Here is a 230686-nt window from a genome sequence, read left to right as displayed (position 1 = left end):
CCGTTGATGGCGCCGAAGAACGGCTGCTCCTCGATGCGGTCGATGACGGCGTAGCCATCTTCGCCTGCCATCAAGGTGAAGTAGACGGCGCCGTCGGAAATTCCGGCAGGCGCGTCGAGATCCGGATACTGCAGCATGACGTATTCACCGTAGAACGGATCGAACGGGTCGAATGGTTCGGCACGCAATAAGTATTGATCGCCGAACCAGGAAGTGGCGTAGAAGCTGACGACGAGCAATGCGACGAAAGCGGTCTGCAAGGCAGGCATTAGCCATTTCTTCATGTCACTGCACCTTCTTTCTTGCGGTTAAGCCACCAGGCGATGCCTGATAGCACGAACAACAGGATGGCGCCGATCAGGAAGAACAGCGACATGTCGAGCCGTTCCCACGCATAGATGACATAGATGACGAATTGGACGACGATGAAATAAACGAAGCCCAAAGCGAGCGGCTGATCTTGACGCTGAGCGATGATCAAATAGGCGAGCGCAGTCAATTCCGCAACGATGGCCAAGGCGATGGCCGTTTCATCGAAGAGCATGAAACCGACAAGCCCGAGTACGCCGAGCCACATCAAATGGCGTTCGCGGAAGTAGGCGAGTGCGAGCACTGCAGCCCCCGCTACTGCAAGAGCGATCGATTCAGGCATGGTCAATTCGGCGAAAGTCATATCGCTTTCCCCGCGGATCGCCAGGAAGACGATCAGCTGGATCCCCCCAACGATCAGATAAAGTGGGCTCAATAGTTTCTGCTTGTCTTGCGGGATCAGCAACAAGAGCAAGGTCAGCGCGAACAAGGTCCAGATCGGCACGAGCGGGCTGTCGATGTCCCATATGCTCCAAACGAGAAAACCGGAACCGAACAGCAAGAGCCAGCTGAAGATCATCGTCGGCCCATCTTTGCTCAGGAAGAACCAAGCGAGCGTAACGGCGATGAACAGCAGCCATTCGATCAAGCCGATGCCGGGAGCTGCCGAGGTCAGGATGGTGATTCCGCTAATGAACGCCAATACGGTGAATGCGGCATGGCGCCAGATGAAGAAATGGGCGATGGCGGCAATGAACAACGCCCAAGGCACGATGCTGGAACCGGTTCCGAGATGGAAAGTTTGGCCGGTCACGATTAAACTTGCCCCGAACATCACATAACCGAGTATGCGGAAAATAACGGGATGGCCAAAATGTTTTTTCTCGGCGAAATGGGCGAGCACATAGAAAATCCACATGAGCAATACGACCATGCCGACTTTCGCGATAGCCGGTATGGCTTGCCAGTTAGCGGCGATAAAACTGAAGACGGCGAGCGCGAAAAAGATTAAGCCGATGATGAGCAAAAGAGGCAGTTTGCGTTTTTTCGGCTGACGGGTTTCAAACGCCTGGATGCGTTCGGCCGTCTCTTGGTCGATGAGCCCTTCCGCACGCCATTGGGCGAGCTTGCGTTCCCATTCCATATAGGACACCTCCCTAATTATTAACTGTATTATAAACCTATATTGTCAGAAATGACAGAAAACATACCTATTTTCTTGGCCTATTTTAGTGATTCGGAGCGCGTAATAATTGGGTTCATCGTAAACTATACTTGCATAAAAATTTGTGTTTTTTGCAGGAAAAAACTCACATAAAAAGGGTTAAAGCTGCTTTATGGCGAAAGTTTAAACTTATCTTAAAGAATGAGAAACTGGGTTGGGCGGCACTGGAGATTGGGCTTGATGATTCCATAAGGGCTGGAGCGTGAAAGCGGTGGAGTTTGTATATGAATGGATGGGCCACATCCAATTGGGTGTATTTTTGCTGGCGCCGCTATTATTGCCATGGTGGTTAAAGCGATATATCTGGCTTGGTTTCGTGGCAGTCGGGTATGTACTTTACATAGCATGGGGGCTGTATCTTCAGGCTATGGGAACTATGGAAGAGTTCGGGACCGGTTTCGGCATGATGATCCTGCCGTATTTGGCGGGAATTTCTCTATTCGGCTATTTGCTTCAGAAGTCGATCGATCATGCGAAGCATAACGGTTCGGAGGAATAGAAAAGGGAGTGGACATTCGTGATTATCGATCCTACACAACAAACGAGCAAGGAAAATTATAAACTGCTGATCGGCAGCGTATTGCCGCGGCCGATTGCCTGGGTATCATCCGTATCATCGGGCGGCGAGCTGAATTTGGCGCCTTTCAGTTTTTTTACAGTCGCTTCGCGCAATCCGCCGATGCTGATTTTTTCAATCGGAGAAGGGGTCGAAGCAAGGAAGGGCACAGTGAAAGACACCCTGACGAATATCCGGGAGCGGGGCGAGTTTGTCGTCAACATCGTTTCTGCACCACTCGCGAATGAAATGGCGAAAAGTGGCGAGCATGTCGCGCCGGAGGTCGATGAATTTGAATATGTAGGATTGACACCTATCTCATCTGAAGTGGTTTCAGTACCGCGCGTGAAAGAATCGCCCGTCGGCATGGAATGTGAGCTGGTGCAGGTCATTCCGCTTGGCGACGATCATCTCGTCATCGGCAAAGTGCTGCGCTATCACATCCAGGATGAATTATATGACAAGGGACGGATCGATACGAAAAAGCTCGCGCCGATCGGTCGGCTTGCCGGGAATTATTCGCCTGTAGAATCGATGTTTTCGTTGCCGAATGAGCATTTGGAGGAATATTTGCGGCCGCCGGTAGATAAAGACCGGGAGTAGCCGCGACCACGGGGAGGGATGCTTCATGGCCTTGCAAGTTGAACATGTCAGTTTCGAACGTTTGCGGCGGGAACATTTGCCGCAACTCTACGAATGGATCACGAAAGAACCGCAGATCAACCGTTTTTGGGGGTACAGCTATAATGGTACTTATGGGGAATTCGTGCGTGAATTTGTCGGCAGCATCAAAGGGAAGGATCCCACTGAACCATATCTTATCTATTATCTGGAAGAACCGATCGGCTATATCCAGACATTTCGCTGGAGCGATTATCCGGGCAGTGAACAGTTTCAGGAATTGCAGCGTGCAGCTGGCCTGGATATTCTCATCGGGTCGCCCGCTTACCGCGGCAAAGGCTTCGGCCAAGCGATCATCCGGCGCTTTTTGGAGGACGTGGTGTTTCGCGACGGATCAGTGACTTGCTGCGTCACTGATCCTGATATCCGCAACAAGCCTGCAATCCGTGCCTACGAAAAAGTCGGATTTGAAATCGTCCGGCGCGTGGAGGAAGTTTCGGAAATCACGCGGCCCGTGTGGTTCATGCGGGTCGGTCGCCAGCAGATGGAACGAAAGAAACCCTAGCCGATGAACTGAGCCCCATTTAGTGGACGATTTAATAAAAGCACCCGGCAGCTAGGCTGCGATTAGATGACTTCGGTATTGTGCCGGAGTCATCTTTTTTAGGTTCCATTGTTTGCGCGTTCCGTTGTAATACTCCATGTATTCATCCACCAGCCCCTTTAATTCGGCTAGGCTGGTCGCTTGTTTAAACTCGACTTCATCTTTAAAGTGACCAAAAAACGATTCGATGGGGGCGTTGTCGAGACAGTTGCCCCTGCGGGACATCGATTGGGTCAATTTCATTTTCTTCACGCGTCGTTGGTATTCGGGGTGGGTGTAGTGGAAGCCTTGATCGGAATGGATCATCGCTTCCGGGTGAACATTGTCATCCAATGCTTCCTTCAGTTTTTGTAACGTGCGGTACACAATTTCCATCGTAAGCGTCGTCGTCACTTCGTAGGCGACGATTTCGCGGGTGGCGATATCTTTTACAGCGGACAGATACGCCATTTGTCCCGACCGGTTCGGTAGATACGTGATATCCGTGACGAAGACCTTGCCGGGTTCGTCTAGTTTAAACTTACGGTCTAACAGGTTTGGACAGACGGCGTGTTCCTGTGTGGCTTTGGCGATTTGCTTATAAGGATTCGCTCGCCGGATTTTGGCAAAGAGATTGAATTTGCGCATAAGGCGCAGAATCTTCTTGTGATTCATCGGGGTTTCCAGCAGTTCCGTAAGGATCATGTAAAAGGTGCGATACCCGACTTTCCCACGATGCGCATCGTAGATGCTTTTCAGCAACAGGTAATCTTCATAGTCCTGTTCTTCGCGAATGGCGTGCTGTTCCACTTTCTTCAGCCAAGCATAGTAGCCACTTCGACTGACTTCCGCTGTCTGGCAGAGGGCATCCACCATATTCTTCAGTTGGAATTTCCGGACCACCACATTGATCGCTTCGAATTTTTCCGCTGGGGTCAGCTGCGTTTCTTCGCCTGCCTCTCGAGTTCCTCGAGCTTTTTTAGCAACTCATTTTCGGCTTCCAGGTATTTTATGCGCGCTTCCGCCTTTTCCAACTTTTTCTCGGCAGAGAGCTTTTGGGTAGACGGCCGGCCGGTACTGCCTTTTCCACGGCGCTCTTCCCAAAACCCTTCTTCGCCGTAAAGTCGGAACGTTTTCCGCCAACGTTTTAATGTCTCTTTCGGTTTGTCCGATCCAATTACCGTCAGGTCAAATCCATTTTCGGCAAAAATTTGCGCCGGACCTTTGCCCTGCAAGTTTTCATTGACGGCTTTCACCTTAAATTCAGGTGTGTATTGAATCGTTCGATCCGAGACCGTTTTGACATTCGGATTCGCTTCCAATGTGCGTCGTTGATGTTCGTTAAAGATGATTTTACTCATGACAACCTCTCCCGTTCCAGTAGATATGTTCAGTATACCGGGGTCTGAAAACAGAAAAAACCCCAAATGGGGGGCACTTTTTAAAGTGTCTACCATTTGGGGTTCAGTTCATGGCTAGGGTTTTAATTTTTGCTCGGCATCGCGGATTGCTTGTTCCATGAAGCGCACGGGATGGTCAAGCAGGCGACCGTGCCCGACAGCGAGGAAGCTTGGCTGCAGCAAGGTCAATTTCTTGGCGCTGTCGAGTGCTGTACGCTTGTCCCATGTCGCCATGGCCGGAAATGGGAACAGCGGCTTGAAGGTTCCGGAAACCGCTGTGCCTCCGCGTGTCTGGAAGGCATCTCCTGAGATGAGGACGCCTGAGCGTCTATCGAAAAAGGAAATCGATCCCGGGGAATGCCCAGGGGATAGCACGACTTCGAGTGAGCCGACCCGGTCGCCTTCTTGCAGTAGGCGGTCGGGTGTCGTCTGGATATTTTTCGGGATTCCGCCTTTAACAGGCTTGCCCGCATCTTCAGGCGAAGTGCTTTTATCCCCCGAAAGGATTTTCGCTTCCCTTTCCGAGACAGAGACTTGCGCTGCGGGAAACTGTTTCTTCAAAGCATCAAGTGCGCCAACGTGATCGATATGTGCATGCGTCAGCGCGATTTCTGTAATCGGTTTGCCGATGGTTTTTGCCGCCAAAGCGATGTCCCTAGCCGCGAAACCTAAAGCGCAATCGACGAGCGTCAAGCCTTCCTGTTCTTCGACCAAATAACAATTCACTGGAAACAATGTAGGCATAAAAGCAAGTTGATAAACATTCTGTACTTTCTTGACCCGCATGACCGCCAACTCCTTTTGGATGATTACTGCCATTTTAGCGCAATCGGCCGATGAAATGAAGCCGGGGGCAAATAGTTGTGCAGGAAACAAAGCTGGCGCATAATGTCCGTAGATTGTTTTTAACGGAGGAGGAAAAGCTGTTGGTTAAGTTAAAAGGCGTGGTGCCTGTCATGCGCAACCTGAAGGAATTTGAACGGCTGCTTGCCAGTGACCAGGAGACCATCATTTTCCTGGAAGTCAGGCTCGCCCAGCTCAAGCCGCTTGTCGCGGCTGCCAAGAAAGCAGGCAAGAAAGTCATCTTGCATGCTGATTTGATCCAAGGCCTGAAAACAGACGCTTACGGCATTGAGTATTTGGTCCGTGAAGTGAAACCGGATGGCATCGTCTCGACAAGAAGTAATGTCATCGCTCTTGCGAAAAAAAATAAATTGACGACGATCCAGCGATTGTTCCTGCTAGACAGCCATGCGCTCGAACATAATTTAAGCTTGATCGATCAAGTAAAACCCGATTACATCGAATTATTGCCAGGGCTCATCCCGTCAATCATCAAAGAAGTGCACGAACGGACCGGCATCCCCATCATTGCAGGCGGCTTGATCCGCACAAGGGAAGATATCGAACTTGCATACCAAGGCGGGGCGGAAGCCGTCTCGACCTCCCAGCCAGAACTGTGGGATACCTGATTTTGTAAAGCCCATTCATCGGCCATCGCTCTTCAGAGAGGGTGCGTGCCGATTTTTTTCAATTTCCATCACTCCCAGATAAGCCCCAATTAATTGTTGACAGCGTTTTCAAAAACTGCTAAATTGATTTTACAAGTTAAGGACCGTGCAGGAGAAAAGAGATCCGCATCGGACAAGGCCTAGTTTATTGGGCCTTCGTTCGGTGCGGATTTTTTTGTGGCTAGTCCTTGATTATACATGGAGATTCTGCTGGAAAGCGTACCTTGTCATTCGGCAGGTTTGATAAAAGCGAAAAATCTGAAAAAGGGGTGTAGGGAAAATGACAATGTTTTTAGCGGAATTGATCGGTACAATGATTCTCATCATTTTTGGTGCGGGTGTTGTAGCAGGTGTGGTTTTAAAAGATTCAAAAGCGGAGAACGCAGGATGGATCGTCATCACGATCGCTTGGGGGCTTGCGGTAACAATGGGTGTTTATGCGGTAGGGAATTTTTCCGGGGCGCATTTGAATCCAGCAGTCACATTAGGCTTTGCGTTTGTCGGTGAATTTCCATGGTCGCAGGTGCCGGTTTATATTGCCGCACAAATTCTCGGCGCCATTATCGGTGCTGTCATCGTCTTCTTCAACTACCTTCCGCATTGGGATAGAACAAAGGAAGCTGAATCGAAACTTGCTGTGTTCGCAACGATCCCAGCGATTCGCCGTCCATTTTCCAACTTGATCAGTGAAATCATCGGGACTTTCGTTTTGGTAATGGGCTTGTTGTTCATCGGAGCCAATGATTTCACGGAAGGCTTGAACCCATTGATCGTCGGCGCGCTCATCATCGCGATCGGCATGTCGCTCGGCGGCACGACAGGATACGCAATCAACCCTGCTCGTGATTTGGGGCCGCGTATCGCCCACGCCTTGTTGCCGATTCCAGGAAAAGGCCCATCGGACTGGAGCTATGCTTGGGTGCCGATTGTGGGGCCTGCATTCGGCGGTATTTATGGGGCGGTTTTCTATAAAGCTTTCTTTACAGGGGATTTCGGCTTGCCATTCTTTGCATTGAGTTTAGTGCTCTTCCTGGTATTTATCGGGGCAGCCAGTGTAGAATTGAAAAATGGCCGAGTGAAAGCCAAGCAATTAAGAGAAAAAACCATTTCATAAGTTAGCGGAGGAGATTCCAGTGAGTAAAAAATATATTTTATCGATCGACCAAGGAACAACCAGTTCACGGGCGGTCCTGCTGAACCATGCCGGCGAGATAGTCGGGACAGGCCAACAGGAATTCCAGCAATTTTTCCCGAAACCGGGTTGGGTCGAGCATGACGCCAATGAAATATGGACATCCGTTCTTGCGTGTATCGCAGAAGTATTGCGCAAAACAGACGTTGACCCATCCGAAATTTCAGGCATCGGTATCACCAACCAACGTGAAACAACGGTTGTCTGGGATCGCAATACAGGCAAGCCGATCTACAAAGCGATCGTTTGGCAATCGCGCCAAACGGACGGCATCTGCAATGAGTTGAAAGATCAGGGTTTGAACGATACATTCCGCAAGAAGACCGGCCTTTTGATCGACGCGTACTTCTCAGGCACGAAAGTGAAATGGATTCTCGACAATGTCGAAGGTGCAAGAGAAAAAGCGGATAACGGCGATTTGATGTTCGGGACGATCGATACATGGCTCGTCTACCGATTGTCTGGCGGTTCGACGCATATCACGGATTACAGCAACGCATCCCGTACGCTCATGTACAATATCCATGATCTTGAGTGGGACGATGAACTGCTCGATATCCTGACAGTGCCGAAGAGCATGCTGCCGGAAGTTCGCCAGTCATCTGAAATTTATGCACATACCATCAATTATCATTTCTTTGGCCATGAAGTACCGATCGCAGGGATTGCTGGCGACCAGCAGGCAGCCTTGTTCGGCCAAGCGTGCTTTGAAAAAGGCATGGCGAAAAACACTTACGGAACTGGATGCTTCATGCTGATGAACACCGGTGAGAAAGCAGTCGAATCCGAACATGGCTTATTGACGACACTTGCTTGGGGCGTCGATGGAAAAGTCGAATATGCGCTCGAGGGCAGTATTTTCGTCGCAGGTTCGGCCATCCAATGGCTGCGCGATGGACTGCAAGTCATCGAGACGGCACCGGAGAGCGAACAGTTCGCACAACAAGTAGACTCGACGGACGGTGTCTACATGGTACCGGCATTTGTCGGGCTGGGCACTCCGTACTGGGATACCGATGCGAGAGGCGCTGTATTCGGCTTGACGCGCGGCACGACAAAAGCGCATTTCATTCGTGCGACGCTTGAGGCACTCGCATATCAGACAAAAGACGTTGTAGATGTTATGATAGAAGATGCAGAGATTGAATTGAAGACTTTGCGCGTCGATGGCGGTGCAGTCGGCAACGATATGCTGATGCAATTCCAGTCGGATTTGCTTCACGTACCTGTTGAACGCCCGCGCATCCAAGAAACTACGGCGCTCGGGGCTGCTTACTTGGCAGGCCTGGCAACTGGATTCTGGAAAGACAAAGACGAGATTGCCGCACAATGGCAGCTTGATAAAACTTACGAGCCGGAAATGTCCGACGAAACAAGCGAGCGACTGTATACAGGCTGGCAAAATGCGGTAGCCGCAACTCGTACATTCAAGCCCGTCAACTAAACTTACAAGTTAATCACACGAGAGATAAATGGCCGGAGACGAGGAGAGACCATGCCAGTACAGCAGATGTGAATCTGCGGCTGTGTACAGGTCTCTCTTTTTAATATGGAATATATTGGAAAAGGAGTCGGTTAAGAATGAAATTCTCAAGCTTAAAACGTACAGAAACTTATGGACAAATGAAACAGGAGCCACTTGATGTGTTGATCATCGGTGGAGGCATTACAGGAGCAGGAATCGCGCTCGATGCCGCAGCACGCGGTGTTCGTGCAGGCGTCGTGGAAATGCAGGATTTCGCGGCAGGAACTTCGAGCCGTTCGACGAAACTCGTGCACGGCGGTTTGCGCTACCTCAAGCAATTTGAAGTGAAGATGGTCGCAGAAGTCGGCAAAGAACGCGAAATCGTTTATGAAAACGGGCCGCACGTCACGACACCTGAATGGATGATGCTGCCGTTCCACAAAGGCGGCACATTCGGTCCACTCAGCACAAACGTTGGCCTCCGTGTCTATGATTACCTGGCAGGGGTTAAAAGAAGCGAACGCCGCCAAATGTTCTCACGTGAAGAAGCGCTGCGCCGCGAACCACTCGTAAAACAAGATGGCTTGAAAGGCGCTGGGTATTACGTTGAATACAAAACGGACGATGCGCGTTTGACGATGGAAGTCATGAAAAAAGCTGTTGAAAAGGGCGCACTTGCGATGAACTATGTGAAAGTTAAAGGTTTCCTTTACGACAACGGCAAAGTGGTCGGCGTGGTAGCGGAAGACCAGCTTGACGGCACAATCCACGAAATCTTCGCGAAAAGAATCGTCAATGCAGCTGGCCCGTGGGTCGACACATTGCGCGAAGAAGACAAATCGAAAAAAGGCAAGACCTTGCAGCTGACGAAAGGGATCCATTTGGTATTCGACCAATCGCGCTTCCCGCTCAAGCAAGCGATTTATTTTGACATGCCGGACGGCCGTATGGCATTCGCCATCCCGCGCCAAGGCAAAGTTTATGTCGGTACGACTGATACGGTATACAAACAGGATATCGCGCACCCAACGATGACGACGGAAGACCGTGACTACGTTTTGGAAGCTGTTAACTTCATGTTCCCGGACGTGGCGATTACAGCTGCGGATATCGAATCCAGCTGGGCAGGATTGCGTCCACTGATCCACGAAGAAGGCAAAGACCCATCCGAGATTTCCCGTAAAGACGAAATCTTCGTATCGGATTCCGGATTGATTTCAATTGCAGGAGGCAAGCTCACCGGTTACCGTAAAATGGGCGAAAGCATCATGGACCTAGTCACTAAGCAACTTCAAGAGGAATACGGTACTGCTTTCAAGAAAGTATCCACGAAGAAAATGGAGCTTTCCGGCGGGGAAGTCGGCGGTTCTAAAGGCTTTAAAGCATTCAAAGCAGACCGCTTGAAACGAGCGGCCGAATTCGGTCTCACGGAAGACGCAATGGAATTGCTCGTCAATCGCTACGGCGCGAACGTCGACCATGTGTTGCGCCATTATACAGACGGATTGGCTGAGGCCGCTAAGCATAATCTCGATCCACTCGTCTATGCGATGCTGCAATATGGTATCGAATCGGAAGCTGTCTGCAAGCCGGTCGATTTCTTTATCCGCCGTACAGGCGCATTGTATTTCGATATCCACTGGGTACATGCCCATAAAGAAGCCGCTGCGGATTACATGGCAGGCGTATTCAACTGGACAGCCCAACAGAAAACGCGTTATATGGAAGAGTTGGAGATTCTTCTTCACGAAGCTGTCATTCCAACCCCAGTATCCGAATTAAGTAAATAAGTGCTAATTGCTTTAACAGTTCCTTGTCATCCATTTGACAAAGAACTGTTTTTTTGATTAAAAAAATAAAACTTATGCCATTAGTGCTAAAAGATAGGTTTCGAAGGGTAGAGATTAATATCCATTTTTTATCGAAATTCAAAAGAATTTTTACATTGTCTAGGCATTTGTCAGGAAAGGTCGTATAATTTTTGTAAATAACTATTTGAATTATCAGAAAATATAGGGTGGAAAGACTATGGGAATGTGAGGGGAATGACCATGAAACAGACAACTACAGTATTGGCGGCTATGACATTAGCCCTTTCTCTGATCGGCATTGGCACAACGGCGCAAGCGCAGGGACCGACAGATAAACCGGCAGACCGGGTCATCGTTAAATTGCGGGAACAAGCCGCTATGGAAGGTGCAGCTGCTGCACAGAAAGTCGCAACAGCAAAAACGGGCGACGGGCAAATCGTCACACTCGAAGTGCCGCAAGGGCAGAGCGTGGAATCGTTTATGGCGGAGCTTTCCAAGCAAGGGGATGTTGAATACGTCGAGCCAGACCGGCGAGTGGAATTGGCCGCCATACCGGGCGACCCGTTTTACGCAGGGTATCAATATCACCATCGGCTCATCGGTTCAGAATCCGCCTGGGATAAGACGACCGGGAAAGCCGATGTGCTTGTGGCGATAATCGATGATGGATTTGACTTGCTGCATCCCGATCTGAAAGGGCGCATCGTTTCCCCGTTCAATATCATCACTGGAAAACCTGGAAGCGTCAGTGTAGAGATCCACGGGACACATGTAGCCGGGCTTATCGCCGGCAACATGGACAATGAATTATTCGGTGTTGGCGTGGCACCGTCGACGAGCATCATGCCAATTGATGTATTCGATGGCGAGGATGGCTTTATCTCGGACGTTGCTGCTGGCGTTTATCATGCAGTCGATAACGGGGCTGACATCATCAACATGAGCCTGGTGGCATATTCCGACACGAACGTCCTGAGAGAAGCTGTGCAATATGCGCATTCCAAAAACGTTCTCGTCGTGGCAGCAGCCGGCAACGATGGCATTAGTTCCCCTTACTACCCAGCAGCATATCAAGAAGTACTATCCGTCGCTTCGACCGATGCTGCGGATATGCGCTCCGGTTTTTCGAACTTCGGTAAAACGATCGATATCGCTGCCCCGGGAACAGGCGTTTTTTCCATATTCCCTGATCAATCATTCGGGGGAATGGACGGCACTTCCATGTCCACGCCAATCGTCTCGGGGGCTGCAGCGCTACTGAAGGCGAATGAACCGAAACTCAGCAATACCGATGTCGCAGGGCGTTTGATGCTGACTGCGAAAGATCTTGGGACGGCTGGAAAAGATGTCTATTACGGTTATGGCCGCCTTAATGTAGACCGTGCATTGACTTTGGATGCAAGCCATTGGTCGGACCGATTGGCTGGTTCCAGCCGCTATGACACGGCGGTTGCCATTTCCAAAGCCGGATGGAGCTCGGCTTCGACAGTAATCATTGCGACAGGTACTGACTTTCCTGATGCATTGGCGGGTGGTCCGCTTGCCTACAAAGAAAATGCGCCGATCCTGCTGACAAAAGGGGATGCCCTCCACCCGGCAGCAGCAGCTGAAATCCGTCGTTTGAAGCCTGGCAAAGCCATTCTTCTCGGCAGCAACGGGGCGTTATCGGCAACTGTTGAACAGCAAGTGGGCCAGCTGGTGAATAGCGTAGATCGCATCGGCGGCAAGACGCGCTATGAGACGGCCGCCCTGATCGCTAAAAAAATTACGAGTGACCGGGCAGTCGTCTCCAACGGCCAGAATTTCCCGGATGTCCTTTCCGTTTCCCCTTATGCAGCGAAAAATGGCATCCCGATTTTGCTGACGCGGACGGGCACATTGCCGGCTGAAACGAAAGCTGCCCTAGCCGGTAAAGGTTCGACGATTGTCACCGGAGGCACAAGCGCGGTCAGCAATGCCGTCATGGCCCAATTGCCCGGCGCTAAGCGGTACGGTGGAACCAGTCGCTACGATACCGGCAAGTTGATCAACCAAGGCTTGCCGATGGGGAAACAGAAAGCCTTTATCGCCACCGGCACGAACTTCCCGGACGCTTTAGCGGGATCGGTACTTGCGGCTAAAAAAGACGCGCCGATTTTATTGACCGCAGCGAACTCGATTCCTTCCCCGACGAAAAGTTTGCTTCCTTCGTATCCGGCGTATTCAATCTTCGGCAGCAAAGGCGCTATCACGCCAGATGTGAAGTTTGAAGTTGATTTGCAATTAAAATAAACGGAAAAGCCGCTTTTTGAAGCGGTTCCTCCAAAAATATTCCCTGCCTTTACATATCTTTAGGGATTTCAGGGTAAAGGGAGTTATCAGGCGGCATAAGCCGCAGCAGCTACTGTATTGGAGGATGAAAAGATGAGAAAGATGAACCGCGGAATGATCACGTCACTCGGGGCGATCGGCATCGCACAAGGATTGAAAATCGTCACGCATAAAGTGGTGGCAGGGAAATGGGATTGGCAGCAAGCGTTTACGACTGGCGGAATGCCGAGTTCCCACTCAGCAGGAGTGTCGGCACTCGCCGCATACGTCGCTTCCAATAAAGGTGCACGCCATACGGAAACGGCACTAGCGGTCGTATTCGGCGCCATCGTCATGTACGATGCGCAAGGCATACGCCGCCATACAGGCGAAATTGCACGTCTTGTTAACGACCTCGAGGACAGCTTCACGAAAATTTCCGGGGAGTTTCCGAGCTTTGAATTTGTGGAGCGCGATAAAGAGTTGAAGGAATTACTCGGTCATCAGCCGATCGAAGTAGCCGCAGGAGCTGCATTCGGCACCTTGCTTGGCATCATTGCCGCTAAGATCGAGAACCGTGAACGTGATTTGGAGCAGCAAAAAAGGCTGCCATACAATGGGCGAATGACTCGTGCAGATTACAGATGATAAAAAAGCCGCTGATACAGCGGTTTTTTTCTTTGCGCTGACAACTGAATGTAAAGTTTGTTAAGTGTTGATGAAGACTGGTGCGAAAGGGGTTACGGAAACGGGGAAATCGGTTAGCCTAGAAGTGAAAGCAGACCAATTCGAAGGAGGAAGATCGTTTGAAGATTTCTGCTCTGAACATTTCACTTTCTGCACTTGCTTTTGGCATGGTATTCATGGCGCATTTCGAACCTGTAACATTGGCAAGCGAGAATTTACCGGACGGCAAAAAGTATGAGCCGGGCCGTGAAGTGATCGAACGCCTGGGTCCTCAAGACGATGTGGAAGAAGAATTGGAACAGCTGGAACGTCACGTAGACAGCAAAGGCACGTTGACGATTGAGGAGTATCAAGAGATTCAAGGCCAGTTGGATGAACTGCTGCAGCGTGTAAACGACCAAGCAAAAGCGAGTGGGGAGGCGGATGTACAGTTATTCGGCGAGGTTCTGGAACTACAGGAGACACTTACCGGTATCGACGTTCGCTGAACTTGTCGAGAATTCCCATATAAGCAAGTGCAGAAAGCGGTGCTGAGGCATTGCTTTTTTTGTGGAAATTTTTTTATAGTAAGATGTTGCAGCTGGCAAGTTCTAATCTCCTATGCGATTATCTAAAAAGCATTTCCCAAAAGAACGAGACGGTCAATTTATTCGATTTCTGCTAATGTCAGGAAAAATGGCACTTTAAACAGTTTAGATGAATATAAAGACCTAAAAAACATGTTCTGAATTTTGAAATTTATTACCAAATAAGGACAAAATATTACAAAGGCAACCTAAGGTGGAGGTTTGGCGTTCTAAGGTTTATAATGAAGAAAATTCGGGGATGAATTATGTCCGGCAGGAGGTACAGCTATGAAATGCACAAAGTGTGGCACGATGAATGATGAGTCTGCAAAGTTCTGTGACAATTGCGGAGCGCCGCTTGCCACAAGAAAGCAACGCAAACCGAAGCGCAATAAATTCATGTATGCGCTCGTATTGTTGGCCGTGTTATTGGGTCTTGGATTTGGATTAGGGCAATTGATAGGTGAGGAAGAACCGGAAGTGGCATTGCCTCAGGAAGACACCGAAGCGTCGGAAGAAGTACCGGAAGAAGTACCTGAAGAGCTGCCTGAGGAAGAACCGGTGGAAGAAGAGCCGGTAGAAGAGCCAGCGGAAGAAGAAATGCCGGTGGAAGAGCCGGAAACACAAGTATCTTCTGAAGAACCGGTTGAAGGAACTGTGACGAAAGCAGAAAATATCACGCACCCTTCCGACCAGGAAGAAAAAGTCGAGCCGAAAAAGAAAGATAAGACGGCCGTCATTAAAGGTGCACAATCTCGCGTCTACACCATTTTGACAGAAGGCGGCCAAGGTTCCGGATTCTTGTTCACGGAAACGGGCATGGTCGTAACGAACGCCCACGTTGTGTCAGGGTACACGGATGTGATTGTGCGCAATATCAACGGCCAGGATCATGAAGGAACCGTCGTCGGGATTTCCGCTGAATCCGATATTGCCTTGATCCAAGTGAACGACTTGACGGGAATCGAGCCATTGGAAGTGGAAATGACGGCAACCGATGTCGGAACGGAAGTCATCGCGCTTGGCAGCCCGTCCGGTTTTGAGAATACCGCATCCATGGGTTATTTGACTGGCATCGACCGTGATTTTTACCAAGAATTCACTTACGAAAATATTTACCAAATCGATGCTGCCCTTGCGCCAGGTTCAAGCGGCGGTCCACTGCTTGACGCAGGTACTGGAAAAGTGATCGGCATCAATTCACTGCTGTTCCCTGAAGGGGATTCAATCGGATTCTCCATTCCGCTCTATTCCATGTATGACCAACTAGATGCATGGGCGAAAAACCCGATGAGCCGTGAAGCAGTTGCTGAGATTTTCCCTGTCTACGATGACTTCGACAGCAGCTACGAAGATGAAGATTACGAATTCGACTACAGCACGACGCACGAATTTACAGAAGAATCGTTGACGGAATTTGTCGTGAGCTATCAGGAGTTTTACGAACTGGCATTGCAGGAAGAAGACTTCTACTATGTTCAGAACTTGCTCGTCTATCAAAGCGATATCTACAATAGCATGATTGAATATATCGACCAAATCGCCGGCAAGAACATGGAACATATTTTCAACAAGCTTGATATTACCAATATTGAAATTAAAGAAGACCACGCACTTGTCTATACAGAAGAAGCGTTTGAGTTCAAGGACGCAGAGGGCAATTGGTCGTTGCAAGAACGCACGAAAGTTTACACGATCGTCATGGATGATTACGGATTCTTCTATATTTCCGATATCGTCAATGTAGAATAGTGAAAAGCCCTGAATGAGAATTCAGGGCTTTTTAAATGAATGCAAAAAGACCGTAGCTTCCTTTTGGGAGGCTGCGGTCTTTTGTTTAGCTGCTCGAGACGAGGTCAGCTACAAGAATATAGCGCTCAGGCGCGTAGCCGACGAAATCGAAAGGATAGCACGTGGAGACGGTCAAAGTGGCCCGTGGTTTCGGGACGATGACGGTGCGGTCGTCTTCATCAACGATGCGCACTTGGCGGACGCGGTAAGTGAACGTGCCATCGGCGGTATGGACGATGAACTCATCGCCTTTGCCGACTTTTCCAAGTTCCCGGAATACTGTATCGCGATGCCCAGACAAGACCGAATTATCGGATTGGCCGGGCAATACGCTGCCGGAATAATGGCCGACGCCTTGTTCCAGTTCGTCTTCATCAGTGCCGTGGATAATCGGCAAGCTTGCGCCCAGTTTCGGAATGATCAGTTCGCCCATTAAATCGCCGATTTGTGGATCTGATGGGTAGTCAATGTCTTTCGGGAGTTGGGCTATTTCTTCTGCCGCTTCTTCTCCCTTTTCTTGTTCTTTAACTGGGTCCATGATGGATTCGGCCTCTTCAGCTTCCGGTAAAGAAACCTCGGCGTTAGTCGTTTGCAACTTAGACGCAAAATCCTCTGCAGCAACTGAATCTGCTTTATATAGAAGATAGCCCTTCGCGAAAGTTGCCGCTTGTGTGCCGCTGAACCATAGGCCGAAAGTGATCATGGCAACTGCTGCAATGGTCATCAACCAGGAAATTCTTTTTTGTTCATGATGCAGGTTTCACCCGTGTACGTCTGTACAATAAAGCACCGAATGCGATAAAGCCCAGGCCGATTGCCGTATTTTGTGCGAAATCACTAGCAGTTTTCGGCAGCTTTCCGCCTTTGACGGTTTGGTTCGTGTTATCAGCTGGTTGTTTAGGTGGTGGGATAACCGTTGGCGTGCTGTTTTCCAATTCTTTTCCGGTGTCGACGATGAGGTCTGACCCGAACATATCAGCGGTCAACAGGATATCTGCCAAAAAATCACCTTCTAGATTATAAAGCTCGATCAACAGGTCATAGCCATCTGTCGACTCTAAAGAAATAAGGGATTGAACGCTCATCTCTTTTTTCTCATCGCCTTTGACGAAATAATACTTGGCTTCCATTTCAAAAATTTCCATGAACTCGTCGTAAATCGATAGAAGTTCTGCAATTTGCTCCGCGGATAATTCGGTTACGGTGGAAAATTCCTCGATTGCCATCATGCGCTCGCTGAGTTCCATCAAACGTTCTTCGAATTCCGGATTTGTGTAATCGAGTGTTTCAAAATGTTGGGAGAGGCGCTCAAGTTCTTGTTCGGTCACACCAAATTCAGCGAATACACCCTCCATGTCCAGATCAAAAAGCCACTCTTCCTGATAGAACATAATAGAACTCTCCAAGTCTTCGATAAACTCGTAATCTGCGAGTGAATCATCAAACAAATTGAGGAATTCTTCGAGCTCATCGTTTGAAGTGAATCCAAAATCCTCAAGCAACAAGGCCAAGTTCGCTTCGGTGATCGGTGTTAACTGTTCCTCGAAATCTAAATAGAAGTCGAGTGAATCTTCCAGTTCTTCCATAAAAATAATGAAATCCCCATCCAATACATCTACACCTGCATCCAAATCGCCGAACTCTTCTAACAGGCTGTTCAATTCAGCACGTGTCAATTCGTATGTATTCATAATTTGTGCAATACCGTCTTCTGTTAGCGGTGTGCCGAGATCGGTAGAAGAATAAAAATCATCCAGCGTCCAGCCCTTGCTGTCTAGATAATCGATGTAATCCGCTTTTTCCCAGCCGATTTCAGCCAATAAGCGGTTAAAACCGCGGTCGTCCTCTGAAATGGCGAATGCCGGAACTGTTCCGATCGCAAGAGCCAGCAAGAGGGATGTGATAAGTGTTAACGCAGCTTTCATTTGAATCCTCCTATATGTGAAATAAATGGAATATCTAGAATAGTATAGTCTTGAATTGAGACTTTTAGAATAGGTCTATTTTATTATAAAGAGATTTCTTTACTGAACACACTGACACTTTTAGGCTTGCCAGAAGCGGCACAAGCGGCACCGACTTTACTGGTTGGATTCGCGGATATGTTCCTCCCGGCGGTGCTCGGCAGCAGCATCGAAAGCGATTTGACGAAATTCGTCATCGCTGGCATGTCGCTAACGCAGTTAATCTATATGTCGGAAATCGGCATCCTGATCCTGCGCTCGAATATTCGGGTGAAGTTTTGGGAGCTGTTGGTCATTTTTCTCTTGCGTAAAGCGATCACTTTGCCGATCATCGTCTTGTTCGCACATCTTTTCGTATAAGCAGGAGCCTTCGCCATAGCGGAGGCTTTTTTGCTTTTTGAAAACAATGCTATACTCTCAAGTAAACGACTGCATTAGGAAAGGTGAGAAGGTCCATGAAGATCACAAAAGCAATCATCCCCGCAGCAGGTCTCGGCACCCGTTTTTTGCCGGCGACAAAAGCGATGCCAAAAGAAATGCTGCCAATTGTCGATAAGCCGACAATCCAATATATCGTTGAAGAAGCGATTGCTTCAGGCATCACCAGCATCATCATTGTTACAGGAAAAGGCAAGCGTGCCATTGAAGACCATTTCGACCATGCCTTTGAACTTGAACATCTCCTGAAAGAGCAAGGGAAGCTCGATGTGCTCGACTCGGTACTTGCTACATCAGAAGTGGAAATCCATTACATCCGCCAAAAACAGCCGCTTGGCCTCGGCCATGCCATCTGGTCGGGCAGGCATTTTATTGGAGATGAGCCGTTCGCGGTGCTGCTCGGGGATGATATTGTCCAAAATGATCCACCGGCGCTTCACCAATTAATCGAGCAGTTCGAGAAAACGGAGAGCCCGGTCATCGGAGTGAAGGAAGTAAGCGATAGTGAAACGCACCGTTATGGAATCGTTGCGCCGTCCGAAATTGACGGGGCTCTCATGAAAGTCGACCATTTTGTCGAAAAGCCGGAGCCGGGCCATGCACCTTCAAATTTCGCCATCATGGGCAGGTACGTTCTAACGCCAGAAATCTTCCGCTTATTAGCCGAACAGGAACCTGGAGCAGGTGGGGAAATCCAATTGACCGATGCCATCGAAAAGTTGAATGCGATCCGTCCTGTCCAAGCATTTGCATTCGAAGGAAAACGCTACGATGTAGGCGAAAAATACGGTTTCATCGAAACGACGATTGAATTTGCCTTGCAGCGGCCTGAATTGAAAGCGCAGTTGCTCGACCTGTTCGAAAAGAAATTGGCTGAGGAAAAGGCAGGACAATAGTTTGATGTAGTGATTGAATTTTCTGATAATAAATGACATACTTGATATATCTTTAACCGAATGGACATAGTGAAGGAGGAGATCCGATGATTACAGAAGATGATATCCATGTCGACTACCGGATTGAGATGCGGCCCGGTACAGAAATCTTTGCCTGTAAAGCTGATTGCACGTTGGAGGGCAGGAAGAACAGCCGCAAGTCGGGGATGCGCATTTCTATCTGTTCAATCCCCAGCGCAGTTCGCTTGAGTCGCTGGCCATGTATGCAGAGCATATCTCCGAAGGCTTGGGAGATGTTTATCGGGACTTGAAGCATATTCCGGATATCGATGATGTCTTTGGCTTGGTCGCGGTTTTGACGATTTGCAGGTGACTGAGGAGGAGCGGAACAAAGGCATCGGGGAATCGTTCGGCCAGAAAATGCTAGAGGAGCTTCGGTTCTTGGATGTAGAGTTGCTGGTCGTTATCCCAGGCTATTATACGAATACCTCTAAGCAGGACGAAGCATACAACAAAAATCAGGGCGTATTATAAAAGAATGGATTTAAGCGCTTAAAGAAAACATGGAAAATCCGGTCATGTACACATACTTGTGACAAGGAAGCTGCCGATCCGGCAGTTTTTCTTGCTCATTTTATAGAGGAGGGAAGGAAAACGAAATAAATTTTAAAAGTTGATGGCAATTTTGTATCCGCTTTCAAATGCTTTAGCTTAAGCATAATATGTCTTTCTTCATAACGATAATGATATCTGAAAATTAGAATTATATAGACATTTGTGCCTAATATATTTAAAAATCACAGGATATTATTACTGACAATACTTTTATACTAGTTTAAATTAAACTAATGTAGTAGTATAGGTTTATGATATTTCAATATTTATAATATTGGAATAAATAACAGGTATTTTAACCTATGCGATGGGGTGGGCGGAATGAAAAATAATTTAAAGCTCGGAATTCTGATTTTGATGGTGCTTGGATTCGGTTGGGCGTTATTCTCGCTGGTTCTGCCTTTTTCCACCGAAATGCTGCTGGTGGCGGGGCTATCCATCTTGTTCATGACATTAATTCATGAACGGTATGTATTCCTCTATGGCATAAGCATCATTTTGAGCTATGGGGTTTTCTTGACCGTATTTGCCTTTTTCTTCACACAACGGCCGGATTTGGAAATCATGTATGTCTATAGCCACTTGCTGTTCACCGGCTTCATCTTGTCGTTCTGGTTGCTGCTGAACCAGATCAAGCAGATCGGCTATGAGGCGAGCGAATTGCGGCGCCAAGTGCAGCTTCTTCAGAAATACCACGGGGAAACGGATATCCTGACTGTCAATGAGTTCACTGAACAGGCGCAATGGGTGTTGAAGACGACTGAGCGCCGTCAGGAAGAAGCGTGGTTCGTCGAAATCACAATCAATACGAAAAACAAGCGCACTCAACAGAACATTAAAGAATCATTGGAGCGGGCGACTTTGTCGACCATCCGCCAGAAGTTTGACTTGGCGACTTCGACCGGGCAATCGATTTACTTGCTGCTCAAAGATATTGATGAAGAAGGGGTGCGCCTCATGATGGAGCGCTACCGTGACAAGGTGAAGCAGGAATTGAATTTACTGGATTCGCCGTATGAAGTCAGAAAGGAGCAGGTGTCCAATTTGAATGAATTGTCGCGTGCTTTGGGTAGGGCCATATGAATATACTCATCACTGCCACAGTTGTCCTGTTTTGGATTTTGCTGCTGTTCTATTCCGCGGTGACGATCGGGGGCGTCTGGTACCGGCTGCGGTTCCGCAACCCGCCGAAGATCAAACATTATCCGAGCGTGGCCGTGTTGATCCCTGCACATAACGAGGAAATCGTCATCGAAAATACATTGCGCGCCATGGCTCGGCTGAAATACGAGGGCAAACTCGATATTTATCTATTGGATGATAGTTCCAAGGATGGGACAGCTGCTATCGTTCAAGAATTTGCGGAAGTCTTTTCGCGTATCCATTACATTCCTGTGCCGCCCGGAAATCCGAAGGGTAAATCACGGGTCTTGAACTACGGTTTGAGTGTGACGGATTCGGATTATTTTGTCGTATACGATGCCGACAACGAACCCGAGCCGGATGCGTTGGAGAAATTGGTCCAGGCGGCAGAAACGGTACCGAACGCTGCAGGGGCGGTCGGATATGTCAAAACGAAAAATGTCGATACGAATGTGTTGACCCGTATGATCGCACTCGAATTCCAAGTGTTCCAACTGCTCATGCAATGCGGCCGCTGGGCTCTTTTCAGACTTGGGTCTCTCGCCGGTACAAATATGCTTCTGCGCCGTTCGGTCATCGAGAAACTCGGAGGCTATGATGTGTATGCCTTGGCAGAGGATGCCGAACTGACAGTCCGTCTGACAGCTGCAGGTTATGTTTTGCCCGTCATTCCGACTTCCCGCACTTGGGAACAGGAGCCTGAAACATTGAAAGCGTTCATCAAGCAACGGACGCGCTGGCTGACTGGCAACTTGTATTTGCTGGAAAAATCAATGAAGGATTGGTCGCACTGGAGAGGCAGAACTTTCGTGCTTAGTTTGCAGCATCTCTTCACATACCTGATTTTTGTGTTGATGTTGCTGATTTCGGACATCTTTTTCATCCTAAGCATTTCCGGAGTTGATATCCCGAACATCGGTGCGCCGCTCATGATGCTTTGGTTTATGACCTATATCGTCTATACCGCGCAGCTTTTGAGTGCGCTCGTCGTCGATCGGAATGTTTCATTGACCAATGTGCTGTATGTGCTGGTCATGTACTTCACGTATGCCCAACTGTTCATCTTGCTGCTGATCCGCAGCGTTGCAACATATACATGGAGCAAATTGCGCAAAAAACGATTGCCTGGGACAAAACCCAGCGCTTCAAAGGGAGAGTGGATTCATGAGGAAATGGCTCTTGCCGGTGATGACTGTGGCAATGCTCGCTGCCTGCAGCGAGGAAGCGAACGAACCGTCGCCGCAACCTGATGAACAGCAGACACCAGAAGAACAACCGGTGGAGCAACAAGCAGTGCCGGAGGATTTTGCGGAAGCGTATTTCGACGAAGATAATTTTATCCATGCCTACCCATCAACTCCCGATTCGCAATATTTGTCCGAGAGCATCGGCTTGTATATGGAATACTTGGTCATGATGGAAGATGAAGAAAAGTTCGCAGAGCAATACGAAAACCTCATGGATGAATTTGTGGTGGAAGAGGGAGATGACTTTTTCATTAATTGGCTGATTTTCGAGGATGCTACCGTCAACGCGTTAATTGACGATATCCGTATTGCGGCTGCGCTCAGGCAGGCAGATCAATTATTCGGCCAGCCAGAGTACTCGGAAACTGCAGACCGGATCATCGAAACCATTTCACGAGTCCAGACAAATAATGAATATACCGTTGATTATTACGACTGGGAAGTGAACTACCCTGCGCAGCGCGTGACACTCAGCTATTTGATTGCGGATGTCCCTGAAGACATGAAAGCCGACCAATTACTTGAAGATGTCAATGCAGACGAAGTGTTTTTCCCGGAGTATTTTGATGTGGCGGATGAAAAATATGTTGAAAATGAAATCGTCCATATGATTGACCAATTGCTTATTGCGATCAATCGGGAACGTATCGGTTTGTCTTCTGATGTTTTCGAAGAATGGTTGAAAACTGAATGGGAAGAAGAAGACCGTCTGTATGGCAGATATGATCGAGAGACGCAAGAACCAACAGTCACATATGAATCTCTGGCGATGTATTTCTATATGAATGAGTATTTTATAGCAATCGGTGAACAAGAGCGGGCAGATGAAGTGAAGGCCCGCGCAACGGAAATGATAGAGGGGAATTCCGACGGAGAAACGCATTTCTTTGACTTTATCCATTATCATCTGATGATGGAAGACGAGACGAAGTAGGAAAGGGGGCGCTGTTGATGAAGAAAATAATATCTTTCCTATTGCTGCTCACCTTCCTGGCCGCAAACCCTTGGCTAATCGCTGCAGCTGATGACTCATCCGGCGAAGAACGGAAAGTATTGATCCTGTATCATGCTGAAGAAGACACACAAAAAGAAGAAGTGCCTATTTTGGATATGCTGGTTGGGCATTTTAGTTCGGATATCACCATACAATCCATTGAGGACGCTGCAGCTGAATATGTCAAAGGCGATTATACGCATGTCATTTATTTTGGCCTTGGAAGACGGCAATTGACGGAAGAGGAATTATTCATTGTCGACCAATACGATGACATTAAGAAAATGTTCATCGGAAACTATTTTGAGTATTTCAAGGAAGCGCCGGACCTGCGCATCAATGATTACCGGACGATCGACGCAGTGGCCGGAGATGGTAAACTTTTCGACTTAAAGGAAGAAAAGGATATGATGCTCATCAATGGCATTGAGCAGATGGATGTTCTATACGAAGGGCAGGCATCTGACGGATCGTATCCGCTGATCTTTAAGAACGATAATTTATATTATGTCGCTGCCAACTCAATTACTGGCAAGCTCAGCGATATTGTCGGTGAATCATTCTTCGATTTTTTCGATGAAGAAAAAAACCAGCCAAAAAAATTGATCCGCCTGGAAGACATTCATCCGAGAAGCGACCCGGTTTTGGTCAAGCAAGTTGGCGATTATTTGGCAGAGCGGAATATTCCATATGCGGTGACGGTCGTGCCCGTCTATACGAATCCTGATACTGGCCAACGAATCCATCTATCTCAAGCGATTGAATTGGTGGATGTATTGAAAGAGATGCAGAAAATGGGGCCAGCTTGATTCAACATGGCTATCTCCACCAGTATCGGGAAGATGAAACCGGTGAAGGTTTTGAATATTGGGATGTGGATCACGACCGGCCTATCTATCAGTCGAATACCGCTGAAGTAAAACTGCGTGAAGATTTTGCTTCGGATGAGGAATACCAAGATTTTGTCCAGAATGTCGGCTTGCCTTATGAGGAAACTCATATTTATGATTCTGTCGTCAACGGGGTCTATGAAATGACGGCAGAAGGATTGTATCCAATCGCTTTTGAAGCGCCCCATTACTCCATGTCTCAAACCGGCTATAAAGAGCTATCCAAGTATTTCACGACATATATCGGCCAGATCCAAATTTCCGACCGGACCTATGACGGCACATTCGCGCCATTGTACGAATCTACTCCGGCAGGCCTTCACGGCATGAAAGTCATTCCGGAAACAATGGGCTATATCGATCCAGAGAATAAACAAGCAGTCGATGAAATGATGGGAAATGCCGATTATGCTGCACAATTCAGCGATAGTTACCTGGCGTTCTTCTATCACCCTTACTTAGGGATCGAGAAGTTCGATGAATTGATGACCCAATTGGAGAAATACGATCAATATGAATGGGTAGACTTGAAAGACATGGACCACAAAACGGAAGTGGACGGCATGATAGTCGAGACAGCAGATGGTGATATCGAGGTTTCGCGCCCAATGAGTGTCCTCGTTGCGCAGACGACCAGAGATCTTTGGTGGGTTGCTGTTCCATTAATCATTTTCGTCATCATTGCTGCAGCCGCTCTTGCGCAGAAATTCCGCAGGCGCAAAACGGACAGCGAGTTCTGGGAAAAAGCAATGAACGCAGTCAATTAGACAAAAGTGGGGCAGGGAATTTCTCTGTCCCATAGTTTTTGTGCAAGCTAGTGTAAGATAATTTTGGTAATGGAATTCAATATCTTTTGAGTTTTACCAATTATTTTACGAGGAAGATAATAAAATGAATAAATTGAAATTTTACCTTTTTCATATGCTTAGCATTGCTTTCGGGATTCGCATTGCTTTATTTTCGGTGGCCCTTCTATGAATATGCTGTAGCGACTGCTTTCCTTTCCGTTCCTTTATCTCATTGCTGCCGAGAAACTGGTTGCCGTCCTTTCTGTTTCTCGTCTTGCTTGCGGCGATTGCGACTGCATTTCAACAGCCTGCAGCTTCACTGACATCGATCGGAACTTATTGCCTGTTGTCGGTATTTCAATTTTCGCTTTGGGTTGTTTCTGATCAGGTGAAATTGCTGGGGAAGAAACAAAGCGCCTGAAAGAACAACGGCAAATCTTATTGCGTAAAGAAGGGCAACTTCGTGCGCTGGATTTACAGGAATTTGTCGAACAGGCTTTATGGATGTTGAAAACAAGCAAGCGTGAAGAACGCACTTGGTTGATGGAAGTGACGCCTTTGTCAACTGCCCCGTCCAGACATCGGAATTGGGCGCGCGGCATTGCAGTCGATTGTCCGGGAGCGGGATCTCGTAACAAGCCAAAAGGCGCAGTTTATGTTTTGGTCAAGGAAACAGAAGGGGATTCGATACAGCCTTTATTGAAACGCATCGAGCAAAAAATGAATGCGAAGAGTGAAGCGGCAACATGTGAAGTCAAAAAAACAGCGATTACCACAGTCGGTGAAATGGGGAGTTTACTCAGTTGAAGCGATTAAAGAAAAGTAAATTATTTATGTTGGCGTTTTTAGGGAGTTTGGCGACAGGAGGATGCGGAATGGTCAACGGGCAAGGGACGACCGTTCAGGAAACGGTCGCTTCCCATTATGTGAATGAGGAAGGCGTCATTCACGCCTATCCGGACAATCGAGAGTCTGAATATTTATCGGAAAGCCTCGGCTTGTATTTGGAGTATTTGCTTCAAGTTGAAGATGAAGAAAGTTTTGCTGAGCAAGCGGCGATATTAAAAGGCCGTTTTTTAGTCGAAACAGGCGGGCAGGTATTTATCCCTTGGCGCTTATACGAAGAAGCGAATGTTAATGCATTGATCGATGATGTGCGTATCGCATCGGTTTTGGAAGGTGCGGCGGAACAGTTTGCAGAACCAGCTTATCTGGAACTTTCACAGCAGATTGTTTCTGCAATTGAAGACCGCCAACACCAGCAGGGGACAGCTGTTGATTATTATGACTGGTCCTATCAGATTGCGGGGAACCGGCTTACACTCAGCTACCTCATCGACGAAATGACCGTGCTTCCGGAATCGTTCGCTATGCTGGATACGGGAGAGCGCGAAGTTTTTTTTCCGGAGTACTATGACTTTGATGAAAAAAAATATGTGAAAAGCGGCGAAGTCCATATGATCGACCAATTATTAATTGCGGTCAATCGCTTTGATCAAGGCCTCCAATCCCCTGAATTCGAGAGCTGGTTGATCGAAGAGTGGGTTAATCAAGGCCAATTGGCCGGGAGGTATGATCGGGAAACTGGAAAACCGACTGTCGATTACGAGTCCCTGGCAGTCTATTATTACTTATGGCAGTATTTCGAACGAATCGAGCAAGCGGAATTTGCGAAGCAGGTAGTTGAGCGTGCGGAGTCGCTCGCAGGAGAGGAATTGCCGGGCGACCTGCATTTCTTTGACTTTATCCATTATCAGATGATGATGGACGAACAATAATTGAGCTGTTTCGGCGGAAGGGTGAAAAGGGAAATCCTTTTCATCCTTTTTGAATGGAGAAGATGCGGGTGTTTTCAGCTCATATAGTTAGTTTATTTTCAGAAGGGTATGGAATCGGTAAGGAAAAGTTTGTGGAGGTGGTTGAATGGAGATGGTCATGGCGGTTTTATTGGCCTAGCTGAGCGCGACGGTCGGATTCCGTATTTTCACACCATTATTAATAACAGGGATTTTCGAACGAGTGGATTGGGTCACTTTATCTGAGGGTTTCAGTTGGGTTGGCAGCACGCCAGCGCTTATTACATTCGGTGCAGCCACGATATTCGAAATTCTGGTCAACTATATTCCGGCGGTCGGGTCGTTTATGAAATTGATTTCGACGCCGGTTGCGGCACTTGCGGGAATTTTGCTGACCGCATCGTTTATCGGCGATATGAATCCATTTCTGGAATGGGCAATCGCGATTATCGGTGGAGGCGGCGTAGCTACCGCTTCACATGCAAGCTTGACGGCAGTGAAAGGGGTCAGCGATACAGCATTGATGGGACCGGCTGTCTCAGTTGCAGAGGATGCCACTGCCACGATTGCCCCCATTTTGATTTTCTTTGTGCCAGTGCTGGCGATCGTCTTTTTACTCGGGATGGCGTTTATTATTTTTCGTTTGTATAAACGTTTTTTGTACAGGAAAAGACCGGCTTGATTTGCTGTGGAATCAAAATTTTATCAATCACGAAATATAAAAAAGCCATCCGAGGATGGCTTTTTCTTATGTCTTCAATGTCAGCGGGGGATGATCAGCGCTTGGCCGACGCGAATGGAATTGACATTGGTGATGTTATTCGCTTTGGCAATGGCAGTGACGGTCGTATTATATTTTCTAGCGATGCTGTAAAGTGTATCGCCGGCTTTCACTGTATACTTGACGGTCATCACTGGCGGCGGTGCTTGTTTGACCGGAATGATTAAGACTTGGCCGACACTGATGAGATTCGTGTTGGTGATTTTATTAGCGGATGCAATGGCTGCTACTGTGGTGTTGTATTTGCTGGCGATGCTATAGAGCGTATCCCCGGCTTTTACCGTGTACTTGACGCTAGTTGCTGGCGGCGGTGTTGGAGCAGTTGTGCCTGGTATTACCAAGACTTGGCCGACACGAATTAAATTATAATTGGTAATGTTATTGGCTTTCGCAAGAGCGGCGACAGTGACATTATATTTTCTGGCAATGCTGTAAAGCGTGTCCCCTGCTTTGGCTGTGTAAGTCGCTCCGCCTGTTGGAGGCAATTTCAACAGCTCAGAAACGGTGACGAATTTATAGCCTTTTGCTTTCAGTTTGCTGATCATGCCAGGGAGCGCGCCAGGGGTTCCGGAAGCTCCGGCGCCGGTGTGCATCAAAACGATGGATCCTGGCACGATATTGTTGACGACTTTATTGGTAATTTCAGTGGAAGATAAGCCTCTCCAGTCGATAGTATCAATATTCCATTGGATGGTGTGCGTATAACCGGCATCACCGACCCCTTTCAATACAGTCGCATTGGACGCGCCGAATGGGGCTCGGAAAATAGGTTTCGTCGATTTGCCTGTGACGTTTTTATAAGCGGTTTCCGTTCGGGCGAGTTCACTTTGCATAGCGGCAATGCTGATCTTTGTAAAATCCGGATGCGAATAGGAATGGTTGCCGACCTGATGTCCTGCATTGGCGATGTTGCGGATCCAGCTCGGGTGATGGTTGATGCCGGAACCTGTCAGAAAGAAGGTAGCTTTGACATTATTGGTTTTCAGCGTGCCGAGGATTTTATTGATATTCGTTCCATCGGATCCATCATCAAAAGTTAAGGCGACCACTTTGCTCGTCGTGTTGCCTTTCGTGACATAAGTAGAGGATGCGGCATCGGCCTGGCCTGTGAACGACAGCAGTGAAAAGAGCAATAATCCCGTGATAGCTAGCAACTTGCTCCATCTGGATAACATTCTGCTCACCCCTTATTTGATTTAGCCGACAGACGGCTTATGTAGTTGGGAAAATTTACATGATTAAAGGCTCATTAATTTGTTTGGTTTCTGTTATTGATCGACTTTTTGTAGTCTTATTATATCACGTTCTGCTACAAAAACTATATTTATAATTGAAAATTCAGTAAATAATAAATGCAATATAAGAAATCTTTCCTAGGCAATGGAAGCTTCCCGCTCAATCAATGAGGTGGCGACCAAGCTAGTTTGATAGGGCTAGTGACTGAAAAAGTCTCGAGGCGGGTATGGAAAAGCAAATGATGGAACGGGAGGGGCTTGTGCATGCATTATATGAATGAACCGACCATTGAATCGCGCGGGGAACAGCCATATGTCGGCATTACTGCAAGGATTTCAGGCCATATCGGAGAAGCGCCTGAACTTGCAGCTGAAGTATTGTCATGGTTGAGTGCGCGTAATGAATCGCCTGTTGGGCTGCCGTTTATCCGCTTCTGGTGCTTGGACGACAATGGCCAGCGGCTGATCGAAGTCGGCGTTTCGACAAAAAAGTTGCTGGCTGAAGATCATCGCATCATTTCGGGGTATTTGCCGGGAGGAGATTTTGCCCACGCAATTCACAATGGGCCGCCGGAACAATTTTGGTCATCTGCAGACGCGCTGGTGGGCTGGTTGGAAAGGGATGGGCTTTCGGCAGCGCTTCGTTACGAAGCTGAAACGAAGATATGGGACGGGCATATGGCTTTTTTTGTAACCGATCCACTTGAAAAAAAGACGCAGGATGCCTGGGCGATTGAGTTGTTTATTTTGCTGCTCGCTGATCATGCCGCATAAAAAAGAAGCCACGCCAGTTGCCGGCAAAACCGGCAACTGGCGTGGTTTCTTTATGGGTTCAGCTGATGGGAACGCTACTTGTTTATCATTAAAAAATTATTTCATGCAGCTGTTTCCTTTGTTTGGATAAGTTATGGATAGAGGCCTCAACTTCTTTGGAGATCCCGAAGCGTTCGTAAATGATGCGTGTCCTGATGGAAGAGATGGCCTCCAGTTTGTAGGGGTGATTGAAGATCCATACACATCCCAATTGGCATGGAGAATGAGTTGGGTAGGCGGCAAGCCCGCAAGTTGAGAATAAAATGATGTTCTTTCCGTGTATCTTGAGGTTATGGCGCGTAGCTTTTACATGTCCGTTGTTAGGCAAAGCGAACAACATGGATGCTTTATCGATCAAAGTTAGCGGCGTGTCGGGCGAATAGAAGACGCCGTATGTAGTAGTGATGCGTGAACGCCTTCCTGTCTCGTACCATGATTCGAGAAATAATACGTCCCGATCAACCTGTAAATTGCCGCAATTTTCATTCCGTCTCTCCTTTGGTATTGTATGAAAATCGTATCATTTCCTTTAATGAATCAATAGTAATATACAGATAATTGTAATTATTATGGAATTTATTAAAATCTTAAGTATTATAAAATGGGTTTATTATCCAAGTTAAAAGCATTAATATTCATATTCTAATCTAGACTCAACAGGGAAGCTTTCATAAGCTGTATTCACCCGGGAATAAACAGGACGTCCAGAAGGAAAAGAAAATGGAAGCTTTTACGGAAGTGGCAGACCAGTACGCTCCGATGATCTCATCGATTATCCGCAAATTGAATATTTACACCGATTATGATGCATTCCGTCAACTTGGGTTTATTGCGCTGTGGCAAGCGTGGGAAAAACACGATCCGGCAATCGGCCATTTTGCGCCGTTTGCCTACCGCAGCATCAAAGGCGCCATGAAAGACGAATTGACAAGGCGCCAAAAAGGAGGCAAGAAGGTCAAGAATTCCGATTTATTCCTTGAAGAGGAAGAGGCGGTAGAGTGGGTGGCTGAAAAATTGCCGGACTGGCTGGATGCGGCTTTCTTGAGCCCAAAAGAACGGCGGCTGCTCCAGGAGATGTATATAGACGGCTACAGCCTGACAGAATTGCAGAAACATTACGGCGTCACATTATCCGGCATGAAGAAGCGCAGGGAAAGGACCTTGACGAAGATACGTGCGGCAATCCACCATCCGTATAAAGATCGCTAAAAATAGCTGGAAGGAGAGGGGAAGTTATCGGTATAATAGTAATCTGAAACGGGAAAGGGAGGTGCATCCATGGAAGCGATGATGACCGGCATGATCAATAATATTTTCTTCATCATTTTTCCGATCATCCTCTATCAGATGTTCGCGACAGCTGGACAGCGAAACTTTTTCGTCAGCCACCGGATTACCATGACGATCCTGTTTTCCATTTCCATCATCCTGTGTATGGTGTTTCCGTACCAATTTCTTACGGAAGATTATATATTCGATCTCCGGCAAGTTCCGATGATTGTCGGAGCTTTATACGGCGGGCCCCTGGTCAGTGCGGTGCTGTTTATCGTATCGGCTGTCGGGCGCATAGCCATTGGCGGGGACGGCATGTATATCGCCATCTTGAACCAGCTGTTAGTGGCAGCGGGCGTGCCTTTCCTTGGGCCGCTTTACCGGAAAGTCAATCGCTGGTGGAAAGCCGTGCTCGTCTTCTCTATTTCGATCGTGTCGCTGCTATTCAATATGTTTGCGGGCTATTTCTTCTTCGGGGACCCGATCCACAACTTGATCGGGATCTGGCTTATGCTCATGATCAATCAAGGCGGCATTATCATATTGACCGCTTTGCTCATCGAACATTTGCAAAAACAGGAGTATTTGTATAATTCGCTCATGCGCCATGAAAAGATGGAGACGGTCAGCCATTTCGCGGCGGCTGTATCCCATGAACTGCGCAATCCGCTGCAAAGCGTAAAAGGGTTTGTCCAGCTGCTTCAGGAATATGAATACCCGCGGGCGAAACAGCTGGAGTTCCAGCAAACCATCCTGGAGGAAATCAGAGTAGCCGAAGACTTGATTGGCGATTACTTGATTTATGCAAAGCCGGTTTACGGTGAAATGAAGCGCATCGAAGTGGAACCTGAACTATCGCATGTCATCAAAATCATGACGCCTTATGCCAATGCCAGGAATGTAGAAATTTTTGTGCAGGGCGCTGACGCAGCCAGCCCGATTTTGGGCGATTCACAAAAGCTCCATCAGGCTTTGGTGAATATCATCCGGAACGGCATTGAAGCGATGCCGGATGGAGGAAAACTGCAAGTCGAGCTTGAGGCATCTGCCCATACGGTTTGTGTGCATATCCAAGACGAAGGCGTGGGCATGACGAAAGAACAAGTCAAGCGTCTCGGGGAACCGTATTTCTCCAACAAGTCAAAAGGGACAGGGCTTGGTCTCATGGTCACTTACAGCATACTCAATCAAATGGGCGGAGAAATTACCGTCGAATCGGAAGTCGGCAGAGGCACCAAATTCACCTTGGAATTTCCGAAATTGCCGACTGAATAAAAGAACCGCCTGAATGGCCGATTGATGGCTGTCCAGGCGGTTTTTGCTATTGGTTTTGAAGTTTGTGGAGAAATGGCAAGACCGCTTGTTCCTTCAGCTTCGCCTCGAACATGATGTCGACTTCATAGCCTTCAACGAGCTTCAACAATTCGGCAAAATCTTCTTCCGAAATGAGGTCGTGGTGGCGCAGGTCGGTGAATCCTTCACGTCCAGTACTGATGTGGATTTTCGGGCGCCCGTATCCTTCCCAAGTAGCCAAAATTTCCGAGAAATCAACCGGCTCCCCATCGGTATTGCAATTATGATGGTGTATGTCGAAGCAAATCGGCACTTGGCACATGGCATGAACATCGAGAACGTCGCGCACTGTGAATGTTTTGTCATCGTTTTCTAGCCTCAAACGCTGCCGGATGCTATCAGACAGCATCAAGTAATTTTCAGCGAAACGCCGTTTGGCACTTTCTTTATCGCCATATGCACCACCCGTATGTAGGATGATGTCTGTGCCGCCGAGCAATTGAATCAATTTGTCATGGTATTCAAGGTCTTCGATCGATTTTCGTACTACTTCCGGCTTCGGCGAATTCAAGACCGTATACTGCCCAGGATGCACAGAAACCCGGATGCCGTGCTCGTTTACCAATCGGCGGATCTCGCCAGCTATCGCCAGAAAATCTTCATCTTCCCACCAGCGCCAATCATTGATTGGATGTGTCGATAACGGGACGATGGAACTGGAGGCACGGTAAAAAAGAATGCCTTGCTCCAAATTCCAGCGAATGACTTCTAAAGTGGTTTCCATATTTTGAATTGTTAGTTCTTTAATCTTCTCGACGCCCTCTTTTTCAGCTGTGGCTAGTCGCAATGTGCGAAAAACCGTTTTCAGCTCTGTGTTCATACATGCATATCCTAATCTCATCGTTTTCAGCTCCTCCCGCACAATATACCCGATTTACGTAGAAAACACACGGAACTTGGGTATACTATTAGTAAAGACGAGTGGAGGAGGAATTTCAATGACAGCAGAAATCACTAAAAATCCTACCGGCTACAACGCCACATTCGACAGATACTTTGAGCATTCCCCAGAGCAAGTATGGGCAATGCTGACAGACAACCACAAAATCCATCGCTGGTTTTCAGGGCTTCAAATGGAAGAAGAAGGCGAACCTGGCCATCTGATGCTGGAAATGGGCCATGGGAAAAAGAAGGAATTTCCGATTACAGACTATAAAAAAGGCGAGATCCTTGCATTTGAATGGGGAGACGACCATGTGCATTTTGAACTGGGCCCGGACGGCCAGGGAACGAGAGTGAAAATGGTCGAAACTTTGCCGGATATTACAGATCAAACCCCGAAAGACGTTGCGGGATGGCATGTAGCGCTGGATATTATGGAAGCCATTTTAGATGGCCATGGAATAGAGCGCACTTCTGAATGGGAGCGCTGGTATCCTGAATATAAGCGCTTGTTCGAAAGCATGGGCGTCGATTTTGCATAGGAGTTTGAATTTAATCCCAAGCGGATCGTCCGCTTGGGGTTTCTTATGGGCTTATTTTATTGTAGATCATTTCTATGGAGGAGAGGAAAATGCATAAAGTTGCTTCCCGGAATTCAATGGGATTGCTAGAGACGGGGGGTCCGCCCTGTTGATGGCTGTTTTCAGGGAATCTGGAATTCGTATTTGCGGTCTTCCCGGAACTCGCCATTTTCATAGCTCCGCTCAGCGAAAGTGACCAGCCCATCGTGATCGATGAGCAATACGGTGGCTGAGCGTGTTCCATAATCGGGCATTTTGATGAACATCGGCGACAGCGCACGTTCCAGATCCAGGCCGACGCCGGTTTGCGGTAGCAGGTGGTCGGGCGCTTGTTCGGCATCCGCCAGAATTTCAAACAGGCGGTCGAGTTCCAATTGTTCATTCACCGATACATAGGCCTCAAGCTTTTCTTTTCCGCGCTCGACTTTTGGCCAAGGCGTGTTCAGGAAATGATTGCTTAACCCATGAGTGCCGGGTGGAACTTTTACCGGTTCTCCATGGATATTGTTGTAATAATAAAGCCCTTCGGCATCGCCAGCGATTAAATTGAATCCGGCATAATCCTTGTCATTGATCGCCCGCAGATAATCTTCGGGGGAGATATGGCCATCAAGAAATTGTGTGACCAGTTCGCCGCGTGACTTGGCGCCAGCTGCCATATGTTCAGGGTCCCGGTAATTGGTCAGCGCAGCGAAGCGGCCGGATTTATTCACGCCGAGCCAAGTGCCCATCTGGCTTAAATCGCGGCCGGCGAGAATTCCGGGTGAATCTTCCCAGAAATGGGCAGGCGCAGCGGGACGTCCGTAAAACTCATCGCGGTTTGCGGCGACGATTAATTTATAGCGGGGATGCTGCTGGAATTGCAAATTGATTAAACACATAATAGTCCCTCCTAGTTGCGGTCCGATCAGGAAATGAACGCAAAAAATCAGTTCGGCTGCATGAAGCTGCTTTCATTATAGCGGATACGGATCGCCTTGGCTTATGGAGTGCTTAGCAACTGGGCCTGTGGAACCAATCCGATTGAAGGTGGCGAGCGTATCGATAGGATTTATAGCTAGGCAGAAAGTTCCTGCTGGATTGAAAGTCTGATAAGATGTTAAAGAAGTTAAAACAAGTCAGTGGCATTACGCGGAATTGGGGGATTAGAGATGGGGAGCAAGCCTGAACGATTGGCATTGGAGCGTGTATTGCTTGAAGGAGTAGAGGAAATGATTTTTATTGTCCGTGTTGAGAAGGATGCCTGGGTTTACGAATTTATCAATGAGGCGGTTAAAGCCAATACGCAGATGGATGACTCCGATCTTGGGAAGGCATTCCGGGAAGTGCACGAACCAGAAATTGCACAGCGGCTGATTCATTTTTATGAAAAGGCCTTAACGGTGGGGACGAGCATTTTCTATGAAGATTCCTATTACGCCCCGACCGGCGAACTGCGTTATTCAAAATCTCGTTTAACGCCGATGTTCGATGATTCTGGGCAGTGCAGCCATATTGTCAGTGTGGTCAATGATGTGACGGAGGAAAAGCTGGCGAAGCATTCACGCGAAGAAGCGCTTAGCCGGCTTGAGGAAAGCAATGCCAAATACCGCTCTTTGTTTGAAAGCAACGGCGATGCGGTGTTCACTTTGACCTTGGATGGGCAGATCAATGGCGGGAACCGGATGGCCAGGACGCTCATCCAGCGGCCGATCAGTGAATTGGCTGGAAGGGATTTCTGTGAATTGGTCGAGCCGGCTGAGCGCATGAGGTCGAAAGAAATCTTTGAGGAAGCTTCCACAGGCCTCTACAAAGACCACCGGCTGAGCCTGCAATCGAAGGATGGGAAAGCTATCGGGTGTTTAGTGAAATTCATCCCGATCAGCGTCCAAGGCAAAGTAACGGGCTATTATATGATGGCGAAAAACATGACCGAGTTGGATAGGCTGGTCAGCAAATATTTGGAAAGTGAGAAAAATTTCAGGGTGATCGCCGAAAATGTTTACGATGTAGTGGTCTTGATGAACAAGCAGAAGGAGTATTTATATGTATCCCCATCGAGCCAGGAGATTTTCGGCATTGCATCCGAAGAAACAGTTAAGCAAAAACCGTTCTTTAACGTGCATCCAGACGATTTAGCGCTTGTGGATCAGCAGTTTCAGGAGGCAGTGCAACAGGCGGGCCCGTACTCCTTGCAGCTGCGCTTCGATCATCCGGGGCGTGGCTGGATTTGGGGGGAGATGAATGGGACCCCTGTCTACGATGAGGAAGGCGCATTCTCTCATATGGTCATGATTGTCCGTGATATTTCAGTTCAGAAGAAATACGAAGCCCAATTGGAATATTATGCATTCCATGATTCGTTAACCGGGCTGCCGAATCGCCGCTATTTCCAGGAATATAGCCGCAACAAACTGAAAAATCAGGAGCAAGCAGAAGGGAAAATAGCCTTGGCTGTGTTGGATCTCGATGATTTCAAGCGCATTAATGATGATTATGGACATGATTTCGGGGACATGGTTTTGAGGGAATTTGCAGTTCGCTTAGCTAAGTTGGAGAAGGCAGGTTATGTTGCTGCCAGAATGGGCGGTGATGAATTCGTCGTAATTCTGGAAGGTGTGGCCACTGATTCAGAGGCGCTAGCAGCTGCTGAAAAAATCCGTACTGAGCTTACAGGAGACTGGACCATCCAAGGCAATCCCATCCCGGTCAATTTCAGCTTAGGGGCAGCTGTAGCCTTATCCGCAGAGGAAAGCATTTCCTCTATTTTAAGGCGGGCGGATAAGGCGATGTACCAAGCAAAAGGAAACGAAATCGATACAATTAAAATATTGCAGCCGTAAGCAGAAGCTTACGGCTTTTTTTAATGCTTTCGGACTAAGGGGGATAAAATGATGTAAAAACCATAGTTCTAAATATATATTTGAATATTCGGAAATAAAAATGGTTTTCTTTTCCTGTGAGAAATGATATGATTTCGTTAAATCAATAAACCTAGTTAATATACATAATATGGATTAAAAAAATAAAAAATAAATCTTTTGCCTTAGGTCAAATGATTATTTTCTGCGTTTCATTGTCGTATTCAACACAAGTGCTGCTAAAAACTGCGGATATCTGATAATTCGGATAAAAGAGGTGCTGTTCCATGGGTTATTCCAAGAGAAAGATAAACTCAGCTCTATTCTTTTTTCTCGTATGCTGCATGGCGCTTTCGGGTGCCGGCATGAATACTTCGGCCGATTCCGGCAATCTGCTCGTGCTGGATGATTCCCAGCAAGAAGTTGCTGCGGGCAGCCGGCTTTCTGTTCTGGAAGATGAATCAGGAAATCTGCAAATTGAAGATATCCAACAGCCGCCTCATGCTTGGAATTTTATGCCTGCTAGCAATAACTCGATGAATATCGGTTTTAGCTCATCAGTGTATTGGCTAATGCTGGAAGTTGAAAACATGGCTCATGCCGAGAAGGAATGGCTTCTCGAACTGGGATCTTCGGGCGTCGATCAAGTGAGCCTTTATACGGATGATGGCGAAGGAGGATTTACGGTCGAGCAGGCAGGCCAGGAAATCGGCTCGGAAATCATCCACAGGACGGCAGTTTTCCCGATAGCGCCGCCCGCAGGCGAATCGGCCGTTTACTGGATGCGCGTCGAATCTTCTGCGCCGATTCAATTGCCGGTGACCGTTTGGGATCGAGAGGCATTTGAGAGCCAGACCAGGCAGCAGGTCGCGTTTGTCGGTGTGCTTGGCGGGCTTGGGTTAATGTTCTTGTTCTATTATATTCACCGTTTCACCGTAATTCGGCAGCGCGCCTACTTGTATTTCGTTATTTATGCCATTACGGCGTTTTTCCTCTTTTCTTCCGCAGCCGGCTTGAGTTTGGATGTGATCTGGCCAGAGCTGGATTTATGGAATGGGCACAGCGTGTTCTTCATGGTCGGGCTGGCAGCGCTTTCGGTAACGCTGCTGACGGAAGGTTTATTGAATACGAAACGCCATTTGCCTGAAACGGACCGCATGATCAAGTCGCTGCTCATATTCAATGCAGTGGTGTTGACTACTTTATTCATTTCGCTCGAATGGGCGAGGCTCTTGGTCGTGCTGGCACTCAGCTCTACACTGGCTGTTAGCTTGTTATTGGCGGCTTATGGCATGAAAAGGGGATTGGTGCATGCCCGTTATTATGCGGTATCCTTAATTTTCTTTTCAGTTGCAGCCGCTTTAAACGCCTTTTATGTTTCGGGAATTTTGCCGATCACGATGGCAGCACAAGGTTTGATTTTCTTCTTGGGAATCTTTGCAGTCCTGTTCGCTGCATTAGCGCTCCGGGATAAAGAGAAAATCAGGGAACAGGAAAGGCTCCAGCGTGAGCGCAATTCTACTGAACGGCAGCGCATTGAAATCGAACGGCTCCGGCAAGTCAATGAACGCAAAGATGAATTGCTGGCCATTACTTCCCATAGCTTGCGGACGCCGCTGTATGGAATGGTCGGAATTGCGGAATCTCTTCAGGAATCCTCCTATAGCAAAATGCCTCATTCCGTTATCCAGCAATTGGAGACGATTTCTGAAAGCGGCAAAAAGCTGGCACGGATGATCAATGAAACATTGGATTTTTCCGGGCCGAAACATCATATGCTGTCGTTGCATCTGGAAAAAGTGAAACTTCCGGCCATCGCGGATTCAGTCATCCGCTTATGCACCCCTTTGCTAAAGTCGAGTGAAGTCAACTTGAAGCATACAATCCCCGCTGATTTCCCGGAAGTAATCGCCGATCCGGAACGGGTGCGCCAAGTACTTTATAATCTTGTCGGCAATGCGGTGGAGCATACAGATAGTGGAGAAATCATCATTACTGCAAAAATCATCAAAAAACAAGTCGCCATCACGGTCAAAGATACGGGAAGCGGAATGGAAGAACAGCAGCTGGATAGCTTGTTTGACCCGATCGGTACTTCGACGACCCCTCATCTGGGCATCGGGATGGGCCTGAAAATTACCAAAAGGCTGGTGGAAATGCAGGGTGGCTGGCTGAAGGCAGAATCGGCCATTGGCAAAGGCTCTTCTTTTACCTTCACACTGCCGCTTACAGAAGAACAGGAACTGGAAACTGTGTCGCCGACAGAAATCAGGGAACTGACAGCTTCGCAGCTGGCAGACTCATTGATCAAAGAAAAGAACGTCAAAAAAGGATTGCGCATTCTCGTCGTGGAGGCGGAAGAAGTCAACCGCTTGATGCTGGTCCATCAGCTCAAAGGAGAAGGCTATAAAGCGGAAGGCGTTAGTTGCGGCGAAGAAGCGCTTGTGCATTTAGAGAACCGGCCGGCGGATTTGGTCATTCTCGATGACGAGCTTCCGGATATGGCAGGGGATGAATTATGCCGCCGCATCCGGGTCAATGCGACTTTGACGGAATTACCCATTTTGATGCTGTCCGATAAAGAAGGGGTCAGGGAAAAGACCAACGCGTTCAGCGCAGGGGCCAACGATTATTTGGTGAAACCATGCGATGTCGAAGAGTTTCTCATGAGGGTGGAAACGCTTGCCACGCTTCGCAGCATGACACAGGAAATCACCAATTTGAATTTCTTCCTTGAACGCAATGTCAAAGAGCGGACGATGGCTTTGGAGATCACCAACATGAACTTGTTGACGGTGAACGACGAAATCCAGGAAGTCGAAAAATCGCGCAATGAGATGCTATCAGCGATTTCACATGAACTGGGTACGCCAATTACCTTGATCCATAGCTATATACAAGCCGTGAAGGAAAGCTTGATTGAAGAGAACAATCCCCGTTATTTGGATATGATCCATAAAAAACTCCTATTGCTGGAGCGCTTGACGGAAGATCTGGTCGAACTGTCAAAATACAAATCAGGCAATATGACGCTGCGTTTCGCGGAGCTGAAATTGGATGAGTGGCTGGAGCGGATTGCGGCGTCAATGGAAGCAGATCTTGCGCAAAGCGGCAGGCGCTTCCGTTTCGAAAGGCCGAGCGGAAAAGAACGGCCAGCGGATTGGCGGCTTTTGGTCGATGTGGACCGTGTTGATCAAGTTTTCTCGAATTTATTGTGGAACGCGGTCAAGCACACGTCGCCGGAAGAAGGGCGCATCACCTTGTCCGCAAGCATCCGGGCAAGCGCGAATATACTCGATGAAACGGAAGCGGATGGCGAGTTGATCATCCGTGTGGAAGATAATGGATGCGGCATCCAAAAAGAAGCCTTGCCGCATATATTCGACCGGTTCTTCAAAATCGATGAATCGATCCATTATAAAGGAAGCGGGCTCGGCCTTGCGATTGCCAAGGAAATCATCCAATCGCATAAAGGCGAAATCTGGGCGGAAAGCGAAGAAGGCGCAGGCAGCACATTCATCATTGCCCTGCCCTTGAGATACTAACAACCCATGGGAGGGATTTTCATGAACAGTGCGACTGTATTGATTGTCGAAGACGAAGACGGCATCCGCGAATTGATGCGTTTGTTCTTGGTGAAGAAAGGCTATAAAATCATCGAGGCTGAAGACGGCTATGAAGCGATGGATGTGCTGTCGAGAGAAAATCCGGACCTGATCTTGCTGGATATCGAAATGCCTGGCATGAGCGGCTTGGAATTATGCGAGAAAATCCGGATACGCACCAAGACGCCGATTCTGTTCGTCAGCTATAGGAAAGAACTGGCGTATAAAATCCAAGGGCTGGAAGTGGGCGGCGATGATTATATCACCAAGCCCTTCGATTTCACAGAGCTGGAGGCGCGCGTCAAAGCGATCCTGCGCCGCAATGGCTGGAAGAGCGGGGAAGAGGACAAGCTATCGATCCTGAAATTCGGCGACCTTCATATCCATGTCGATTCACGCGAGCTGTATGTGAAGGGCAAGCCCGTGAAACTCTACCATAAAGAATTTCAATTATTGCTGTTGATGGCCCAGACGCCGAACCGCGTCTGGACAGCCGAACAATTATACGATCAAGTGTGGGGCTATTATTCAGAAGGCGATGTCCAAACCGTCAAGGTCCACATCAGTAATCTGCGCCGGAAAGTGGAGAACGATCCGGCCACTCCTCGCTATATTCAGACTGTCCGGGGATTCGGTTATAAGTTCATGAATTGAAAATGGAAAAGCTGATTGTTTTTGCCGAACAGGCGAAAGCGGTCGGCTTTTTTTATTTGCTGAAATTCTGTGGAACTTTTTGCATGCAAGTATGACAAAAGCGCCACAAGGAATTATTTTTTTAGATAAATAAAACTAGTGAAACTATTTAACTTTGTTTTAACCTGCTCTCTTTAGTATGGGTCTTAACCGATAGGAAGACAGATCTCAAGGAGGAAAAGCAGATGATTGAAAACAAAATCAAGATGACGAATGAACCGCCTGTCAGTTTCGAGCAGCAGACCGTCTTCAAGCAAAGCCGGGAAGCCCCGAGCGCACAGCCTTCCATCACTGGGCTTGGCCTTTCGGAAAATGTTGCAGGGTCGCTCGCGTATTTGCTCGGATTTTTCTCAGGGTTCATCCTGCTGATGGTTGAGCGGGAAAATCGTTTCGTCCGTTACCACGCTTTCCAGTCTGTATACGTCTCGATTCTTTTTTTCACATTGTTTACAGCAGCCGGTATGATGGCGATGACAGGATGGGTGGCCGAAGTGCTATTGATGCCGATCGGCTTGGTATTGTGGATCATCCTCATGTTGAATGCGCATAACGGAAAGGCACTGCGTCTATGGATCATCGGCCGCTTTGCAGAAAAACAGCTCCATTGAACAAGCAAAATCACCCCGTACATGGGGATATGAGGTGAAGACATGGAAAGTACATTCAATATGAAAGAGTTTTTCAAGAACCTGAAGAAACGCCTGCCGCTCATCATCGCGATGACGGTCGCTTTTGTCGCCATCGCGGCAGCTGTCAGTTATTTATGGATGAAACCGGTCTATCAGGCATCGACACAGATCCTCGTCAATAAAGCCCCGGCAAATGCCCAGGAGTTCAGCATGCAGGATATCGATACGAACCTGCAGTTGATCAGCACCTATAACGTCATCATCAAGAGCCCGGCGATTTTGACGGAAGTCATCAATGAACTCGGCTTGAACGAAACGGTGCAATCGCTCAATGAACGGATCGAAGTCTCCAGCATCGAGGATTCACAAGTCGTGACGCTCGAAGTTGAAGACGGTTCGATGCAACAGGCGGTGCTGATCGCCAATACGACCGCCAAAGTGTTTGAACAGGAAATCCGCAATTTGATGCGTGTCGACAACGTCAGCATACTCGCTCCTGCCACAATGCCTGCAAGCCCTGAGCCGGTCAAGCCGGATCCGCTGTTCAATATGGCAGTTGGCGCGATTATCGGCTTCATGCTCGGTACTGGCCTTGCGATCGTCCTCGATCAATTGAATACGACGGTGCGCACGGAAGAAGATATCGATGAATTGCTTGGCCTGCAAGTGCTTGGTGTTGTGATCCCGGTCGGCGACTTGGACAGAATGGATAAACCATCGAAACACACTGACAGAATGGAGTTGGATGAGAATGTTGAATCAGACAGCGTCAAAACGGCCGCTCGCCCGAAAGTTGGTAGCACGTATTAAACCGAACTCGGTGATCAGCGAACAATACCGCACGATCCGCACGACCATCAATTTTTCTTTGCCTGGCAATGAAATGAAGACTTTATTGTTCACTTCCGCTTCGAAAGAAGAAGGGAAATCGACGACTTCAGCCAATATGGCGGTCGTGTTTGCAGAATCCGGGAAAAAGGTGCTGCTTGTCGATGCCGATATGCGCAAGCCGACTTTGCATCACACCTTCAATTTGAACAACCACATCGGCTTGTCGAACTTACTGGTTGGTAAAGGAGAGCTCGAGCAAAGTGTCCGCGACAGCGGCATTCGCGGCCTGGAGCTGTTGACATCAGGGCAGATTCCGCACAATCCGGCAGAACTGCTGGATTCGCCGATGCTGGATCAATTGGTCGCTGAGATGAAGGAGCGCTACGATTTGATCATCTTCGACTCGCCGCCGATTCTGTCGGTAACGGATTCCAAGATCCTGGCGAATAAATGCGACGGCACAGTACTCGTCGTCAATACCGGAAAAACCGAGAAGCAAAGCGCGATCAAAGCTCGGGACAGTTTAGCGACTTCTAGAGCCTATATCGTTGGAGTCGTGATGAATAATTACAAACTCAGCAAGGACCATTATTACAGCCATGAATACAATTAATAAGCGGTACCTGCGCGAGGTGAAGGAGCTAATGACATGACGATTACTAGACGCTATACTTCATTGTTCTTAATCGACTCGCTGATCATCCTCTCAGCAACGTATCTCTGTTATTTGTTTTTGCTGCCATTCGACAACATCATGTCGAACCGGCTGCTGCTGCTCATGACGATCACTTTGTTCATCGCTCATCATTCCTTTGCCTGGCATTACGGGCTTTACCGGAAAGTATGGGCTTACGCTTCGGTCCATGAGTTGAAATCGATCGTTAAAGCGGTCACTTTGACGATGTTCGTGGCGACTGTCATGCAATATATCCAGACGGGCGGGGTGTTTGTCCGGATCCTGGCGCTGACATGGATGTTCCTCATTCTGTTTCTCGGGGCATCGCGTTTTTCATTCCGCCTTTACCATGAACGCGAACCGCGCAAAAGCGAAGGCCAATTGAGCCGAACGATCGTTGTCGGCGCGGGGGAAGCTGGCCGTATGATTGTCCGTCAGATGAAGCAGAATCCGCAGTGGGGGAGAAAGCCGATTCTTTTTATCGACGATGACCGTACAAAATGGGGTCTGGAAATTTTCGGATTAGGAGTGGCTGGGCCGATTTCGGAGATTCCGCGATTGGCTGCCCATAACGAGATTGACCAGATTGTCATCGCCATTCCATCGCTGTCGAAAAAGGAAATGGCGGAAGTGACAAAACTGTGCATCGAAACCGGCCTTAAAGTACAGACCATTCCGCGAATTGAAGATTTGATGGTCGGAAAAGTCAAAGTCAGCGATATCCGGGATGTGAAAATCGAGGATCTTCTCGGCCGTGAAGAAGTTCGGCTGGATATGGAAGCCTTGACTGAAAAAATCGAAGGCAAAAGCATTATGGTCACCGGCGCCGGTGGATCGATCGGTTCGGAAATCTGCCGCCAGATCAGTGTTTTTAAGCCTGCACGACTGCTGCTGCTCGGCCATGGTGAAAACTCGATTTACACGATCGACCGGGAGTTGCGTTCGAAAGTGCCGAAAGAAATCGACATCGTCCCAATTATCGCCGATATACAGGACCGCGAACGGATCTTCGAAATGGTCGGCAAATTCAAGCCGGATATCATTTATCACGCCGCTGCCCATAAGCATGTGCCTTTAATGGAAGCGAATCCGCTTGAAGCGGTGAAAAACAATATTTTCGGGACGAAAAATGTGGCGGAAGCGGCAGATCGCCACGGGGTCGGCAACTTCGTCATGATTTCCACTGACAAAGCTGTCAATCCGCCGAATATCATGGGCGCTTCAAAGCGGTTTGCGGAAATGATCGTCCAAAACTTAGCGGTTTCTTCCGATACTACATTCGCTGCAGTGCGTTTCGGCAACGTTCTCGGTTCGAGAGGCAGTGTCGTGCCGCTATTCCGTGAACAAATCGCAAAAGGCGGCCCAGTCACTATTACCGATCCGAAAATGACCCGCTATTTCATGACGATCCCGGAAGCTTCCCGCTTGGTAATACAGGCCGGCATGCTTGCATCAGGCGGTGAAGTGTTCGTATTGGATATGGGAGAACCGGTAAAAATCGTCGACTTGGCACGCAATATGATCCGTTTGTCCGGCTTTGAAGAAGATGAAATCCAAATCAAGTATACGGGCATGCGGCCAGGTGAAAAGCTCTACGAAGAATTGCTGGATCCTAGTGAAATCCAATCGGAAAAAGTGTTTGCGAAAATCCATATCGGAAAAGCCACTCCGATCAGCCAAGTTGAAGTCAGCCGGATTTTGAAGAAGCTTCCCGAAATGGAAGAACAGGAAATCCGCGATACTTTATTGAAGCTGGCGAACCGCCCGAAAGAAGAAAAAGCGAAAGAACCGGCATGGCAAGAAGAATGGAAAATCGAAGGAGGAATGGCCTGATTACAGTTTCTGCCTACAAGCGCAGGGGGGATGCCAAGTGAAACTGCTATCAACGGAACTGTATGGGAATTCTCCTATTTACCTCCAAAATTTGCTGCTCAGTTTTCGTGAATACGCCAATTCACGCAAACGATACGGTATGGGCTATTACCGCTTTCTTCACCAACTTTCGGGCATGGACGAGAATGACCGGCAGTCAGAAGAGCGATACCAGAACCTCGAACTGCGCTCGCTGCTCCGTTATGCCGCCGAGCATAGCGCATTTTATCAGGATTTGTATGGAAGCGATTTGGCTGATATTCGATTTGCCAGTGATTTGCGGCAACTTCCGGTAATCGAAGAAGAGCTCTTCAATGAACGCATTGATGAAATCCGTACGCAAGTTGCCCGGCGGAACAAAGGGGAAACAGAAGCTTCAGTCACAGGCAAATTGCCCCGTTTATGGCTGAGCAGTTTGGATCTGCAAAAACAAACGGCGGCAGTTGACCATTTCAAGAAGCAGCATGGTGCCATCAATCTGGACATGAAACGCGCGACATTCTACCACGGGGATTTTGTTCCACTCGGCCAAAAAGAAGGGGCGTTCTGGCGCGATATTTACTATCTCAACCAACGCCTGTATTCAGCCCATCATTGCACGGAGCCGTTTCTCTCGGCAGTGGTGCGGAACCTGAATGGTTTCCGTCCTGATTTCGTCGATGGTTTATCCGAAGCGATTCTAGAGCTAGCCCGTTACATCAACGACCAACGCCTTCTACTGGATTTTCAGGCCATTGCCGTTTTTGTGGAAACGGAAATGTTGTCCGACAGCGAGCGATTGGAAATCGAGAGCGCATTCGGTTGTTCTGTCCGCCGGTGGAGCATGAAAACTGAACGCTCTCCATTTCTTTCGGAATGCGCTGTCGGGAATCTGCATTTCAATATGCGGACAGGGGTGATGGAGTTTAATGAGAATGGTGAAGTTCTGCTGACTCGCTTCCATACAAAAGGGACGCCGCTGATCCGGCTGAAGATCAAAGACCAGTGGATGCCGGTGCACTGCCCTTGCCCATGCGGAAGCGCACATCCGGTAGTCCGCAAGCCATTTAAGCCAATCTCCGCTTTTTTACAATCCAGGAGCAGGGGGCGGGTGACCAGTTTGTATATGGCGACTGTGCAGGAGAAATTTCAGCAAGCGGCGCCTTCGATGCAATTTGTCCAAAATTCAGTAGATGCAATTGAAGTCTGGCTCAGCGGAACCGAGTTTATCCCTAAAGAACTTGAGCGAGATATTGTCCAGGAAATGGCCGGCATATTCGGCGAAGACATGAGTTTTACGGTGAGAGGCCGCTCAACTAGCCCGTCGGAAGAAATGGGGCCTGCCGGATTGATCATCAATAATCTGCAAGTTCCACGGACTTGCCAAAGCGATTACGGCATGGACTGAACGTGCCGATGAATAAGAGGAGGCTGTTGTACATGAACATTCGACAGGATACAGGAGCATCGGTTGTGCCGTTTCCGGTTCCGGTTAAAGAAACAGGCGATAGGATTTTTCTTTCTGCCCCGCATATGACAGGGAATGAGCAGAAGTATATCAGCGAGGCGTTCGAGTCCAATTGGATTGCGCCGATGGGGGCGAATGTCAACCAGTTCGAAGCGGAAATGGCTGCGTATGCTACGACACAGGCGGCAGCGGCTTTATCTTCGGGGACTGCCGCGATCCATCTGGCGTTGCAGTTGCTGGGAATCGGAAAAGGAGACCGTGTATTCTGTTCCAGTTTGACGTTTGTGGCAAGTGCCAATCCGATCCTCTACGCTGGGGCGGAGCCTGTTTTTATCGATTCGGAAGAAGAAACGTGGAATATGTCTCCGTGGGCGCTGCAAAAAGCATTCGCAGCTGCAGAACAAGAGGGCAAACTTCCAAAAGCGGTGATCATTGTACATATTTATGGACAAAGCGCCCGCATGGATGAACTCATTGCCCTTTGTGATCATTACGGGGTGCCGGTCATCGAAGATGCAGCGGAATCGCTCGGATCCACTTATAAAGGGAAAAAAACCGGAAGTCTCGGGACATATGGCATTTATTCATTCAACGGCAATAAGATTATCACGACATCCGGAGGCGGCATGCTGGTGTCGAACGACCGCAAAGGCGTGGCGCAAGCAAGATTTCTCGCCTCCCAGGCGAAAGACGATGCCCCATTTTATGAACATAGCCGCGTCGGCTATAATTATCGGATGAGCAATGTGTTGGCAGGCATCGGGCGAGCGCAGCTTGAAGCGATCGAGTTGCGTGTGTCGGCCCGCCGAGCTGTCTTCAGCCGCTATTTTTCCGCGCTCAGCAAGCACGAAGCGGTGAAATTCCAGCCTGAACTCGAAGGCACGCGCTCGAATCGCTGGCTGACGGTTTTGCTGCTCGATCCAACTCGAATCGACCGGTCGCCTGATGCTATCCGCGAATGGCTGGAATCGCAAAATATCGAATCGCGCCGTGTCTGGAAGCCGCTTCATCTGCAGCCCTTGTTTGCAGGCTGCAAATTCTACTCACATAATGCACATGGCAAAACAGCCGTCAGCGAGAAATTATTCGAACAAGGGCTCTGCTTGCCGTCGGGTTCCGATTTGGAACCGATCAAGCAAGAGCGCATCATTCATTTGATTGAAGAAATTTTAAAGTAAGCTCCCTTAGACGGACCCGCTTTTTGGTGGTACGATAAGTACGATATAAAAGACGGTTCGCAAGGAGCAGATGAGTGTGTCACAATACACGGAAATTCATCGAATGGTCAGGCTGCTTCCCGGCCTGGCCATTTGTTTAGTGGTCATTATCGTTGGAATTTATGGTGCGGATGCCATTGGGGTTGCACTTGGTGCAATCGGTCTCTTGCCGGAAGGCGGCAAAAGCCCAGTTTCTGGAATATTTGTTGCAATCCTGCTCGGCATCCTCATCCGCAATACGATCGGTTTACAAGATATCTTTATAGAAGGCGTCGGCTTTGCGGTGAAATATGCGCTGCGGATCGGCATCATCCTGCTCGGGTTGCGCTTGAGTTTGACAGAGGCCCTGACGCTTGGGGCTTGGGGGCTGCCGCTCATAATTGCCTGTATTTCTGTCGGCATCGGCGTTACTTTGTTTTTCACGAAACAATTCGGGCAGTCAAATCGTCTCGGCGCATTGATAGCAAACGGCACCGGCATTTGCGGTGTAACGGCGATCATGGCGACGGCACCGGTCATCCGTGCCAAGGAAAATGAAATTTCCTACGCAGTCGCCAATATCACCATTTTCGGTTTGCTCGGCATGTTGTTTTACCCGTATTTGGCGCATTTCTTTTTTGCCGATGAGCCAATCAAAGCTGGGCTGTTTCTCGGAACCGCCATACACGATACAGCACAAGTAACGGGTGCCGCACTCATGTATGAACAAATGTACGGCTCGACATTGGCGCTCGATGTGGCGACCATCACCAAATTGACGCGCAATCTGTTTATCATTGTCGTGATCCCGTTGATTGCGTATTTGTTTTTCCGCAGTGAAGGGCGCGTCAGCGGAAATATGCCGAAATGGTATAAATTGTTTCCGTTCTTCATTCTTGGGTTTTTGTTCTTATCTTTTATCCGGACAATGGGAGACGCTACGCTTGCTTCCGGGGTGAAGCGTTCGGATTTTTCAGTGCCGACGGTTGGGAAAATTTCTATAGCTTTGGAGTTCGTTCGGTTCGACCTATATGCTCGGGATTGCCATGGCAGGGGTCGGCTTATCCACGAACTTGAAAATATTTCGCGGCATGGGCTTGAGGCCTTTTATATCGGATTGATTGCAGCGTTATCTGTCGGAGCGGTCAGTTTGCTGCTCATTTCATTATTCGGTGATTTCGTACAGCTCAATAGTTGAACTTTTGTCCACTTGGCCTATTAAAAAGCTGGGTGGATTTTTGCTGTTTGACATCGTGAGTGCTGTATTTATTTTGCTATATGATCCATTTATTCTCTCAGTAAATTCTCAGAATGGTCTCAGTAGTTTCTCAGTAACCATGGCTATACTCAGTTTATAGCTAATCAAAAATGAAAGTTGGAGGAGGGAATACTATGGCTATTGAGATTTTCAGCAGGCGTGAACAAAAGTATTTGATTACGACAACGCAGTACGAGTTTGAAAGAAAACTAAGTCATCATATGCGCAACGACCAGAACGGGGAGAATGGGTGGTACACGGTCAGCAGCTTATATTTTGATAATGCCGAGAAGGATATTTATTTTGAGACAAAACAAAACTGAAGTATCGGCAGAAACTGCGCTTAAGGGTTTACGACCATACCGACCCGAACGGCACCGCTTTTTGAAGTAAAGCAAAAGCATAAAATGTTGTCCATAAGCGCAGATTGACGATGCCGTTATGCGAAGCTTACCGCTATTTGGAAGCGGATACTTGCACACTCGATGAGTATGAGACATCCAATCCGCAAGTGCTGCGGGAAATCGATTATTTCCGCCGCTTCTACCGGCTCCAACCCGCGATGGTCGTCGCTTACGACCGGCATGCGATGCATGGAACAGATGACAGCAATCTGCGCATCACGTTCGATTTTAATTTACGCTGCCGGAAAGACGAATTGCAATTGGAGAAAGGCCCATACGGACAACATTTCATCGATCCTGATTTGGTGGTCATGGAAGTAAAAGTCGACCATAGTGTACCGCTTTGGCTGGTGCGCATACTGCAGGAGTTAGACTGCGAACAGCGCAGTGCATCGAAGTTTTGCACGAGCACGGAACTCTTGTCAAACGGGGAGTTCAAGAAAACCGAAATCGAACAAACAACTTTAGGAGGGCATTCTAATGGATATGATCAATGATTTATTTGCAGTGAATACAGAGACCGGGGAATCGACAATATGGATGAGCTTGTTCGCGATGGTGATTGCGCTCGTTTTGAGTTTAATCATCACTCAAGTGTATCAACTGACGTTTTCCGGTGAAACGTACTCGCAGGATTTCGTCCATACAATCGTCATGATGAGCGTAGTCGTATCGGTCGTCATGAATGTAGTCAGCGGCAATGCAGGCGTGGCATTCGGTTTGTTTGCGGTATTTTCGTTGATCCGCTTTCGCAGCGCTGTAACGAATGCGAAAGACATCGCCTATATTTTCTTCGGGCTTTGTGTCGGGATGACTGCCGGCCTGTTCCAGTTTCAATTGGCGATTGCGCTGACGCTGTTTGCTTCTGCTGTTTTCTACTTGCTGTTTAAAAGCAATTACGGCCAAGGGCGCAGCACTCAGATGCTGAAAGTAATGGTTCCGGAAAACTTGAATGATGAACAATTATTGGATGATATTTTGGTTGAGCAAACCGAGGAATTCAAGTTGCGGCAAGTAGAGACGACCAATCTCGGCACGATGATTCTCTATACATTTGCCATACGCAACAAGGCAGGTGTCAAAGACCGTGATTTGCTCGATCGAATCCGTGAACGCAATGCCAATTTAAAAGTATCAATCTCATATCCGCAAACAATCGATTAACCGGACGCTCCAGCCTTTATGAAAAGGTTGGGGCGTTTTATATGTCCGGCATGTGGAAAGTCCGTTTCTGGCAAGCGGTCTAAGGGTATGGAAAATTAACAGCTTCAAAAGGAGGAGAGAGGATGGATATTCAAGCAGAGCGAGATTTACTGAAGGACGATTACGGAAACTATTACGTCGTTTCATACGCCACGAAAGACTCGTTGACGATTGTGAACGCAGCACTATATCATGCGTTCAATCAAATGTTGACGGAGGATTTCGTCAAAGAAGTAAAGCGCAAATATCCAAAAGGTGTCGCGGTAGGTGTATATTTTGCTGATTTAGTGCACGAGCAGATCGAAAAACTGGAGGACCCGGCTTTTCCAGGCAATATTTACGACTTGAACGAAGCGAGAAAAGAATATGATATTCACTTAAAGCCGATCTACCATGATTCGCTGCATCTGAAGTAGGCGGATGAGGAGATGGCAGCATCCAATTTTTCTGCAAAATATTTACTGAATATTCGGTAACTATATGCAGGTTTGAACGTCAACTTTAAAAAAGGAGGACTGTCGATGAAGTATTGGGTAGGTGCGGGAGGGCTCGCACTCATATTAACCGTTGCGGGCTGCGGCACACAGGATATGTCCACGGAGCAAGAACCGGAAGAGGCAGCTGTGGAGGATGAAACGACCGAGACGGTTGAACAGCCGGAAGCAGAAGCTGAAACAGAAGACAGCACGGGCGGGGACAGCCACGATGATGAAGTTGCCACCGTGGATCCATACGATTATTTTTTGGAGGATGGTTCAACAGCCCGTTTTGAAGGATATGGCAATGAATTTGCTGAGTTCACATTGAGAACCGACTACATGGAAGCAAATCACGTCGCGATTTATGAAGACAATGGCGGAACGGTCGGCCTTAAAGTGTTCCGCTTGCATGATGACCGCATCGAACTGGTCAAACAAGAAGGTGAATTCTACGAAGATTTCGAGGCGAGCTTTGAAGAGTTACAAGCGCTGGAAGTGATTTCGACTTACCTGGAATTTCCGATTGACCAGGATCAAGAAATTGGGGATGCAACGGTAGTGGAAACCGGTGCTAGCTTGGAAACCCCTTACCGCAATTTTGAAGACGTTTTCGTGCTAGAGCAGGAATCGGAAGGCTCGATCAACCGGAATTATTTTGTGGAAGGTTTCGGTGAAGTGAAGCGTGAGTTCCGAGCTAACCCTGATGATCCGGAAGAATTTTGGATCACATCGACTTTAGCGTCCATAGAGTTGGCTGAAGAAAAGAAATAATAACAAACATGGAAAGCCCGCTTTGACAGCGGGCTTTTTTAGTTGTAAATATGCGGGAGTGCAGCCGTCCAAACCAATTAGTATCGGAATATGGCATTGTGCCAAGAGATTGCAAGAAATTTCCTAAGTAAGCGCTTATTCTTTATTTCTCTATCCGACTAAAGGCTGAAATTAATCCGAATTGTTAGAAAAGTCTTTCAATTTAACAGATAGACGATATAATAAACAAATATATTCAAAAGGAGATGAGGCAAATGACCGATTTAAAAAACGATTCACTGAGCTTGCATAGAAGGCATCAAGGGAAATTGGAGATTCGTTCAAAAGTGGCTGTGGAAAACGAGAGGGATTTGAGCCTCGCCTACTCTCCTGGCGTAGCCGCACCGTGCCGTGAAATTCATGCGGATCCAAGCAAAGTGCATGAATACACGATGAAAGGCAATACGGTAGCGGTCATTACTGACGGCACAGCGGTGCTTGGGCTCGGCAATATCGGCCCGCAAGCAGCGCTTCCGGTCATGGAAGGAAAAGCTTTATTGTTCAAGGAATTTGCCGGTGTGGATGCATTCCCAATCTGCCTGGATACGACAGATGCCGAAGAAATCATCCGAACCGTCAAATTGCTCGAACCTGGCTTTGGCGGCGTCAATCTGGAAGACATTGCCGCCCCGACTTGCTTTATCGTGGAGCAGCGCCTGAAACAGGAAATGAACATCCCGGTGTTCCATGATGACCAGCACGGCACCGCGATCGTCACGCTTGCCGGACTGATCAATTCATTGAAATTGGTCGAAAAGGAAATCGAAGATGTCAAAGTGGTCGTGAACGGCGCCGGTGCGGCAGGCATCGCCATCGTTAAATTGCTGGCGAAATTCGGGTTTGGCCATATCGTCATGTGCGACACAAAAGGCGCGATTTATAACGGGCGCCCGAATGGCATGAATCCCTTCAAGGCGGAAGTTGCGGAAATGAGCAATTATCAGATGGAACAAGGGCAGTTGGCAGATGTCATTGTCGGTGCTGACGTTTTTGTCGGCGTATCGGCAGAAGGCGCATTGACGGAAAGCATGGTGCGCTCGATGAATGAAGAGCCGGTCATCTTTGCGATGGCGAACCCGAATCCTGAAATCTTGCCGCATGCCGCGAAATCAGCCGGTGCACGGGTCATCGGGACAGGGCGTTCCGATTTTGCCAACCAGGTTAATAATGTGCTGGCGTTTCCCGGATTGTTCCGTGGCGCACTTGATGTACAGGCGAGCGACATTAACGACGCGATGAAAATCGCGGCAGTTGAAGCGATCGCCGCCTTGATCGCCACCCATGAACTTCACGAAGATTATGTGATACCGAAGCCGTTCGATCCGCGTGTGGCACAGGCGGTCGCCGAAGCAGTCGCTAGGGCTGCCGAAGAAACGGGCGTTGCCAAAGTATCGCTCAAAGAGCCTGCCCAGCAGATTGTCTTATAATAAATAGAAGAAAGCCTGAATTCCCTCCCCCTGGAATTCAGGCTTTCTTAGGTTTAGTGGCGGTAGGATGCAAAGGCATGAAAAAAGACCGTCCGACCCATCAGCTTGATGACGAGTCGGACGGTCTTTTTGAATGAACAAAATTAATCGGCGACGCTGAGCCCTTTGGCGATCGCAATTTTTTCGAGTGCCTGGCTGAAGTCGTTGATCAAGTCATCGGGATGCTCGAGTCCTGCGGAAAAGCGCAGAAGCCCATCGGTGATGCCGCGCTTTTCGCGTTCAGCGGGCGGCATTGCGGCATGGGACATCGTGGCCGGATAGGACAAGATCGATTCGACGGCGCCGAGGCTGACGGCGAACACAGGGATTTCCAAAGCATCTACGAGAATGCGGGCGGCGTCCTTATCCGCCAGGCGGAATGACAACACACAGCCTGCGTGGCTTGCTTGGCGGCTATGGATCGGATTTCCGGGATGGAATGAGAAGCCGGGATAATAGACTTCTTCGACAAGCGGGTGCCTATGCAGATACTCGGCGATGCGGGCGGTCGTCTCGCCGGATTGTTTTGTGCGGGCGCCGAGCGTTTTGATGCCTTGGATCAATGTATAGGAATCCTGTGCGCCGAGCACAGATCCGAATGTATTTTGGATGAATGCCAATTGTTCGCCGAGGCCGGCATCTTTTGTCACCGCAAGGCCGGCCGTGATGTCACTATGGCCAGACAGGAACTTCGTCGCGCTGTGGAGCACGATATCCGCGCCGAGTTCAAGCGGGTTTTGGTAAAGCGGCGTCATAAAAGTATTGTCGACGAAAGTCATGGCGTCGTTTGCTTTCGCCAGTTTCGCAGCCATTTCAATATCGGTGATTTTCATGACGGGATTGGAAGGCGTTTCAATGTAGACCACTTTCGTGTTCGGCTGGAACGCTGCGGCCACTTCGCCAAGGTCGGTCATGTCGACGAATGTATAATCGACTTTGAATTTTTCCAGCACTTCCGTAATGAAGCGATAAGTGCCGCCGTAAACGTCTTCCGAGACCAGCACATGGTCGCCGGCTTTCAACAGCATGAAGGCCGATGAGATGGCTGCCATGCCGGAAGAAAAGGCCAAGCCCCGCGCGCCGCCTTCAAGTTTGGCGATCGTTTCTTCAAGCGATTTGCGCGTCGGGTTGCCGGAGCGGCTGTAATCAAACGGCCCGAACGAATCGATGCTTTCCTGATGGAAAGTCGATGATAAATAGATCGGCACATTGACTGCGCCTGTTAATGGATCGATGCCTGCTGAATGGATCAATTTCGTCTCGCGTCGTTCACTCATGGGAAACGACCTCCTTTTCCAGTTTGGCCAAGGCTTGTGACAAATCAGCGATCAAATCTTCTGCCTGCTCGACGCCTACAGAGAAGCGGAGCAGGCGGTTACAGACGCCGCGTGCCGTGCGTTCTGCAACCGGCATATCGGCATGGGTCTGGGTCGCGGGATACGTGATGAAACTTTCCACGCCGCCGAGGCTCTCTGCGAATGTGATGAGCGACAGGCTCTCGAGGAATTCCCCGACCCATTGTTCTTCGCGCAGGCGGAACGACAGCATGCCGCCTTTTCCAGGGTATAGTACGTCTGTCACGGTCTCTTGAGTTTCAAGGAAGCGGGAGAGTTCTTTGGCATTCGCTTCGTGTTGGCGCATGCGCAGCGGCAAGGTTTTCAAGCCGCGGATCAACAGCCAGGAATCAAGCGGGAAAGTACAGCGCCCGCTGAGTTATGGGCGTTGAAAAGCTGCGCGCATAACTCCTCGCCTTTTGCGGCGACTAGCCCAGCAAGCACATCGTTATGGCCCCCAATGTATTTGGTCGCGCTATGGAGTACGATATCGGCGCCGATTTTGAGCGGCTGCTGCAAGAAAGGGGTCAAAAAGGTATTGTCGACGATCAGTAAAAGATTGTGGCGCTTGGCCAGTTGTGCATACAATTCCAAATCGATCTCCTGCATCAACGGGTTGGTCGGCGTTTCAATGAAAATCGCTTTTGTATTGTCAGTGATTTTCGCTTCGGCCGTTTTCGGATCGACGAAGGGATCGTATACGGGACGGATATGGTATTTTTCCTCATATTGTTCCAGCAGACGGTAAGTACCGCCGTAAATATCTTCAGGAAGCAAAATCTCATCGTTCGGGCGGAACAGGGAAAGGACCAGCTGGATCGCGGCCATTCCAGAGCTGCACGCAAAGCCTGCGTCGCCGCCTTCTAAGTTTGCGATCCCTTCTTCAAGAAGCTGGCGGGTTGGATTTTTCGTCCGCGTATAATCATAGCCTGTGGATTTGCCAAGGCCTTCATGTTCGTAGGCGGTAGAAAGATAAATCGGGGGATTGACCGCCCCTGTGCGCGGGTCGCTGCGGTTGCCGAGTTGAACCAGGCGTGTTTCTAGGCTATGTTGTGTCATGATCCTCATCCTTTCAAATCAAAAAGCAGGGGCTTTCTTCTATGATAAGAAGAAAGCCCCTGCCGTATATGCTATCTTCTCATCTACTAGGTTGCACCTATTGGAATTAGCACCGTGACATATAAGTCCGGTTGCTGAGACTTCACAGGGCCAAATCCCTCCATCTCTCTCGATAAGAATCATTTTATATAGTTGTGGTTGGTTGATGTTTTCCATCATACAACAATTACTTTCGAAATACAAGCGGAATATTGAAAATACTCTTGTAAATGTCCCGAAGGCGCTCGCTTTTATTTCGGAAGCTGAAATGGTATGCTGAGGTATACTTTTATCATGCACGGCTTATACAAAGCCAGTTGCAAAGGGGTTCTGAATTATGTACATCGTCACATCGACCGTCATTGTGCCGGAAGACAAGGTGCAAGACGTCATAGAAATATACCGAAAACGATCGCGCCGTGTAGACCAGGCGGAAGGCTTCACTTCATTCCGGCTGATCCAAAACACGAAAAAGCGCCATGAACTGACCGTCCACTTGGAATGGCAATCCAAACAGGCCTATATGAACTGGGTCAAGAGCCAGGAGTTCAAGGAGATCCATGATTTGGAGAAGAATTATCCAGACCAGGAACTCGCGGGCATCGTCCCGAAAGTCCATCAATACGAAGTGGTGGCCGAATGAACCAGGAACAAAAACAGCAAATCGCGACCGACACGGCAGACGGTATATACGAAGCGTACCCGAATTTATGGGAACGTTTCGGCGATAAGGGATATGAACATACCGTTAAAGACAATCATCACCACTTGGATTACCTCGAAACCGCGTGGGAGCTGCAAAGCGAGCAATCCTTTCTAGACTATGCACTCTGGCTCGAAACGGTGCTCGTGAGCCGCAATGTCGAAACTGCGCTCATCATCGATAATTTTCAGCGGCTTATCGAAATTGTGCCGCGCTATACCGAAACAACGCAAGGAGATTTCATGCGGGGCTGCCTCGATCGCGCAGTCCGGTTATTGGAGCTCCCTCCACATAAAAGGGGCTGATCAAATGAACGAGTCAACACAGCTTTCGGATCTTTTCCTGCAAGGGCAGGAAGAGGAAGCTTTGAAATACGTCCAGGATTTCCTGGAAAGCCATTCACATGAACAGCTCTACGGCGAAATTTTGACGCCGGCGATGTACCGCATCGGAGAATTATGGGAACAAAATGAGATTTCGGTTGCGGAAGAGCATTTAGCAACCGCTGTTTGCGATTTTGTATTGTCCGCTACGGAGCTGCGCAATAAAGATAAGGATGGCCGCAAAAAAGCGATGATTTTTGGCCCGGAAGGCGAAGAGCATTATATCGGGCTCAAGATGGTCGCGGCGATGTTCCGTGAAGAGGGCTATGATGTCCGTTATATGGGGCCGAATTTGCCGCTCGATTCAGCGCTCGAATTGGCCGGTGACTGGCAGCCCGATGTTGTTGCATTGTCGGGTGCACTTGCACACCGCTTGCCGGTTTTGAAAACCTACGCCGAAGCTTTCTCTAAGGTGGACTCAAATCCAGCCGTCCTGATTGGCGGCAGGGCCGCCACCTTGTCGAGCTTTGCGGATTTGCACATAAAAGGAGCGGTCGTCGTCCGAGAACTCGGGGCGCTCCGCGAATGGATCCGCACAGGAAAGGGGTCGAACGATGACACGCTCTCCACTGGCTGAATGGCCGCTTCCGGCTTTTCAACTGAACAATAGCTTTGCGGTCGTCGATTATTCGCTAGAGGCAGAACAGCTTTTCGGAAAACCAAGTGGATTCTTTGAATTGCTCGATGATGGCAGCCGGGCCAAAGCAGGGCGGTTGCTGAAAACCCGCGGCAGCAAGAAACCAATCGAATTGAATTTCACCACAGCGGCCGGCTTCTTCTTGGCGGACGTCTATTACCGGTGGGATAGCGACTTTTCACTGAATCTTGTACTGGTGCCAAAAGATGAGCAAATGGCTGCCATCACGTCTCAATTGATTCGCTTGCGGGGCCGCTTGAAAGAAACGGATTATGAATTGCTTAAGGAAAAAGAACGGTCCGATGCGCTGCTGGATAAAGTGCGTGAACTTTCCGCCCCGTGCATCGCAATCGGTGGAGGCTATGTGCTCATTCCGTTGTTCGGTAATTTGGATGCAAAAAAAGTTGAAGCGATCCGCCCGTATATTGTCACGCGCATCTACGAATACGAAGCCGAAACGGTCGTGATCGATTTGACGGCGATGGGAACGGTGACGCAAGAAGGCGTCAGTTATCTGGAATCGCTCGTGCAGACCTTGGGCGTCATGGGAATCGATGCGGTCATCACCGGCGTAAAGCCGGACCATGCCCAAAAATTGCATCTGTTGAAACGGGAAATGAATTTGCGTTTTGAAGCATCACTGGAATCCGTCCTGACAACAGCCTCAGCAAATCAGTGATGAAACCGGCCATGGGAGCCGGTTTTTTTATGGTTAGGAAGCCTAGTGACTGGATGTTTGTTTCGTTTTCCTTAGGATATCTGGCGATTTTTCGGGAATACATTTAGAGAAAAGGATTATTAAAAGCTGCAGTGGAGGTGTTGGCGATGGGATCATCACATGATCATTCGCATAGCCGCAATAAAAAAACATTGCTGATTGCCTTTTTGATCATCACCAGTTATATGGTGGTCGAGGCGGTCGGCGGATATTTGACGAACAGCCTAGCGCTGCTGGCTGATGCCGGCCATATGCTCAGCGATTCCATTTCGCTCGGTGTGGGTTACCTGGCTTTTTCCATCGGCGAAAAAGCAGCCGACCAAATGAAGACTTACGGCTATAAACGTTTTGAAATTTTAGCGGCAGTCTTTAACGGAGTGACGCTCGTCTTGATTTCACTTTATATTTTCTATGAAGCCTATCACCGATTTTCAGATCCACCGGAAATTGCGACTTCAGGAATGTTGGCTATCGCGGTCATCGGCTTGCTCGTCAATATTCTCGTCGCGTGGATTTTGATGCGCGGCGGCGATACGAAAGAAAACTTGAACCTCCGTGCTGCTTTTTTGCATGTCTTAAGTGATTTGCTTGGCTCGGTCGGCGCGATCACGGCAGCCCTTTTGATCATTTTCTTCGGATGGGCATGGGCAGATCCATTGGCGAGTGTCGTCGTCGCCATCCTTGTCTTGATCAGCGGTTGGCGCGTGACGAAAGAAGCGGTCCATGTCTTGATGGAAGGGACACCAAAAAATGTTGACCTGGAGCAAGTAGCGCAGACAATCGAAGCGTTACCTGGGGTGAAAAGCATCCATGACCTTCATGTGTGGAGCATCACGAGCGGAAAAAATGCCATGTCGGGACATGTAGTTGTCAAAGAACATATCTCGTTCAAAGACAGCCAGCAAGTGCTTAGGGATATTGAACATGCGCTGTTTGAGCTGAAAATCGGCCATGTCACCGTGCAGTTGGAAACTGAAGATCATCCCCATGACGACTCAATCCGCTGCCAAGGACAAGAAGAGAATGAAGCGGCAGGGCATCATCATCACTGAAGAAAAGGATTAAGTAGGAAGGAGTGGAATAGGTCCGCTCCTTTTTTCTATGAAAAATACAATTTGTATATGTTTTATCGTCCAGATCGACACTTGAATATATAAGTATATGCTGATATGCTGTATTTGGCATTACAGTATTTAAGCAGACCTAAGTATAGAAGCGGGGGGAATCATCCGATGGAAGTGAAAGCGCGCGAAATAGAAATTGACAAAGCGAGCATGGTGCTGAAGCTATTGGGCGATAAGACGAGATTGTCGATGGTTAAATTGCTGGAAAAAAACGATTGCTGCGTCTGTGAATTCGTGGAAATCTTTAACGTCAGCCAGTCGGCCATCAGCCAGCACTTGCGCAAGCTTCGCGATCTCGGTTTAGTGAAGGAAAAACGTAAGGGGCAATGGATTTTCTATTCATTGAACCAGGACAGTGAATTATACGACATGCTCATGCAAGTCTTGGCATTCATTCCGAGTCAGGATGAGCGCATCGAGAAATTGGTGGAGCAGGGATTGCGCATTCGTTGTGAGTAATAGTGATACGGAAAAGGCATCATGTTGAATAAACATAGAGATACTAAAAACCATTCATGGAATAAGGGAGCTAATCAATATGACGAAAAAAACATTGTACTTTTTATGCACAGGCAATTCATGCCGCAGCCAGATGGCGGAAGGCTGGGGGAAAGAAATTTTGGGCGATGAGTGGCAAGTATTGAGTGCCGGAATCGAAGCGCATGGCTTGAACCCGAACGCGGTAAAAGCGATGAATGAAGTGAATATCGATATATCGAATCAAACATCCGATGTGATCGACACCGAAATTTTAAACAATGCGGATTTTGTGGTGACACTTTGCGGCGATGCAGCAGATAAATGCCCGATGACGCCGCCTCATGTAAAACGCGACCACTGGGGCTTTACGGATCCAGCGAAAGCGCAAGGTACCGAAGAAGAGAAATGGAAAGTGTTCCAATCGGTACGCGATGACATCGAAGCGCGCATCCGCCATTTCGCTGCAACTGGTGAGTAAGTGAAGTTTCGGGAGGGGGAGATTGCGCTCCAGGCCTTGCTTTAGGCCCACAGGATGTGGGTCATGCAGGCGAGGCGACAGGACGTCGCGATATCGGCTGCCCGGCGGTCCCCCAGGAGTCAAGGCCTTCCGCTTCATCTCTAATATTAGAATGTTAAATCTTTCAAATCTAGCTGTTCGAAGTTTTGAATAGAGTAAGCATATGTACGATGACTCTAATCTTATTTAATAGAACCAAACTACACAGGTTGAAGGAGAGCTGAATATGAAAAAGGTGGAAATTTTCGATCCGGCGATGTGTTGTTCGACGGGTGTTTGCGGCCCCACTGTGGATCCAGAACTGACGCGCATTGCGTCGGCTGTGTATTCACTCGAGAAAAAAGGATTTGCTGTTTCACGCCATAATTTGACGGATGATCCTGGTGCGTTTGTGGACAATAAACAAGTCAATCAAGTGCTAGTCGATAAAGGGCCGGACGCGTTGCCGGTCGTGCTGGTCAACGGTAAAGTCGTAAAGATTGCCGAATACCCGACAACAGAAGAATTGGCAGAGTGGTTCGAGACCGCACCGTCCGAATTGCAGGAAAAGCCGCGCGTACGCGTGTCACTGAACATCAACAACTAAAGGAGCGTTCCTATGTATTCATTGTTCAATCCGAATCAAATGGCTGTCACTCCGTTTCTGTTTTTCACCGGTAAAGGCGGTGTCGGGAAAACTTCGACTGCGTGTGCCACAGCGGTAGCTTTAGCTGATCAGGGCAAGAAGGTATTGCTCGTCAGCACCGATCCGGCTTCTAATCTGCAAGACGTGCTGGAAGTCCAACTGACGAACGACCCGAAACCCATTCCGTCTGTCGCCAATTTGTCCGCCTGCAATATCGATCCGGAACAAGCGGCCAAAGCTTATAAAGAAAGCGTCGTCGGTCCCTACCGCGGCAAATTGCCGGATGCGGTGCTCGCGACGATGGAAGAGCAATTATCCGGTGCTTGCACGGTCGAAATCGCGGCATTCGATGAGTTTTCGCATTTGCTGGCAGATGAAGCGATTTTAGCGCAATACGACCATGTGCTGTTCGATACGGCACCGACCGGCCATACGCTGCGTCTTTTGCAATTGCCGACGGCGTGGAGCGGCTTTTTGGAAGACAGCACACACGGCGCCTCATGCCTCGGCCCGCTCTCTGGGCTAGAAGGCAAAAAGGCGCTGTACAAAAAAGCGGTGGATTCGCTGTCCGATGGCGACAAAACGACTTTGATCTTAGTAGCGCGCCCTGACAATTCCTCCTTGCTCGAGGCGGACCGTGCATCATTTGAATTAAAAGAAATCGGCATCAAAAACCAATTGCTCATCGTCAATGGGCTGCTTCAGACGCATCAGCCGGAAGACGCGGTCTCTACGGCATTCTACAAGCGGCAACGTGAGGCGATTGAACAGACACCTGAAGCCTTGAAGCAAGTGATGGCTTATTCATTGCCATATGTTTCTTATTCGCTCACGGGCGTTGCAAACTTGCGCCATCTGTTCAATTCATACGCCATCACTTCGTTCGAAACGGAAGAAGTGGGAGAGCCGCTCGACTTGCCGGGATTGAATAGCGTCATCGATGATTTTTCAGAACACAACACGCGCGTCATTTTCACGATGGGCAAAGGCGGCGTCGGCAAAACTTCCGTCGCATCTGCCATCGCAGTCGGCTTGTCCGAGAAAGGCCATAAAGTCCATTTGACGACGACCGACCCTGCAGCGCATTTGGCGTATACGTTTGAAGGAAGCGGCATCCGCGACAATTTGTCCATCAGCAGCATCAATCCAGACATCGAAGTGGCGCGTTATAAAGAAACCGTCATCGAACAGGCAGGCGGCGGGATGACTGAAGAAGAGCTCGCTTATTTGAAAGAAGACTTGGAATCGCCGTGCACCGAAGAAATCGCGTTGTTCCAAGCTTTCGCCAAAGTAGTGGAGAAATCCGAGAACGAAATCGTCGTCATCGATACCGCGCCGACTGGGCATACCTTATTGCTGCTCGATTCGACGGAAGCCTATCATAAGGAAATGAGCCGCTCGACCGGTGATGTGCCGGATAGTGTTAAAAAACTATTGCCGCGCTTGCGCAATCCAAAAGAAACAGGCGTCGTCATCGTCACCTTGGCGGAAGCGACGCCGGTGTTGGAAGCTGCCCGCCTCGAAGAAGAGTTGAAGCGTGCTGGAATCGAGCCGAAATGGTGGGTCATTAACCAAAGCCTCTACGCTACGGAGACCGTGGATGCTGTGCTGAAGGGACGCGCGATCTCCGAGAAAAAGTGGATTCGCAAAGTTGATGAGGAACTGGCCACAAAATGCGCCATCATTCCTTGGCTCGAAGAAGAGAAAATTGGTTATGACCAATTGAAAGAATTCATTTTATAATAATGGGGACATCAAATTAATTTGGAAGGGATGAGGCAAACGATGAGTGAAGCATACCAGCAATTAGTGAAAGACCGTATTTTCATCGGCGGCGCAGCAGATGCGAAAACAGCAGTGGAAAATGAAGGCATCGACGTCGTCTTCGATTTGCGCGCAGAAGCAGCGGACAGCAACGATGAAAGCTATACACGCATCCATGCACCGATTGTCGACGATTCCACGGAGCAGCAGGATGAGTCGATCCAAGAAGCAGTGGATGGAGTCGTCACCGCTTATGAGGAAGGAAAGAAAATCTTTTTCCATTGCGCAGGAGGCAGCAACCGCACCGGTACGGTCGCAATCGGCACCTTGCTTGCATTAGGCGAAGCGAAGACCGTTGAAGAAGCTGAACAGATGGCGACTAGCGTACGGCCAATCATCAGCGTGAGGCCAGAATTGAAAGAATCGCTGCACCGCATTTTTCCACAAGCCTAATCCATGTTAAAGTGAAGAATAATTGAAAAGAACAGGGGAGATGGAGTTTATGATGATTACTGATGAAGCTAAGAACTATATCCAATCCATTCTGGAAGAACAGCAAACGGAAAACTTGCGCCTTTATGCAGTCGCCGGCTGCTGCGGCCCGCAAATCGGCTTGTCGCTCGATGCACCGGAACAAACGGATGAACTCATCGATGTGAACGGCATCCGTGTAGCGGTTGCGCCGGACGCAAAAGAAATGGCAGAGGAGCTCGCTTTGGATTTCGATACGCAAGGAGAGCAAGGCGGCTTGGTCATGATCGGTGCGCCGACTGGCTGTTGAATAGAAAAAAGAGCTCATCCGTGAGCTCTTTTTTTAATGAGTTCCGTTTATTTTACTTCTGCGTTCGAGCAGGATGTTGTCCCGCCAGACGCCGTCTCGCTTTCCGATGCGTTCACGGACACCGATTTCACGGAAGCCGTTTTTCTTATGAAGCCGGATGCTTGCTTCATTTTCAGGAAAGATTTTTGCTTCCAAGGTCCAAAAACCTTGCTGCTCCGAAGCTTGAATAAGGGCTTGCATAAGCTTGTGGCCGATGCCTTCGCCCGAATATACAGGATCGACATAAATGCTCACTTCCCCGACACCCGAGTAGACTGGGCGCTTCGATACAAGTGAAAGCTTGCAAAAGCCAAGTATTTGCGTTGCGGATTCAATAACCAACCGGCAATGGCTTGTCTCACTATCGCTCCAGCTTTCATAACTAGGCGCTTTGGTTTCGAAGGTAGCGAGCCCGCTGTCCATGCCAGCTTCATAGATTTGCTTGATTTTCGGCCAATCCGACTCCACTGCCGGCCTGATGATGTATTCCATATGCATCACTCCGATTCTTATAATTAGATTAAATATTAAAATAAATACTTGCAATTTGCAAGTTTATTTTATATGCTATCACTAGAGGTGTTGAAGATGGAAAACAAACGGGAACTTTTCAAAGCATGGTTAAACGCTTTGGCTTGTTGAATAAAATTGCTGTACGGTTGACGATGTGGAAATCAGCTTGGTGCAAAGCCATATCCTTTATGAGATCGACCGCCGGGAATGGCCATCCATGCAACAAGTGGCGGATGCACTGGCGACTGACCTGTCAACTTTCAGCCGGCAAGTACAAAGCTTGATGAAGATAGGATTGGTCACAAAATGCCGTCTTCTGCGGATAAACGAATCTCGGTGTTGGGTTTGACAAAGAAGGCCAGAAAGTAGCGCTTGCCATCCAGCGAGACATGGAGGAACATCTCGAGGAAATCTTTTCGCATATGACCGAATTTGAACAGGACATGGTGCTGCAATCGATCAAATTACTGAACGAGGCGATGGCAAAATCATCCGTCTGCTGTAAACCGATGTATTAAGTTCGAATTAATACTTGCAATAATCAAGTTTTTATCAATAAGGAGGCCAAGACATGAACACTCAAACAAATTGTTGTTCGACCACTCCACAACGCATCCAAATCGAAAGAATAAAAAAGACAGCGCCGGAATTGCCGGTCGTTATCATCGGGGCAGGGCCAATCGGTTTGGCTGCTGCTGCCCAGTTATCGCTGGCGGGTGAAAAGTTTTTGGTGCTTGAAGCTGGTGACCGAATCGGCCATCACGTGCTGCAATGGGGGCATGTCCGTTTGTTCTCTCCTTGGCAATACAATATCGATAAAGCGGCGCGAGCCTTATTGGACCGCTCTGGCTGGAATGCGCCAGGGGATGACAAGTTGCCGACAGGAGCCGAGCTGGTGGAAGATTATTTGATAAAGCTGGCCGCCGTACCTGAGATCGAACCGTACATCCGCCTCAATGCACGTGTCAGTGCCATCAGCCGAAAACATCAAGACAAGATGAAGACGGCGAATCGCGAGCATCAGCCTTTCATGATCTATGTAGAGACTGAAGATGCGGAAATGGAGCGGATTGAAGCGAAAGCCGTCATCGATGCCACAGGAACTTGGGGCCAGCCAAATCCGCTTCAAGCCGACGGGGTTTGGACGCAGAGCGAACGCAGCCAACAAGAGCGCATTTTTTACGGCATCCCCGATCTACATGGCAAAGACCGCGAGCGGTTTTCTGGAAAACAGGTAGCCGTCATAGGTGGAGGCCATTCTGCCATCAATACTTTATTGGATCTTGCCGCACTTGGGGATGCTGGACATCAAGGGAAAATCTCATGGATCCTGCGCAAGCCGAAAATCGAGGATGTTTACGGCGGCGAAGCAGATGATGCGCTCGAGGCGCGAGGTGAATTGGGAGTGCGTGTCCATGAATTGGTAGATTCGGGGCGTGTGGAAATCTTTACGCCGTTTCGGATAGAGCAAGTTTCTCGAAAAGACGGAAAGCTTGCCTTAATGGGTGACTGGCAAGGAAAAAGCCATTCGATTGAAGCAATCGATGAAATCATCGTCAATACAGGCAGCCGTCCCGATTTCGATTTCTTAAAAGAACTTCGCCTGAAAATCGATGATGCCACAGAAAGCATCGAAGCACTTGCTCCGCTAATCGATCCGAACATCCATAGCTGCGGAACGGTCCGGCCGCATGGTGAAAAGGAATTGCGGCAGCCAGAACAAGGATTTTACATCGCTGGCATGAAAAGCTATGGACGCGCGCCTACCTTCTTGATGGCAACAGGCTATGAACAAGTCCGTTCGATTGTCGCTTATCTCACCGGAGATATTGAGGCTTCTGAGAAAGTGGAGCTGGAGTTGCCGGAAACGGGCGTCTGCAGTTCCGGTGTATCAAAAAATGGACAACAGCCGATCACCATCGGCGGCTGCTGTTGAAAGGAGGCATTTGTCATGACGGTCAACCACGGAGGGCGCTTGCAGCCGATGTATTTCAAGTCATATCTTACGCTCATCATGTCTTCCCACGAATGCAGCCTGGATTGTGCAAAAGACTATACGATAAACACATTTTCCGTGGAAATCCCGAACTTTATGGGCCGGATAGCCGCACTAGTTTTGAAGAGGCAGTTGAGGCGGTGCGCAGTTGACAGCAATCTATAGAAACAAACCGAGTACCGGGCGCGTCTGCCTCCGGTGCTTTTATATGGGAAAATAAAATTTAAAATGAGTAAAAAGTCTGTTAATTAATGGGAATATTCTTTAAAGTATATACAGAGCTAGCTAGCAAAAGGACGTATCGAAAATTCACGAATTCGGGATAGGAGCAAGTGGGAATGGAAGTATGGGATTTGTATGACGGGGAGCGCAACCCGCTCGGAAAGAAGCATATTAGAGGCAATAAATTACAGCCCGGCGAGTTCCACATTGTCGTGGAAGTCATTACGCTCAATGCAGATGGCAGGATTTTATGACGCAAAGAGATCCGGCCAAACCGCTGCCGATGCTTTGGGAAACAACAGGCGGTTCCGTAATTACAGGAGAAAGCAGTTTGACAGGGGCTCTCCGAGAGCTGGAAGAAGAAACAGGTTTATTGGCAAGGCCTGAAGAACTTCGCTTTTAGGCCATACGAAAGGCGGCAATTATTTTCTGGACAGCTATGTGTGGATGCAAAGAGCGCATCGATATGGATGCATTGCAGCTTCAGCCAGGTGAAGTGTACGCCGCACAGCTAGTCAATTGGATTGAGTTTCAGCAAATGAACCGGGAGCGCTTAATCGTTCCTTCAGTCTACCAGCGCTTGGAATTCTATTTTGAGAAATTGGCCTCTTTTCGACTTATGCATGGGATGGTTCATTCCGGTAGTTGAATAAGATGTACGAATCTGTAGAAAGCTAGACTGCAAAGGGACTGAGGCCATGAAGAAACTGCTCGGTTTATTTTTGAAGAAGACACTGGTAATAGGGACGGAAGCAACGGTGAATACTTTTGGTTTTGTCGTTTGGGGATTGATTCTATTCGCGAATGGAATATCTGAATACTTTTTGGCAAAGCCATAATCGACAATTGGTTCGTAATTTTGACGATCGGTCTCGTGGCATTTCTCCTGTCAGAAGTTTTGGCAAAAATAAGCGAGGAGGGCGATTGAAATGAGAACCATCACCTTGGCAAATGGCGAAACCGTCGAAGTGGAATGCTTGAGCTGCGCATTAGTGAATGGATTGATCGAACCAGAAGGCGGTGTAGTGGTAGAAACGGAGCATTTCCATGCCCATCAGGACGTGGCTTATCCCATCCCCGGCTTGATCATTCTCGCGTCAAAGCGCCATTTGAAAAGTTTAGACGAAATGACCGAAGCGGAGCGGCTTGATTACATCACGATCCTGTCGGAAATCCGTAAAGCACAGCGCGACGTCCTTGGCATCGAGTCGGTCTATTATTTCTATAATGAAGACACAACGCATCATTTCCATACATGGATGGTTCCCCGCTATGAATGGATGTACGAATTTGGGCGTTCTGTCGAGTCGGTGCGGCCGGTGCTTTTGCATGCGCGAAATGAGATGAACGATGAAGCGAATCTAAAGAGTGTCAGGCAAGCGATTTCTGCATTGACGGAAGAATTGAAGCGATGAGTAAAGTGAAAATTTTCGATGCCCATTTACATATTATCGATCCGCGATTTCCGTTGACCGAAAATCAAGGCTATTTGCCGCCTGCATTCACCGCTTCGAATTATGTGGCCGCTGTTGAAAACTTCGAAGTAACCGGAGGGGCCATCGTGTCGGGCTCGTTCCAAGGCTTTGACCAATCTTATTTAGTGGATGCACTTGACACGCTCGGTGACCGGTTTGTCGGTGTGACGCAATTGCCGGCGGACACATCGGACGAAGAAATCCTCAATTTGCATGGAAAAGGGGTTCGTGCCGTGCGGTTTAACGTGAAGCGCGGCGGTTCAGAAACGATCGAGCGGCTTGATCATTTTGCAAGACGCGTTCATGATATCGCCGGCTGGCACGCCGAGTTGTACATCGATTCGAAAGATCTCGAGGAGCTGAAAAACACAATCAGCCGCTTGCCGGCTGTTTCCATCGATCATCTCGGCTTATCAAAACAAGGATTCCCTGAACTGTTAAAGCTAGTGGAACAAGGCGTTAAAGTGAAAGCGACTGGATTTGGGCGAATTGATTTCGATCCATCTTACGCAGTCCGGGCCATCCATGATATTAATCCGGAGGCGTTGCTATTCGGCACCGACCTGCCGTCGACTCGGGCAAAAACGCCATTTCAGGAAAATGACGTGACAGTGATCCAAGAAGCTTTGGGCGACAAAGAAGCGGAAAAGGTTCTCTATCGCAATGCCTTGAAATGGTATGGAATTAAATAGGTTTATCTGGAGCCCGTACTTTTACGCCAGTCAGACAAACAGGCAAGTATGTCAGTTCTGCTATCTGAGATTTTCACTGAGCTGACATTTAACGCCAGAGGAGTAGGCGAGGAAATGAAGACCGTGAACTATTTTAAAGAAGTGATGGATAAGTAAAAAAAAATCACCCGCTGCAAAAAATTGCAGCGGGTGATTTTCTGTCTAGTAAGCAGTCAGGCATATGGTAAGCTGAATTCAGGAGTGACAATAGACATATAACAACAGAACCTTTTCATTCAAGAAGCGTCCAGTTATTAACATATTGAAAAGAGGTGGGCAGATGGGCTTCTGGTATATGCTGTTGTTATTCATCGGAATTTGTTTATTTTTTGCAGGAATTTTGCCGAAAAGAGGATTTCCGCTCGTTGTGAAAATCGGCTTACTCGTTGGCGGTGCTCTATGCATTGGCTTTTCCCTATTCATGTTCTCGCCAGGCAGCACAGAAATCATGGCGGATTTGCTTGGTTTATAAACGGAAATGGAGTGATTTCAAGTGACGAATATTTACATCATCCGGCATTGTGCCGCGAGCGGACAGGAGCCGGGGGCAGAGCTTACGGAAACCGGAATGGCACAAGCTGTAGAATTAAGCGGATTTTTGAGTGAGCTGGGGATCGAGCGGATCGTCTCGAGCCCGTATACGCGAGCCGTTCAATCGATCGCACCGTTAGCAGAAGCGTTGGCTGTAGAAATCGAAACCGACGAGCGTTTGAAAGAACGGGTCTTGAGTTCAGGAAACCTTCCCGATTGGTTCGAGCGCTTGAAGAGCACATTCGATGACCACAATCTCGTGCTTGAAGGAGGCGAATCCAGCAGACAGGCGCTGGACCGTATTTCACAAGTCGTGGCCGAGCTTGAAAAAAGTGGCCAAACAGCAGCTATCGTCACCCATGGCAATATTATGGCCTTGCTTCTGTCGCGTTATGTGGAAGGCTTCGGATTTGAAGGATGGCGTGCTTTAAGCAATCCGGATGTGTTTGTTTTAACTGATACGCCAGATGGGAAGAGCGGGGAACGATTGTGGAATGAGGAAACTCGATGATTCAAGCGGTACTGTTTGATTTGGATGGGACCTTGCTCAATCGGGATGCTTCAGTCGTGTCGTTTATCGACGATCAATACGAACGGATGCATGGATCTCTCGGACATATTCCGAAAGAGTTGTACGTCGGCCGCTTTATTGAATTGGATAGTCGCGGTTATGTCTGGAAAGACCGGGTTTATGCCCAATTGATCCAGGAATTTGGAATCGAACAGACAACGATGGAAAATTTATTGGAAGATTATATCGCCCATTTCCGCTTCCATTGCATCCCTTTCATTGGCATGCATTCCATGCTGGAGAGCTTGAAACAACAAGGCGTGAAGCTAGGCATCATCTCGAATGGCAAAGGCAAATTCCAGATGGATAATATCAAAGCCTTGGGAATCGAGAAGTGGTTTGATGCGATCTTGATTTCTGAAAGCGAGAATTTAAGAAAGCCGGATCCGCGGATTTTTGAAAGAGCGATGGCCCGCTTGAATGTCTTGCCGTCCCACAGTTTGTTTGTCGGGGACCATCCAACGACGGATGTAGAGGCCGCCAAAAATGCCGGCATGATCGGGGTATGGAAAAAGGATGCTGGGTGGGATGAAGCCGCGGCGGATTATGCTATAGATGACTTAAACGAAGTGAACAGGATCGTCCAAGGGCTAAACGCATAAAATTAAATCGTGTTCACGCTAGGTTTCACCAAACTTGCAAAGGGAGTGGCGGTGCATGAAAGCAGTCTTGTTATGGGGCAATTTATTGTTCAGCGGGTTTATGGCGATTTCAATTTCCATGTTTTTTGCGGAAGGGGCCATCGGGGAAAATTACACGAATGAACGCTTCGTGGCACCTGAATTTCTCTGGATGATTCCACTGTGGGTAGTGGAGGCCGTTCTCGTCGTGATCTATTTCTATAAGAAGAAAACGGAAATGGTTTCCTACCCCGTCATTTTATTGATTAACTTTGCGTTGTGGATCAGCATTTTCTTCAGTACATGGGTGTGTATGCGCTTGGCAGTTTAACTTCAGTGAAACAATGAAATTCGATCTCTGAGCATTTTCTTACGCCTTCCGAAACTTGAGCGGTACAATAAGGGAGGTAAAGGAGTGCTTATAGATATGACACAAAAAACATTTCAGCAGATTCCCGTGGCGGTGCTCGATTTGGCGCCAGTCAATGAAGGCAGCAACGCAACAGAATCATTTGCAAATAGCGTAGAACTTGCGCAGCACGTAGAGAATCTTGGGTTTAACCGCTACTGGCTGGCGGAGCACCACAATATGCCAGGCATCGGCAGCTCGGCGACGTCCGTGTTGATCGGGCATATCGCCGGAAAAACCAACTCGATCCGCGTCGGTTCAGGCGGCGTCATGCTGCCAAACCACGCACCGCTGGTCATCGCGGAGCAATTCGGAACGCTTGCGTCATTGTATCCGGACCGCATCGACCTCGGCCTTGGCCGTGCACCTGGCAGCGACCAGGCGACGGCTTATGCTTTGCGCCGTACGCTTCACAGCACAGGCGACGAATTCCCTCAGCAAGTGATGGAACTGGAGAATTATTTCTCCGATAAACCGGTCGGCCGTGTCAAAGCGTACCCGGGAACAGGCATGGACATTCCGCTCTGGCTGCTCGGTTCGAGTGGATTCAGCGCACAACTCGCCGCGCAAAAAGGCTTGCCGTTTTCATTCGCCAGCCATTTCGCGCCGGACTTCACCATGCAGGCGCTGCAATTATACCACCAGAATTTCAAACCTTCTGCCGCTTTGAAAAGCCCATATGCAATGGTCGGCGTGTCACTTATCGTCGCCGATACGCAGGAGCGTGCGGAATGGCTCGCCACATCTTCGCAGCAGCAAATGTTCGCGTTGATGAAAGGCGAACCGACGACCTTCCAACCGCCGTTTGATGACCTTGGCTCGGTGTGGACGCCGCGTGAAATCGTCATGTTCCAGGATAAACTGAAATCCGAATCGATGATTGTCGGCACGCCAGAAGTGGTGCGCGAGAAGCTTGCCGCATTTGTCTCGAAAACCCGCGCCAACGAAGTCATCGTCAATTCACCGATTTTCTATCAGGAAGACCGCCTGCATTCTTATTCATTGCTTGCGGAAATGATGGAATAACTTAAGCACCAGCCCTGAGCTGGTGCTTTTTTCAATAGAAAATCCCCCTTCGATAAGAAGGGGGAGCAATCAGTGAAGGTCTTGGGATTTGGCTTCGTCGTGCTTCATGATTTGCATTTCGATATCTTCATCGTTCCTTGCATAGTCTGGGCCGCCTTCGCCAATCATGTTCAAGATCGAATCGAATTCCTCAGCGAGCCAATCCCTCAATTCCTTCGGTTCTGTGTCTTCGTCGATTCTTGCATAGTCCGGGCCGCCTTCGCCGATCATGTTCAAAATCGCATTGAACTCTTCATCGAGCCGCAATTCGACTTCTTTCCGTTCCACCCATTTGCGTTCCATGACGATATCCTCCTTCTATTAAAATCGCAAGAACGACGGACCATCTCTATGTTCATCTTTCATTATACAGATTATTCTGTCTTTTAATATTAATTTGACTTGAAGGACTGGCAAAATTTTGCCGAATTGAACCATTAAGGAAAGGTGTGTGGCAGCAGTGGAAAATGCGATAAAAGAACTGATTGGCGAGTCTTCAGGCCGTGTCAGTGTGGCGATTAAATTCCGGTCAAGCCGCGTGTATATCAATAGCGAGGCCCCGATGCGCGCAGCGAGTACGATCAAATTGGCCCTGTTATTCGAAGCGTGCCGGCAAATCGCAAATGGCACGCTATCGGGCGGCCAGAAAATTGCATTCGGGGACAAGCCGGCTGGAGGAGCAGGCGTGCTGGACCATCTGCCAACACTTAAAGAATTAGTCTTATGGGATGTATTGACCTTGATGATCATCGTTTCCGATAATGCCGCCTCGAATGCGGTGCTGGAGTTGCTCGGGAAAGAAAACGTCAATAAGGCGTGCAGCGATCTTGGTTTGAACAACACGAAAATCGAGCGGTGCTTCATGGATTTCGAAGCGGCTGAAAAAGGGCTCGAAAATCGGACGTGTGCGTGCGATATGCTTTGTCTAGTGGAAGCTTTCCTGATGCAGGGCAAATTGCCGGAGCGGGAGCGAAAGCGCGCCATGGAAATATTGGGTAATCAGCAAAGCCGCAAACTGACAGCGGCGATCGAGGAAGAGGAAGTGCAGTTTTACGGCAAAGCCGGTGAACTGGCTGGCCTGCAGGCAGATGTCGGGATTTTTGGGGAAGGAGAAAATGTCGCCATCGCTGTGGTTTTCGTGGAAGGGGCAAGAAATCCACTGGAAGCCCATCATTTGATCGCGAACATCGGGCTCTTAATCCATCAACAGATGAAATCAGTTACTTAAGAAATTTTAAAAATCCCCCTGGCCAATTTCTAGGCGAGGGGGATTTAGGGTTATTCAGCTAAATATTGTTCCATCGATTCAAAAAAGCGTGAAGACGTATTCTCGAACCACTCGGGATAGACTGATTGCGCTTGTTCCGGAATCGTATAGGCGAGCTCGGTCCGCAAATCATCCGTTATGGCCATCTTTTGGCGCGGGCCATCCGGCGTCAGCCAATTGAATTGCGCGCGGCGGTTGGCGTTGGTGAATTGGACCCAATCGGTCTCGGTTTCAGGTGAGTCGAACAGCGCTTCGCTTGAAATGAGCATCCAGCTTTCGCTTTGGTGTTTCGGCGGGAGCCATAAGCTCTTTTCCATCACGCCTTCTTCAACAGGGAAATCGTAGATCTCATGGCGCAGTTCCTGAACACGTTCACCGTTTCCAAGCGACAAGCCGCGAGATACATAAATATTGCCTTGCAGCGTTTCGGTGTCTGCGCTGCGGATCACGCCAAAGGGATTGCGCGTCGCATCGGTGCCGTAGGTTTCTTCCTCTTGCTGCAGCATCGTGTCTTCATTCCAGCGTGTAATCATGGCATCTTCCACGCCACTGCGGTTCAACGAAAACGTAAACGGCATCCAGCCGGTATTTTCGACTTTGTCGAAGAGGAGGACATCGCCGTTCGGTAAAATTTCTTCCGTAATGGCCAGCGAACCGATCGATAGGGTCAGGAAGGTCAAGGGATAGATGTCAGTAGTGACATTTCCGTTTGTTTCCGTCTGTGCTTCACCAAGTGTGATGAAGGTCGGCTTGTCGATGCTGAGCTCAACGTCTTCGTGCGTATAAAGGGTTTCCTCATTTTTCAAAAACATGACCGCTGTAAAGATGATCAGCGCCATGAAAAACAAAGTAATGATCAATATGACAAGCTTTCTGAACAAAATTTCCACCTCAAATTTCGGGTATTTCCTGCATTATCGATTATAGCACGGGGACAGGCCGAAAATGGACGAGAGTTTTGAGCATCACATGAACGTTTTCCGTTACAGTACTTTATCCAGGAAATCGCGTGCGCGTTCGCTCGCCGGATGTTTGAAAAAGCTTTCAGGCTCGCCTTCTTCGACAAGGACGCCATGGTCCAAAAACAAGACGCGGTCTGCGACTTCCCGGGCAAAGCCCATTTCATGGGTGACGACGACCATCGTCATGCCGGATTTCGCAAGATCTTTCATGACTTCCAGCACTTCCTTGACCATTTCCGGGTCGAGTGCCGAGGTCGGCTCGTCGAACAGCATGAGTTCCGGTTCCATGGCGAGTGCGCGTGCAATCGCGACGCGCTGCTTCTGACCGCCGGACAAGCTGTTCGGGTAGGCATCGGCTTTTTGCGCCAAACCGACGCGCTCCAGCAATTGGCGCGCCTTTTCTTCGGCGTCGTATTTTTTGACGCCTTTCGCTTTCATCGGGGCATACATCAAATTCTCTCGCACCGTCATATGAGGGAAGAGGTGAAAATGCTGGAATACCATGCCGATTTGCTGGCGGATTTTATGGATTTCTTTTTTGGAGGCGGTCAAGTTCTTGCCATTGATTTCAATGCTTCCTGAGCTCGGTGTCTCCAGTAAATTCAAGCAACGCAGAAAAGTCGATTTGCCGGAGCCGGACGGGCCGATGATCGCGACGACTTCGCCTTTTTGGATGCTGGTTGTAATATCGCTCAATACGAGGTTATCTCCGAATTTTTTCGATAAGGCTTGTACATCAATCACTAAGCTTCAATCTCCTTTCGACCATGCGCCCGATTACCGTCAAGCCCATGACCAGGCACCAATAAATCAGGCCGACAAACAATAGCGGCTCAAAGTTGCGGAACAAGTCTGCCCCGACTACTTGTGCCCGGCGCATCAAGTCCAGATAGCCGATCGTCGAGACAATGGCGGATTCTTTCGTTAAGGTTATGAATTCATTCATCAAGGCAGGCAGGATATTCTTCAGCGCCTGCGGCAAGATGATGTCTTTCATCATCGCGCCGTACGGAACGCCAAGAGCTTGCGCCGCTTCGAGCTGGCCTTTGTCGACTGCTTGGATACCGGCGCGGATGATTTCCGAAATATAAGCGGAGGAGTTCAAGCCGAATGCAAGAATCGCGGATAGAAACGGCGAGATGTCATAACCGGTCAATTGAGGAATCGAGTAATAAATGATCATCAGCTGCAAGATAAGCGGCGTTCCGCGAAAAATCGATGTATAGGCATCTGCGAACCATCTCAGCGGCTTTGCCGAACCGATTTTAAACAGCGCCAGTACGGTTCCGAGAATGGATCCGAGAATGATCGCGAAAAAGACGAATTTTAAAGTCACCCAAATCCCTTCGAGCATGAAGGGAATATACGGGACGATTTGTGAAAAATCTAGATTCATAACAGTTCCAACTCTTTTCTAAAGGCGAATTTTACTGCTCGTCTGTGAGCCATTTTTCTTTCAGTTCATCGAGTTTGCCGCTCTCTTCCATTTCAGCGAGGACAGCATTCACTTCTTCCACCAAATCGCTGCCTTTCGGGAAGGCAACCGCCATGCCAGGAGAAGCGGTCGTCGGGTCGTCGAATGCATCAAGCCCTTGTGCTTCGATATAGCCGAGCGCGACTTGCTTATCCATATAAGCAGCATCGATGCGTCCGGAAAGAATCTCCTGGATCAATGCGCCGGAATCGTCGAGCGCCTTCAGTTCGAAATCGATCGCTTCATCCTCGATGATGCTCTTCGCGCCTTCTTCTTGGATCGTGCCAAGTTGGACACCCACCGTCAATCCTTCCAGATCTTCAAGTGTCTCGAGGCCAGAGTCTTTTTGGGAGACGAACATTTCACCAGAATGGTTGTATTCCGTGGAGAAGTCGACGTTTTCCTTACGGGCATCCGTCGCGGACATGCCGGCCAACACCAGGTCGACGCGGTCATTTTGCAAAGCGCCGATCAAACCGTCGAATTTCATATCGGTGATTTTCAGTTCAACACCGAGTTCATCTGCGATATAATTAGCAAGGTCGATATCAAAACCGACGATGTCGCCTTGTGGGTTGCGTGATTCAAAAGGCGCGAACTCAGCCGATGTGCCCATTTCCAATGCCTCTTTTTGTTCGGCAGCTCCAGTGCCTGTGTCTTCTTGGCCGCAAGCTGTCAACAGCAGTGCAGAAACGCCGCCTGCAAGTAAGTATGATTTTCATAATAATTCCCTCCGTTGTATGTTTATTCGATAAAATGAATCTTAACACGATGGAAGAACAAGTAAAAGAGTTTTATACATATCTATGAATAATTATTAATTCAAATAGTTCAGAAAATTGGAGTGTGTAAGGATGAAAACTTTGCTTTTGACAGGATTCGAACCTTTCTTGGAATACACGGTCAACCCGACGATGAGAATCGCGGAGAAATTGGACGGCGAACAGATGGGCGGATACCGCATCGTCAGCCGCATATTGCCGGTCGATTTTAACCATTCAGGCGAATTGATACTGAAATGGATCGAAGAGTTGAAGCCTGATGCGGTCGTTTCTTTGGGGCTCGCAGCTGGCCGCTACAAGATTACGCCTGAGCGTGTCGCACTTAATGTCAAAGACGGCGATGCGGATAATGAAGGTTACCAGCCGGTCGATGAACCGATTTCCGCACAGGGGCCCGCTGCTTATTTATCGACTTTGCCGGTGCGCAGTATGACACAAGCATTGCTTCAGGCAGGGCTGCCGGCGGAGATCTCCAATACAGCCGGTGTATATCTATGCAATAATTATGTATGAAGGGCTTCATTTCGCAGCCACGAACAAGCCGGAAATGCTGTCGGGCTTTATCCACATTCCGGCAGACCATCAGCTGGCGATTGAGCACGGAAAGCTGCCAAGCTGGTCGCATGAAGATTTGTTGCGAGGTGTGCGAATTTGCTTGGAAACAATGGCTGAAGAAAGATAATGAAACTTAAAAGACAGAGCCGTGGAGCTCTGTCTTTTTATTAATGAGCAGAAATAGATGGGAGAGAACTTCACGGAAAAGAGTGAATATTCTTATAGAATATAATGGCATTTTGTGAATTGAAGTAGGATAGATTTAACAAGAGTTTTAGGAATGGAGGTGCCTTATGCTTGAAACGCAGCAGCTGACAAAAATTCAAAGATACCATTGCGGTCAATGAAGTGAGTTTGGTGCTCAGGCAAGGGGAATCGGTCGGGCTATTGGGGCCGAACGGGGCCGGGAAATCTACTGCGATCGCCATGATCTCCACTTTAATGAAACCGAGCTCGGGCGATGTCAGGCTCAATGGCAAGAGCGTGTTGAAAAAGCCTGCCGAAATGCGCCGTGTGCTCGGCGTCGTGCCGCAAAAAATCGCCTTGTACGAAGAGTTGAGCGCTTATGAGAACTTGAAATTCTTCGGCCGGCTGTATGGCTTATCGGGAAACAAGCTCGAACAGCGCATCGATTATGTGCTGGAACTCGTCGGTTTGGCAGACCGGAAAAAAGAGCTGGTCAAAAATTATTCAGGAGGCATGCAGCGGAGGGTCAATCTGGCAGCAGCGATGATGCATGAACCGGAAGTGCTGATCATGGACGAACCGACAGTCGGCATCGACCCGCAATCGCGCAACCACCTGTTAGAGACGATCCGCAAGCTCAACCAGGACGAAGGAATGACGGTCCTCTATACGAGCCATTACATGGAAGAAGTGGAAAAGCTCTGTGACCGCGTCTACATCATGGACCACGGTAAAGTCATCGCGGAAGGAACGAAAGAAGAGCTCAAAGCGATTTTGTCAGATCAGGAAACAGTACTGATCGAATTTGACCAACATTATCCGGAACTCTTTACAAAACTCAGTGAAATAGAAGGAGTCCAGCACGCGACAGCCGAGGAGCATAGCTTGAAGCTGATCATCCCGAAAGGCACGAGATTGCTTGGGGCTTTGTTTCATGAAGCAGAACGCTACGGCGCCCAAGTGGTCAACGTCAATGTACAGACGCCGACGCTTGAAGACGTATTCCTGCGGCTAACCGGACGCAAATTAAGGGATTGAGGAGGGGAGCATTATGGGCGCTTTTCTAATAAAAGACATCATGTTATTGCTCCGTGACCGCTCCGAACTATTGGTGCTTTTAGCCATGCCTTTTTTGCTCATTGCGATTCTCGGCTTTTCTCTGCGCGGCATTTTTTCAGGGGACCTAGAAGCTTTGGAAATGGATATTGCGCTCGTTTCGGAAGAGGACGAAGCACAGGCAGTGGAGTCGTTTCAAGGTGAAATTGAAGAAATGGGGCTGCCGCCAGAACAAGCACAGGCGCTGAAGCAGGCGGCTGAATCGGCCAGTCCGCAAACAATGCTCATCTCGCTGCTGGAAGATGAGAATTTGAGTGAGTTGATAACGGTCGAACGGATGGGCCAGACGCAGGCTCAAGAAAGCCTGGATGAAGAAACGGTAGATGCCGTCATCACCTTGCCACAAGGCTTTACGCAAAATTCCTTGAGAAATATGCTGTTCGGCTCAAACAAGGGCGGCGAACTGGAATTGCTGGTAGCGGATTTATCTTCACCGCAAACGGATGTCCTCGAGTCCATCCTCGACGAATTTGTGCGCACTGTGAATTTTTAAGCGTCAATTTCCAGGCTGTCGGGACAGGAGTCGGCAGCGGAAGTATCCGGCGGCATCGAAACGATCACTGCACGTGAGCCGATTACTTCGTTCCAATATTATACGATCGGCATGGCTGTCATGTTCGTGCTGTTCGTCGGGTCGACCATTGCCGGACAGGCAAACCTAGAACAAAAGCAGATGGTCTTTGACCGCATCCGCTTGTCGAACCGCTCACCGCTGCTGTATTTAAGCAGCAAAGCCATCGCTGCAGCGGCGATTGTTTTCGTGCAGCTTACTTTGTTGTTCGGTTTATCGGCGCTATTGTTCCAGACGTTTGCAGCCGATTCCTGGGCTTTTTGGTCGGGGATCGCCATCATTTCCATCGTACTGGCATTATCGGTCGGCTGCCTGGCTGCTTTGATGGTCGCTTTAACGTTGAGACTTGAAAGCGATGCCGTCCCTGCGATTTTCTCCGGCGGCTTTATTTCCCTGATGGCGTTTGTCGGCGGCAGTTTTATGCCGCTTGACGGTATGCCGGAAATGCTACGGACGATCGGCAATTGGACCCCGAATGGAGCGGCGCTGTCCGCCTATTTTTCCTGGCTGTTGGAACCTGAGCTTGGCCAGTTGGCGGGGCCGCTCATGAGGATTGCGGTCGTGGCAGTGGTGTTTTTGCTGTTGGCACTCGCCTTATTTCCTAGAAAGGGGGGAGCGGCATGAAAGCTGTGTTCTTGTTGCAATGGCGCCGTTTTTACCGAAAACCCCTGCTCGTTTTGGCGATGTTCGGGTTGACCGTTATTTTCGTCTCCGTCACAGCGGCGGGAGGGCAAAGCGGGCCGCAAATGATACCTGTCTATGCAGATGAATCGATGAATGAGCTGCAAGCGCAAACTTGGCTCGAGCGCTTGAACGGAGAAGATGAATTCCAGTTTGAATTAATGCCCGAATCCGAAGCCCGCTCGTATGTAGCGGAAGGCGACGTCTCGCAAGCGGTCAGCTTACTTGAGACCGATTACCGTTTGCTTGTCGGCAGGGAAGACCCGTCGCGATTTGCGCTGGATTCGTTTCTGCGTCGCATGTATTCAGAGGAATTGCGTCTGCAAAAAGCGGAGCAAACAACGCCAGGAATCAGGGGGCAGATGGAATCATCTTTGTCGGAGCCGGCGCTGAGACTCGCGGTCGAATCGCTGCAAGGTGAGGAAGACAGTTTTCAATACAACGGGCAGCTCCAGCTATTGTTTGGCATGACCTTATTTTTTGTCATCTATACGATCATGTTCAGCCTGGTGCGCATTGTGGATGAAAAAAGGACGGGGACGTGGAGCCGTATGATCATTTCACCGGTCCGGAAATGGCAAATGTATCTTGGGCATCTTGGCTATAGTTTTTTGATTGGGTTTTCCCAGATTACGCTCATTTTCCTATTGTTCCGCTTTGCGTTCGGTTTTGAGCTGGGAGATCGGTTCTGGCTATTGATCGTCATTGCGGCGTGCTACACATTTTCCATCGTCGCACTTGGGCTTTTGATCATTTCACTTATCACCAAACCGCAACAGCTCGGGGCCGTCATTCCGATTGTCGCGACGGGGATGGCGATGGTGGGCGGTGCGTTCTGGCCGATTGAGCTGGTGACCAATGAAATCCTGCTTGCAGTATCGAAAGCATTGCCCATCACGTATGGCTTGCAGGCCTTAACGAGTGTCGCCGTCTACGGAAACGGTGTGCAGGCGGTCGCGTTGCCGCTCTTGCTATTGCTTGGTTTCGGCAGTATCTGCATGGCGATCGCCATCCGTTTAATGGAATGGCGCAGCTCTTCATAAAAAAAAAGAACCGCAACCGCGGTTCTTTTTCAAATAATTTCCCAGTTGCGTTCAGAGGCGAGTGTACGGAGGCGGGCTTCGGGACGAACAGCGACCGGATTGCCGACAAGCTCCAGCACAGGCACATCTGACAGACTGTCGCCATAGGCATAGCTGTTTTTCCAATCGATCGTTTTATTGCCGAGTGCTTCTAGGATCTTTTCGGTTTTGAGTGGCCCTTGGATATGGATGACAGGTGTTCGATGGGCGAGAATATCCGCTTCGTAGGGGACTTCCGTGCCAATGATTTTCTCGATCGGCAGTTCTTTCGTTACGGCATGCAAGAGTGGCGTGAATGCGCCGGATACGAGCATGCAATAGTCTTCGTTGGAGACGTGTTGTTTTAGGCGTTCGACGACTTCCTGGTTGAAATCATCATGCATAAGATCTGCGATTTCACCGAAATATTCTTCGAGCTCTTGTTTTGAAAAGGTTTCGAGTGCTGCGAGATAAGCCTGGACGGAACGTGCACGCATTTTCGCTTCCGGATAAATCTTCAGTTTATGGCCGATATAGGGAGGCATGATGGCACGGTAAAATTTGCGGTATCTGCGGCTATGGATTGGGTGGTTCTTTAGATGGTTCATCATCAATTGAAATGTTTCTTTTGCATACAAAGTGCCATCAAAATCGAATATGGCGACGCGCATAGAATCCCTCCACTCTCATTTTCCTGCTGTTTCCATCATAGCGGAAATCTCCAGTTTTCACCAAGCATGTTTAGCCGTTTTCTTCACAAGGGTATGGAAAAGAAACAATGAAGCTGGAGGGGTAGACATGGCAAAACAACGAATTACGGTCGGTTACGTAGAATTGACGCAAGACGAATCGGACCGCCTGTTTGAACAAGTAAAAAAATCGAGAGGCATCGATTCATACGGAGAACTCCAAAGTTTGATGGAAGATTACGATGCGACTGTTGAAGAACCGGTCAAGCAGCCGCTGAAGGAAGTCCTCGATGAAGACGAAGCACCGGAAGAACCTGCCGCACAAGGCATGCGCTATATCAATATCTTCAACGCCATCGAAGCCGATGAAAGCTATCGCATTGAAGCATCGAACCAGGAATGATCGATAGAAAAGGGAGATCCGATTATGGATCTCCCTTTTCAGAGTACTGAATAAGTTTGAAAACATTTCAATTCATAAGAAATGGATACATTTGCTGTATTAAGAAATGAATGAGTTATCTAAGTGTTTGTAGAAGCGTCCGCTCGACTCCTGCGGGAATAGCGGGTTTGAGAGACCCCGCAGGAACGAAGTGACGAGGAGGCTCGATTCCCGCCCCGAGGAAAGCGAGTGGTAAGCTTCGTAAAACACGGTTCTTCAGTGTTTCTCGACAGCCTAAAAAGGGAGATCCGATTTCGGATCTCCCTTTTTAATGTCTATTCGTCTTTATTAGCGATGCAGCGTTCGCATTCGTAGATGATCGATTCGCGGCGTTCTTTGATTTCACAACCGCATTCCCGGCATTCTTTTCGTGTACGCGTCTCATAAGTTTGCATGTTTTTCATAGTGATCTCCTCCAGTTTTTAGTTTAGTTTTTCGTACCCTGGCAGCGTCAAGAATTCAGCAAAATCACTTTGCAATGTGAGACTTGTAAACAACTCGCGGGCTTCCGCGTAGTGTCCGGCATTATAGCGCTCTTCGCCGACCGCTTGTTTGATCAAAGCATCTTCTTCTTCGATGACTTCGTGGAACAAGCTGACGTCGACTTTACGTCCATCTTCTAGGACGCCCTTCGGATGGCGGATCCATTGCCACACTTGGGAGCGGGAAATTTCCGCTGTCGCTGCATCTTCCATCAAATTATTGATCGGTGCAGCGCCGTTTCCGGAAAGCCAAGAGGCGATATATTGGATGCCGACTGAGATATTGGAACGCAGGCCTTCTTCGGTGATCGAGCCTTCCGGTACTTCGACCAGCTGTTCTGCGGTCACGTGGACATCGTCGCGCTGTTTGTCGATCTGGTTCGGTGTCGGCATGTATTTGTCGAATTGCTCCATCGCCGTCTGGACCATGCCAGGGTGGGCGACCCACGTGCCGTCATGGCCGTCCGTCACTTCACGGCGCTTGTCTTCAGCAACTTTGTTGAAGGCGGCTGTGTTGGCAACGTCATCGCCTTTGACCGGGATTTGGGCAGCCATGCCGCCCATTGCCGGAGCACCTCTTCGGTGGCAGGTTTTGATGCACAGCGACGTATATGCCTTCATGAATGGAACCGTCATGGTCACCTGGGAGCGATCCGGGAAGATATAATCCGGATTGTTGCGCATGCGCTTGATGACAGAAAAGATGTAATCCCAGCGGCCACAGTTGAGGCCAGCTGAATGATCGCGCAATTCGTAAAGGATTTCGTCCATTTCGAATGCTGCCATGATCGTCTCGATCAACACCGTCGCCCGGATCGTGCCTTGCGGAATGCTGAGCTCATCTTGTGCAAAGATGAATACATCGTTCCAAAGGCGCGCTTCCAGATGGCTCTCAAGTTTCGGCAAATAGAAGTAAGGGCCAGTGCCGCGGTCAATCAATTCTTTGGCATTATGGAAAAAATATAGCCCGAAATCGACCAGGCTGCCGGAAGTCGGCTTTCCATCAATGAGTAGGTTCTTCTCCGGTAGATGCCAGCCGCGCGGTCGCACCATCAAGACTGCGGTTTTCATTAAGCGTATATTTCTTGCCGGTTTCAGGAATTTCAAAATCGATTTGCCGGCGAACTGCATCACGCAAATTGACTTGTCCGTCGATGACGTTGTACCAGCTTGGTGCTGTTGCGTCTTCGAGGTCCGCCATGAACATCTTCGCGCCGGAGTTCAGCGCGTTGATGAGCATCTTGCGGTTGGTCGGGCCGGTGATTTCCACTCTGCGGTCTTTCATATCTTCCGGAAGGGAAGCAATCTGCCAGTCCCCTTCCCGGATTTCTTTCGTTTCAGGGAGGAAATCGAGTTTCTTGCCGCTATCGAGTTCTTGTTGGCGCACCTGGCGTTTCTCCAGAAGTTCGATCCGACGCTTGTCGAAACGAGTGTGCAGCTTCTCAATGAACTCCAGCGCTTCAGGAGTCAGGATCTCCTCCATGCCTGAAACCGCTTCACCTGTAATCTGTACATTCGATTTCGTCAGCAATCAAATCACCCTTTCACTGTCTGGAATTGCTCGGTTTCAGTAGAACCTTGCATCGCCGTCGTTGAGCTTGTGCCGCCAGAAACGATTTGAGAGATTTCATCGAAGTAGCCAGTACCCACTTCACGCTGGTGGCGCGTTGCTGTGTAGCCTTTTGACTCTGAAGCGAATTCAGCTTGCTGCAATTTCGAGTAAGCGGCCATGCCGTTGTCTTTGTAGTCGTGAGCCAGTTCGAACATGCTGTGGTTGAGTGCATGGAAACCTGCAAGTGTAACGAATTGGAATTTATAGCCCATCTTGCCAAGTTCGACTTGGTATTTCGCGATGGTTTCCTCATCAAGCTTCGCAGCCCAGTTGAATGAAGGTGAGCAATTGTATGCGAGCATCTTGCCTGGGAACTGTGCATGGATGGCATCAGCAAATTGCTGAGCTTCTTCCAAGTTCGGATGGGAAGTTTCACACCAGATCAAGTCCGCGTATGGTGCGTAAGCAAGTCCGCGGGCGATGGCCTGGTCAATGCCTGGGTTTGTGCGGTAGAAACCTTCCGGTGTGCGTTCGCCGGTGATGAACTGATGATCGCGCTCATCGATATCGCTTGTGATCAAGTCTGCTGCATCCGCATCCGTACGGGCGATGATCAATGTCGGAACGCCCAACACATCAGCTGCGAGTCTTGCGGAAATAAGGTTTTTCACTGCGTTTTGAGTCGGCAGCAATACTTTACCGCCAAGATGTCCACATTTTTTCTCGGAAGCGAGTTGATCTTCGAAGTGAACGCCAGCTGCGCCAGCTTCGATCATCGACTTCATCAATTCGTAGACATTGAGCGGTCCGCCGAACCCTGCTTCAGCATCTGCGACAATCGGTGCGAACCAGTCGAAGCCTTCTGTGTTTTCAACGCTGTCGATTTGGTCTGCACGTTGAAGGGCACGGTTGATTTTGCGGACAACATCCGGAACCGAGTTAACCGGGTACAAGCTTTGGTCCGGGTACATCTGGCCCGCGGAGTTGGCGTCCGCTGCTACTTGCCAGCCGCTCAAGTAAATTGCCTGAAGCCCGGCTTTCACTTGTTGGATTGCCTGGTTGCCAGTCAATGCGCCGAGTGCGTTGACGAAAGGCATTTCATTGATCTGGCGGTAGAGGCGATCTGCACCGAGTTTTGCAAGTGTGTGCTCGATCATGACTGACCCGCGGAGTTTGATAACATCTTCCGCTGTATATGGACGCTCGATGTTCTCCCAGCGTTTATCTTCCTGCCATGCTTTGTTCAATTCCTCGATTTGCTGTTGTTTGTTTACCATTCCAACCATCCCTTTCCGGAGTGAAAATATTTTTTAACATCAACTGTATTAATACAGTTTGTTTTGATGTATATTAATATATAACAGAATATTCAGCTTGTCCTGAAAAAATGACAGGAGCCGATATAGGTGGATAAGAGGCGGAATATTCGGACGAATGGACTTGAAAGGGGAAATGGCTATGGCAAACACTGTATTGGAACAGGTAGGATTCATTATCGGGGATTGGATTCCGAAAGAGGCATCGATCGCTGTTGCGGCTGATAATCGGTATATCTACTATAAAGCCGGCGTCCACGATCTCTCCATTAAAGAAGGGCAGCCAGTATCATCCGGCACCATCGCGGCACGTGTCGCTAAAGAAGGCAGCAAAGTCGAAATGTATGTCGAAGAAGCTGTCCTCGGTTCTGCTTACTATGGAATCGGCTATCCGATCACCATCGATCACCGAGATGCCGTTCTGGTCATTACCTTGCCGCCCGATTACGTGGTAGGGAGAAAAAAACCTCTCGCCTTTTTGACCGGCAAGCAAGATGACAGTTGGCGCCCGATTCCTGTCGAAAGAGTATCCCATATCGAAAGCAGCCAAAAGAAAACCTGGTTCTATGCAGACGAAGATCCTTATTGTTCGAGCCATACACTGAAGAATCTGAAAGAACAACTGCCTGATTATTTTTGACCGTCCATCGTTCATTTATCGTCAACGTGCATTATATAGAAGAAATCGCAAAAGACGTCGCCTCGAATTATGTCTTGACTTTGCGCGACGGCTCGACGATTCCCGTCAGCCAAAACTATACAGCCCAAGTGCGCAGCCGTCTTGGATTTTAACAATTTTACAATCGGTTCGGCAGGAAATGGAGTGCGCAAGTGGAATAATTTATGCAGAACGTAAAACGAGGAGAAAGGTGGAGGCGGATATGACAATCTGGCCTAAATCCAAGCTCGGCAATATTTCTGTTGTCTTCACGGTCGTCCCGTTATTGTTGGCACTGGTCATCGCCCTTGCCGGCGCATTCCAGGATTTGCCGCTGGCGTTTGAAGGGGAGATGTCCGATAACTTGCTGTTGACGTTTCTGCTGCTGATGTCCCTTGCGTCTTTTGTTGTCGCACTTCTTTCCGGCATCAGTTCGATGTTGATCCGGAGGGAGCGTTCGATGGCAGTCATTGCTTCGATTGTCGTCTCCATCGTCGCGCTTGTCGTTTCGTGGAGTTGGTGGGTATAAGTTTCTTCTATAAAAAAGCCGTTGAGTAATCGCTCAACGGCTTTTGCACTTTACGCTATTGTTCTTTATATTGCTTTATTTTCTCAAGCACTTCTTCCTGTTCCTTATCGGCATCCGAGGTGGATGGAATGAAAGGATGTTCGTTGAAATCCATCCGTTTCCCATAGCGGAGCATTTCGTAGATAATCATGCCATTATTGGGCATGCCGCCTTGCATTTTCATGGGCACCACATCAAACAATAGGTAAAAATAGCGTAGAAAACAAATCGATCCCAAAAGTCATGAATGACGCCATTGGCAAGGAGCGTATTGAGTGTCAATGCCAGAACGAGAGTCATCAAGATAGGGCTCCCATATAAAAATATAAGCGAATTTATTGTCTCTTCAATGAATCGTAAGAAAACCAACTATACAATTGATAGTATTTCCGTACATCGAGTATCCCCATTTTAAAAACACGCGGGCCAGAGCCGATTGTAAGCCTTGGGTTCTTCACCCCGACAAGGCCGCTGGCAATCAGATATCCCGACTCCCTTATGAGAATCGTCAATGGCAGTATAATAAAAGCGGAAATAACGAGTGAAATAAAATCAGATAAGCCGAACATCGAATTCTCCTTTCCGTCTCAGGTAAAAACAAAAAGTATATAAATAAGATGATTGTGCAAAATAAAAACACCAAAAAGAAGCTTGCACTCTCTTGGTGTTACTCCAGCTCAATTGTCTGGCTCACTCAACCGAATTATTAAAATAGGATCAATCAATTAGTGTGTAAGGCGCGGCAATCACCAATGAACAATGGCCATTCACCTTGATGGAGCAGAATCCATTTCATGGTTTTATGATAGCCATTGTTTTAGGCAATGTCAAAATATCCATTACCCAATTTTGCGCCTGAACGGTGTAAGCTGATAACTGCCCAATATTATAGAAGCTAGGGAAATGTAGGGTTAGCTTTATGCATAACGAATTGTGTAAATGCCGTAATAATAACAAATTAATGATTGTTATTTTTAATAAAAGGGTACTTAAGTAATGGTGGAAACAAAAATAAAACAGGAAAGTAGGGAGGTAAAATGACTGAATTTCATTTGAAACCTGTCCCTCCAGCCAATAAGAAAGAGCTTCAAACGCCGAAAGGAAAAAAACGGTTATCCAAAGTTCTCTTGTCATTTGCGCTAGTCTCGTCTGCAGCAGCGGCAGGCCCTATTATGTCACCCAGTGCGGCAACGGAAGTGGCCAGTTATTACATTGTGCAAAAAGGGGACACGTTCTACAGCATCGCGAAAAAGTACGGATTGGTGGTTGAACAGCTGATGGCCGCGAACTTTACGACGAGCACCAAAATCATCGTTGGGCAAAAAATTGCCATCCCGCATAAAACCCAAGCATGGTCTGGAAACCAGGAAGATTTAAATACAAGAAATTATCAGGTGGTCAAAGGGGATACTTTGTATTCCATTTCCAAACGAACCGGTGTTTCGATCGACAGCATCAAAAGAATGAACAACTTAACATCGGACTTAATCATGATTGGGCAAATCTTGACGCTATACCCTGATGTCGGGGTGATTCACCGGACTTCCGCAACATACTACGTGAAGTCAGGCGATACGAAATACACCTTGCGAAACAAATTCGGCAACACGATCACTTTGCCAAGTGGCGAATTACAAGTGCTCCAGCCGCTTAAAATTTCAGGCGAAGTGCTTGAAATCACCACCGAAGAACCTTTCGGGCTGGCAGATGGCCGAGTGATTGAAGTGAAAGTCGGTAATGATTATTATGCGATTAACCTGTATCAAGGAAACGAGCCAATCCAGTATTTGGCGGATCGCAATGATCTTAGGCTGACATTTACGGTAGTTCGTGTAGGCGAGCGGTATGAGATGGTTTCTTATGTGGTGCAAGAGTTGGACTAGAATTGGAAGTTGGCGTTTGAACAGCTAGAGAAAAATCACCCGGACGTAATCTGTCCGGGTGATTTTTTATGGTCTCGCTTTGATTTTGGTTTTTTGAAAATCCTGGCTAGAAAAATGCGGCATCTCCGTTTTCTCACAAACGAGAATTTCACGCAGAAACAGCGATTTTTTTGCGATGCAACGGTCAGTTATTGTGAACCCTGCATTCTCTATCATATGGTCGATCGGGTCGATAGTGACGACAAGCAGTTTTTCTGTGACTGGCAAGGCATGTTTCAGGATTTCCTGCTGTTCATCGGGTGTTGCGTGCGTGTACAGATTATAAGGCATATCAATGATGGCGACGTCGTATTGCTCTGTAATATCGGCAATTGCGCCCAAATCGACCGATCCAGATAAACCGAAATGCGCTATGTTTTCCCGCGAGCCATCGACGACGAGCGGATTGATATCCCGCCCAACGATGTCGATCCCCATCGATAAGGCTTCGACCAGCACCGTCCCGATTCCGCAGCAAGGATCGATCGCTTTGATGCCTGTTGGCTCCGGCACGGCAATATTGGCAATGGCGCGAGCGGTTTTCGTACTGAGTGCAGTGGAATATTCACGCGGTTTTTGCTGGTGTTTAAACCAGACCGATTTGCTCAATTGATAGATCCCGAAATGCCAGCGGCCGTCAAATGGAATCAGCCCGAATATGATATCCGGATTATGGACATCGGCTTTTCCTTTGATGACAAAACCGATTTGACGCTCCATGTCACGCTTTTCTTCAAAATCCACTTGCTCAGCCGCGTCCAAACCGTTAATTTTCGGAAAGATCACTTTGAATGTGGAATTTTCCATGTCCAGTTTCTCAGCCTGTTTGACAATGTCCGCAAATTCCCCTCCTTCAAACAAGAGCTCAATCCGTTCCTTGATGAATGGGCTTCGCCCAGGAGCGATGCCACGGCTGCTTTTGATGACTTTTCCGCCAGTGTCCGTTCCAAAAAATGCGCGCATTTCCAATTGGCATAAATCCTTTTCGTCTTGATGGTAAGCATAGGTATATATAAATCCACCTGTTGGCGATAATGGTTTCAATTCATCCCGTCCTTCTTGAAGCACTCTCTTTAAACTATATATGCCAAGTATACCAATACCAGCGGCATAATAAGGCACCTGTAACATCAAAAAGCCGAGTAACTCCATAATAAAGCTTATTCTACACTCTCCAAAGATACATTTCCTGACTCGATGCGAAAGCCAAACCCAAAGCGGGGCGGCGGATACGAAGCATTCCTCAAACAAAGGATGGAACGGTTCCGCACCAAAATGCCCAACACCTAATAAAGCATTCAATCCATCCTTGTAAACAGCAATAAGATTTTTCGGGATTTGGTACAATCCGCTCGTCATTTAACTCTCAATTCATGTATTATTGCACGTAGTGGTCAAGTTAACAAAATGTTTTGAGACAGTGTGCTCATGTTCAAATAATAACCTGGGCTAACTGCCATCTAGTTAGAAAAGTTACTTAGCACACACCGCTCACTATAATATGAATTATTGGAAAAAGTAATTGCTAGTTGCAGAAAGGTTGATTCTTTATGAGTATGAAGTTAAATAAACGAGTCGAGTCGATTCGGATTTCCGGGATCCGTCAATTCGCTAATCAAATACCGGCTTATCCCGAGGCGGTCAATTTGACGATCGGCCAGCCGGATTTTCCTACGCCCGAAGCGGTTAAACAGGCAGGGGCCGAAGCTATCCGCAATGATCAGACGAGCTATACCCATAATGCAGGTGCGATGGAGCTGCGCCAGGCCATTCAATCGTTTTTCAAAGACAGCTACGGCTTGTCGTACCGTGCAGAAGATGAAATCATTGTCACTAACGGTGCAAGCGAAGGGCTGGATTCGGTATTCCGGACGATTTTGGAAGAAGGCGATGAAGTGATCTTGCCAGCGCCGACTTATCCAGGCTACGAGCCGCTCGTGCAACTATGCGGCGCCAAAGTCGTCTACTTGGATACATCGAAAACTGGCTTTAAACCAGATCCACAAGCGCTCGAAGAACTGATCACTGATCGTACGAAAGCGGTTTTGATGAACTTTCCATCCAATCCTACAGGCGTCACGATGGAAATGGACGAGTTGAACGCTTTAAAAACCGTGTTCGAACGCCACGATCTGTTTATTGTAGCTGATGAAATCTATAGTGAAAACACATTCGGCGGTGCCCATTGCACATTCGCCTGCTTTGAGAGCTTGCGTGAGAAAACCATTCTTGTGCATGGTTTATCAAAATCCCATTCGATGACAGGGTGGCGCATCGGCTTTATTTTAGGACCGGTGGAAGTGATGCAACATGTGTTGAAAGTGCATCAATACAATGCGATCTGCGCCTCGACACCTTCACAATATGCAGCCATCGAAGCGCTTACTCACCAACGCCATGTGCCGGCTGAAATGAACAAAGCCTATATCGAACGCCGTGATTTTGTTTACAAGCGGCTGACAGAGATGGGAATTGAGGTCGTCATGCCGACAGGAGCATTCTATATTTTTCCGTCCATCAAAAAATTTGGTTTAACGTCTTATGACTTTGCCATCCGTTTATTAAAAGAAGGCGGTGTGGCAGCGGTGCCTGGATCGGCATTCACTGAATATGGAGAAGGCTTCCTGCGCATTTCCTATGCTTACAGCATGCCAGTTTTAAAGCAAGGGATGGACCGTCTGGAGAATTTTATTTCAACACTAAAAAAACAGGTATAACAGCATTGCCAGCCAGTTTACAGCGTAAAGCCGTCTAGCTTGTTTCAAGGCTTAGCCAGTGAATTCAACTCGAAATTGTTTGCCCTTTTGTATTTTAATGAGGAATTTAATAGTCATATAATGGAATAAATGAACTGAATTTTTATGGTATTTCAAGTATATGGAAAACGAAAGGGTTGGTCTGCATGGAGCGTTTCTGGGATACACCGGAGAAATTGGAGGATTTATTGTGCGAGCTGGTCAGCTGGGAAAGTATCTACCTGACGCAAGGTGAAGCGGAATTCCCGGTTAAATTAAAAGGTTTATTGGGTGAGTTGGAGTATTTCAAACAGCAGCCAGATCACTTGGAGCTCGGCGAAGTGAACTGGGGACGAACGTTCCTGACGGCGCTTTATAAACATGAAGACGCAGTGGATACGGTCGTTCTGATCAGCCATTTCGATACGGTGTCCACTGAGGATTATGGCGTGTTGCGCCCATTGGCTTCAAATCCACGTCTATTGACGCGTGCGCTCCATGACCGGAAGGAAATGCTCATGGAAGATGCCTTGGCTGATTTGGAATCCGGCAATTATTTGTTCGGCCGCGGCACGATGGATATGAAAGCGGGGCTCGCTTTGCATATGGCCTTGCTCGAAAAGGCATCGACGGAACAATGGCCTGTCAATCTTGTGCTGTTGACTGTGCCGGATGAGGAAGTCAATTCCAATGGCATGCGCCATGCCGTCCCGTTTCTTTTGGAACTAGCCAAAACGCATCAGCTCGACTATTCCTTATTCTTGAACGGCGAGCCGGTATTCGCCCAAGACCCAAAAGAAAGCGATTTTAAGGTATACAGCGGCAGTATCGGGAAAATCATGCCGAGTGCTTTGTTTTATGGAAAAGAAACTCATGTCGGTGAACCGCTCAGCGGGCTGACTTCAAATTATATGGCTTCGTATTTGACCCAGGAAATGAGCTGGAACCCGAAATTCCGTGAAACGCTTTACGGCGAAACATCGCCTTTGCCCGTCACGGTCTTGCAGCGCGATGTGAAAATGGAATATTCGGCGCAGACGCCGTATCGCGCGGTATCCATGTACAATGTTTTCCTGTTAGAACGCAATGCGGAAGAAACGATGCAAATGTTTGAAGAAACGGCTCGTGAAGCGCTGGCTAAAATGAGCCGCGATTACGTTGAAATGTGCACGCGTGAAGGAATCGAGCCGGTCAACGAAGTGAAAGTTTTCCGGTTTGAAGAGCTGAAAGAATATGCACTGGAAAAACTGGGCGAAAAAACGGTTGAGCAGATCATGTCGAATGTAACGGAAGATGTCGATCACGACGTACGCGAACAGTCCCATGCCATCACCGATCAATTATTGATTCAATGTCATGAACTAACGCCTGCGGTCATTTTGCTGTTTGCACCGCCTTATTATCCGCCAGTCAATTCAAGTGATTCAGAGCTTGTCCAGAAATGCATTCAGCAAGTACAGGAAACGGCGCTAGAGCGCTTCGGGCTGGAAGTAAAGCAAGGCCATTATTTCAACGGCATTTCCGACTTGAGCTATGTCAATTTCCAGGACCAGAACGAAGGCTGGCAGACCTATGAGCAAAACACACCTGTTTACGGCAGAAGCTATAGCATCCCATTCGAAGCGATGCATAGGCTACAGGCGCCGGTATTGAATGTCGGGCCATTCGGGCGGGATGCGCATCAGCGTACGGAACGTTTGAACCGCAAAAGTGCATTCGAGGAGCTTCCTGTACTGCTGGAAGATTTGCTGCTGACTCAGTTCACACCGTTATTGTCGAATAAACAAGCATAACTGGAAGCATGCCGGGTAAAGAAGGACATAGGGAGCTGATTCCAATGAAAGATGCACAATTTTTCCGTTTTGAAGATGATGGCACCATCCCGAATAACTCCGGGCTTCCAGTAGTTTTCTATCCCGCTGCATTCAGCGGCAAGACAGAGCGAATCGAACAGTCTTTTCAGCAGCATGGCTGGGGCAATACGTGGCAAGGGGGCGTATTCGATTTTCATCATTACCATAGCAATACGCACGAAGCGCTTGGCGTGGTAAGCGGATCTGCTCGTTTGCAGTTGGGTGGCGAACACGGTGAAGAAGTAGGAGTGGAAGCAGGGGATGTCTGCGTTTTGCCGGCGGGGACAGGCCATAAACGCCTATCGGCAAGCGATGATTTCCGCATCGTGGGCGCATATCCCGGAGGAGTGGAATATAACCTGAAAACCGGGGAGCCGGGCGAGCGTCCATATGTCCTGGAGGATATCCAGAATACGCCGCTTCCAAAGACCGACCCTGTTTACGGCGACGCGGGGCCTTTACTTTCGGAGTGGAAGGCTTGAGGCAAGCAAAAAAAAAGACGAAGCGCAAGGTGACTGACCTCGCGCTTCGTCTTTTTTGTTTAGGGAATTTTACTGGCCGACAAGCGCCGGTGCGAAAAATTCCTTGTATAGTTCATTGAGGATTTTTCCTTCGTCTTCTTTCAGGATGCCGAACACCAAGCTGACTTCGGAAGACCCTTGGTTGATCATTTCGATATTGACGTTGGTGCGTGCAAATGCAGCGGCTGCACGGGCAGTCAGGCCTTTATTATTGTTCATGCCTTCGCCCACCAAGACGACCATAGAGAAATCATTGCGGATATGGACATCGTCCGCCTGGAGTTCGTTTTTTACCCGTTCGATGATGCGCTGTTCTTTTTCGTCATCGAGCTGATGGCTTCTGAGGATAACTGATAGATTATCGATGCCGGATGGGATGTGTTCATAGGATATTTCTTCTTCTTCCAGTATTTGCAGAAGTTTGCGGCCGAATCCGACTTCGCGGTTCATCAAATACTTGCCGACATACAAAGTGGAGAAGCCGCTGTCCGCAGAGATCCCGGTAACTGGGCGCGGGGAGTTGGCGCGTTCCGCGACAATCATCGTGCCTGGCGCAGATGGATTGTTGGTGTTGCGGATGCACAGCGGCACGGACGCCCGGTATGCAGGCATCAAGGCTTCATCATGAAGAACGGCAAATCCAGCGTAGGACAGCTCGCGCATTTCGCGATAAGTCATTTGCTCGATTTCCACTGGGTTATCGACGACTTGGGGATTGGCGGCAAACACGCAGTCGACATCAGTGAAATTCTCATACAGTTCAGCCTTGACGGCAGCAGCAAGGATGGACCCTGTAATATCGGAGCCGCCCCGGTCGAATGTCCGAAGCATTCCGGATTTTGTGAAAGCAAAAAATCCGGGAAAGACGGTAATCGACGGCTGGCCGCTCAAAGCCGCAAGCTGGCCGTAAGATTCAGGCAAGGCTTGGGCGCGTTCCGGCGGATCATTGACGAACAAGCCGGCTGTGTGGGGATTGACGTATTCCGCTTGCATTCCGATGGATGTGAAATAAGCAGCGATTAATTTCGCTGAATTGTCTTCCCCTGCCGCTTTGATTGAGTCGATATACAAATCATGCTGGCCGCTGTCTGCACGGAGGCGGTCTGAGAGATCGGCACGGATGATGTCGATGATATCCCGGTCGAGCCCGAGTTCATCTGCGATTTCCGTGTAACGGTCGATGACTGCCTGCAAGGGCTGCTGGATGGATTCGCCCAATAATGCAGCGGACGCGAGACGGATGAGCAGGTCGGTCACTTTTACATCTCCACTATGACGTTTGCCTGGAGCTGAGACGACCACAATCCGGCGTGCCGGGTCCGCTTTGATGATGCTTGCGACTTTTCTGATTTGCTGAGCGCTAGCGACTGAAGTTCCACCGAATTTGCATACTTTCATCCTATCAAGTCCCATCTTTTTTAATAGTCTGTGAAAAGGGTTGTTTTCACTAAAATATAATACTATAATGTCTCTATGACAAAAACAGCTGTTTTTTCACAGTGTACACACCATGGGAGGAATCGTCAATGAAAAATGAAATTTCAATCGGATTATTAGGTTTCGGGACAGTAGGGAGCGGCGTGGCGAAGATCATCCAACAGCACCAGGAAGATCTGCAACACAAACTCGGCGCAAAAGTCGCGATCCGGAAAGTATTGGTGCGGGATGCCGGGAAAGACCGGATGTCGGACCTCGATCCGAATGTCTTCACGACAGGTATTGAAGAAATCTTGAATGATTCTTCCCTCGATATAATTGTAGAAGTGATGGGCGGTATCGAAGGCGCCAGAGCGGCAATGGAACAAGCGCTGAAATCAGGCAAGCAAGTGGTCACTGCCAATAAGGACGTCATGGCAGAATATGGCCATGATTTATTGAAACTGGCAGATGCCGAGAAATGTGATTTATTCTATGAAGCAAGTGTAGCCGGCGGCATCCCGATCATCCGCACGCTAGAAGACGGGCTGGCTTCCGACCGCATCTCAAGCATGATGGGCATCGTCAACGGAACAACGAACTTCATCTTAACGAAAATGAAACAGGAAAAGAAAAGTTACGAAGATGCACTTGCGGAAGCAACCGAACTCGGCTTTGCGGAAGCTGACCCGACAGCGGATGTCGGTGGGCTCGATGCAGCACGCAAAATGGTCATTTTATCATCGCTTGCCTATTCGACAGAAGTGAAATTGGATGATGTCAATATCCGCGGCATGGATACCATCAAGGATGGCGATGTGGAGATGGGCGAGAGCTTGGGCTATACGATGAAAATGGTCGGCTCTTCGACAAAAGATGAAGACGGCATCGACGTTTCGGTTGAACCGATTTTCCTGGCGAACAGCCATCCTCTAGCTTCGGTCAATAACGAATTCAACGCCGTTTATATCTACGGGGATGCAGTTGGGGAAACGATGCTTTATGGCCCAGGAGCAGGCTCATTGCCGACAGCGACATCCGTCGTATCCGATATCATCGCAGCTTGCAGAAACTTGCTTCTCGGCGTAAACGGAAAGCGTGAACACGCTGCACAGCACGAACGGGTGATCAAACCTGCAGATAAAAGCTGTTCAAAATACTTCCATCGTTTGCTGGTGGATGATGTCGTCGGTGTATTGTCTAAAGTGAGCGCCATCTACAGCAACCACGGAGCAAGTATCCAATCGATCGTACAGAATCCAGGAACAAATGAAACCGAAGGAAAAGCGGAGCTCATTTTAAAAACACATGAAATCTCACGCCAGCAGCATTTGGATGTCTTGAAAGAACTTGAAGGAATGGCAAGCCTGATCAGCCATTACCGCATTGAAGGGGAGGATGCAGCATGAGATGGCCTGGACTGATCGAACAATACAAAGAGTGGCTGCCGGTGACGGAAGCTACGCCTCAACTAACTTTGCAAGAAGGCAATACACCGCTGATCCATCTCGAAAAGCTATCGGCTGACTGGGGCATCGAGGTCTACGCCAAAATCGAAGGCGCCAACCCGACCGGTTCTTTTAAAGACCGCGGCATGGTCATGGCAGTTGCTAAAGCGAAGGAAGAAGGCAAGAGCGTCCTCGTTTGTGCATCCACAGGAAACACATCGGCTTCGGCTGCTGCATACGGCGCAAGAGCGGGCATGCGGACGATTGTCGTCATTCCGGAAGGCCGCATAGCGCTTGGCAAGTTGGCTCAGGCAAAAATGTACGGTGCGGAAATTTTGGAGATCAAAGGCAATTTTGACGAAGCGCTGGAAATGGTCCGTGAAATCGGCAAATCCCCAGGGATCGCACTCGTCAACTCCGTCAACCCCTACCGCCTAGAGGGCCAGAAGACAATCGCTTTCGAAGTGATCGAGCAGCTCGGGAAAGTGCCGGACATATTCGCGCTTCCTGTCGGCAATGCCGGCAATATTTCAGCCGCTTGGAAAGGCTTTACTGAATACGCAGAGCGTACAGGTGAAAAACGCCCTGAACTGCTCGGTGTCCAGGCGGAGGGCGCTTCGCCGATCGTCCAGAACAAGGTGGTCGAACAGCCTGAAACGGTCGCGACGGCAATCCGCATCGGCAACCCGGCAAGCTGGCAATTGGCACTGAACGCACTCGATGAATCAAAAGGTACGATCTTGGCGAGAAGCGATGATAAAATCCTCGAAGCTTACCAGCTGCTCGCTAAGACAGAAGGCGTCTTTGCGGAACCGGCATCCTGCGCATCGATCGCGGGCCTAAAAAAACAAGTCGAAGACGGCCAAATCAAAAAAGGATCGACCGTCGTCTGTGTGCTGACAGGAAATGGCCTGAAAGATCCGGCGACAGCAATCGAAGTCAGCAAACAAGACGGCATGCTCGAAGCCGCAAACATGGAACAGTTTTGGGAGGAGTTAAAAGGAGGTCAAAGTATGATCGGTAAAGAGTTTTCGATCGCAGTGCCCGCATCCACTGCCAATTTAGGCCCCGGATTCGATTCCATCGGCCTTGCCCTGGACCTCCATTTGAATATTCATGTGTCGCCTGCAGATTCCTGGCAGCTTGTTTATAAAACACCGGAGTACGCCCATTTGTCCGGTGTTGAAGCTACTTTGACCCTGCAGGCGGCTGAACGCACAGCTGCCGCATATGGTAAAGAGTTGCAGGCAGCCAAATTAGAAATCGATACGGATATCCCGCTCGGGCGGGGGCTCGGCAGCAGCGCTTCAGCTATTGCAGCAGGCATTGAATTGGCCAATCGTTTGCTCGATTTGCGTATGTCCGACCAGGAAAAAGTGCAAATCGGTACCGAAATGGAAGGCCATCCGGATAATATCTCCGCTTCACTGCTCGGAGGGCTGACAATTTCCTATTATGACGAAGAGCAGATTGAAACTGTGCACGTTGAACAAGTCGATATCGGGGTCGTGCTATTGATCCCCCAGGAGATTTTCCTGACAGAAGAGTCCAGAAGCCTGTTGCCCGAACAGCTTCGACACGCTGAAAGTGTACGGGGAAGTGCCGCGGCCAATGTGCTTTCTGCAGCGATGGTGCGCGGCGATTGGGAAAAAGCCGGCAAGCTCATGAGCAAAGATACTTTCCATCAGCCGTATCGCCAAAATCGTTTCCCGGATTTTAAGGAAATCGGTGAAGCCTGCCGCAAGCTCGGTGCTTATGGATATGCGATCAGCGGAGCGGGGCCTTCGCTCTTCATCCCGGTCAGCGCTGGAGATGAACAACGCATCGCACAGTCGCTCGGCCAGCTATTTCCGCATTATGAGAGCATGGCAATAAAGCCGGCCCGTAGCGGTACCAAATCACATGAAACAGTAGCATAAGAAAAAAGCTCCGGATCAATTGATCCGGAGCTTTTTTTGCATAGTGTACAAGTTGTTCACAATTTGATGGAGATGTATTTGGTTTCAAGGAATGCATCGAGGCCTTCCTGTCCGCCTTCACGGCCAACGCCGCTTTCTTTCATTCCACCGAATGGGGCTTGTGCAGTTGAAGGCAGGCCATCATTCCAGCCGACGATGCCGTATTCCAGGTTCTCGGCGATAAACGTTCCGCGTGACATGCTTTCAGTGAAGAAATAAGAAGCCAGGCCGAAGCGTGTGTCGTTTGCGAGCTTAACCGCTTCTTCATCGGTTTTAAAGCTCATGATCGGCGCAACGGGCCCGAAGGTTTCTTCGTTCATGACGAGCATATCTTCTGTAGCATCAACCAGAACGGTCGGGTTATAGAAATAAGCATCGTTATCCGATTGGCCGTCACCACCGACTAGTACTTTTGCGCCTTTATCGACGGCGTCTTTTACGTGGCGCTCTACTTTTTCATATCCATCTTTGTCGACGAGCGGGCCGATATCCACTCCGTCTTCGAGGCCATTGCCGACTTTCAATTGTCCGGCTGCTTGCTTCAACTTCTCGGAAAATTCATCGACGATTCCTTCTTGGACGTAAATGCGGTTGCCGCATACGCAAGTCTGCCCGGCGTTGCGGAATTTTGAAGCCATGACGCCTTCGACCGCTTTGTCGATATCTGCATCATCGAGAACGATGATCGGCGCGTGCCCGCCAAGTTCCAACGACAGGTTCAACATCGTATCAGCACCTTGTTTCATCAATTCCTTGCCGATTTCAGTCGAGCCAGTGAAAGTCAATTTGCGGACTGATGGATGGCTCGTAAACACTTTGCCGATTGCGGATGCGCTGCCGGTCACCAGGTTGACGACGCCTTTCGGGAATCCGGCTTCTTCGGCCAGCTCAAACATGCGGACGGCTGTGAGCGGCGTCATCTTCGCCGGTTTCGAGACGAAGGTACAGCCGGCTGCGAGGGCAGGCGCCATTTTCCGTGCCATCATGGCTGCAGGGAAATTCCAAGGGGTGATAGATGCCACGACGCCTACTGGCTGCTTATTGATTTGGATGCGTTTGCCGTCTTTGCTTGCAGGGATGGTCCGGCCATAAACGCGTTTGCCTTCTTCCGCGAACCACGAAATGAACGATGCGGAATATTCCACTTCACCGATCGCTTCTTTTAGCGGTTTGCCCATTTCCTTCGTCAGGATTTCCCCGACTTCTTCTTTATGCTCCAATAGCAGATCATGCCATTTCATCAATAATTCTGCGCGTTCATAAGCCGTCGTCTTCGACCAGGAAGGAAATGCCGCAGCTGCAGCTTCGACCGCTTCAGTCGCTTCCGCTTCGCCGCCATTAGGGACTGTTCCCACTTGTTCGCCGGTTGCCGGGTTCATGACTTTAATGGAATCATTGCCTTTCTCCGTCCATTCACCATTTATATAATGTTTGCCGTTCATCCAAACTCCTCCTTAAATTATGCTTCTTGTAGTCAATACCTCACCTGGAAAATGTCTAAACTTGCGCGAACCTGTACCAGCAGATGTCCTGCAATTGAAAATCACGAAGAAAATTAAGTCACAGACCCAAAAAGTTCATAGTTTTTGAAATACGCAATATATCGATATTGGTTGCGCTTACATTAAAATGAACGTTTATTCAATTTAAAGTTATTTCAAAATAGTCTATAAATTATATTTCCGAACTCGAAATTCTGTGCTACTATTGCTTAAAACTAATAAGCTTCAGAAAAAACTTGTTTTCGTATAATATTTCGAAGCTGAGAGAGGAATGAACAATATGCCACAAATGTTAGCCTTGGCCATTATGGCTTTCATCCTGTTTATTGGAGAACTGATCTCCATTCGCACCAAAGCTTGGATTCCGTCGATTTTCGTCAGTGGGGTATTGTTCCTGATCGGGTATTGGACATTCTTTCCGGAAGATATCGTGACCATCGGCGGGATTCCGCCAGTCGTCGCCACTTTGCTGATCTATTTGCTGATTACGAATATGGGGACTTTATTGTCGCTGGACGAACTGAAAAAGCAATGGCGCACCATTTTGATCGCCTTGTCCGGGATTTTGGGGATTGTCGTCTTCTTGCTTGCAATCGGGACGCTGCTGTTTGATTTCCAGACCGTCATTGTTGCGATCCCGCCACTTGTCGGTGGATTGGTATCAGCATTGATCATGTCGGAAGGGGCAACGGCTGCAGGGCTTCCGACGCTCGCCGTGTTCGCCATCGTCATTTACGTCATCCAAGGGTTTGCAGGCTATCCGCTGACTTCTGTCATGCTAAAAAGAGAAGGCCGTAATTTGCTGCAAAAATATCGCAATAACGAATTGACGGATTATACACCTTTAGCAGCAGGAACGGCTGAAGAAAAAGTCCAAGACGAAAAACCGAAGTTGTTTGCTGCGTTACCTGAGAAATACAATACGGATTTTTTCAAATTCTTCCGGCTTGCTTTAGTGGGCTACGCCGCTTATCTGGCTTCAACATTGGCAGCGCCGATTGTGGAAATCAGCCCGTATGTATTGTGTTTATTGTTTGGGGTATTAGCGCGTTCGATCGGATTTTTGGAGCGCCACCCGCTGCAGAAGGCGAATGGCTTCGGCTTTGCGATCATGGCCTTGCTGCTATTCATCTTCGACGGCTTAAAAACGGCGACGCCTCAAATGATGCTGGAAATTCTGTATCCGTTAATTGGCTGCATCATTATCGGGCTTGTCGGGATGTATATCTTTTCGTTTATCATCGGAAAAATCCTCAAAGTCAGCAAAGAAATGGCGTTCGCTTGTTCGTTGACGGCGCTTTACGGATTCCCGGCGGATTACATCATCACGGTTGAAGTGATCAACGCATTGACGCAGGACGAAAAAGAACGCGAGATGCTGACTAGCCGCATGCTGCCGCCGATGCTCGTCGCCGGATTCATTACGGTCACCATCGTCTCGGTCATCTTGGCAGGAATCTTCGTCGGTTTCCTATAAACAATCATTAGGAGGGTTTTGCAGTGATTCTTGAAGCGATCAAAAAAGAAATAGCAAATCATGCAGGGGAATTAATTGATATCCGGAGAAAATTGCATAGCGAACCAGAACTGTCTTGGGAGGAGTATCAGACAACGGAATACGTCTTTGACTATTTGACTGAACTCGGCATCGATTGCCGAAAGACTGAACCGACCGGCGTCATCGGAGAATTGTCCGGCGCTAAGCCCGGGAAGACTGTTGCATTGCGTGCGGATATGGACGCTTTGTCTGTCGAAGAGTTGACTATGGATTTACCGTACCGCTCCAAAGAACAAGGGAAAATGCACGCTTGTGGGCATGATGCACATACAGCGATGTTATTGATCGCTGCAAAAGCCCTCGTATCAGTCAAAGACCAGCTCGAGGGAACGGTCAGATTCCTATTCCAACCGGCAGAGGAAGTTGCGACCGGAGCCAGGGAAATGGTGAAACAAGGCGCGATGAGAGGCGTCGATAATGTATTCGGCATGCACATCTGGTCGCAGAGCCCAACGGGGAAAGTGTCATGTACAACAGGCCCTTCCTTTGCATCTGCCGATATCTTTAACATCCGTTTCACAGGGCGTGGCGGGCACGGAGCCATGCCGCAAGCGTGCATCGATGCGTCGGTCATGGCTTCTGCTTTTGTCATGAATGTCCAGTCGATCGTCTCAAGAACCATAGACCCGAAGCAGCCCGCAGTCGTCACGGTAGGCAAGATGACGGTTGGCACACGCTTTAATGTCATCGCAGAAAACGCGCTTATTGAAGGCACGGTCCGCTGCTTCGACCCGGAAGTGCGCGACCATATCGAAAAGCAGCTTGAAGTATATGCCAGAAATACGGCCGAGCTCTACGGCGGTACTGCTGAACTCGAATACATCCGCGGTACGCAGGCAGTCATCAATGAAGCTGAAAGCGCACAATTGGCACGTTCGGTTGCAGCGGAAGCCTTTGGGGAAGATGTCTTGTACCATGAAGAGCCGACGATGGGTGGAGAAGATTTCTCATTCTTTTTGGACGAAGCACCAGGCTGTTTCGCATTGGTCGGAGCAGGGAATCCAGAGAAAGATACGGAATGGGCGCATCATCACGGGCGTTTCAATATCGATGAAGATGCACTTTCTACCGGTGCAGAATTGTATGCGCAATACGCTTATTCTTATTTGAATAAAACTAATCGAATCGATGGAGGGACTTATGGGAAATAGCACATTATACGAAGACTTGATTAAGGAATACGATAAGCAATTGGATCATTCGGGAGTCAGCGGCGAGCGAATCGCAAAACGCTTGCACGCTTTGTCGGAAATCGGCTACACCGAACCGGGCGGAGTCAAACGTCCGGGATTATCCAGTGAAGAAAAACAAGCCAAGCAATTGGTCAGGTCCTGGATGGAACAGGCAGGGCTTGAAGTGAAGGAAGACGGCGCCGGAAATGTTTTCGGTACTTTACAAGGGCAGTCGGAGGGCCCGGCCATCGCGTCGGGATCTCACGTCGACAGCGTGCCGAATGGCGGCAATTTCGATGGCCCGCTTGGCGTGTTGTCTGCGCTTGAAGTGGTGGAAGCATGGAAGGATGCCGGATTTGTTCCCCAAAAACCATATGAAGTGGTAATCTTCACCGACGAGGAAGGCTCGAGATTCAATAGCGGATTGACAGGAAGCCGTGCGATGACTGGTGATATTACCGAAGCGGAAATGAAGCAGTTGCGTGATTATAACGGAGAAGGCTTGGAACAAGTTCTTGAATCCTACGGCAGTTCTATAAATGCGTTCCGCGAGTCGGTGAGGGATTTATCTGAGCTGGAGTTATTTGCAGAAGTGCATATCGAACAGGGCAAGAAGCTGGAACAGGAAAATCAGCCAGTCGGCATCGTCAGCGGAATCGCCGGTCCTGCCTGGATGGAAGTGCGCTTTTCAGGGCAAGCAGGCCATGCCGGCAATACCCCAATGATCGGCAGAACCGATAGTTTAGTCGCGGCTGGTGAATTTGTCAGTCGCTTGCCTGAACTTCCCCCGGCTATTAGCGAGACGGCTGTGGCAACGGTCGGGAAGTTGGATGTATCTCCAAACGGCATCAATGTCATTCCGGAGCAGGTTGTGCTGCATGTCGATGCGCGCGACATTCATAAAGAACCGCGGGATATGCTCGTTGAGTGCATTCGCAGCTTGGCGGAAGAAGTTGCTGAAAAGCATCGAGTCACAGTGTCGCTACAGCAAAATACCAGTATCACTCCTGTGCCGATAGCAGAAGAATTGCAGCAGGAAATTGCGGCGGTACTGGAGGAACAGGGAATCGTACCGGTGCGGATCCCGAGCGGTGCGGGCCATGACGCCATGATCGTCGGACGCCATATTCCGGTTGCGATGCTGTTTGTCCGCAGCAAAGAGGGCATCAGCCACAATCCAAAAGAATGGTCGTCCTTATCGGATTGCGTTCACGGGGTTCACGCTTTAAAAGCATTCATCGAATCGAGAATGGCAAAAGCATAAGTGATTTTTCGGAAGACAGAGGAGATGCCTCTGTCTTTTTTTTAGTACAATTGCATTTGAAAAATATGGATGTAGAGATCCTTATTATGGAATTATCAGGTTAAATTGATATAGAGTGTATATTTACCGGTAAATCGGGTATATAGAATGCAAGGAATGATTTTAAAACCTGTACGGAGGTGATGAACGTGAAAGCAGTTGAGAATAATGCTTCTAATAATGCGCGCCCGTTTTCCGAAGAGAAAATCTTGAAGGAATGCCGTCATTATTTTTCATCGGAAACTGCTCGAACAGCAGAAATCGCTGAAAGATTCATGGAATACTTCATTAGGAATGCTTCGTCGGAAGGTGTACTTTTCAAGACGATCAAAGAAATCACCCACGACTTGAATATTTCTCACCAAACCTTGACCAAAGTCCTGAAACGGCTCGAGGAAGAAGAGATTATCTATAGAAGAAACGGCATCATCGGTTTGTGGCAGGAATAATTTGAGCGATCTGAAAAATCAGCTTAGCGAAGACTGGCGGATATTCCGTCGGTCTTTTTCTCATGCCGATTCTTGTGTCCATTTAGATTGAAAGCCGGGATTTTAAGAATGATCACCTTCTTTATTATGGATACATATTACTGTAATTATTTACTTTAATGAAAATAGTCTTGCCTATATAGTCTAATTACTTATATTTATTGAGAATTTTTATGAAAATCCGCTTAAAAGTGTAGAATGAACCAAGAAAGTGTGATATAAAGGTACTAGAATAATCTGAATTTTTAGATAGGAAATTCGATATGGCGTTAGTAAGGAGGATGGGAAATGGGGAAACAACTAATTGGGCGTCCACTTTTAGCATGCATCAGCCGGAATTTCGTGCTGGTAGCCGGTACGACGGTATCTACAGTCTTTGCCGTATGGCTTGTGTCAGTCTTTATCTATGAGCCGGAATACATGGCGACAAGCCAAGTGTTTGTCGAACCGCTAACATCCGAGACGATTCACGGGGAGGCTTTAGCCGCATCCGATTATCAAACTTTGGAAGCTTACCAGGTTTTAGCAAAAAGTCCGGCTGTCCTGTCCGAGGTTCTTGACAATACAGCAAGCCATTATTCGATGGCCGAGCTTCATGACCGCATAGCGATCAACCGGCCCGAAAATTCCCAAGTTCTTAATATCGTCGTCTCTGCAGGAAATAAGAATGAAGCTGCTTCCATAGCGAATGCCATAGCCTTCAGCTTGCAAGAAGAAGTAACACATTTGTTGAAAGTTGATAATGTGAGCGTCATCTTGAAAGCGGGCACGTCCCATAGCGCGCTGGAAGAAAACGGAAGCTTGAGCATTCTGTTGTCTCTTGCGGCCGTCGCTGGGTTGATCGTTGGAATTCTTCTGAGCCTGACATTCGAGTTATTGGGTGTTGTAAGGCGATATGCCCAATTTGGCAGAAAGAAAAGCGCTCATTTACAAACCGTCTTCAAATAAGCAGCAGTTAAAGCAGGGGTGAGATTATGTACAAGCTGGTTTCCATCCAAGAGCATATCAAATGGCAGGAAATACTTGATGCCTTAGACATACAGGATATTTACTACACGACCCAATACTTTCTGAGTGCCCTTAAACTGGATCCAGGAGAAGCTTACCTCTTTTATTTTCAATGTGCAGACGGGGAAGTGGCCTATCCTTTCATCAAGAGGAAAGTGAATGAAGAACAGCCGCATTGTTTCGATATTGCCACGCCCTTCGGCTATGGCGGGCCGGTCTTGAATATACGTTCCGACAGCGCTTCTCTCGTAGAGAACTTCAGGAAGGAATTCATCGATTTCTGTAAGAAAGAGCAGATCATCGCTGAATTCATCCGCTTTCACCCTTCCAAGGAAAATGCTGAATTCTTTAAAGGCTATATGCAGTTATTGCCCTTATACGAGACCTATTCGATCGATTTGAAAAAATGGCAAAGTCCCTCAGTGATAGAAAAAGAATTTTCATCTGAGGTGGAGTTCCGGAAGTTAGGGACTGTCCGCCATATGTTCGAGTTCCTGGTCCTTTATTATTCGAACGCCCGAAGACGGGAAGAAGCTGATAGTTATTATTTTTTCACCAACGATTACTTCGAAGCATTAGTCAGCACGCTTGGCCCGAACCTTCATCTGTTCGGGGCATATAGAAAAGAGAAATTGGTTTCCGCCTGCTATGTGCTAGCGATGGGCAAGACCATTCATTTCCATCTAGAAGGCAATTTGCCGGAAGGGGAAAAGCATCAAGCTGACCGTAAATTGTTGGCTAAAGTAGCCGAATGGGGCTTGGATAATTATTACGAAGAGTTTCATTTAGGAGGAAGCCTGGACAGCGATTTGGGCGATGCAAAACGGGCGATTGCCAATATGCCGGTATCCACTTTTTCATCGGCAAATGTATCCATGAACAACAGCTGTACGATCGATTCATTTCTTTGGACGACGAAGACATTATCCGGCGCTACCGCAATATCTGAACTAGGTTCAGCAAATACAGGAGGTATAACAAATGAGATATACACAATATAAAGGGGTAGTGGAACGGGAATATAAGAAGTCGTTGCGAAAATTATGTATGAATTATGTGTTGTAGAGGGATTGGATTCAGTTAACGGGGCGCTGCGCTTAGGTGTTGCAAAACCATCTTTGAATACTGGCGCAATTTCTACAGATACGAAGACCACCAACGGCTATTCGACCAAAAAGTACAAGAGCTTGACAAAATGCACTTTCTTTATGTAAATGAAGGGAAGAAGCAAACGGTCCCAGAACCGCTGCAGCATACAGGCGAATCCAGTTTGGGTGGTTTCAAGGAGCAAGTCGAAAAATGACTGCTTATTACCGCCAAGTACATGACGAAAGCGAGGGATTGGCTGTGGAAGCATCCAATCTGCCATTGTATGAATTTGTTGAAGAATTGCTTCAGCGCTACGAGGCTGGCGAGTTGCTTGAAGAAATAATGAAGAATTCACCAAACGCTAAAAAGGGGTAGTTATAAAAGGATGCAGCCATTTACGAAGAAAGCGATCGACGTCATGAAAAACATACCGCAAGGCAAAATAATGTCATACGGGCAAGTGGCACATGCTGCCGGGAGCCCGCGTTCTGCCCGCCAAGTCGCGCGGATTCTTCACAGCATGAGTGAAAAACACAATATCCCTTGGCACAGAATCGTCAATGCGAAAGGCGAAATCGCCATCAAGGACGGGGAAGGGCGCTATACCCAACAACTGCTATTGGAAGAAGAGGGGCTTTGTTTTGAAGAGGAAGGAAAAGTCTCTTTAAGCCACTATCAACACTTTCCGGATCTGTAAGCAAGAAAATGTAAGTTTATCACGAGCCTGAAAAAGGGTATAAACTTGCATCGACAAATTTTTTTGTGCAGAAATGGGGAATTATAGTGGCTACAGAAAACAAACCGGTGATAGGAATTACGGCCCGTGTAGAAGAAGATCAAATGTATTCTTTGGATCCAGTATACGCAAATGCCATCTTACAGGCAGGGGGATTACCTTTGATTGTCCCGATTGTGGACGAAGAAGATATTCCGCTATTGTGCGAACGATTGGATGGTTTGATCGTCACAGGGGGCGGGGACATCAACCCGAATATTTATGGGGAGGAGCCTCATATCCGTTTGGGCGCAGTCTATCCAGGCAGCGATAAATACGAAGCAGAACTTATCTTGAATTTCCTGAAACTGGATAAACCGTTTATCGGGATGTGCCGAGGCATGCAAATGTTCAACGTGGCTTTAGGTGGAACAGTGTATCAGGACCTGGAAGCTCAATATGAAGGCACGCTTTATCAGCATAAACAAATGGCAATGCGGACACACCGTACGCATTCCGTAAAATTAGAAGAAGACAGCTTGTTATATGAAATCATGAAAGAAAAGGAATTCCACGTGAATTCCTTCCATCACCAAGGCGTAAAAGATGTCGCAGAAGGCTTGGAAGTAGCAGCTCGTGCGGCTGATGGACTTGTCGAAGCATTGCAGAGCCCGAAACATCAATTTGCGATGGGCATCCAATGGCATCCTGAAGAATTTGCACTGCAAGGCGATGAAGCTTCACGCAACATCTTCTCGTACTTCGTCAAGGAATGCTTGATCGAAAAAAAACAAAATCAATAAGACAAAACACAGGGGCTGCCCCTGTGTTTTTTTATTTAACAAGCAAAAACCCGCCCTCCGTATTGGAAGGGCGGGTAAAAATTGACGTAATTAAAAATTATGCTTTCTGATTGACGGACCAAGGCTCAGGTACGCGAGCTTTAGCGGCGAACTGATCTTCGACGGACCAAGGCTCAGGTACGCGAGCTTTAGCGGCGAACTGATCTTCGACGGACCAAGGCTCAGGTACGCGAGCTTTAGCGGCGAACTGATCTTCGACGGACCAAGGCTCAGGTACGCGAGCTTTAGCGGCGAACTGATCTTCGACGGACCAAGGCTCAGGTACGCGAGCTTTAGCGGCGAATTGATCTTCGACGGACCAAGGTTCAGGCACGCGAGCTTTAGCAGCTAAGTCTTCAGAGTCTGATAGTGTGTTGAATGCTGGCAACGTACTTAATACAATTGTAGATACAAATAAAATTGCAGTGCTTTTTCATTCTTTATCACTCCCATTTAATATTAAGTACTTCTTTATAAGCATCTCTAGATTTTCCGTTATTTCGGCAGACTCTTTATACCGACCTTGTCTAAAATACATTTTACCCAAATACCCTAAATAATATCCTAAATCATGTGGACTATTTGAATTTGTAAAACTATTGATTAATTTGTTTAATATGATTTCTTCGAATTTATCATCTTCATCATCTAATAAATAAGTTAACGCTATAAATTCCATATAAGCGTCTTTAAAAATATCATTTGATGGTGAATCTATTCGCAGTTCTTTAGCTTTAACAAGTTGTTGTCCAACTGCTGCTATTTCTTTGGCTTTAGATTTATCACCCAGTTCTAAGTGACTTTTAACCAAAACGCAGTGTGCAGAAATACTATCAGCAATATATTCGTCAGGTATATACTTTAATGAATTATTCAGGTGTGGAATAGCTAGTTCGTATTGTTGATAGATAAAATACGAGAAGCCTAAATTATATTCCGTAGTAAATTTTAGGATATCAATATCCAATTTACTCCCTATAGTTAATGCGTTTTTATAATGCTCCATCGATAGTCTATGGTTACCAAATTGTTCATGAGTAATGGCGATATTTAGATGACATTCTACAATTCGTTTGGGTACGAATTCTTGCTGATAAATTTTTAATGCCATTTCTGAATATTTATAGGATAACTCATGTTCCTCGCATTTTGTGCTTGAAATTCCTATTGAATAATAAAGGTCTCCAAGTTCTGCTGGAGAAATCGATTTTGGTGCAATCCTTTCAGCAATCAAATAAGTTTTCAAAGCATTCTCATAATCATTCAAGATGTAATTATAGTTGCCATTGTATTTGTGATACAGATAATACTGTTCTTGATCCATGAACTCCTTGAAGCGGTCCATTTCTTTGATTTTCTTTTCTGCACTTTCCAAATCGCCTGTGATGATAAAATAGCGGATTTGTTGGATGTCGAATTCAAGTTCGACGTCTTCGTCAGCGCGCAAAAGAGGGTGGTTGCAAATGTCTGCGTAATGCTCCATGATCTTGCCTTTATTTTGGGGATGGAGCAATGAATTTTTAAAGTTTTTCACTAGCACTTTGCCAATTGGATTGTCTTTGGCAGCTAGGGGTATTTCAAGTTTTTTACATAAAGCTTCCAGATCTTTTAGGGCGGGTTCTTTCAACCCAGCTTCAATTTTTTTCAGGTCTTTTGGAGAGAAAATGCCCGATGCAGTTTCTTCCATGCTGAAACGTTTTTTCAAGCGATGGTATTTCAGTCGCATTCCTGTGTCCATGTCGACTCTCCTTTCCGTTTGCATGGGCAGTACTTCAATCATCCATGTAGGAGAGTTTATCTCCGCTTGACCAGGCGGCCCTGACAAGCGTATATCCGATAGATTGTTTAGTACGATAATTACCGCCTCCACATCCACATTTTACTTTAATTACATATATTAAATCTATGATAGCATCAATTTTCAAAATAAACTGCTTTTTTATTTCTATTACTCTTGTTTTGAGAAAAAAGGTAAAAAGTGCCTAACAGCTAAAATAATAGCCAAATCATTACAGTAATTGGACTTACTACTAGTCCTTTTGTTCTATCGGAATAATTTCGTGAAAGTTTAGATAAAGTAGGTTGAGGGGAAAGGAAGAGTATAGCAACAGCCAAATTAATCAAACGGGGGTATTATTATGAACTCATCAAATAAAAAAGTACTTGGAATTGTTTATTCTCAGGAAGATTTTGACCGTAAACTTAGCCAACTCAATGAACAAGGATATTCCGCAAACGAAATCCATGCGGTGGCTGAACATACGGATCAACTAAACGACCATCAAGTCGAAGTGGAAAAAGCGGGCTCGTTCGGAGATAAAATGAAGAGCTTCGTAACAGGAAAAAGCGCAGTCAAGGAATCCATCGATTCACTGGGCTTGTCAGAAGCAGAGTCAAAGCGGTACACAGAAGATGTCGCTAAAGGCGGTATCCTGCTCTATGTAGAAGGCGAAAGAAAAGGGATCATCGATGCGGTGAAAGAATCGGAAGGGGCGCCGGAACACGAACCGGCCGATGCAGAACGCCGTCAGTATATCCAGTCCGTCGATAATAATTATGATGAACAGGAAGACCGTTTCGCCCGCGGGGAGACTTTCCTGCAAGATCCACATTAGTGAAAGACGAGCGCCCATGTTTCGTTTACGACGCAGGAAAACCTGAAGTCGAAAAAGCCAGAGGCGGAACGAGCAAAACTGAAGCGCAAAGCAAGACTGATAGAAAATACAGATGATAGCTTGCCCCGATCTTAAAAAGATCGGGTTTTTCTGGTTTTCAGCAAATTGGACTTTAACAGGATTGAAATCATTATATAGAAGAAACGAAATGTTTTAGCAACGATAAAGTGCGGGTAAACAGATAGCAAGACAAGTTAAATCAGGAGGTTTTATGAATGGCACAGACAAACCGTCAATTTGAAATCGTTTATACACAGGAAGAAATGGAGCGCGCTTTGGAGGCCCTCATTTCAAAGGGTTATCGGAATGAAGATATCCATGTGCTTGCAAATGATAAAAACTTGGTGAATGAAGCCCACGATCGTTATGGGGTGGATTCCAACAAAGCGAACTCTTTTGGCAACCGCATCAAAACCCTGTTGACCGGGGAGGACAAAGCTCGCGCCAAACTGGATGAGTTCGGAGTGGATCGCGACACGGCTGACCATTACGAGCGCGAAATTGAACGCGGCGCTGTCCTTTTATATACAGATGGGACGCCGAGCGGGAATGGAGAAAGCGAACACTTTTCTTCCCATTCTGACGACAACCGCCCAATGGACCTGGAGGCAGATGGGCGCAATACAGCATTTGCGCCGTTTGGCCGCGATGTCGAGCGGGACGGCAGAATGCACGACGATGAAAAGCTCATCGACAAAGACATTCAAAAACATGAAGGCCGCCACGATACGGGTGTTGACGGCATCTACACAACCGATGCCACGCGTGAGCAGACGAATAAATCCCAATTGCATAGCAAATCCCAGGATTCCCGTTTGAAAGGTGCTGAAATTCACCCGACCAGCGACCGTGAAAAGCCGTCGGAAGCTGAAAAGCCATCTGAAAAGCGCATGGAGCATGAGCCGAAACTGGGAGACCGAGACGGTGAAAAGGAATTGAACCGGGAAGATGGGGTAAACCGCCGACAAGATGAACCTTCTCCGGGAGTGGATCCAAATCTTGGGCCAGCGCCGTTCGGCCGTGATTCAGAAGAAGAACATCTAGCTGATGCAGAGCGCCGTGACGATTTTGAATCTACGAAAAATCCTAGAGATGTGGATGATTTCCATAAAAACGTAGAGAAGAAAACGGGTACGCCACCGACACCGCGTCTATTCTAAAAAAAGAAAAAGGCCGGAGAAATGTTACATTTCTCCGGCCTTTTTGTTGTCTGCATTTATTTTTTGTGGGTGCTGCGCGCAATGAAGATGCCTATAAGCGTTCCGATGATTGCGGGAACAAGCCAGCCGATTCCTTGTTCATAAAATGGCAGGTAAGAGAAAATCTGCGTGATTGCATTGAATTCAAAACCTGAACTCTTCAATGCATCAAAGACGCTTACGATACCTGTAAGCACAAGTGGAATGATATAGACGTAAGATTTTTGGTAAAAGAAATGATCGAAAAATGATAGGATGACAAGGACAATCGCCAGTGGATAGATGGCCAATAATACCGGCAATGAAATAGCGATCAATTGGGTCAACCCGACATTAGCGATGATGGTTGAAAATCCGGCGAAAATGAATACATAGACGACATACGGCAATTGTGGGAAGATTTTATTGAAAAACTGGGCGGTAGCTGACACAAGCCCGATGGACGTCGTCAGGCAAGCGAATGTGATTGCGGTAGCTAAAATGATGCCCCCAATTTCGCCGTACAGCACGCGTGAAGCGAGCGCAATGACTTCTCCGCCGTTATCCTGCATGCCGATAGCTTCTACACTGGTCGCCCCGATATAGCTTAAGGATAGGTACACCAGCGACAATCCGGCTGCCGCGATGAATCCCGCGTATGCCGTCGTTTTGAGGATGGTGTTCTTATCTTCGACGCCTTTCGCGCGGATGGACTGGATGATGACAATCCCGAATACGAGGGCGGCAATTGCGTCCATCGTCAAATAGCCTTGAAGGAAGCTTTCGAAAAACGCTTCCGTGTCATAATTTCCGACAGGCGCACTGATTGGCCCCATAGGCGTCAAGAAGCTTTTGACAGCTAAAAAGCCAATGACGACGATGAGGATCGGTGTCAGGATTTTACCGATGCGATCGACTAGTTTCGTTGGGTTCAATGCAAACAGGACGGTGATGACAAAGAAAATGATCGTGAAGAGAAATAATGACCAAAACGATGATGCCATTTCAGCGGACAAAAAAGGCGCAGTGCCAATTTCGAAGGCGACAGTGGCTGTACGGGGAATTCCAAAGAATGGCCCGATAGCCAAATAGACGATCATCGTAAAGACGATGCCGAAGACCGGGTGAACCCGTCCAGCAATCGACTGCAGATCTCCGCCCGCTTTTGCGATGGCAAGTATGCCTAACAGTGGCAAACCGACGCCGGTCAGCAAAAAACCGATGATGGCGGGAAGTAATTGTTCTCCTGCCAATTGGCCGAGATAGGGAGGGAAGATTAAATTTCCGGCACCAAGGAACAGCGCGAAAAGCATAAGGCCAATAGTTAAAGTTTCAGTGTTTGTAAGCGTTTTCTTGTTCATGGGAGTTCTCCTTCTAAATTAAACATAGTCACACAAGAATTTATTATAACTGAATTCACGCAGTTATGAAAATTAAAATTTGGAAATAAAAAAACCCGGCAATTACGCCGGGTTTCATGTACTTTATCTTTGTTAAAGCCTTCTTTAAATTTGCCGACCGTATCTTGTACCTTGCCTTTTGTTTTGTCGGATTTGCCTTCAGCTTGCATATCTGGGTTATTGGTCGCGTTGCCGACCTGGTCTTTCAACTCGCCTTTGCCTTTGCTGACGGCGCCTTTCAGTTTATCTGAGAATCCTTGTTTATCAGCCATTTGAATGCCTCCTTTAGAATTTCCTTACTGAATACATAGCCTGTTTTCTGAATTTATAAACCTCCGCTAGAAATAAAAAGCTTCCCTTTTGGATTGGGAAGCGTCAATTTATGATTTTAAGGGTTGTTCATTGAGTGTTTCTTTAGCTTTTCCTGCACTGAAATGCATAGGTCCTGCTCTGCCAACCGTTTCAAGGTGGTTAGTGGCGTGGCTGCATTAGCGGCGACACCTTTGCGCACTTCGGGATGCTGATCGAGTGACAAGTCAACGAGGAGCCCTTCGCAATTAATGGAGCGTGCGAGTTCAGCTCGTTTGGGATAATCCATTTTCAATACAGCTGCTTCATCATAAGGAGACCATTCTTTCTTCGATGCATAAAATAGAAGATTGCTGTCCATATTCCGCACTCCCGCTCAAATTAGTATGATATTCGTAATCCATGGTTTTATTATAGCATATTATGGATATAATACTATAAAAGTGCCTTTAAATTCTGAAAATTAGCAAAATATTCATTGTTCGGTCCTAAAGCATCATGCTTATAACTTATTCATAAAATGTCGGGCAGCCGGAAACTTTTCTTCCGTGGAAGCCGTCTATAACTAAAGAAAAGATGAAGAATAGCAACATATATCACTTCCTTTTTATCGACCATGCTATAATAATGATGGATATGTATGCAAAATGAGAGTTTTTAAGGAGGAAGGACATGCTATACCTGACACTGGTTGTGGCATTCATCGCTTCGATTCTCCTGACACCCCTTTGTGAAGAGATTGGCATTTCGCATCGGGGCAGTGGATCGGCCCAATTACCGAAAAGTACACGCAAGGATCATGCCGCGTTTAGGCGGATTAGCCATATTCGGATCATTTTGATCGCTTATCTTTCCTTCAACCGAAGGATCCGGTTTCAGCTGCTTTCGAGTCATCGCTGATCCCGATTGAAACAGCTATCATTATCGGTGCGTTTTGATCATCGTGACGGGTGTTTTGGATGATATGCTCGAAATTACAGCAAAAGCCAAAATGCTTGGTCAACTGGCTGCGGCCGGCGTCGTCGTCATTGGCGGCGGGCTCGAAATTTCATTCATTAACTTGCCGTTCGGGGCGTCTTGGATTTCGGCTACTTCAGCATCCCGCTGACGATCATTTGGATCGTCGGCATCACTAACGCCATCAACTTGATCGACGGCCTTGATGGTTTGGCTGCAGGGGTTTCCACGGTAGCGTTATTGACGCTGACGGCGATGGCCTTCATCATGGGCGATATTTTCGTCATGTCGACAGCCGCCATTCTTGCCGCGAGCTCCATCGGCTTCTTATTCTACAATTTCCACCCAGCGAAGATCTTCATGGGGGATACAGGGGCTTTGTTCCTTGGATTCATGATTTCTGTACTCGCATTGATGGGTTTCAAAAACGTGACAGTCGTTGCCTTGATCATCCCGATTATCATGCTCGGCGTTCCTATTTCGGATACTTTCTTTGCCATCGTGCGCCGCGTGCGTGAAAAGAAATCCATTTCAGAAGCAGACAAATCGCATTTGCATCATTGCTTGTTGAACATCGGGTTTTCGCATAGCCAGACCGTTCTGATCATCTATGGCATTTCCGCATTGTTCGGGCTTGCAGCCTTGCTATTCTCCCAAGCGACTTTATGGGGAGGCATCCTGCTGATCGGTGTCATGCTTCTGGCGATTGAATTGTTCGTGGAAGTGGTCGGGCTGGCAGGGAAGAATTACCGCCCATTGATTAATCTAGTGAGAATGATAGGGAAGTAAAAAGCGGCTGCGGCCGCTTTTTTATTTTGGGCAAAATCATCAAAGGCGCAAAAAAAACTGGCAACCGATAGCGGTTGCCAGTTTTTTTATTCTTCTTCCTGATCTGATCCGGTGGCTGGAAAAGCCTGTTCGGTGAGATCATCTTCATTCAAGGAAAGATTGGACGTATCCGGTTTTAAACCGAGGTGGCTTTGGAGAATATCTTTCAATTCCTCAAGCGACTCTTCATCAGGCATGTAATAGTAAATGCCTGTCGACATATCATCGTATCCTTGGACGCTCATCGTTTCCACATCCGGTTTGCCATCTTTCGCATATTCGAAGAATGCCTGCATATCGCGGAAACTTAAGTTGGTTTTCATATTGTCCCCGACCGCATCGATGACATTGCCGTATTTGCTGATGGATCCTGCTGACAAGGCTTTATCCATGATCGATTCAAGAATCATCTGCTGGCGCTTGCCTCGTTCAATATCGTTGTCGTAGTAACGGGTTCTGGCCAGCGCCAAGGCTTCACTGCCGTCGAGCTGCTGGATTCCTTCTTCGAGTTCAATTGCATTGTGGGAATCCGTTTCATCTTTTTCTTTCAAGTCATACGGTACTTCTGCTGTGATTCCGCCGAGCGCATCGACCACATCGACGAAAGCATCAAAATTCATCGTCATGTAATAATCCACTGGCACATCGAGCAGGCCTTCGACGCTTTCAATCGTCGAGCGCGGGCCGTTCAGTGCATAGGCGTGGGTGATTTTGTCTTCATAGCCCGAGTCCGGAATGAAAGTGTACGTATCACGCGGGATGCTGACGAGCTTCACTGATTTGTCTTCATTATTCAAGGTCGCCAACACTAAGGCGTCTGAACGGATATTATCGCTGCTTTGGTCACGTGCAGCGCTATCGTCGATTCCGATGAACAAAATCGAGATATTGTCGTTCAGCGGTTCAACTTGTTCTTCGCGAAGATCTGATTTGTCGCGTCCATCTGCAGATTCATATGCGTTGTTTGCGGCAAACTCAGCTTTTTTCACCAGCCAAATTCCAAATGCGGATAAACTGATCAACAGGGAGACGGCCAGGATGGCGGAGATCTTAATGATTTTCCGCCGGCGGCTGGACTTGACCTCCCGCTGCATTTTTCTACTCATTATAGTTGCTCCTCTAAAGGGGGATTATGTGCGGCTTTGGTAGTAGCCAAGCACATGAATGTAGCTTTTCACTAATCTTAAGGACATAGTGAATTTACGAATTTTCATTTTTTTGTGCTGTGGATATTATACAGTGATTTTTCCGCGCGTAAATGAAAAGAAACTAAGCATGGGGAAATTCGAGGAATTCGCTGTGCGCTGACTCGATTTCAGCTTGCCCGTTCGTCAGTTCATTGATCCAGTCGATAAATTGTTGTTCTTTTTCGACCGGCACATGGATGGACAGGACGACGGCATCTGAATAATCGATTCCGGCCAAGGGATAATCTGACTGGCGGATTTCGTTTTCCATCTTGCCGAGCCATGTATAATCGATGGACACCTTCATCAAATGATGCAAACGGCGTTCCACTACACCGGAAGCGGCAATCGCTTCCGATGCGGATTTTCCATACGCGCGAATCAGGCCGCCGCCTCCCAGTTTGATGCCGCCATAATAGCGCGTTACCACCAGCACGGTATCTTTCAATCCTTGTTTTTTCAGCACTTCCAGCATAGGAACGCCCGCCGTTCCGCTTGGTTCCCCGTCGTCATTCGCTTTTTGGATGGAATCGTGTTCACCAATGATGTAAGCTGAACAATTATGTGTAGCCTGGCGGTGCTTCGTCTTGATGGAATCGATGAAAGCGATCGCTTCCGCCTCTGTTTCAGCCCTTGCAGCATGACCGATGAAACGGGATTTGTTTATGAGTATTTCTGCATTGGTAGAAGAACCTACTGTTATGTAATTTTCTCGCATTTTACTCCCCTGTTGTAAAATGAAATCAGATAATTTGTAATGTATTCTTAATATGCTGTTGCGTATATAGTGATATACTTGTTAAAGCCCGTAAGGCGAAAGAAGCAAAGAGACGGATGGTTACAGTAAGTATAGCTAAGGCGGTTTTAGAATGGCAAAGAAAACGATGGAACTTCATTAGATTCCATCTTTGACGATCTGGTCGCAAAGATGGACCAGTCGAAACAGGATATTTTCGCCATTAGCGAAGAAAGTCGCCGCAGCTATGAAGAGATGAAGGACGAATTAGAGAATGTCAGGGCGAACATCAGCCGCATCATCGCGGAAGGTGACGCACTCGAAGAGCGGACCCGCTCGGCACGCCGGCGACTCGCAGAACTATCGGGTTCATTCAGAATCTTTCACTGAAAGCCAGGTTCGCGAAGCTTTGAGCTGGCCAACGAATTGCAAGTGCAATTATCCTTAAACCGTGCCGAGGAAAAAGTTTCGGCAAAGCGGGACCGCCTGCAGCGCAAGCTTCAGAAGCTACTTCAGACGATCGAGCGTGCAGAGCGGCTAGTCAATCAAATCAATGTGGCCACAAATTATTTATCTTCGGATCTGGAAGATTTCGGGGACGCGGTCGACAAGTCGAAGAGCAAGCAGGATTACAGCTTAAGGATCATCGAAGCTCAGGAAGAAGAGCGCAAGAGGCTGTCGCGTGAAATCCATGACGGCCCTGCCCAGATGATGGCAAACGTCCTGCTGCGTTCGGATTTGATCGAGAAAACCTACCGTGAAAAAGGTGCAGATAAGGCCTTCAAGGAAATTTCTTCGTTAAAGGATATGGTGAGGCAAGCGCTTACGGAAGTCAGGCGCATCATCTACGACTTGCGTCCAATGGCGCTCGACGATCTTGGGCTGGTCCCGACATTGAAAAAATATCTGGAGACGATTGAAGAATACAATCGCGGTGTCCGGCTGTTTTTCCATTCCAATGGAAACGAGGTCCGGCTCCCGAATAATTTTGAAACATCCATTTTCCGTCTCGTGCAGGAAGCGGTCTCGAATGCGATTCGCCACGGCAAATCGACGGATATCGAAGTCAAGATGGAATGGCTCGCTGAACAAGTCTCCATCATCATCAAAGACAATGGTTCCGGCTTTGACCAGGAAATCGTCAAAGACCAGTCATTCGGCTTGACCGGCATGAAGGAGCGGATCGAATTGATCGGCGGGGAATTCTTCATCAACTCCACGCTCGGCGAAGGAACGGTGTTAATGTTTCATATCCCGCTGAAGGCGGGTATGTAAGATATGGTATTTTGAGGAGGACGACATAATGACAAAAATTATTATTATTGATGACCACCAATTGTTCCGGGAAGGCGTTAAGCGCATCCTGGACTTCGAAGAATCGTTTGAAGTGGTCGCAGAAGGCGGCGACGGCGAGGAAGTCATCAAGTTGTACGAAGAGCATCAGCCGGATGTTGTGTTGATGGACATCAACATGCCGCAAAAAAACGGCGTCGAAGCAACGGGTGAACTGATCGAAAGATTCCCGGACGCTAAAGTCATTATGCTGTCCATTCACGATGATGAATCGTATGTGACGCATGCCCTTAAAACAGGCGCGCTCGGCTATATGCTGAAAGAAATGGACGCGGACGCCATCATCCAGGCGATCAAAGTGGTCGCAAAAGGCGGCTCTTACTTGCATCCGAAAGTGACGCGCAATTTGGTGATGGAATTCCGCCGTTTGAGTGAACGTGAAAACAAAGGCTCTTTCCATCAAACAGAAATCCGCCGTCCTTACCATTTATTGACAAAACGCGAAAGCGAAGTTTTACAGCTATTGACGGACGGGCAGAGCAACCGCGTCATCGGTGAAACTTTGTTCATCTCTGAAAAGACAGTTAAAACCATGTATCGAGCATTCTGCAAAAATGCAGGTAAATGACCGTACTCAGGCAGTCGTAACAGCCATTAAAACGGTTGGGTGGAAGTACGATAAAACCTTTGGCGGTAGCGGTTCAATCGATGCCGAAAACATGAAAAAGCGCCGGAAGCAAAAGCTTCCGGCGCTTTTTTACATGCGTCCGATACAGAACTGATAGATCGATGCAGTGACCAGACAGTCCCCGAGCGCATCGTGTGCATTGTGTTCGAGCTCGAGATAGGCGGATAGTGTCGTCAATTTATGATTCGGCGTTTCGGTGATGAATTTACGTGCCAGCCTAACCGTATCGATGACTTGATAAGGCGGCACCGGCGTGATGTGCTCAAGCGCATAGAGAAATCCCATATCAAATGGTGCGTTGTGGGCGACAATCGGCAAATCGCCGATAAAGTCAATCAGTTGGGGAGCGATTTCCTCGATGACTGGCGCATCTTGGAAGTCTCCGTTGCGGATGCCGGTGATGCGGGTGATCGTGCTGGAAATCGGCCGTTCCGGATTGATCAGCAGGTACATCGTATCTTGTTGTTGATGCCCGATATATTTAACGGCACCGATTTGGATGATCTTATCATCGCCGGCACGCAAGCCAGTCGTTTCAAAATCCAGCACGATATAGTCATTTGCCGGTTCCATCGTCAAATTGTATTTTTTCGCTCGTGCAGCGGTTCTTTTTTTCGGATACGTACGTGTGTCACGCATCTTTTGGTTGAGCAAGCGCTCTGCTTCCCATTTTTCCAAATGATCGTCTCCTTTCGGTTTCCTTCCATTGTACATGACAGCGGAAGGAATTGTCCTGTCGCGTATTGACACTGTTTCTTCATTGTATTCCGCGCGAGGCTATGGCAAAATGAGCGCAGGAGGAATGCATCATGAAAAAATGGATAATGGCAACAGGGCTCATGCTGGCACTCGCAGGCTGTTCAGGCGAGGAAGATTCGTCGGTCAACGGCAATACTGCTGAAGACGGCAATGCGGCCAATGAAAATAATGCGGTGGAACATGGCATCACAGACCAAGAAGTAGGATTTACATTGGACGATGAGGGAGACATCATCGCTGCGGAAGTTCCAGAAGATGAAAAGCAGGAACTCCTTGGCGCGTATGAGGAATACATCGCGGCTTTTAATGCTGAAGACATGGATCGTTACATGGCGACCATCGCTGAGAACCCCGATGGCTTCGACCGTGAAGAAGACCAGCAGGCATTGAGCGAAGCTTTTGAAAATTATGATACGAAGTATGCGACAAGCGATGAAACAATCGTCAAATACGAAGCGGATCGAGCGGAAGTTTTTGCGACCATCGACGTGGAAATGAATGAAGCCGGAACAGAGCAAGGAATGCAGCAATCCGGACGCCAAGTGGTCGTTTTCAAGAAAGAGCAGGATGACTGGAAAGTGACGAGCCTGCATTTCATCGGGAATCAATGATGGAAAACTGGACGAAAGGCTTTTCCTGGCAGGCAAATTTATGCTTGTATCCGGAAAAGCTTTTTTGGATTTGTGCCAGTTTAAAATAATGATGGAAATAGATCCTTCAATGGACCGGATTTTTTGTCTATTGGCAGGCGAGTTTTGGTAAGATAGCAGTGGAGGCTGATTGAAAATGAAAACAGCAATTGTGACAGACAGCACAGCATATATTCCGCAGCAACAGGCAAAAGATAAAGGCATACACGTAGTGCCTTTGCAGATTACATTCGGCACCGAGTCCTATGCAGAAACCGAATTGGATACTGTGGAATTTTACGAGAAAGCGCGTGAAGAACTTCCGAAGACCTCTCAGCCGCCGGTCGGTGAGTTCATTTCATTATATGAGAAACTTTCAGGGCAACATGAGGAAGTGGTAGCCATTCACCTGTCGAGCGGAATCAGTGGAACGATGGCTGGGTCGAAGCAGGCAGGGGACATGACCGAAGGCTTGGATGTCCACGTATTCGATTCTGAAATCGCTTGTGCCGTTCAAGGGTTCTATGCGCTAAAAGCAGCGGAACTGGCGGAACAAGGCATGGATGCCAAAGGTATTTTGGCGGAACTTGAGGAAATGAAAAAAACCTTGCGTGCTTATTTCATGGTGGAAGACCTTCGCCATCTACAGCGCGGCGGTCGGTTGTCAGGGGCGCAGGCTTTGGTCGGCAGCATGCTCCAGATCAAACCGCTCCTGCATTTCCAGGATAAGCTGATCGTTCCTTATGAAAAGATCCGCACACGAAAAAAGGCAATGAACCGCATTGCTGAAGAATTGAAAAAAGATTGCGGTAAAGAACCGCTTAAAGCGACGGTCATCCATGCCAACCGGCCGGAAGAAGCGAAGAAATGGAAAGCGGAGCTTGAACTTGCCTGCCCGGATGTGGAATTCACGATTTCCCATTTTGGTCCGGTGATTGGCACGCATTTAGGAGAGGGTGCGATGGGCCTTGGCTGGGCAAAGAAATGACCGGTCAAGGCCTTTCGGCTATAAAAAAAGGAGGAAATTCATGCAAGCAATCGAAGCGTTTTTAAGAGGGAGAATATGGACAAAGCAATTCATTCCGTTCCCGGAAGAACTCATACAGGAAGCCATCGATCGAGGCGACGCGCAAATAGTCAGCGGCGTATCGGCTGACGGCGAGTGTGCAAGGTGTCTGGAGACATCACCCGATTACGTGATTCCTTACCCATGTGCAACATGCGGACAAGTTTGCCGCTATTGCCGGACGTGCATCAAGATGGGGCGCATCAGCAGCTGCACGGAATTGGTTTTATGGACAGCTCCGTCCATTCCAAAAGCCGGCCCCCGAGCCTTTGGATGGAACGGCAGTCTGACGCCCCTGCAGGCAAACGCATCGAAAGCTATCTCAGACAGCATCCAAAAAGGAGCGGATCATCTGTTGTATGCTGTCTGCGGTGCCGGCAAAACAGAAATTCTTTTTTCCCCGATCCACGAAGCGCTGCAAAAAGGATTGCGCATCTGCGTAGCAGCGCCGCGCACCGACGTTATCCTCGAACTGTCCCCCAGATTCAGGCAGGCATTCCCGGATGCCATCATCCATACACTCTACGGCGATAGCCCCGAACAAACCGGCTACGGAGAAATCATCCTGGCCACTACTCATCAATTGTATCGATTTCAGGAAGCCTTCGATTTACTATTCGTCGACGAAGCGGACGCTTTTCCATATTCGCTTGACCCATCGCTTGAACGGGCTGTGAAAAAAGCCGCCAAGCCGTCCGCTCCCGTTATCTACATTTCCGCCACCCCATCCAAAACACTCCAAAAACAAGTTGCCGAACACTCCAATATATTCAGGCGCTATCATGGCGCGCCACTGCCAGTTCCCGCTTACCGGGCGATGTGGAATTATGAACGCCATATCCGAAAAGGCAAGCTTCCTCTTCCATTAAAAAATTGGATAGAAGACAAGCTTCAGAAAAAGCAGCCGTTCCTGCTATTCTTTCCGTCCATTCAGTTGATCGACCAAGCATGTCCGCTCCTGCAAAAAATCGATTCCACAATCGCTGCAGTCCATTCGAAAGATCCACAGCGCAAAGAAAAAGTGATGCAATTGAGGGAAGGTGCCTTATCAGGTCTTGCCACCTCCACCATATTAGAGCGCGGCATCACTATACCCCGGTTGCAAGTTGCCGTCGTCGGGGCCGACCACCGAATATTCGACCGCGCAGCGCTTATTCAAATTGCAGGGCGGGTCGGGCGAAGCGCAAAAGATCCTTCTGGAGAAGTCATCTTTTTCCACAATGGTATCACCAGGCAAATGGATGCGGCGAGGCAGGAAATCCTCTTCTATAACAAGGAGGGAAAAGCATGAACTGCTGTTTATGCGACCAAGCATTGCGCTTTGTCCCCTCGTGGTGCGGTATTTTCCTCTACGAACCTCCAGAATTGGTGTGCCAGCCATGCCGGAATGGATTTTCGAAGATCATCGGGCCAGGCTGCAAATTTTGCGGAAAGGAAGGCGAGGCGATATGCCGCGATTGCCATTATTGGGAAGAGCACGGCTACCGGGATCTCATCCACTCAGGAAAAAGCCTTTACCGCTACAACGACGCGATGAAAGACTGGTTTCACCAATACAAGTTTTTAAAAGATGTCTTATTGGCTCAAGTATTTGCGAAGGATTTGAGGGAAACCTTGTCGCACGAGCGGGCGGTGGTCGTACCGATTCCGATGAATGACGAAAAGCTCCGCGAACGGAGCTTTTCGCAAGTGGATCAATTACTGCTAGCGGCAGGTGTTCCGTACCGGCATCTGCTCGAGAAATGCGGCGAAACTTTGGGGGAGAAAACACGCCAGGAACGGATGGCGACAAAACAATTGTTTCGACTGAACGGGGAAGCGGTCCCGAAACAGCTGGTGCTGGTGGATGATCTTTATACGACAGGCACCACCATGCGGCAGGCAGCAAAAACTTTGCAGGAAGCGGGTGCAGAATCGATCCGCATACTCACCTTGATCCGCGCCTAAGCTTGAAAAAGCGACTGCCGCCTAGGCAATTAAAAAAACGGCTGCATAGCAGCCGTTTGTCTTAATGTTCATAAATCATCTTGCGCGTCATGCCCCCGTCAATCGTCAAACATTCCCCGGTAATGAAAGAATTGTCCGGATTCGACAAGAACAGGCACGCTCTGGCGATATCGTCCGTTGTTCCGACACGGCCGCTCCAGTGCTGCTCATGGTCGACTTTGCGCAGTTCGTCTCGGTCGCCGGTATGTATCCAGCCCGGAGCGATGGAATTGACGCGGATGCCTTGTGTATGAAGACTTGCTGCGAGCGAATGGCTGAGCGCAAAAATCCCGCCTTTGGATGCAGAGTAGCTTTCCGTCCCTTGTTCAGACATGAATGCTCTTGTCGATGACATATTGACGATGGACCGGATGTCTTCGTCCATATAGCGGGCAGCTTCACGGCTGCAGATAAAGACGCTTTTCAAATTTGTATTGAGCACGCGGTCCCAATCTTCTTCCGTCAACTCCCAAAGCGGCGTGAATTCCGAAACCCCGGCATTGTTGATCAGCACATGGATGCTGCCATGCGCTTTGTGGATGTCGGAAAAGACCTGTTCGACTTCCGAAAAACTCCCAACATCGCAACGGCGGTATTCCACTCCGTCGATCTCGACTTCTTCAATATCCAAGCCGATGACGTTTGCGCCTTCTTTTTGGAAATATTGTGCTACGGTTTTCCCGATGCCTTGTGCGGCACCAGTCACTACGATTGTTTTATTTGTAAACATTGGCTTCATCTCCTTGTCACATAGTTTACCTTTTTACTACAGTGCTGAAACTTTTTACGTTTCAAGAAGGATTCCGAAGGGAACAACTAGAAATAGATAGATAGCAAAACAGAAGGAGGAGTTCACATGCTGCAATTCAACATCAGAGGCGAGAATATTGAGGTAACTCCCGCAATACGCGAACACATCGAGAAGAAGGTAGAGAAAATCGAACGCTACTTCACCGATGGAGCGAATGCAACAGCGATGGTCAATTTGAAAACGTATAACCATAACCAAACAAAAGTGGAAGTTACAATTCCGATGAAAAACCTAACACTACGTGCTGAAGAACGGCACGATGATCTCTATGCGGCGATCGATTTGATCGTTTCAAAACTGGAGCGTCAAATCTGCAAATATAAAACGAAAGTCAACCGCAAATTCCGTGATCGTGAAGGAATGGGCCTTGCTTTTGCACAAGCCGAAAGCGAGGCGCAAAACAACGGTGCTGCGGAATCGGATGACGAAGAAGATTTGAAAATCGTCCGTACGAAACAATTCGACTTGAAACCGATGGACGAGGAAGAAGCGGTTCTTCAGATGAATATGCTCGGCCACAGTTTCTTCGTCTTCACAGACGCTGAATCAAACGGCACGAACATCGTCTACAAACGAAAAGACGGTTCATACGGATTGATCGAGACAACTTCATAACAACAAAAGCCTCCTGTAACGGGAGGCTTTTGTTATGCAATGATTTACGTATACGCTTCCAGAATCTCTACTTGCATGGAGCTGTATCAAATATCGGTTGTTTTTAGCATGATTTTGTGAATTGGCGGAAAATGCATTGTTTGCACGCTTTATAGTGCAGTGTTAAAATGAATGGTGAGATTTTTTTTGAAAATGCTGCATATGATTAAGATAAACCCAAAGAATGAAAATATGAGCAATAGCGGTTTCTATGCTGTCTTCAGCCGGAATCGCCATGCAGGGAGCGGTTAAACATGCTTGGAGTATTGAATAAAGTATTTGACCCGAACAAACGGGATTTAAAACGATTGGAAAAAGTGTCAGACCAGGTGGAAGCACTGGCCGATGAGTATACGGCCAAGACAGACGAAGCCCTAAAAGCAAAAACAGCCGAATTGACCTCGCGCTTCGAACAAGGCGAGTCACTCGACGACATGCTGCCTGAGGCATTTGCGACAGTGCGCGAGGCATCGAAGCGTGTACTTGGAATGTATCCATTCCGCGTCCAGATCATGGGGGCCGCATCGCTTCATCAAGGGAATATTTCCGAGATGAAAACCGGTGAAGGTAAAACTTTGACTTCGACGATGGCCGTCTATTTGAATGCCATCACGAAAAAAGGCGTCCATGTCGTGACCGTCAACGAATACTTGGCGAGCCGCGATGCGGAAGAAATGGGCCAATTGTATAACTGGCTCGGCCTGACAGTTGGACTCAACGTCAACAGTCTGACGAAAGAACAAAAACGCGAAGCTTACCAGGCGGACATTACCTATAGCACGAACAACGAGCTTGGCTTCGATTATTTGCGCGATAATATGGTGCTTTATAAAGAAGACATGGTCCAGCGCCCGCTTCATTTTGCCGTGATCGATGAGGTCGATTCAATCTTGATCGATGAAGCACGGACGCCTTTGATCATTTCAGGCCAGGCGGCAAAGTCTGCACAACTTTACATGCAGGCGAATGCGTTCGGTAGACTGCTGCAAAAAGACTCAGATTACGCTTATGATGAAACGACGAAAAGTGTCGTGCTGACTGAAGAAGGCATTGAGAAAGTCGAGAAAGCTTTCAGCGTCGACAACTTGTTCGATTTAACCCATGTGCGCTTGAATCATGCGATCAACCAATCGCTAAAAGCACATGTCACGATGCAAAAAGATGTGGACTATGTCGTGCAGGACGGCGAAGTGGTCATTGTCGACCAATTCACCGGCCGCCTTATGAAAGGCCGCCGCTATTCGGACGGGCTTCACCAGGCGATTGAAGCTAAGGAAGGCCTCGAAGTCCAGAACGAATCGATGACGATGGCGACGATCACGTTCCAGAACTATTTCCGTAAATATGAGAAATTGTCAGGTATGACCGGTACAGCGAAAACGGAAGAAGAAGAGTTCCGCAATATCTACAATATGAACGTCATCTCCATTCCGACGAACAAGCCGATCATCCGTGATGACCGTGTCGATTTGATCTATGCGACAACCGAAGGCAAGTACAAAGCGGTTTCCGAAGACATTATCGAGCGCCATAAAAATGGCCAGCCGGTCCTTGTCGGTACCGTAGCGATTGAAACGTCCGAAATCATTTCCGCGTATTTGACCAAAAAAGGCATTAAGCATTCGGTCTTGAACGCGAAGAACCACGCACACGAAGCTGAAATCATCCTGGATGCCGGCCAAAAAGGCGCTGTGACGATTGCCACGAATATGGCGGGTCGCGGAACGGACATCAAATTGGGTGAAGGCGTCATCGAAGCAGGCGGACTCGCGGTCATCGGTACCGAACGCCACGAATCCCGCCGCATCGATAACCAGTTGCGCGGGCGTTCCGGACGCCAGGGAGATCCCGGCGTGACGCAATTCTATCTTTCGCTTGAAGATGATCTGATGCGCCGCTTCGGTTCGGATTCCATGCGCAATATGATGGGCAAACTGGGGATGGACGATTCCCAGCCGCTGCAATCACGCATGGTGACGCGTTCTGTCGAATCTGCCCAAAAGCGGGTGGAAGGCAATAACTTCGATGCACGGAAACGCCTTTTGCAATATGATGATGTGTTGCGTGAACAACGTGAAATCATCTATAAAGAGCGTATGGAAGTGCTCGAGACCGATAATATGCGCGAACTTGTCGACAATATGATCGACAGCTCGATCGGCCGCATGGTCGCAAGCTATACAACAGCAGAGAAGCCGGAAGAGTGGCACTTGAAGTCGTTGACGGAAGTGATTTCTGCTAATCTCCTGCCGGAAGATACGATCACTGAACAAGATCTGGAAGGCAAAACGCAAGACCAGATCATCGAATTTGTGCGCAGCAAGGTAACAGCGCATTATGATGAAAAAGAAGTTGAAATGACGCCTGACCGCATGCGTGAATTCGAGAAAGTCGTCCTGTTGCGTTCGATCGATACGAAATGGATCGACCATATCGATGCGATGGACCAATTGAGACAAGGGATTCACTTGCGTGCATACGGCCAGAATGACCCGCTTCGCGAATACCAGAACGAAGGCTTTGCTATGTTCGAAGCGATGATCGAGGCGATTGAAGACGACGTGGCGAAATACGCCATGAAAGCGGAAATCAAGAACAATCTCGAACGCGAAGAAGTGGCGAAAGGGCAAGCCGTCAACCCGAAAGAAGGGGGCGAAGCACCACGCAAGAAGAAAGAGCCGGCCCGCCGGGAAATGGAAGTCGGTCGCAATGACCTGTGCCCATGCGGTAGCGGCAAGAAATTCAAGAACTGCCACGGAGCAGCTTCGTAAACAAGTGTTTATGGCCGAAGAGCAAAAGCTCTTCGGCATTATTATGAGGAGGAACTTTATATGATGGAATTAGCGGATATTCGCAACGAGCTCGACAAAACAGCCGAAAAACTGGCGGACTTCAGGGGGTCTCTTTGACTTAGAAAACAAAGAGGCACGTATACAGGAATTGGATGAGAGAATGATCGACCCAAATTTCTGGAATAACCAAGAAGAAGCGCAAGTGGTCATTTCCGAAGTGAATGCATTAAAAGATACAGTCAATCGTTACCGCAAGTTCGAAGAAGATCAAGAGAATATGGAAATGACACTCGAACTTTTACGCGAAGAGCCGGATGAGGAGCTTCATGAAGAAGTGAGCGGGGAGCTGAAGCAGTTTCTTAAAGACTTGAACGCTTTCGAGTTGGAGCTTCTATTAAGTGAAGAATACGATAAAAACAATGCCATATTGGAATTGCATCCAGGTGCTGGCGGAACGGAATCCCAGGATTGGTGTTCGATGCTCTTGCGTATGTATACGCGCTGGGCTGAGAAACGCGGATTCAAAGTGGAGACTTTGGATTATCTGGCGGGAGACGAAGCCGGCGTCAAATCGGTGACACTCGGCATCAAAGGCCATAATGCTTACGGCTATTTGAAAGCTGAAAAAGGCGTCCATCGCTTGGTCCGTATTTCGCCTTTCGATTCCTCAGGTCGCCGCCACACATCGTTTGTGTCGTGTGAAGTGATGCCGGAATTTACGGGCGAAATCGAAATCGATATCCGCACCGAAGATCTGAAAGTCGATACCTACCGTGCAAGCGGCGCGGGTGGACAGCACATCAATACGACAGACTCTGCTGTCCGGATCACCCACTTGCCGACCGGTGCCGTGGTGACGTGCCAACAGGAGCGTTCACAGATCAAAAACCGCGAAAAAGCGATGCAAATGCTGAAAGCGAAACTCTATGCATTGAAGATCGAAGAGCAGGAAAAGGAATTGCTGGAAATCCGCGGCGAACAAAAAGAAATCGGCTGGGGTAGCCAAATCCGTTCTTATGTTTTCCACCCGTATTCCATGGTTAAGGACCACCGGACGAACTACGAGACAGGAAATCTCCAGGCCGTCATGGATGGCGATCTGGATGGATTCATCCACGCCATGCTGCGTTCGAAAATGCAATAAGCTAAAAACTCTATTAGTTTTCAAAAAACAAACACCCCCGATAGCAACTACTCAAAAGAGTGGCGGCTTCGGGGGTTTTTTCGATTCCAAAACGGCAATAGAAGAAGAGAGAGTTTAAATTGCCAAGGAGCTGTTGGATATGATGACGCATCAATTATTAGTCTTGCTGATCATCGGCTATATCGTCTATACGATCGATATCAAAAAGAATTTTTTCCCGGTACCGGTCGTGCTGGTGGTGATTGGTTTGGGACTTTCATTTATTCCGTATTTCGATGAATTCAATATTTCAAAAGACATCATCTTCAATGTTTTCTTGCCGGCGATGTTGTTTACCTCGGCTTATCAATTTCCTTTGAAGCAGTTAAAGCAAAACATCGGCATCATAGTCAGTTTGAGCACGATTGGTCTTATTCTCACTGTCATATTGCTTGGCTTGTCCATTTATTTCGCAGGAGGGATGTTTACTAGCCTGTCTCTCACGGCGGCTTTTCTGCTGGCGGCTATTCTGACGCCGACTGATCCGGTATCGGTGACTGCCATTTTAAAAGAAAGCAGCGGTGCAGAACAGATTGCAGATGTGGTCGAAGGGGAGTCGATGATCAACGACGGGACGAGCATTGTCTTTTTCACGATTTTTTTGACGATGTATCAAACCGGAAACGGCTTTTCAGTAGGCAAATTCGTTTCGGAATTGCTGCTTGTTTCGCTAGGCGGAGTTATGCTCGGAATCGCTATCGGCTGGTTGATGAGCAAGACGATCCGTTTCACCCAGGATAAAAAATATCATGTCATGCTGAGCGTCATCGGAGCTTATGGCGCTTTTTATATCGGTGAAGCCATCGGGGTATCGGGCGTGCTTGCGACAGTGGCAGCCGGAATATTCGTCGCTTATGAAATGGGCAAGGATATCAAGGAAGACACACTCCCTCAGTCACTGGACGGTTTCTGGGATATCGTCACCCCGATTTTATTGGCGGTGCTGTTTTTGCTGATCGGCATACGCGGTGCAGAGTATCTGGCTTTTTCAGGCTGGTGGTTTGCAATCGTCATTTTCCTATTGGCCATCATCGTCCGCTTCCTCGTCATCGCGCTGTTCATTTACGGAGTTCCTAAATGGCGGCATGAATTCAATAATGATTTTTCGACGATTACCTTAACTGCTTGGTCAGGAATCAAAGGCGCCATGTCCGTCGCACTGTTGCTATGGCTCGAAGAAACGGCTTCTGGGCAAGACCAGGTGCTGATTTCCCTGGCATTTGCGGTGATTTTGCTGTCGCTCGCCATTCAGAGCATTGGCATTTATCCATTATCGAAAGTACTAAAAAATCTTCAATAAAGGAACCAGCGCAGCAAAATGTGAAATTTTGGCCGATTGAAGCAAAAGTTTGTTCCGTTGTGGAATGGTTATTGCTTTATCCAGATGAAGTTCACAAAAAACGGGGGGTCTGCTATACTCTGACAGGGTTCAAGTGAATATAGAAGGAAGAGGAATAACAGCTTATGAGCAAACGAAATATACGAAAATCAAAAGATCCACATCCGGTTTTGACGAGCGTGATGGATTATATCTCCGTCCTGGCAGGAGCGGCGATCGTCGCCATTTCATTCAATGTGTTCCTATTGCCGAACGAAGTGGCGTCGGGCGGAGTCAGCGGCATTAGTACGATTCTATTCGGCTTGTTCGAATGGAAGCCGGCATTCGTCCAATGGGCATTCAATATTCCGCTGTTCATCTCGGGCGTCATTTTGCTCGGGAAAAATTTCGGCATCAAGACGGCGGTCGGCACGGTATTTCTGCCGCTCGTCGTGTTCATGACTGAAGATTGGGAAGCTTGGACGAGAGATCCGCTGCTCGGCTCGCTGTTTGGCGGCATCATGGTCGGTCTCGGGCTAGGAATCGTGTTCCGCGGAAAAGCATCGACTGGCGGAACCGACCTTGCAGCCCAGATCATCACCAAATACACCGGCCTCACTCTCGGGACAAGCGTTGCGATCATCGACGGCATGATCGTGTTGGCTGCTGCCATCGTTTTTGATATCGAAAAAGGATTGTATGCATTGATCGGGTTGTATCTAACGACCAAAACCATCGATTTGGTGCAGGTCGGATTCAGCCGTTCGAAGATGGTATACATCATTACGAACAAGCAAGTGGAAATTCGGGATGCCATTTACGAAGAAGTCGATCGAGGCGTTACGGAATTAACAGCGACGGGCGGCTACTCCGGAAATGAAAAGCCGATTTTGATGGTCGTGATTCCTCAGACAGAATTTACAAGGCTGAAACAATTGGTTAAATTAATCGACCCGCAAGCCTTCGTAATTGTTTCCGATGCTTCCGAAGTTCTTGGGGAAGGTTTCAAACGTGCTTAAATTTGGTATACTCCTATAGAAGGTAAAAAAAGCAAGACGAAGAGGAGGATTTCCATGAAAAAGCAATTGATGACCGTATTGTTCGGTTCTGTTCTTGTGCTTGGTGCATGCGGCGGCGGGGAAGAAACATCTCCTGAAGAACCAGCTGATACAGGCGGCGATACAGAAACTGAAACAACAACAGTGGATGCAGAAGCAGTCATTCAACAAAACTGTATTTCATGCCACGGTGAAAACTTAGAAGGCCAGGGCAACTTCCCGGCATTGAATGATGTAGGATCGCGCTTGTCACAAGAAGAAATCCTGTCAGTCATTGAAAATGGTCAAGGTTCTATGCCTCCGAATATCATCGAAGGCGAAGAAGCACAGGCTGTAGCAGAATATCTAGCAAGCCAACAATAAACCGGCATTTTGCCCGGTTTATTTTTTTTGCCATAAAACAAGGCATTTATATAGAAATATGGTAAAAATAAGGGAATTAATGATGAACTAAGACCTTGTATTATTAAAATTTCAGATAATTCTTTGTATCGAGACTGAGTCCGAATTGAAATGTAACTGTAACAAAAAAGGGGTTTAGGAGTGTTATAATAACCGTGCTGCAAAATTTGCTATGTACTTGGGAAATAAAATTTGGCGCAATGCCGAATGATTATAGGTGGTTTATTAATGATACAAATGAAGAATGTCTATAAAAAATATCCGAACGGCATTGTGGCACTCAACGGATTGAATGTTGAAATTGCCCAGGGCGAATTTGTATATATCGTCGGCCCGAGCGGAGCTGGTAAATCTACGTTCATCAAAATGATGTACCGTGAAGAGCGTCCATCTTCAGGGCAAATGCTTGTCGATGGAAAAGATATCGCAAAATTGAAGAACCGGAAAGTTCCTTTTCTTCGCCGTGACATCGGCGTAGTGTTCCAGGATTTCAAACTATTGCCCCGCTTGAACGTTTATGAAAATGTTGCGTTTGCACTCGAAGTCATCGAGGAAAAACCACAAATCATCAAAGAGCGCGTCATGGAAGTCCTCGACATGGTCGGGCTGAAGCACAAAGCGAAAATGTTCCCCCGTGAATTGTCCGGTGGTGAGCAGCAACGTGTATCCATCGCCCGTTCGATCGTCAACACACCGAAAGTGATGATTGCCGATGAACCGACAGGAAACCTTGACCCGGATACATCGTGGGATATCATGAACCTTTTTGAACAGATCAACTCGACAGGGACGACCATCATCATGGCGACCCATAACCGGGAAATCGTCAACAAGTTAAGACATCGCGTCATTGCCATCGAAGGCGGGCTGATTGTGCGCGACGCAGCCGGAGGTGATTACGGCTATGAAGATTAGAACATTTGGCCGTCACATCAAAGAAAGCCTGAAGAGCCTCGGCCGGAATGGCTGGATGACATTTGCATCTGTCAGCGCCGTTACCGTTACTTTGCTGCTAGTCGGTGTATTCGTCATGATTATGATGAACCTGAACAAAGTCGCGGATGATTTGGAAAATGATGTTGAAATCAAAGTCTTTGTCTCGCTCGATGCAGAGGAAGAAGACGTTGCAGAGCTCGAAGAAGAAATATCAGATCTTAATGGCGTTGAATCAGCCGACTTTTCAACGAAAGAAGAAGAGTTGACGGATCTTGTGCTCGACTTTGGCGAAGAACTCAGTTTATTCGAGCAAAGCAATCCATTGTTTGATGTATTCTATGTAAAAGCGACAGAACCTCAACAGACAGAAACAGTAGCAAAGAAATTGCTGCACTTGAATATATCGAAGACGTAGAATATATGGGAAGGTAAAATTGAGAAACTTTCAATTTCCTTAACGCAGGGCGCAATGTTGGCCTGGTCCTCATTTTGGCATTATTGTTTACAGCGATGTTCTTGATTTCGAATACGATCCGCATCACAATCGTGGCGCGCCGCACCGAAATCGAGATCATGAAACTCGTCAGGGCGACCAATTGGTTTGTCCGCGTTCCATTCATTCTAGAAGGCATGTGGCTTGGGATCCTCGGTTCCATCATACCGATCGGCCTGGTCGTGCTGCTATACCAGAAGATTACGGAATCGTACAACCCCGGCTCAGCGGAGAACTGTTCCAACTACTTGAGTTTTCACCTTTCATCTACCAAGTGAGCGCGTTGATCTTGGCGATGGGTGTCTTTATCGGGATTTGGGAAGTTTTATGTCCATTCGCAAGTTTTTACGTGTATAATCAATCAAAGGCCTATGGTCGCATGCTAACCATAGGCCTAAAGCTTACATAAATTAGGAAATAAAATACAGACATAGAAAAGAACGTAAATCCAAAGGGGAAAACGAACTTGAATTCGAAGTCTAAATGGATGTTGTCCGGTGTTTCATCAATTCTCGCACTGTCTTTGCTGATGCCTAGTGCACACGCAAACAGCAGCAAGCTCGATGAATTGGAACAGGAGCAACAGCAAGTGCAAAAAGAACAGCAAAAATTGGAAAAAGAACGTAAAGAGCTGGAAGAAAAAGAAGAAGATTTAAGCTCGGGCATCCAAAAGAAACAAGTCGAGATCCAAGAAACGTCTTCAAAGCTCGACCGCATCGTTTCGGAAATCCAGCAATTGGACAAGAAAATGCAGGAAACACAGTCTAAGATCGATACTGTACAAGCCGAAATCGATCAAACCAAAGATGAAATCGATGAATTGAAAGAAGCGATCAAAGAGCTCGAGCGTAAAATCGACGAGCGTACTGAATTATTGAAAGAACGTGCTCGCGCCATCCAGATGAGTGGCGGATCTGTCGAATACATAGATGTTCTATTGGGCGCTAATAGCTTTATCGATTTTATCGACCGTTTTTCAGCAGTCAACACCTTGATCGAAGCTGACCGCGAAATCATGCGTGAACAAGCAGCCGACAAAAAAGAATTGGCTGCAAAAAAAGAAGCGGTTGAAACGATTCTTGCCAATCAAGAAGAACGCCGCGCTGAACTGGTTTCATTGAAAGCATCATTAGATAGCCAGAAAAAAGAACAAGCTGGCTTGAAAAACCAAATGGAAGCAGAACAGAAACGTTTAGCTTCAGAGAAAAACAATTTGGAAGCACAGCATGAAGAAGCACTTGAAGTCAGCGCTGCAGTCGAGAAGCAGATTATGGGGCAGCAATCCCGCATGGCGAAATTGGCTCAGCAAGAAGAAGCTGAACGCACGCGTATTGCAGAAGCGGAACGCAAAGCGGCAGCTGAAAAAGCCGCTGCAGAAAAGGCCGCAGCTGAGCGTGCAGCAGCAGAGAAAGCAGCAGCTGAACGGGCAGCAGCCGAAAAAGCGGCAGCTGAAAAAGCAGCAGCCGAAAAAGCAGCAACTAAATCTTCATCAGCAAGTGCCAGCACTGCAAGCCCGGCACCAGCAGCAACTCCGGCACCAACGCCAGCACCGGCACCGGCTCCTGTCGTCAAGCCATCAGCAAACTTCGTGATGCCGGCATCAGGGCGCCATACATCAGGATTTGGCGGACGTGATATCGGAGACGGCGCGGAGACGCATCTTGGCTACGATATCGCCAATAGCCCAGGTACGCCGGTTGTTGCTTCAGCTGCTGGATATGTATCATTTGCAGGGTCAATGGGCGGTTACGGGAATGTCATCATCATCAACCATTCGATTAACGGGCAACCATATGCGACAGCATATGCACACTTAAGTTCGATTGGCGTATCGGTCGGCCAAAAAGTCGACCAACGCCAGTTTATCGGCGGAATGGGCAATACCGGACGTTCGACAGGGCCACACTTACATTTTGAAATCCACGTGGGATCTTGGAATGGTTCGCGTAGCAACGCTGTGAACCCAGCCAATTATCTTTCTTATTAATCAAAAGCCGCCAAGGCCATTCTTTCCGCTTCACGACTGGTGAAGTTTCGGAAAGTGGCTTGGCGGTTTTTTTATGGACACAATTTGTTGCGGAACAATTCCGGCGAATTTACTGGCTACGGACAGTTCGTTTATCGTATGATGGTAACGGAATGGAGTGAAAAGAATGTCGAAAAAAGTGATCGGGCTTCTGATAGTAGCCATTTTGGTCATCATTCTAGCGGTATGGGCTGTCTTAGATAGCCAAAAAGAAGACCGCGCACTGAATAAAATGGCCCTTGGCAGCACTGTCGATTTTTTGCCGACTGATGAAGGGCTGGCAAAAGGCGAACTCGCTCCCGACTTCGAATTGACGACTTTGAAAGGCGAGGAAATGCGCTTGTCGGATTACCGGGGCAAAGCGGTCATCCTTAATTTTTGGGCGACATGGTGCCCGCCTTGCCGAGCAGAAATGCCGCATATGCAAACTTTCTATGAGAACCAACAGGATAAAGATGTCGAAGTGGTAGCTGTCAATTTGACGACAGAAGACCGCGGCATGACGGAAATCGAAAATTTTGTTGAAGAGTTCGGCTTGAGCTTTCCGATTCCGATGGATGTGGATGGAGATATTGGCGCGCTCTACCAAGCGTTTTCCATTCCGACTTCCTATATCATAGACAGAGAAGGCCGTATCTTGCATAAAATTGTCGGCCCGATGGATGAAGAAATGATGAATGGATTTATCGAAGAAATCAATGAGGAGGAATCATAATGACATCAATCGATACAAAATCTGTACACACAGCGGGAATGGAAGAGCGGACAATCCGCCCGAAAGTCATGCCAATCTACCAAACATCGGCTTTTTCCTTCTCTTCTTTAGAAGAGTTGGAGGGCTATTATGAAGGAAACGGAACTTATCTCTACACGCGGACAGCTAACCCGAACACGGATGCACTCGGCCAGACAGTCGCACAGCTAGAAGGTGCCCCAAAAGGCGTTGCTGCGTCTTCGGGCATGTCCGCGATACTCGCGGGTATCCTGTCCGTCGCAGAAGCGGGAGACCATATCCTCGCCGCAGAGGATGTATACGGAGGCACTTTCCATTTGCTGAAGGAAGAATTGAGAAGGCTTGGCATTACGGTCCATTTCGCTGATTTCTCGGAAACCGGCACGATTGAGCAGATGTTGGTCGATTTCCCTGAAGTGAAATTGATGGTGAGCGAATCGATTACCAATCCATTTTTGCGAATCGAAGACATCGAAGGGCTCGTCCAATTGAAAAATCAATACGGCGTTAAAGTGATGATTGATAATACATTCGCGACGCCTTATACGTTTACACCTTATACACAAGGCGTGGATTTGGTCGTACATAGCGCCACCAAGTACCTTGGCGGGCATAGTGATGTCACATCAGGCGTATTGGTAGGCGATCCCGCTTTAATCGAAGAAGCCACAAAACGTGTCGTGAATCTCGGCATGAACCTAAGTCCTTTTGAAGCATGGCTAACGATACGCGGCATCAAAACATTGGCGCTTCGTATGGAAAAGCAAAACGCCAATGCACAGGCGATTGCCGACTTCCTGCAAGACAAGGCACGGGTGTGGTATCCGGGGAAAGGCGCGATTGTTTCATTTGAACTTCCTGAAACTGCCGACGTCTCAGCCTTCTTTTCTTCACTCGGCTGGATCAAGATCGTTCCGACTTTGGCTGGTGTCGAAACGACCGTCTCTTATCCATTCGGCACGTCTCACCGTGCATTATCCGCAGAAGAAAAAGCGCGGATCGGTGTAACTGAGCGCGTCGTCAGGCTTTCCGCCGGAATCGAAGGCATTGAAGATATACTTGGGCAGCTGCAGCAGGCATTTAACTGATTGAAAAAGATGTAGGGCTATCCCTGCATCTTTGGTACAATGGAAGATAAGTTCATTTAGCTTAAGGATGGTGTCAGTGGAGTGTTAACGGATTTTTTGATGGCGATCGCCATGTTTTTTCTTAACCCTGTTTTTTATGTCGCATTATTTGCTGCGACGATGCTTGGATATTTTCGCGTTAAAAAAGAACGCCGCATTTTCCGCACGCGGATCGTGTATGGCGGAACAGAATTTAAACGCTTGCTGAAAGATGGCTGGTTGTATGCGTTAATCTTATCGGTCATCGTGGCTGCTGCCGGTTTGGCAGTGCCGATGGAATGGTTGATTGCACTCAGCATCGTGAGCATTATCGTCATGCTGACAGGTTTTTACCACCTGGCTTCTTTCGTCTATTTGGCGGGAGCGGCAGCGCTGGTCGTCTGGTTGTTCGAAGCCAATGATTGGGTGATCAATCTAGGGTTCGCCGAAATGACGGGCAGGGGGCTTGCGGACGGCTGGCTCATTTCAGTCGCGTTGATTGCAGGGCTTTTGCTATTCATCGAAAGCCGCATGGTCGAAAAGTCAGCTGCCGCTGCCGCTTCGCCGCGTTTGCATAAATCGGCTCGCGGATTGCGTGCCGCTGCCTATATTTCACGCCGCCTATGGCTGATACCGGCTGTTCTGGTCGTCCCTGGAGAAATGATTTCCGAATACGCACCGTACTGGCCACAGCTGCCGATCGGGGAAACGGCCTTTTCATTCATTTTGTTCCCGCTGGTATTTGGTTTCCAAGGGCGCAGCAAACGCACGCTGCCTGTTTATTTGTATCCAAAAATCGCGAAATCGGTCACTTGGTCAGCTGTGTTGACGATCGTCCTTGCCTTATTCGGTTTTCTTTGGCAGCCGATGGCGATTATCGCGCTGGCCGCCGGAGCGTTGTTCCGTTTGGGAATTAGCTTGTATTATGCACAGAAAGAGCGCAGCGGGAATTACACCGTGACACCACAAGCGCAAGGCGTCATGATCATCGACGTGCTTCCGGGATCTCCTGCAGAGAAGATGGGGCTTGTGCGCGGGGAAATCATCCGCAAAGTGAACGGCACGACCGTAACGAATGAAACAGAACTATACGAAGCAATCCAGCTCAATGCAGCGCATTGCCGCCTGGAATGAAGCGATCATAACCTGGAAATGCGTTTGCGTCACCATGTCGTCTTCCGCCATGACCATCACCGCCTGGGTCTCTTGATTGTCGAGTAAGGAGAGAAGAATATGGAGTCAATGGTGACTAAGTTTTTCCTATCGCTGTTTGTGCCCGGGCTTCTTGTTATCCTGTTTACGCGCGTGACGTTCAACCATTATGTCGGCCTCATATTGACCGTGGCATTGATTGCCGCGGCCGTTTATGCCGGCTTCACACATACGTGGTTATTGTTTGTCGTCAACGCCGCTTCGTTAACAGCTGGTTTCTGGTATGCGAGCAATATGTATCATAAAAGAAAAACAGCCGAAGCTCATGAAAATGAGTGACGGCTTTTTTTCTTATCCGAACCAAAGTCCGTATACGGAGAGAATGGCAATGGTCCCGAGTACGACGAGGATAACGTTCGCCCCGGTAAACGCGATGGCAAATGCGGATGCGGCCCCGATCACGCCAAACCAGACGTTTTCCTGTATGAAGAACACGGCCGGGAAAATCAATGCGCCGAGGACGGCATAAGGAATATTGCGCAAAACACTCTGTACAGCTTCCGGTAATTCACGTCCTTCCAAAAAGGTTAACGGTATTGCGCGTGGAATATAAGTAACAACGGCCATTCCAAAAATCATCCACCAAAACCAGGCACCCATTAGGCGGCAACTCCTTTCCGTGAAATCAGTTCAATAATGATCGCTGAAGCAAGCGTCGACACCATGATCGCCCAGCCAGTGGACAGCCAGCCGGTGAAATAGAACAGTGAGTTGAAAAGTGCGGCGATCAACGCCAAGCTGACAACTTTCCGGTTGCCTTTCATGGACGGCACGAGCAAGCCGACGAACATCGCATACAGTGCGATCGACATGGACGCCTGCAGGAAGCCTGGGAGGCTGGCGCCGATCAAATGGCCAAGCGAAGTGAATGCCACCCAGCTTCCGTAGGAAATAACGATGACACCCGCGGCAAATGAAGTGCGGATCTTGTCGCCCGGCTGCGTAGCGAGTACAGTAAACGTTTCATCGGTAATGCCGAATGCGTACAGCGCTTTTTCCAGCGGGCATCCGGTTCCATCTTTTCATTCAATGCCGCTGTCATCAAAAGTGGCGGATGTTGACGATGAACGTATTGACGACAATGAGCGCCGGGAGTACACCGGCTGTGATAAGGAAAGTGATATGTACTGGGCAGCGCCGGCAAAGACGAAAATGCTCATGGCGGTCGCTTCGATGAGTGATAAACCTGTCGTTTTGGCCAGCAGCCCAAAAGTCAACGCAACCGGAAAATAGCCGATGGCAATGCTGGCGCCGGCTTTCAGCCCTGAAGAGAATCCGTGTTCTTGCAATTTATTCCGCCTTTTGCCGCAAGTATTTCTCTTTTCCAAAACGGGAGAAAGTGTAAAGTAATTATAATAGCATAGCATATTTTCTCCTGTTTTAGATTCATTATTGAAAATCGCGCAATTTAAAAGGAATGAGCCTATGTCGGATTTTTCACTATGGAAAACATTGTCGAGTTAACGCAATCTTACCGGGCATTTGGCCCGCTCATCGGGTTTTGCTGCCGTTTATTGAATCGTTTTGCCGTTTTGCCGCTCTTTGTCTTCGTCTTCGCCAATGCGACAGCCTATGGCCTATGGCTCGGGTTCCTCCTGTCATGGGGCGGGGCAGTCGCCGGTTCGTATACCGTTTTCCTGCTGATCCGCAAGTTCGGGCAAGCGCGATTCATGAATTTCATGACGCGCCATGAGAAAGTCGAAAGGCTCATCCATTGGGTGGAGCGCAACGGCTTCGGCCCTTTGTTCTTGCTGCTGTGTTTCCCGTTTACGCCGTCGGCATTGGTCAACTTAGTGGCCGGGCTATCAAATATCAGCCGCCATTATTACTTATTGACCTTGATGGCGGGCAAATTCGTCATGGTCTTGACGATTTCATACGTCGGCTATGATATCCGCGCTTTGTTCACACAGCCGATCCGGACAGGTATCGTCATTGCTGTCATCGTACTGCTTTATGTTATCGGGAAAATTTTGGAGAAGCGGCTCAACAAAAAAGTGGAAGCCGACTTCAAAAGAGCGAAAGAAGAACGCGAAAAAGAACGGCTATCTTAACAGGAAAGTCGTTCTTTTCGATTGTTTATTGTATAATAAGAACAAATGTTCTTATTGAAAAGGGGTGCATTACATGTCTTTACGAATTGTCTACGGGCGCGCCGGTACCGGAAAAACCCGTTTTGTCCAAGAAGAAATCGCCGATAGTTTGAAAGACCAAGCGGATGGGGATCCGATATTTCTGATCGTCCCGGACCAGATGTCTTTTTCTACGGAGTATCGTTTGTCCGCCGCATACGGCATGAACGGCATGATCCGTGCGCAGGCCGTGACTTTCAAGCGTCTTGCCTGGCGTGTATTACAGGAAGTCGGCGGGATCAGCCGCAAGGAAATCGACACATTCGGCTATCGCATGCTGATCCGCAGCTTGCTTGAAGAACATAAAGAGGAGTTTAATTTATTCAGAAGAGCTGCAGGCAAACGGGGCTTCACCGACCAAATCGAGCAATTGATCAAAGAGTTTTCACGTTATTGCATCGATTGCGATGAACTCGGCACCATCCGGTCATCCCTTGAAACAGCCGGAGCCCCGAGGACGCTGCAGGACAAGGCAGCAGATCTCGAACTCATCTTGCTGGAAATCGACCGCAGGCTTGGCAAAGTGTTCGTGGATTCCGAAGGCCATCTCGGCTTATTGAGCGAGAAGATCCGCCATTCGGAAACGATCAAGCATTCGGCTATTTATATCGATGGGTTCGTCAGTTTTACAGCGCGCGAGTTCCAAATCATTGAAGAGTTGTTGAAGCATGCCAAATCGGTGACGATCGTCTTGCCGATGGATGACACAAGCAGTACGGAGGATGAACAGTCGTTATTCTACCAATCTGCCGTCACTGCAAGCCGGCTTACGGATCTTGCCGCATCGGAAGGAATCGGGCTAGAACCGGAAGTGTATTTGCAAGAGCCAAAACGTTTCATGAACGAGGAACTTCTGCATATCGAACGCTTCATCGAAACGTTCCCTGCCCCATCCATCGAAGGGCAAGGAGCCGTCGAATTGGTCGAAGCGTCCAACCGGCGCGCTGAAATCCATGAGCTCGCCCGCTCGATCCGGCAGCAGGTGATGGATGGCTGCCGCTATAACGATATAGCGGTGCTGTACCGCCAGCCGGAAGTGTACGACGAATTGATCAACACCATTTTTCCGCAATACGATATCCCTTACTTTATCAGCCAAAAAAAATCGATGCTTCATCATCCATTGATCGAATTCAGCCGCTCTGCACTCGAAGCGGTCATCGGCAATTATGCATATGAACCGGTTTTCCGGGCATTGAAGACGGATTTGTTCTTCCCTGAAGGCAATGTCAGCAAATGGCGGGAGCGGGGAGACCAATTGGAGAATTTCGTCCTTGCCAATGGCATCTACGGAGACCGCTGGTTTGATGACAAGCGCTGGATCTATAAAAAATACCGCGGGCTCGAATTTCATTCAGGTATCCAGACAGACGAAGAATTGGCGCTCCAGATGGAATTGCAGACTGTCCGGGATGTGGTGCGCGACCCGCTTGAGCGTTTGAAAACCCGCCTTGGCGACTGCGTCACCGGCCGGGACTTTGCTACAGCGCTGTTTCAGTTTATCGAAGAGCTTGATGTCTATTCGAAAATCCAGCTGCTGAAAGACCGCGAAGAAGCCGACCATCAATTGCTTGCCGCGACGGAGCACGAGCAGGCATGGAATCAATGGGTCGGCGTGCTCGACCAATTCGTCCTGATGTTCGGGGACAAAGAACTGGATATGCAAAGTGCAGCACGGATTCTCGATGAAGGCTTTGAAACTTTGGAGTTTTCACGCATCCCGCCGTCGCTCGATCAAGTGACCATCGCGAAAATGGACCTGGCGCGCTTGATGGACATCCGGTCGGTCTTCATCATCGGCGCAAATGACGGCGTCTTGCCGCAACGCATCGAACACGAAGGGCTCTTGACGGATGCAGAGCGTGAGTGGTTCCAAAAAATCGGTATCGAACTTGCACCGAGCTCCCGCATGCGCTTGATGGATGAAACTTATATGGCATATCGCTCGTTCTCTTCCGCTTCCGATCGGCTAAGCGTCTCTTACCCGATTGCGGACGAAGAAGGGAAGGCCTTATTGCCTTCTTTATATATCAGGAAAATCGCCGATTTGCTTCAGCTTGAGCCCAAATTGGCAGCAATCGGCCCTGAAGAGCTGCATGAGCCGGATCCTTTGGAATACATTAGCCATCCGCGTGCAACACTTTCGCATCTGGCTGCCCAAATCAGGAGCGGGGAGCTTACCGGACAGTGGCAGGCCGTGCTCGATTATTACCGGGAAGACCCGTTGTGGTCGGCGATTATCCATCAGGTGTTCAAGCCTTTGAGCCATGGCAAAGCTGAAAAGCTATCGGAAGAGATCGCTGAATCGCTTTATGGTGCACCGATCGCTTCGAGCGTATCCCGCATCGAGACCTATCATAGCTGCCAATTTGCCCATTATGCAGCTTACGGCTTGAAACTTGAAGAACGCAGCCAATACCGTCTGGCTGCGCCGGCAATGGGAGATTTATTCCATGCCGCAATCAAATGGATTTCCGATGAAGTGATGCAACTCGGCGTTTCCTGGTCGTCGTTAAGCAAAGAACAATGCGCGGATCTCGCCAAGCGGGCGATTGAACAATTATCGCCTTATTTTGTCAACCAGATCCTGTTGAGTTCGCATCGCTATCGCTATATCCAGTACAAACTTGAAGGCATCATCCGCCAAACAGCTTTCATGTTGAGCAAGCATGCACAAGTATCCGGCTTCGTGCCGGTCGCGCTTGAAGTAGGCTTCGGCACGAAAGAAGCGATTCCGCCGCTCGACATTCCGCTCGAACGTGGGCGCAAGATGAATGTCAGGGGGCGTATTGACCGCATCGACTCGACCGATATCGGCGGCAAGCCGTATTTGCGGGTCGTCGATTATAAATCATCCAAGCAGGGCCTGGATCTCGGCGAAGTGTACCATGGCCTGGCCCTGCAAACTTTTACTTATTTGGATGTGGCCTTGACCCATTCGAAGCGCTGGCTTGGGGAGCAGGCGGAACCGGCAGGGGTGCTGTATTTCCATATGCATAACCCAATGTTGAAAATGACGAAATTATTAACTGCTGAAGAGCTGGAAGAGGAACTTGCGAAGTCATTTAAAATGAACGGTTTGGTGGTAGAAGATCCGGAAGTCATACAGGCGATGGACGATCAGATCGACGGGTATTCGAATGTTATTCCAGTGCGCCTCTATAAAAACGGCTCGGTCTCGAAAGGCTCATCGAAAACAGTTGAAAAAGATGATATGGAAACGATCCGCAAATTTGTCCGGAAAAAACACCAAGGGGCAGGGAATGGCATTCTTGACGGCAATACAGCCGTTTCGCCCTACCGCTTGAAAGATGACACGCCTTGCCAATTCTGCAATTTCCGCGCGGTTTGTCAATTCGACCCGAGTGACCCCGACCAGAGCTACCGGAAATTGCCGGTATTGAGCCCCGACCAGGCAGTGGAGAAAATACGCAAGGAGTTGAGCGCTGATGATACCGGAAAAACCGAATGATGCCACATGGACCGATGAACAATGGCAGGCGATATGGGCGAAGGGACAGGATATGCTCGTATCGGCTGCGGCCGGTTCCGGGAAAACGGCTGTCCTGATCAACCGGATGATCGAAAAAGTGCTCGATGAACAAGATCCGATATCCGTCGATGAGCTATTGGTCGTCACCTTCACGAACGCATCGGCAGCGGAAATGCGCCACCGCATGTCTGCAGCTTTAGAGCAGGCAGTTACAGCGCAGCCAGAATCCGTTCATTTAAAAAAACAATTACGGCTGATCAATAAAGCACAAATTTCGACTTTGCATTCGTTCTGCCTGCAAGTCGTGAAGCAATACGCCTATCTGTTGGAAATCGATCCTGGCTTCCGCATCGCGGGAGATACGGAAGCGGCCTTGCTTCGTGATGATGTCATGGAAGCGGTGCTCGAATCCGCTTATGAAGGCGAAGGGCGCGAGAAGGTCTACAGGCTCGCAGACAGTTTTACTTCTGACCGCAGCGACCAGGCAATGGAAATCCTGCTGGGTAAATTATATGATTATTCACGTGTGCATCCTGAACCGGAAGCATGGCTTGAACAATTGCCGAAGCTATACGATGTACCGGAACATGCCACAATTGATGAGTTGCCGTTCATGGAAGATCTGAAGATGACGATACGTCATAGTTTCGAAGCGGCGCTTGACTTGCTTGATGAAGGGTGGGAGTTGGCCACCCGTCCGGACGGCCCCGACATACTGGAAGAGAATTTCCGGATGGACGCCACGCTGATCCGTGCCGCACTCGATGCATTGGATGAATCTTGGGCATCGCTTCATGCTTATGCACGAAACATTAAATGGGAGCGTTTGGCATCCGTGAAAAAAGATTCCTGTGACCCGCAGTTGGCAGAAGAAGCGAAAGCACGGAGAAATGAAGCGAAAAAACTGTTCAATGACGTGAAAGAGGGGTATTTCACCCGCGCCCCCGAGCGTCTGCTTGAGGAAATGCGCGAAATGGCGCCACTCATGAGGACATTGGTCGATTTGACAAAGCGCTTTGCAGAAGATTACAAAGCCCTTAAAATCGACCGCGGTTTGGTGGATTTCTCGGATTTGGAGCATTATGCACTGGAAATCCTGAGCGATGGCGGGGAAGCTTCCGCGATAGCACAGGATTACCGAACACGCTTCAAGGAAGTCTTGGTCGATGAATACCAAGATACGAATATGCTGCAGGAAACGATCCTCAGCCTTGTAAAGTCGGGATCTGAACAAGACGGCAATTTATTCATGGTGGGGGATGTGAAACAGTCCATCTACCGCTTCCGTCTGGCGGAGCCGATGCTGTTCTTAGGCAAGTATTCCCGCTTTAGCCGTGAAGCTCAAGGAACGGGCCTGCGAATCGATTTGAATGCCAATTTCAGGAGCCGAAAAGAAGTGCTCGATGGAACCAATTACATCTTTTCGCAGATCATGGGCGAGCGCGTCGGTGAAATCAGCTACGATGAAGATGCGGCATTGAAGCCGAAAGCGCCATATCCGGAAGGGGATGTGCCAATCCATTTGACGCTCATCCATGAACCGGAAACGGAAGAAGGGGAAGAAATGCCCGTTGATATGGACAAGTCGCAATGGGAAGCTCGTTGGATTGCGCAAAAGATCCGCCATATGATGGATGCGGGAACCCTCGTTCACGATCCATGGAGCGGAAAAGAGCGTCCGCTTGAATACCGCGACATTGTCGTATTGATGCGTTCGATGACTTGGTCGGGTGACTTTTCCGATGAATTCAAAATGGCTGGTGTTCCGCTTTATGCGGAGTTGAGCGGCGGGTATTTCGATGCTCTCGAAGTGATGATCATGCTCAATACATTGCGCGTCATCGATAATCCGTACCAGGATATTCCGCTTGCCGCCGTTCTCCGGGCGCCGTTTTTCGGCCTTCAGGAAAATGAATTGGCAGCGATCCGCCTTGCCGATACGAAAGGCACTTTTTACGATGCATTGAAAGCGTTTATCCGCATCGGTACCATGGATGAAGCCACTCGCATTAAGCTGGCCCGTTTCACGAACAGCCTCCGCACTTGGCGGGATTTGGCGCGCAGGGGCTCGTTGTCGGAGTTGATTTGGAAAGTGTACCTGGATACGAATTACTATGAGATGGCGGGTGCTATGTCGAACGGCAAGCAGCGCCAAGCAAATCTGCGTGCCCTGCATGACCGTGCGCTCGAATACGAAAAAACCGCTTTTCGCGGATTGTTCCGGTTCCTGCGCTTTATCGACCGCATGAGGGAACGCGGGGATGATCTTGGGACGGCAAAATCATTGAGCGAAAAGGAAAATGTCGTGCGGCTCATGACCGTCCATAAATCGAAAGGCTTGGAATTTCCGATCGTCTTTTTCGCAGGGACAGGAAGGCCATTCAATGAAATGGATTTCCACAAACCGTATTTATTCGACCAGCAATATGGGCTTGCGGTCAAGGCAGTCAATCCCGATACACGCATCGAATATACCTCACTGCCTTATCTCGCCGTTAAAGAGATGAAGCAATTGCAGATGAAGGCTGAAGAAATGCGGGTCTTGTATGTAGCGATGACGCGTGCGAAAGAAAAGCTCTACTTAACTGCCTCTATAAAAGACATCGACCGCTTACTGGAGAAGTGGAAGACCGCCTCGGGCGACGTGCTGTTGCCTGACTTTAAACGTTCGCGTGCAAAATCTTATTTGGATTGGATCGGCCCAGCCGTGTCCAGGCATCCCGATGCCGAAGAACTGCATGTAGGCGGTGAAGTGCTCGAGCATCATTCACGCTTTCAGATCGATATTGTCGAGACCGTTTCCTTGGAAGAGCCGCAGCCTTTGCTCGAAGCGGAAAAAGACAGGCCGGAAGCAGAAGCAGATGCAGAACTGATTCGCAGCCGTTTCGATTTTACCTATCCCCATCAGGCAGCTGTCGAAAAACGTTCCAAGCAATCGGTGACGGAAATGAAGAGGCTGCAGTTATTGCAGCGTTCGGATGAGCCGGAATCGTTCATCCAGAACTATCAACCGAAAGCACAAAAGAAAGCGCCGCATCGCCCGGATTTCCTGATGGACCGCAAACTGTCAGCTGCAGATATCGGTACGGCAGTGCATACCGTCATGCAGCATTTGCCACTTGATCGGCAGATGGATGTAGAGGAGATCCGTCAATTTCTCGACGAGTTGACAGGACGGGAAATTCTTACGAAGGAAGAAGCGCAGGCTGTCAAAGCTGAACAAGTCGAAGCTTTTTTCCATAGTACGATTGCACAGCGCCTGATGAACGCCGAGGATGTCAGACGGGAAGTTCCTTTCACGTATGCACGTGCTGATGAAGACGGCGACCATCAGATCGTCCAAGGGATCGTCGATTGCCTGTTCAAGGAAGACGGGGAATGGATCCTGCTCGATTATAAAACGGATCAAACCCGCGGGATGGCCAATGTCCAATCGGCCATGAAAGAGCGCTATTCCATCCAATTATCGGTTTACCAAGAAGCGGTGGAAGCGATTTTGCGCATTGCGATAAAACAGCGTGTCTTGTATTTATTCTCGACAAATGAAGAAGTGGAAGTCTAGGAGGATTATTTTGAAATTACAGCCGATCTCTTTACGTGAACGGGTGGACGCCATCGATTTGATGAGGGGATTTTCATTATTCGGAATCCTGCTCATCAATATGCTGGCCTTCCACACGCCTTTAAGTTATATCGATCCGTATAAATGGTTCAGCGGAAATATGGATCAAACCATTTTCACCGGTTTGGACATTTTCGTCCAGGCAAGTTTTTATCCGTTATTCTCGATGCTGTTCGGCTATGGGCTGATGATGCAATTTTTGCGCGCCCAAGATTATGGGCAGCCGTTTATGCCAGTTGCCGTCAAGCGTTTATTGATCTTGCTGGCATTCGGGATCGTCCATGCCTTTTTAATCTGGTATGGGGATATTTTGATCACTTATGCGCTCATGGGCTTATTATTGATCGGAATGCTGCGGCTTTCGCCCGCTTGGCTTCTTGGCCTTGGGGTCTTGCTGTATACGCTTCCGCATCTAATGTTTACCGTCATCATGTTTTTAGCGGTCATGGTCGACCCGAACATCTATATCGGCTATCAGGAAGCCGAGCAATCGGTAGCTGCCTATCAATCGGGCAATTTCGCTGAAATATTCAGCCGGCGTTTAACGGATTGGTATTATGTCAATAATCCGTTTAGCTTCATCATCTTGACTGTCACCATTCTGCCACTCATGATGATCGGGGCGGCAGCGGCGAAATGGCGGATGATCGAACAAGCAGCTGCCAAGAAAAAGACCTGGCTCATGCTTGCTGTCGGGTCGCTTACAGTCGGGTTGCTGCTGAAATCGACCCCGTACCTCTTCGATAAGAATTATGCCTATCAGTATGTCCAGGAGATGTTCGGCGGGCCGCTTGTTTCGATCGGTTATGCCGGAATCATTGCCTTATTGTCGCTGAATCTGAAATTCATGAAGGCTCTATCGCCGCTAGTCAAAGCGGGCAGGATGTCGATGACCATCTACATCACGCAATCGATCATCGCGACGAGCATTTTCTATTCCTTCGGCCTGGGCTTATACGGCCAAGTGGATCTGTTGACCGGAACCTTGATCGCTGTCGGTATATTCGTTGTTCAATTGATCTTTGCAGAACTGTGGTTCAGTAAATTCAAACGGGGGCCGATCGAAATGGTCTGGCGCCGTTGGACTTACGGAAATAATTTTGAAAAAAGCAACAATTCAAAACGCTGAATGTGTATAATGAATGCAATCACAGAAAAGGAGTGTTTGACGAATGAAACTTCTATCGTTTCGCTTTCAAGGAGAAGAACGTTTTGGACCAAAGGTAAAAAAAGAAGAAGCCGTGTGGGATGTCCTCGCCATCCAGGAGCAGCTGGAAGTATTACCGGAATTTCCGGAAAAGCTGATTGATGGAGTGTCGCAAGGAATGGAGTTTGTGGAACAGATCCGCAAATTGACGGAGGCGGCTGTCCAATCGGAAACCCCTGAGCAATTCAAACACTCTTTTTCGGAAATCGAATGGCAGTCACCTGTCCCGAGACCTCCGAAAAACTTTATCTGCATCGGTAAGAACTATGCTGACCACGCTGAAGAAATGGGCGGTCAGGCACCAACGGATATGGTCGTTTTTACGAAAGCGCCCAATACCGTCGCTGCTGATGAAGAAACGGTCTCTGTACATGCAGATATCACCGATTCATATGACTACGAAGGCGAACTCGCTGTCGTAATCGGCAAAGCCGGGCATAAGATCCCGAAACAGCTGGCCTACGATCATGTATTCGGGTATACTATCGCGCTCGATTTGACCGCTCGCGACCTTCAGGAAAAACACCAGCAATATTTCCTTGGGAAAAGCTTGCCAGGCTCTTGCCCGATGGGTCCGTATCTGGTGACCAAGGATGAAATCCCACAATCACAGAATCTGTCCCTCGTGACGAAAGTGAACGACGAAGTCCGCCAAAATGGCAATACGGAAAACATGATCCGCCGCGTTGATGAACTGATCGCAGAGATCTCCAAATCGGTGGCACTTGAACCGGGCGATGTCATCCTGACTGGAACCCCAGCTGGTGTCGGCAAAGGGTTCAATCCGCCGAAGTTCCTGAAAGCGGGCGATACGATCAAAGTATCGATCCAGTCAATCGGCACACTCGTCACACATTTGTCATAAGGAACAATCACTTCCAATTGTCCTGCATGTGTTAAACTTGAGGGGACTATATTAAATGAGGTGAGCTTTTGGGATTTTTAACTGATACAACACATCTTCACATTACCATGTGGGTAGTGGGCATCGTGCTTTTCCTCGTGGCTGCATTTATGCACCGCGACAGCAAGGGACGTAAAATCGTCCACATGATCACACGACTGATCTATGTTTTGATCATCATTACCGGTCTGACATTGTTCATCGAGCATTCGTCATACGATGCCATGCTTTACGGCTTGAAATTCCTATTTGGGCTATTGACCATCGGCATGATGGAAATGGTGCTCGTGCGTGGCAAGAAACAAAAGCCTGTAACCTTGTTCTGGGCATTGTTTGCAGTATTCTTGCTCGTGACTTTATTCCTCGGCTTCAAATTGCCTGTCGGATTTAACTTCTTGGCATAATAGGCATTGCATCCAATTGAAAGCTGCACGTTCTTTGTTGGTTTTTACTGACGGGGAACGTGCAGTTTTTTTGTTGTGATCGAAATAGTGAAAATAGGCCATTCGTCTCGGGGATTTCACAGTTTGGACGAAACTAGGCACAAACAGCAGCGCTTTCACGAATATGACATAGCGGCAGACAGGCGAGTTTGATAAAATAGACCGGGTGAGCATCATCTTGGCCTCATTGAAGGAGGAGTACGGACTTGAAGAAAAACTATGATTTGGGCGTTGGCAGCAGCATTGCTATTGCCGTCAACAACTAGTGTGGCAGCTGAAGAGACCCGCACAATCGAAGACGAAAGCATCTACGACGTGCTCGTAGACCGCTATTTCAATAAACAGATTCAGAACGATTACGAAGTGGACTCCACCGATCCCGCATCGTTCAGCGGCGGTGATTTCTCAGGGATGGAAAGCGAACTTGCACACGTCCGGGATATGGGCTTTACGGTGCTGTCGGTCGGGTCAGTCTTTCAGACTGCAAGCTATGATGGGCGGCAAGTGCTGGATTATAGCCAGTTGGAACGCCATTTCGGAACGGCGGAAGAATTCCAGTCGCTCATCGATGAAGTGCATGAAGGCGAGATGAAAGCCATCGTCGACTTGCCGACGCAAGAAGTGAGTGCAGATCATGTGTGGGCACAGGAAAATCCTGATTGGTTTACTGATAACGACGACCAGACACTTGCGCTCGATACAAGCAAGGAAGAAGTCCAACAAGCCTTGATTGAAATGTTCAGCGACTTCCGCGATACATACGGAATAGACGGAGTCCGCTTGCAGGATTCAGAGGAACTGGACCCTGCATTTGTCGAAAACTTCTCCGCAGCCATGAAGCAGCAGGAAGGTTTTTATGTATTGGCAGATGCGGAAATGGAGAACCAGACCGGATTTGATGCGGTAGTGCAGGAAGGGGTAGAACAGACGCTCCGCGACAGCTATCGCAATTTTGACCAGTCTTTGGCCGATGTCCCTGAATTGATGCAGCAAACGGAAGGCAAATTGATCCGAGTCGATTCACTCGACGGTTCACGCTTTACATCGGACATCGTCGAATCAAGAGGCTATCCGCCGACCCGTTGGCGTATGCTATTCGCGCAATTATTGACGATGCCAGGCATTCCGGTCGTCCAATACGGTTCTGAAACTGCGATGAACGGCGAAGCGTTGCCGGAATCACATCAGATTTTAGATATGGCAGTCGAAAAGGAATTGATCGACTACATCACCAATCTGAACTCATTGCGCAATTCATCTGAAGCATTGCGCACGGGCGATTTGGAGCTGCTTCATGAAGAAGAGGGCTGGATGGTTTATAAGCGTTCGAATGAAGAAGAGTCGTGGATCATTGCCATAAATAACTCATCCGGAACGAAAAGCTTGAGTTTGGCGCCGGAGGTTGTCGGTGAAGGAATGGAAATGCGAGGGCTGTTCGAAAGCGATATCGTCCGTCCGGATGAAGACGGGCAGTACCGCCTCACCTTGGACCGCGAATTGGTGGAAACCTACCATATTACTGAAAAACGAGGGCTGAATACGGCGTATATCGTCACGCTTGGGCTAATGTACTTGATTTTCATGGGCTTTTTATGGATTGTCTGGAAAAAGGGCAAGCAGCGGAAAGCTGATGAAGCAGCAAAACAGAATAAATAATCAAAAAGCTGTGAACAGTTAACAAGCTGTTTCACAGCTTTTTTGCATGAAAAAAGCACCTGTTTCCAGGCGCTTTCAGTGAAAGATCAGTCGAATGCTTTATAGCCGATCATATTGACGGGATCTTTCGGCAAGAGAATGGAGGAGCGTAGCATAGTTCGAGCGCCTGCAAATCATCGACGGTCAATCCTCCATAAATCGCAGTCGCTATTACATCGATGCGCTTGTCGACCCCTTTGCCTCCGACGCATTGCGCACCTAAAATCTGTCTGGTTTCAGGATTGTAATGGACTTTTAAGGTCAGTTTTTCATGGTCCGGATAATAGCCCGCGTTCGAGTTTCCGGTATGGATGACCGTTTTGGCGGTGAGCTCTTTTTCTTTGATCGCCGTTTCAGTCAGCCCAGTCATCGCTGCATCCAGACCGAAAACTTTCAAGGCGGAAGTGCCGAGCAGCCCTTTTTTCGGAATCGGATTTCCGGTAATGTGCTGCGCCACAAGAAAAGCTTGCCGGTGCGCAGGTACAGCGAGCGGGACACGTTTCGGGTCTCCGGTGATAAAATCGAAATTCTCCGACGCATCCCCGATGGCGTAGATCGATTCATCGTCTGTCTGCATGAACTCATTGGTCCGGATGCCTCCGGTTTCACCGATGCTGAGCCCGGCATCTTCAGCGAGTGCGGTATTCGGTTTCAAGCCGATGCTCATGATGACAAAATCGGTTTCCAGACTCTTTCCATCGGACAAGCCGACGCTTCGATCATCGATTTTTTCGATGACGGTTTCGGTATGGACTTGGACGCCGTTTTTCTCCAGCTCTGCATGCAGAAGCTGCGACAGGTCCTCATCCAAAATCGATAGGATGGCGCTCGACTTATGGACGATATCGACTTCTAGTCCGAGATGCTTAAGGTTCTCAGCCATTTCAAGCCCGATGAACCCGGCACCCGAAACGACGCAATGAGATGGCTTTTCGCTTTGAATATAGGAATGAATGGCCTGCATATCGCCATAGCTGCGCAGCGTAAATACATGGCTCTTCTGTGAGCCTTCAATCTCCGGCATGATGGTGCTGCCGCCGGGAGACAAAATCAACACGTCATAGGAATCGTGGAACTCATCGCCCGTCTTTAAGTTGCGGACGCGAATCTTTTTCTCGGAACGGAGAATTTCCACGACTTCGTGTTCGAGCTTGACATCGATATTGCGTTTTTGCTGGAACTGTTCCGGGTCGGCCATCAGGATCGAAGTTTCATCCTTAATGACTTCGCCAATTACATATGGCGTTCCGCAAGCCGCATAGGACATTGTCGAATCCCGGTCGTACACTGTGATAGTCATTTCCTTATCATAGAAACGGAGTTGGCCCGCTGCAGTTGCACCTCCGGCTACCGCGCCGACTACAATCACTTTTTTCATCAACAGTCCACTCCTCAATCGGTTTTATTATAGAAGAATAAGGCGAGCGTGCCAGGTCCTGTATGTGCGCCGATTACGGAACCGACCATGTGGATTTCGATTTCTTTCGGGTTGTAAGCAGCTTCGATTTCGCCTTTCAGGGCATTGGCAAACTCCAGGTCATCGGCGTGGCTGATGGCGATCACTTGCTGGTCCAAATTGCTGCCGCGCTCTTTCATCAGTTCGATCATCCGCTTGATGACTTTTTGCGCCCGCGTAATTTTCAATCGGCACGAGCTTGCCGTCTTCGACATGAAGCAAAGGCTTGATATTCAATAAGCCGCCGACGAATGCGCTGCCTTTTGAAATACGGCCGCCTTTCGCCATGTAATCCAGATCTTCAACCGTGAACAGGCTTTCGAGATGGTCGGCCTTGAAACGCACTTTTTGGATGATCGCATCATGGTTTTCACCGGCATTGCGCAATTTCACGGCTTCTTTGACGAGCAGTCCGTAGCCGAGTGAAGCCGCTTTGGAATCGACGATCGTCAAGTTCAAATCCGGGTATTCTTCGCGCACTTGATCTGCCACCATCACTGCTGTCGCATAGGTACCGGACAATTCCGAGGAAAAGGCAATATAGAATCCCGCTTCTTTATCTTTTGCCAATTGTTCGAATGCCTTGAGCATTTCTTCCGGAGACGCTTGAGACGTTTTTGGATGGATGCCGGAGCGGATGGCATCATAGACTTTCATGGAATCGATTGTCCGGATGTCTTCGTACTCGGCGTCTCCGATATGGACGCGCAAAGGGAACAGGACGACCTGCTCCTGCTCAAAAAAAGCTTTCGGTAAATCAGATGCGCTATCTGCAAATAATCTCATGGATCTTCCTCCTTTAGATTTTCAGTTTCAAGCGGTCCATCAGCAATTCAGCGATGCCGTCTTCATTATTGGTCAAGGTGATTTCGTTGGCGATGTTTTTCAACGGGGCTATGGCATTGCCCATCGCAACCCCAACTCCTGCAAAGTCCAGCATTTCCAGATCGTTGTCTTCATCGCCGAATGCGATGATATGCTCTTTCGCGATGCCCAGTGATTTTGAGACACGGTCGATGCCGACAGCTTTGTTCATGCCCGAGCGGACAATTTCAATGACGTGCCAAGGTGCGCCCCAGCGGCGATGGTCAATGACTTCCGCATGCACTTCCGATAGGTGGTCGTGAATGGCATGGACTTTTTCGTATGGTGCATGGATGAGCATCGACGTCGGATCGGTTTTTAAATAATTGCGCAAATCCCCAGTCGTGATGCTCGGGTCACCAAAACTGAAGATATCCATCAGTTTCTCATCATGGTGGTGGACATAGACATCATCCAATACTTCCGCGACGATGTTGTGGAAATCGAAAGCGTGCATCGATTCGACGACTTCGTGTACGACATCCAAGCCGATCGGCGTATGGTGCAGACCCCAGCGTTCGTCGTTCGGGTGATGGACAAAAGCTCCATTGAAATTGACGATCGGCGTGTTGAGGCCGAGTTCGCGGTAATAGATTTCACTTGCGCGGTATGGACGCCCAGTCGCGATCATGACCTGGTGGCCTGCTTGTTGGGCTTGATTCAAAATGGTCTTGGTTTTAGGTGAAATGACTTTTTGGTCGGTCAATAATGTTCCGTCCAAGTCGAGTACGATTAAATGTTGTTTCATATAAAAATCCGGCTCCCTTCTATCTACCTTCAGTTTAGCGATAATAGAGGCTATCCGTCAAAAAAACCTGACGGCAATGCCGGAATTTGCGGGAACAAAGAAAAATTGGTAGGATTTAGGGTGAGGAGTGAAGCGCATGAAAGTAGCAAATGAATTATGGGGAAATATCCCGATCTTACATATAACACCTGAAGGCCACGCGGGCGGTCCATTGCCGACTGTCATTTTTCTGCACGGGCATACGAGTGCCAAAGAACATAATTTGCATTATGCCTGGCAATGGGCTAAAAAAGGGGTCCGTGTCATCTTGCCGGATGCGCTGCTTCATGGAGAGCGGGATCAATCGCTAGATGAAGTCCAGATCAGCCTGCGCTTTTGGGAAATTGTCTTGACGTCCATCGAAGAACTCGGATTTTTGCACGAAGAATTGCACAAGCGCCAATTGACCAGTGGGGAACCGGCTGTCGGAGGCACATCTATGGGCGGCATCACGACGCTCGGCGCATTGACGGCCCATCCATGGATCAAAGCGGCAGCTGTCATGATGGGTTCCGGAAATTATGTGGAGCTTGCGAAAGCCCAAATGCGGCAATACGAGTCGCGTGGTTTTGACTTGCCGCTCACCGATGAGGAACGAGAAGGCATGCTTCAGGCCCTGTCCCGTTTTGATATCAGTTTGAACCGCCAATCCTTTGGCGGGCGCCCGGTCTTTTTCTGGCATGGCGTAAAAGACCCGACCGTTCCTTTTGAACCGACTAACCGGCTTTTCCATGCATTGCAGCAGGATTATGCCGCCTATCCGGAACGACTGGCATTCATGAAAGAAACAGAAGCGGCGCACGCGGTCAGCCGCAAAGGAATGCTTTCCGCGACTGCTTGGATCGCCGACCGGTTAAGCGAATAAGCAAGTCAATTTCATTTCGCAGTGATGTTTGGTAAGATAAGCAGTAACAGGAAAAGGAGGGATTCCGAATGGACCAAGAAACAAAAGACTATCTATTAGGTGCACTTGAAAATGTCATCGACCCAGAACTAGGTGTTGATATCGTCAATTTGGGCCTTGTATATGATGTAGAATTATCCGAAGATGGTTTCTGTGTGGTCACTATGACACTCACTTCAATGGGATGCCCAATGGGGCCGCAAATCGTCCAGATGGTGAAAACATCTTTGTATGAATTGCCGGAAGTTGAGGAAGTCGATGTAAAAATCGTCTGGCAGCCTGTCTGGAGCAAAGACCATATGTCGCGCTACGCCAAAATGGCGCTCGGCGTTCGATAAAAGAAATAGCAGAAAGCCGCAGGGGAGAAATTCCTTGCGGCTTTTTTTGATGAGCATTTCTGTTGCAAAAGGGGCTGGGCAATCATATAATCTAATTAGTCAAAGATGGTCAAATTAATCAGAGGAGCGTGATTTGATTGGTTCAATTCCAAAATCCAAACGAAGAGCAAAAGTCGCCATTGGAACAGTTCGGCCGCAATTTGGTTGAACAAGCACAGTCCGGAAAGATGGATCCGGTCATCGGGCGCGATCAGGAAATCCGCAATGTCATCCGGATTCTTTCTAGAAAGACAAAGAATAATCCGGTATTGATCGGTGAACCGGGCGTCGGGAAAACCGCAATCGTCGAAGGGCTGGCACAGCGCATCGTCCGCAACGATGTGCCGGAGGGCTTGAAGGACCGTGTCATTTATGAACTCGATATGAGTGCACTGATTGCAGGCGCAAAATACCGGGGGGAATTCGAGGAACGGCTGAAAAGCGTATTGAAGCAAGTGAAAGATAGTGAAGGGCAGATCATCCTGTTTATCGACGAGATCCATACGATCGTTGGCGCCGGTAAAACGGAAGGCGCGATGGACGCCGGAAATATGCTCAAACCGATGCTTGCGCGCGGAGAGCTGTATTGCATCGGAGCCACCACTTTGGATGAATACCGTATGCACATCGAAAAAGATGCGGCACTTGAGCGTCGCTTCCAGCAAGTGATGGTGCGCGAGCCTTCTGTCGAAGATGCGGTATCGATTCTACGCGGATTAAAAGAGCGTTTCGAGCTCCACCACGGCGTGCGCATCCATGACCGGGCGATTGTTGCAGCCGCTACAATGTCTGATCGGTACATCACGGAACGATTTCTTCCGGACAAGGCAATCGACTTGATCGATGAAGCGTGTGCGATGATCCGGACAGAAATCGACTCCATGCCACAAGAGCTTGATGAAGTGACGCGGCGCCTCATGCAGCTCGAAATTGAAGAGCAGGCCCTTCGAAAAGAAAAAGACGAAGCGAGCAAAACACGCCTCGCTGCGCTGCGCGAAGAGATTGAAGAGCTGAAGTCTTCTTCTGAAGGTATGCAGCAGCAATGGAACGAAGAAAAGCAATCGCTTCAGAAAATCCAGGCCAAGCGCGAACAATTGGATCAATACCGCCGACAGCTGGAAGATGCGGAAAACAAATATGATTTGAATACCGCGGCGATGTTGCGCCATGGGAAAATTCCAGAGCTTGAAAAGAACTGAGCGCGATGGAAGTCGAACTTGCCGGCGACGGCGGGGAGCGTTTGCTTCGCGAAGAAGTGACCGAAGAAGAAATTGCTGGCATCGTCGCCCGATGGACGGGTATACCGGTAACGAAATTGGTCGAAGGCGAGCGTGAAAAGTTATTGCGCCTCGGGGATACATTGAAAGAGCGCGTCATCGGCCAAGACAGAGCCGTCGAACTGGTGACAGAAGCGGTATGGCGTGCACGTGCCGGCATTAAAGATGAACAAAAACCTATCGGCTCGTTCATTTTCCTTGGGCCGACCGGTGTCGGGAAAACAGAGCTTGCGAAATCGCTGGCAGCGAACTTATTCGATTCGGAAGACCATTTCATCCGCATCGACATGTCCGAGTATATGGAAAAGCATAGCGTATCGCGCCTTGTCGGGGCGCCTCCTGGATACATCGGCTACGAAGAAGGCGGCCAATTAACAGAAGCGGTTCGCCGCAATCCGTATTCCGTTGTATTGCTGGATGAGATCGAGAAAGCCCATCCGGATGTCGCGAATATCCTTTTGCAGATCCTGGACGATGGGCGCATCACGGACAGCCAAGGGCGGCTCGTGAACTTCTCCAACACCGTCGTTATCATGACATCAAATATCGGTTCCCAGCATATCAGCGCAAGTAGTGACGAACACGATACAGAAGACATCGTCATGATGGAACTGCGCAAGCATTTCCGGCCGGAGCTGTTGAACCGCATTGACGATATCGTCATTTTCCATTCCCTAGCGAATGAGCATTTCTATGGCATCGCCAAGAAAATGATCAGTGAATTGGCGACGAGAATGAAACAACAGCAAATTTCCTTGGAAGTTGAGGATTCAGTCATCGATTACATCATCGAAGCGGGAACCGACCCAGTTTTCGGGGCGCGCCCGCTGAAACGCTTTATCCAGCGTGAAATCGAGACACGCATCGCCAAGGAATTGATCAAAGGAGAGGTCACTCCAGGCTCCACAATGAAAGTATCGATGGACGCCAATAAACAATTGCTTATCACTGTATAAGGAAAGCCGCATTTCATTGAAATGCGGCTTTTTTCTATCTAAACCGTCAGATTCAGCCAAATAAAAAAACGGAAGCCACTGGGGCTTCCGTTTTTATCGTTATTAATATTCTTTCGCTGCTTCTTTAGGGATGATAGCATCCATCACGATGATCAATACTGTGACTGCCACTGCCATGAAAATACCGATCATGAAGTCGAATGGCACGTTTTGCACGGCACTTACTACGTAGTTCAACATTGAAATAATAAGGACAGACCAGAAAAGTGTTCCGATATATTGCATCTGTTTTCACCTCTATATATAGAATAACTAGCTTTATCATAGCATAAGGAAGCCTTTTCAGAAAGAAAGTTTCGTGCCTTTCGAAAGTTTTTGTCAGAAATATGTCGGCAACTTGAAATCAGTGGGAAAAGGGCGTATCATTAACACCAGGTACTAATAATTGATGTTAATCGAAAAGAGGGACATAGATATGAATGCTGGAATCATCGGTACCGGCAGATGCCTACCGGAAGATAAATTGACCAACTTTGATTTAGAGCAGCGCATGGACACCTCGGATGAATGGATCCGGACCATGACCGGGATTGAAGAACGCCGGATCGCAAACGATGAACAAGATACATCGGATATGGCACGGGTCGCGGCACAAAAGGCGATTGAGGATGCCGGCATCGATCCAGCGGACATCGGATTGATCTTGGTGGCAACAGTTACGCCAGACCGCCCGTTTCCGTCTGTTTCCTGCGATATCCAGCAACAGATCGGCGCTGTAAATGCGGCCGCTATGGATATCTCTGCAGCATGTGCTGGATTCATGTACGGCGTTATTACAGCGAAACAATTTATCGAGTCGGACACGTATCGCTACGTCCTAGTAGTTGGTGTTGAGAAGCTCTCGAAAATCACCAACTGGGAAGACCGCAATACGGCCGTATTATTCGGCGACGGGGCCGGCGCTGCCGTGATCGGCAAAGTGTCGGAAGGCCGCGGGATATTATCGTTCGAACTCGGAGCGGATGGCTCAGGCGGCGAACATTTGTATCAAGACAAGCATTTGGTGATGAATGGCCGTGAAGTGTTCAAGTTTGCGGTGCGCCAGATGGGCGAATCAGCCATTAACGTCATTGAAAAAGCAGGTTTGGATAAAGAGGATGTCGATTTTCTCATACCGCATCAGGCGAATATCCGGATCATGGAATCATCCCGGGCCCGTCTTGACTTGCCGGTAGAGAAGATGTCGAAGACCATACAAAAATACGGAAACACCTCAGCTGCGTCGATTCCGATTTCCCTTGTGGAAGATTTAGAGGAAGGCCGCATTAAAGACGATGATGTCGTCGTCATGGTCGGCTTCGGGGGCGGATTGACTTGGGGCGCAATTGCTATGAAGTGGGGGAAATAATCGGATATGCGAAAGGAAGTAAAAGAAATGGAAAATCGTCGTGTAGTCATTACAGGTATCGGTGCCGTAACACCGCTTGGAAATAGCGCAGAATCTACGTGGGAAGCGGTGAAGGCAGGGCGTTCAGGCGTCGGCCCGTTGACGCGCATCGATGCAGATCAGTATCCGGCGAAAGTTGCCGCTGAATTGAAGGATTTTTCGATTGAAGATTATATCGAGCGCAAAGAAGCTCGTAAGATGGACCGCTTCACGCATTACGCACTCGCCTCATCCATTATGGCAATGAAAGATGCAGCGCTGGAGTTGGATGAAAAGACAGCTCTTCGTACAGGCGTCTGGATCGGATCAGGAATCGGCGGGATGGAAACGATTGAAAACCAGATGGACGTGTTGAACTCGCGTGGCGTCCGCCGCATCAGCCCGTTCTTCGTGCCAATGATCATTCCGGACATGGCGTCTGGGCAAGTGTCGATCCATTTCGGCGCAAAAGCGATCAACTCCTGCTCAGTGACAGCTTGTGCATCCGGTACAAACTCAATCGGTGATGCCTTTAAAGTCATTCAGCGCGGCGATGCCGATGTCATGATTTCGGGCGGTGCGGAAGCTCCGATCACTCGTCTTTCTGTTGCTGGATTCACGGCGAATACCGCATTGACAACAAATAATGATGCATCGACCGCATCACGCCCATTCGATAAAAACCGCGACGGCTTTGTTATCGGTGAAGGTGCTGGAATCGTCATCTTAGAAGAATACGAACACGCAAAAGCACGCGGCGCAAAAATCTATGCAGAACTCGTCGGATACGGTTCGACTGGCGATGCGCATCATATTACAGCTCCAGCCCCAGGCGGTGAAGGAGCAGCGCGTGCCATGCAGCAAGCCATCGAAGACGCAGGCATCGAAAAGACTGATGTCGGCTATATCAATGCCCATGGAACGAGCACTCCATATAACGATTTGTTCGAGACAATGGCGGTCAAAACCGTGTTTGGCGACCATGCCTATCAACTTGGCATGAGCTCGACGAAATCAATGACTGGCCATTTGCTCGGTGCAGCTGGCGGAATTGAAGCGATCTTTACGGCGCTGGCTTTGAAAGAAGGCGTCATGCCGCCAACAATCAATTATGAAACACCAGATGAGGAATTGAACTTGGACTATGTGGCGAATGAAGCAAGAACTGCGGAATTCTCCTATGCGATGAGCAATTCGCTTGGGTTTGGCGGACATAACGCTTCACTCGTATTGAAAAAAGTTTAAAGCTTATTGAAAAGCTCCCGATGCCGGGAGCTTTTTTATTATCCATTTCTTATAATGATAAAAAAATGCAAGTGGTGAATAAGTGAAGAAAATCAGTCATAGCAAGGGTTAGAGAGAAGAAATGATTATCTGTTTTGGTAATCATTGCTTAAAATACAAAAATTATATTGCGCATGTAATACTTTTGTAATATGCTTAAAACTAGTTAGAATTGACAGAAAAAAAAGAATTTTGAGGTGTTTTCATGACAGCTATGTATGGATCTAAAGAGACTACACCGCTCTTGCGGGTCAAAAACCTCCAGACAGGTTTCAAAATAGACGGAGATTATTACAATGCAGTCGAGGATGTCAGTTTCAATGTCCTCCCTAAGCAAATCGTCGGTGTTGTCGGCGAATCGGGCTGCGGCAAAAGTGTCATGTCATTGTCCATTATGCAATTGCTGCCAAACGGCATCGGAAAGATTCGCGGCGGCGCGATCGAATTCGAAGGACAGGACATTTCCGCGTTTTCGGATAAGCAGATGAACAGCATTCGCGGAAAAGACATCTCGATGATTTTTCAGGAACCGATGACTTCTCTCAATCCGGTTTTCACCATCGGCTATCAAATAGAAGAAGTGATCTTAAACCATGAGAAGCTAACGAAAAAAGAAGCGCGGCTGCGGTCGGTCGCTTTATTGAAGCAAGTGGGAATTCCACGTGCTGAACAAATCGTCACGGAGTATCCCCACCAATTATCCGGAGGGATGCGCCAGCGTGTCATGATCGCGATGGCGATTGCCTGCCAGCCGAAACTGTTGATCGCCGACGAACCGACAACAGCCTTGGATGTAACAGTTCAAGCGCAAATCCTCGAGTTGTTAAAAGGTATACAGGAAGCAAATGATATGTCGATCATCCTTATTACGCATGACCTGGGGGTAGTTGCAGAAATTTGCGACGAAGTACTGGTCATGTATGCGGGCAAAATCGTGGAGCGCGCATTTGTCGAAGATTTGTTCCGCAATCCAAAACACCCGTATACCGAATTACTAATGAAAGCGATCCCGAAAATGGATGAAGACGTAGAAGAGCTCGCGACAATCGAAGGGCTGGTGCCGTCCGTCATCAATATGCCACAAGTGGGTTGCCGTTTTGCGAACCGCTGCCCGAAGGCGATGGCGGAATGCTTGACAGTGACGCCGAAGCTTGCGGAAGTGGCCGATCGCCATGAAGCTGCGTGCCTATTATATGAAGAAAGCTGGCCCACGGACGGAAAAAGAGAACGAGAAGGAGTCGCCGCATTATGACCACTAGAGATTTTATCCAGGACCGCATCGACCACTTAGATAAGCGTGAAAATCTCCTCGAAATTCGCAATCTGAAAAAATACTACCCGGTAACCGGTGGCTTTTTCAAGCGGACCATCGGCAATGTCAAAGCGGTGGACGATGTGTCGTTCGCTATCAGAAAAGGCGAAACGCTTGGTCTGGTCGGCGAATCGGGCTGCGGCAAATCAACTGCGGGACGGACTATCTTGAGGCTCATGAAACCGACAGGAGGCGAGATCCTCTTTGAAGGGAAAGACATCACACGATTATCGGGATCCAAATTGCAAAAAGCGCGGCGTGATTTTCAAATGGTGTTCCAAGATCCATACGCATCGCTGAATCCGACGCAGATGGTCGGCGACATTATTGCCGAGCCAATCCTGAACTATGAAAAGCGCAATAAAAAAGAGTTGGAGCAGGAAATCAAAACACTCCTAAAACGAGTTGGCTTGCCTGAAGAGGCTTATTATAAATACGCTCATGAATTTTCCGGCGGCCAAAGACAGCGCATCGGAATCGCCCGGGCGCTGGCACTGCACCCCAAGCTGATTGTAGCGGATGAACCGGTATCCGCACTCGATGTATCCGTGCAATCACAGGTGTTGAACTTGTTGAAAGAACTGCAAATCAATTCGATCTGACTTATCTCTTTATTGCACACGATTTAAGTGTCGTAAAGCATATGAGCGATCGAATCGGAGTGATGTATTTGGGCAACCTCGTAGAGCTTGCTTCAAATAAAGATTTATACAAAGAACCGCTGCATCCTTACACGCAAGCGCTCATTTCCGCAATTCCGGAACCGAATCCGGCGAAGCGGAAAGAGCGGATTGTCTTAAAAGGGGATGTGCCGAGCCCGCAAAACCCGCCTACCGGCTGCCCGTTCCATACGCGCTGCCCGGTGGTGATGGAAATCTGCTCACAAGAGAAACCAGCGTTGGCGGAAGTAAGGCCAGGCCATCAAGTTGCGTGCCATTTGTATTAATCAAAAAATTTTTTTAGGGGGAAAAGAGATGAAGAAAAAATCCTTGCTCTGGCTCTTCGCGCTCGTACTCATTGTTTCCGCATTCCTAGCGGCGTGCGGCGGAGGCAGCGATGATGCCAGTGAGTCAGGCTCAGAAGGCGAAGGTTCTGAAGGTGCAGCAGACGGCGAACCACAAAAAGGCGGAACGCTCGTATACGGCCTTGACGCTCCACCGGAAGGTTTATATTCTTCCGCATTTTACGGCATTGCCACTGATTTTGAAGTCATCGAACTATTTGATGAAGCATTGATCAGCTATAACGAAAACTTGGAGCCTGAACCGAACGTCGCTTCTTGGGAGACCGAGGATAATAAAGTCTTCAACTTCACATTCGAAGAAGGCGTGAAATGGCATAACGGCGAAGAGTTGACTGTCAACGACTGGGTATTTGCGCTTGAAACGATCGCAGATCCTGATTATGACGGCCCCCGCTACGCAAACGTGCAAACAATTGAAGGCGCTGAAGCATACCGCAGCGGCGACGCCGATTCCATTTCTGGGATCGAAGTGGTCAGTGATTATGAAATCAACATCACTTTCGACGAAGCACGCGTCAACAACCTAACCAACCTATGGGCATATCCGCTGCCTGAGTCTGTTCTTGGCGATGTACCGGTTGCCGAAATGTCAGCATCTGAATGGGTACGTTCGACTCCAATCGGAATCGGGCCATTCAAAGTAGACAAAATCGTTCCTGGCGAGTCGGTCGAATTCTCGAAATTCGATGAGTACTGGAACGGCGATGTCAACTTGGATAAAATCGTTCTACGCGTTATCGATAACTCTTCAGTTGTCGGCGCATTGCAGAACAACGATATCGACATGATCTCCCTTCAGCCGGTATCCGGGCCTGAAGTAGAACCTCTAGAAAATGTTGAAATCGTTACTTACCCTGGATTGACTTATTATTATGTAGGATTCAAGCTCGGTAAATTCGATAACGAATCCCAAACAATCACAGAAGAACTGCCGAAATACCAAAGCAAAGAGCTTCGCCAGGCGATGATGTATGCGTTGAACCGCCAGGAATGGGTGGATGCATTCTTCTTCGGCTATGCTGATGTTGTCAATAAGCCAGTACCGTCTGCCCACTGGAATTCAGCAGATGACAGCGAATTGACTCAATATGAATACGATCCTGAAAAATCGAAGCAAATGTTGGATGAAGCAGGATACGTCGATACGAACGATGACGGATTCCGCGAAGATCCAAATGGCGACGAGTTTGTCGTGAAATTCTCGCATTATGCAACAGGCAACCCGACTTTCGAATCCCGTGCACAAGCAATCGCCCAGTATTTCGAAGCAGTCGGACTGCGTTCTGAAGTGGAAATGGTCGAAGTAAACCTTTACTACGATATGGTCGAAAAAGATGATGCTTCCATTGAAACATTCTTCGGCGGCTGGGGTACGGGAACTGACCCGGATCCATCTGGACTATGGAAAGCAGACCAGCTTTGGAACTACACACGCTACAACAATCCTGAAGCAGATCAATTGCTAGACGACGCACTTGATATCGAAATCGTCGGCACTGACCAGGAAAAACGCAAAGAATTGTATGTAGAATGGCAGAAGATCGTCAACGAAGACCTCCCGATGCTTTACATCGCGGAACTAGAAGAAATTAAGGCATTGAACACGCGTGTCGGCGGAGTTGAATATGACGTATCCGGTCAAAACAGCCCTGCTGAATGGTTCGTAACAGAATAAAATCAGCAACAAACCTTCAACGATGGGCGACCCGCCCATCGTTGAATCTTTATATGAAGCTCTTATGCACGGTAAGGGCTGTTTCAAAAAACAATCCTTACCGTGCACGAGAGCACAGCCGAGAACCTATCAGACAAGGAGAGTACCTATGCTTAAATATTCGATTAGACGGTTGCTTGGAATGATTCCGATGCTGATTTTGATTTCCATCGTGGTCTTCAGCCTCGCCAAACTGATGCCGGGCGATTCACTCAGCGGGGAAATCGACCCGCTTAACACCAGTCCGGAATACATAGCAGAAATGCGTGAGAAGCTCGGCTATAATGACCCTTTGCCAGTCCAGTATTTTAATTGGATCACTGGATTCGTCCAAGGGGATTTCGGTAAATCCACACGCTTTCAAATTCCGGTATTCGATTTGATCATGGAAAAAGTGCCAAATACTTTATTATTGGGCGTGACAGCTCTTGTCATCACCTATATCATGGCGTTTATTATGGGGATGTATTCAGGCAGGCGCCCTTATACTTTAGGTGATAATGCCATTGCAGGATTCAATTATGTCATGCTGGCAATTCCATCTTTTGTCGCTGCCGTATTTGCGATTTATATTTTTGCATTCCAGTTGAACTGGTTCCCGTTTGCAGGGTCCGTGGATATTTTGGTGGAAGAAGGCAGCTTTGAGTATTATATTAGCCGCATGCACCACGTATTGCTGCCGGCGATTGTCCTGGGGGCGATGAGCACGGCGAGCTATACACAGTTTTTGCGCAACGACATCATCGAGAACTCCCGCAAGGATTTTGTCCGGACAGCGCGCGCAAAAGGCACACCAATGAAAAAAATCTATAATGTCCATATCCTGCGCAATTCGATCATTCCCTTGGTCACATTCCTTGGATTTGATTTTGCCGCGTTAATCGGGGGAGCCATCATTACAGAAACGATTTTCACTTATCCGGGAATCGGCCAGCTGTTTTTGGAATCTGTGACGAGCCGTGATTATCCGACATTGATGGCCTTGACTATGCTTTTGTCGTTCCTTACATTATTTGGTAATTTATTGGCAGATATTCTATACGGCGTCGTGGACCCACGAATTCGCCTGGATTGAGGAGGAAGCAGTAAAATGGCATCATCAACTACCATTACCCAACAAAAGAAGCCGGAAAGAAGCTTATCTCCTTGGCAGATTGCCAGAAGAAAGTTCGTGCGCAACAAATTGGCGATGATCAGTTCCTTTTTCATTTTGCTGGTCACTTTAATGTCACTCTCGGCACCGTTCCTCGCACCCGTATTGTCACCGCTGCCGGATATTTCAAAAGTGAATATCGGGGCGATGAATATCGAACCGAACGGCGAACATCTTCTCGGCACGGATAAAAGCGGTCGCGATGTCTTGACGCGTTTGTTCTACGGGGGTCGGATTTCGCTATTGGTCGGCTTTAGCGCAACGCTCATCGTCATCACTTTAGGAACAGTGGTCGGGGCACTTGCTGGATTTTTCGGCGGCTTTATCGATAGCATCCTGATGCGCTTCACGGATTTCGTGCTGAATTTCCCATTCCTTGTATTCGTCATCGTCTTAAACACGATCCTTTATGGCATCGTGGATGGATTGTGGGTCTTGATCATGGTCATCGGGGCGCTCAGCTGGGGCGGTGTCGCTCGCTTAGTGCGCAGCAAAGTGTTGGCGGAAAAAGAGAATGAGTATATCCTGGCCGCTTTATCGATCGGCTGTTCTCCGTTTAAAGTCATTACGAAACACCTATTGCCGAACGTCATCTCAACCATCATCGTTCAAGGGACCTTGATTTTTGCAACGATGATCGTCATCGAATCAGCACTTAGCTATTTAGGCTTTGGCGTCCCGCAAGCGACACCGAGCTGGGGCAATATGCTGTCATCCGCCAATGAGCCGGATGTCCTGCAAGGCAAACCGTGGATCTGGATGCCTCCAGCCATCATCATTACCTTGACGATCCTGTCAATTAACTTCATCGGTGAAGGGCTGAAGGATGCATTGAACCCGAAGTCATTGCGCTAATATAAAGCAAACAAAAAGGATGGACGCGTGGCATGCCGCGCGTCCATCCTTTTTATGTTCATGCATTAACGTTTGCGTTTGCGGCCTAGGCCCATCGCGTTCTCCATTTTCTTCAATGTTTTATTGGCGATGAAATTAGCTTTTCTGCGCCTTCGTCGAGAATGGTGTCGAGCTCCTCAGAGTCGAGCAGTTTATAGTAGCGGTCTTGGATCGGCGCTAAATGGTGCGTGATCGCTTTGGCAACACCTGCTTTGAAATCGCCATAGCCGCCGCCTTCGTATTTAGCGACCAGTTCATCGATGGAGGCTCCGGTCAAGGCAGCTTCGATCGATAGGAGATTCGAAACGCCAGGCTTGTTCTCGGGATCGTATTTAACGATTCCTTCTGAGTCGGTGACGGCGCTCTTCACTTTCTTTTCGATCGTTTTTAAATCATCGAGCAAAGTGATGATCGACTTTTTATTTGAATCGGACTTACTCATCTTTTTCAAAGGATCCTGCAAGGACATGACGCGTGCGCCGTGTTTCGGTATCCGGATGTCAGGCATCGTGAAGATGTCATTATATTTTCTATTGAAACGCTCCGCCAAATCGCGCGTCAATTCAATATGCTGTTTCTGGTCATCGCCGACAGGGACGATATCCGTTTGGTACAAAAGAATGTCAGCAGCCATTAAAGGCGGATAAGTCAGGAGGCCAGCAGAGATAGAAGCGGCCTTGGCCGATTTATCTTTGAACTGTGTCATGCGCTCGAGCTCCCCGATGGTCGATACACATTGCAGCATCCAGCCCGCCTGAGCGTGCGCGGGTACTTCCGATTGGATAAATAGCGTGACTTTTTCCGGGTCGATGCCGACAGCAAGGTAAAGCGCAGCCAGCGATTTAATATTCTTTCTTAATTCAAGACGGTCTTGCGGCATGGTGATGGCATGTTGGTCAACGATGCAGAAGATGCAATCGTATTCTTCCTGCAGTTCAGTAAACTGCTTGAACGCCCCGATATAATTGCCGAGTGTGACCGTGCCGGTTGGCTGTACGCCTGAAAAGATTTTCTTCAATGCAATTCCTCCTCTAAGTAGATGGTCCTAAAAATGAATATAAAAAAGCACATCTCCGTCCCTGGAACTAAAGGGACGAATGATGTGCGGTTCCGCGGTACCACCCTGGTTGCCGCAAAGCGGCCTCTTGTCTCCGTAACGTGGAGAATACGAAAGCGGCTACTAGTTTCGCCGCTTTAGCTCGAAAGTCCATTCAATGCAGTCTTCTGCCTGTTCACACCAGCCACAAGCTCTCTTATATAGAAGGAACTGCATCTACTACTCTTTGTCAACGCTCATTTTGTATTGGTTTATTATAATACAAAGAGATTGGCCCTGCAATACGCAATTCTACGATTGATGAAAGCCAGCCAAACGGCGGCCATGGCAACTAAAGTCGCCCGCCCACAATCAAGAGTGGGGAACTTGAGAATGCCAGCACTTCCGATGGGAGGCGCATCTCGTCGTCTTCTAATGTGGATTTGCTTTTGAAGACCTTGCGCATGCTCATTGTAAATATATCAAAACCCTGTCCGGACGACGAACACCCAAGTCCCGAAAACACAAAATTCCCCGTAGATAAAGGAGTTATTGATGTATGATAGCAGTGAAAACGGCTCACTTCGTATAAGCATCGTCAGCACAATGATCAACTGCACGGCGGCAATTCCGATGATTATTTTTTTCATATTGGCACCCCTATTCGTTCTTAATTGTAGAAGAAATAACAAAAAAAATCAAAAAATTATTTTAAATCTAATTGAGAAGAAAACGCTTACATGACGCGCTTTTCAGCTTATTGACTGCTTTTCTATCTGCTTAATTGTGATTGAAAGTGTAAAATATTCCAAAAAAAACGCTGTACAACAAAAAATATTTATGTATAATTAATCATGTACCAATTTTTCAGAAAATTTAAGGGGGCAAAATCAGTGAAAAACAGCAAGATTTTATGGCTACTTGGCCTGGTTTTGGTACTTAGTGCTTTCCTAGCTGCTTGCGGCGGCGGAGACGACACTGATACTGGGACGGAAAACACAGACACAGAAGAGACAGAAGGTGCAGAAGGCGCAGAAGGCAACGGCGGCGAACCTGACTCTGTACAAGAACTAAACTTGATCGAAGGAGCAGAAATCCCGTCAATGGATTCTTCGATTGCTGAGGATGCAGTAGCATTCAACATCCTTAACAACGTAAACGAAGGTTTGTTCCGTTTGAACCAAGAAAACATTGCTGAGCCTGCTCTTGCTGAAGGCGAGCCTGAAATCAGTGAAGACGGCTTGACGTACACTTTCAAACTACGTGATGCTAACTGGTCGGACGGTACACCGGTCACAGCTAACGATTTCGTCTATGCTTGGCAGCGCGCGATTGACCCAGACACTGGTTCACCTTACGGGCCTTACATGATGGCTGGAACAATCAAAAACGCTAAAGAAGTATCTGAAGGGGACATGGAAGTCTCTGAACTAGGAATCACAGCTGAAGACGACAAGACTCTTGTCGTAGAACTTGAGCGCCCGACTCCTTACTTCATGTCATTGATGGCTTTCGGTACATTCTATCCATTGAACGAAGAATTCGTAACTGAGCAAGGCGATAACTACGCTTCTAACTCTGAAACAATCCTATACAACGGGCCGTTCACTCTAACAAACTGGGATGGCACTGGCCTTACTTGGACAATGGAGAAAAATCCAGAGTACTGGGATGCTGAAACTGTTCAACTTGAAACAGTTAATGTTGACGTAGTTAAAGAAACTTCAACTGCAGTAAACCTTTACCAATCTGGTGAAAAAGACCGCGTAGGACTTTCTGGTGAATTTGCAATGCAGTACGCTGAAGACCCAGAAGTTGTGAAAGAACTTGAACCAACTTTGTTCTACTTGAAATTCAACCAAGAACGTGATGGCGAAGAAACGCCACTCGCTAACGAAAACATCCGTAAAGCGATTGCAACAGGATTCAACAAGCAAGACCTTGTAGATGTAGTTCTAGCGAACGGATCTCTTCCGGCTAACTACCTAGTACCAACTGATTTCACTTTCAACGAAGCGGGCGAAGACTTCCGTGACATCAACGGAGACATGCTTCCATTCAACGCTGACGAAGCGAAAACTTACTGGGAACAAGGCCTAGAGGAAATCGGCGAAACAGAAGTCACTCTTGAACTTCTCGGCGGCGACTCGGAGCTTGCTGGTAAAATGGATGCTTACTTGAAAGAACAGCTTGAAACAAACCTTGAAGGTTTGACAGTTAACTTGAAAGCTGTACCATTCGGCGTACGCCTTGAGCTTGATGAAGCACAAGACTACGATATCCAAAACTCTGGTTGGGGCCCTGACTTCCAGGATCCGATGACATTCATCGACCTATTCGTAACTGGCGCTTCTCACAACTTGATGTCTTACTCTAACGAAGAGTTCGATAACTTGGTAGAGCAAGCTAAAGGCAAATTGGCACAGGATGCTGAAGGACGCTGGGAAGCAATGGCTCAAGCTGAAAAATCTTGATTGAAGAAGACGCTGCTATCGCACCGATTTATCAGCGCGGTATCATGTCCCTTCAAAAGCCATATGTTAACAACATCGTCAAACACCCATTCGGTGGAGATTACAGCTACAAATGGGCTTACATTTCCGGTAAGGAATAAGAATTCCCAACTGAATGTACTTTAGGAAAACATAATAGAAAGAGAGTATATCAAGGGATTGATATACTCTCTTTTCTACTGTGAAGAAATTCACCGAAAATTAACGGTATTCTGCTTAATCAGAAAAGTACAAGCGTCTTTTGATGCTTGAGATCATAGAGCGATTTTATTTTGGAGGTGCACCATGGCACGCTATATTGGAAAAAGATTAATTTACATGTTCATCACTTTAGCGCTTATTGCCACGTTTACATTTTTCTTGATGAAAATATTACCAGGTTCCCCAATTGCTTCCGCAGATAAGCTATCTCCTGAACAACGGGCAGTCGTAGAGGCACGGTACGGACTGGACCAACCCCTTCCTGTTCAATATTTCGATTATATGTTTGGTTTGCTTAAAGGTGATTTGGGTATTTCGATTAACCAATTCAAAGGCGCAAACGTAACGGATGTTATTTTAAGCCGCATGGGGCCGTCAGCCCAGATCGGATTCCAGGGAATGCTACTCGGAACTGTTCTCGGAATCCTCTTCGGGATGGTCGCGGCGCTCAGGCAAAATACTTGGGTGGATTATGGAAGTACGGTCGTTGCGATTATCGGTATATCCATTCCATCATTCGTTTTTGCATCCATGCTACAATACTGGCTCGGTTTAAAATGGGACCTGTTCCCAGTGGCGCTGTGGAAAGATGGATTCATGTCCAGCGTACTGCCGTCAATAGCATTGGCGATGTTCCCACTGGCAACGGCTGCAAGGTTTATTCGTACAGAAATGATCGAAGTTCTTGGATCTGACTATATCACTTTAGCAAAAGCTAAAGGGGCCAGCGGGTCTGAAATCGCTTTCAAACATGCATTCCGAAATGCTTTGATTCCATTGATCACGGTTCTTGGGCCGATGGCAGTCAGCATTTTGACAGGCTCACTCGTAGTCGAACAGATTTTTGCGATTCCTGGAATCGGTGAGCAGTTCGTAAAATCAATCATGGTCAATGACTTCTCGATTATCATGGGTACGACAATATTCTTCTCTGTATTCTTGATCGTGGTTATTTTGATCGTAGATATTTTGTATGGCGTCATCGATCCTCGTATTCGTCTTTCAGGAGGTAAGAGTTAATGACACAGAATTATGAAAAGCTACCTCAAGATGCGTTTACACGCATTCCTAGAGATACACAAGAGGCAGAGAAAATCTCTAAACCAAGTGTCAGTTTTTGGCAGGATGCTTGGCGCAGCCTGAAGAAAAACAAAGGTGCGATCATTAGTTTGATCCTATTTGGCTTGATTCTTATCATGTCATTCGTCGGGCCGATGATCAGCCCGTACGAACCAAATGACCAAACCATCACGCACGCCAACTTGCCCCCGAAAATGCCTGTTATCGAAAACCTGGGCATCATGGATGGGGTAGGTACACTTGGCGGACGCGAAGTTGACTTATACGAAATGAAGAATGTCGAACAGAATTACTGGTTCGGTACAGACGGCCTTGGCCGTGACATGTTCTCACGTGTATGGAAAGGGACACAAGTTTCCTTGTTCATCGCATTCGTGGCAGCAGCGATTGATATGTTGATCGGCGTCATCTACGGTGGGATTTCCGGCTATTTCGGAGGCCGTATAGATGATGTCATGCAGCGTATCGTTGAGATTTTGACAGGTATTCCAAACCTAGTCGTCGTTATCCTCTTTATCCTCATCATGGACCCGGGGATACTCGCGATCATCATCGCCCTGACGATAACCGGTTGGACCGGCATGTCGCGGGTAGTACGTGGGCAAGTTCTTAAATACAAGAGCCAGGAATTCGTTCTTGCAGCCCGTACACTCGGTGCGAGTGATAGCCGCATCATCTGGAAGCATTTGATGCCGAACGTTCTCGGTGTCATCATCATCAACACGATGTTCACGATCCCAGGCGCTATTTTCTTCGAAGCTTTCTTGAGCTTTATCGGGCTCGGACTACAGGCTCCGGATGCGTCTCTTGGGACATTGATCAATGATGGCTATAAACTGATTCAGTATCAGCCGCATATTCTCTTGTTCCCGGCTGTAGTGTTGAGTTTGATCATGATTGCATTTAACTTAATTGGTGACGGCTTGCGTGATGCGCTCGATCCGAAGATGAAAGATTAAGGAGGAAAGCCTTAGATGGAAAAAATACTTCAAGTAAAAGACCTCGAACTTTCCTTCAACACATATGGTGGCGAAGTAAAGGCAATCCGAGGCGTTAACTTTGATCTATATAAAGGTGAAACATTGGCAATCGTAGGAGAATCCGGTTCCGGTAAATCCGTTACCACCAAATCAATCATGCGTTTATTGCCTGAAGAGAGTGCTGAATTTAAAAGCGGGGAAATCCTGTTCGGCGGGCGTGACTTGACGAAGTTGAGCGATAAGGAAATGCAGAAAATCCGCGGTAAAGACATCTCGATGATTTTCCAGGACCCTATGACATCGCTCAACCCGACGATGCCGATCGGCCGACAGATTACAGAGCCGATTTTGAAGCACCAAAAAATCAGCAAAGATGAAGCGAAAAAAGTAGCGATTGACTTGCTGCGCCTGGTCGGCATGCCTAAACCGGAACTTCGCATGAAACAATATCCTCACCAATTCTCAGGTGGACAGCGCCAGCGGATCGTTATTGCCATTGCTCTAGCGTGCAACCCGCAGATCTTGATCGCCGATGAGCCGACAACTGCTCTCGATGTGACGATCCAAGCGCAAATCCTGGAATTGATGAAAGACTTGCAGAAAAAAATCGACACCTCGATCATTTTCATCACCCACGACCTTGGGGTTGTGGCAAACGTAGCAGACCGCGTAGCTGTTATGTACGGTGGGAAGATCGTAGAAATCGGCACAGTCGATGAAATTTTCTACAACCCGCAGCATCCATACACATGGGGCCTTCTCAGTTCAATGCCTTCAATGGATGCAGAAGATGCAAAACTGTATGCGATTCCTGGCACGCCACCGGATCTTCTCGATCCGCCAAAAGGCGATGCATTTGCGCTGCGCAGTGAATACGCCATGAAGATTGATATGGAACAGCCGCCTCCGTTCTTTAAAGTCAGCGATACGCACATGGCGGCCACATGGCTTCTTCATCCTGAAGCGCCAACAGTCGAACCTCCTAAAATGGTCATCGAACGGATGAAAAAGTTCCCTGGAAGCCGTTATTATGAAGGGAGCGCGAACTAATGGCTGAAAAATTGGTTGAAATAAAGAATCTCAAACAGCATTTCAATGTTGGTAAAGCAAACGAAGTAAAAGCAGTAGATGGCATTTCTTTCGATATTTACAAAGGCGAAACGCTTGGGCTTGTAGGCGAGTCAGGTTGCGGAAATCCACAACCGGCCGCTCGATCATTCGCTTGTACGATGCGACGGATGGCCAAAGTACTTTATGAGGGAGAAAGTGTGCACGGCAAGAAAACAAGAAAGACCTGAAGAAATTCAACCGCAAAATGCAGATGATTTTCCAGGATCCTTACGCTTCCTTGAACCAGCGAATGAAAGTCATGGATATCATCGCGGAAGGCATCGATATCCACGGTTTGGCAAAAGATGCTAGCGACCGTAAGAAAATGGTCTATGACCTATTGGAAACGGTTGGCTTGAACAAAGAGCACGCTAACCGCTATCCGCATGAATTCTCAGGCGGACAGCGCCAGCGTCTAGGCATTGCGCGTGCTTTGGCGGTAGATCCGGACTTTATTATTGCAGATGAACCGATCTCTGCACTTGATGTTTCCATCAAAGCGCAGGTCGTCAACTTGCTGAAAGAACTTCAGGAAGAAAAGGGCTTGACGTATTTGTTCATCGCACACGATTTGTCGATGGTTAAATACATTTCAGACCGCATTGGCGTGATGTACTTCGGTAAATTGGTGGAATTGGCGCCAGCTGATGAATTGTACGAAAACCCGATGCACCCATATACGCAATCATTGCTTTCGGCTATTCCGCTTCCAGACCCGAACTATGAGCGCAATCGTACGCGTAAAGCTTATGACCCGGCAGTCCATAACTACACGGATGGGGAAGATGTGAAAATGCGCGAAGTTTCACCGAACCATTTTGTAGACTGCTCAGAGAAAGAATTTGCAGAGCTGCAAGAGCGTCTAGCAGCCAAAAAGTAAAACTTGAAAAGCACGTGCCTGTTTAAGGGCACGTGCTTTTTTTGTGTGTAAATGGAATAGATGTTGGAAATAACTGATCAAAACAAATAAATGTCTGAGTTTCTCTAAATTTACTAAATTATCCTGCTTAAAGCCCTTAAAAATGGTAGACTGGAGAAAAGCGGAAAAGGTGTGTGAATCTGTATGAAATCCTTGAAATGGCTTGCTGCGTCTTTATTTTTACTGGGGAGCGCCAGCACTGTGCAGGCGGCTGAAACCGCAACGGAAGATTTTTCGACCCGTACATATGAAATGGTGAGCATCGACTCAGGGCTGCTTGGGACATCGCAGCGCTTCGGTTTCGATTCAGGATTGAATTTCGAATATCCTGATGCGGTCCGCGGAATATTCGTCACTGGGAACTCAGCCGGGGGAGCCCGGTTTTCTTCATTGGTCGATCTCGTAGGAAATACCGATTTGAACGCGATGGTCATTGACGTCAAGGAAGACATGGGGCATTTAACGTATATCCCGGAAGAAGATTCCTCGCTGGCCGATAAAGGCATCGGAACTTCGCTGATTAAAGACCCGCGTGCAATGCTTGAGCAAATGGAACAGGAGCAGATTTACCCGATTGCTCGTGTGGTGGTCTTCAAGGATACGGTACTTGCGGAACAGCATCCTGAACTTTCCTTTACAACAGGCGGCCAAGTCTGGACAAACGGCCGAGGGGAAGCATTCGTCAATCCATTCATGAAGGAAGTTTGGGATTACAACGTGCAAGTGGCGATCGAAGCCGCAAAAATGGGATTCAAGGAAATCCAATTCGATTACGTGCGTTTCCCTGAAGGATTTGAGCGGCTTGGCGAGCAGCTGGACTATTCGATGGGCGACTACGAAGAATCCAAGTTGGACCCGGTACAGCGCCGTGTAGAAGCTGTGACGGATTTTGTTGCTTATGCGAAAGAACAACTCGAACCCTATGGTGTAGAGGTATCGGTTGATATCTTCGGCTATGCCGCAACCTTGCCGGAAGCACCTGGCATCGGGCAGAACTTCTCGAAAATCTCAGAGAATGTCGATGTCATCTCCTCGATGATATACCTAGCCACTGGACATCATACTTCGGCATTGCAAAGCCAGATTTGGAACCATACAAACTGGTAGCCGAATATGCAAAGTGGAAAATGAAGTGCTTTCCAAGCTGGATGAAGCGCCTGTCTCACGGCCATGGCTGCAGGATTTCACCGCCAGCTACCTGGGCGCAGGAAACTATAAGCGTTACGGAAAGGCAGAAGTGTGAAGCCCAGATCCGTGCATTGAATGACCAAGGAATCGATGAATTCCTTCTTTGGAATGCAGGGAACAGCTACTCGCGGGGCGTCGACTACACACCTGAATAAACAAAATGCCCTTGCTGTCGTAAAGACGAATAGCAGGGGCATTTTGAATCTTTGCAAAAGCCGTTTAAATTAGTCAGCAAAATGAAACCTTTTAAGTGATGAGACGTACTATATAATAGAAGCTTTATTTTCAAAGAATTCCGTAAATGAGAATAAATTTTCTTATTGAAGTTTAATCGATAAAAGAGCGGGTAAATTTCTAGTGTATAAGTTTTACAAACTCTCAGAAAATGTAGCGAGACTGTGACAGAATCAATGTTTTTAAAATTCTCGCTGTCAGCTATATATTACTGAAGCCTAATGTTGTATAATGATTGTAGAGCTTCTAAACGATAGTGATTCTAATTTAAGAATGAATTCCCTCAACATCTATGAATCCGAAAGGAAGTGCTCCATTATGATGGTTACATTATTCACTTCTCCAAGCTGTACGTCTTGCCGTAAGGCGAAAGCGTGGCTGGAAGAACATGATATTCCATATACAGAACGCAATATCTTCTCTGAACCTTTGACAATAAGTGAAATCAAAGAAATTCTACGTATGACAGAGGACGGAACGGATGAAATCATTTCGACTCGTTCGAAGATCTTCCAAAACTGAATGTAGACGTAGAGAGCTTGCCATTGCAGCGCCTCTATGAATTGATCCAGGAACATCCGGGCTTATTGAGACGCCCGATTATCATGGATGAAAACGCCTGCAAGTCGGTTATAACGAAGATGAGATCCGCCGATTCCTGCCACGTAAAGTGCGCGTATCAATTGCTGGAAGCTCAGCGCATGGTCAACTGAGAATAAGGAGAAAAGCTGTCCGGTCTTTATGGCATTTCATAAGGGATCATGGGACGGCTTTTCTTTATCTTTTAGCATATCGCCTGGACGGAGTTTTCCAGCTGGGCATGTGGTTATCATCTTGATTAGTTGCAAAAGTCTGTCGATTCGATTAGACTCTAAGATAATTATCTTCTGGTGCCGCCTATAGGCAGAAAAATGTTTTTAAGCCTTCAGGAAAGGTATAATGAAGGTAGTAATAAATCACGGCTTTTGAGGAACTTCCTCTTAATCCGATCCGAAAAGGAGAGGTGTAAAATGGAAATAGAACGCATTAACGACAACACAGTGAAATTTTACATTTCCTATCTTGATGTTGAAGAGCGAGGGTTCAGCCGTGACGAAATTTGGTTTAACAGAGACAAAAGCGAAGAGCTTTTCTGGGAAATGATGGATGAAGTCAATGAAGAAGCCGATTTCGTTATGGAAGGGCCGCTGTGGATCCAAGTGCAAGCCATGGACAAAGGACTTGAAGTCACTGTCACTCGTGCGCAATTGACGAAAGACGGGCAAAACTTGATTTGCCGGATGATATAGAAGAACGCCGCAAAATGTTTTCAGGAGAAGAAGCTGGTTCACAGGAATTCGATGAGTTCGAACCGGTTTATGACGAGGGCGATACAAAGAAACTCGAATACTCGTTTGTTCTTTCTGAAGTGGAAGAATTGCTTCCGATTGCGAAGCGTCTCATGTATATGCCGGTCGATACGGCATTGTACCACTTTGACGGAAAGTATTATATGCACGTGAAGTTTGATGAAATACTGCACTCCGAAAAGACATCAAAGACCAATTGAGCGTCATCACCGAATACTTGCAGCAAACTCCGATGACGATCCACCGTCTTGAAGAATACGGCAAACCGATCTTCAAAGAAGATGCCCTGCCGAACGTATTGCATTATTTCGGATAAAAACCTCCTCTTAGGAGGTTTTTATGCCATTTTATGTAGTGGACGTTCAGACAATTATTTAGGAGCTAACAGTATTTTCCGTATTGCTCACAAAGGCCCTTCAGCGTAAACTGGGAAAAAGGAGAGTGATTCATATACTGACAGCGCTCGATAAAGGCCGTTTATTTACGCTGCAAGCTTATCACACTAGGCAGCAGCTGATTCAGCTGCGAAGGGACCGAACTTTTCTATGTCCCGCCTGCGAAGCCCCAGTCGTCTTGAAAGTAGGCACGACAAAATTCCCCATTTTGCCCATCTCCAGCAATTCTCCTGCACGCCAGGCGGTGAACCGGAAACGCCGCTTCACCTGCTCGGAAAATCCCGCCTGTCCTCTTTTCACGACAACAACATCCCGTTCCGTGTCGAACATTACTTACCCGAAATCAAGCAGCGCCCCGACCTGCTAGCCGAGAAATCGGCGATTGAAATCCAGTGCAGCACATTGCCTGTGGAGCAAGTTGTGAAGCGCAGCCAAGGTTACGCCCAGGTGGGCCTTCACGCCATATGGATCCGCGGCATAGAAGATGTGCCGGCTTCAGGACTGGGCATTTTTCAAATTCGCCCATTCGAAAGAGCGATGTTCCGCGGTGGACAGCTTCGTCCCCATCTCTTGCAATTCAACCCCAATCATTCCCTCTTCATCTACTACTCCAATCTTTTTTATATACAAGGCAACCGTTGGATCGGAAAGGCATCGCTCTTGCCTTTGAAGGAACAAGTCTTTCCTTTTGCGGTGCCGAAACAATTAACCGAAGCGGAATACAGGAAGGCAATATCCCTGATGCGAATAGAAAAGACCAAATACGTCCGTTCCCAATTATTCGCGAAAAACCGGATGAGAAATCCGTTCTGGCGATTGAGTTATGAACTCCAACTCGACAGGGAAGCCATCCCGGAGATTTTTGGGTTGCCGCTTGCAGGCGGGCATCTGTTTCTGGAACATCCGCTTATTTGGCAGATGAAAGCAGCGCTCATGATCGAGTCAGGAAAGCCGGTAGACACGTTATTGGCTAATAAGCTGGTCAAGCTTGCGCCTTCTGGTATAGACGTGCGTACGCCATTGCAGGTGCTTTTGGCATATGAAACCCTCTACAGAAATGGCCATTCCGCGTGTTTTTCAGAAGTGGTGGATATTTCCTATCATCTGCTTGCAAAAGCGTGGGAAAATTGAGAAAATAAGGTGTAATTCGTTTCCCGAAACAAGGGAAAGAGGAGGCAGCCAAATGACGGAAAAATTAATGACAAGAGATCAAGTGCCTGCAGAACTGACATGGCGCTTGGAGGATGTTTTTGCTACAGATGCACAATGGGAAGAAGAATTCAAAGCCGTCTCGGCGCTGGCTGAGAAAGCAGGACAATACGAAGGTACTTTATCAGCCGGGGCGGATGCCCTGTACGAGGCGCTAAACTATAAAGATGAATTATCGGAGCGCCTGCGCAAGCTCTACGCATACGCACATATGCGTTATGACCAGGATACGACAAATTCAACATACCAGGCGATGGACAGCCGCATCAAATCGCTTTTTGCCAAGACGGCAGCAGGTTTGTCTTTCATGACGCCTGAGATCCTGTCTTTGGATGAAGCAGAGCTCAACCGCTATGTAGACGAACATGACGGCCTTAAGCTTTATCGACACGCGCTCGAAGAACTTAATACAATGCGTCCGCACGTGCTGAAAGCGGAGCAGGAAGCGCTTCTTGCGCAATTGTCGGAAGTGGTTGGAGCGTCTTCTGAAACATTCGGCATGCTCAATAATGCCGATTTGGAGTTTCCGGAAATCGAAAATGAAAACGGAGAAAAAGTGCAGATTACACATGGCAATTACATCCGTTTCATGGAAAGCAAAGATCGCCGCGTGCGCGAAGACGCATTTAAAGCCGTTTATGCGACGTATGGCAAATTCCGCAATACCTTTGCTTCCACTTTATCCGGAAATGTTAAACGCGATAATGTCCATGCGAGCATCCGTAATTATTCATCGGCCCGCGAAGCGGCTCTTTCAGATGACCATATTCCGGAAGCTGTATATGATCAATTGGTCGAAACCGTCAACAACAACCTTCATCTATTGCAGCGCTACGTAGCGCTCCGCAAGGAAGTATTGGGACTTGACCAAGTCCATATGTATGACATGTATACGCCGCTTGTTAAGGAAGTCAAGATGGAGATCCCTTATGACAAGGCGACAGGCATGATGCTCGAAGGCTTGAATGCGCTCGGTGAAGAATATGTCGGGATCGTCAAAAACGGCATCGACAACCGCTGGGTTGACGTGAAAGAAAACAAAGGTAAACGAAGCGGCGCTTATTCTTCCGGCGCTTATGGCACAAATCCTTATATACTGATGAACTGGCAGGACAATGTAGACAACCTGTTCACTTTGGCACATGAATTCGGCCATAGTGTACACAGCCACTACACAAGAGAAAGCCAGCCGTTTGTCTATGGCGATTATTCCATCTTTGTGGCGGAAGTCGCATCGACGACGAATGAAGCCTTGTTGAATGAACACTTGGTCAATACGACAGAAGATGAGCAAGAGCGCATTTACTTGCTCAACCACTGGCTGGATGGTTTCCGCGGCACAGTTTTCCGCCAGACGATGTTTGCTGAATTCGAGCACACAATCCACCAGATGGACCAGAATGGTGAAGCTTTGACGGCTGACCGGTTGACGGAAGTGTATTACGAGCTGAACAAAAAGTATTTTGGTGAAGACATGGCAGTGGATGAAGAGATCGGCCTCGAGTGGGCACGCATTCCGCATTTCTACTATAATTATTATGTATTCCAGTATGCGACAGGATTCAGCGCAGCTACTGCATTAAGCAAAAAGATCCTTGAAGAAGGGCAGCCAGCTGTAGAGCGTTATATTAACGAATTCCTGAAAGCGGGCAGCTCCGATTACCCGATTGAAGTATTGAAAAAAGCCGGTGTGGACATGACCTCATCCGAGCCGGTCGAAGAGGCGTGCAAAGTCTTCGGCCAAAAGCTTGAAGAACTCGAAGGATTGCTATTGAAGAAATAAAAGATCAACGAAAACCTCTGCAGCGTGAGACCTGCAGAGGTTTTTTATGCGTCGTCTAGGCATCGTGATTACTTGAATCGGTGAAAGAGGGGGATGGTGGACGATATTATAGCGAAATGGAAATAGGCAAGCTTGAACAATAGAAAAAGGGAGTATCGGAGGATAATAAGTTATTCTTAAATAACTTATTTGCGCGTTATATTTATGTAAGCGCTTGATATTATGACAGATTTGTGAAAATGTTTGTGATTTATTGCATTAACTATTATGGCGTGATATTATTAGGTTGTGAAATTAATCACATACAAACATACACCCCTTTGTTTGAGCGTGAACATTTCTCCCATCCCCTTTGTGTAAGATAAGAAAGGCGCCTTCCGGACGTGGAAGGCGCCTTTCGCTATTATATAGAAGAAAAAAATAAGCTAAGCTCCTGTTGGGAGCTTAGCTTATTTTACTTTCCACAATGTCTCATCTTGCATCGGAATGCGTTCGAGTTTCTGTTGCAACACTTGCTTTTTCAGTTCGCGTTCTGCGGTTTGTTCGCTGATATTGTAGATGCTCGCCACTTCGTGGGTCGCCATTGTCGGATACTTTATGAACAGGTCATCGAGAGAAGGCGGGGATTGCCGGTTGAGCCGGTCTTTTCCCAGCATTTCCTGTAGGATGGTCAAATAGACGTCGTATGAATAAAGGCCTGAAACTTTGACGCCTTCGTCTTCGATGCATTCATTGAAAAAGACGATGCTTGGCACTTCGGAAATTTCCATTTCCCGTGTGATGCGAAGATCGCATTGGAATGCTTTTGCGCTGTGGACCGAGTGGAAATCGTCTTTGAACTCGTCTTGGTCCAATTCAGCTTCTACCGCAATTTCAAGCAGTACATCGTAGGATATGACGTTTCTGGATTGTAGAAAAAGATGTTCTTGCAGTTTGTACAGGAATCGATTGCCTGCCCGTTTGCCCTGGAGCTCTGCCGCTTTGATGGCGACCGAGGGAAGTGCAGGGTGTTCAAGCTCGTCGCTGGTCATATCAGTATTTTTCACGCTCATGTTCAGGGCGGATAATTGTGTGCTTAAGATCATCCGCATTGAAAAGTAATGGCCATACTCGATTTGCAATTTGCGGATGATGGATTGAAGTTCCCAGCATGCGGGATTCATCGGATCCATGAACACGTATAATTCCATCGGTTTGCAGGAAACTTGGTGTTCGCGGATATCCTCTGCCAGATCCAGGTTGCTCACTCCAACTCCTCCTCACTATCGTAATCATTCACCATATGGTGGGCGGTCAAGACGAGACGGTTGAAGAATGTCTCGCGGAATTGGCCGCTGAGCCCCACTTCATCCATCGCTTCACTCATGCACTCAAGCCAGGCTTGCGCGCGATCAGGAGTGATCGGGAATGGATGGTGGCGTGCTTTTAGGCGCGGGTGCCCGTGTTCCGCTGAGTAAATATTCGGGCCGCCTAAGTATTGTGTTAAGAACTGTTTTTGTTTTCTCGCTGTTTCGTTCAGGTCGTCAGGGAAAATGGGTGCAAGTTGCGGATGTGCTGAGACGCGTGCATAAAAGGCGTCCACCAGGTTTGATAAAGTTTCCGCGCCGATTTCATCGTACGGAATAAGCGGTTTTCCAGTCATCAGTCTTGTCCCCTTTGTGTTTGCTGTAAATCCATTCTATCAACGCATGGTAAATATCTCAAACATATCGCATGCCGCAAAAAGGCTATGCCTGCTTTAGCGCTTGGAAGCCGCCTTCATAAAACGTGCGATTTTCTTGTCTGCCGGGCGCAGCGGGATGTGTTTTTCTTCCAGCAAGGAGATGAAAATCCGCTTGCCGCTAGCTTCATCTGTGACTTCGTATTCCAGTTCATAATCCTCCACGCCTAAGTATTCCGAATGATACAGAACGAGAAGCCGGCCGTCGTAAGCGTCTGCTAAAGGATGTGTGGTCAAGGAACCGATGGGGACCAAATCGGACGGGGAAACCCCGAGCCGTTCGAGTTCAGCGGAAACTTCCGGCGCGTTGAACTGGCCCAGCTCCAGCATGGCGGAAGCCTGGTCTTGGTTCAAGGCATCGGTCGTTTCGTAATTTCCGGAAGCGGCCGGTGTTTTAAGCGTGCATTCGAAGCGACTGCCGATGCTGCGCAAGCGCAGGGCTGCCTTTTGGTCGCGCAGCTGAAAATCAGCAGTGTCGAAATAATGGTTGGTCTGGCTGATGGGTGCGGTTTTTTGCTCCGCCAATAATTTGCTATACTCTTCTTTTGTCAGCATGTTCTTGAATTCAATCTCAAGTTCTTTTGTCATCTGTTCACCTCATTACTCCCGCCTTTGCGATACAGCCTCCTTTTCTATAGGAAAGAAGCGGCGTTGCAACAGCGGGGTGGGTCAACCGGCGATAAGCGGGAATTTTGTGCTCGCGCCGGCTGCTCTTGGCTTAGCCGTTAATTTCATTATCGGATAGTTGGGTGCAATCTGCAACGCAGAGCCTTGCTGTGGTAAAATAGCGGTATGAAGAAACAGCCCTGTGCTGGGCTTAAAGGATAGTAAAATGGGCAAAGCAGTGAGGAGGGCCAGACATGGGGCAATGGAATCGTTTTTTGGCGCCGTATAAACAGGCGGTCGACGAGATGAAAGTGAAATTCAAAGGGATGCGCAAGCAATTTGAAACGAATAATACGAATTCACCGATTGAGTTCGTTACCGGCCGCGTAAAGCCGCTGGCGAGCATTTATGATAAGACTTTGGAAAAAGGGTTATTGTTTGAACCATCGGAAGAATTGGCCCGCAATTTACAGGACATCGCCGGTTTGCGGATGATGTGCCAATTTGTTGGAGATATCGAAACAGTCGTGGAGCTTTTGCGCCAGCGCAACGATTTGCGCATTGTCGAAGAAAAGGATTATATTTCGCATGAAAAGCAAAGCGGCTACCGTTCATATCATGTCATCGTCGAGTACCCTGTGCAGACCATCGACGGTGAGCAGCTGATCCTCGCGGAAATCCAGATCCGCACCTTGGCGATGAATTTCTGGGCATCGATCGAGCATTCCTTGAACTATAAATACAAAGGTGTCTTCCCCGAGGAGATCAAGCTCCGGCTGCAGCGTGCGGCGGAAGCGGCATTCCAGCTCGATGAGGAAATGACGCAGATCAGGGATGAGATCCAGGAAGCGCAGGCGTATTTCAGTGAATACAAAGAATCTCCGGGAACTAGATTTCCTGCGGATGCGGAAGGAGGTCGAAAGGATACATGAAATTTTTTATCATATCGAGAAGTGATGAGCTATCCAATCGATTGATGGGAGAGGCCCGTGAGTATTTGGAGGATTTCGGCATGGAATGGAACGAGGAATCCCCACAGATCGTCTTATCGATCGGCGGGGACGGCACTCTGCTCCACGCATTCCATAAATACAGCGACCGTTTGAATTCTGTTGCATTCGTTGGGATCCATACAGGCCACTTAGGATTTTATGCAGACTGGAAACCGATCGAGATCGAGAAGCTCGTCTTGGCGATCGCGAAAAAGGAATTCGAAGTCATTGAATACCCTTTGCTGGAGGTGACGGTGCATTACCGGAGCGACCAGGAATCTTCCACTTATTTGGCTTTGAACGAATCGACCGTAAAATCCCCAGACGTCACGCTAGTCATGGACGTCTTTTTGAACGACAGCCATTTTGAACGGTTCCGCGGAGACGGATTGTGCATGTCGACGCCTTCAGGAAGCACAGCGTATAATAAAGCGCTCGGCGGGGCGATCATCCATCCGTCCTTGCCGGCGATGCAATTGACCGAGATGGCTTCGATTAACAACCGGGTGTTCCGGACTGTCGGATCGCCGCTTGTGTTGCCGTCCCATCACCGTTGCACTTTGCTGCCGGTGAAGGCACCCGATTTCATGGTGACGATCGACCACCTTCAATTGCTGCATAAAGACGTCGAATCGATTGAGTACCGAGTGGCGAAAGAAAAAGTGCGCTTCGCCCGTTTCCGTGCATTCCCGTTTTGGCGCCGCGTCCATGACTCATTTATCGACAGCGAACTGTCGGAGGATTGATGGCATGAAAGCATTTCAAATTGAATTCACTGCAAATGAACGTGGCTTGTTGCGCGAGGCGCTTCAAAATTATGGCATTTCCAAAAGGACTTTGGCTTCTGTGAAGTACAGCGGAGGCCATTTGCTGGTCAACGGTTCTGAAGTGACGGTCAGGCATCCGCTCGAAGTTGGGGATGCCGTGACCGTTATTTTTCCGAAAGAAATACAAGGCAAAGGCTTGACGGCAGAAACAGGACCGCTTGCTATCGTCTATGAAGACGAAGCGCTGTTGATTGTCGAAAAGCCGCCAGGGCAAAATACCACCCCTTCGCGTGAGCAGCCATTTGGCAGCCTGGCGAATATTGTCGCCGGGCATTTCGAACACCACGGCATTCCGTCCACATTGCATATTGCCACCCGCCTTGATAAAGACACTTCAGGGCTGGTATGCATCGCGAAAAACCGCCATATCCATCATCTGCTATCCGTGCAGCAACAGGAAAAGCGGATGAACCGGCGCTATGAAGCGTTTGTGCACGGCGAAGTAGCAGCTGGAAATGCAGTAATCACTGCCCCGATTGGCCGAAAAGACACCAGCATCATCGAACGTGAAGTGAGGGAAGACGGCAAATTTGCCGAGACTGAGATGGAATTGATCCGGTCGGGCGGAGGCATTAGCCATGTCCGGCTGAAATTGAATACGGGCAGGACCCACCAGATCCGCGTCCATTTAGCCCATATCGGGCATCCGCTGCTTGGGGACGATTTATACGGCGGTGGCCGCAAGTTAATCGAAAGGCAAGCGCTGCATTGCACAGAATTGCAGCTCGATCATCCTGTCTCCGGGGAGCGGCTGGCATTTACATCCGCTCTTGCCGCTGACATGCTTGCATTGGTCTAATCACACTGATGGAAGCGGTCTGGCTGATAGGCTTGTGTTGACGGGACCTGGCAAATTTCCATTTCCGGAAAACGCAGGGCAGTCAAAGGCCCTCCGAATACACAGCCGGTATCGATATTGACGGTACGATTCTTGAAATAAGGGGTCGCGACCGGCGTGTGGCCGTAAACAATCCATGGTTTGCCTTGATAGCTTTTCGCCCAATTGCCGCGTACAGGCCGTCCATCGGGATGGTACTTGCCGGTGATTTCACCGTATAACGCAAACGTGATGATGCGGCGGCTCAATGGCAGCCCGATCATATCCTGGCGCAGGCCTGCGTGGACGACAATCAAATCGTCATGTAATCGATGGTAAAGCGGGAGTTCTTCATAAAAACGGATAAACCGGTTCCTGAACTGTTGCTGCGCGCCTTGTTCAAGCTGGCGCCATTCCGCTACGGTCATTTCCAAGCCGTGCAGGAGCTCGACCGGATTGCCTTTGAAAAAACGGTATAGTTTATTGCAATGATTGCCGGGGGAATAATAAAGGATGCCCGCGTCCTGCATGGCGAATAATAGCTGCAGGACATCGAGGGATTTTGGGCCGCGGTCCATGGCATCCCCGACAAATGCGAGCTTACGGCCTTCGGGATGTACTGGAAGGCCATTTTCGAATTGGTATCCAAGCTGTTCGATCAAGTCGAGCAGCTCATCAAAACAGCCGTGGATATCACCGATGACATCATAATTCATATTCTTCAGCTCCTATAGGCGATATACTGATTTCAGTGTAACGCATATCAGGGAAAAAGCTGAAACGATTGAAAGGAGGGAGTATACATGATGGACGAAACGAAGATCCGTGACGAGGAACTGAACGAAGAATTATTGCATGAACTGCTGGAAAAAGGGGATGTTGAAGCATTCCGAGAAGAATTTTTGTCCCACCATCCATACGACCAAGCAAGCTTTTACGAAAAAGCGGACGGGGAAACGAGGCAATTGCTCTATCAGTATCTCTCTCCGAAAGAAATGGCGGATATTTTTGAAGCCATTGAAGTGGACGATGACGAATACGAAGACCTGTTCAAGGAAATGGATACACGCTATGCATCCGATATCCTGTCCTATATGTACACCGATGATGCAGTCGATGTGCTCAATGAACTGAACAAAGATCAAGTCGCCAGCTATTTGACGATCATGGACAAGGAATCCGCCCAGCAGATCAAAGACTTGCTGCATTACGAAGAATATACGGCGGGATCGATTATGACGACGGAATTTGTGGCGATTCCTAAAAATTCGACAGTGCGCTCCGCAATGAATATTTTGCGCAATGCTGCACCGAACGCCGAAACGATCTATTATGTCTTTGTCATCGATGACGACCGTAAATTATCAGGCATCGTGACATTGCGTGATTTGATCGTTGCGGATGAAGACACCTTGATCGAATCGATCATGAACGACCGCGTCGTCAGTGTGCAGGTAAGCGAAGACCAGGAAGAAGTCGCGCGCATGATCAAAGACTATGACTTTCTTGCACTTCCGGTCGTGGATTTCCAGGACCACCTGCTCGGCATCATCACAGTCGATGATATCATCGACGTGTTGGATGAAGAGGCATCTGATGACTACTCCAAATTGGCTGCCGTCTCCGACATGGATACCTTTGACCGCGGACCGCTGACAGCAGCGAAAAAACGTTTGCCGTGGCTCATCTTGCTGACATTCCTCGGAATGCTGACAGCGAATTTGATGGGCATGTTCGAAGCGACGCTCGACCAGGTAGCACTGCTCGCCGTGTTTATTCCTTTGATTGCCGGAATGGCTGGGAATAGCGGCACGCAGGCGCTCGCGGTTGCCGTACGCGGTATTGCCACGGGCGACATCGAAGAAGAAAGCAAAATGAAGCTCTTGTTCCGCGAAGCAGGCACAGGCTTAATTACAGGCGTCATCTGCGGTATCGTGGTCGTGGGGCTCGTTTATTTTTGGAAGTCTGAGTTGCTGATTGGGATGTTGGTCGGCACTGCGGTCGCCAGCTCGATTTTTGTCGCAACTTTGGCTGGCTCGTTTATCCCCTTATTGATACACCGGATGAAGATCGACCCTGCCGTCGCGTCTGGGCCGTTCATCACGACTTTGAACGATATCATTTCCATTCTCATTTATTTGGGCTTGGCGACAACGTTCCTGACGAATTTATAAGCCGGTAAACGACTAAATGAAGCAAGATCACAGAAAGTGCAATTGCACTTTCTTTTTTTATGGGGTAATATTAGTACCAGGTAATAATATTAGGAGGTATATATATGTCTATTTCATTAAAAGATAAAACATATGTCATCATGGGGGTTGCCAATAAGCGCAGCATTGCATGGGGAATTGCGCGTTCATTGGATGCGGCTGGAGCGAACTTGATCTTTACATATGCAGGGGAGCGCTTTGAAAAGTCGGTGCGTGATTTGGTCGCGACACTCGATGGCAAGCATGAGCAGATTTTGCCGTGTGATGTGACCAGCGACGAAGACGTAGAGAAATGCTTCAACACGATCAAAGAAAGCGCTGGAAAAATCGATGGGCTTGCGCATTGCATCGCATTCGCAAAAACAGAAGAATTGTCAGGCGACTTTTCGGATACATCGCGCGATGGCTTTTTGCTCGCGCATAACATCAGCTCGTACTCATTGACAATCGTTTCGAAATACGCAAAACCATTGATGACAGAAGGCGGCAGCATCGTAGCCTTGACATACATCGGCGGCGAGCGCGTCATGCCGAACTATAATGTCATGGGTGTTGCCAAAGCATCGCTTGAAATGTCTGTCCGTTATTTGGCAGCGGATCTTGGCAAGCACGATATCCGCGTCAATGCGATTTCATCCGGCCCAATCCGCACATTGTCTTCTAAAGGCGTCAGCGACTTCAACTCGATTTTGCGTGAAATCGAAGAGAAAGCACCGCTTCGCCGCAACACGACGCCGGAAGAAGTCGGCGACACGGCCGTCTTCTTGTTCAGCAATATGTCCCGCGGCATCACGGGCGAAGTCTTGCACGTCGACAGCGGCTATCACGTCTTATAAAATGCATGAAAAAAACCTTCCGGAGTTTTCCGGAAGGTTTTTTATTATAGCGTTTTTTCCATTTGGCGATGGGGGATGCCGGCATCCATGAATTCGGGAGAGACGACATCATAGCCAAGCCGTTCGTAAAACGGGATTGCATGGCTCTGGGAATTGAGCTGCAGGCGGAAATAGCCGATCGAGCGGGCATATTCCTCCAGCTGTTCCATCATCTCCGCCCCGAAATGATGTCCGCGGTATTCAGGCAACACGCATACACGTTCAACTTTGCCGACGCCTTGTTCGTATTCGCGAATCCGGGCAGCGGCAATTGGCTGTTCGAGTTCATAACCGATAAAATGAGTGGCGCTGTCATCATGTTCATCCATTTCCACATGAAGGGCAACGCCTTGCTCATCGACGAAAACTTTTCGGCGGATTTCAAAAGCCTGTTCTTTTTCGAGTTCGGTTTCAACGATTTTCACTTTCTGCAATTAAGCTTCATCTCCTGACAACCGGAATGTATCGTACACAGTCCACGAACCATCTTCCAATTGATAGAGCAGATGGACACGGTCGATTGTCTCTTCGTGGTCGATGCCTGCCATTTTCAATTGGCCGTAAACATCAGCGTGCTCCGAATCTGAAAGTTTTTGTGCGATGGTGATATGGGGCACAAAAGGATGGTCCGGCATGCCGCCGAGAAAATCGGAGTGGAGGTCTTCGTGAAGATCCATCAGCTCTTTTGAAGGCTCGATTTTGAAATACAAAGCGTTTGTCACCGGCGTGAAGGTGCTGACGCGCGTTGCATGGATGCGGAAAGGTTTTTGGCGCTTGGCGATATTGCCGAGCTCCTCCGCCATCGCTTTGACTTCTGAGTCATCCGCTTCGAAAGGCCCTTTCAATGTAATATGGGGCGTGATCAATTCGTAATGCGGGTCATAGCGTTTCCGGTAGGAATTCGCCAGGTCTTGTAGTTTTTTCGATGGAAATGCTGCAATGCCATATTTCATAATCAATAGACCTCCTCATCTAATAAATGCTTTCTCTTCAATTGTATCAAATTGTTCAGTTTGTTTCCTTAAGGCCTACATGCCAAAATTCATCAACAGCGCCCTTTTCAGGTCAGGCTGCCAGTATTTCCATGTATGGTCTCCTTTGAATTCTTCGTAAAAGAGCGAAAACCCTTTATTTTTCATCAACTCATTCAACTCGCGGTTCGGCGTGAGAAAGTCGGCGGTTTCCCCATTGGTCAGCTTGACTTCGGTTTCTTCCGACCCGATGACATGGTAAACCGTGAATGAATTGTTCATCGAAAACTTCTCGACAGCTTCCATCATTTCCGGCCCGACTTTCGGTGATTGAAGAATGACGCGCCCGAAAATATTCGGGTATTTGAGTGCAGCCATCAAGGACACGGTGGCTGCCAGCGAATCGCCGATCAATGTCCGGCCCATGCCGACTTGGTAGGTCGGGTATTTTTCATCGAGGTAGGGTGCCAGCTCGTGGGCCAAGAAACGCAGATAAGCGGCATGCTGTTCACCGGTCGGCTCGTATTTCCGGTTGCGGTCTTCTACGCTTTTATAAGGAATGCCGACGAAGATGATATTTTCGATCTCCTGGTTTTCCAGCAATTCATCGACGACGCGCGGAACGCGGCCGAGTTGGAAATAATCCTTGCCATCCGATGCGATGACGAGGCTGTATTTATAAAGGGGAGAATAATTTGAGGGCAGGTGGACGAGCACCTGCATGTCTTCTCCCAAGGCATCGCTGTAGAGCGTGAAATCTTCTACGCTTCCTTTGTTCATGATGTTGCCTCCTTCTAATTCTATTGTACAAAAATTGTAACATATTCCCCTATGCAAGGTATAATGGACAAGAAGACAAATCCAAATAGAGAGAGGGGATCGCATCATGGATGGAGGACATTTCCGTGTGCATTCAGAAGAAGTGAACAAAGCAACTCATGAAGCTTTGGAGAGAAGGGGCGTCACGAAAGAAGATATCGCAAAAATCGTGTTGGAAATGCAATTGCCTTTCAATGAAGGATTAACGTTGGCCCATTGCGTCGAGTCGGTCGAAAGCGTCTTGCGCAAACGGGAAATGCAGCACGCCTTATTGGTTGGCATTGAACTCGATGAGCTGGCTGAGCAAGGGAAATTGTCCCAGCCGCTTCAGCAAATTGTCGGTTCGGATGAAGGCTTGTTCGGGGTCGATGAAATGATTGGCCTTGGCGCAGTACTTACTTATGGCAGCATTGCCGTAACGACATTTGGCCATTTGGACAAAAACAAAACCGGCATCATCCATAAGCTCGATACGAAATACGGAGAGCATGTCCATACCTTCCTCGATGACTTGGTTTCGAGCATCGCTGCATGTGCCTCGGCCCGCATCGCACACCGCACGCGCGACCTAGAGGAAGAAGGCAGAAGCTTTGAAGACCTCACTCCTGAAGAGACAGCGCCGGAAACTCATGTACCTGGAGCAGAAATATAAAAAAAGGGTTTTATTGCCATAAATTTGGTTTGAAACCGATTCCATTGGAAAAAATTAAATTGACAGATGGACAGAAAGTCATGGTATCATGAAAGTTGAAAGAAACTATAGATAAAGGGAGGCCGATTTATGTTAAACAAAAAGTTTGGATTCTACGCGACTGTCGCTTTGGCCGGATCCGTATTCCTAGCAGGCTGTGGAGACGATGCAGCAAATGAAGGAGAAGGCGGCGGAGCAGCTGAGCCGGAATTCATCAGTGTATTGACTGGTGGAACAACAGGCACTTACTATCCGCTGGGCGGAGCGATGGCAACGATCATTGAGAATGAGACAGGCATCGATACAACTGCCGAAGTGTCCCAAGCATCTGCAGCCAATATGACTTCACTAGCTGATGGCACGGGCGAAATCGCTTTTGTGCAGACAGACACGGCTTTCTACGCATCTGAAGGAACGAATATGTTTGAAGGAGAAGTCATCGACAGCGTCTCAGCTATTGGTGCACTTTACCCAGAAACAATCCAAATCGTAACGACTGAAGGATCAGGCATCGCAGCGTTTGAAGATTTGGCCGGCAAATCGGTATCAGTCGGCGCACCTGGTTCAGGTACTTATATCAATGCTGAGCAATTGCTTGAAATCCATGGCATGACGATGGACGATATCGATGCACAGAACTTGGACTTTGGCGAGTCGCAGGAAAGCTTGCAATCCGGGCAAATCGATGCAGCATTCATCACAGCTGGAACGCCGACTAGTGCAGTTGAAAGCTTGAGTGCAACTTCCGATGTCAATATTGTTCCTGTAGCAGCAGACAAAGCAGCTGAATTGATCGAGAAATATCCATATTATGCAGAGGATGTAGTTCCATCCGGCACATACGGATTGACTGAAGAAGTCCCGACCGTTTCTGTTCTTGCCATGCTTGTCGTACAGAACGACATTTCTGAAGACACAGTCTATGACATCACAAAAGCAATTTATGAAAACACAGATCAAATTCAACACGCTAAAGCAGAATTCATCAAGGCCGAAACAGCTCTTGATGGCATCGGGATCGACATCCATCCTGGCGCTCAGCGTTACTTCGATGAAGTAAACCAATAAGAATTGATCAGAATAACAGGCGATAAAGCGCAAGCTTTATCGTCGTTATTTATTTTTTGTCGCTAGGGGGATCATCTTGCGGAATAACAGAATTCTCAAAGTCCTTCTTATATTAACCATCCTCATCCTTATCTGCTCCGCACTATTCTTCATCCCATATCAGAAACACTTCGTCTTCATCGATTCGGAAACAAACGAGATTGCAGCGCGCGTTCCAGTTATAGAAGACCGCTTCAAGATCCGCTATACGCATTCGATTCATCTATCGGATGTGATCGAAAGTTACCGCCTTGATGATGAGGGGCAACTGGTGATGACGGAACTTGAGTACGAAGATTTCAATATCGGCATGCCGTCGAATGCAGGAGAAGGGGAGCGCTTTGTCGAAAAAGACGGGAAATACTTTATTGAGGATATGAAGCGGAAGCTGCCCGAATTCCGGTTGCTAGTCGGGGACGTGGACGCGGAACTCGCTTTCCTAATCGCAGGAAAAGAACTCGATTTAAAGAAGAGTTTGGAAAGAGGCAAGATCTACACATTCCGTGCCCAGCGCCTATCCATTTATCAGCAATTAGAAGGAGTGAACATCTATGAGTGATAAACTATCGCCAGAAGAGAGAGAAGAGAAAAAACTTCCGCCGGAAGACGAAAGCCATATCTCGGAGGAGAAGCAAAAAGAAATTCTCCAGAAGTACGATCCGGAGTCGAACACCCGTGATTTGTCGGGCATAATCAAACATGTCGTGTTTTTCGGGCTTTTGGCCTTTTCATTATTTCAATTATATACGGCTATTTTTGGTCAATACACAGCGTACATCCAGCGCTCCGTCCACTTAGGGTTCGCGCTATCACTTATTTTTCTATTATTCCCTTTGCGACGCCGTAAAGGAGCACGCCATAAGGTAGCCTGGTACGACTATATTTTAGCGCTATTGGCAGTGGGAGTGGGGGCATATTGGCCAATTATGTACGACGATCTGGTCTTTCGTATTGGGCGTGTAACAGAGCTCGATTTGATTGTCGGGATATTGGCAGTCCTGCTTACCTTAGAAGCAACGCGTCGAGCAGTAGGGATGCCAATTACCGTAATTGCAGGTCTATTTCTGGCTTATGGCTTCTTCGGTCCATACTTTCCAGGATTCTTGCGCCACCGCGGTCAAGATTTAGATTCAATGATTCAATTGATGTTCTTTACCACTGATGGCATTTTAGGAACACCGTTGAGTGTATCTGCTACATTCATTTTTACATTCTTGCTCTTCGGTGCATTTTTGGTCAAAACCGGGGTCGGCCAATATTTCAACGATCTTGCAGTTTCCTTAGCGGGTGGATTGACAGGCGGCCCTGCAAAAGTGGCGATTTTCTCCAGTGCCCTGCAAGGAACAATTTCAGGAAGCTCGGTCGCAAACGTTGTTACATCAGGGTCTTACACGATCCCGATGATGAAAAAGCTAGGATACAAGAAAGAGTTTGCAGGCGGCGTGGAAGCAGCTGCTTCTACAGGCGGGCAGCTCATGCCTCCGATCATGGGTGCTGCAGCATTCTTGATGGTAGAGTTTATCGGAGGAATCACTTATTGGGAAATTGCTAAAGCAGCGGCCATTCCAGCTTTGCTGTACTTTACAGGTATTTGGATCATGACTCACTTTGAAGCAAAACGGATTGGGCTAAAAGGCTTGCCTAAAGACGAGCTGCCGAATCGGAAAGAAGTATTGAAAAAGATTTATTTACTGACGCCGATTATTGCCATCATCTTGTTCTTATTGTCAGGAATACCGACCATGCAGGCAGCGTTATATGGTATTTTGCTGACCATTTTCGTAAGTGCATTCAATAAAGAAACAAGACTTGGCTTTATGGATATCATTCATGCACTAGTGGACGGAGCTCGAACGGCTCTCGCAGTCGCGGCAGCTACAGCCGCGGCAGGAATTATAGTCGGAGTAGTTGTCAAAACGGGATTGGGTCTGTCATTGGCGAACGGATTGGTTTCTGCCTCAGGCGGTAACGTCCTATTGACACTATTCTTTACCATGTTGGCAGCTATCGTATTGGGGATGGGATCACCAACTACAGCAAACTATGTAATTACCTCTACAATTGCTGCCCCTGCAATCATTACCTTATTGATGATTGATGAACCGGCTGGAGCAGCCGTACCGGTAGTCGTGGCATTGTCTGCCCATCTATTCGTTTTCTATTTCGGGATCATTGCAGATATCACGCCTCCTGTGGCGCTGGCTGCGTTTGCTGCGTCTGGCATCTCGGGTGGCGAACCGATACGAACCGGTATTAATGCTGCCAAGCTAGCAATTGCAGCCTTTATTATCCCGTATATGTTTGTTCTGTCTCCAGAATTATTGATGATTGACACTACCTGGACACAAGTCATTTGGGTGTTAATCACTGCTATTACAGGAATGATTGCCATCGGTGCAGGTGCGATAGGCTATTGGTATCGCAAGCTCAGATGGTGGGAAAGAATCGTTGCTGTAGCTACAGGATTAGCACTGATTTACCCGGAAGGCTTTAGTGATCTAATTGGCGCTGCTGTATTTATCGTACTTCTTGCACTACAATGGATGTCGAGAGACAAAGAAAACACCAAGCCTCAAACGGCATAATAAAAAAAGATGGAAGCCCGCGGGCTTCCATCTTTTTTTTTGCGGCCATAAAAAAACACCAACCGGAAAACCGGTTAGTGTTTTGTGCAGCGCGCAGCATGCGTATGATGATTCCTACTGGGCTCGAACCAGCGACCTCTACCCTGTCAAGGTAGCGCTCTCCCAGCTGAGCTAAGGAATCGCAATCTCAAGGACATTTATTATTATATATGCCAGTTTGAAAAAAGACAATAGCTTTTGTGAAAAAACTTTCAGCTTTTTAAAACCGGCATTATTTCTCAGCTTTCCAAGAACAAGCTCCATTCAATTGTCGTGCGATTGCCAATCACAGACCAGTATTCCAACGCAGCGCCCGTTCCGCTGAGCGAATTGAACTCCAGCGCCAGTCTTGCAAACAAAGGGCCCCAAAATGGAGCGGGAATATTGCCGATGAGCGGAATCTGCGGCTGCCACTGCACATCTACACCCGTGGAAAATCCCTGTCCTGCTATTTGCAGCAAACTGTAGAATTCAGCGAGTGCTTCAGTTGGATGGACTTGCAGGTAGAATCGCTCGCCCTCTTTGGAAAATCCGATATCGCTTGCCTGTAAAGAAAGAGCAGCAGTGCTTTGGGCAATCGGTTCTAGTGCTGCCTTCAATTGAAGCGGGGGCGTATTTTCATATGCCAGCAAAGGGATGTGTGGCAATTGCAACGCCAGTTTGGAATTCGGCTGGCGCAGCTGTCTTTGAAGGTTTTCGATCATTTTGGAGCTGCGATAATCAAGGCGTAAAACAAGCAATTGCATCGTATTCCTCCTCTGTTTTACTGCCCGGAACTGCGGAAACCAGCATTTCTGGCTTGTTGTTCGGTGCAGAACCATTGTTCAGGATTGGTCTCTTCATAGGAAGGAGAACCGGGCATGTGATAAATTTTATTGCCGCTTCGGTTGATATTGCCTTTGATGCGGCAGTCATCAGCGGTATCGGTATTGCCTGCTTCAGTTTGCCCGAATGCCTCAGCATTGAATCCGCGGTCCGTCGAATAATTTTCGTATTCCCATATACCGATTTCAGCATCTTTCGCTTCAGACTCGGCGTCGCGGAATTCATCGACATAGCGTGTATTCGGCGGGAAGATATAAGCGACGCGGGCGAAACCTTCTTCAAGCAATTGTTCCTGTACGCTTTCCCCATCAGCGTAAAAATACGCGAGCAGGCGGTCGTAGTCATCGAAACGGTCGCCGGCATCGAATTCAATCTCGACTTGCTGTGCTTGTTCGATCAGTTCCCGATTGCGCTCGGTTGCTTCTGGGCCGAGTGGCTGCTCGCCGAACCTCGGGTGATTTGTTTCCGGTGTATCGACCAATAAATAACGGGCGGTGGTTTCTTTGCCGTCGTAAATGATTTTTACGGTGTCTCCGTCGATGACCTCGGTGACTTCAACAGCGGTCCTGCCGGCAGTGCCGCCTGTCTCAGTGGTGTCAGGCCAAGTGCACCCCGACAACAACAGTAGGCTGATCAATAATAAGAAGAATGGTTTCATGGCAATCCCTGCTTTCTATCTCGAATTATAGCGAAAACAAGTGCAGGCGACAACGAGCGGACAGGATTCCATAAAAAAAGCGCTTGCTCCGCATCTTTCCGGATCAAGCGCTGCTATGTACTTGCAAACTGGCCGAACATTTTCATTGCTCTAATGTGGTCGTGGTTTCACCGAAATACAATAGGCTGTCTTCGTTGATTGTTTCCAGCTTTTCTTTGTCGACGCCCATTTCCAATGTGCCTGTAAAGATCGGCTCCCACCAGTTTTTCTGCTCGTTCATGATGCTTCCTCCTATTCTGCCGAATGTAATTGTTTGACTATTCTATACCCCGCAAGGTTACACTTATAAACAATGAAACGAAAAAAAGGGGCGATGGCTTTGATAGCGATTGGGATTATTGGCGCTGGCATTGTCGGGGAGCGCATCATTAAGCAAATTCAGCAAGACGATGCCGCACAGGTTAAAGCGGTTTATGATACGGATAGGGATCGGCTGAAATACATTAAAGAGCAATATGGCGTAGCCGTCACCGATTCCTTGGATGATTTGTTCCAAACTACCATCGATTGGGTCTACATCGGCACACCGCCAAACAGCCATGCAGAGCTTGCAGAAACGGCGGCAAGAAGAGGCTTGCATGTGTTATGCGAAAAGCCGCTTGCACACGATGCAAAGGCCGCACAAGCGATGGCGGAGTCTGCGACAAACAATCGGATCCACACCGCCATGCATTTTCCGCTGATGTATTCACCGATCGTCCGCGATATGGCAGTGCGCATCAAAAGCGGAGATATCGGAAAAGTCCGCCGCATCGAATTGCAAACGGTGTTTCCAGAGTGGCCGCGGGCGTGGCAGCAAAACCCATGGATTGCCACGAGAGACCAGGGAGGATTTGTGCGGGAAGTTTTTCCGCATTATTTGCAGTTAATGCACCGCTTGTTCGGGGCATTGGAGATTTCGGCGCATCAAGTTGATTTTCCGGAAGACGCTGAAAAATGCGAAACCGGAATCATCGCCCACGGCAAGACGCAGCAAGGTTCGCCGTTTCTGCTGTCCGGCATGAGCGGGGCAGGCCAGAACGAGTTGCTGCAGTTTAAAGTGTATGGCGACGAAGGGGTGTTGACGCTTGAAAACTGGTCGCGTTTGTACCGGGAAGAACGAGGGAAAACACGTGTAGAGGTACAAACCGAAAATACTGTGCCTTCACTCTTTGATGAAATGAAAGAACAATCGACTTTCCTCGTCGGCTTTGACGAAGGCTTAATCGTACAACGTTATATCGACCAATTATTGCAATGACCCACAGGAGGTTTTTAATAGTGAATTTTACAGCCAATGAGGTAGAAGATATGATAGCCGACCAGCGTGGCTATTATTTTACAGGCGTGACCAAATCGGCGGATTTCCGCATTGCGCAGCTGCAACGTCTAAAGGCAGCAATCCAAGCGCATGAAGACGATATTATCGAGGCTTTGCAATTGGACCTTGGAAAAAGCGAGTTTGAAGGATATGCCACGGAAGTGGGCTTCGTGCTCGATAGCATCGGCCATATGACGAAGCATCTTGAAGATTGGATGAAGCCTGAACAAGTTAAAACGCCGATCCACCTGCAGCCAGCAAAAAGCTTCATCATCCGTGAACCCTATGGATCGGTACTAGTCATCGGCCCATTTAATTATCCGTTCCAGTTAGCGATGGAACCGCTTATCGGCGCCTTGGCATCAGGCAATTGTGCTGTTGTCAAGCCTTCTGAGGCAACGCCGAACGTGGCACGTATGATCCGAAAGGTCTTAGAGGATAGCTTTCAACCCCATTACGTGAAAGTGGTCGAAGGGGAGCGCGAGGAAGTAACCGCATTGATCCATGCATCATTTGATTATATTTTTTTCACCGGCAGCGTGCCGGTCGGGAAAGTGGTCATGAAAGCCGCATCCGAGCGGCTTACCCCGATTACCTTGGAGCTCGGCGGCAAAAGCCCGGCAATCGTCGACCAGACCGCTAACCTGGAGCTTGCGGCAAAACGTATTGCCTGGGGGAAATTCATGAATACTGGACAAACTTGCGTAGCGCCGGATTATCTTTGTATCCATGAGTCCGTGAAAGAAGACTTCATGAAAATCTTTATCCAGACAATCCGCAAATTTTACGGCGACAATGCACAAGACAGTCCCGATTATGGCCGCATCGTCAATGAAAAACATCACGACCGGCTGACGGAAATCCTGAATAAGGAACGAAGCCATATTGTTTACGGCGGCGACTTTGACCGCGCCGACCGCTATATCGAGCCTACCTTGCTCGATGGCATACACTGGGACAGCCCATCGATGGAAGATGAATTGTTCGGGCCGGTCTTGCCGATCATCACTTACAACGATTTGCCGCAATTGTTGCGGGACATCCGGCGCTTGCCGAAGCCGCTTGCTGCTTATTTGTTCTCAGAGAACGACCGGGCTGTCCGATTCTTCCTGGACCAATTGCCATTCGGCGGCGGCTGCATCAACGATACCGTCTCGCATGTCGGCAGCCATTACTTGCCATTCGGTGGAGTGGGCCCGTCCGGAATGAATTCCTATCATGGCAAAGCAAGCTTTGAAACTTTTACACATGCCAAATCGATCGTCAAGAAGTCAACGAAACTATCGACCAATCTGACGTATCCCCCTTATAAAAACCGGGCGAAATGGATCCGGACAGTATTGAAGTAGAAAGCGGCCTTTAGGTCGCTTTTTTCTTTTTGAACCTGCTATGATTAAGAAAAAGGGGGTGCGCAGATGACGCAGCGCATATTGATTGTGGAAGATGAAAAAAGCATCGCCCGCGTCTTGGAACTGGAACTGAAATTCGAAGGCTATGATACGGGGGTCGCTTTGACCGGTTCCGAAGCCCTGATCCATTTCAGGGAACAGGAATGGGATTTGGTGCTGCTCGATTTAATGCTGCCGGAAATCCACGGCCTCGATGTCCTGAAACGGATCCGTGCATCTGATGCTAAGTTGCCGGTCATTTTGCTGACCGCTAAAAACGATGTCAAAGATAAAGTGGCGGGGCTTGACCTGGGTGCCAATGACTATGTAACGAAACCGTTTGAAATCGAGGAGCTGCTTGCCAGAATCCGCGCCAACTTAAGGGTGAAAAATCCAGCTGATGAAAATTTGCACCGTTTTGAAGAGCTCACGCTTAATGAAAGCACACGGGAAGTCGTAAGAGCGGGGCGGCAGATCGAATTGACGCCTCGTGAATTCGATTTGCTATTGTATCTGATGCGCCATCCGAAGCAAGTGCTCGGCCGTGAACAATTGCTGAATGCGGTGTGGGGCTATGATTATTACGGCGATACGAATGTCATCGATGTCTATATCCGTTATTTGCGCAAAAAGATCGATTTCGGCGAAGATGCCACTTACCTGCAGACCGTGCGTGGCGTCGGGTATGTCTTAAAGGAGCAGCCGCATGAAGCTCAAGCATAAAATTCATTTGTCCTCGACTTTGTTGATGTTCTTCGTGCTGCTGATTTTAGCAGTCGTCATTTACTATTCCTTCAGCAGCCTGGCGTACGAAACGGAAGTCGAACGGCTAGAAGCTGAAGTGGAAGTGATGGTCGCGAAGTTCAATGCCAATAATAATGAAGAATTGCCGGATAATATTTTGCGCGCCTACGTGCCGGTCGATGGCTTGATTAAAGAGAAAAATGGAAGCAGCGGCTTGCTGAATACAATTATCCAGGATCCATCTGTCAATGTAGAGTTTCCAAATGATGTCAAAGGCGCTTCGGGAAGAATGGCCGTTGAAGGCGAGCAATTTGCATACGTAACGGCACCGGTCATCTGGCCAGGCGGTGAAGTAGTGGAATTGATCGTTGCCCAGTCGCTCAGGGAAGTGACGGCAAACCTCGCGACGTTGCGGCTCGTGCTCATCTCCGTCACGCTGCTCTCGATGATCCCGATTTTCCTATCGAGTGCATTGCTTGGGCGCGTGTTGACCCGCCCGATCGAGGGACTTACTGGGACGATGCGCCGCATCCAGCGCGACGGATCTTTTGAGAAGCTGCCCATAGCGGGAGAGTCACGGGATGAATTGAGCCAAATGGGCGTCACTTTTAACGAGATGATCGGTTTATTGGAAGAAAACTACCGCAAACAGGAAGAATTCGTTTCCAATGCCTCCCATGAACTGAAAACGCCGCTGACGGTCATTTCAAGCTATGCTGATTTATTGCAGCGCAGGGGTTCGCAAGACCCAGCGCTACAGGAAGAAGCCTTGACGGCCATACGCAACGAAACGGAACGAATGCGCCAGCTGATAGAACAATTATTGCATATCGCACGGCGCAGCCAAGCCCAAATGGATTGGCAAAAAACTGATTTACAACCAGTTCTCCGCCAAGTCATGACGGCAATGAACGCTTCCTATGACAGAGAATTTCGATTGCAGGCGCAGCAGTCGCTGATTGTCGAAACCGACGTCCAGCAACTCAAGCAATTGCTTTATATTCTCCTGGACAATGCCCGCAAGTATAGCGAAGCCAGCGTTGATATGGAGGCGGGGACGGACGGTGCGGTATATATCAAAATCCGTGATTATGGCGTCGGCATCCCGAAAGAATCCCTGCCTCATGTGTTTGAACGCTTTTACCGCGTCGACAAAGCGAGAAGCCGCGAGACAGGCGGATTTGGGCTTGGCCTCTCACTCGCCAAGGAATTGGCTGATTCGCTTCACCTTCAACTCGAGATCGACAGCATTGAACAATTGGGAACGACGGTAACGATCGTTTTCTCAGGGAATTTTAATGTTGGGCAGTTACAATCAGGGCAGGAGGGATGATCATGCGAAAATGGTGGGCTATCGGAATAGTCATCACCGTATTTTCCATCGCGGCGCTGGCCTTTTTCCTGTTTCCGAGAACGGCTGCCGATTCCGTAACGATGGATGAAGCGGCACAATCGATTGAACAGCTTTACGGCGGTGCGATTGAAAATGCAACTGAAACAGAAGGGTTTTACCAGATCGAATTCAAGCGAGACGATGGAACGTATTTAGCAGCCATCAACCGTTCCGATGGACAGGTTGAATCGCTTGAATTACTGGAGAAAACTGGTCCTGCAAAAGTGCTTTCTGAAGAGCAAGCAAGCGAAGCAGCCTCAGCAGCAGAGCCAGGAGAAATAAAAGAAATCCAATATATGGAAAATGGAAATCGGTACGAAGTGGAAATCCATAGCGAAACGGAACGGAAAATCCTGGCCATTTCTGCAGAGTCCGGGGAAGTGCTGGATGTCCAAACAGAATCGCTGGAACCCCCATCCGAGCCTGAACCGGATTCAACGCCTGCAGAACAAGAACCGGAACGCATCATCAGCCAGGATGCGGCAGTCGCTATCGCACGTGAGACCTTGAACGGGACGGTCGATGAAGTCGAATTTGCCCAGACAACGGACGGCGGTTATTATTTGGTTGAAATGGATGACGACGCATCCGATCGGGAAGCGACCATCCAAATCCACGCGATTCGGGGAGAGACGATGACAGTGGAATGGGATGATTGAGAAAAATTGAATGAAAACCGTTTTCATGCAGTCGGAGCTGATGGCAAATCAGTTATGATTGGAGCTGAAAACGGTTTTTTGAATAGATTGTGCTGAATCCGCCTGTTCTCATGAATTTCTCATCTTGGTCTAAGCGCAGCTTAAGCTTTGGTGGTTATATTCAAAGTAACAACAGAACAGGAGGAGATTAAGATGAAAAAATTAATCTATGTTTCAGCAGCGGCAGGAATTTTGGCATTCGGCGGGACTGTTCTTGCAGATACAGACGACACAGGAGCGAAGTTGAAGACGCAAAATGTCCAAGGTGAACAGCTATTCGAGGATTCAGATGATCGCTCTAATAGGCAATCGGCAGATGACGCTGCGCCAGCAGAAGCTAGCGCCAAAGAACAAGCCGGAACAAATGGCCAGGCGTTCATCGGAAAACAGCAAGCGATCGAAGCAGCACAAAGCGCAGCTCCAGGAAAAGTGGAAGAGGTAGAGCGTGAGGATGATGACGGCTGGGTGTATTACGAAGTAGAGCTTGAAGATGGAAAAACCGATTACGATGTCATTGTGGATGCTGCGGATGGGACTGTGGTGTCGGTAGAAGCCGATGACGACAACGATGATGATGATGATGATGATAGCCGCTACGATAACGACGATGACGATGACGAAGACGAAGACGACGACAATGACGACGATGATGATTGATATAAGAACCAAAAAACCTCCCGCCCTAAAAATCAGGCGGGAGGTTTTTAGGTTTTCATTGTTCCGGCAATAGTGGCAAAGTGACGATGACGCATGCGCCTCGTTCTTCCGTGTTGTCGATCGCTAAGCTGCCGCCATGTTCTTGTGTGATTTTTGGGAAATCAATAAGCCGAGGCCGGTTCCTGTAGCTTTCGTCGTATAGAATGGTTCGAATACACGTTCCGCCAGTTGAGGCGGGATGCCGGGACCGTCGTCTTTGAAATGGATCTTCAGCTTCGCTGCATCGCGAATGGCAGTTATTCTCAAGGTGCCGCCGTCTTCCATAGCTTCAATTGCGTTCTTCAATAAGTTAATGAACACTTGTTTTAAGTGATGTTCTTCGCCTTCCGCATTATAAGGGCCTGAGACTTCCGTTTTGACTGAAATATCATGGAGCACGAATTCCGGCCCGAACAGGAAAATGCATTCATCGAGAATTTTCCCGATATCGAGTTGTTTCTTTTGAGGCGCTTGCGGTTTTGCAAGGATCAGGAACTCGCTGATGATCAAATTGATGCGGTCGAGTTCCGATTGCATCAATGATGTATAGCTCGGGTAGCGGTGGTTCGGGTCGTTATGCATCATTTGGACAAAACCTGAAATGACTGTCATCGGGTTGCGGATTTCATGTGCCACCCCGGCGGCAATTTCACCCGCCATTTTCAGTTTTTCCGTTTGCAACAGCATCCGTTCTGTTTCCTTCCGGTAGCTGATGTCTCGGGAAATAACAGACGTCGCGATGACCTGTCCTTGTGAATCGAAAATCGGTGACAGCGTGATTTGTGCCGGGAAACGGGTGCCATCTTTTTTGACATCGTCCGTTTCGAGCGTGAAACTTTCGCCTTGCCGCACTTTTTCGGCTCGCAATTCCGCCGCTTCCGCGTGTTCCGGCGGATAAAGCGCAAGTACTTTTCCCAGGCATTCTTCTGCAGTCCAGCCGTATAATTGGACAAAAGCGGGGTTGATCGCAATGATGCGCCCTTCAAAATCAAATACGGCGATCGCGTCTTTTGCGGCTTGGAAGAACAAGTCCAGATAGCCTTCTTTTGAAGTGAGCGCTTTTTCCATCGATGCATTGCGCAATTCCAGTTGTCGCCAATAATTGCTGAAATAAAAGCTATGCAAAATCGTCAGCAGCATTACCAGGCCGAAAAACATCAGCATCGACACATGGATATACTCCAATGAACCGCTCGTTTGAAAGCGGCCGAAGACAAATGTCAGAAGGGCCACTTCGATGATGGTCAGGAGCGAGAGTGCGATGATGGACCGTGTATCGTTGTAAAGGGAAGCCGCAACGATCGGTATGATGAAGTAAATGGCCGTGACAAATGACAGCGATTCGAATTGCAGAATTAAAATATAGGCATTTAACGCAAACAATATGGCAAAACGCAACCGTGAAGGGGGTAATTTCGTATATAGTAGAGTGAAGAGTACCGAGTAGGCGAGCATGCCGAAGATCGGCGCTATAATGGAAGCGTTGAAGTCGACGAAATAATTGAGCACCAAATGGGCAAGGCTGCCAAAGCCGAACAGATGGATAAATAATTGATTGCGCTTGCGGGTTGTCAGTGAGCGTTCCATAATTGCACCTCATCATGCTAAGAGTCTTACTCATCTTACTATAGTCGGGACTGTGCGAAAATGGCAGTTTTTGATATGATTAAAAAATCAGGGAGTGATTAGATTGGCTTTTAACTGGAAAGAACAAGAAACGATCAGCACCTTGGAGAAACTGGTGAACATTCCAAGCCCCTCCGGCTACACGATGCAAGTGATGGATTTCGTCACGGATTTTTTTGACCAGGCAACTATTCCATACATAATCAGCAATAAAGGCGGCGTCATTGCCACGATCAAAGGACAGGACGACAAGCGCCACCGCTTGCTCACGGCACATGTCGATACGCTCGGTGCGATGGTGAAAGAAATCAAACCATCGGGGCGCTTAAAGCTATCGCTTGTCGGCGGATTCAAATTCAATGCCATCGAAGGCGAGAATTGCCTGATCCATTCAGCCAGCGGCGAAACGATCACCGGCACGATCCTGCTTCATCAGACGACTGTCCATGTGTATCGTGATTCCGGTACAGCGGAACGCTCGGCCGACAATATGGAAGTGCGCTTGGATATCAAATGCAATTCCGCAGAGGATGTCCGCAATCAGGGCATCGAAGTGGGCGATTTCGTCTCATTCGACCCGCGCTTCACGAAAACGGAAAGCGGATTTATCAAATCACGCCATTTGGATGATAAGGCGAGTACGGCACTTTTGCTGGAATTGGCGAAGCAGGCGGCAAACGGCGAATCCTTGCCGCAGACGACCCATTTCTATATCTCCAATAATGAAGAAATCGGCTATGGCGGCAATTCCAATATTCCGGTGGAGACAGAGGAATACATTGCTGTCGATATGGGGGCGATTGGAGACGGGCAGGCTTCCGATGAATTCACGGTCTCCATTTGCGCAAAAGATTCAAGCGGGCCTTACCACTATGGGCTGACACGCCAATTGATCGCATTGGCGAAAGAACAGGACATCGATTACAAAGTGGATATTTATCCGTATTATGGATCCGATGCTTCTGCAGCAATCGGGGCAGGGGCAGATGTGAAACACGCCTTGTTCGGCCCTGGAATCGAAGCGTCCCATGCGTACGAGCGAACGCATACCGATTCATTGAAAGCGACGGCAGCGCTTCTTCATGCGTATATCAATTCACCGCTCGGGTCATAATACTAGGAGGATTTCAGATGGACAGCAAGCAACTATTTTTTAATATTCCAATTTCATCCATAAAAGGAGAATTGCCTCAATCCATTTCCCATATGACAATGGATTCCAGGGAAATTGTCCAAGGCTCTCTTTTTGTCTGCATTAAAGGCTATACAGTCGACGGGCATGATTTCGCCGAACAAGCGGTAAACCAGGGCGCATCGGTCATATTGGCGGAAAAACCGCTGGCTATAGAAGGGGCAGTTGTCGTCACGGTAGCCGATACGAGCCGTGCGCTCGGCATTTTGGCAGCTCGTTTTTACGGGCACCCTTCCAAGAAGTTGAATATGATCGGCGTGACGGGGACGAACGGAAAGACAAGCGTTGCGGGCATGCTGCACGCGATGCTCATGGAGCTTGGCAAAACCTCGGCTTTAACCGGAACGATCGGCTTTAATTTAAACGGGGAATTGCACCCGTCGGCGAATACGACGAGCGATGCATTGACCACCCAGCAAATGATCAGCCGCGCTTTAGAGGCGGGCAGTTCCCATATGACGATGGAAGTTTCTTCCCACGGGCTCGTCTTGGGCCGCTTGGCCGGTGTCGAGTTCGATACCGCAATTTTCACGAACTTGACGCATGACCACCTGGATTTCCATGGAACGATGGAGGAATATGGACACGCCAAAGGGCTGCTGTTTTCACAGCTTGGACAGGATTTGACGCAGAACAAGCGGGCGGTGCTGAATGCAGACGATGAATGGTCAGAGAAGTTTGCAGCCATGACGCCTTTTCCCGTCTTTACCTACGGTTTGGAAAATGAAGCGATGTTCCGTGCCGCTGACATCCGCTTGGAAGCGAAAGGGACGTCCTTTACATTATTATGCCCGCATGGTGAATTTTCGGTTGAGATGAAATTGCTTGGCCATTTCAACGTCTACAATGCACTGGCGGCTATTGCCGCATTGTCTGCAGAAGGCTATCCGATTGAACAGGTGATTGCAGCACTCGAAGCCATTTCGCCAGTCGAAGGCCGCATGCAAAAAGCGGAAATCGATGCCCCGGTATCGGTCTTCATCGATTATGCACATACACCGGATGCGATTGAGAAAGCCATTGCCGCTGTTGAGGATTTCAAGACCGGCCGTCTTATTTTCTTAGTCGGTACGGGAGGCAACCGCGATAAGACGAAGCGGCCAATCATGGCAGAAAAAGCTTCGGTCGCAGATTACGTCGTGTTGACGACAGACGATCCTCGCTATGAACCGTATGGCAGCATTTTAAATGATTTGGCAGCCGGCATGCAGCATGACCAATATGCGTGCATCGGGGACCGTGAACAAGCGGTGCGCCACGCAGTGCAGCAAGCGCAAGCAGGCGATATCATCATTTTGGCCGGCAAAGGGCATGAAGATTACCAGATTATCGAAAATACGAAATATCCGCATAGCGATAAAGAAATAGCAGAACAGGAAGCCCAGCGTAAATTCGGATCATAAAATGGAACGGAGAAAAATCGAAGCATTTTTCTCCGTTCATTTTTGCGTTTTTGCCGGTGTCGCTTTCCGCAACTTCAGGCGATAGTTCTTGTTTTTTGCACGTCCCTTCTCTAAGATAGAGAGAGGAAATTAAAGGAGCGTATACAATGTCAGACCAATTACAACAAGCAATTGAAAGCAGAAGAACCTTCGCCATCATCTCCCACCCGGATGCCGGGAAAACGACCTTGACCGAGAAACTCTTGTTGTTCGGCGGCGCAATTCGCGATGCCGGGACGGTCAAAGGGAAAAAGACCGGCAAGTTCGCCACTTCCGACTGGATGGAGATCGAAAAGCAGCGTGGTATTTCCGTTACATCGTCCGTTATGCAATTCGATTACTCAGGGCACCGCGTCAACATTCTCGATACCCCTGGGCACCAAGATTTCAGTGAAGACACGTACCGGACGCTGATGGCGGTCGACAGTGCCGTCATGATCATCGATGTCGCCAAAGGGATCGAAGCACAGACCGTGAAATTATTCAAAGTCTGTAAAATGCGTGGCATTCCTATCTTCACGTTCATCAACAAAATGGACCGTCAAGGAAAAGAGCCGCTTGAGTTGATGGAAGAGTTGGAAGAAGTGCTCGGCATCCAGTCCTACGCAATGAACTGGCCAATCGGCATGGGGAAAGAATTCATGGGAATTTACGATCGCTATAATAAGCGCATCGAACCATTCCGCTCTGAAGACGGCCGTTTCATGGAACTCGATGAAAACGGGCACCTTGCCGGTGAACATGAAATGACAAAAACTTCTTATTATACACAAGCACTTGAAGATATCGAGTTATTGGAAGAAGCAGGAAACGACTTTTCCATCGATCGCGTGAAAAAAGGGGAATTGACGCCGGTCTTCTTCGGATCCGCACTGGCCAATTTCGGAGTGGAAACTTTCCTGGAGACTTACCTGCAATTTGCGCCGCAGCCGCAGCCTCGCTTGACGACAGAAGAAGATATCGTGGACCCGGTAGAAACGCCGTTTTCCGGATTCGTCTTCAAGATCCAAGCCAATATGAACCCGGCGCACCGCGACCGCATCGCTTTCGTCCGGATCGTCTCAGGGAAATTCGACCGCGGCATGAACGTCACCCTGTCGAGAACCGGTAAATCGTTCAAGCTGTCCCAAACGACGCAATTCTTGGCGGATGACCGGGAAATGGTATCCGAAGCCGTCGCCGGCGATATTATCGGCCTGCACGATGTCGGAAATTACCAGATCGGCGATACCATTACGAGCGGCAAGAAATTCGAATTTGAAGCCTTGCCTCAATTCACCCCGGAATTGTTCATGAAAGTCACGGCGAAAAACGTCATGAAGCAAAAGCATTTCCATAAAGGGATTCTGCAGTTGGTGCAAGAAGGCGCGATCCAATATTATAAAACGCTGCATCTCGAAGAAGTCATTCTCGGTGCGGTTGGCCAGCTTCAGTTTGAGGTATTCGAGCATCGGATGAAAAACGAATACAATGTCGATGTAAGAATGGAGCCAGTCGGCAATAAAATTGCACGCTGGATCGAGAACGAAGAAGACGTCAAAGAGTCGATGTCGAGCGGCCGCTCGATGCTGGTCAAAGACCGCTACGACAATTTGGTATTCTTGTTCGAAAATGATTTTGCAACGCGTTGGTTCCAGGATAAGAACCCTGAAATCCGCCTGTACAGCTTGCTTTAATAAGCGGAATCTTCAACAGCTTGCCTTTTACGGCAGGCTGTTTTTTCGTTTAACGAATAACTTGCCAATATTCGCATGCTTTCCATGGAACAGGAAAAACATGGCGTTCTTGTGAACACACGGCCTCAAGTTTGCGGTATAAGGTATTTTTTCTTATGATAAAGGGACCAGGCATAGAGAGGGATTGAACAGATGAAATTAAGCGATTTTTCCATCAAACGACCAGTACTGACTATTGTCACGATGCTGTTGGTCATCATTTTAGGGGCAGTGTCATTTCTCCGCATACCTGTCACCTTGATTCCAGAATTGAATCCGCCGATTGGCGTTGTAGTCACAAACTATCCAGGGGCAAGCCCGACGGAAGTGAACGAAAAAGTGACAAAACCGCTGGAAGAAAGCTTGGCGACATTGCCGGGAATCGAATCAATTCAGTCGAACAGCCAGGAAGGATCGAACTTCATCCTGCTGGAGTTCGGATGGGATACGGATATTGATGATGTCCAGGCGGAAGTCACGCAGCGAATCGACCAGACGCCGATTCCTGACGACTCGAACGACCCTCGTTTTTTGAAGTTCGACCCTTCGCAATTCCCGATCATTCAATTGTCCTTGCGGGCGACTGATGCACAGCAGGACGTCCGGGTCATTGCAGAGGAATTGGAAACACAGCTGCGCCAGACGGATGGCGTGGCGAGCGTAAATGTTTCGGGCTCATTGATCGAAGATATTTCGATCCAGCTGGACCCGGCAGAATTGGAAGAGCGTGGCTTACAGCAGGCGGATATCGTCCAGCTGATCCAAGCGAACAATATATCCTTGCCGGGAGACCCGATTGAAACGGAAGACGGGCGCAATTTAACGACGCGCATCGTCAGCACGTTGGAAAGTGTGGACGACATTGAAGACCTGATCGTCACGGTCGACCCGATGTCTGGCGACAATGTGACCGTGGCTGACGTCGCTGAAGTAGCGGTGACAGAACGGGAGACCAATAGCGAAACCCGTGCCAATGAAGAACCTGCCGTTTTGCTGTCGGTGCTTCAGGAGTCTGGAGGCAATACAGCAGACGTCTCGACTGCCTTCCAGGAGCGCCTTGATGAATTGCTTGCCGAAGAGCGCTTTTCGGCAGTAGAAGCCGATATCCTATTCGACCAGGGAGATTACGTGAAACTGGCGATCAATAATATCGGGCAGACCTTAATTCTTGGTGGTATTTTTGCAATGCTGGTGTTGTTCTTCTTCCTTCGCGGGATCAAGAGCCCGATCATCATCGGCGTAGCGATCCCTTATTCAGTGATCGTGACCTTCGTATTGATGTTCTTTGCCGATTTCGCTTTGAATATCTTGACGCTCGGTGCTTTGGCGCTTGGCATCGGGATGCTCGTCGATAATGCCATTGTCGTCATCGAAAACATCGAACGGCATTTGGCGATGGGTAAAAAACCGAAAAAAGCGGCATCCGATGGTTCTCGTGAAGTAGCTGGGGCGATTACCGCTTCGACCTTGACGACCATTGCCGTATTCGTGCCTGTCATTTTCATCTCCGGATTGATTGGGGAAATTTTCTTCGAATTCGCGTTGACGATTTCGTTCAGCTTGATCGCTTCGCTCGCTGTCGCCCTGACCGTTATCCCGATGATGGCTTCAAGGATGCTCGGCCAAAAAGACGGCAAACCAAAACCGGTGAGGGCGGATTCAAAAGGCGTGCAGCGCTTTGAGAAGAGTGTGCTATGGGCCCTGCGCCACCGAATTTTGGTGCTTGTGACAGCACTCGTATTCCTCGGAATCGGCGCATTCGGCGTTTCCCAAGTGGGCACTGAGTTCCTGCCGGCGACGGATGAGGGCTTTGTCAGCGTAACTGTTGAACTTGAAAATGGTTCTTCTACGGCCGCGACCAATGAAGTGGTCCAGAGCATCGAAGAAGAGCTGAAGGCTGAAGAAGATGTTGATGTGTATGTCAGCTTAATCGGCACGACTCAACAAGGACAGGCACAAGGCAGTGCGGAATCCAATACGGCAGAAATTTACGTGAAATTATTGTCGCTGGATAAACGTGATCGTTCGGTTTTCGAATTTGTGGATGATGTACAGCCGCAAGTACTGGAGAAAATCGGCGACGATGCACTCGTCAGCTTTAATCTCCAGACAGCTGCCGGCTCTACACCGAACACATTAAGCTTTACCGTGACTGATACGGACAAGCAGCGCTTAGATGAAGCCGTAGCTGCAATCGATGAAGAATTGTCGAGTCTGCAGAATGTGGTCGAATTGACCAATGACCGCCAGGAGACAATCGATGAAATCCAACTGACGATCGACCGGGAAGCGGCGACTGAAAATAATCTGGCACCCGCACAAATTGCTCAGACGGTCAATAACATTACGCGTGGCGTGCTTGCGACACAAGTCATCGACGAACAGGATGAAGTACTCAGCGTGTTCGTCTCCTATGACGAACAACAGCGAAACAGCGTAGACAGCTTGCGTGAGTTGACGCTTCGCACGCCGTCCGGTGCATTCGTCGAACTGCAGGAACTGGCGGACATCGAAGTCGCACAAGGGCCTGTTTCGATCAGCCGCGTCGACCAAGCGGAAAGTGTATCCTTTACACTGCAATATCCATCCGACCAAACTTTGGGCGATATGTCGACTGCTGTCGACACAGCTATAGCGGATCTTGATTTGTCGGAACAGACGGAAGTCTCGTTCGGAGGAGACCGAGAGCTGTTCGATGATGCGATCGATGATATGCTGCTCGCAGTCGTATTGGCGATTGTTCTCGTCTACATCGTTATGGCAGCACAGTTTGAATCGTTCAAATACCCATTGGTCATCATGTTCACGGTGCCATTGATGGTCATCGGTGTTTCTATCGCGCTATTTGTGACACAGACACCGATCAGCATTACTGCTGTCATCGGCGTGCTGGTGCTCGTCGGGATTGTCGTCAATAACGGGATTGTGCTCGTCGATTATATCAATCAGCGCAAAGCGGATGGATTAGGTTCCTTTGATGCGATTGTAACGGCAGTCCATGACCGGAGAAGGCCGATCCTGATGACAGCCCTGACGACGATCCTAGGCCTCTTGCCGTTAGCCATTGGCATCGGTGAAGGAACGGAAATCAACCAGCCGATGGGGATTGCTGTCATCGGCGGACTGATCAGTTCGACTTTCTTATCTTTATATGTCGTGCCAGTCGTCTACAGTTTATTTGACCGGGAAACACGGTTCATGAACAGCAAGAAGAGAAAACAAGCAAAAACCGAGGAATAACAAATCCTGTGCAGATGATTCTGCACAGGATTTTTTTGCATTAGTTTTATGGGCGCAGCTATCCATTTTTTAGTAGAATACAGAAAAGGGGTGTGAGTGGATGAAGATGATGGTGTTTACCGGGTTTCCCGGATTTATCGCAACACGTTTGATGGAATCATGTGCCCAGAAAGGTTGGGGTTTGGCGGCAATTGTTCTGCCCAGTGAAATGGAAAAAGCGCAAAAGCAGGCAATCAGTATTGAGGAAAAGACAGGCAGCGTGCCGATCCGGTTGCTGCCGGGAGATATCACGGCAGAAGGCTTGGCGCTTTCACGGGAAGACCGGTCCTGGCTTGGAAAACACAAGCTTGTCTTATGGCATTTGGCGGCGATCTATGATTTGGCGGTGCCGGAGGATATTGCGAAAAAAGTCAACATCCTAGGCACACAAAACGTCAACGATTTGGTCAAAACACTTGATCAGCTGGAGCGCTATATGTATTTCAGTACGGCGTATGTAGCAGGCAAAAGAGAAGGTTTATTGCTCGAAGACGAACTTATCCGTCCACAGGCATTCAAGAACCATTACGAAGAAACGAAGTTCGAAGCGGAATTGCTCGTCCAACAAGTAAAACAGCAAGTACCGACGACCATCATCCGTCCAGGAATTGTCAGGGGCCATTCAGCAAGTGGCGAGACCTCTAAATTTGATGGCCCGTATTTCTTTTTGAATATGATTGACCGGATGAAGCATTTGCCTGCCATTCCGTATATCGGGCGTTCACATTCAACCATCAATGTCGTACCGGTCGATTATATCCTGGAAGCTTCCGTTTATTTGAGCGGGCTCGAACAAGCCGAGTCGGCAACCGTCCATTTGACCGACCCCAATCCCCATCCAGTAGAAGAAGTATACCGGGCAATGGTCCATGAAATGACCGGAAAGTATCCTAAAGGCAGGATCCCGAAAAAACTTGCGGCGCTATCGATGAAGGTGCCGGCGATCCGCAAATATCTCGGCGTTGAAGCCGAGACTTTGGATTATATGGACTGGCCAGCGCAATTCGATACGCAAAACGCCCAATCTTTATTGGCAGGAAGCGACATCCGGCCAGCAGACTTTCTGGAAACGATGCCGGCAATGGTGGCGTACTATAACGAACATAAGGTAGAACAGAAATACCACGTGACGATTGCCTAATTGTTTACAGTTCCGGCACAAGTGCTATAATACATCTACAGACCAATAATACAAACTCTCGACAAAGGGGAGTAGCTATAGGGAAACCTATTTCACAGTCGTCAAGACGTGGCTTCTGGCCATCGGTTGTGATAGCGGCATATTACGACGCTTAGCAAGACCTTTGCCTTTTATTAGGCATGGGTCTTTTTTGTCGGGCAAAATCAGGAGGGAAATTATGGATACTATCTTATTGGAATACGCATGGGTGCTGCTTGTGCTTATCGGGCTGGAAGGTTTGCTTGCAGCAGATAATGCGGTGGTCATGGCTGTCATGGTCAAGCATTTGCCGAAGCCCCAGCAGAAGAAAGCCTTGTTCTATGGTTTGGCAGGCGCTTTTATCTTCCGTTTCGCCGCTTTGTTCATGATTACGTTCCTGGTGAACATTTGGCAGATCCAGGCACTTGGAGCCGCCTATCTGCTGTTTATCGCGGTTAAGCACATCTATGACCAGCGCAAAGGCAAAGAACATACAATAGAACCGGAAACGACAAAAGGATCCGGTTTCTGGATGACCGTATTGAAAGTGGAGCTGGCAGATATCGCTTTTGCCATCGATTCGATGCTCGCGGCCGTTGCGCTCGCGGTGACATTGCCGCATCTCGGCGATTTCGACATCGGCGGCATCAATGGCGGCCAGTTTGGCGTGATGCTGGCTGGCGGGTTGATCGGTGTGATCATCATGCGTTTCGCTGCGCATAAATTCGTCCGGCTGTTGGAAAAGTATCCGCAGCTTGAAACAGCAGCATTTGTCGTGGTCGGTTGGGTAGGGGTCAAATTGGTCGTTTTGACTTTATCCCACGAAAAATTGGGTGTCCTGCCGCATGATTTTCCGCATTCGACGCCGTGGACGATCACATTCTGGCTTGTGCTTTTAGGCATCGTCTTGACCGGAGTGTTTACGGGCATTAAAAAGAATAAAGAACAAAACGCTTAAGTGAATTAACAATAGTCGAATAGCCTTGCGGAGCATTTCTCCGCAAGGCTATTTTTATGCAATCATCAAATGGACGGACACAAACACTCACTGTAACACGAATGTAATACTCAGCAGGGCCGCCTCAATCTTCCAAATTCCTGGACTGAAAGCTACAATAGAGAAATAGGAATTGAAATGGGGTGAGTTGCATGCTATTGACTGCTTTGGGCGGTTTGTTTGGATATGGAGCGGAAATGCCCGCTGAAACATTAGTGAAGCTCGCACAACAAGGTGATGAAGACGCCGAAGAACAATTGATTTCCTCACATATCCCGTTCGTGAAAAAAACCGCCGCACAAGTATGCAAACGATTCATCGATGATAATCAGGATGAATTCAGCATTGCACTCTTGGCATTTCACGAAGCGATACGCCAGTACCGTCCGGGACATGATGCTTCATTTTTGACTTTCGCGCATATGGTCATCAGGCGGAGGGTAATCGACCATATCCGGAAGGAAAGCAAACGGCTGGAATTCAGCCACGATTTCACAGCCTCGCCGAATGAAGACCATCATAACCATATCGGCGACCGGGCATCATCGGCTTTCCATTCGGAACAGGAGCAGATTACCAAGCGGCGTGAAGAGATTGTCCAATTCGAGGAAATGCTCTCAGAGTTCGGCTTATCTTTCCAAATGATCGCCAAAGTTTCTCCTGCACATGAAGATGCCAGGAGAAATGCAATCCAAATCGCTCAATTGGTGGCGGAAACGGATGAATACAAACAATTCTTGCTTGATAAGAAAAAACTTCCGGTCAAGCATATCGAGGAACTTGTCCAGGTCTCGAGAAAAACCATTGAGAGAAATCGGAAATACATAATCGCAATGTCGCTATTGATGATGAGCGAGTTGCATTACTTAAAAGATTATTTAAAGGAGCGGTTGAACTGATGCGAATGCAAAAAGGCATATGTATGGAACTTGATGGAGACCGTTCTGTCTACATGCTTGCAGATGGCAGTTTTGTAACCGGCAGACCGACAGGAGGCACAGTAGTGGGCGAAGAGGCATATTTCGAATCCGTAAAGGCTTCGAACCTCCGCTTCAAGCCGTTTGCAATGCCACTCATCGCGTCGGTCGCAGCGCTATTTTTGTTGATTTCCACATGGATGCTCCCCGCCGAAGAAGCGTATGGGTATGTGCAAGTCGAATCGAACCCGGGCATCGAACTCGGCGTAAACGATGAATGGCATGTCATCTCCCTGAGGGAATTGAATGAAGACGGAAAACAATTGATTGCCAAAATGGCAGACTGGGAGAACCGTGAACTCGAAGTGGTTCTAGAAAATGTGCTCGCTTTATCCGTGGATGAAGACACGGAGCATGTGACGATTACCACAGTGCTGGGAGACGAGGAAACCGATGCCACGATCAATGTGGAGCAGATTGCTTTGGCAGCATTGTTTGCCGGCAGCAATATAAACTTGCGTGTACATCTGAAAGAAGCGAATAAAAAGCAATGGCGCGAGGCGAAAGAGCAGCAAGTGCCTGTCGCTAAGCTAATCGAAAAAGACCGAACCTTTACATCGCCGCAGGAACAAGAGAAGGATGTGCAGCCTGCTCAAAATAAAGATGCACAGGAAAAACAAGCCCCAAATAGCCAGGAAGCTCCTTCCAAAGCGGAAGACCCTGCTATTCCAAAGGCTAAACCGAAAAATGAACCTTCATCTTCAGGCAATAATAAAGCGGAAAAAACGCAGAAGTCGGACACTCAGGCAAAGCCTGTCCCAGAAAAAAAAGCGGACAGCAAACCGAAAGAAACTGCCCCAAAAGCTCCAGCAGCACCAAAACAACCGAAAAAGCCAGAAAAGACCGAACCTGCTAAACCGAAAAATCCGAACGCTGGCAAAGGCAATGACTCCGGTAATTCAAAGGCTGAACCAAAACCGAAAAAAGAAAATCCTTCTTCCGGGAACAACAAAGCCGAACAGCCGCCAAAAGACAGTAAAGGCAAAGGCAATGCAGTCGATAACAAGCCGAAAGAAAAGAACAGCAACAGCAACTCTAACAGCAACAGCAACAGCAACAGCAACAGCAACAGCAACAGCAACAGCAACAGCAACAGCAACAATAGCGGCAATTCTTCCAAAGCGAATGGGGCAAAAACAGCGGAACCGAAGGACTTGAAAACTGTACAGCCCAAACCTTCTGCGAAGGAAAAGGATGCTTCGGGTTCACCCAAAGCCGAAGAAAAGAAAAACCCGAAAGCTGAAAAGCAAGATAAGCAAGTTGGGCAAGACAAGCAAGATAAGAAGAACCAATGATGCTTTTCCGTGAATAGCGCTTATTCCTTCAGCTCCGCATTCAGCGGAGCACACTAGAGGAATAAGCGCTTATTCTGTGGCATTTAAAAAAAAGGCAGGAAAAGAGGCTCTTTTCCATTGGAATAGTTACAGCGGATGGTGCTTTACAAAAAAGCCCTTTTCTTTTCACTGTACTTTACATAGAATGGGAAGAGAGTCAGTTGCGGAAGGGAATTTTACGCCTATGAACAAATCATTTCAACGTGTCCGAAATCTTACACCTGCACAGGCAATCGTGGCGTATTATTTCGTGGCGATTGCTTTTTCCTTTTTGCTCCTGCGGCTTCCCGGAGTCCTGCAGCCTGGGGTAAGCATGACCTATATCGACACTTTATTTACTGCCGTCAGCGCCGTCAGCGTCACCGGCCTGACCGTCATAGATGTGTCGCAGACATTATCGGTGTTTGGCATCATCGTGTTGATGGTCATCCTGCAATTCGGTGGCATCGGCATCATGTCGATCGGGACATTTTTCTGGATTCTGCTTGGCAAACGGATCGGGCTGAGAGAGCGCCAATTGATCATGGTCGACCATAACCAATCGAGCATGGCAGGCGTCGTTAAATTGATCACTGAAATCGTCAAGATCCTGTTGTTGATCGAAGCGATCGGCGCGCTTATTTTGACCGTTTATTTCACGCAGTACTTCTATACTTTCAGCGAAGCTTTATTGCACGGCGTTTTCGGCGCGGTCACGGCCACGACCAACGGCGGATTCGATATCACTGGAGCGTCCCTGCAGCCTTATGTCGACGACTATTTTGTCCAAATCGTCAATATGCTGTTGATTATCCTCGGGGCGATCGGTTTTCCGGTATTGATCGAATTGAAGGAATTCCTGTCTAACGAGACAAAGAATTTCCGGTTCTCGTTGTTCACCAAAATTACGACGAGCATCTTCGGCATGCTCTTGGTTGTCGGTACGGTCGGCATCTTGATTTTGGAGTCGGTCAATGCGTTTAAAGGGATGTCATGGCATCAGACTTTGTTCGGGGCATTGTTCCATTCAGTCTCATCCCGCTCCGGCGGATTGGTCACCATCGATATCACCCAATTCAGCGACGCGACCAATGTATTCATGAGTGCGCTCATGTTCATCGGAGCCTCGCCAAGTTCGGCAGGCGGCGGTATCCGGACGACTACCTTTGCGATTGCCATCCTATTTTTGATCAATTTCGCGAGAGGCAAGAACACGATCCAGATTTTCAATCGTGAAATCGAATTGATTGATGTGTTCCGGTCGTTTGCGGTCCTGTTCCTTGCAGGCACAATGGTCATCGTCGCGACAATGCTGCTAATCATCACTGAACCAAATGCATCCATCGTGGAAATCCTCTTTGAGATCACGTCAGCGTTCGGTACGTGCGGAATGTCGCTCGGGCTGACGAGTGAATTATCCTCGATCGGGAAAGTGATCGTCATGGTCCTGATGTTCATCGGGCGAGTCGGCTTGATTTCTTTCCTGTTCACCATCGGCGGCAAGACAGACCCGACGAAATTCCATTATCCGAAAGAACGCGTCATCATCGGATAAGTCGACTGCACGTGCTATTCGGCCATCAAAGGGATATAATTGAAGTAATCATAGCGGAAATGAGTGAACGAAAATGAATGAAGACATCAAACAGTCATTGAAACTGTTTATCGTTTTGTCCCGTGCGCATAAAGCGATTTCGGAACAAACCAATCAATTTTTCCAGGAGAATGGCGTCAATCCGACAGAGTTTGCCGTGTTGGAGCTGCTCTATCATAAAGGACGCCAGCCGCTGCAGAAAATCGGTGGCAAAATCCTGCTGGCCAGCGGGTCCATTACTTATGTCATCGATAAGCTGGAAAAACGCGGGTTTATCACGCGCGTCAATTGCCCGACCGACCGCCGCATTACCTATGCGGAAATTACGGAAGAAGGGGAAGCATTCATGGCAGACATCTTCCCGGCGCACGAGCAAAAAATTCATGAACTGACAGCTGCTTTATCTTCGGATGAAAAAGAGCAGGCCATTGAATTGATGAAGAAAATCGGCTTATCGATCAAAGATTTGTCCTATTAAAAAAAATCCTCCCAAAAGGAGGATCTTTTTTTATTTCTGCACACGTTCGATCGTTTGGGCCATTTGGATGAAATCGCCTCTCGCTTCGACTGTGCTATGGTCGAAAATGGTCACCCGAACGACGATATTATCGGATTCGAACGCCATGCCGGTCACATGGCCCTCAGGCGTTGCGACTTCATAAGCGGCTGAATTATCGAATGCAGAGCTGTCATAGTCGGTAAACTCCGTCAGTTCACCGTCGGGGTTGGATGCCTGTACGGTCTGTTGTGTAGTGGCAACGAGCTCATCGAAATCGATATCATTCGGGTAATAAGTTTCAACACGCATGAAGACGGCATCGTTTTCCTGCAGGAAGATGACGTCGCGGTTCGGTTCTTCTGCAGTGAACTCATAGCCATCCAGCACATGGAGCTGATAAGCCTGGTTATCGCTCATCGTCAGCTCGCCTTGAGAAGTTTCGCTATGTTCGTTGCCGGAACTGCCTTCAGTCTTTTCAGGTGCTTCTTCAGGCGTTTCCATGTCTTGTGTCGTGTCGCTGCTTTCTTCCTCGGTTGTCTCGGCTGGTTCCGTCTCAGGCTCTTCTTCTGCGAGGTCTGCAGTACCGCAGCCTGCGAGCAGGATCCCGGCAGTGAGGATATCTGGAATGAATAAGGCATTCTTTTTCATGAGTTGAATTCCTCCTTCCAATTTCCCAATTAGATGGGCAGAAGGAGGGAATGTTTCAAGCAGTTCGCTAAGGCCATTTGTGCGAAACCGGCATTTAGCTTAAACCGGCAGCGGCATGACGATGAACAAGAGCACCAGGACAATCAAATGAGTGATGATCAACAGCGGCATGCTGCGCTTCCATTCATACAGAATGCCTAGCAATGCTCCTGCTACAATACCGGCTACAATGCCTGGCCAAAAGCCGCTGAAGGCAAGCGCGATGCCGAATAAGAGAGAAGCGCCCAGAATGGCAAACGGCAGCTTCATGTATTTTTTCAACTGCTGCTGGATATAACCGCGCCAGAAAAGCTCCTCGCCTGGAACGATGACAAACATCAATAATAGGTAATGCCAGATGCTGGTTGGCGCAAATAAGGTTTGAATGGCAGAGACCGGGCCTTCCACATTAAGTGGTAGGAGATCGAAGAATAGGTAGCCGAGTGCCAGGACGGCGTAGATAAGGCTGCCGAACAACACGCCGTATACTAATGATTTCCAGGTTTTCAATTCGTCGAATACAGAGTAATTGACGAGCGCGATCGACATCAGCACCAAAATGGAAAATGTGTACATATACCAGAAGATAGCGGTGTTTTCGAAAGCCAAATGGTACAAATAAAGAGAAAGCGGCAATAACCAGATAAGCGTATGGCGCTTTAATAGAGTAAGCATAAAAAAAATCCTCCTAAAATCAACAAAGGCTGCCCGGATGAGGGGCAATGCGCAATGTGGCTGGACGGGTATGGTTTCGTCCGTATAGTATTATAACAGAAGGATTTTAACAAAACGAAAGGAAAGGAGAACATTTCATGACTGATTATGCTAACGAACTGGAGCGATTGAAAAATGGCGAGATCGACACGCTGGATATTCCAAAAGACGAATTTCTTGAGTTCCGCGAGATATTGACTGAACGGGAAGATTTTAAACATTTCAGGGGGACGGCTTTCCATCACGGCAAGACGCAATATGAATATACGGTAGAACCGTCCAAATAAAATCACAGCATGATGGGCGGTGCCGGAAAATCACGCAATGAAATTTTTTTTTGAGAAAAAGGTTTATCCTATGTTTGGAGGGGGCATAGTATACTTGAACACAGCAACATTCTCATTTCCCCCTTTTGTGGTCGGCCCTATATGGACCGGCCTTTTTTTTATGCCAAAAAAGAAGAGTGAATAGACTGACCATTTTTGCTATTATGGAAATATAAAGGAGGCAATAAAATGAAAATTGGATTTATCGGTACCGGGGTCATGGGTAATAGCATCGGACGCCATTTGCTGGAGGGCGGCCATGAACTTTCCGTATTTACGAGAACGGCCAAGAAAGCTGAGGATTTGCTTGAACAAGGTGCGTCCTGGAAAAACAATCCGAAGGAACTGGCGGCAGATGCGGAAGTGATCTTTACGATGGTCGGTTACCCATCCGACGTGCAGGAAATCTATTTCGGGGAAAACGGATTGCTGGCAAATGCCGCCGAAGGAACGGTGCTCATCGATTTGACTACTTCCCAGCCTAAGCTTGCGCAGGAAATTGCGGACGCTGCACGGGCAAAAGGCTTGCATGCGCTGGATGCGCCAGTCTCTGGAGGGGATATCGGCGCCAAAATGGTGTTCTGTCTGTCATGGTCGGCGGCGAAGAAGGTTTTCAATCGCTTGCTTCCGCTGTTTCGCTTGTTTGCGGGCAATATCATTTTGCAAGGTCCAGCGGGTTCCGGTCAGCATACAAAGATGTGCAACCAGATCAATATCGCGAATAATATGCTGGGCGTCTGTGAATCCCTTATATACGCGAAAAAAGCAGGACTCGATCCAGAAAACGTATTGCGCTCCATCTCGGCTGGCGCAGCCGGCTCTTGGTCATTGTCGAATTTAGCCCCGAAAATGATCGAAGGCGATTTCCGTCCAGGATTTTACATCAAGCATTTCATCAAGGATATGAAAATAGCGGTGGAAGAATCCGAGCGATGGGGCCTGGACCTTCCAGGGCTGAAATTATCGCTCGGGATTTATGAGGAATTGGAACGTGCAGGGGATGGGGACCTGGGCACCCAAGCATTGATCCGTCATTTCGATTTTGCGGAAAAATAAGCAGAAAAAAACCGGCAGTGCAGGACCGCCGGCCGGATCAATCAAAATAGGATTTTTTCGGTGAATAGAAACGATTCATTTCTTTCGGTTCGTAGCGTTTGGAAAAAGCCGGGATGGCAGGCTTTTTATCCGGCGCCTCCAGCCCGGTGTAATTTTGAAGCAATTCTTTGGCATGTTTCAAGTTCATGCGGCTCGGTGGATTGCGATAGGATTCATCCAAGTCTCCAAAATGCTCAAGCGAATGGAAATCTTCCTTTTTGGGGAGCATGTGGAAATAATAATTGCCGCATTTCACGAGGACAGATGATTGTTGTTGGCTTTTTCGGGGGTTTTTACTGAAGTGCAGGCCCAGTTTTTGCGCCCGTTTTTGTTGAATCATCAGATTCAATGCTTGCTTTTTTAATGCATACAGAAATTGATTGTCAGGAGCAGTCTTAGCGTGGCGGTTGACAGTGAAAATAGCTTGTGCGATTTCCGAATCTTTCGTCGTCAAGGACATGGGCTCATTCCTTTCGCAATAATGGATTGATCAGTCTTTGTTCATCATATCAAAATTTTCAGTCACTGTACATAAACCGAATCCAGTGCCGAGCTGCAGGAAATGATCCAAAAAAAGGGGATGTTGAGATGTTGAGTGAACAAACAATAATCGTGACCGGAGGCTCCAGTGGGATGGGCTTTCATATGGCAGAAAAGTTTGCCGCTGAAGGGGCGAACGTCATCATTACAGGGCGGGATATGGAAAAGTTGAATGAGTCATTGACGAAATTGTCCGGGCTGCGGGGACAGGCGGAAGCGTTCCAGATGGACGTGCGTGAACCTGAACACGCCAAGGCGATGGTCAATTTCGCACATGAGAAATTCGGCCGGATCGATGGCCTTGTCAATAATGCAGCAGGGAATTTCATCGTCCATGCTGAAAAATTATCGCCGAATGGATGGCGCTCTGTTATTGATATCGTCTTGAACGGGACTTTCTTTTGTTCTCATGCCGTGGGCAATTATTGGATTGAAAATGGCACAAAAGGGAATATACTTAATATGCTGGCAACGTATGCCTGGAATGCCGGAGCCGGTGTCGCTCATTCCGCCGCCGCTAAAGCCGGGGTCATGTCGCTGACCCGGACGCTAGCAGTGGAATGGGGAACGCAATATGGCATTCGTGTCAACGGGATCGCTCCTGGCCCGATCGAACGCACTGGGGGCGCAGATAAACTTTTTGAGTCTCAAGAAGCGATGCAGCGGACCTTGAAATCTGTTCCTTTAGGCCGGCTTGGAAAACCGGAAGAAGTGGCAGATCTGGCAGCGTTCATCATGTCAGAGAAAGCGGCTTATATGAATGGGGAAATCGTGACCTTAGACGGTGGACAATGGTTGAATAAATTCCCTTTTTAAGCCAAAATCCCCAATTAAATAGTTTCGGGAAACGTGTTATGTTATGATGTAATCGAAGTGTTTCGGCATCAGACCATGCGATGCAAAAGGAGTAGAGCACATGATTTCATTACCGAGCAAAGATTTTCTTGAAACCCCGATCGAAGAATTTGTCATCTCGTCCGAAAAAGTAGCACATGTCCAAATCGGCAATAGCGCCGAACATGCTTTATTGGTTTTGACGAAGACCGGCTATTCAGCCATCCCGGTTTTGGATGCGAAGTACCGGTTTCACGGCTTGATTAATGCCCAGCGCATCACAGACGCCATTCTTGGAATGGACCATATAGAGTACGAGAAACTAGGCGATATTCGAGTCGAGGAAATTATGCAGACCGACCTGCCGCTGATCCATTTGAATGACCGCTTCCAAAGAGCTTTGGATTTGGTGATCGACCAGAATTTCCTTTGTGTAGTAGATGACGATGGAATGTTCATGGGGATTTTGACAAGACGGATCGTCTTGAAGCAATTGAAAAAACAACTTTACCAGTTCAAACGATAATTACCCTGAAAAAGGTCTCATCCATTGAGGCCTTTTTTTCTGCTGGTTGAAAGAAGGGATCGATATGGAACAAACAAAACGCCCGCTCATCTTGATCGCAGTCATGCTGGCGATGTTCGTTTCCGCGGTCGAAGCGACCATTGTCTCGACCGCGATGCCGAGCATTGCTGCAGACCTCGGTGGATTTTCGAAATACAGTTGGGTGTTTTCCGCTTATTTGCTGATGAGTACGGTGACGGTGTTGTTATACGGCAAATTAGCGGATCTTGTCGGCAGGAAAGCGATCTTCACTTTCGGCATGCTGCTGTTTTTAATTGGTTCCTGGTTATGCGGTTTAGCGGATTCGATGGAACAGTTGATCGCTTTCCGCTTTATCCAAGGGGCGGGAGCGGGGGCTATCATGCCAATCGCCTCGACGATCGTGGGGGATATTTATTCTCCTGAAGAACGGGCGAGGATCCAAGGATATTTGTCCAGCGTATGGGGCATTTCGGCCATCGCCGGCCCTGCCATCGGCGGTGTTCTAGTGGCGACGATCGGCTGGCAATATGTTTTCTGGGTCAACTTGCCGCTCGGGATTTTATCGCTGCTTGGCATCCTGATTTATTTGAAAGAACCGGTGCGCATGGAGCGGGCGAAAATCGATTATAGGGGCGCCTTGTTTTTGACGATTGCACTTAGCAGCGTCTTGTATCTGCTTATCGAAGGGGGCGTGTCTTTTGGCTGGCTCTCGGCTCCTTCTTATTTGCTTGCCATTTTCGGCGCTTTGTTCATGTTTTGGTTTGTCAAAGCAGAGCGCGCGTCAGACGATCCGATGATGCCGTTTGAAATTTGGCAAAACCGTGCGATTCTCTATGCGAATTTGGTTTCGCTCGCGACGGGGATTATTTTGATCGGCATTTCCAGCTATTTGCCGGCTTATGTAACTGGCGTCATGGAACAGCCAGCAGCCATCGCTGGCTTCACGTTGACGACCATGTCAATCGGATGGCCGATTGCTTCCGTCTTGTCAGGAAGGCTCTTGATCAGCATCGGGTATTTCCGCACCTCGCTTCTTGGTGGATCGTTCCTGCTGCTCGGAACCGTATTGTTTGTTGCGATGCAACCCGGCTTTGGGCCACTGTGGGCAGGGATGTCGAGTTTCTTCGTCGGTGTCGGCATGGGATTGACCAGTACCGCCTTTATCGTATCGATCCAATCGGCAGTGTCGTACGATAAGCGGGGAGCGGCAACCGCTTCAAATATGTTCATGCGCAACCTTGGCAGCACAATCGGCGTGGCGCTTCTCGGCAGCATATTGAACAGCTCGCTATTGAACCGGCTGGATGATTCGGGCAATAGCTTATCACTGGAATCCGTCAACTCGAATGCCTAGTCTCGTGGGCTCGGAGTGTGTATAAGAGACAGCTTTCGGGCTGCGCAACGTTTACAGCATTGCATTTCTCTGCGCCTTGATCAGTTTCCTGCTGATTTTCGGACTGCGCGGTTTGAAAGGAGTGAAACCCGATGTCAAATGAAGAAATGATCATTAAAGTACTCGCTGAAGAAGGCAATATGCGAAAAGCGGCAGAGCGGCTTTTCTTGTCGCAGCCTGCTTTGTCCCAGCGGCTGCAATCCATTGAAAAAGAATGGGGCCAGCAATTGTTCGTGCGTTCCCAAAAAGGGCTGACGCCGACTCCAGCCGGTGAATTGGTCATTCAATACGCAAAAGAAGCCGTGATGCGCAGGGAGGAAATTTTCGAACAGCTGCATACCTTAAGCGAAAAAGTGCACGGCACCTTGAAAATCGCCTGCGCATCGATCATCGGCCAGAACTGGCTCCCGAAAGTGTTGAAAGATTTCATTACCCTGTATCCGGAAGCGAAAGTGCAATTGATCACCGGATGGAGCTCTGAAATTGTCCGTGCTTTGTACGACGGTGAAGCCCATATCGGCATCGTCCGGGGACAGACCGATTGGAAAGGCCCGAAGATCCATTTATTCAAAGACACTTTGTATTTGGTTGATAAAGAAATCAGTTCGCTGGAAGAGGTGATGAAGACCGAACGGCCGTTCATCCAATTCAAAAGCGATTCTACCTATTATGAGGAAATTCAGCAATGGTGGCAAAAGCATTTTGCCTCCAACCCCAAACGCCAAATCACGGTAGACCAGATCGAGACCTGCAAGCAGATGGCAGTCAATGGCATCGGCTATGCAATCTTGCCGTCCATTACCTTGACAGGTGCAGAGGATGTCCATACGATGCCGCTGACGAATAGCGAACAGGAACTTGAGTTGACCCGGGATACGTGGCTGATCGGCTATGAATCGTCTTTCCAACTTCGGCAGGTCGAGGCATTTGTCGATATTGTCAAAAAACATGCCACTCTGTTAAGCTAAAGGATGTATTATTATACTGAATCAGATATAATAACACCATTACACGAGAGAAAGAGGTTTTGATCAATGGAACAAATGGATGCAAATCAAATTATTTCGTACATACAGAATGCGAAGAAATCGACGCCTGTAAAAGTATACGTCAAAGGTGAAGGCGTAGCTGCGCTTAATTTTGGCGAAGGCTCGAAAGTATTCGGAGAAGGCAATCATGCAACAGTATTCGGCGAATGGGCTGAAGTGGAAAAAGCACTTGAACAGCACGCTTCAGTCATCGAAGATTCCGTAGTGGAAAACGATCGCAGAAACTCGGCGATTCCGATGCTTGACTTGAAGAACATCAATTCGCGCATCGAACCAGGCGCGTTTATCCGCGAGAACGTGGAAATCGGCAGCAATTGCATCATTATGATGGGCGCTGTCATTAACATCGGTTCTGTCATCGGCGATGGCACGATGATCGACATGGGCGTCATTATGGGCGGCCGCGCGACAGTCGGGAAAAACTGCCATATCGGCGCTGGCGCTGTATTGGCAGGCGTAATCGAGCCTGCATCTGCTACACCGGTAATCGTGGAGGACGATGTCATGATCGGCGCGAACGCAGTGGTATTGGAAGGCGTCCGCATCGGCAAAGGCTCTGTCGTCGCTGCAGGAGCTGTTGTTATCGAAGATGTGCCTGAAAACGCAGTCGTCGGCGGTACGCCAGCACGCGTGTTGAAACTGATGGACGAAAAAACCCGTTCGAAAACGGAAATCAAGCAAGAACTCCGCCAGCTGTAAGAGGCCTTTTTATGGATCTTATTCAAATCAGGAGAGAGCTTCATGAAATTCCGGAAATCGGGTTTCAGGAATTTAAAACGCAAAGCTATTTAAAGAGATCATTTCCCAAATGGCTCCGGGTCGCATCGAGCTGGTTGAATGGCGCACGGGCCTTGTGGTCAAAGTTAAGGGCCGTTCGCCCGCGAAAACAATCGGCTGGCGCACGGATATCGACGGTTTGCCGATCCTGAGGAAACCGGCTTGCCGTTCGCTTCTCGTCACGAAGGGTTCATGCATGCATGTGGGCACGATATCCATATGGCAGTCGCGCTCGGCTTGCTGGAACAGTTGCTTGAACATCCGCTGGATAACGATGTAGTGATCTTGTTCCAACCTGCCGAAGAGGGCCGGGCGGCGCACAGCCGCTTCTTCAATGGCTCGAAAAGAGCGTCCGGATCTTTGCCGGATGAACTTTTCGCCTTGCACATTGCACCTGAACTGCCGGTCGGCACTGTAGCGACGAAGCCTGGTCTTCTCTTTGCCAACACATCGGAATTGTTCATCGATCTGCACGGCAAAGGCGGCCATGCCGCTTACCCGCATCAGACGCGCGATATGGCGGTTGCAGCAGCGGCTTTATTGATGCAATTGCAGACCGTCGTTAGCCGCAATGTCGACCCGATGGATTCGGCCGTTTTGACGGTCGGGAAGATGTCTGCCGGCACTGTGCAGAACATTATCGCTGAGCGGGCACGCCTGGAAGGGACAATCCGCACCTTGACGCCTGAGTCGATGGAAAGCGTGAAAAACGCGTCGAATCGCTGTGCCGGTCGATCGAAGAAGGCTATGAATGCCAAGTGTCGATCGATTATGGAGCGAACTATCGCCAAGTGGACAATGACGAACAGCTTGCTGAGTCGTTTTGCGTTATGCACAGGATGCTCCGGACATACAGGCTGTCCGCAGCAAAGCCGCCATGACGGGTGAAGATTTCGGTTATTTCACCGAACGGCTGCCGGCTTTGATGTTTTGGGCAGGGGCCGGCTCCGATTACGGCTTGCATCATGCCAAGCTGGCGCCGGATGAGCGGCTTCTGTCGTTCATGCCGAAGTTTCTCTATGAGTATTTCAAGCAACGTTAAAAAGCGAGACGCCGCTATTGGCGTCTCGCTTTTCAGGCTGTCGAGAAAGCTAAGAAATCGTATTTTCCGAAGCTTATCGCTCGCTTTCCGTGGGCTCGCGCCCAAGCCTCCTCAGTCGCTTTGCGCCTTGCGGGGTCTCGGTCGTCTCGCTAATCCACAGGAGTCGAGCGAACGCTTCTCCAAATACTTAGAAAGATCATTGATAATTGAATGTAGAAAAATGACTCCATTCTAGTTCGTTATGGATTAATAGACTTCTTCAACACTCTGAAAAAGCGAGATGCCGCTATGGCATCTCGCTTTTATGTTGGTTAACTGTTGATTCAGCTGCTGCGGCTTTCCTGCAACAGTTCTTTTCTTCGTGTCGACCAGTTAAAGGCAATGAAGAAGCAGACGAGCAGGATGAAGGTTCCTGTGATGTACGGGAAGCTCATGTCGATGTCGAACAGAATCCCGGCAAGTGCAGGCCCGATCATATTCCCGAGGCTCATGTAAGCATTGTTCATCCCAGCCGCATATCCTTGCGAGTCGCCGGCGAGTTTTGAAATGAGTGTGTTGATTGCCGGGCGCAGGAGGGAGGCGGCAGTGAAAAGACAGCTGCCACGAATAGGATCGTCCAGAATGTATTGACGAAGAGAATGCCAATCATTGCAGCGGCTGAAATGAGCAGATTGACGAGGATGACGCGCATCTCGCCGAAACGCTTGAACAAACTGTCGATGACGAAAGTTTGGACGATGACGCCGACAAAACCGCCGACAGTGATGACAACCGAGATTTCCTTCGGCGTGAATTGAATTGCTTATCGACATATAAAGCGATTGTCGATTGGAAATTCGACAGGCCGAACGCAAAGATGAACATGACAAGCAGCATGACAAAATACGGTGTAGACAGAGCGTTTCATCTGCTGGTACAAATTCTCTCGTTTATAGTCCACAGCCTGCACGGCCGGTTTGACATTCGGCAAGGCGAAGAAGGAGAGCAAGGCGGACAGCAAAGCGACAGAGGTCGCAACATAAAACGGGAATTGCAGGCTGACTTCGGAGAGGAAGCCGCCGATGCCCGGCCCGATCATGAAACCGAGAGACATCGAAGCGCCGAGCAACCCCATTCCTTTGCCCCGTTCTTCGTAAGTTGTGATATCGGCCACAAATGCCATCATCGGCGGGATCAGGAATGCGCCGCCGACGCCGCTGAAGAAGCGTGCGAGATAGAGGACCCACAATTCGGTTGCCATGCCGAAGAGCAGCTGCGACAAACCGAATACGACCAGGCCGAAAATGATCAAGTTTTTGCGCCCGTATTTATCGGAGAGTTCTCCGGAAATCGGCGAAAATAGAAATTGGGCAAAAGCGAAAGTGGCGATCAAGGTGCCGAGCGCTTGGCCTGCGACGCCGAATGTTTCTAGATAAGCGGGCATGATCGGGATGATGAGGCCGATTCCGCTCATGGCGATGAACATATTGAACATGAGTATATATAAGGCGAATTTAGTTGATTTGACGGCCATGAGCCTAACCTTCCCTCGTTATTATTTCGTGTGGCTAAATTTCGGTATTATGAACTTATTTACTATACCTTATTTAAACGGAAAAAAACAGGCAGAAGTTCTGCCTGTCATTTTTCCATATCCATCTTGAATTCCAAAAACAGTTCATTGTAGACGCCGAGCATTTCGAGCCCGAGGTTTTCATAGACTTCGAGGCGGTCGCGCATTTCTTCTGTCGGATAGAAGCGCTCATCTCCTGTCACTTCAGGATCCATCAACTCGAGTGCGGCTGCATTCGGGGAAGAATAGCCGACATAATCCGCATTTTGCGCAGCTACTTCAGCATCGAGCATGAAATTGATGAACTGATGTGCGCCGTCGACATTGCCGGCTGTCGACGGGATGATCATGTTATCGAACCAAAGATTGGAGCCTTCTTCCGGCACTGCATAATCGATGTCTTCATTGATCCACATCATATCCGCAGCTTGCCCCGACCAAGTGACGGCAACTGCCGCTTCCTCGCGGCGCATCATTTCGACGATTTCATCGCCGATAATCGCTTTGACGTTGGGCCCGAGTGTTTTCAGTTTATCGGTAGCTTCGCGCAATTCCCCAAGATCGGTGGAGTTCAGCGAATAGCCGAGGCTGTTCAAGCCCATGCCGATGACCTCACGGGCGCTGTCGACCAGGATCACTTCCTGTTCGAGGGTCGGATTCCACAGGTCATCCCAGCTTTCGAAAGTCTGCCCTTCGAGAAGTGTGGGGTTGTAGGCGATGCCGACGGTTCCCCAGAAATACGGGATGGAATATTCGTTGCCCGGGTCGAACGGCAAATCCAAGAAATACGGATCGATGTTTTCGAGATTCGGGATCTTGCTTTGGTCGATCGGCAACAGCAAATCGTTTTCCTTCATTTTTTCGATGGCGTATTCCGACGGCATGGCGACGTCATAAGACGTTCCTCCCTGCTCAATTTTTGTCATCATCGATTCATTCGAATCAAATGTCTCGTAGATGACCTGGATGCCGGTTTCTTCTTCAAATTGGCTGATCAGTTCGGGATCGATGTATTCGCCCCAGTTATAGACCGAAATCGAGCCGCTGCCGCTGGTGGCAGAACTGCTCTCCAACAGATGCACGGCATAGAACAGGACGGCGGAAATGATTACGATGGCTGCACTAGCTCTAATGATGCCTTTCATGGTCGTGTCCCTCCTGTTCCAGCGTTCGTCCCGGAGCGCTGATTAAAGAAATAGTATCCGAGGACAAGGCCGAGCGTCACGACAAAAATCAAAGCGGACAAGGCATTGATGGTTAGCGTGATGCCTGCTCGCGCCATCGAGTAGATCTCAACGGACAATGTCGCAAAGCCGTTGCCGGTGACAAAGAACGTGACGGCAAAATCGTCGAGTGAATACGTCAGCGCCAGGAAAAAGCCGGCGAATATCCCCGGTTTGATGTAAGGGATGATGACGCGTGTCAAAATATCACGCTGCGATGCCCCGAGGTCCGTCGCCGCATCAATTAAGCTTGAGCTCATTTCCTGCAGTTTCGGCAAGACCATGATGACGACGATCGGGATGCTGAAGGCGATATGCGACACCAGGACCGACGCGAAGCCGAGCTTGACGCCGACCATCGTGAAGAGGATCAGAAACGATGCCCCGATGATGACATCCGGGCTGACGATCAACACCGTGTTC

Annotated in this window: 212 protein-coding genes, 1 tRNA gene, 24 pseudogenes, 1 riboswitch and 1 other annotated feature (2 of these 239 running past the window's edge); of the genes and pseudogenes, 176 read left to right on the top strand and 61 right to left on the bottom strand. The window is 48.3% G+C overall.

Annotated features, from left to right (window positions below; translation table 11 throughout):
• Together CW734_RS13100 and CW734_RS13095 are read right to left on the bottom strand one after the other, a co-directional pair.
• Positions 1 to 284: the 5' portion of a GDYXXLXY domain-containing protein gene (locus CW734_RS13100; RefSeq protein WP_101190889.1), read on the bottom strand. 163 nt of this gene lie to the left of the window's left edge; the window shows 284 of its 447 coding nt (coding positions 1–284); its start codon is at positions 282 to 284; the stop codon falls past the left edge of the window.
• Positions 281 to 1453, bottom strand: a complete 1173-nt coding sequence (locus tag CW734_RS13095; protein ID WP_101190887.1) for a DUF2157 domain-containing protein — start codon at positions 1451 to 1453, stop codon at positions 281 to 283. The genes CW734_RS13100 and CW734_RS13095 overlap by 4 nt, the downstream gene beginning before the upstream one ends.
• Before the next feature lie 292 nt (positions 1454 to 1745).
• Between CW734_RS13095 and CW734_RS13090 the strand changes: the two genes are divergently transcribed.
• From CW734_RS13090 to CW734_RS13080, 3 genes are read left to right on the top strand one after another with little or no spacing between them, the layout of a single operon-like run.
• Positions 1746 to 2033 (top strand): hypothetical protein, encoded by a 288-nt coding sequence (locus CW734_RS13090; protein ID WP_145990605.1) that lies wholly within the window; start codon positions 1746 to 1748, stop codon positions 2031 to 2033.
• 18 nt (positions 2034 to 2051) lie between these two features.
• Positions 2052 to 2693 carry a flavin reductase family protein gene (locus CW734_RS13085; RefSeq protein ID WP_101190883.1) on the top strand — a complete coding sequence of 214 codons (642 nt, stop codon included), beginning with the start codon at positions 2052 to 2054 and terminating at the stop codon, positions 2691 to 2693.
• 25 nt (positions 2694 to 2718) lie between these two features.
• Positions 2719 to 3276 carry a GNAT family N-acetyltransferase gene (locus CW734_RS13080; protein WP_101190881.1) on the top strand — a complete coding sequence of 186 codons (558 nt, stop codon included), beginning with the start codon at positions 2719 to 2721 and terminating at the stop codon, positions 3274 to 3276.
• Between the two features lie 51 nt (positions 3277 to 3327).
• On the opposite strand, the gene CW734_RS13075 is transcribed toward CW734_RS13080, so the two are convergent.
• Both CW734_RS13075 and CW734_RS13070 read right to left on the bottom strand, forming a co-directional pair.
• Positions 3328 to 4655, bottom strand: a protein-coding gene (locus tag CW734_RS13075) for an IS3 family transposase (RefSeq protein ID WP_101189918.1) whose coding sequence is annotated in 2 segments (ribosomal slippage) — positions 3328 to 4277 and positions 4277 to 4655 — 1329 coding nt in all. Because the reading frame shifts where the segments join, the coding sequence is not laid out codon by codon here.
• Positions 4656 to 4769: 114 nt separating this feature from the next.
• Positions 4770 to 5480, bottom strand: a complete 711-nt coding sequence (locus tag CW734_RS13070; protein ID WP_101190879.1) for an MBL fold metallo-hydrolase — start codon at positions 5478 to 5480, stop codon at positions 4770 to 4772.
• A 140-nt stretch (positions 5481 to 5620) separates the two neighbouring features.
• Here CW734_RS13070 and CW734_RS13065 point away from each other — a divergent pair, with 140 nt between their 5' ends.
• The 8 genes from CW734_RS13065 to CW734_RS13030 all read left to right on the top strand — a co-directional run bounded on the left by CW734_RS13065 (position 5621) and on the right by CW734_RS13030 (position 15967).
• Entirely contained in the window at positions 5621 to 6166 is a 546-nt protein-coding gene (locus CW734_RS13065) for a glycerol-3-phosphate responsive antiterminator (RefSeq protein ID WP_101190877.1), read from the top strand.
• 319 nt (positions 6167 to 6485) lie between these two features.
• Positions 6486 to 7319 (top strand): MIP/aquaporin family protein, encoded by an 834-nt coding sequence (locus CW734_RS13060; protein ID WP_101190876.1) that lies wholly within the window; start codon positions 6486 to 6488, stop codon positions 7317 to 7319.
• Positions 7320 to 7338: 19 nt separating this feature from the next.
• Complete coding sequence (gene glpK, locus CW734_RS13055) at positions 7339 to 8841, top strand: glycerol kinase GlpK (RefSeq protein ID WP_101190874.1); 1503 nt, start codon at positions 7339 to 7341, stop codon at positions 8839 to 8841.
• Between the two features lie 137 nt (positions 8842 to 8978).
• Positions 8979 to 10652, top strand: a complete 1674-nt coding sequence (locus CW734_RS13050; RefSeq protein WP_101190872.1) for a glycerol-3-phosphate dehydrogenase/oxidase — start codon at positions 8979 to 8981, stop codon at positions 10650 to 10652.
• 261 nt (positions 10653 to 10913) lie between these two features.
• Positions 10914 to 12944, top strand: coding sequence for a S8 family serine peptidase (locus CW734_RS13045; protein ID WP_180956236.1), 2031 nt, complete (start codon positions 10914 to 10916; stop codon positions 12942 to 12944).
• 132 nt (positions 12945 to 13076) lie between these two features.
• On the top strand, positions 13077 to 13610 hold the full coding sequence (locus CW734_RS13040) for a divergent PAP2 family protein (RefSeq protein ID WP_058383242.1): 534 nt from the start codon (positions 13077 to 13079) through the stop codon (positions 13608 to 13610).
• Positions 13611 to 13768: 158 nt separating this feature from the next.
• Positions 13769 to 14137 (top strand): hypothetical protein, encoded by a 369-nt coding sequence (locus tag CW734_RS13035; RefSeq protein ID WP_101190868.1) that lies wholly within the window; start codon positions 13769 to 13771, stop codon positions 14135 to 14137.
• A gap of 366 nt (positions 14138 to 14503) precedes the next feature.
• On the top strand, positions 14504 to 15967 hold the full coding sequence (locus CW734_RS13030) for a trypsin-like peptidase domain-containing protein (protein WP_058383244.1): 1464 nt from the start codon (positions 14504 to 14506) through the stop codon (positions 15965 to 15967).
• 85 nt (positions 15968 to 16052) lie between these two features.
• Here the strand turns inward: CW734_RS13030 and CW734_RS13025 are convergent, their stop codons facing one another.
• Positions 16053 to 16730, bottom strand: coding sequence for a class D sortase (locus CW734_RS13025; protein ID WP_101190866.1), 678 nt, complete (start codon positions 16728 to 16730; stop codon positions 16053 to 16055).
• A gap of 22 nt (positions 16731 to 16752) precedes the next feature.
• On the bottom strand, positions 16753 to 17931 hold the full coding sequence (locus CW734_RS13020) for a processed acidic surface protein (RefSeq protein WP_101190865.1): 1179 nt from the start codon (positions 17929 to 17931) through the stop codon (positions 16753 to 16755).
• A gap of 111 nt (positions 17932 to 18042) precedes the next feature.
• Between CW734_RS13020 and CW734_RS13015 the strand changes: the two are divergent.
• The 11 genes and pseudogenes from CW734_RS13015 to CW734_RS12965 form a co-directional block, all read left to right on the top strand.
• Positions 18043 to 18330: pseudogene (locus CW734_RS13015) on the top strand (YjiH family protein); the annotation flags it as partial.
• 95 nt (positions 18331 to 18425) lie between these two features.
• Positions 18426 to 19304 carry a UTP--glucose-1-phosphate uridylyltransferase GalU gene (gene galU / locus CW734_RS13010; protein ID WP_101190863.1) on the top strand — a complete coding sequence of 293 codons (879 nt, stop codon included), beginning with the start codon at positions 18426 to 18428 and terminating at the stop codon, positions 19302 to 19304.
• A gap of 166 nt (positions 19305 to 19470) precedes the next feature.
• A complete protein-coding gene (locus CW734_RS13005) occupies positions 19471 to 19677 on the top strand; it encodes a hypothetical protein (protein WP_101190861.1) in 207 nt (68 codons plus the stop codon).
• The gene (locus CW734_RS18320; RefSeq protein WP_157824157.1) at positions 19674 to 19838 is read left to right on the top strand and encodes a hypothetical protein; all 165 of its coding nucleotides are present in this window, start codon (positions 19674 to 19676) and stop codon (positions 19836 to 19838) included. Before CW734_RS13005 ends, CW734_RS18320 begins: the two co-directional genes overlap by 4 nt.
• A gap of 402 nt (positions 19839 to 20240) precedes the next feature.
• Positions 20241 to 21002 carry a hypothetical protein gene (locus CW734_RS13000; RefSeq protein ID WP_058383252.1) on the top strand — a complete coding sequence of 254 codons (762 nt, stop codon included), beginning with the start codon at positions 20241 to 20243 and terminating at the stop codon, positions 21000 to 21002.
• Positions 20999 to 22312 (top strand): glycosyltransferase family 2 protein, encoded by a 1314-nt coding sequence (locus CW734_RS12995; RefSeq protein ID WP_332871001.1) that lies wholly within the window; start codon positions 20999 to 21001, stop codon positions 22310 to 22312. The genes CW734_RS13000 and CW734_RS12995 overlap by 4 nt, the downstream gene beginning before the upstream one ends.
• A complete protein-coding gene (locus CW734_RS12990; protein WP_101190859.1) occupies positions 22227 to 23243 on the top strand; it encodes a hypothetical protein in 1017 nt (338 codons plus the stop codon). The genes CW734_RS12995 and CW734_RS12990 overlap by 86 nt, the downstream gene beginning before the upstream one ends.
• A 17-nt stretch (positions 23244 to 23260) precedes the next feature.
• A pseudogene (locus CW734_RS20080) lies at positions 23261 to 24960 on the top strand (DUF2334 domain-containing protein).
• A gap of 462 nt (positions 24961 to 25422) precedes the next feature.
• Complete coding sequence (locus CW734_RS12975) at positions 25423 to 25788, top strand: hypothetical protein (RefSeq protein WP_101190853.1); 366 nt, start codon at positions 25423 to 25425, stop codon at positions 25786 to 25788.
• A 68-nt stretch (positions 25789 to 25856) separates the two neighbouring features.
• Positions 25857 to 26759 carry a hypothetical protein gene (locus tag CW734_RS12970; protein WP_101190851.1) on the top strand — a complete coding sequence of 301 codons (903 nt, stop codon included), beginning with the start codon at positions 25857 to 25859 and terminating at the stop codon, positions 26757 to 26759.
• A 178-nt stretch (positions 26760 to 26937) separates the two neighbouring features.
• Entirely contained in the window at positions 26938 to 27459 is a 522-nt protein-coding gene (locus tag CW734_RS12965; RefSeq protein ID WP_269801516.1) for a DUF4126 domain-containing protein, read from the top strand.
• Between the two features lie 80 nt (positions 27460 to 27539).
• Here CW734_RS12965 and CW734_RS12960 read toward each other — a convergent pair whose 3' ends face one another.
• A complete protein-coding gene (locus tag CW734_RS12960; RefSeq protein WP_101190849.1) occupies positions 27540 to 28733 on the bottom strand; it encodes a LysM peptidoglycan-binding domain-containing protein in 1194 nt (397 codons plus the stop codon).
• A 324-nt stretch (positions 28734 to 29057) separates the two neighbouring features.
• On the opposite strand from CW734_RS12960, the gene CW734_RS12955 reads away from it, so the two are divergent.
• Complete coding sequence (locus CW734_RS12955) at positions 29058 to 29567, top strand: GyrI-like domain-containing protein (protein ID WP_101190847.1); 510 nt, start codon at positions 29058 to 29060, stop codon at positions 29565 to 29567.
• A gap of 88 nt (positions 29568 to 29655) precedes the next feature.
• On the opposite strand, the gene CW734_RS12950 is transcribed toward CW734_RS12955, so the two are convergent.
• Both CW734_RS12950 and CW734_RS19450 read right to left on the bottom strand, forming a co-directional pair.
• Positions 29656 to 29964: a competence protein ComK gene (locus CW734_RS12950; RefSeq protein WP_442956950.1), complete on the bottom strand. Its 309-nt coding sequence runs from the start codon at positions 29962 to 29964 to the stop codon at positions 29656 to 29658.
• 2 nt (positions 29965 to 29966) lie between these two features.
• Complete coding sequence (locus CW734_RS19450; protein ID WP_269801459.1) at positions 29967 to 30092, bottom strand: hypothetical protein; 126 nt, start codon at positions 30090 to 30092, stop codon at positions 29967 to 29969.
• 234 nt (positions 30093 to 30326) lie between these two features.
• On the opposite strand from CW734_RS19450, the gene CW734_RS12945 reads away from it, so the two are divergent.
• Both CW734_RS12945 and CW734_RS12940 read left to right on the top strand, forming a co-directional pair.
• Positions 30327 to 30815, top strand: a complete 489-nt coding sequence (locus CW734_RS12945; protein ID WP_101190843.1) for a sigma-70 family RNA polymerase sigma factor — start codon at positions 30327 to 30329, stop codon at positions 30813 to 30815.
• Positions 30816 to 30884: 69 nt separating this feature from the next.
• Positions 30885 to 32153, top strand: a complete 1269-nt coding sequence (locus CW734_RS12940) for a sensor histidine kinase (protein WP_101190841.1) — start codon at positions 30885 to 30887, stop codon at positions 32151 to 32153.
• 46 nt (positions 32154 to 32199) lie between these two features.
• Here CW734_RS12940 and uvsE read toward each other — a convergent pair whose 3' ends face one another.
• Positions 32200 to 33072: a UV DNA damage repair endonuclease UvsE gene (gene uvsE, locus CW734_RS12935; RefSeq protein WP_101190840.1), complete on the bottom strand. Its 873-nt coding sequence runs from the start codon at positions 33070 to 33072 to the stop codon at positions 32200 to 32202.
• A gap of 97 nt (positions 33073 to 33169) precedes the next feature.
• On the opposite strand from uvsE, the gene CW734_RS12930 reads away from it, so the two are divergent.
• Positions 33170 to 33655: an SRPBCC domain-containing protein gene (locus tag CW734_RS12930; protein WP_101190838.1), complete on the top strand. Its 486-nt coding sequence runs from the start codon at positions 33170 to 33172 to the stop codon at positions 33653 to 33655.
• Positions 33656 to 33816: 161 nt separating this feature from the next.
• On the opposite strand, the gene CW734_RS12925 is transcribed toward CW734_RS12930, so the two are convergent.
• Positions 33817 to 34575 carry an NRDE family protein gene (locus tag CW734_RS12925; RefSeq protein ID WP_101190836.1) on the bottom strand — a complete coding sequence of 253 codons (759 nt, stop codon included), beginning with the start codon at positions 34573 to 34575 and terminating at the stop codon, positions 33817 to 33819.
• A gap of 270 nt (positions 34576 to 34845) precedes the next feature.
• Between CW734_RS12925 and CW734_RS12920 the strand changes: the two genes are divergently transcribed.
• The 16 genes from CW734_RS12920 (at position 34846) to CW734_RS12850 (ending at position 53064) form a co-directional block, all read left to right on the top strand.
• Positions 34846 to 36516 carry a diguanylate cyclase domain-containing protein gene (locus CW734_RS12920; protein WP_101190834.1) on the top strand — a complete coding sequence of 557 codons (1671 nt, stop codon included), beginning with the start codon at positions 34846 to 34848 and terminating at the stop codon, positions 36514 to 36516.
• A 305-nt stretch (positions 36517 to 36821) separates the two neighbouring features.
• Complete coding sequence (locus CW734_RS12915; protein WP_101190832.1) at positions 36822 to 40079, top strand: ATP-binding protein; 3258 nt, start codon at positions 36822 to 36824, stop codon at positions 40077 to 40079.
• A gap of 21 nt (positions 40080 to 40100) precedes the next feature.
• Positions 40101 to 40793, top strand: coding sequence for a response regulator transcription factor (locus tag CW734_RS12910; protein WP_101190830.1), 693 nt, complete (start codon positions 40101 to 40103; stop codon positions 40791 to 40793).
• A 224-nt stretch (positions 40794 to 41017) separates the two neighbouring features.
• Positions 41018 to 41440, top strand: coding sequence for a DUF4870 domain-containing protein (locus CW734_RS12905; protein WP_101190828.1), 423 nt, complete (start codon positions 41018 to 41020; stop codon positions 41438 to 41440).
• 42 nt (positions 41441 to 41482) lie between these two features.
• Positions 41483 to 42271, top strand: coding sequence for a YveK family protein (locus CW734_RS12900; RefSeq protein ID WP_101190826.1), 789 nt, complete (start codon positions 41483 to 41485; stop codon positions 42269 to 42271).
• Positions 42213 to 42905 carry a CpsD/CapB family tyrosine-protein kinase gene (locus tag CW734_RS12895; protein ID WP_308302131.1) on the top strand — a complete coding sequence of 231 codons (693 nt, stop codon included), beginning with the start codon at positions 42213 to 42215 and terminating at the stop codon, positions 42903 to 42905. The genes CW734_RS12900 and CW734_RS12895 overlap by 59 nt, the downstream gene beginning before the upstream one ends.
• A 36-nt stretch (positions 42906 to 42941) precedes the next feature.
• Positions 42942 to 44801, top strand: coding sequence for a polysaccharide biosynthesis protein (locus tag CW734_RS12890; RefSeq protein ID WP_101190822.1), 1860 nt, complete (start codon positions 42942 to 42944; stop codon positions 44799 to 44801).
• Positions 44802 to 44838: 37 nt separating this feature from the next.
• Positions 44839 to 46227: a phenylacetate--CoA ligase family protein gene (locus tag CW734_RS12885; protein ID WP_101190820.1), complete on the top strand. Its 1389-nt coding sequence runs from the start codon at positions 44839 to 44841 to the stop codon at positions 46225 to 46227.
• Positions 46228 to 46352: 125 nt separating this feature from the next.
• Positions 46353 to 47465: an aminotransferase class I/II-fold pyridoxal phosphate-dependent enzyme gene (locus CW734_RS12880; RefSeq protein ID WP_101192195.1), complete on the top strand. Its 1113-nt coding sequence runs from the start codon at positions 46353 to 46355 to the stop codon at positions 47463 to 47465.
• Positions 47466 to 47541: 76 nt separating this feature from the next.
• Positions 47542 to 48681 (top strand): YeiH family protein, encoded by a 1140-nt coding sequence (locus CW734_RS12875; protein ID WP_232787061.1) that lies wholly within the window; start codon positions 47542 to 47544, stop codon positions 48679 to 48681.
• A 194-nt stretch (positions 48682 to 48875) separates the two neighbouring features.
• Entirely contained in the window at positions 48876 to 49064 is a 189-nt protein-coding gene (locus CW734_RS19135) for a VTC domain-containing protein (protein ID WP_232787060.1), read from the top strand.
• Positions 49065 to 49174: 110 nt separating this feature from the next.
• Positions 49175 to 49642 carry a VTC domain-containing protein gene (locus tag CW734_RS19130; RefSeq protein WP_232787059.1) on the top strand — a complete coding sequence of 156 codons (468 nt, stop codon included), beginning with the start codon at positions 49175 to 49177 and terminating at the stop codon, positions 49640 to 49642.
• Positions 49626 to 50309 carry a DUF4956 domain-containing protein gene (locus tag CW734_RS12865; protein ID WP_232787058.1) on the top strand — a complete coding sequence of 228 codons (684 nt, stop codon included), beginning with the start codon at positions 49626 to 49628 and terminating at the stop codon, positions 50307 to 50309. The genes CW734_RS19130 and CW734_RS12865 overlap by 17 nt, the downstream gene beginning before the upstream one ends.
• A gap of 122 nt (positions 50310 to 50431) precedes the next feature.
• Positions 50432 to 50764 carry a hypothetical protein gene (locus tag CW734_RS12860; protein WP_101190818.1) on the top strand — a complete coding sequence of 111 codons (333 nt, stop codon included), beginning with the start codon at positions 50432 to 50434 and terminating at the stop codon, positions 50762 to 50764.
• Between the two features lie 105 nt (positions 50765 to 50869).
• Positions 50870 to 51598 carry a hypothetical protein gene (locus CW734_RS12855; RefSeq protein ID WP_101190816.1) on the top strand — a complete coding sequence of 243 codons (729 nt, stop codon included), beginning with the start codon at positions 50870 to 50872 and terminating at the stop codon, positions 51596 to 51598.
• A 254-nt stretch (positions 51599 to 51852) separates the two neighbouring features.
• A complete protein-coding gene (locus CW734_RS12850; protein ID WP_101190815.1) occupies positions 51853 to 53064 on the top strand; it encodes an NADP-dependent malic enzyme in 1212 nt (403 codons plus the stop codon).
• Positions 53065 to 53207: 143 nt separating this feature from the next.
• Here CW734_RS12850 and CW734_RS12845 read toward each other — a convergent pair whose 3' ends face one another.
• Both CW734_RS12845 and CW734_RS12840 read right to left on the bottom strand, forming a co-directional pair.
• Entirely contained in the window at positions 53208 to 54380 is a 1173-nt protein-coding gene (locus CW734_RS12845; protein ID WP_101190813.1) for an aminotransferase class I/II-fold pyridoxal phosphate-dependent enzyme, read from the bottom strand.
• A pseudogene (locus CW734_RS12840) lies at positions 54373 to 55496 on the bottom strand (methionine biosynthesis PLP-dependent protein). The gene CW734_RS12845 and the pseudogene CW734_RS12840 overlap by 8 nt, the downstream one beginning before the upstream one ends.
• Positions 55497 to 55572: 76 nt before the next feature.
• A riboswitch (SAM riboswitch) is annotated at positions 55573 to 55675 on the bottom strand.
• A 197-nt stretch (positions 55676 to 55872) separates the two neighbouring features.
• Between CW734_RS12840 and CW734_RS12835 the strand changes: the two are divergent.
• From CW734_RS12835 to CW734_RS12785, 11 genes are all read left to right on the top strand, one after another.
• The gene (locus CW734_RS12835) at positions 55873 to 56178 is read left to right on the top strand and encodes an antibiotic biosynthesis monooxygenase family protein (protein WP_101190811.1); all 306 of its coding nucleotides are present in this window, start codon (positions 55873 to 55875) and stop codon (positions 56176 to 56178) included.
• Complete coding sequence (locus CW734_RS12830; RefSeq protein WP_101190809.1) at positions 56175 to 56543, top strand: hypothetical protein; 369 nt, start codon at positions 56175 to 56177, stop codon at positions 56541 to 56543. The genes CW734_RS12835 and CW734_RS12830 overlap by 4 nt, the downstream gene beginning before the upstream one ends.
• A gap of 4 nt (positions 56544 to 56547) precedes the next feature.
• Positions 56548 to 57198 carry a cobalamin B12-binding domain-containing protein gene (locus CW734_RS12825; RefSeq protein ID WP_101190807.1) on the top strand — a complete coding sequence of 217 codons (651 nt, stop codon included), beginning with the start codon at positions 56548 to 56550 and terminating at the stop codon, positions 57196 to 57198.
• Entirely contained in the window at positions 57176 to 57937 is a 762-nt protein-coding gene (locus CW734_RS12820; RefSeq protein WP_101190805.1) for an STAS domain-containing protein, read from the top strand. Before CW734_RS12825 ends, CW734_RS12820 begins: the two co-directional genes overlap by 23 nt.
• Positions 57938 to 58083: 146 nt before the next feature.
• Complete coding sequence (locus CW734_RS12815) at positions 58084 to 59028, top strand: cation diffusion facilitator family transporter (protein WP_101190803.1); 945 nt, start codon at positions 58084 to 58086, stop codon at positions 59026 to 59028.
• A 180-nt stretch (positions 59029 to 59208) separates the two neighbouring features.
• Positions 59209 to 59559 (top strand): ArsR/SmtB family transcription factor, encoded by a 351-nt coding sequence (locus CW734_RS12810; RefSeq protein ID WP_101190801.1) that lies wholly within the window; start codon positions 59209 to 59211, stop codon positions 59557 to 59559.
• Between the two features lie 79 nt (positions 59560 to 59638).
• Positions 59639 to 60058, top strand: a complete 420-nt coding sequence (gene arsC, locus CW734_RS12805; protein ID WP_058383287.1) for an arsenate reductase (thioredoxin) — start codon at positions 59639 to 59641, stop codon at positions 60056 to 60058.
• A gap of 265 nt (positions 60059 to 60323) precedes the next feature.
• Positions 60324 to 60683, top strand: coding sequence for an arsenite efflux transporter metallochaperone ArsD (arsD, locus tag CW734_RS12800; protein WP_101190799.1), 360 nt, complete (start codon positions 60324 to 60326; stop codon positions 60681 to 60683).
• 12 nt (positions 60684 to 60695) lie between these two features.
• On the top strand, positions 60696 to 62465 hold the full coding sequence (gene arsA, locus CW734_RS12795) for an arsenical pump-driving ATPase (RefSeq protein ID WP_101190797.1): 1770 nt from the start codon (positions 60696 to 60698) through the stop codon (positions 62463 to 62465).
• Positions 62466 to 62507: 42 nt separating this feature from the next.
• Positions 62508 to 62939 carry a protein-tyrosine phosphatase family protein gene (locus tag CW734_RS12790; RefSeq protein ID WP_101190795.1) on the top strand — a complete coding sequence of 144 codons (432 nt, stop codon included), beginning with the start codon at positions 62508 to 62510 and terminating at the stop codon, positions 62937 to 62939.
• 49 nt (positions 62940 to 62988) lie between these two features.
• A complete protein-coding gene (locus CW734_RS12785; RefSeq protein ID WP_058383291.1) occupies positions 62989 to 63267 on the top strand; it encodes a HesB/IscA family protein in 279 nt (92 codons plus the stop codon).
• A 33-nt stretch (positions 63268 to 63300) separates the two neighbouring features.
• Here the strand turns inward: CW734_RS12785 and CW734_RS12780 are convergent, their stop codons facing one another.
• Positions 63301 to 63798 carry a GNAT family N-acetyltransferase gene (locus CW734_RS12780; protein ID WP_101190793.1) on the bottom strand — a complete coding sequence of 166 codons (498 nt, stop codon included), beginning with the start codon at positions 63796 to 63798 and terminating at the stop codon, positions 63301 to 63303.
• A gap of 96 nt (positions 63799 to 63894) precedes the next feature.
• Between CW734_RS12780 and CW734_RS12775 the strand changes: the two are divergent.
• From CW734_RS12775 to CW734_RS12720, 12 genes and pseudogenes are all read left to right on the top strand, one after another.
• Positions 63895 to 64337: pseudogene (locus tag CW734_RS12775) on the top strand (MarR family winged helix-turn-helix transcriptional regulator).
• A 53-nt stretch (positions 64338 to 64390) separates the two neighbouring features.
• Positions 64391 to 65755, top strand: a complete 1365-nt coding sequence (locus CW734_RS12770; RefSeq protein ID WP_101190792.1) for an FAD-dependent oxidoreductase — start codon at positions 64391 to 64393, stop codon at positions 65753 to 65755.
• A 398-nt stretch (positions 65756 to 66153) separates the two neighbouring features.
• Positions 66154 to 66291, top strand: coding sequence for an NUDIX hydrolase (locus CW734_RS18315; protein ID WP_157824155.1), 138 nt, complete (start codon positions 66154 to 66156; stop codon positions 66289 to 66291).
• On the top strand, positions 66288 to 66440 hold the full coding sequence (locus tag CW734_RS12760) for an NUDIX domain-containing protein (RefSeq protein WP_101190788.1): 153 nt from the start codon (positions 66288 to 66290) through the stop codon (positions 66438 to 66440). Before CW734_RS18315 ends, CW734_RS12760 begins: the two co-directional genes overlap by 4 nt.
• 63 nt (positions 66441 to 66503) lie before the next feature.
• Complete coding sequence (locus tag CW734_RS12755; RefSeq protein ID WP_101190786.1) at positions 66504 to 66686, top strand: NUDIX hydrolase; 183 nt, start codon at positions 66504 to 66506, stop codon at positions 66684 to 66686.
• Positions 66687 to 66966: 280 nt separating this feature from the next.
• Positions 66967 to 67452, top strand: coding sequence for an HIT family protein (locus tag CW734_RS12750; protein ID WP_101190785.1), 486 nt, complete (start codon positions 66967 to 66969; stop codon positions 67450 to 67452).
• The gene (locus CW734_RS12745; RefSeq protein ID WP_101190783.1) at positions 67449 to 68204 is read left to right on the top strand and encodes an amidohydrolase family protein; all 756 of its coding nucleotides are present in this window, start codon (positions 67449 to 67451) and stop codon (positions 68202 to 68204) included. The genes CW734_RS12750 and CW734_RS12745 overlap by 4 nt, the downstream gene beginning before the upstream one ends.
• A 319-nt stretch (positions 68205 to 68523) precedes the next feature.
• Positions 68524 to 68715, top strand: a complete 192-nt coding sequence (locus CW734_RS12740; RefSeq protein WP_101190781.1) for a hypothetical protein — start codon at positions 68524 to 68526, stop codon at positions 68713 to 68715.
• Positions 68716 to 68736: 21 nt separating this feature from the next.
• Complete coding sequence (locus CW734_RS12735; protein ID WP_101190780.1) at positions 68737 to 69285, top strand: histidine phosphatase family protein; 549 nt, start codon at positions 68737 to 68739, stop codon at positions 69283 to 69285.
• Entirely contained in the window at positions 69282 to 69947 is a 666-nt protein-coding gene (locus CW734_RS12730; protein ID WP_101190778.1) for an HAD family hydrolase, read from the top strand. The genes CW734_RS12735 and CW734_RS12730 overlap by 4 nt, the downstream gene beginning before the upstream one ends.
• A gap of 55 nt (positions 69948 to 70002) precedes the next feature.
• Positions 70003 to 70296, top strand: coding sequence for a hypothetical protein (locus CW734_RS12725; RefSeq protein ID WP_101190776.1), 294 nt, complete (start codon positions 70003 to 70005; stop codon positions 70294 to 70296).
• A gap of 96 nt (positions 70297 to 70392) precedes the next feature.
• A complete protein-coding gene (locus tag CW734_RS12720; RefSeq protein WP_101190774.1) occupies positions 70393 to 71400 on the top strand; it encodes an LLM class flavin-dependent oxidoreductase in 1008 nt (335 codons plus the stop codon).
• A gap of 69 nt (positions 71401 to 71469) precedes the next feature.
• On the opposite strand, the gene CW734_RS12715 is transcribed toward CW734_RS12720, so the two are convergent.
• The gene (locus CW734_RS12715; RefSeq protein ID WP_101190772.1) at positions 71470 to 71742 is read right to left on the bottom strand and encodes a hypothetical protein; all 273 of its coding nucleotides are present in this window, start codon (positions 71740 to 71742) and stop codon (positions 71470 to 71472) included.
• Positions 71743 to 71899: 157 nt separating this feature from the next.
• Between CW734_RS12715 and CW734_RS12710 the strand changes: the two genes are divergently transcribed.
• Positions 71900 to 72667, top strand: coding sequence for a serine hydrolase (locus CW734_RS12710; RefSeq protein ID WP_145990595.1), 768 nt, complete (start codon positions 71900 to 71902; stop codon positions 72665 to 72667).
• A 50-nt stretch (positions 72668 to 72717) separates the two neighbouring features.
• Here the strand turns inward: CW734_RS12710 and CW734_RS12705 are convergent, their stop codons facing one another.
• From CW734_RS12705 to CW734_RS12690, 4 genes are all read right to left on the bottom strand, one after another.
• Entirely contained in the window at positions 72718 to 73587 is an 870-nt protein-coding gene (locus CW734_RS12705) for a hypothetical protein (RefSeq protein WP_101192193.1), read from the bottom strand.
• Positions 73588 to 73689: 102 nt separating this feature from the next.
• On the bottom strand, positions 73690 to 74412 hold the full coding sequence (locus CW734_RS12700) for an amino acid ABC transporter ATP-binding protein (protein ID WP_101190768.1): 723 nt from the start codon (positions 74410 to 74412) through the stop codon (positions 73690 to 73692).
• Positions 74405 to 75064, bottom strand: a complete 660-nt coding sequence (locus CW734_RS12695) for an amino acid ABC transporter permease (RefSeq protein WP_101190766.1) — start codon at positions 75062 to 75064, stop codon at positions 74405 to 74407. Before CW734_RS12695 ends, CW734_RS12700 begins: the two co-directional genes overlap by 8 nt.
• Positions 75065 to 75095: 31 nt before the next feature.
• Positions 75096 to 75827: an ABC transporter substrate-binding protein gene (locus CW734_RS12690; RefSeq protein ID WP_101190764.1), complete on the bottom strand. Its 732-nt coding sequence runs from the start codon at positions 75825 to 75827 to the stop codon at positions 75096 to 75098.
• 235 nt (positions 75828 to 76062) lie between these two features.
• Between CW734_RS12690 and CW734_RS20075 the strand changes: the two are divergent.
• From CW734_RS20075 to CW734_RS12665, 5 genes and pseudogenes are all read left to right on the top strand, one after another.
• Positions 76063 to 76606, top strand: a pseudogene (locus tag CW734_RS20075) (pyroglutamyl-peptidase I).
• 230 nt (positions 76607 to 76836) lie between these two features.
• Positions 76837 to 77703 (top strand): ABC transporter ATP-binding protein, encoded by an 867-nt coding sequence (locus CW734_RS12680; protein ID WP_232787057.1) that lies wholly within the window; start codon positions 76837 to 76839, stop codon positions 77701 to 77703.
• Between the two features lie 13 nt (positions 77704 to 77716).
• Positions 77717 to 78274 carry a hypothetical protein gene (locus tag CW734_RS12675; RefSeq protein ID WP_101190760.1) on the top strand — a complete coding sequence of 186 codons (558 nt, stop codon included), beginning with the start codon at positions 77717 to 77719 and terminating at the stop codon, positions 78272 to 78274.
• A 6-nt stretch (positions 78275 to 78280) separates the two neighbouring features.
• Positions 78281 to 78976, top strand: a complete 696-nt coding sequence (locus tag CW734_RS12670; RefSeq protein WP_101190758.1) for an ABC transporter permease — start codon at positions 78281 to 78283, stop codon at positions 78974 to 78976.
• Positions 78973 to 80076, top strand: a complete 1104-nt coding sequence (locus CW734_RS12665; RefSeq protein ID WP_101190756.1) for an ABC transporter permease — start codon at positions 78973 to 78975, stop codon at positions 80074 to 80076. The genes CW734_RS12670 and CW734_RS12665 overlap by 4 nt, the downstream gene beginning before the upstream one ends.
• Positions 80077 to 80105: 29 nt before the next feature.
• Here the strand turns inward: CW734_RS12665 and CW734_RS12660 are convergent, their stop codons facing one another.
• Positions 80106 to 80765 (bottom strand): HAD family hydrolase, encoded by a 660-nt coding sequence (locus CW734_RS12660; protein WP_101190754.1) that lies wholly within the window; start codon positions 80763 to 80765, stop codon positions 80106 to 80108.
• 127 nt (positions 80766 to 80892) lie between these two features.
• On the opposite strand from CW734_RS12660, the gene CW734_RS12655 reads away from it, so the two are divergent.
• A complete protein-coding gene (locus CW734_RS12655) occupies positions 80893 to 81186 on the top strand; it encodes a hypothetical protein (RefSeq protein WP_101190753.1) in 294 nt (97 codons plus the stop codon).
• A 314-nt stretch (positions 81187 to 81500) separates the two neighbouring features.
• On the opposite strand, the gene CW734_RS18490 is transcribed toward CW734_RS12655, so the two are convergent.
• From CW734_RS18490 to aceA, 3 genes and pseudogenes are all read right to left on the bottom strand, one after another.
• Positions 81501 to 81629 carry a YhfH family protein gene (locus tag CW734_RS18490; RefSeq protein WP_198551089.1) on the bottom strand — a complete coding sequence of 43 codons (129 nt, stop codon included), beginning with the start codon at positions 81627 to 81629 and terminating at the stop codon, positions 81501 to 81503.
• An 18-nt stretch (positions 81630 to 81647) separates the two neighbouring features.
• A pseudogene (gene aceB / locus CW734_RS12650) lies at positions 81648 to 83190 on the bottom strand (malate synthase A).
• Between the two features lie 53 nt (positions 83191 to 83243).
• Positions 83244 to 84536 carry an isocitrate lyase gene (gene aceA / locus CW734_RS12645; protein WP_101190751.1) on the bottom strand — a complete coding sequence of 431 codons (1293 nt, stop codon included), beginning with the start codon at positions 84534 to 84536 and terminating at the stop codon, positions 83244 to 83246.
• Positions 84537 to 84717: 181 nt separating this feature from the next.
• On the opposite strand from aceA, the gene CW734_RS12640 reads away from it, so the two are divergent.
• The 3 genes from CW734_RS12640 to CW734_RS12635 all read left to right on the top strand — a co-directional run bounded on the left by CW734_RS12640 (position 84718) and on the right by CW734_RS12635 (position 85762).
• A complete protein-coding gene (locus tag CW734_RS12640; RefSeq protein WP_232787056.1) occupies positions 84718 to 85215 on the top strand; it encodes a LytTR family DNA-binding domain-containing protein in 498 nt (165 codons plus the stop codon).
• Entirely contained in the window at positions 85212 to 85367 is a 156-nt protein-coding gene (locus CW734_RS19125; RefSeq protein WP_232787055.1) for a LytTR family DNA-binding domain-containing protein, read from the top strand. Before CW734_RS12640 ends, CW734_RS19125 begins: the two co-directional genes overlap by 4 nt.
• A gap of 89 nt (positions 85368 to 85456) precedes the next feature.
• A complete protein-coding gene (locus CW734_RS12635) occupies positions 85457 to 85762 on the top strand; it encodes a hypothetical protein (RefSeq protein ID WP_101190748.1) in 306 nt (101 codons plus the stop codon).
• Positions 85763 to 85817: 55 nt separating this feature from the next.
• Here CW734_RS12635 and CW734_RS19120 read toward each other — a convergent pair whose 3' ends face one another.
• Positions 85818 to 85985: a hypothetical protein gene (locus CW734_RS19120; RefSeq protein ID WP_232787054.1), complete on the bottom strand. Its 168-nt coding sequence runs from the start codon at positions 85983 to 85985 to the stop codon at positions 85818 to 85820.
• An 853-nt stretch (positions 85986 to 86838) separates the two neighbouring features.
• Between CW734_RS19120 and CW734_RS12625 the strand changes: the two genes are divergently transcribed.
• Positions 86839 to 87684 (top strand): LysM peptidoglycan-binding domain-containing protein, encoded by an 846-nt coding sequence (locus CW734_RS12625; RefSeq protein ID WP_101190747.1) that lies wholly within the window; start codon positions 86839 to 86841, stop codon positions 87682 to 87684.
• 66 nt (positions 87685 to 87750) lie between these two features.
• Here the strand turns inward: CW734_RS12625 and CW734_RS12620 are convergent, their stop codons facing one another.
• Positions 87751 to 88767, bottom strand: a complete 1017-nt coding sequence (locus CW734_RS12620) for a TRM11 family SAM-dependent methyltransferase (protein WP_101192192.1) — start codon at positions 88765 to 88767, stop codon at positions 87751 to 87753.
• A 506-nt stretch (positions 88768 to 89273) separates the two neighbouring features.
• On the opposite strand from CW734_RS12620, the gene CW734_RS12615 reads away from it, so the two are divergent.
• The 3 genes from CW734_RS12615 to CW734_RS12605 all read left to right on the top strand — a co-directional run bounded on the left by CW734_RS12615 (position 89274) and on the right by CW734_RS12605 (position 92793).
• Positions 89274 to 90440: an aminotransferase class I/II-fold pyridoxal phosphate-dependent enzyme gene (locus tag CW734_RS12615; RefSeq protein WP_101190745.1), complete on the top strand. Its 1167-nt coding sequence runs from the start codon at positions 89274 to 89276 to the stop codon at positions 90438 to 90440.
• A gap of 185 nt (positions 90441 to 90625) precedes the next feature.
• Entirely contained in the window at positions 90626 to 92251 is a 1626-nt protein-coding gene (locus tag CW734_RS12610; protein ID WP_101190743.1) for a M20/M25/M40 family metallo-hydrolase, read from the top strand.
• A gap of 44 nt (positions 92252 to 92295) precedes the next feature.
• Positions 92296 to 92793, top strand: coding sequence for a cupin domain-containing protein (locus tag CW734_RS12605; protein ID WP_101190741.1), 498 nt, complete (start codon positions 92296 to 92298; stop codon positions 92791 to 92793).
• A gap of 69 nt (positions 92794 to 92862) precedes the next feature.
• Here the strand turns inward: CW734_RS12605 and CW734_RS12600 are convergent, their stop codons facing one another.
• A complete protein-coding gene (locus CW734_RS12600; RefSeq protein WP_101190739.1) occupies positions 92863 to 94230 on the bottom strand; it encodes an aspartate kinase in 1368 nt (455 codons plus the stop codon).
• A 128-nt stretch (positions 94231 to 94358) separates the two neighbouring features.
• On the opposite strand from CW734_RS12600, the gene CW734_RS12595 reads away from it, so the two are divergent.
• The 3 genes and pseudogenes from CW734_RS12595 (at position 94359) to thrB (ending at position 97615) form a co-directional block, all read left to right on the top strand.
• Positions 94359 to 95657 (top strand): homoserine dehydrogenase, encoded by a 1299-nt coding sequence (locus tag CW734_RS12595; RefSeq protein ID WP_101190737.1) that lies wholly within the window; start codon positions 94359 to 94361, stop codon positions 95655 to 95657.
• Positions 95654 to 96703: pseudogene (thrC, locus tag CW734_RS19115) on the top strand (threonine synthase); the annotation flags it as partial. The gene CW734_RS12595 and the pseudogene thrC, both read left to right, overlap by 4 nt.
• Positions 96704 to 96709: 6 nt before the next feature.
• Positions 96710 to 97615, top strand: a complete 906-nt coding sequence (gene thrB / locus CW734_RS19110) for a homoserine kinase (protein WP_232787271.1) — start codon at positions 96710 to 96712, stop codon at positions 97613 to 97615.
• Positions 97616 to 97671: 56 nt separating this feature from the next.
• Here the strand turns inward: thrB and CW734_RS12585 are convergent, their stop codons facing one another.
• The gene (locus CW734_RS12585; protein WP_101190733.1) at positions 97672 to 99096 is read right to left on the bottom strand and encodes an NAD-dependent succinate-semialdehyde dehydrogenase; all 1425 of its coding nucleotides are present in this window, start codon (positions 99094 to 99096) and stop codon (positions 97672 to 97674) included.
• A gap of 340 nt (positions 99097 to 99436) precedes the next feature.
• Here CW734_RS12585 and CW734_RS12580 point away from each other — a divergent pair, with 340 nt between their 5' ends.
• The 9 genes from CW734_RS12580 (at position 99437) to CW734_RS12540 (ending at position 107292) form a co-directional block, all read left to right on the top strand.
• Positions 99437 to 100633: a hypothetical protein gene (locus tag CW734_RS12580; protein ID WP_101190731.1), complete on the top strand. Its 1197-nt coding sequence runs from the start codon at positions 99437 to 99439 to the stop codon at positions 100631 to 100633.
• A gap of 23 nt (positions 100634 to 100656) precedes the next feature.
• Positions 100657 to 101865, top strand: a complete 1209-nt coding sequence (locus CW734_RS12575; RefSeq protein ID WP_101190729.1) for an amidohydrolase — start codon at positions 100657 to 100659, stop codon at positions 101863 to 101865.
• On the top strand, positions 101855 to 103150 hold the full coding sequence (locus CW734_RS12570) for a Zn-dependent hydrolase (RefSeq protein ID WP_101190728.1): 1296 nt from the start codon (positions 101855 to 101857) through the stop codon (positions 103148 to 103150). Before CW734_RS12575 ends, CW734_RS12570 begins: the two co-directional genes overlap by 11 nt.
• A gap of 188 nt (positions 103151 to 103338) precedes the next feature.
• The gene (locus CW734_RS12565) at positions 103339 to 103638 is read left to right on the top strand and encodes a MarR family transcriptional regulator (RefSeq protein ID WP_058383334.1); all 300 of its coding nucleotides are present in this window, start codon (positions 103339 to 103341) and stop codon (positions 103636 to 103638) included.
• A 327-nt stretch (positions 103639 to 103965) separates the two neighbouring features.
• A complete protein-coding gene (locus tag CW734_RS12560; protein ID WP_101190724.1) occupies positions 103966 to 104625 on the top strand; it encodes a YveK family protein in 660 nt (219 codons plus the stop codon).
• Between the two features lie 26 nt (positions 104626 to 104651).
• Positions 104652 to 105686, top strand: a complete 1035-nt coding sequence (locus CW734_RS12555) for a GNAT family N-acetyltransferase (protein WP_232787053.1) — start codon at positions 104652 to 104654, stop codon at positions 105684 to 105686.
• Positions 105687 to 105984: 298 nt separating this feature from the next.
• On the top strand, positions 105985 to 106149 hold the full coding sequence (locus tag CW734_RS19105; protein ID WP_232787052.1) for a hypothetical protein: 165 nt from the start codon (positions 105985 to 105987) through the stop codon (positions 106147 to 106149).
• A gap of 10 nt (positions 106150 to 106159) precedes the next feature.
• Positions 106160 to 106471 (top strand): MGMT family protein, encoded by a 312-nt coding sequence (locus tag CW734_RS12545; protein ID WP_101190722.1) that lies wholly within the window; start codon positions 106160 to 106162, stop codon positions 106469 to 106471.
• An 86-nt stretch (positions 106472 to 106557) separates the two neighbouring features.
• The gene (locus CW734_RS12540; protein WP_101190720.1) at positions 106558 to 107292 is read left to right on the top strand and encodes a gamma-glutamyl-gamma-aminobutyrate hydrolase family protein; all 735 of its coding nucleotides are present in this window, start codon (positions 106558 to 106560) and stop codon (positions 107290 to 107292) included.
• A 472-nt stretch (positions 107293 to 107764) separates the two neighbouring features.
• On the opposite strand, the gene CW734_RS12530 is transcribed toward CW734_RS12540, so the two are convergent.
• Entirely contained in the window at positions 107765 to 109069 is a 1305-nt protein-coding gene (locus tag CW734_RS12530) for a tetratricopeptide repeat protein (RefSeq protein ID WP_198551088.1), read from the bottom strand.
• A gap of 400 nt (positions 109070 to 109469) precedes the next feature.
• Here CW734_RS12530 and CW734_RS12525 point away from each other — a divergent pair, with 400 nt between their 5' ends.
• Together CW734_RS12525 and CW734_RS12520 are read left to right on the top strand one after the other, a co-directional pair.
• Positions 109470 to 109946 carry a general stress protein gene (locus CW734_RS12525; RefSeq protein WP_101190716.1) on the top strand — a complete coding sequence of 159 codons (477 nt, stop codon included), beginning with the start codon at positions 109470 to 109472 and terminating at the stop codon, positions 109944 to 109946.
• Between the two features lie 275 nt (positions 109947 to 110221).
• Positions 110222 to 111166: a YflT domain-containing protein gene (locus CW734_RS12520; protein WP_101190714.1), complete on the top strand. Its 945-nt coding sequence runs from the start codon at positions 110222 to 110224 to the stop codon at positions 111164 to 111166.
• A 56-nt stretch (positions 111167 to 111222) separates the two neighbouring features.
• On the opposite strand, the gene brnQ is transcribed toward CW734_RS12520, so the two are convergent.
• The 3 genes and pseudogenes from brnQ to CW734_RS12505 all read right to left on the bottom strand — a co-directional run bounded on the left by brnQ (position 111223) and on the right by CW734_RS12505 (position 113254).
• Entirely contained in the window at positions 111223 to 112545 is a 1323-nt protein-coding gene (gene brnQ, locus CW734_RS12515) for a branched-chain amino acid transport system II carrier protein (protein WP_101190712.1), read from the bottom strand.
• Positions 112546 to 112676: 131 nt separating this feature from the next.
• Positions 112677 to 112856: pseudogene (locus CW734_RS19100) on the bottom strand (CsbD family protein); the annotation flags it as partial.
• Between the two features lie 116 nt (positions 112857 to 112972).
• Complete coding sequence (locus tag CW734_RS12505; protein ID WP_101190708.1) at positions 112973 to 113254, bottom strand: hypothetical protein; 282 nt, start codon at positions 113252 to 113254, stop codon at positions 112973 to 112975.
• A 311-nt stretch (positions 113255 to 113565) separates the two neighbouring features.
• Here CW734_RS12505 and CW734_RS12500 point away from each other — a divergent pair.
• A pseudogene (locus CW734_RS12500) lies at positions 113566 to 114639 on the top strand (glycosyltransferase family 4 protein).
• An 86-nt stretch (positions 114640 to 114725) separates the two neighbouring features.
• Here CW734_RS12500 and CW734_RS12495 read toward each other — a convergent pair.
• Both CW734_RS12495 and CW734_RS12490 read right to left on the bottom strand, forming a co-directional pair.
• Positions 114726 to 115784, bottom strand: coding sequence for an LCP family protein (locus tag CW734_RS12495; RefSeq protein ID WP_101190706.1), 1059 nt, complete (start codon positions 115782 to 115784; stop codon positions 114726 to 114728).
• 163 nt (positions 115785 to 115947) lie between these two features.
• Positions 115948 to 116583 (bottom strand): YigZ family protein, encoded by a 636-nt coding sequence (locus CW734_RS12490; protein ID WP_101190704.1) that lies wholly within the window; start codon positions 116581 to 116583, stop codon positions 115948 to 115950.
• Positions 116584 to 116769: 186 nt separating this feature from the next.
• On the opposite strand from CW734_RS12490, the pseudogene CW734_RS20070 reads away from it, so the two are divergent.
• The 3 genes and pseudogenes from CW734_RS20070 to CW734_RS12480 all read left to right on the top strand — a co-directional run.
• A pseudogene (locus tag CW734_RS20070) lies at positions 116770 to 117459 on the top strand (histidine kinase); the annotation flags it as partial.
• 3 nt (positions 117460 to 117462) lie between these two features.
• On the top strand, positions 117463 to 117876 hold the full coding sequence (locus CW734_RS20065; RefSeq protein WP_442956973.1) for a sensor histidine kinase: 414 nt from the start codon (positions 117463 to 117465) through the stop codon (positions 117874 to 117876).
• A 28-nt stretch (positions 117877 to 117904) separates the two neighbouring features.
• Positions 117905 to 118576: pseudogene (locus CW734_RS12480) on the top strand (response regulator transcription factor).
• Between the two features lie 75 nt (positions 118577 to 118651).
• On the opposite strand, the gene CW734_RS12475 reads toward CW734_RS12480, so the two are convergent.
• Positions 118652 to 119260, bottom strand: coding sequence for a 3'-5' exonuclease (locus CW734_RS12475; protein WP_101190703.1), 609 nt, complete (start codon positions 119258 to 119260; stop codon positions 118652 to 118654).
• Between the two features lie 131 nt (positions 119261 to 119391).
• On the opposite strand from CW734_RS12475, the gene CW734_RS12470 reads away from it, so the two are divergent.
• The 4 genes from CW734_RS12470 to CW734_RS19095 all read left to right on the top strand — a co-directional run bounded on the left by CW734_RS12470 (position 119392) and on the right by CW734_RS19095 (position 122983).
• Entirely contained in the window at positions 119392 to 119952 is a 561-nt protein-coding gene (locus CW734_RS12470) for a DUF4440 domain-containing protein (RefSeq protein WP_101190701.1), read from the top strand.
• Positions 119953 to 120127: 175 nt separating this feature from the next.
• The gene (locus CW734_RS12465) at positions 120128 to 120958 is read left to right on the top strand and encodes a DegV family protein (RefSeq protein WP_101190700.1); all 831 of its coding nucleotides are present in this window, start codon (positions 120128 to 120130) and stop codon (positions 120956 to 120958) included.
• A gap of 40 nt (positions 120959 to 120998) precedes the next feature.
• Positions 120999 to 122327, top strand: coding sequence for an ATP-dependent helicase ComFA (locus tag CW734_RS12460; RefSeq protein ID WP_101190698.1), 1329 nt, complete (start codon positions 120999 to 121001; stop codon positions 122325 to 122327).
• Entirely contained in the window at positions 122324 to 122983 is a 660-nt protein-coding gene (locus CW734_RS19095) for a ComF family protein (protein WP_232787051.1), read from the top strand. The genes CW734_RS12460 and CW734_RS19095 overlap by 4 nt, the downstream gene beginning before the upstream one ends.
• Before the next feature lie 61 nt (positions 122984 to 123044).
• On the opposite strand, the gene CW734_RS12450 is transcribed toward CW734_RS19095, so the two are convergent.
• Positions 123045 to 123752 carry an SDR family NAD(P)-dependent oxidoreductase gene (locus tag CW734_RS12450; protein WP_101190696.1) on the bottom strand — a complete coding sequence of 236 codons (708 nt, stop codon included), beginning with the start codon at positions 123750 to 123752 and terminating at the stop codon, positions 123045 to 123047.
• A gap of 126 nt (positions 123753 to 123878) precedes the next feature.
• Between CW734_RS12450 and hpf the strand changes: the two genes are divergently transcribed.
• From hpf to CW734_RS12385, 13 genes and pseudogenes are all read left to right on the top strand, one after another.
• A complete protein-coding gene (gene hpf, locus CW734_RS12445) occupies positions 123879 to 124448 on the top strand; it encodes a ribosome hibernation-promoting factor, HPF/YfiA family (protein ID WP_101190695.1) in 570 nt (189 codons plus the stop codon).
• 293 nt (positions 124449 to 124741) lie between these two features.
• Positions 124742 to 127258: a preprotein translocase subunit SecA gene (gene secA, locus CW734_RS12440; RefSeq protein ID WP_101190694.1), complete on the top strand. Its 2517-nt coding sequence runs from the start codon at positions 124742 to 124744 to the stop codon at positions 127256 to 127258.
• 63 nt (positions 127259 to 127321) lie between these two features.
• A protein-coding gene (gene prfB, locus CW734_RS12435) for a peptide chain release factor 2 (protein WP_101192190.1) occupies positions 127322 to 128423 on the top strand; the annotation gives its coding sequence in 2 pieces (ribosomal slippage) (positions 127322 to 127393 and positions 127395 to 128423; 1101 coding nt in all).
• Between the two features lie 139 nt (positions 128424 to 128562).
• Complete coding sequence (locus tag CW734_RS12430; protein WP_101190693.1) at positions 128563 to 129762, top strand: cation:proton antiporter; 1200 nt, start codon at positions 128563 to 128565, stop codon at positions 129760 to 129762.
• A gap of 221 nt (positions 129763 to 129983) precedes the next feature.
• Positions 129984 to 130799 carry a YitT family protein gene (locus CW734_RS12425; RefSeq protein WP_374703189.1) on the top strand — a complete coding sequence of 272 codons (816 nt, stop codon included), beginning with the start codon at positions 129984 to 129986 and terminating at the stop codon, positions 130797 to 130799.
• A gap of 54 nt (positions 130800 to 130853) precedes the next feature.
• Positions 130854 to 131201, top strand: coding sequence for a cytochrome c551 (gene cccB / locus CW734_RS12420; RefSeq protein WP_101190691.1), 348 nt, complete (start codon positions 130854 to 130856; stop codon positions 131199 to 131201).
• Between the two features lie 267 nt (positions 131202 to 131468).
• On the top strand, positions 131469 to 132155 hold the full coding sequence (gene ftsE, locus CW734_RS12415; protein ID WP_101190690.1) for a cell division ATP-binding protein FtsE: 687 nt from the start codon (positions 131469 to 131471) through the stop codon (positions 132153 to 132155).
• Positions 132145 to 133026, top strand: a pseudogene (gene ftsX / locus CW734_RS12410) (permease-like cell division protein FtsX). Before ftsE ends, ftsX begins: the two are co-directional and overlap by 11 nt.
• A gap of 109 nt (positions 133027 to 133135) precedes the next feature.
• Entirely contained in the window at positions 133136 to 134656 is a 1521-nt protein-coding gene (locus CW734_RS12405) for a murein hydrolase activator EnvC family protein (protein ID WP_101190689.1), read from the top strand.
• Positions 134657 to 134822: 166 nt separating this feature from the next.
• A complete protein-coding gene (locus CW734_RS12400) occupies positions 134823 to 135410 on the top strand; it encodes a redoxin domain-containing protein (RefSeq protein ID WP_101190688.1) in 588 nt (195 codons plus the stop codon).
• Positions 135410 to 136516: a trans-sulfuration enzyme family protein gene (locus tag CW734_RS12395; protein ID WP_101190687.1), complete on the top strand. Its 1107-nt coding sequence runs from the start codon at positions 135410 to 135412 to the stop codon at positions 136514 to 136516. The genes CW734_RS12400 and CW734_RS12395 overlap by 1 nt, the downstream gene beginning before the upstream one ends.
• A gap of 81 nt (positions 136517 to 136597) precedes the next feature.
• The gene (locus tag CW734_RS12390) at positions 136598 to 137668 is read left to right on the top strand and encodes a PDZ domain-containing protein (RefSeq protein ID WP_232787050.1); all 1071 of its coding nucleotides are present in this window, start codon (positions 136598 to 136600) and stop codon (positions 137666 to 137668) included.
• Positions 137669 to 137767: 99 nt separating this feature from the next.
• Entirely contained in the window at positions 137768 to 138025 is a 258-nt protein-coding gene (locus CW734_RS12385) for a CsbA family protein (protein WP_101190686.1), read from the top strand.
• Between the two features lie 12 nt (positions 138026 to 138037).
• Here the strand turns inward: CW734_RS12385 and CW734_RS12380 are convergent, their stop codons facing one another.
• Positions 138038 to 138346 carry an AzlD domain-containing protein gene (locus CW734_RS12380; protein ID WP_101190685.1) on the bottom strand — a complete coding sequence of 103 codons (309 nt, stop codon included), beginning with the start codon at positions 138344 to 138346 and terminating at the stop codon, positions 138038 to 138040.
• Positions 138346 to 139035, bottom strand: a pseudogene (locus CW734_RS12375) (AzlC family ABC transporter permease). Before CW734_RS12375 ends, CW734_RS12380 begins: the two are co-directional and overlap by 1 nt.
• A gap of 153 nt (positions 139036 to 139188) precedes the next feature.
• On the opposite strand from CW734_RS12375, the gene CW734_RS12370 reads away from it, so the two are divergent.
• The 7 genes from CW734_RS12370 to CW734_RS12340 all read left to right on the top strand — a co-directional run bounded on the left by CW734_RS12370 (position 139189) and on the right by CW734_RS12340 (position 151203).
• Entirely contained in the window at positions 139189 to 139800 is a 612-nt protein-coding gene (locus tag CW734_RS12370; protein ID WP_101190684.1) for a TVP38/TMEM64 family protein, read from the top strand.
• A gap of 73 nt (positions 139801 to 139873) precedes the next feature.
• The gene (gene addB / locus CW734_RS12365) at positions 139874 to 143350 is read left to right on the top strand and encodes a helicase-exonuclease AddAB subunit AddB (RefSeq protein ID WP_101190683.1); all 3477 of its coding nucleotides are present in this window, start codon (positions 139874 to 139876) and stop codon (positions 143348 to 143350) included.
• Complete coding sequence (gene addA, locus CW734_RS12360; RefSeq protein WP_101190682.1) at positions 143328 to 146933, top strand: helicase-exonuclease AddAB subunit AddA; 3606 nt, start codon at positions 143328 to 143330, stop codon at positions 146931 to 146933. The genes addB and addA overlap by 23 nt, the downstream gene beginning before the upstream one ends.
• 10 nt (positions 146934 to 146943) lie before the next feature.
• The gene (locus CW734_RS12355) at positions 146944 to 148122 is read left to right on the top strand and encodes a DUF418 domain-containing protein (RefSeq protein WP_101190681.1); all 1179 of its coding nucleotides are present in this window, start codon (positions 146944 to 146946) and stop codon (positions 148120 to 148122) included.
• A gap of 43 nt (positions 148123 to 148165) precedes the next feature.
• Positions 148166 to 149065, top strand: a complete 900-nt coding sequence (locus CW734_RS12350; protein WP_101190680.1) for a fumarylacetoacetate hydrolase family protein — start codon at positions 148166 to 148168, stop codon at positions 149063 to 149065.
• Positions 149066 to 149133: 68 nt separating this feature from the next.
• Positions 149134 to 149508, top strand: a complete 375-nt coding sequence (locus CW734_RS12345; RefSeq protein ID WP_101190679.1) for a YisL family protein — start codon at positions 149134 to 149136, stop codon at positions 149506 to 149508.
• Positions 149509 to 149766: 258 nt separating this feature from the next.
• Positions 149767 to 151203 carry an alpha-amylase family glycosyl hydrolase gene (locus CW734_RS12340; RefSeq protein ID WP_101190678.1) on the top strand — a complete coding sequence of 479 codons (1437 nt, stop codon included), beginning with the start codon at positions 149767 to 149769 and terminating at the stop codon, positions 151201 to 151203.
• 109 nt (positions 151204 to 151312) lie between these two features.
• On the opposite strand, the gene CW734_RS12335 is transcribed toward CW734_RS12340, so the two are convergent.
• The 3 genes and pseudogenes from CW734_RS12335 to CW734_RS12325 form a co-directional block, all read right to left on the bottom strand.
• Positions 151313 to 152620 carry a CoA-disulfide reductase gene (locus tag CW734_RS12335; RefSeq protein WP_232787049.1) on the bottom strand — a complete coding sequence of 436 codons (1308 nt, stop codon included), beginning with the start codon at positions 152618 to 152620 and terminating at the stop codon, positions 151313 to 151315.
• 14 nt (positions 152621 to 152634) lie between these two features.
• Positions 152635 to 153484, bottom strand: a pseudogene (locus CW734_RS12330) (DegV family protein).
• Between the two features lie 13 nt (positions 153485 to 153497).
• The gene (locus CW734_RS12325) at positions 153498 to 154310 is read right to left on the bottom strand and encodes a Cof-type HAD-IIB family hydrolase (RefSeq protein WP_101190677.1); all 813 of its coding nucleotides are present in this window, start codon (positions 154308 to 154310) and stop codon (positions 153498 to 153500) included.
• Between the two features lie 136 nt (positions 154311 to 154446).
• Between CW734_RS12325 and CW734_RS12320 the strand changes: the two genes are divergently transcribed.
• The 3 genes and pseudogenes from CW734_RS12320 (at position 154447) to CW734_RS19445 (ending at position 157863) form a co-directional block, all read left to right on the top strand.
• On the top strand, positions 154447 to 155214 hold the full coding sequence (locus tag CW734_RS12320) for an alpha/beta fold hydrolase (RefSeq protein WP_101190676.1): 768 nt from the start codon (positions 154447 to 154449) through the stop codon (positions 155212 to 155214).
• Positions 155215 to 155282: 68 nt separating this feature from the next.
• On the top strand, positions 155283 to 155591 hold the full coding sequence (locus CW734_RS12315; protein WP_058383381.1) for a metal-sulfur cluster assembly factor: 309 nt from the start codon (positions 155283 to 155285) through the stop codon (positions 155589 to 155591).
• Positions 155592 to 155728: 137 nt separating this feature from the next.
• Positions 155729 to 157863 (top strand): annotated as a pseudogene (locus CW734_RS19445) (ATP-dependent Clp protease ATP-binding subunit).
• 102 nt (positions 157864 to 157965) lie between these two features.
• Here CW734_RS19445 and CW734_RS12305 read toward each other — a convergent pair.
• Positions 157966 to 158148 (bottom strand): YjzD family protein, encoded by a 183-nt coding sequence (locus CW734_RS12305; RefSeq protein WP_101190675.1) that lies wholly within the window; start codon positions 158146 to 158148, stop codon positions 157966 to 157968.
• A gap of 190 nt (positions 158149 to 158338) precedes the next feature.
• Here CW734_RS12305 and CW734_RS12300 point away from each other — a divergent pair, with 190 nt between their 5' ends.
• The 7 genes and pseudogenes from CW734_RS12300 to opp4C all read left to right on the top strand — a co-directional run bounded on the left by CW734_RS12300 (position 158339) and on the right by opp4C (position 166631).
• Positions 158339 to 159271 carry a beta-ketoacyl-ACP synthase III gene (locus tag CW734_RS12300; RefSeq protein ID WP_101190674.1) on the top strand — a complete coding sequence of 311 codons (933 nt, stop codon included), beginning with the start codon at positions 158339 to 158341 and terminating at the stop codon, positions 159269 to 159271.
• Positions 159272 to 159298: 27 nt separating this feature from the next.
• Positions 159299 to 160534: a beta-ketoacyl-ACP synthase II gene (gene fabF / locus CW734_RS12295; protein WP_101190673.1), complete on the top strand. Its 1236-nt coding sequence runs from the start codon at positions 159299 to 159301 to the stop codon at positions 160532 to 160534.
• A gap of 244 nt (positions 160535 to 160778) precedes the next feature.
• Positions 160779 to 161825, top strand: coding sequence for an ABC transporter ATP-binding protein (locus tag CW734_RS12290; RefSeq protein WP_232787047.1), 1047 nt, complete (start codon positions 160779 to 160781; stop codon positions 161823 to 161825).
• A pseudogene (locus CW734_RS12285) lies at positions 161822 to 162831 on the top strand (ABC transporter ATP-binding protein). The gene CW734_RS12290 and the pseudogene CW734_RS12285 overlap by 4 nt, the downstream one beginning before the upstream one ends.
• 28 nt (positions 162832 to 162859) lie before the next feature.
• Positions 162860 to 164584 (top strand): oligopeptide ABC transporter substrate-binding protein, encoded by a 1725-nt coding sequence (gene opp4A, locus CW734_RS12280; protein ID WP_101190672.1) that lies wholly within the window; start codon positions 162860 to 162862, stop codon positions 164582 to 164584.
• 148 nt (positions 164585 to 164732) lie between these two features.
• Positions 164733 to 165698 (top strand): oligopeptide ABC transporter permease, encoded by a 966-nt coding sequence (opp4B, locus tag CW734_RS12275; protein WP_101190671.1) that lies wholly within the window; start codon positions 164733 to 164735, stop codon positions 165696 to 165698.
• A gap of 15 nt (positions 165699 to 165713) precedes the next feature.
• Positions 165714 to 166631 (top strand): oligopeptide ABC transporter permease, encoded by a 918-nt coding sequence (gene opp4C, locus CW734_RS12270; protein WP_101190670.1) that lies wholly within the window; start codon positions 165714 to 165716, stop codon positions 166629 to 166631.
• 65 nt (positions 166632 to 166696) lie between these two features.
• Here the strand turns inward: opp4C and trpS are convergent.
• Both trpS and CW734_RS19080 read right to left on the bottom strand, forming a co-directional pair.
• Positions 166697 to 167688, bottom strand: a pseudogene (gene trpS, locus CW734_RS12265) (tryptophan--tRNA ligase).
• A 68-nt stretch (positions 167689 to 167756) separates the two neighbouring features.
• Positions 167757 to 167969, bottom strand: a binding site (T-box leader).
• Positions 167970 to 168188: 219 nt separating this feature from the next.
• Entirely contained in the window at positions 168189 to 168356 is a 168-nt protein-coding gene (locus CW734_RS19080) for a hypothetical protein (RefSeq protein ID WP_232787046.1), read from the bottom strand.
• A gap of 243 nt (positions 168357 to 168599) precedes the next feature.
• Here CW734_RS19080 and CW734_RS12255 point away from each other — a divergent pair.
• The 11 genes and pseudogenes from CW734_RS12255 (at position 168600) to pepF (ending at position 180667) form a co-directional block, all read left to right on the top strand.
• A pseudogene (locus CW734_RS12255) lies at positions 168600 to 170320 on the top strand (peptide ABC transporter substrate-binding protein).
• Between the two features lie 184 nt (positions 170321 to 170504).
• On the top strand, positions 170505 to 171440 hold the full coding sequence (opp3b, locus tag CW734_RS12250) for an oligopeptide ABC transporter permease (protein ID WP_101190669.1): 936 nt from the start codon (positions 170505 to 170507) through the stop codon (positions 171438 to 171440).
• Complete coding sequence (gene opp3C / locus CW734_RS12245; RefSeq protein WP_101190668.1) at positions 171440 to 172459, top strand: oligopeptide ABC transporter permease; 1020 nt, start codon at positions 171440 to 171442, stop codon at positions 172457 to 172459. Before opp3b ends, opp3C begins: the two co-directional genes overlap by 1 nt.
• Before the next feature lie 15 nt (positions 172460 to 172474).
• A complete protein-coding gene (locus tag CW734_RS12240) occupies positions 172475 to 173530 on the top strand; it encodes an ABC transporter ATP-binding protein (RefSeq protein ID WP_101190667.1) in 1056 nt (351 codons plus the stop codon).
• Positions 173530 to 174470, top strand: a pseudogene (locus CW734_RS12235) (ABC transporter ATP-binding protein). Before CW734_RS12240 ends, CW734_RS12235 begins: the two are co-directional and overlap by 1 nt.
• A gap of 291 nt (positions 174471 to 174761) precedes the next feature.
• A pseudogene (locus CW734_RS12230) lies at positions 174762 to 175852 on the top strand (putative glycoside hydrolase).
• 400 nt (positions 175853 to 176252) lie between these two features.
• Positions 176253 to 176644, top strand: a pseudogene (gene spxA, locus CW734_RS12225) (transcriptional regulator SpxA).
• A gap of 297 nt (positions 176645 to 176941) precedes the next feature.
• Positions 176942 to 177596 (top strand): annotated as a pseudogene (gene mecA / locus CW734_RS19440) (adaptor protein MecA).
• A gap of 125 nt (positions 177597 to 177721) precedes the next feature.
• Positions 177722 to 177832, top strand: a pseudogene (locus CW734_RS20060) (hypothetical protein); the annotation flags it as partial.
• A 2-nt stretch (positions 177833 to 177834) separates the two neighbouring features.
• Positions 177835 to 178806 (top strand): competence protein CoiA, encoded by a 972-nt coding sequence (locus tag CW734_RS12215; RefSeq protein WP_442956972.1) that lies wholly within the window; start codon positions 177835 to 177837, stop codon positions 178804 to 178806.
• Between the two features lie 52 nt (positions 178807 to 178858).
• Positions 178859 to 180667 (top strand): oligoendopeptidase F, encoded by a 1809-nt coding sequence (gene pepF, locus CW734_RS12210; RefSeq protein ID WP_101190665.1) that lies wholly within the window; start codon positions 178859 to 178861, stop codon positions 180665 to 180667.
• Between the two features lie 449 nt (positions 180668 to 181116).
• Here the strand turns inward: pepF and CW734_RS12205 are convergent, their stop codons facing one another.
• The 3 genes from CW734_RS12205 to CW734_RS12195 all read right to left on the bottom strand — a co-directional run bounded on the left by CW734_RS12205 (position 181117) and on the right by CW734_RS12195 (position 182975).
• A complete protein-coding gene (locus CW734_RS12205; RefSeq protein WP_101190664.1) occupies positions 181117 to 181914 on the bottom strand; it encodes a ClpXP adapter SpxH family protein in 798 nt (265 codons plus the stop codon).
• Positions 181911 to 182309 (bottom strand): globin domain-containing protein, encoded by a 399-nt coding sequence (locus CW734_RS12200; RefSeq protein ID WP_101190663.1) that lies wholly within the window; start codon positions 182307 to 182309, stop codon positions 181911 to 181913. The genes CW734_RS12205 and CW734_RS12200 overlap by 4 nt, the downstream gene beginning before the upstream one ends.
• Positions 182310 to 182405: 96 nt before the next feature.
• Positions 182406 to 182975 (bottom strand): CYTH domain-containing protein, encoded by a 570-nt coding sequence (locus CW734_RS12195; RefSeq protein ID WP_101190662.1) that lies wholly within the window; start codon positions 182973 to 182975, stop codon positions 182406 to 182408.
• Positions 182976 to 183247: 272 nt separating this feature from the next.
• Here CW734_RS12195 and CW734_RS12190 point away from each other — a divergent pair, with 272 nt between their 5' ends.
• Genes CW734_RS12190 through CW734_RS12180 form a run of 3 tightly spaced genes read left to right on the top strand, consistent with a single transcriptional unit; the run spans position 183248 to position 185611 of the window.
• Positions 183248 to 183925 (top strand): GTP diphosphokinase, encoded by a 678-nt coding sequence (locus CW734_RS12190; protein WP_058383404.1) that lies wholly within the window; start codon positions 183248 to 183250, stop codon positions 183923 to 183925.
• Positions 183922 to 184731 carry an NAD kinase gene (locus CW734_RS12185; protein ID WP_101190661.1) on the top strand — a complete coding sequence of 270 codons (810 nt, stop codon included), beginning with the start codon at positions 183922 to 183924 and terminating at the stop codon, positions 184729 to 184731. The genes CW734_RS12190 and CW734_RS12185 overlap by 4 nt, the downstream gene beginning before the upstream one ends.
• Positions 184732 to 184735: 4 nt before the next feature.
• Positions 184736 to 185611, top strand: coding sequence for an RluA family pseudouridine synthase (locus CW734_RS12180; RefSeq protein ID WP_180956216.1), 876 nt, complete (start codon positions 184736 to 184738; stop codon positions 185609 to 185611).
• On the opposite strand, the gene prpE is transcribed toward CW734_RS12180, so the two are convergent.
• Positions 185608 to 186345 carry a bis(5'-nucleosyl)-tetraphosphatase PrpE gene (gene prpE, locus CW734_RS12175; protein WP_101190660.1) on the bottom strand — a complete coding sequence of 246 codons (738 nt, stop codon included), beginning with the start codon at positions 186343 to 186345 and terminating at the stop codon, positions 185608 to 185610. The two genes, CW734_RS12180 and prpE, sit on opposite strands and share 4 nt — an antisense overlap.
• 87 nt (positions 186346 to 186432) lie before the next feature.
• Between prpE and mgtE the strand changes: the two genes are divergently transcribed.
• Both mgtE and fabI read left to right on the top strand, forming a co-directional pair.
• Positions 186433 to 187803: a magnesium transporter gene (gene mgtE, locus CW734_RS12170; protein ID WP_101190659.1), complete on the top strand. Its 1371-nt coding sequence runs from the start codon at positions 186433 to 186435 to the stop codon at positions 187801 to 187803.
• Positions 187804 to 187907: 104 nt separating this feature from the next.
• Complete coding sequence (fabI, locus tag CW734_RS12165) at positions 187908 to 188678, top strand: enoyl-ACP reductase FabI (RefSeq protein ID WP_068869553.1); 771 nt, start codon at positions 187908 to 187910, stop codon at positions 188676 to 188678.
• A gap of 44 nt (positions 188679 to 188722) precedes the next feature.
• Here fabI and CW734_RS12160 read toward each other — a convergent pair whose 3' ends face one another.
• From CW734_RS12160 to CW734_RS12150, 3 genes are all read right to left on the bottom strand, one after another.
• Entirely contained in the window at positions 188723 to 189151 is a 429-nt protein-coding gene (locus tag CW734_RS12160; RefSeq protein ID WP_058383410.1) for a GNAT family N-acetyltransferase, read from the bottom strand.
• The gene (locus CW734_RS12155; protein ID WP_058383411.1) at positions 189152 to 189670 is read right to left on the bottom strand and encodes a YjcG family protein; all 519 of its coding nucleotides are present in this window, start codon (positions 189668 to 189670) and stop codon (positions 189152 to 189154) included.
• 75 nt (positions 189671 to 189745) lie between these two features.
• Positions 189746 to 190468: an alpha/beta hydrolase gene (locus CW734_RS12150; RefSeq protein ID WP_101190658.1), complete on the bottom strand. Its 723-nt coding sequence runs from the start codon at positions 190466 to 190468 to the stop codon at positions 189746 to 189748.
• A 106-nt stretch (positions 190469 to 190574) separates the two neighbouring features.
• On the opposite strand from CW734_RS12150, the gene CW734_RS12145 reads away from it, so the two are divergent.
• The 4 genes from CW734_RS12145 to CW734_RS12130 all read left to right on the top strand — a co-directional run bounded on the left by CW734_RS12145 (position 190575) and on the right by CW734_RS12130 (position 194890).
• Positions 190575 to 191159 (top strand): phosphatidylglycerophosphatase A family protein, encoded by a 585-nt coding sequence (locus CW734_RS12145; protein WP_101190657.1) that lies wholly within the window; start codon positions 190575 to 190577, stop codon positions 191157 to 191159.
• A 129-nt stretch (positions 191160 to 191288) separates the two neighbouring features.
• On the top strand, positions 191289 to 192266 hold the full coding sequence (locus CW734_RS12140; RefSeq protein WP_101190656.1) for a TAXI family TRAP transporter solute-binding subunit: 978 nt from the start codon (positions 191289 to 191291) through the stop codon (positions 192264 to 192266).
• Positions 192267 to 192342: 76 nt separating this feature from the next.
• Positions 192343 to 192864, top strand: a complete 522-nt coding sequence (locus CW734_RS12135; RefSeq protein ID WP_101190655.1) for a DUF1850 domain-containing protein — start codon at positions 192343 to 192345, stop codon at positions 192862 to 192864.
• On the top strand, positions 192857 to 194890 hold the full coding sequence (locus CW734_RS12130) for a TRAP transporter permease (RefSeq protein ID WP_058383416.1): 2034 nt from the start codon (positions 192857 to 192859) through the stop codon (positions 194888 to 194890). The genes CW734_RS12135 and CW734_RS12130 overlap by 8 nt, the downstream gene beginning before the upstream one ends.
• 108 nt (positions 194891 to 194998) lie before the next feature.
• On the opposite strand, the gene CW734_RS12125 is transcribed toward CW734_RS12130, so the two are convergent.
• The 4 genes from CW734_RS12125 to CW734_RS18485 form a co-directional block, all read right to left on the bottom strand.
• Positions 194999 to 195071, bottom strand: a tRNA-Val gene (locus CW734_RS12125).
• A gap of 97 nt (positions 195072 to 195168) precedes the next feature.
• The gene (locus CW734_RS12120; RefSeq protein WP_101190654.1) at positions 195169 to 195675 is read right to left on the bottom strand and encodes a hypothetical protein; all 507 of its coding nucleotides are present in this window, start codon (positions 195673 to 195675) and stop codon (positions 195169 to 195171) included.
• Positions 195676 to 195692: 17 nt separating this feature from the next.
• Positions 195693 to 196412: a thermonuclease family protein gene (locus CW734_RS12115; protein WP_101190653.1), complete on the bottom strand. Its 720-nt coding sequence runs from the start codon at positions 196410 to 196412 to the stop codon at positions 195693 to 195695.
• A 142-nt stretch (positions 196413 to 196554) separates the two neighbouring features.
• Positions 196555 to 196692 (bottom strand): hypothetical protein, encoded by a 138-nt coding sequence (locus CW734_RS18485; RefSeq protein ID WP_180956215.1) that lies wholly within the window; start codon positions 196690 to 196692, stop codon positions 196555 to 196557.
• Between the two features lie 99 nt (positions 196693 to 196791).
• Between CW734_RS18485 and CW734_RS12110 the strand changes: the two genes are divergently transcribed.
• The 6 genes from CW734_RS12110 to CW734_RS12085 all read left to right on the top strand — a co-directional run bounded on the left by CW734_RS12110 (position 196792) and on the right by CW734_RS12085 (position 202652).
• Complete coding sequence (locus CW734_RS12110; protein ID WP_101192187.1) at positions 196792 to 197712, top strand: Gfo/Idh/MocA family protein; 921 nt, start codon at positions 196792 to 196794, stop codon at positions 197710 to 197712.
• A 20-nt stretch (positions 197713 to 197732) separates the two neighbouring features.
• On the top strand, positions 197733 to 199121 hold the full coding sequence (locus tag CW734_RS12105; RefSeq protein ID WP_101190652.1) for an aldehyde dehydrogenase: 1389 nt from the start codon (positions 197733 to 197735) through the stop codon (positions 199119 to 199121).
• A 66-nt stretch (positions 199122 to 199187) separates the two neighbouring features.
• Entirely contained in the window at positions 199188 to 199883 is a 696-nt protein-coding gene (locus CW734_RS12100) for a response regulator transcription factor (RefSeq protein WP_101190651.1), read from the top strand.
• The gene (locus CW734_RS12095) at positions 199867 to 201237 is read left to right on the top strand and encodes a sensor histidine kinase (RefSeq protein WP_101190650.1); all 1371 of its coding nucleotides are present in this window, start codon (positions 199867 to 199869) and stop codon (positions 201235 to 201237) included. The genes CW734_RS12100 and CW734_RS12095 overlap by 17 nt, the downstream gene beginning before the upstream one ends.
• Positions 201238 to 201239: 2 nt before the next feature.
• Positions 201240 to 201956 carry a PepSY domain-containing protein gene (locus CW734_RS12090; protein ID WP_180956214.1) on the top strand — a complete coding sequence of 239 codons (717 nt, stop codon included), beginning with the start codon at positions 201240 to 201242 and terminating at the stop codon, positions 201954 to 201956.
• 192 nt (positions 201957 to 202148) lie between these two features.
• The gene (locus CW734_RS12085) at positions 202149 to 202652 is read left to right on the top strand and encodes a PepSY domain-containing protein (RefSeq protein ID WP_101190648.1); all 504 of its coding nucleotides are present in this window, start codon (positions 202149 to 202151) and stop codon (positions 202650 to 202652) included.
• Positions 202653 to 202775: 123 nt separating this feature from the next.
• Here CW734_RS12085 and CW734_RS12080 read toward each other — a convergent pair whose 3' ends face one another.
• On the bottom strand, positions 202776 to 204278 hold the full coding sequence (locus tag CW734_RS12080; RefSeq protein WP_232787043.1) for a PAS domain S-box protein: 1503 nt from the start codon (positions 204276 to 204278) through the stop codon (positions 202776 to 202778).
• A 103-nt stretch (positions 204279 to 204381) separates the two neighbouring features.
• Between CW734_RS12080 and CW734_RS12075 the strand changes: the two genes are divergently transcribed.
• From CW734_RS12075 to CW734_RS12030, 10 genes are all read left to right on the top strand, one after another.
• A complete protein-coding gene (locus tag CW734_RS12075) occupies positions 204382 to 205431 on the top strand; it encodes a M42 family metallopeptidase (RefSeq protein ID WP_101190647.1) in 1050 nt (349 codons plus the stop codon).
• Positions 205432 to 205448: 17 nt separating this feature from the next.
• Positions 205449 to 206912, top strand: a complete 1464-nt coding sequence (locus CW734_RS12070) for a UDP-N-acetylmuramoyl-L-alanyl-D-glutamate--2,6-diaminopimelate ligase (RefSeq protein ID WP_101190646.1) — start codon at positions 205449 to 205451, stop codon at positions 206910 to 206912.
• A gap of 146 nt (positions 206913 to 207058) precedes the next feature.
• Entirely contained in the window at positions 207059 to 208627 is a 1569-nt protein-coding gene (locus CW734_RS12065) for a peptide chain release factor 3 (protein WP_101190645.1), read from the top strand.
• 192 nt (positions 208628 to 208819) lie between these two features.
• Complete coding sequence (locus CW734_RS12060; RefSeq protein ID WP_101190644.1) at positions 208820 to 211906, top strand: efflux RND transporter permease subunit; 3087 nt, start codon at positions 208820 to 208822, stop codon at positions 211904 to 211906.
• A 100-nt stretch (positions 211907 to 212006) separates the two neighbouring features.
• Entirely contained in the window at positions 212007 to 213086 is a 1080-nt protein-coding gene (locus CW734_RS12055) for an SDR family oxidoreductase (protein WP_101190643.1), read from the top strand.
• Positions 213087 to 213303: 217 nt separating this feature from the next.
• Positions 213304 to 214062 carry a TerC family protein gene (locus CW734_RS12050; protein WP_101190642.1) on the top strand — a complete coding sequence of 253 codons (759 nt, stop codon included), beginning with the start codon at positions 213304 to 213306 and terminating at the stop codon, positions 214060 to 214062.
• Between the two features lie 191 nt (positions 214063 to 214253).
• Positions 214254 to 215000, top strand: coding sequence for an RNA polymerase sigma-I factor (gene sigI / locus CW734_RS12045; protein ID WP_101190641.1), 747 nt, complete (start codon positions 214254 to 214256; stop codon positions 214998 to 215000).
• A gap of 23 nt (positions 215001 to 215023) precedes the next feature.
• Positions 215024 to 216373: an anti-sigma-I factor RsgI family protein gene (locus CW734_RS12040; protein ID WP_145990586.1), complete on the top strand. Its 1350-nt coding sequence runs from the start codon at positions 215024 to 215026 to the stop codon at positions 216371 to 216373.
• Positions 216374 to 216596: 223 nt separating this feature from the next.
• A complete protein-coding gene (locus CW734_RS12035; protein WP_101190639.1) occupies positions 216597 to 217946 on the top strand; it encodes a TrkH family potassium uptake protein in 1350 nt (449 codons plus the stop codon).
• A gap of 73 nt (positions 217947 to 218019) precedes the next feature.
• The gene (locus CW734_RS12030) at positions 218020 to 218463 is read left to right on the top strand and encodes a MarR family winged helix-turn-helix transcriptional regulator (RefSeq protein ID WP_101190638.1); all 444 of its coding nucleotides are present in this window, start codon (positions 218020 to 218022) and stop codon (positions 218461 to 218463) included.
• 30 nt (positions 218464 to 218493) lie between these two features.
• Here CW734_RS12030 and CW734_RS12025 read toward each other — a convergent pair whose 3' ends face one another.
• The gene (locus CW734_RS12025) at positions 218494 to 219132 is read right to left on the bottom strand and encodes a hypothetical protein (RefSeq protein ID WP_101190637.1); all 639 of its coding nucleotides are present in this window, start codon (positions 219130 to 219132) and stop codon (positions 218494 to 218496) included.
• Between the two features lie 99 nt (positions 219133 to 219231).
• Positions 219232 to 219846, bottom strand: a complete 615-nt coding sequence (locus tag CW734_RS12020) for a CPBP family intramembrane glutamic endopeptidase (RefSeq protein WP_101190636.1) — start codon at positions 219844 to 219846, stop codon at positions 219232 to 219234.
• A 137-nt stretch (positions 219847 to 219983) separates the two neighbouring features.
• Here CW734_RS12020 and CW734_RS12015 point away from each other — a divergent pair, with 137 nt between their 5' ends.
• Complete coding sequence (locus CW734_RS12015) at positions 219984 to 220172, top strand: hypothetical protein (protein ID WP_101190635.1); 189 nt, start codon at positions 219984 to 219986, stop codon at positions 220170 to 220172.
• A gap of 228 nt (positions 220173 to 220400) precedes the next feature.
• Positions 220401 to 221267: an NAD(P)-dependent oxidoreductase gene (locus CW734_RS12010; protein WP_101190634.1), complete on the top strand. Its 867-nt coding sequence runs from the start codon at positions 220401 to 220403 to the stop codon at positions 221265 to 221267.
• Between the two features lie 37 nt (positions 221268 to 221304).
• On the opposite strand, the gene CW734_RS12005 is transcribed toward CW734_RS12010, so the two are convergent.
• On the bottom strand, positions 221305 to 221766 hold the full coding sequence (locus tag CW734_RS12005) for a YkyB family protein (RefSeq protein ID WP_101190633.1): 462 nt from the start codon (positions 221764 to 221766) through the stop codon (positions 221305 to 221307).
• Between the two features lie 128 nt (positions 221767 to 221894).
• Between CW734_RS12005 and fadH the strand changes: the two genes are divergently transcribed.
• From fadH to CW734_RS19060, 7 genes are all read left to right on the top strand, one after another.
• Entirely contained in the window at positions 221895 to 222662 is a 768-nt protein-coding gene (gene fadH / locus CW734_RS12000) for a 2,4-dienoyl-CoA reductase (protein ID WP_058383440.1), read from the top strand.
• Positions 222663 to 222762: 100 nt separating this feature from the next.
• The gene (gene cbpB / locus CW734_RS11995) at positions 222763 to 223206 is read left to right on the top strand and encodes a cyclic-di-AMP-binding protein CbpB (protein WP_058383441.1); all 444 of its coding nucleotides are present in this window, start codon (positions 222763 to 222765) and stop codon (positions 223204 to 223206) included.
• Between the two features lie 64 nt (positions 223207 to 223270).
• Positions 223271 to 224581, top strand: coding sequence for an MDR family MFS transporter (locus CW734_RS11990; protein WP_101190632.1), 1311 nt, complete (start codon positions 223271 to 223273; stop codon positions 224579 to 224581).
• Positions 224582 to 224712: 131 nt separating this feature from the next.
• Entirely contained in the window at positions 224713 to 225588 is an 876-nt protein-coding gene (locus tag CW734_RS11985) for a transcriptional regulator CcpC (protein WP_101190631.1), read from the top strand.
• Positions 225589 to 225654: 66 nt separating this feature from the next.
• Positions 225655 to 226368 (top strand): 2,3,4,5-tetrahydropyridine-2,6-dicarboxylate N-acetyltransferase, encoded by a 714-nt coding sequence (gene dapD, locus CW734_RS11980; protein WP_058383444.1) that lies wholly within the window; start codon positions 225655 to 225657, stop codon positions 226366 to 226368.
• 240 nt (positions 226369 to 226608) lie between these two features.
• Complete coding sequence (locus CW734_RS11975) at positions 226609 to 227334, top strand: amidohydrolase (protein ID WP_232787042.1); 726 nt, start codon at positions 226609 to 226611, stop codon at positions 227332 to 227334.
• Positions 227324 to 227488 carry a hypothetical protein gene (locus tag CW734_RS19060; protein WP_232787041.1) on the top strand — a complete coding sequence of 55 codons (165 nt, stop codon included), beginning with the start codon at positions 227324 to 227326 and terminating at the stop codon, positions 227486 to 227488. The genes CW734_RS11975 and CW734_RS19060 overlap by 11 nt, the downstream gene beginning before the upstream one ends.
• A gap of 323 nt (positions 227489 to 227811) precedes the next feature.
• On the opposite strand, the pseudogene CW734_RS11970 reads toward CW734_RS19060, so the two are convergent.
• From CW734_RS11970 to CW734_RS11960, 3 genes and pseudogenes are all read right to left on the bottom strand, one after another.
• A pseudogene (locus tag CW734_RS11970) lies at positions 227812 to 229001 on the bottom strand (MFS transporter).
• 107 nt (positions 229002 to 229108) lie between these two features.
• Positions 229109 to 230185, bottom strand: coding sequence for an ABC transporter substrate-binding protein (locus CW734_RS11965; protein WP_101190630.1), 1077 nt, complete (start codon positions 230183 to 230185; stop codon positions 229109 to 229111).
• Positions 230182 to 230686 carry the 3' portion of an ABC transporter permease gene (locus CW734_RS11960; protein WP_101190629.1) on the bottom strand. Its footprint extends 302 nt past the window's final position, so the window shows 505 of its 807 coding nt (coding positions 303–807); its start codon lies off the right edge, out of view; the stop codon is at positions 230182 to 230184. Before CW734_RS11960 ends, CW734_RS11965 begins: the two co-directional genes overlap by 4 nt.

The organism is Planococcus sp. MB-3u-03 (assembly GCF_002833405.1).
Lineage (GTDB): Bacteria > Bacillota > Bacilli > Bacillales_A > Planococcaceae > Planococcus.
This window is presented reverse-complemented; position numbering and strand designations above follow the sequence as displayed.

What these genes read in the sequence shown, in the direction of transcription:
- CW734_RS13020 (WP_101190865.1), bottom strand. Translation starts at nt 17,931, where the DNA reads ATGAAAGCTGCGTTAACACTTATCACATCCCTCTTGCTGGCTCTTGCG.
- CW734_RS19080 (WP_232787046.1), bottom strand. Translation starts at nt 168,356, where the DNA reads ATGAAAAAAATAATCATCGGAATTGCCGCCGTGCAGTTGATCATTGTG.
- CW734_RS12830 (WP_101190809.1), top strand. Translation starts at nt 56,175, where the DNA reads ATGAACCAGGAACAAAAACAGCAAATCGCGACCGACACGGCAGACGGT.
- CW734_RS12695 (WP_101190766.1), bottom strand. Translation starts at nt 75,064, where the DNA reads ATGAATCTAGATTTTTCACAAATCGTCCCGTATATTCCCTTCATGCTC.
- CW734_RS12035 (WP_101190639.1), top strand. Translation starts at nt 216,597, where the DNA reads ATGAACAAATCATTTCAACGTGTCCGAAATCTTACACCTGCACAGGCA.
- CW734_RS12450 (WP_101190696.1), bottom strand. Translation starts at nt 123,752, where the DNA reads ATGTTTACAAATAAAACAATCGTAGTGACTGGTGCCGCACAAGGCATC.
- CW734_RS12815 (WP_101190803.1), top strand. Translation starts at nt 58,084, where the DNA reads ATGGGATCATCACATGATCATTCGCATAGCCGCAATAAAAAAACATTG.
- CW734_RS12050 (WP_101190642.1), top strand. Translation starts at nt 213,304, where the DNA reads ATGGATACTATCTTATTGGAATACGCATGGGTGCTGCTTGTGCTTATC.
- CW734_RS12290 (WP_232787047.1), top strand. Translation starts at nt 160,779, where the DNA reads ATGACAGCTATGTATGGATCTAAAGAGACTACACCGCTCTTGCGGGTC.
- CW734_RS12185 (WP_101190661.1), top strand. Translation starts at nt 183,922, where the DNA reads ATGAAATTTTTTATCATATCGAGAAGTGATGAGCTATCCAATCGATTG.
- CW734_RS12720 (WP_101190774.1), top strand. Translation starts at nt 70,393, where the DNA reads ATGACACAAAAAACATTTCAGCAGATTCCCGTGGCGGTGCTCGATTTG.
- CW734_RS13000 (WP_058383252.1), top strand. Translation starts at nt 20,241, where the DNA reads ATGAAAAATAATTTAAAGCTCGGAATTCTGATTTTGATGGTGCTTGGA.
- addA (WP_101190682.1), top strand. Translation starts at nt 143,328, where the DNA reads ATGATACCGGAAAAACCGAATGATGCCACATGGACCGATGAACAATGG.
- CW734_RS12910 (WP_101190830.1), top strand. Translation starts at nt 40,101, where the DNA reads ATGAACAGTGCGACTGTATTGATTGTCGAAGACGAAGACGGCATCCGC.
- CW734_RS19105 (WP_232787052.1), top strand. Translation starts at nt 105,985, where the DNA reads ATGACTGCTTATTACCGCCAAGTACATGACGAAAGCGAGGGATTGGCT.
- CW734_RS12195 (WP_101190662.1), bottom strand. Translation starts at nt 182,975, where the DNA reads ATGACAAAAGAACTTGAGATTGAATTCAAGAACATGCTGACAAAAGAA.
- CW734_RS19120 (WP_232787054.1), bottom strand. Translation starts at nt 85,985, where the DNA reads ATGAAAATGCAAGGCGGCATGCCCAATAATGGCATGATTATCTACGAA.
- CW734_RS12190 (WP_058383404.1), top strand. Translation starts at nt 183,248, where the DNA reads ATGGGGCAATGGAATCGTTTTTTGGCGCCGTATAAACAGGCGGTCGAC.
- CW734_RS12595 (WP_101190737.1), top strand. Translation starts at nt 94,359, where the DNA reads ATGAAAAATGAAATTTCAATCGGATTATTAGGTTTCGGGACAGTAGGG.
- CW734_RS12745 (WP_101190783.1), top strand. Translation starts at nt 67,449, where the DNA reads ATGAGTAAAGTGAAAATTTTCGATGCCCATTTACATATTATCGATCCG.
- CW734_RS12025 (WP_101190637.1), bottom strand. Translation starts at nt 219,132, where the DNA reads ATGAAAAAGAATGCCTTATTCATTCCAGATATCCTCACTGCCGGGATC.
- CW734_RS12760 (WP_101190788.1), top strand. Translation starts at nt 66,288, where the DNA reads ATGACGCAAAGAGATCCGGCCAAACCGCTGCCGATGCTTTGGGAAACA.
- CW734_RS12180 (WP_180956216.1), top strand. Translation starts at nt 184,736, where the DNA reads ATGAAAGCATTTCAAATTGAATTCACTGCAAATGAACGTGGCTTGTTG.
- CW734_RS12545 (WP_101190722.1), top strand. Translation starts at nt 106,160, where the DNA reads ATGCAGCCATTTACGAAGAAAGCGATCGACGTCATGAAAAACATACCG.
- CW734_RS12655 (WP_101190753.1), top strand. Translation starts at nt 80,893, where the DNA reads ATGGCAAAACAACGAATTACGGTCGGTTACGTAGAATTGACGCAAGAC.
- CW734_RS20065 (WP_442956973.1), top strand. Translation starts at nt 117,463, where the DNA reads ATGGCGCTCGACGATCTTGGGCTGGTCCCGACATTGAAAAAATATCTG.
- CW734_RS12675 (WP_101190760.1), top strand. Translation starts at nt 77,717, where the DNA reads ATGGGCGCTTTTCTAATAAAAGACATCATGTTATTGCTCCGTGACCGC.
- CW734_RS12380 (WP_101190685.1), bottom strand. Translation starts at nt 138,346, where the DNA reads ATGGGTGCCTGGTTTTGGTGGATGATTTTTGGAATGGCCGTTGTTACT.
- arsD (WP_101190799.1), top strand. Translation starts at nt 60,324, where the DNA reads ATGAAAAAGGTGGAAATTTTCGATCCGGCGATGTGTTGTTCGACGGGT.
- CW734_RS12810 (WP_101190801.1), top strand. Translation starts at nt 59,209, where the DNA reads ATGGAAGTGAAAGCGCGCGAAATAGAAATTGACAAAGCGAGCATGGTG.
- CW734_RS12785 (WP_058383291.1), top strand. Translation starts at nt 62,989, where the DNA reads ATGATGATTACTGATGAAGCTAAGAACTATATCCAATCCATTCTGGAA.
- CW734_RS13040 (WP_058383242.1), top strand. Translation starts at nt 13,077, where the DNA reads ATGAGAAAGATGAACCGCGGAATGATCACGTCACTCGGGGCGATCGGC.
- opp4C (WP_101190670.1), top strand. Translation starts at nt 165,714, where the DNA reads ATGGCATCATCAACTACCATTACCCAACAAAAGAAGCCGGAAAGAAGC.
- cccB (WP_101190691.1), top strand. Translation starts at nt 130,854, where the DNA reads ATGAAAAAGCAATTGATGACCGTATTGTTCGGTTCTGTTCTTGTGCTT.
- CW734_RS12070 (WP_101190646.1), top strand. Translation starts at nt 205,449, where the DNA reads ATGGACAGCAAGCAACTATTTTTTAATATTCCAATTTCATCCATAAAA.
- CW734_RS12960 (WP_101190849.1), bottom strand. Translation starts at nt 28,733, where the DNA reads ATGTTATCCAGATGGAGCAAGTTGCTAGCTATCACGGGATTATTGCTC.
- CW734_RS11965 (WP_101190630.1), bottom strand. Translation starts at nt 230,185, where the DNA reads ATGAAAGGCATCATTAGAGCTAGTGCAGCCATCGTAATCATTTCCGCC.
- CW734_RS12825 (WP_101190807.1), top strand. Translation starts at nt 56,548, where the DNA reads ATGAACGAGTCAACACAGCTTTCGGATCTTTTCCTGCAAGGGCAGGAA.
- CW734_RS12155 (WP_058383411.1), bottom strand. Translation starts at nt 189,670, where the DNA reads ATGAAATATGGCATTGCAGCATTTCCATCGAAAAAACTACAAGACCTG.
- CW734_RS12460 (WP_101190698.1), top strand. Translation starts at nt 120,999, where the DNA reads ATGCAAGCAATCGAAGCGTTTTTAAGAGGGAGAATATGGACAAAGCAA.
- CW734_RS12780 (WP_101190793.1), bottom strand. Translation starts at nt 63,798, where the DNA reads ATGGAATACATCATCAGGCCGGCAGTGGAGTCGGATTGGCCGAAAATC.
- CW734_RS12055 (WP_101190643.1), top strand. Translation starts at nt 212,007, where the DNA reads ATGAAGATGATGGTGTTTACCGGGTTTCCCGGATTTATCGCAACACGT.
- CW734_RS12730 (WP_101190778.1), top strand. Translation starts at nt 69,282, where the DNA reads ATGATTCAAGCGGTACTGTTTGATTTGGATGGGACCTTGCTCAATCGG.
- CW734_RS12010 (WP_101190634.1), top strand. Translation starts at nt 220,401, where the DNA reads ATGAAAATTGGATTTATCGGTACCGGGGTCATGGGTAATAGCATCGGA.
- arsA (WP_101190797.1), top strand. Translation starts at nt 60,696, where the DNA reads ATGTATTCATTGTTCAATCCGAATCAAATGGCTGTCACTCCGTTTCTG.
- CW734_RS12130 (WP_058383416.1), top strand. Translation starts at nt 192,857, where the DNA reads ATGAGTGATAAACTATCGCCAGAAGAGAGAGAAGAGAAAAAACTTCCG.
- CW734_RS12085 (WP_101190648.1), top strand. Translation starts at nt 202,149, where the DNA reads ATGAAAAAATTAATCTATGTTTCAGCAGCGGCAGGAATTTTGGCATTC.
- CW734_RS18485 (WP_180956215.1), bottom strand. Translation starts at nt 196,692, where the DNA reads ATGAACGAGCAGAAAAACTGGTGGGAGCCGATCTTTACAGGCACATTG.
- CW734_RS12300 (WP_101190674.1), top strand. Translation starts at nt 158,339, where the DNA reads ATGAATGCTGGAATCATCGGTACCGGCAGATGCCTACCGGAAGATAAA.
- CW734_RS12470 (WP_101190701.1), top strand. Translation starts at nt 119,392, where the DNA reads ATGAAAAAATGGATAATGGCAACAGGGCTCATGCTGGCACTCGCAGGC.
- CW734_RS13050 (WP_101190872.1), top strand. Translation starts at nt 8,979, where the DNA reads ATGAAATTCTCAAGCTTAAAACGTACAGAAACTTATGGACAAATGAAA.
- CW734_RS13030 (WP_058383244.1), top strand. Translation starts at nt 14,504, where the DNA reads ATGAAATGCACAAAGTGTGGCACGATGAATGATGAGTCTGCAAAGTTC.
- CW734_RS12880 (WP_101192195.1), top strand. Translation starts at nt 46,353, where the DNA reads ATGACAGGGAATGAGCAGAAGTATATCAGCGAGGCGTTCGAGTCCAAT.
- CW734_RS12605 (WP_101190741.1), top strand. Translation starts at nt 92,296, where the DNA reads ATGAAAGATGCACAATTTTTCCGTTTTGAAGATGATGGCACCATCCCG.
- fadH (WP_058383440.1), top strand. Translation starts at nt 221,895, where the DNA reads ATGTTGAGTGAACAAACAATAATCGTGACCGGAGGCTCCAGTGGGATG.
- CW734_RS12820 (WP_101190805.1), top strand. Translation starts at nt 57,176, where the DNA reads ATGACACGCTCTCCACTGGCTGAATGGCCGCTTCCGGCTTTTCAACTG.
- CW734_RS12520 (WP_101190714.1), top strand. Translation starts at nt 110,222, where the DNA reads ATGGCACAGACAAACCGTCAATTTGAAATCGTTTATACACAGGAAGAA.
- dapD (WP_058383444.1), top strand. Translation starts at nt 225,655, where the DNA reads ATGGAACAAATGGATGCAAATCAAATTATTTCGTACATACAGAATGCG.
- CW734_RS13095 (WP_101190887.1), bottom strand. Translation starts at nt 1,453, where the DNA reads ATGGAATGGGAACGCAAGCTCGCCCAATGGCGTGCGGAAGGGCTCATC.
- arsC (WP_058383287.1), top strand. Translation starts at nt 59,639, where the DNA reads ATGACGAAAAAAACATTGTACTTTTTATGCACAGGCAATTCATGCCGC.
- CW734_RS12430 (WP_101190693.1), top strand. Translation starts at nt 128,563, where the DNA reads ATGATGACGCATCAATTATTAGTCTTGCTGATCATCGGCTATATCGTC.
- CW734_RS12005 (WP_101190633.1), bottom strand. Translation starts at nt 221,766, where the DNA reads ATGTCCTTGACGACGAAAGATTCGGAAATCGCACAAGCTATTTTCACT.
- aceA (WP_101190751.1), bottom strand. Translation starts at nt 84,536, where the DNA reads ATGGTAAACAAACAACAGCAAATCGAGGAATTGAACAAAGCATGGCAG.
- CW734_RS19450 (WP_269801459.1), bottom strand. Translation starts at nt 30,092, where the DNA reads ATGAAAATTGCGGCAATTTACAGGTTGATCGGGACGTATTATTTCTCG.
- CW734_RS12750 (WP_101190785.1), top strand. Translation starts at nt 66,967, where the DNA reads ATGAGAACCATCACCTTGGCAAATGGCGAAACCGTCGAAGTGGAATGC.
- CW734_RS12525 (WP_101190716.1), top strand. Translation starts at nt 109,470, where the DNA reads ATGAACTCATCAAATAAAAAAGTACTTGGAATTGTTTATTCTCAGGAA.
- CW734_RS12915 (WP_101190832.1), top strand. Translation starts at nt 36,822, where the DNA reads ATGGGTTATTCCAAGAGAAAGATAAACTCAGCTCTATTCTTTTTTCTC.
- ftsE (WP_101190690.1), top strand. Translation starts at nt 131,469, where the DNA reads ATGATACAAATGAAGAATGTCTATAAAAAATATCCGAACGGCATTGTG.
- opp3C (WP_101190668.1), top strand. Translation starts at nt 171,440, where the DNA reads ATGACACAGAATTATGAAAAGCTACCTCAAGATGCGTTTACACGCATT.
- CW734_RS12835 (WP_101190811.1), top strand. Translation starts at nt 55,873, where the DNA reads ATGTACATCGTCACATCGACCGTCATTGTGCCGGAAGACAAGGTGCAA.
- CW734_RS12895 (WP_308302131.1), top strand. Translation starts at nt 42,213, where the DNA reads ATGTTGAATCAGACAGCGTCAAAACGGCCGCTCGCCCGAAAGTTGGTA.
- CW734_RS12350 (WP_101190680.1), top strand. Translation starts at nt 148,166, where the DNA reads ATGAAACTTCTATCGTTTCGCTTTCAAGGAGAAGAACGTTTTGGACCA.
- CW734_RS11990 (WP_101190632.1), top strand. Translation starts at nt 223,271, where the DNA reads ATGGAACAAACAAAACGCCCGCTCATCTTGATCGCAGTCATGCTGGCG.
- cbpB (WP_058383441.1), top strand. Translation starts at nt 222,763, where the DNA reads ATGATTTCATTACCGAGCAAAGATTTTCTTGAAACCCCGATCGAAGAA.
- CW734_RS13080 (WP_101190881.1), top strand. Translation starts at nt 2,719, where the DNA reads ATGGCCTTGCAAGTTGAACATGTCAGTTTCGAACGTTTGCGGCGGGAA.
- addB (WP_101190683.1), top strand. Translation starts at nt 139,874, where the DNA reads ATGTCTTTACGAATTGTCTACGGGCGCGCCGGTACCGGAAAAACCCGT.
- CW734_RS12060 (WP_101190644.1), top strand. Translation starts at nt 208,820, where the DNA reads ATGAAATTAAGCGATTTTTCCATCAAACGACCAGTACTGACTATTGTC.
- CW734_RS12040 (WP_145990586.1), top strand. Translation starts at nt 215,024, where the DNA reads ATGGAACTTGATGGAGACCGTTCTGTCTACATGCTTGCAGATGGCAGT.
- CW734_RS12755 (WP_101190786.1), top strand. Translation starts at nt 66,504, where the DNA reads ATGGATGCATTGCAGCTTCAGCCAGGTGAAGTGTACGCCGCACAGCTA.
- CW734_RS12020 (WP_101190636.1), bottom strand. Translation starts at nt 219,846, where the DNA reads ATGCTTACTCTATTAAAGCGCCATACGCTTATCTGGTTATTGCCGCTT.
- CW734_RS12385 (WP_101190686.1), top strand. Translation starts at nt 137,768, where the DNA reads ATGGAGTCAATGGTGACTAAGTTTTTCCTATCGCTGTTTGTGCCCGGG.
- CW734_RS12560 (WP_101190724.1), top strand. Translation starts at nt 103,966, where the DNA reads ATGGGGAAACAACTAATTGGGCGTCCACTTTTAGCATGCATCAGCCGG.
- CW734_RS11985 (WP_101190631.1), top strand. Translation starts at nt 224,713, where the DNA reads ATGTCAAATGAAGAAATGATCATTAAAGTACTCGCTGAAGAAGGCAAT.
- CW734_RS18490 (WP_198551089.1), bottom strand. Translation starts at nt 81,629, where the DNA reads ATGAAAAACATGCAAACTTATGAGACGCGTACACGAAAAGAATGCCGG.
- CW734_RS12400 (WP_101190688.1), top strand. Translation starts at nt 134,823, where the DNA reads ATGTCGAAAAAAGTGATCGGGCTTCTGATAGTAGCCATTTTGGTCATC.
- CW734_RS12940 (WP_101190841.1), top strand. Translation starts at nt 30,885, where the DNA reads ATGGAAGCGATGATGACCGGCATGATCAATAATATTTTCTTCATCATT.
- CW734_RS12945 (WP_101190843.1), top strand. Translation starts at nt 30,327, where the DNA reads ATGGAAGCTTTTACGGAAGTGGCAGACCAGTACGCTCCGATGATCTCA.
- CW734_RS12240 (WP_101190667.1), top strand. Translation starts at nt 172,475, where the DNA reads ATGGAAAAAATACTTCAAGTAAAAGACCTCGAACTTTCCTTCAACACA.
- opp4A (WP_101190672.1), top strand. Translation starts at nt 162,860, where the DNA reads ATGAAGAAAAAATCCTTGCTCTGGCTCTTCGCGCTCGTACTCATTGTT.
- CW734_RS12615 (WP_101190745.1), top strand. Translation starts at nt 89,274, where the DNA reads ATGAGTATGAAGTTAAATAAACGAGTCGAGTCGATTCGGATTTCCGGG.
- CW734_RS12660 (WP_101190754.1), bottom strand. Translation starts at nt 80,765, where the DNA reads ATGCGCGTCGCCATATTCGATTTTGATGGCACTTTGTATGCAAAAGAA.
- CW734_RS13025 (WP_101190866.1), bottom strand. Translation starts at nt 16,730, where the DNA reads ATGACCATTGCAGCAGTTGCCATGATCACTTTCGGCCTATGGTTCAGC.
- CW734_RS12305 (WP_101190675.1), bottom strand. Translation starts at nt 158,148, where the DNA reads ATGCAATATATCGGAACACTTTTCTGGTCTGTCCTTATTATTTCAATG.
- CW734_RS12585 (WP_101190733.1), bottom strand. Translation starts at nt 99,096, where the DNA reads ATGAACGGCAAACATTATATAAATGGTGAATGGACGGAGAAAGGCAAT.
- CW734_RS12860 (WP_101190818.1), top strand. Translation starts at nt 50,432, where the DNA reads ATGGATATTCAAGCAGAGCGAGATTTACTGAAGGACGATTACGGAAAC.
- CW734_RS12850 (WP_101190815.1), top strand. Translation starts at nt 51,853, where the DNA reads ATGACCGATTTAAAAAACGATTCACTGAGCTTGCATAGAAGGCATCAA.
- CW734_RS13070 (WP_101190879.1), bottom strand. Translation starts at nt 5,480, where the DNA reads ATGCGGGTCAAGAAAGTACAGAATGTTTATCAACTTGCTTTTATGCCT.
- CW734_RS12115 (WP_101190653.1), bottom strand. Translation starts at nt 196,412, where the DNA reads ATGAAACCATTCTTCTTATTATTGATCAGCCTACTGTTGTTGTCGGGG.
- uvsE (WP_101190840.1), bottom strand. Translation starts at nt 33,072, where the DNA reads ATGAGATTAGGATATGCATGTATGAACACAGAGCTGAAAACGGTTTTT.
- CW734_RS12530 (WP_198551088.1), bottom strand. Translation starts at nt 109,069, where the DNA reads ATGGACACAGGAATGCGACTGAAATACCATCGCTTGAAAAAACGTTTC.
- CW734_RS12990 (WP_101190859.1), top strand. Translation starts at nt 22,227, where the DNA reads ATGAGGAAATGGCTCTTGCCGGTGATGACTGTGGCAATGCTCGCTGCC.
- CW734_RS13060 (WP_101190876.1), top strand. Translation starts at nt 6,486, where the DNA reads ATGACAATGTTTTTAGCGGAATTGATCGGTACAATGATTCTCATCATT.
- CW734_RS12325 (WP_101190677.1), bottom strand. Translation starts at nt 154,310, where the DNA reads ATGAAACAACATTTAATCGTACTCGACTTGGACGGAACATTATTGACC.
- CW734_RS12900 (WP_101190826.1), top strand. Translation starts at nt 41,483, where the DNA reads ATGGAAAGTACATTCAATATGAAAGAGTTTTTCAAGAACCTGAAGAAA.
- CW734_RS12635 (WP_101190748.1), top strand. Translation starts at nt 85,457, where the DNA reads ATGACAATCTGGCCTAAATCCAAGCTCGGCAATATTTCTGTTGTCTTC.
- CW734_RS19135 (WP_232787060.1), top strand. Translation starts at nt 48,876, where the DNA reads ATGGCTATTGAGATTTTCAGCAGGCGTGAACAAAAGTATTTGATTACG.
- CW734_RS12015 (WP_101190635.1), top strand. Translation starts at nt 219,984, where the DNA reads ATGACTGATTATGCTAACGAACTGGAGCGATTGAAAAATGGCGAGATC.
- CW734_RS12740 (WP_101190781.1), top strand. Translation starts at nt 68,524, where the DNA reads ATGGGCTTCTGGTATATGCTGTTGTTATTCATCGGAATTTGTTTATTT.
- CW734_RS12600 (WP_101190739.1), bottom strand. Translation starts at nt 94,230, where the DNA reads ATGAAAGTATGCAAATTCGGTGGAACTTCAGTCGCTAGCGCTCAGCAA.
- mgtE (WP_101190659.1), top strand. Translation starts at nt 186,433, where the DNA reads ATGATGGACGAAACGAAGATCCGTGACGAGGAACTGAACGAAGAATTA.
- CW734_RS12425 (WP_374703189.1), top strand. Translation starts at nt 129,984, where the DNA reads ATGGATTATATCTCCGTCCTGGCAGGAGCGGCGATCGTCGCCATTTCA.
- CW734_RS12845 (WP_101190813.1), bottom strand. Translation starts at nt 54,380, where the DNA reads ATGAGTGAACGACGCGAGACGAAATTGATCCATTCAGCAGGCATCGAT.
- brnQ (WP_101190712.1), bottom strand. Translation starts at nt 112,545, where the DNA reads ATGAACAAGAAAACGCTTACAAACACTGAAACTTTAACTATTGGCCTT.
- CW734_RS12065 (WP_101190645.1), top strand. Translation starts at nt 207,059, where the DNA reads ATGTCAGACCAATTACAACAAGCAATTGAAAGCAGAAGAACCTTCGCC.
- secA (WP_101190694.1), top strand. Translation starts at nt 124,742, where the DNA reads ATGCTTGGAGTATTGAATAAAGTATTTGACCCGAACAAACGGGATTTA.
- CW734_RS12505 (WP_101190708.1), bottom strand. Translation starts at nt 113,254, where the DNA reads ATGGACAGCAATCTTCTATTTTATGCATCGAAGAAAGAATGGTCTCCT.
- CW734_RS19060 (WP_232787041.1), top strand. Translation starts at nt 227,324, where the DNA reads ATGACGGGTGAAGATTTCGGTTATTTCACCGAACGGCTGCCGGCTTTG.
- CW734_RS12315 (WP_058383381.1), top strand. Translation starts at nt 155,283, where the DNA reads ATGGACCAAGAAACAAAAGACTATCTATTAGGTGCACTTGAAAATGTC.
- CW734_RS12925 (WP_101190836.1), bottom strand. Translation starts at nt 34,575, where the DNA reads ATGTGTTTAATCAATTTGCAATTCCAGCAGCATCCCCGCTATAAATTA.
- CW734_RS12030 (WP_101190638.1), top strand. Translation starts at nt 218,020, where the DNA reads ATGAATGAAGACATCAAACAGTCATTGAAACTGTTTATCGTTTTGTCC.
- CW734_RS12715 (WP_101190772.1), bottom strand. Translation starts at nt 71,742, where the DNA reads ATGGAACGCAAATGGGTGGAACGGAAAGAAGTCGAATTGCGGCTCGAT.
- CW734_RS12610 (WP_101190743.1), top strand. Translation starts at nt 90,626, where the DNA reads ATGGAGCGTTTCTGGGATACACCGGAGAAATTGGAGGATTTATTGTGC.
- thrB (WP_232787271.1), top strand. Translation starts at nt 96,710, where the DNA reads ATGATCGGTAAAGAGTTTTCGATCGCAGTGCCCGCATCCACTGCCAAT.
- CW734_RS12770 (WP_101190792.1), top strand. Translation starts at nt 64,391, where the DNA reads ATGAACACTCAAACAAATTGTTGTTCGACCACTCCACAACGCATCCAA.
- pepF (WP_101190665.1), top strand. Translation starts at nt 178,859, where the DNA reads ATGACGGAAAAATTAATGACAAGAGATCAAGTGCCTGCAGAACTGACA.
- CW734_RS12555 (WP_232787053.1), top strand. Translation starts at nt 104,652, where the DNA reads ATGTACAAGCTGGTTTCCATCCAAGAGCATATCAAATGGCAGGAAATA.
- CW734_RS12995 (WP_332871001.1), top strand. Translation starts at nt 20,999, where the DNA reads ATGAATATACTCATCACTGCCACAGTTGTCCTGTTTTGGATTTTGCTG.
- CW734_RS12495 (WP_101190706.1), bottom strand. Translation starts at nt 115,784, where the DNA reads ATGAGTAGAAAAATGCAGCGGGAGGTCAAGTCCAGCCGCCGGCGGAAA.
- CW734_RS12855 (WP_101190816.1), top strand. Translation starts at nt 50,870, where the DNA reads ATGAAGTATTGGGTAGGTGCGGGAGGGCTCGCACTCATATTAACCGTT.
- CW734_RS12930 (WP_101190838.1), top strand. Translation starts at nt 33,170, where the DNA reads ATGACAGCAGAAATCACTAAAAATCCTACCGGCTACAACGCCACATTC.
- CW734_RS12320 (WP_101190676.1), top strand. Translation starts at nt 154,447, where the DNA reads ATGAAAGTAGCAAATGAATTATGGGGAAATATCCCGATCTTACATATA.
- CW734_RS12395 (WP_101190687.1), top strand. Translation starts at nt 135,410, where the DNA reads ATGACATCAATCGATACAAAATCTGTACACACAGCGGGAATGGAAGAG.
- fabF (WP_101190673.1), top strand. Translation starts at nt 159,299, where the DNA reads ATGGAAAATCGTCGTGTAGTCATTACAGGTATCGGTGCCGTAACACCG.
- opp3b (WP_101190669.1), top strand. Translation starts at nt 170,505, where the DNA reads ATGGCACGCTATATTGGAAAAAGATTAATTTACATGTTCATCACTTTA.
- CW734_RS12865 (WP_232787058.1), top strand. Translation starts at nt 49,626, where the DNA reads ATGGATATGATCAATGATTTATTTGCAGTGAATACAGAGACCGGGGAA.
- CW734_RS12905 (WP_101190828.1), top strand. Translation starts at nt 41,018, where the DNA reads ATGATTGAAAACAAAATCAAGATGACGAATGAACCGCCTGTCAGTTTC.
- CW734_RS12140 (WP_101190656.1), top strand. Translation starts at nt 191,289, where the DNA reads ATGTTAAACAAAAAGTTTGGATTCTACGCGACTGTCGCTTTGGCCGGA.
- CW734_RS12120 (WP_101190654.1), bottom strand. Translation starts at nt 195,675, where the DNA reads ATGCAATTGCTTGTTTTACGCCTTGATTATCGCAGCTCCAAAATGATC.
- CW734_RS19130 (WP_232787059.1), top strand. Translation starts at nt 49,175, where the DNA reads ATGCCGTTATGCGAAGCTTACCGCTATTTGGAAGCGGATACTTGCACA.
- CW734_RS12665 (WP_101190756.1), top strand. Translation starts at nt 78,973, where the DNA reads ATGAAAGCTGTGTTCTTGTTGCAATGGCGCCGTTTTTACCGAAAACCC.
- CW734_RS12150 (WP_101190658.1), bottom strand. Translation starts at nt 190,468, where the DNA reads ATGAACAAAGGAAGCGTAGAAGATTTCACGCTCTACAGCGATGCCTTG.
- CW734_RS12080 (WP_232787043.1), bottom strand. Translation starts at nt 204,278, where the DNA reads ATGGAACGCTCACTGACAACCCGCAAGCGCAATCAATTATTTATCCAT.
- CW734_RS12625 (WP_101190747.1), top strand. Translation starts at nt 86,839, where the DNA reads ATGACTGAATTTCATTTGAAACCTGTCCCTCCAGCCAATAAGAAAGAG.
- CW734_RS12090 (WP_180956214.1), top strand. Translation starts at nt 201,240, where the DNA reads ATGCGAAAATGGTGGGCTATCGGAATAGTCATCACCGTATTTTCCATC.
- CW734_RS12465 (WP_101190700.1), top strand. Translation starts at nt 120,128, where the DNA reads ATGAAAACAGCAATTGTGACAGACAGCACAGCATATATTCCGCAGCAA.
- CW734_RS12570 (WP_101190728.1), top strand. Translation starts at nt 101,855, where the DNA reads ATGGGAAATAGCACATTATACGAAGACTTGATTAAGGAATACGATAAG.
- CW734_RS12340 (WP_101190678.1), top strand. Translation starts at nt 149,767, where the DNA reads ATGATTTGGGCGTTGGCAGCAGCATTGCTATTGCCGTCAACAACTAGT.
- CW734_RS12955 (WP_101190847.1), top strand. Translation starts at nt 29,058, where the DNA reads ATGCATTATATGAATGAACCGACCATTGAATCGCGCGGGGAACAGCCA.
- CW734_RS12370 (WP_101190684.1), top strand. Translation starts at nt 139,189, where the DNA reads ATGGAAAACATTGTCGAGTTAACGCAATCTTACCGGGCATTTGGCCCG.
- CW734_RS12970 (WP_101190851.1), top strand. Translation starts at nt 25,857, where the DNA reads ATGGTCAACGGGCAAGGGACGACCGTTCAGGAAACGGTCGCTTCCCAT.
- CW734_RS12725 (WP_101190776.1), top strand. Translation starts at nt 70,003, where the DNA reads ATGAAAGCAGTCTTGTTATGGGGCAATTTATTGTTCAGCGGGTTTATG.
- fabI (WP_068869553.1), top strand. Translation starts at nt 187,908, where the DNA reads ATGTCTATTTCATTAAAAGATAAAACATATGTCATCATGGGGGTTGCC.
- CW734_RS12100 (WP_101190651.1), top strand. Translation starts at nt 199,188, where the DNA reads ATGACGCAGCGCATATTGATTGTGGAAGATGAAAAAAGCATCGCCCGC.
- galU (WP_101190863.1), top strand. Translation starts at nt 18,426, where the DNA reads ATGAAGATCACAAAAGCAATCATCCCCGCAGCAGGTCTCGGCACCCGT.
- CW734_RS19095 (WP_232787051.1), top strand. Translation starts at nt 122,324, where the DNA reads ATGAACTGCTGTTTATGCGACCAAGCATTGCGCTTTGTCCCCTCGTGG.
- CW734_RS12580 (WP_101190731.1), top strand. Translation starts at nt 99,437, where the DNA reads ATGCCACAAATGTTAGCCTTGGCCATTATGGCTTTCATCCTGTTTATT.
- CW734_RS12490 (WP_101190704.1), bottom strand. Translation starts at nt 116,583, where the DNA reads ATGCGAGAAAATTACATAACAGTAGGTTCTTCTACCAATGCAGAAATA.
- CW734_RS18315 (WP_157824155.1), top strand. Translation starts at nt 66,154, where the DNA reads ATGGAAGTATGGGATTTGTATGACGGGGAGCGCAACCCGCTCGGAAAG.
- hpf (WP_101190695.1), top strand. Translation starts at nt 123,879, where the DNA reads ATGCTGCAATTCAACATCAGAGGCGAGAATATTGAGGTAACTCCCGCA.
- CW734_RS12200 (WP_101190663.1), bottom strand. Translation starts at nt 182,309, where the DNA reads ATGACTGGAAAACCGCTTATTCCGTACGATGAAATCGGCGCGGAAACT.
- CW734_RS12920 (WP_101190834.1), top strand. Translation starts at nt 34,846, where the DNA reads ATGGGGAGCAAGCCTGAACGATTGGCATTGGAGCGTGTATTGCTTGAA.
- prpE (WP_101190660.1), bottom strand. Translation starts at nt 186,345, where the DNA reads ATGAATTATGATGTCATCGGTGATATCCACGGCTGTTTTGATGAGCTG.
- CW734_RS12890 (WP_101190822.1), top strand. Translation starts at nt 42,942, where the DNA reads ATGACGATTACTAGACGCTATACTTCATTGTTCTTAATCGACTCGCTG.
- CW734_RS12335 (WP_232787049.1), bottom strand. Translation starts at nt 152,620, where the DNA reads ATGAAAAAAGTGATTGTAGTCGGCGCGGTAGCCGGAGGTGCAACTGCA.
- CW734_RS12145 (WP_101190657.1), top strand. Translation starts at nt 190,575, where the DNA reads ATGGATGGAGGACATTTCCGTGTGCATTCAGAAGAAGTGAACAAAGCA.
- sigI (WP_101190641.1), top strand. Translation starts at nt 214,254, where the DNA reads ATGCTATTGACTGCTTTGGGCGGTTTGTTTGGATATGGAGCGGAAATG.
- CW734_RS12095 (WP_101190650.1), top strand. Translation starts at nt 199,867, where the DNA reads ATGAAGCTCAAGCATAAAATTCATTTGTCCTCGACTTTGTTGATGTTC.
- CW734_RS12790 (WP_101190795.1), top strand. Translation starts at nt 62,508, where the DNA reads ATGAGTGAAGCATACCAGCAATTAGTGAAAGACCGTATTTTCATCGGC.
- CW734_RS12640 (WP_232787056.1), top strand. Translation starts at nt 84,718, where the DNA reads ATGGCAAACACTGTATTGGAACAGGTAGGATTCATTATCGGGGATTGG.
- opp4B (WP_101190671.1), top strand. Translation starts at nt 164,733, where the DNA reads ATGCTTAAATATTCGATTAGACGGTTGCTTGGAATGATTCCGATGCTG.
- CW734_RS13045 (WP_180956236.1), top strand. Translation starts at nt 10,914, where the DNA reads ATGAAACAGACAACTACAGTATTGGCGGCTATGACATTAGCCCTTTCT.